193 protein-coding genes, 5 pseudogenes and 1 riboswitch (1 of these 199 cut by a window edge) are annotated in these 230,686 nt (G+C 61.5%); of the genes and pseudogenes, 113 read left to right on the top strand and 85 right to left on the bottom strand.

Features of this window, described 5'->3' with window-relative positions; genetic code table 11:
• The 7 genes in view from trbE to NKI59_RS11305 are tightly spaced (at most 36 nt apart) and all read left to right on the top strand, a layout consistent with a single transcriptional unit that may run on beyond the window.
• Window positions 1-1,745 carry the 3' portion of a conjugal transfer protein TrbE gene (gene trbE / locus NKI59_RS11335; protein ID WP_352704240.1) on the top strand. The gene continues 706 nt to the left of window position 1, outside the view, so the window shows 1,745 of its 2,451 coding nt (coding positions 707-2,451); its start codon lies beyond the left edge, outside the window; the stop codon is at window positions 1,743-1,745.
• Window positions 1,742-2,467 (top strand): P-type conjugative transfer protein TrbJ, encoded by a 726-nt coding sequence (trbJ, locus tag NKI59_RS11330; RefSeq protein ID WP_352704238.1) that lies wholly within the window; start codon window positions 1,742-1,744, stop codon window positions 2,465-2,467. The genes trbE and trbJ overlap by 4 nt, the downstream gene beginning before the upstream one ends.
• Window positions 2,468-2,503: 36 nt before the next feature.
• Complete coding sequence (trbL, locus tag NKI59_RS11325) at window positions 2,504-3,826, top strand: P-type conjugative transfer protein TrbL (protein ID WP_352704236.1); 1,323 nt, start codon at window positions 2,504-2,506, stop codon at window positions 3,824-3,826.
• A complete protein-coding gene (gene trbF / locus NKI59_RS11320) occupies window positions 3,827-4,558 on the top strand; it encodes a conjugal transfer protein TrbF (RefSeq protein ID WP_352704234.1) in 732 nt (243 codons plus the stop codon).
• Entirely contained in the window at window positions 4,548-5,576 is a 1,029-nt protein-coding gene (trbG, locus tag NKI59_RS11315) for a P-type conjugative transfer protein TrbG (RefSeq protein WP_352704232.1), read from the top strand. Before trbF ends, trbG begins: the two co-directional genes overlap by 11 nt.
• Window positions 5,577-5,586: 10 nt before the next feature.
• Entirely contained in the window at window positions 5,587-6,804 is a 1,218-nt protein-coding gene (locus tag NKI59_RS11310) for a TraB/TrbI/VirB10 family type IV secretion system protein (protein WP_352704275.1), read from the top strand.
• Between the two features lie 11 nt (window positions 6,805-6,815).
• Complete coding sequence (locus NKI59_RS11305; RefSeq protein ID WP_352704231.1) at window positions 6,816-7,082, top strand: DUF2274 domain-containing protein; 267 nt, start codon at window positions 6,816-6,818, stop codon at window positions 7,080-7,082.
• A 542-nt stretch (window positions 7,083-7,624) separates the two neighbouring features.
• Here the strand turns inward: NKI59_RS11305 and NKI59_RS11300 are convergent.
• The 4 genes from NKI59_RS11300 to NKI59_RS11285 all read right to left on the bottom strand — a co-directional run bounded on the left by NKI59_RS11300 (window position 7,625) and on the right by NKI59_RS11285 (window position 11,997).
• On the bottom strand, window positions 7,625-8,593 hold the full coding sequence (locus tag NKI59_RS11300) for a hypothetical protein (RefSeq protein ID WP_352704229.1): 969 nt from the start codon (window positions 8,591-8,593) through the stop codon (window positions 7,625-7,627).
• A gap of 74 nt (window positions 8,594-8,667) precedes the next feature.
• Window positions 8,668-9,852 (bottom strand): hypothetical protein, encoded by a 1,185-nt coding sequence (locus NKI59_RS11295; RefSeq protein ID WP_352704227.1) that lies wholly within the window; start codon window positions 9,850-9,852, stop codon window positions 8,668-8,670.
• Window positions 9,852-10,487 (bottom strand): hypothetical protein, encoded by a 636-nt coding sequence (locus tag NKI59_RS11290; protein WP_352704225.1) that lies wholly within the window; start codon window positions 10,485-10,487, stop codon window positions 9,852-9,854. Before NKI59_RS11290 ends, NKI59_RS11295 begins: the two co-directional genes overlap by 1 nt.
• 172 nt (window positions 10,488-10,659) lie before the next feature.
• Window positions 10,660-11,997 carry a hypothetical protein gene (locus NKI59_RS11285; protein WP_352704223.1) on the bottom strand — a complete coding sequence of 446 codons (1,338 nt, stop codon included), beginning with the start codon at window positions 11,995-11,997 and terminating at the stop codon, window positions 10,660-10,662.
• A gap of 811 nt (window positions 11,998-12,808) precedes the next feature.
• Here NKI59_RS11285 and NKI59_RS11280 point away from each other — a divergent pair.
• Window positions 12,809-13,408, top strand: a complete 600-nt coding sequence (locus NKI59_RS11280; protein WP_352704221.1) for a thermonuclease family protein — start codon at window positions 12,809-12,811, stop codon at window positions 13,406-13,408.
• Between the two features lie 680 nt (window positions 13,409-14,088).
• Window positions 14,089-15,165 (top strand): type I restriction enzyme HsdR N-terminal domain-containing protein, encoded by a 1,077-nt coding sequence (locus NKI59_RS11275; RefSeq protein ID WP_352704219.1) that lies wholly within the window; start codon window positions 14,089-14,091, stop codon window positions 15,163-15,165.
• Between the two features lie 687 nt (window positions 15,166-15,852).
• Here NKI59_RS11275 and gmd read toward each other — a convergent pair.
• The 3 genes and pseudogenes from gmd to NKI59_RS11260 form a co-directional block, all read right to left on the bottom strand.
• Entirely contained in the window at window positions 15,853-16,923 is a 1,071-nt protein-coding gene (gene gmd, locus NKI59_RS11270) for a GDP-mannose 4,6-dehydratase (RefSeq protein WP_023718702.1), read from the bottom strand.
• A gap of 141 nt (window positions 16,924-17,064) precedes the next feature.
• Window positions 17,065-17,365, bottom strand: a pseudogene (locus NKI59_RS11265) (nodulation factor ABC transporter ATP-binding protein NodI); the annotation flags it as partial.
• A 441-nt stretch (window positions 17,366-17,806) separates the two neighbouring features.
• Window positions 17,807-18,208 (bottom strand): hypothetical protein, encoded by a 402-nt coding sequence (locus tag NKI59_RS11260; RefSeq protein WP_352704217.1) that lies wholly within the window; start codon window positions 18,206-18,208, stop codon window positions 17,807-17,809.
• Between the two features lie 44 nt (window positions 18,209-18,252).
• On the opposite strand from NKI59_RS11260, the gene NKI59_RS11255 reads away from it, so the two are divergent.
• The 13 genes and pseudogenes from NKI59_RS11255 to NKI59_RS11195 all read left to right on the top strand — a co-directional run bounded on the left by NKI59_RS11255 (window position 18,253) and on the right by NKI59_RS11195 (window position 36,232).
• Window positions 18,253-18,615, top strand: coding sequence for a hypothetical protein (locus NKI59_RS11255; protein ID WP_352704215.1), 363 nt, complete (start codon window positions 18,253-18,255; stop codon window positions 18,613-18,615).
• Window positions 18,616-19,008: 393 nt separating this feature from the next.
• Window positions 19,009-19,998: a nodulation protein NodZ gene (locus tag NKI59_RS11250; RefSeq protein WP_352704213.1), complete on the top strand. Its 990-nt coding sequence runs from the start codon at window positions 19,009-19,011 to the stop codon at window positions 19,996-19,998.
• Window positions 19,999-20,240: 242 nt separating this feature from the next.
• Window positions 20,241-21,656 carry a mannose-1-phosphate guanylyltransferase/mannose-6-phosphate isomerase gene (locus NKI59_RS11245; protein ID WP_352704211.1) on the top strand — a complete coding sequence of 472 codons (1,416 nt, stop codon included), beginning with the start codon at window positions 20,241-20,243 and terminating at the stop codon, window positions 21,654-21,656.
• Between the two features lie 1,164 nt (window positions 21,657-22,820).
• Complete coding sequence (locus NKI59_RS11240; protein WP_352704209.1) at window positions 22,821-24,095, top strand: gamma-glutamylcyclotransferase family protein; 1,275 nt, start codon at window positions 22,821-22,823, stop codon at window positions 24,093-24,095.
• A gap of 44 nt (window positions 24,096-24,139) precedes the next feature.
• Window positions 24,140-26,458, top strand: a pseudogene (locus tag NKI59_RS11235) (NADP-dependent malic enzyme); the annotation flags it as partial.
• A 798-nt stretch (window positions 26,459-27,256) separates the two neighbouring features.
• Window positions 27,257-28,696 (top strand): SidA/IucD/PvdA family monooxygenase, encoded by a 1,440-nt coding sequence (locus NKI59_RS11230; RefSeq protein WP_352704207.1) that lies wholly within the window; start codon window positions 27,257-27,259, stop codon window positions 28,694-28,696.
• Window positions 28,697-28,720: 24 nt separating this feature from the next.
• Window positions 28,721-29,896, top strand: coding sequence for an acyl-CoA dehydrogenase family protein (locus NKI59_RS11225; RefSeq protein WP_352704205.1), 1,176 nt, complete (start codon window positions 28,721-28,723; stop codon window positions 29,894-29,896).
• 13 nt (window positions 29,897-29,909) lie between these two features.
• On the top strand, window positions 29,910-31,265 hold the full coding sequence (locus NKI59_RS11220; RefSeq protein WP_352704203.1) for an LLM class flavin-dependent oxidoreductase: 1,356 nt from the start codon (window positions 29,910-29,912) through the stop codon (window positions 31,263-31,265).
• A 7-nt stretch (window positions 31,266-31,272) separates the two neighbouring features.
• A complete protein-coding gene (locus NKI59_RS11215) occupies window positions 31,273-31,614 on the top strand; it encodes a DUF3088 domain-containing protein (RefSeq protein WP_352704201.1) in 342 nt (113 codons plus the stop codon).
• A gap of 4 nt (window positions 31,615-31,618) precedes the next feature.
• Window positions 31,619-32,800, top strand: coding sequence for an acyl-CoA dehydrogenase family protein (locus NKI59_RS11210; RefSeq protein WP_352704199.1), 1,182 nt, complete (start codon window positions 31,619-31,621; stop codon window positions 32,798-32,800).
• Entirely contained in the window at window positions 32,797-34,152 is a 1,356-nt protein-coding gene (locus tag NKI59_RS11205) for an LLM class flavin-dependent oxidoreductase (protein WP_352704197.1), read from the top strand. The genes NKI59_RS11210 and NKI59_RS11205 overlap by 4 nt, the downstream gene beginning before the upstream one ends.
• A 73-nt stretch (window positions 34,153-34,225) precedes the next feature.
• A complete protein-coding gene (locus NKI59_RS11200; RefSeq protein WP_352704195.1) occupies window positions 34,226-35,302 on the top strand; it encodes an LLM class flavin-dependent oxidoreductase in 1,077 nt (358 codons plus the stop codon).
• 69 nt (window positions 35,303-35,371) lie between these two features.
• On the top strand, window positions 35,372-36,232 hold the full coding sequence (locus NKI59_RS11195) for an NADPH-dependent oxidoreductase (protein ID WP_352704193.1): 861 nt from the start codon (window positions 35,372-35,374) through the stop codon (window positions 36,230-36,232).
• A gap of 35 nt (window positions 36,233-36,267) precedes the next feature.
• Here NKI59_RS11195 and gcvA read toward each other — a convergent pair whose 3' ends face one another.
• Window positions 36,268-37,278 (bottom strand): transcriptional regulator GcvA, encoded by a 1,011-nt coding sequence (gene gcvA / locus NKI59_RS11190; protein ID WP_352704191.1) that lies wholly within the window; start codon window positions 37,276-37,278, stop codon window positions 36,268-36,270.
• A gap of 342 nt (window positions 37,279-37,620) precedes the next feature.
• On the opposite strand from gcvA, the pseudogene NKI59_RS11185 reads away from it, so the two are divergent.
• Both NKI59_RS11185 and NKI59_RS11180 read left to right on the top strand, forming a co-directional pair.
• A pseudogene (locus NKI59_RS11185) lies at window positions 37,621-39,217 on the top strand (ABC transporter substrate-binding protein).
• A 94-nt stretch (window positions 39,218-39,311) separates the two neighbouring features.
• A complete protein-coding gene (locus NKI59_RS11180; protein ID WP_352704189.1) occupies window positions 39,312-40,907 on the top strand; it encodes an ABC transporter substrate-binding protein in 1,596 nt (531 codons plus the stop codon).
• A gap of 80 nt (window positions 40,908-40,987) precedes the next feature.
• On the opposite strand, the gene NKI59_RS11175 is transcribed toward NKI59_RS11180, so the two are convergent.
• Window positions 40,988-42,427, bottom strand: coding sequence for an FAD/NAD(P)-binding protein (locus tag NKI59_RS11175; protein WP_352704187.1), 1,440 nt, complete (start codon window positions 42,425-42,427; stop codon window positions 40,988-40,990).
• 181 nt (window positions 42,428-42,608) lie between these two features.
• Here NKI59_RS11175 and NKI59_RS11170 point away from each other — a divergent pair, with 181 nt between their 5' ends.
• Together NKI59_RS11170 and NKI59_RS11165 are read left to right on the top strand one after the other, a co-directional pair.
• Window positions 42,609-43,970 carry an LLM class flavin-dependent oxidoreductase gene (locus tag NKI59_RS11170; protein WP_502901045.1) on the top strand — a complete coding sequence of 454 codons (1,362 nt, stop codon included), beginning with the start codon at window positions 42,609-42,611 and terminating at the stop codon, window positions 43,968-43,970.
• Window positions 43,967-45,058, top strand: a complete 1,092-nt coding sequence (locus tag NKI59_RS11165) for a rhodanese-like domain-containing protein (RefSeq protein WP_352704182.1) — start codon at window positions 43,967-43,969, stop codon at window positions 45,056-45,058. Before NKI59_RS11170 ends, NKI59_RS11165 begins: the two co-directional genes overlap by 4 nt.
• A gap of 33 nt (window positions 45,059-45,091) precedes the next feature.
• Here the strand turns inward: NKI59_RS11165 and NKI59_RS11160 are convergent, their stop codons facing one another.
• The 5 genes from NKI59_RS11160 to NKI59_RS11140 are packed head-to-tail and all read right to left on the bottom strand — an operon-like array spanning window position 45,092 to window position 51,498.
• Window positions 45,092-46,354: an FAD-dependent oxidoreductase gene (locus NKI59_RS11160; RefSeq protein ID WP_352704180.1), complete on the bottom strand. Its 1,263-nt coding sequence runs from the start codon at window positions 46,352-46,354 to the stop codon at window positions 45,092-45,094.
• Between the two features lie 5 nt (window positions 46,355-46,359).
• Window positions 46,360-47,577 carry an acyl-CoA dehydrogenase family protein gene (locus tag NKI59_RS11155; protein WP_352704273.1) on the bottom strand — a complete coding sequence of 406 codons (1,218 nt, stop codon included), beginning with the start codon at window positions 47,575-47,577 and terminating at the stop codon, window positions 46,360-46,362.
• Window positions 47,578-47,595: 18 nt separating this feature from the next.
• Window positions 47,596-48,633 (bottom strand): ABC transporter substrate-binding protein, encoded by a 1,038-nt coding sequence (locus tag NKI59_RS11150; protein ID WP_352704178.1) that lies wholly within the window; start codon window positions 48,631-48,633, stop codon window positions 47,596-47,598.
• A gap of 9 nt (window positions 48,634-48,642) precedes the next feature.
• Window positions 48,643-49,827 carry an LLM class flavin-dependent oxidoreductase gene (locus NKI59_RS11145; protein ID WP_352704176.1) on the bottom strand — a complete coding sequence of 395 codons (1,185 nt, stop codon included), beginning with the start codon at window positions 49,825-49,827 and terminating at the stop codon, window positions 48,643-48,645.
• Between the two features lie 60 nt (window positions 49,828-49,887).
• Window positions 49,888-51,498, bottom strand: a complete 1,611-nt coding sequence (locus NKI59_RS11140) for an ABC transporter substrate-binding protein (RefSeq protein WP_352704174.1) — start codon at window positions 51,496-51,498, stop codon at window positions 49,888-49,890.
• 314 nt (window positions 51,499-51,812) lie between these two features.
• Between NKI59_RS11140 and NKI59_RS11135 the strand changes: the two genes are divergently transcribed.
• The 6 genes from NKI59_RS11135 (at window position 51,813) to msuE (ending at window position 57,462) form a co-directional block, all read left to right on the top strand.
• Window positions 51,813-52,799, top strand: coding sequence for an ABC transporter permease (locus NKI59_RS11135; RefSeq protein WP_352449708.1), 987 nt, complete (start codon window positions 51,813-51,815; stop codon window positions 52,797-52,799).
• Entirely contained in the window at window positions 52,799-53,797 is a 999-nt protein-coding gene (locus NKI59_RS11130; RefSeq protein WP_352704172.1) for an ABC transporter permease, read from the top strand. The genes NKI59_RS11135 and NKI59_RS11130 overlap by 1 nt, the downstream gene beginning before the upstream one ends.
• A gap of 2 nt (window positions 53,798-53,799) precedes the next feature.
• The gene (locus NKI59_RS11125) at window positions 53,800-54,798 is read left to right on the top strand and encodes an ABC transporter ATP-binding protein (protein WP_352449706.1); all 999 of its coding nucleotides are present in this window, start codon (window positions 53,800-53,802) and stop codon (window positions 54,796-54,798) included.
• Window positions 54,776-55,723 (top strand): ABC transporter ATP-binding protein, encoded by a 948-nt coding sequence (locus NKI59_RS11120; RefSeq protein ID WP_352449705.1) that lies wholly within the window; start codon window positions 54,776-54,778, stop codon window positions 55,721-55,723. The genes NKI59_RS11125 and NKI59_RS11120 overlap by 23 nt, the downstream gene beginning before the upstream one ends.
• Window positions 55,724-55,743: 20 nt before the next feature.
• Entirely contained in the window at window positions 55,744-56,799 is a 1,056-nt protein-coding gene (locus NKI59_RS11115) for an aldo/keto reductase (RefSeq protein WP_352704169.1), read from the top strand.
• 72 nt (window positions 56,800-56,871) lie between these two features.
• The gene (gene msuE, locus NKI59_RS11110; RefSeq protein WP_352449703.1) at window positions 56,872-57,462 is read left to right on the top strand and encodes an FMN reductase; all 591 of its coding nucleotides are present in this window, start codon (window positions 56,872-56,874) and stop codon (window positions 57,460-57,462) included.
• A gap of 412 nt (window positions 57,463-57,874) precedes the next feature.
• Here the strand turns inward: msuE and NKI59_RS11105 are convergent, their stop codons facing one another.
• The 7 genes from NKI59_RS11105 to NKI59_RS11075 all read right to left on the bottom strand — a co-directional run bounded on the left by NKI59_RS11105 (window position 57,875) and on the right by NKI59_RS11075 (window position 63,525).
• Window positions 57,875-57,997 carry a hypothetical protein gene (locus tag NKI59_RS11105; protein WP_352449789.1) on the bottom strand — a complete coding sequence of 41 codons (123 nt, stop codon included), beginning with the start codon at window positions 57,995-57,997 and terminating at the stop codon, window positions 57,875-57,877.
• Between the two features lie 338 nt (window positions 57,998-58,335).
• Window positions 58,336-58,929, bottom strand: coding sequence for a HupE/UreJ family protein (locus NKI59_RS11100; RefSeq protein ID WP_352449702.1), 594 nt, complete (start codon window positions 58,927-58,929; stop codon window positions 58,336-58,338).
• A gap of 47 nt (window positions 58,930-58,976) precedes the next feature.
• A complete protein-coding gene (locus NKI59_RS11095) occupies window positions 58,977-59,516 on the bottom strand; it encodes a hypothetical protein (protein WP_352704167.1) in 540 nt (179 codons plus the stop codon).
• Between the two features lie 2 nt (window positions 59,517-59,518).
• Complete coding sequence (locus NKI59_RS11090; protein ID WP_352704165.1) at window positions 59,519-60,727, bottom strand: agmatinase family protein; 1,209 nt, start codon at window positions 60,725-60,727, stop codon at window positions 59,519-59,521.
• 10 nt (window positions 60,728-60,737) lie between these two features.
• Complete coding sequence (locus NKI59_RS11085) at window positions 60,738-61,547, bottom strand: ATP-binding cassette domain-containing protein (RefSeq protein ID WP_352449699.1); 810 nt, start codon at window positions 61,545-61,547, stop codon at window positions 60,738-60,740.
• Window positions 61,544-62,422, bottom strand: a complete 879-nt coding sequence (locus tag NKI59_RS11080; RefSeq protein ID WP_352449784.1) for an ABC transporter permease — start codon at window positions 62,420-62,422, stop codon at window positions 61,544-61,546. The genes NKI59_RS11085 and NKI59_RS11080 overlap by 4 nt, the downstream gene beginning before the upstream one ends.
• A 38-nt stretch (window positions 62,423-62,460) precedes the next feature.
• Entirely contained in the window at window positions 62,461-63,525 is a 1,065-nt protein-coding gene (locus NKI59_RS11075) for a putative urea ABC transporter substrate-binding protein (protein ID WP_352449698.1), read from the bottom strand.
• 102 nt (window positions 63,526-63,627) lie between these two features.
• Window positions 63,628-63,743, bottom strand: a riboswitch (guanidine-I (ykkC/yxkD leader).
• Window positions 63,744-64,124: 381 nt separating this feature from the next.
• On the opposite strand from NKI59_RS11075, the gene NKI59_RS11070 reads away from it, so the two are divergent.
• Entirely contained in the window at window positions 64,125-64,766 is a 642-nt protein-coding gene (locus NKI59_RS11070; protein WP_352449697.1) for an NADPH-dependent F420 reductase, read from the top strand.
• Window positions 64,763-66,358 (top strand): aldehyde dehydrogenase family protein, encoded by a 1,596-nt coding sequence (locus NKI59_RS11065; RefSeq protein ID WP_352704161.1) that lies wholly within the window; start codon window positions 64,763-64,765, stop codon window positions 66,356-66,358. Before NKI59_RS11070 ends, NKI59_RS11065 begins: the two co-directional genes overlap by 4 nt.
• 162 nt (window positions 66,359-66,520) lie before the next feature.
• On the opposite strand, the gene NKI59_RS11060 is transcribed toward NKI59_RS11065, so the two are convergent.
• On the bottom strand, window positions 66,521-67,390 hold the full coding sequence (locus NKI59_RS11060) for a LysR family transcriptional regulator (protein ID WP_352704159.1): 870 nt from the start codon (window positions 67,388-67,390) through the stop codon (window positions 66,521-66,523).
• A gap of 231 nt (window positions 67,391-67,621) precedes the next feature.
• Here NKI59_RS11060 and NKI59_RS11055 point away from each other — a divergent pair, with 231 nt between their 5' ends.
• Together NKI59_RS11055 and NKI59_RS11050 are read left to right on the top strand one after the other, a co-directional pair.
• Entirely contained in the window at window positions 67,622-67,777 is a 156-nt protein-coding gene (locus NKI59_RS11055; protein ID WP_156937304.1) for a YjiS-like domain-containing protein, read from the top strand.
• Between the two features lie 10 nt (window positions 67,778-67,787).
• Entirely contained in the window at window positions 67,788-68,771 is a 984-nt protein-coding gene (locus NKI59_RS11050) for an aldo/keto reductase (RefSeq protein ID WP_352704157.1), read from the top strand.
• Window positions 68,772-68,932: 161 nt separating this feature from the next.
• On the opposite strand, the gene NKI59_RS11045 is transcribed toward NKI59_RS11050, so the two are convergent.
• From NKI59_RS11045 to NKI59_RS11035, 3 genes are all read right to left on the bottom strand, one after another.
• The gene (locus NKI59_RS11045) at window positions 68,933-71,068 is read right to left on the bottom strand and encodes a calcium-binding protein (RefSeq protein WP_352704155.1); all 2,136 of its coding nucleotides are present in this window, start codon (window positions 71,066-71,068) and stop codon (window positions 68,933-68,935) included.
• A 664-nt stretch (window positions 71,069-71,732) separates the two neighbouring features.
• Window positions 71,733-72,842, bottom strand: a complete 1,110-nt coding sequence (locus tag NKI59_RS11040) for an acyltransferase family protein (RefSeq protein ID WP_352704153.1) — start codon at window positions 72,840-72,842, stop codon at window positions 71,733-71,735.
• A gap of 64 nt (window positions 72,843-72,906) precedes the next feature.
• Window positions 72,907-73,758: a class I SAM-dependent methyltransferase gene (locus NKI59_RS11035; RefSeq protein ID WP_352704150.1), complete on the bottom strand. Its 852-nt coding sequence runs from the start codon at window positions 73,756-73,758 to the stop codon at window positions 72,907-72,909.
• A gap of 425 nt (window positions 73,759-74,183) precedes the next feature.
• Here NKI59_RS11035 and NKI59_RS11030 point away from each other — a divergent pair, with 425 nt between their 5' ends.
• The 8 genes from NKI59_RS11030 (at window position 74,184) to NKI59_RS10995 (ending at window position 85,400) form a co-directional block, all read left to right on the top strand.
• The gene (locus NKI59_RS11030; protein WP_352449686.1) at window positions 74,184-74,894 is read left to right on the top strand and encodes an AAA family ATPase; all 711 of its coding nucleotides are present in this window, start codon (window positions 74,184-74,186) and stop codon (window positions 74,892-74,894) included.
• An 88-nt stretch (window positions 74,895-74,982) separates the two neighbouring features.
• Window positions 74,983-76,266 carry a hypothetical protein gene (locus tag NKI59_RS11025; protein WP_352704148.1) on the top strand — a complete coding sequence of 428 codons (1,284 nt, stop codon included), beginning with the start codon at window positions 74,983-74,985 and terminating at the stop codon, window positions 76,264-76,266.
• A gap of 292 nt (window positions 76,267-76,558) precedes the next feature.
• Complete coding sequence (locus NKI59_RS11020; RefSeq protein WP_023675609.1) at window positions 76,559-76,792, top strand: Trm112 family protein; 234 nt, start codon at window positions 76,559-76,561, stop codon at window positions 76,790-76,792.
• Between the two features lie 337 nt (window positions 76,793-77,129).
• Window positions 77,130-78,353, top strand: a complete 1,224-nt coding sequence (locus NKI59_RS11015) for a glycosyltransferase family 4 protein (protein WP_352704146.1) — start codon at window positions 77,130-77,132, stop codon at window positions 78,351-78,353.
• On the top strand, window positions 78,350-79,606 hold the full coding sequence (locus NKI59_RS11010) for an O-antigen ligase family protein (RefSeq protein ID WP_352704144.1): 1,257 nt from the start codon (window positions 78,350-78,352) through the stop codon (window positions 79,604-79,606). Before NKI59_RS11015 ends, NKI59_RS11010 begins: the two co-directional genes overlap by 4 nt.
• Before the next feature lie 4 nt (window positions 79,607-79,610).
• Window positions 79,611-81,608: an asparagine synthase (glutamine-hydrolyzing) gene (gene asnB, locus NKI59_RS11005; RefSeq protein WP_352704142.1), complete on the top strand. Its 1,998-nt coding sequence runs from the start codon at window positions 79,611-79,613 to the stop codon at window positions 81,606-81,608.
• A gap of 1 nt (window position 81,609) precedes the next feature.
• Window positions 81,610-83,826 (top strand): GumC family protein, encoded by a 2,217-nt coding sequence (locus NKI59_RS11000; protein WP_352576392.1) that lies wholly within the window; start codon window positions 81,610-81,612, stop codon window positions 83,824-83,826.
• Window positions 83,823-85,400, top strand: coding sequence for a lipopolysaccharide biosynthesis protein (locus tag NKI59_RS10995; protein WP_352704140.1), 1,578 nt, complete (start codon window positions 83,823-83,825; stop codon window positions 85,398-85,400). The genes NKI59_RS11000 and NKI59_RS10995 overlap by 4 nt, the downstream gene beginning before the upstream one ends.
• Before the next feature lie 149 nt (window positions 85,401-85,549).
• Here the strand turns inward: NKI59_RS10995 and NKI59_RS10990 are convergent, their stop codons facing one another.
• Both NKI59_RS10990 and NKI59_RS10985 read right to left on the bottom strand, forming a co-directional pair.
• Window positions 85,550-86,662, bottom strand: coding sequence for an NAD-dependent epimerase (locus tag NKI59_RS10990; protein WP_352619917.1), 1,113 nt, complete (start codon window positions 86,660-86,662; stop codon window positions 85,550-85,552).
• 245 nt (window positions 86,663-86,907) lie between these two features.
• Window positions 86,908-87,615, bottom strand: coding sequence for a helix-turn-helix transcriptional regulator (locus NKI59_RS10985; protein WP_352449679.1), 708 nt, complete (start codon window positions 87,613-87,615; stop codon window positions 86,908-86,910).
• Between the two features lie 286 nt (window positions 87,616-87,901).
• On the opposite strand from NKI59_RS10985, the gene NKI59_RS10980 reads away from it, so the two are divergent.
• Window positions 87,902-89,641, top strand: coding sequence for a PAS domain S-box protein (locus tag NKI59_RS10980; RefSeq protein ID WP_023675617.1), 1,740 nt, complete (start codon window positions 87,902-87,904; stop codon window positions 89,639-89,641).
• A 183-nt stretch (window positions 89,642-89,824) separates the two neighbouring features.
• On the opposite strand, the gene NKI59_RS10975 is transcribed toward NKI59_RS10980, so the two are convergent.
• Complete coding sequence (locus NKI59_RS10975; RefSeq protein WP_023675618.1) at window positions 89,825-90,502, bottom strand: LuxR C-terminal-related transcriptional regulator; 678 nt, start codon at window positions 90,500-90,502, stop codon at window positions 89,825-89,827.
• 511 nt (window positions 90,503-91,013) lie between these two features.
• On the opposite strand from NKI59_RS10975, the gene NKI59_RS10970 reads away from it, so the two are divergent.
• The 5 genes from NKI59_RS10970 to NKI59_RS10950 all read left to right on the top strand — a co-directional run bounded on the left by NKI59_RS10970 (window position 91,014) and on the right by NKI59_RS10950 (window position 96,014).
• Window positions 91,014-91,736, top strand: coding sequence for a nucleotidyltransferase family protein (locus NKI59_RS10970; RefSeq protein WP_023675619.1), 723 nt, complete (start codon window positions 91,014-91,016; stop codon window positions 91,734-91,736).
• A 47-nt stretch (window positions 91,737-91,783) separates the two neighbouring features.
• Window positions 91,784-92,920, top strand: a complete 1,137-nt coding sequence (locus tag NKI59_RS10965) for a DegT/DnrJ/EryC1/StrS family aminotransferase (RefSeq protein ID WP_023675620.1) — start codon at window positions 91,784-91,786, stop codon at window positions 92,918-92,920.
• The gene (locus NKI59_RS10960) at window positions 92,917-93,591 is read left to right on the top strand and encodes a sugar transferase (RefSeq protein ID WP_352704138.1); all 675 of its coding nucleotides are present in this window, start codon (window positions 92,917-92,919) and stop codon (window positions 93,589-93,591) included. Before NKI59_RS10965 ends, NKI59_RS10960 begins: the two co-directional genes overlap by 4 nt.
• 74 nt (window positions 93,592-93,665) lie before the next feature.
• A complete protein-coding gene (locus tag NKI59_RS10955) occupies window positions 93,666-94,670 on the top strand; it encodes an SDR family NAD(P)-dependent oxidoreductase (RefSeq protein ID WP_023675622.1) in 1,005 nt (334 codons plus the stop codon).
• Between the two features lie 81 nt (window positions 94,671-94,751).
• A complete protein-coding gene (locus NKI59_RS10950; protein WP_352704136.1) occupies window positions 94,752-96,014 on the top strand; it encodes a polysaccharide biosynthesis/export family protein in 1,263 nt (420 codons plus the stop codon).
• A gap of 24 nt (window positions 96,015-96,038) precedes the next feature.
• Here NKI59_RS10950 and NKI59_RS10945 read toward each other — a convergent pair whose 3' ends face one another.
• Window positions 96,039-97,337, bottom strand: coding sequence for an HlyD family type I secretion periplasmic adaptor subunit (locus NKI59_RS10945; RefSeq protein ID WP_245274645.1), 1,299 nt, complete (start codon window positions 97,335-97,337; stop codon window positions 96,039-96,041).
• 242 nt (window positions 97,338-97,579) lie between these two features.
• Window positions 97,580-99,331 (bottom strand): type I secretion system permease/ATPase, encoded by a 1,752-nt coding sequence (locus tag NKI59_RS10940; RefSeq protein ID WP_352704134.1) that lies wholly within the window; start codon window positions 99,329-99,331, stop codon window positions 97,580-97,582.
• Window positions 99,332-99,737: 406 nt separating this feature from the next.
• On the opposite strand from NKI59_RS10940, the gene NKI59_RS10935 reads away from it, so the two are divergent.
• Window positions 99,738-100,430, top strand: coding sequence for a N5-glutamine methyltransferase family protein (locus NKI59_RS10935; protein ID WP_352449674.1), 693 nt, complete (start codon window positions 99,738-99,740; stop codon window positions 100,428-100,430).
• Window positions 100,431-100,529: 99 nt separating this feature from the next.
• Here the strand turns inward: NKI59_RS10935 and NKI59_RS10930 are convergent, their stop codons facing one another.
• From NKI59_RS10930 to NKI59_RS10895, 8 genes are all read right to left on the bottom strand, one after another.
• Window positions 100,530-100,796, bottom strand: a complete 267-nt coding sequence (locus NKI59_RS10930) for an acyl carrier protein (RefSeq protein ID WP_023675628.1) — start codon at window positions 100,794-100,796, stop codon at window positions 100,530-100,532.
• A 56-nt stretch (window positions 100,797-100,852) separates the two neighbouring features.
• Window positions 100,853-102,409, bottom strand: a complete 1,557-nt coding sequence (locus NKI59_RS10925; protein ID WP_352704131.1) for a class I adenylate-forming enzyme family protein — start codon at window positions 102,407-102,409, stop codon at window positions 100,853-100,855.
• Window positions 102,406-104,427, bottom strand: coding sequence for an asparagine synthase (glutamine-hydrolyzing) (gene asnB / locus NKI59_RS10920; RefSeq protein WP_352704128.1), 2,022 nt, complete (start codon window positions 104,425-104,427; stop codon window positions 102,406-102,408). Before asnB (NKI59_RS10920) ends, NKI59_RS10925 begins: the two co-directional genes overlap by 4 nt.
• A 3-nt stretch (window positions 104,428-104,430) precedes the next feature.
• Entirely contained in the window at window positions 104,431-105,414 is a 984-nt protein-coding gene (gene nadE, locus NKI59_RS10915) for an NAD(+) synthase (protein ID WP_352704271.1), read from the bottom strand.
• Window positions 105,411-108,149 (bottom strand): AMP-binding protein, encoded by a 2,739-nt coding sequence (locus NKI59_RS10910; protein ID WP_502901042.1) that lies wholly within the window; start codon window positions 108,147-108,149, stop codon window positions 105,411-105,413. Before NKI59_RS10910 ends, nadE begins: the two co-directional genes overlap by 4 nt.
• A gap of 253 nt (window positions 108,150-108,402) precedes the next feature.
• The gene (locus NKI59_RS10905; RefSeq protein ID WP_156937305.1) at window positions 108,403-108,651 is read right to left on the bottom strand and encodes a hypothetical protein; all 249 of its coding nucleotides are present in this window, start codon (window positions 108,649-108,651) and stop codon (window positions 108,403-108,405) included.
• Window positions 108,652-109,136: 485 nt separating this feature from the next.
• On the bottom strand, window positions 109,137-110,036 hold the full coding sequence (locus NKI59_RS10900) for a proline iminopeptidase-family hydrolase (RefSeq protein ID WP_352704124.1): 900 nt from the start codon (window positions 110,034-110,036) through the stop codon (window positions 109,137-109,139).
• 173 nt (window positions 110,037-110,209) lie between these two features.
• Window positions 110,210-110,935 (bottom strand): LuxR family transcriptional regulator, encoded by a 726-nt coding sequence (locus tag NKI59_RS10895; protein ID WP_352449669.1) that lies wholly within the window; start codon window positions 110,933-110,935, stop codon window positions 110,210-110,212.
• A gap of 299 nt (window positions 110,936-111,234) precedes the next feature.
• Between NKI59_RS10895 and NKI59_RS10890 the strand changes: the two genes are divergently transcribed.
• The 7 genes and pseudogenes from NKI59_RS10890 (at window position 111,235) to NKI59_RS10860 (ending at window position 118,991) form a co-directional block, all read left to right on the top strand.
• A complete protein-coding gene (locus tag NKI59_RS10890) occupies window positions 111,235-112,908 on the top strand; it encodes an ABC transporter substrate-binding protein (protein WP_352704122.1) in 1,674 nt (557 codons plus the stop codon).
• Between the two features lie 107 nt (window positions 112,909-113,015).
• On the top strand, window positions 113,016-114,044 hold the full coding sequence (locus NKI59_RS10885) for an ABC transporter permease (protein WP_352704120.1): 1,029 nt from the start codon (window positions 113,016-113,018) through the stop codon (window positions 114,042-114,044).
• Window positions 114,044-115,018, top strand: coding sequence for an ABC transporter permease (locus NKI59_RS10880; RefSeq protein WP_352704118.1), 975 nt, complete (start codon window positions 114,044-114,046; stop codon window positions 115,016-115,018). The genes NKI59_RS10885 and NKI59_RS10880 overlap by 1 nt, the downstream gene beginning before the upstream one ends.
• A complete protein-coding gene (locus NKI59_RS10875) occupies window positions 115,008-116,033 on the top strand; it encodes an ABC transporter ATP-binding protein (protein WP_352449666.1) in 1,026 nt (341 codons plus the stop codon). Before NKI59_RS10880 ends, NKI59_RS10875 begins: the two co-directional genes overlap by 11 nt.
• Entirely contained in the window at window positions 116,030-117,022 is a 993-nt protein-coding gene (locus NKI59_RS10870) for an ABC transporter ATP-binding protein (RefSeq protein ID WP_352704115.1), read from the top strand. Before NKI59_RS10875 ends, NKI59_RS10870 begins: the two co-directional genes overlap by 4 nt.
• A gap of 102 nt (window positions 117,023-117,124) precedes the next feature.
• Window positions 117,125-118,012, top strand: a complete 888-nt coding sequence (locus NKI59_RS10865; protein ID WP_352704113.1) for a branched-chain amino acid ABC transporter permease — start codon at window positions 117,125-117,127, stop codon at window positions 118,010-118,012.
• Window position 118,013: 1 nt separating this feature from the next.
• Window positions 118,014-118,991, top strand: a pseudogene (locus tag NKI59_RS10860) (branched-chain amino acid ABC transporter permease).
• Between the two features lie 19 nt (window positions 118,992-119,010).
• Here the strand turns inward: NKI59_RS10860 and NKI59_RS10855 are convergent.
• The 5 genes and pseudogenes from NKI59_RS10855 to NKI59_RS10835 form a co-directional block, all read right to left on the bottom strand.
• Window positions 119,011-120,186 carry an ABC transporter ATP-binding protein gene (locus tag NKI59_RS10855; protein WP_352704110.1) on the bottom strand — a complete coding sequence of 392 codons (1,176 nt, stop codon included), beginning with the start codon at window positions 120,184-120,186 and terminating at the stop codon, window positions 119,011-119,013.
• Complete coding sequence (locus NKI59_RS10850) at window positions 120,179-120,655, bottom strand: extracellular solute-binding protein (protein ID WP_352704108.1); 477 nt, start codon at window positions 120,653-120,655, stop codon at window positions 120,179-120,181. The genes NKI59_RS10855 and NKI59_RS10850 overlap by 8 nt, the downstream gene beginning before the upstream one ends.
• A gap of 559 nt (window positions 120,656-121,214) precedes the next feature.
• A pseudogene (locus tag NKI59_RS10845) lies at window positions 121,215-121,322 on the bottom strand (twin-arginine translocation signal domain-containing protein); the annotation flags it as partial.
• Window positions 121,323-121,344: 22 nt separating this feature from the next.
• Window positions 121,345-122,166 carry an ABC transporter permease gene (locus NKI59_RS10840; protein ID WP_352704106.1) on the bottom strand — a complete coding sequence of 274 codons (822 nt, stop codon included), beginning with the start codon at window positions 122,164-122,166 and terminating at the stop codon, window positions 121,345-121,347.
• Entirely contained in the window at window positions 122,163-123,041 is an 879-nt protein-coding gene (locus NKI59_RS10835; protein ID WP_352704103.1) for an ABC transporter permease, read from the bottom strand. Before NKI59_RS10835 ends, NKI59_RS10840 begins: the two co-directional genes overlap by 4 nt.
• 248 nt (window positions 123,042-123,289) lie before the next feature.
• Between NKI59_RS10835 and NKI59_RS10830 the strand changes: the two genes are divergently transcribed.
• The 6 genes from NKI59_RS10830 to NKI59_RS10805 all read left to right on the top strand — a co-directional run bounded on the left by NKI59_RS10830 (window position 123,290) and on the right by NKI59_RS10805 (window position 130,248).
• Complete coding sequence (locus NKI59_RS10830; protein ID WP_352455343.1) at window positions 123,290-124,216, top strand: ArsR/SmtB family transcription factor; 927 nt, start codon at window positions 123,290-123,292, stop codon at window positions 124,214-124,216.
• Between the two features lie 184 nt (window positions 124,217-124,400).
• The gene (arfA, locus tag NKI59_RS10825; RefSeq protein ID WP_352704102.1) at window positions 124,401-125,912 is read left to right on the top strand and encodes an arabinosylfuranosidase ArfA; all 1,512 of its coding nucleotides are present in this window, start codon (window positions 124,401-124,403) and stop codon (window positions 125,910-125,912) included.
• Window positions 125,913-125,961: 49 nt separating this feature from the next.
• Window positions 125,962-127,053 (top strand): ABC transporter ATP-binding protein, encoded by a 1,092-nt coding sequence (locus NKI59_RS10820; RefSeq protein ID WP_352704100.1) that lies wholly within the window; start codon window positions 125,962-125,964, stop codon window positions 127,051-127,053.
• Between the two features lie 19 nt (window positions 127,054-127,072).
• Window positions 127,073-127,990, top strand: coding sequence for a carbohydrate ABC transporter permease (locus NKI59_RS10815; RefSeq protein WP_502901044.1), 918 nt, complete (start codon window positions 127,073-127,075; stop codon window positions 127,988-127,990).
• Window positions 127,987-128,835, top strand: a complete 849-nt coding sequence (locus tag NKI59_RS10810; RefSeq protein ID WP_352704095.1) for a carbohydrate ABC transporter permease — start codon at window positions 127,987-127,989, stop codon at window positions 128,833-128,835. The genes NKI59_RS10815 and NKI59_RS10810 overlap by 4 nt, the downstream gene beginning before the upstream one ends.
• 93 nt (window positions 128,836-128,928) lie before the next feature.
• Window positions 128,929-130,248: an ABC transporter substrate-binding protein gene (locus NKI59_RS10805; RefSeq protein WP_352704093.1), complete on the top strand. Its 1,320-nt coding sequence runs from the start codon at window positions 128,929-128,931 to the stop codon at window positions 130,246-130,248.
• A gap of 182 nt (window positions 130,249-130,430) precedes the next feature.
• Here the strand turns inward: NKI59_RS10805 and minE are convergent, their stop codons facing one another.
• Genes minE through minC form a run of 3 tightly spaced genes read right to left on the bottom strand, consistent with a single transcriptional unit; the run spans window position 130,431 to window position 132,254 of the window.
• On the bottom strand, window positions 130,431-130,703 hold the full coding sequence (gene minE / locus NKI59_RS10800; RefSeq protein ID WP_023677151.1) for a cell division topological specificity factor MinE: 273 nt from the start codon (window positions 130,701-130,703) through the stop codon (window positions 130,431-130,433).
• Window positions 130,700-131,515 carry a septum site-determining protein MinD gene (gene minD / locus NKI59_RS10795; protein WP_352704091.1) on the bottom strand — a complete coding sequence of 272 codons (816 nt, stop codon included), beginning with the start codon at window positions 131,513-131,515 and terminating at the stop codon, window positions 130,700-130,702. Before minD ends, minE begins: the two co-directional genes overlap by 4 nt.
• A 19-nt stretch (window positions 131,516-131,534) precedes the next feature.
• Window positions 131,535-132,254, bottom strand: coding sequence for a septum site-determining protein MinC (gene minC / locus NKI59_RS10790; protein WP_352569034.1), 720 nt, complete (start codon window positions 132,252-132,254; stop codon window positions 131,535-131,537).
• A gap of 238 nt (window positions 132,255-132,492) precedes the next feature.
• Between minC and NKI59_RS10785 the strand changes: the two genes are divergently transcribed.
• A complete protein-coding gene (locus NKI59_RS10785) occupies window positions 132,493-133,353 on the top strand; it encodes an alpha/beta hydrolase (protein WP_352569035.1) in 861 nt (286 codons plus the stop codon).
• 94 nt (window positions 133,354-133,447) lie between these two features.
• Here NKI59_RS10785 and NKI59_RS10780 read toward each other — a convergent pair whose 3' ends face one another.
• A complete protein-coding gene (locus NKI59_RS10780; protein ID WP_352704088.1) occupies window positions 133,448-134,554 on the bottom strand; it encodes a glycosyltransferase in 1,107 nt (368 codons plus the stop codon).
• Between the two features lie 8 nt (window positions 134,555-134,562).
• Window positions 134,563-136,113 carry a GumC family protein gene (locus tag NKI59_RS10775; RefSeq protein ID WP_352704086.1) on the bottom strand — a complete coding sequence of 517 codons (1,551 nt, stop codon included), beginning with the start codon at window positions 136,111-136,113 and terminating at the stop codon, window positions 134,563-134,565.
• Between the two features lie 167 nt (window positions 136,114-136,280).
• Between NKI59_RS10775 and NKI59_RS10770 the strand changes: the two genes are divergently transcribed.
• The gene (locus tag NKI59_RS10770) at window positions 136,281-137,558 is read left to right on the top strand and encodes a VpsF family polysaccharide biosynthesis protein (protein WP_352704083.1); all 1,278 of its coding nucleotides are present in this window, start codon (window positions 136,281-136,283) and stop codon (window positions 137,556-137,558) included.
• A 19-nt stretch (window positions 137,559-137,577) separates the two neighbouring features.
• On the opposite strand, the gene NKI59_RS10765 is transcribed toward NKI59_RS10770, so the two are convergent.
• Entirely contained in the window at window positions 137,578-139,020 is a 1,443-nt protein-coding gene (locus NKI59_RS10765; protein WP_352704082.1) for a glucosamine inositolphosphorylceramide transferase family protein, read from the bottom strand.
• 201 nt (window positions 139,021-139,221) lie between these two features.
• Between NKI59_RS10765 and wecB the strand changes: the two genes are divergently transcribed.
• From wecB to NKI59_RS10750, 3 genes are read left to right on the top strand one after another with little or no spacing between them, the layout of a single operon-like run.
• Window positions 139,222-140,376: a non-hydrolyzing UDP-N-acetylglucosamine 2-epimerase gene (gene wecB, locus NKI59_RS10760; RefSeq protein WP_352704080.1), complete on the top strand. Its 1,155-nt coding sequence runs from the start codon at window positions 139,222-139,224 to the stop codon at window positions 140,374-140,376.
• On the top strand, window positions 140,369-141,700 hold the full coding sequence (wecC, locus tag NKI59_RS10755) for a UDP-N-acetyl-D-mannosamine dehydrogenase (RefSeq protein ID WP_352704077.1): 1,332 nt from the start codon (window positions 140,369-140,371) through the stop codon (window positions 141,698-141,700). Before wecB ends, wecC begins: the two co-directional genes overlap by 8 nt.
• Window positions 141,697-142,500, top strand: a complete 804-nt coding sequence (locus NKI59_RS10750) for a WecB/TagA/CpsF family glycosyltransferase (protein ID WP_031211886.1) — start codon at window positions 141,697-141,699, stop codon at window positions 142,498-142,500. Before wecC ends, NKI59_RS10750 begins: the two co-directional genes overlap by 4 nt.
• A gap of 44 nt (window positions 142,501-142,544) precedes the next feature.
• Here NKI59_RS10750 and NKI59_RS10745 read toward each other — a convergent pair whose 3' ends face one another.
• The gene (locus tag NKI59_RS10745) at window positions 142,545-143,984 is read right to left on the bottom strand and encodes a lipopolysaccharide biosynthesis protein (protein WP_352704076.1); all 1,440 of its coding nucleotides are present in this window, start codon (window positions 143,982-143,984) and stop codon (window positions 142,545-142,547) included.
• Window positions 143,985-144,153: 169 nt separating this feature from the next.
• Here NKI59_RS10745 and NKI59_RS10740 point away from each other — a divergent pair, with 169 nt between their 5' ends.
• The gene (locus NKI59_RS10740) at window positions 144,154-145,272 is read left to right on the top strand and encodes a glycosyltransferase family 4 protein (RefSeq protein ID WP_352679239.1); all 1,119 of its coding nucleotides are present in this window, start codon (window positions 144,154-144,156) and stop codon (window positions 145,270-145,272) included.
• Here NKI59_RS10740 and asnB (NKI59_RS10735) read toward each other — a convergent pair.
• Together asnB (NKI59_RS10735) and NKI59_RS10730 are read right to left on the bottom strand one after the other, a co-directional pair.
• Entirely contained in the window at window positions 145,246-147,171 is a 1,926-nt protein-coding gene (gene asnB / locus NKI59_RS10735) for an asparagine synthase (glutamine-hydrolyzing) (protein ID WP_352699406.1), read from the bottom strand. The two genes, NKI59_RS10740 and asnB (NKI59_RS10735), sit on opposite strands and share 27 nt — an antisense overlap.
• A gap of 168 nt (window positions 147,172-147,339) precedes the next feature.
• Window positions 147,340-148,581 (bottom strand): glycoside hydrolase family 5 protein, encoded by a 1,242-nt coding sequence (locus NKI59_RS10730; RefSeq protein WP_352679233.1) that lies wholly within the window; start codon window positions 148,579-148,581, stop codon window positions 147,340-147,342.
• Between the two features lie 116 nt (window positions 148,582-148,697).
• Here NKI59_RS10730 and NKI59_RS10725 point away from each other — a divergent pair, with 116 nt between their 5' ends.
• The 3 genes from NKI59_RS10725 to NKI59_RS10715 all read left to right on the top strand — a co-directional run bounded on the left by NKI59_RS10725 (window position 148,698) and on the right by NKI59_RS10715 (window position 153,025).
• Entirely contained in the window at window positions 148,698-150,626 is a 1,929-nt protein-coding gene (locus NKI59_RS10725; RefSeq protein WP_352704074.1) for a heparinase II/III family protein, read from the top strand.
• 237 nt (window positions 150,627-150,863) lie between these two features.
• The gene (locus NKI59_RS10720) at window positions 150,864-151,859 is read left to right on the top strand and encodes a sterol desaturase family protein (RefSeq protein WP_352704072.1); all 996 of its coding nucleotides are present in this window, start codon (window positions 150,864-150,866) and stop codon (window positions 151,857-151,859) included.
• Entirely contained in the window at window positions 151,856-153,025 is a 1,170-nt protein-coding gene (locus tag NKI59_RS10715; RefSeq protein WP_352704070.1) for a GNAT family N-acetyltransferase, read from the top strand. The genes NKI59_RS10720 and NKI59_RS10715 overlap by 4 nt, the downstream gene beginning before the upstream one ends.
• A 118-nt stretch (window positions 153,026-153,143) precedes the next feature.
• Here the strand turns inward: NKI59_RS10715 and NKI59_RS10710 are convergent, their stop codons facing one another.
• The 6 genes from NKI59_RS10710 to NKI59_RS10685 form a co-directional block, all read right to left on the bottom strand.
• Window positions 153,144-153,455, bottom strand: coding sequence for a UBP-type zinc finger domain-containing protein (locus NKI59_RS10710; RefSeq protein ID WP_352679224.1), 312 nt, complete (start codon window positions 153,453-153,455; stop codon window positions 153,144-153,146).
• Window positions 153,452-155,143 carry an FAD-dependent oxidoreductase gene (locus tag NKI59_RS10705; RefSeq protein WP_352704068.1) on the bottom strand — a complete coding sequence of 564 codons (1,692 nt, stop codon included), beginning with the start codon at window positions 155,141-155,143 and terminating at the stop codon, window positions 153,452-153,454. Before NKI59_RS10705 ends, NKI59_RS10710 begins: the two co-directional genes overlap by 4 nt.
• A gap of 359 nt (window positions 155,144-155,502) precedes the next feature.
• Window positions 155,503-156,429, bottom strand: coding sequence for an NADP-dependent oxidoreductase (locus tag NKI59_RS10700; RefSeq protein WP_352619869.1), 927 nt, complete (start codon window positions 156,427-156,429; stop codon window positions 155,503-155,505).
• A 112-nt stretch (window positions 156,430-156,541) separates the two neighbouring features.
• Window positions 156,542-156,979, bottom strand: coding sequence for a CBS domain-containing protein (locus NKI59_RS10695; protein ID WP_031211895.1), 438 nt, complete (start codon window positions 156,977-156,979; stop codon window positions 156,542-156,544).
• On the bottom strand, window positions 156,976-157,110 hold the full coding sequence (locus NKI59_RS10690; protein ID WP_352619868.1) for a hypothetical protein: 135 nt from the start codon (window positions 157,108-157,110) through the stop codon (window positions 156,976-156,978). The genes NKI59_RS10695 and NKI59_RS10690 overlap by 4 nt, the downstream gene beginning before the upstream one ends.
• Window positions 157,111-157,486: 376 nt before the next feature.
• A complete protein-coding gene (locus NKI59_RS10685) occupies window positions 157,487-158,362 on the bottom strand; it encodes an AraC family ligand binding domain-containing protein (protein ID WP_502901041.1) in 876 nt (291 codons plus the stop codon).
• Window positions 158,363-158,561: 199 nt separating this feature from the next.
• Here NKI59_RS10685 and NKI59_RS10680 point away from each other — a divergent pair, with 199 nt between their 5' ends.
• The 6 genes from NKI59_RS10680 (at window position 158,562) to NKI59_RS10655 (ending at window position 167,557) form a co-directional block, all read left to right on the top strand.
• Window positions 158,562-160,028 carry an alpha-glucosidase/alpha-galactosidase gene (locus NKI59_RS10680; protein ID WP_352449637.1) on the top strand — a complete coding sequence of 489 codons (1,467 nt, stop codon included), beginning with the start codon at window positions 158,562-158,564 and terminating at the stop codon, window positions 160,026-160,028.
• A gap of 119 nt (window positions 160,029-160,147) precedes the next feature.
• Complete coding sequence (locus tag NKI59_RS10675) at window positions 160,148-162,232, top strand: ABC transporter substrate-binding protein (protein ID WP_352704065.1); 2,085 nt, start codon at window positions 160,148-160,150, stop codon at window positions 162,230-162,232.
• Between the two features lie 112 nt (window positions 162,233-162,344).
• Window positions 162,345-163,352, top strand: coding sequence for an ABC transporter permease (locus tag NKI59_RS10670; RefSeq protein WP_031211897.1), 1,008 nt, complete (start codon window positions 162,345-162,347; stop codon window positions 163,350-163,352).
• Between the two features lies 1 nt (window position 163,353).
• Window positions 163,354-164,487, top strand: a complete 1,134-nt coding sequence (locus tag NKI59_RS10665) for an ABC transporter permease (protein ID WP_352704063.1) — start codon at window positions 163,354-163,356, stop codon at window positions 164,485-164,487.
• Between the two features lie 10 nt (window positions 164,488-164,497).
• On the top strand, window positions 164,498-166,165 hold the full coding sequence (locus NKI59_RS10660) for an ABC transporter ATP-binding protein (RefSeq protein WP_352704267.1): 1,668 nt from the start codon (window positions 164,498-164,500) through the stop codon (window positions 166,163-166,165).
• Between the two features lie 21 nt (window positions 166,166-166,186).
• On the top strand, window positions 166,187-167,557 hold the full coding sequence (locus tag NKI59_RS10655) for an alpha-glucosidase/alpha-galactosidase (RefSeq protein WP_352704061.1): 1,371 nt from the start codon (window positions 166,187-166,189) through the stop codon (window positions 167,555-167,557).
• Window positions 167,558-167,583: 26 nt separating this feature from the next.
• Here the strand turns inward: NKI59_RS10655 and NKI59_RS10650 are convergent, their stop codons facing one another.
• Window positions 167,584-168,786 carry an ROK family transcriptional regulator gene (locus NKI59_RS10650; RefSeq protein ID WP_352704059.1) on the bottom strand — a complete coding sequence of 401 codons (1,203 nt, stop codon included), beginning with the start codon at window positions 168,784-168,786 and terminating at the stop codon, window positions 167,584-167,586.
• 243 nt (window positions 168,787-169,029) lie between these two features.
• On the opposite strand from NKI59_RS10650, the gene NKI59_RS10645 reads away from it, so the two are divergent.
• The 7 genes from NKI59_RS10645 (at window position 169,030) to NKI59_RS10615 (ending at window position 177,950) form a co-directional block, all read left to right on the top strand.
• Window positions 169,030-170,301, top strand: a complete 1,272-nt coding sequence (locus tag NKI59_RS10645) for an ABC transporter substrate-binding protein (protein ID WP_352704057.1) — start codon at window positions 169,030-169,032, stop codon at window positions 170,299-170,301.
• A 70-nt stretch (window positions 170,302-170,371) separates the two neighbouring features.
• Window positions 170,372-171,256: a carbohydrate ABC transporter permease gene (locus NKI59_RS10640; protein ID WP_352679201.1), complete on the top strand. Its 885-nt coding sequence runs from the start codon at window positions 170,372-170,374 to the stop codon at window positions 171,254-171,256.
• Window positions 171,256-172,107 carry a carbohydrate ABC transporter permease gene (locus NKI59_RS10635; protein ID WP_352704054.1) on the top strand — a complete coding sequence of 284 codons (852 nt, stop codon included), beginning with the start codon at window positions 171,256-171,258 and terminating at the stop codon, window positions 172,105-172,107. Before NKI59_RS10640 ends, NKI59_RS10635 begins: the two co-directional genes overlap by 1 nt.
• Before the next feature lie 61 nt (window positions 172,108-172,168).
• Window positions 172,169-173,308 carry an ABC transporter ATP-binding protein gene (locus NKI59_RS10630; protein WP_352704052.1) on the top strand — a complete coding sequence of 380 codons (1,140 nt, stop codon included), beginning with the start codon at window positions 172,169-172,171 and terminating at the stop codon, window positions 173,306-173,308.
• A gap of 18 nt (window positions 173,309-173,326) precedes the next feature.
• Window positions 173,327-175,468 carry a beta-galactosidase gene (locus NKI59_RS10625; RefSeq protein WP_352704049.1) on the top strand — a complete coding sequence of 714 codons (2,142 nt, stop codon included), beginning with the start codon at window positions 173,327-173,329 and terminating at the stop codon, window positions 175,466-175,468.
• Window positions 175,469-175,687: 219 nt separating this feature from the next.
• Window positions 175,688-176,929 (top strand): acyl-CoA dehydrogenase family protein, encoded by a 1,242-nt coding sequence (locus NKI59_RS10620; RefSeq protein ID WP_352576516.1) that lies wholly within the window; start codon window positions 175,688-175,690, stop codon window positions 176,927-176,929.
• Window positions 176,930-176,936: 7 nt separating this feature from the next.
• Window positions 176,937-177,950, top strand: coding sequence for a phosphotransferase family protein (locus NKI59_RS10615; RefSeq protein ID WP_352704265.1), 1,014 nt, complete (start codon window positions 176,937-176,939; stop codon window positions 177,948-177,950).
• A 43-nt stretch (window positions 177,951-177,993) separates the two neighbouring features.
• Here NKI59_RS10615 and ftsZ read toward each other — a convergent pair whose 3' ends face one another.
• The gene (gene ftsZ, locus NKI59_RS10610) at window positions 177,994-179,001 is read right to left on the bottom strand and encodes a cell division protein FtsZ (RefSeq protein WP_352704047.1); all 1,008 of its coding nucleotides are present in this window, start codon (window positions 178,999-179,001) and stop codon (window positions 177,994-177,996) included.
• A 219-nt stretch (window positions 179,002-179,220) separates the two neighbouring features.
• Complete coding sequence (locus tag NKI59_RS10605; RefSeq protein WP_352704045.1) at window positions 179,221-180,339, bottom strand: NAD(P)/FAD-dependent oxidoreductase; 1,119 nt, start codon at window positions 180,337-180,339, stop codon at window positions 179,221-179,223.
• A gap of 166 nt (window positions 180,340-180,505) precedes the next feature.
• Between NKI59_RS10605 and NKI59_RS10600 the strand changes: the two genes are divergently transcribed.
• On the top strand, window positions 180,506-181,882 hold the full coding sequence (locus tag NKI59_RS10600) for an aspartate aminotransferase family protein (RefSeq protein ID WP_352704043.1): 1,377 nt from the start codon (window positions 180,506-180,508) through the stop codon (window positions 181,880-181,882).
• An 87-nt stretch (window positions 181,883-181,969) separates the two neighbouring features.
• On the opposite strand, the gene NKI59_RS10595 is transcribed toward NKI59_RS10600, so the two are convergent.
• From NKI59_RS10595 to NKI59_RS10575, 5 genes are all read right to left on the bottom strand, one after another.
• A complete protein-coding gene (locus tag NKI59_RS10595) occupies window positions 181,970-183,082 on the bottom strand; it encodes a nucleotidyltransferase family protein (RefSeq protein WP_352704041.1) in 1,113 nt (370 codons plus the stop codon).
• Window positions 183,083-183,300: 218 nt separating this feature from the next.
• Window positions 183,301-184,449 carry an alcohol dehydrogenase family protein gene (locus NKI59_RS10590; RefSeq protein ID WP_352704039.1) on the bottom strand — a complete coding sequence of 383 codons (1,149 nt, stop codon included), beginning with the start codon at window positions 184,447-184,449 and terminating at the stop codon, window positions 183,301-183,303.
• 9 nt (window positions 184,450-184,458) lie between these two features.
• On the bottom strand, window positions 184,459-185,838 hold the full coding sequence (locus NKI59_RS10585) for an aspartate aminotransferase family protein (RefSeq protein WP_352704037.1): 1,380 nt from the start codon (window positions 185,836-185,838) through the stop codon (window positions 184,459-184,461).
• A gap of 36 nt (window positions 185,839-185,874) precedes the next feature.
• A complete protein-coding gene (locus NKI59_RS10580; protein WP_352704035.1) occupies window positions 185,875-187,368 on the bottom strand; it encodes an NAD-dependent succinate-semialdehyde dehydrogenase in 1,494 nt (497 codons plus the stop codon).
• 127 nt (window positions 187,369-187,495) lie between these two features.
• Window positions 187,496-187,987 (bottom strand): Lrp/AsnC family transcriptional regulator, encoded by a 492-nt coding sequence (locus tag NKI59_RS10575; protein ID WP_031211913.1) that lies wholly within the window; start codon window positions 187,985-187,987, stop codon window positions 187,496-187,498.
• An 82-nt stretch (window positions 187,988-188,069) separates the two neighbouring features.
• On the opposite strand from NKI59_RS10575, the gene ehuR reads away from it, so the two are divergent.
• The 10 genes from ehuR to doeB all read left to right on the top strand — a co-directional run bounded on the left by ehuR (window position 188,070) and on the right by doeB (window position 197,788).
• Complete coding sequence (gene ehuR, locus NKI59_RS10570; protein WP_023677197.1) at window positions 188,070-189,455, top strand: MocR-like ectoine utilization transcription factor EhuR; 1,386 nt, start codon at window positions 188,070-188,072, stop codon at window positions 189,453-189,455.
• A 121-nt stretch (window positions 189,456-189,576) separates the two neighbouring features.
• On the top strand, window positions 189,577-190,362 hold the full coding sequence (gene ehuA / locus NKI59_RS10565; RefSeq protein WP_352704033.1) for an ectoine/hydroxyectoine ABC transporter ATP-binding protein EhuA: 786 nt from the start codon (window positions 189,577-189,579) through the stop codon (window positions 190,360-190,362).
• 65 nt (window positions 190,363-190,427) lie between these two features.
• Window positions 190,428-191,279 carry an ectoine/hydroxyectoine ABC transporter substrate-binding protein EhuB gene (gene ehuB / locus NKI59_RS10560; protein WP_023677200.1) on the top strand — a complete coding sequence of 284 codons (852 nt, stop codon included), beginning with the start codon at window positions 190,428-190,430 and terminating at the stop codon, window positions 191,277-191,279.
• 187 nt (window positions 191,280-191,466) lie between these two features.
• A complete protein-coding gene (ehuC, locus tag NKI59_RS10555; RefSeq protein WP_023720654.1) occupies window positions 191,467-192,126 on the top strand; it encodes an ectoine/hydroxyectoine ABC transporter permease subunit EhuC in 660 nt (219 codons plus the stop codon).
• Between the two features lie 16 nt (window positions 192,127-192,142).
• On the top strand, window positions 192,143-192,802 hold the full coding sequence (gene ehuD / locus NKI59_RS10550) for an ectoine/hydroxyectoine ABC transporter permease subunit EhuD (protein WP_352569067.1): 660 nt from the start codon (window positions 192,143-192,145) through the stop codon (window positions 192,800-192,802).
• Window positions 192,799-193,572 carry an ectoine utilization protein EutA gene (eutA, locus tag NKI59_RS10545; protein ID WP_352704030.1) on the top strand — a complete coding sequence of 258 codons (774 nt, stop codon included), beginning with the start codon at window positions 192,799-192,801 and terminating at the stop codon, window positions 193,570-193,572. The genes ehuD and eutA overlap by 4 nt, the downstream gene beginning before the upstream one ends.
• A 10-nt stretch (window positions 193,573-193,582) precedes the next feature.
• Window positions 193,583-194,575, top strand: coding sequence for a hydroxyectoine utilization dehydratase EutB (eutB, locus tag NKI59_RS10540; RefSeq protein ID WP_352704028.1), 993 nt, complete (start codon window positions 193,583-193,585; stop codon window positions 194,573-194,575).
• Complete coding sequence (locus NKI59_RS10535; RefSeq protein WP_352704026.1) at window positions 194,572-195,564, top strand: cyclodeaminase; 993 nt, start codon at window positions 194,572-194,574, stop codon at window positions 195,562-195,564. Before eutB ends, NKI59_RS10535 begins: the two co-directional genes overlap by 4 nt.
• Before the next feature lie 38 nt (window positions 195,565-195,602).
• Window positions 195,603-196,781 (top strand): ectoine hydrolase DoeA, encoded by a 1,179-nt coding sequence (doeA, locus tag NKI59_RS10530; RefSeq protein ID WP_352704024.1) that lies wholly within the window; start codon window positions 195,603-195,605, stop codon window positions 196,779-196,781.
• A 5-nt stretch (window positions 196,782-196,786) separates the two neighbouring features.
• A complete protein-coding gene (doeB, locus tag NKI59_RS10525) occupies window positions 196,787-197,788 on the top strand; it encodes a N(2)-acetyl-L-2,4-diaminobutanoate deacetylase DoeB (RefSeq protein ID WP_023677207.1) in 1,002 nt (333 codons plus the stop codon).
• Window positions 197,789-197,791: 3 nt separating this feature from the next.
• On the opposite strand, the gene NKI59_RS10520 is transcribed toward doeB, so the two are convergent.
• Complete coding sequence (locus tag NKI59_RS10520; protein ID WP_023677208.1) at window positions 197,792-198,451, bottom strand: GntR family transcriptional regulator; 660 nt, start codon at window positions 198,449-198,451, stop codon at window positions 197,792-197,794.
• 322 nt (window positions 198,452-198,773) lie between these two features.
• Between NKI59_RS10520 and NKI59_RS10515 the strand changes: the two genes are divergently transcribed.
• Genes NKI59_RS10515 through atzF form a run of 8 tightly spaced genes read left to right on the top strand, consistent with a single transcriptional unit; the run spans window position 198,774 to window position 207,047 of the window.
• Window positions 198,774-199,901, top strand: a complete 1,128-nt coding sequence (locus NKI59_RS10515; protein WP_352704022.1) for a BMP family ABC transporter substrate-binding protein — start codon at window positions 198,774-198,776, stop codon at window positions 199,899-199,901.
• Window positions 199,902-199,921: 20 nt separating this feature from the next.
• Window positions 199,922-201,046 carry an ABC transporter permease gene (locus tag NKI59_RS10510; protein ID WP_352704020.1) on the top strand — a complete coding sequence of 375 codons (1,125 nt, stop codon included), beginning with the start codon at window positions 199,922-199,924 and terminating at the stop codon, window positions 201,044-201,046.
• On the top strand, window positions 201,046-201,972 hold the full coding sequence (locus NKI59_RS10505) for an ABC transporter permease (protein WP_023677211.1): 927 nt from the start codon (window positions 201,046-201,048) through the stop codon (window positions 201,970-201,972). Before NKI59_RS10510 ends, NKI59_RS10505 begins: the two co-directional genes overlap by 1 nt.
• Window positions 201,973-201,986: 14 nt before the next feature.
• Window positions 201,987-202,688 carry a biuret amidohydrolase gene (gene biuH / locus NKI59_RS10500; protein ID WP_352704018.1) on the top strand — a complete coding sequence of 234 codons (702 nt, stop codon included), beginning with the start codon at window positions 201,987-201,989 and terminating at the stop codon, window positions 202,686-202,688.
• Window positions 202,689-202,698: 10 nt separating this feature from the next.
• Entirely contained in the window at window positions 202,699-204,231 is a 1,533-nt protein-coding gene (locus NKI59_RS10495; protein WP_352704015.1) for an ABC transporter ATP-binding protein, read from the top strand.
• Window positions 204,231-204,899 (top strand): cysteine hydrolase family protein, encoded by a 669-nt coding sequence (locus NKI59_RS10490; protein ID WP_352704013.1) that lies wholly within the window; start codon window positions 204,231-204,233, stop codon window positions 204,897-204,899. The genes NKI59_RS10495 and NKI59_RS10490 overlap by 1 nt, the downstream gene beginning before the upstream one ends.
• Window positions 204,892-205,242: a cupin domain-containing protein gene (locus NKI59_RS10485; RefSeq protein WP_352704010.1), complete on the top strand. Its 351-nt coding sequence runs from the start codon at window positions 204,892-204,894 to the stop codon at window positions 205,240-205,242. Before NKI59_RS10490 ends, NKI59_RS10485 begins: the two co-directional genes overlap by 8 nt.
• Window positions 205,239-207,047: an allophanate hydrolase gene (gene atzF / locus NKI59_RS10480; RefSeq protein WP_352704008.1), complete on the top strand. Its 1,809-nt coding sequence runs from the start codon at window positions 205,239-205,241 to the stop codon at window positions 207,045-207,047. Before NKI59_RS10485 ends, atzF begins: the two co-directional genes overlap by 4 nt.
• 5 nt (window positions 207,048-207,052) lie before the next feature.
• On the opposite strand, the gene NKI59_RS10475 is transcribed toward atzF, so the two are convergent.
• Together NKI59_RS10475 and NKI59_RS10470 are read right to left on the bottom strand one after the other, a co-directional pair.
• Window positions 207,053-207,610 carry a cytochrome c gene (locus NKI59_RS10475; protein ID WP_352452338.1) on the bottom strand — a complete coding sequence of 186 codons (558 nt, stop codon included), beginning with the start codon at window positions 207,608-207,610 and terminating at the stop codon, window positions 207,053-207,055.
• Between the two features lie 17 nt (window positions 207,611-207,627).
• Window positions 207,628-208,170 carry a phosphatase PAP2 family protein gene (locus NKI59_RS10470; protein WP_352452337.1) on the bottom strand — a complete coding sequence of 181 codons (543 nt, stop codon included), beginning with the start codon at window positions 208,168-208,170 and terminating at the stop codon, window positions 207,628-207,630.
• A 41-nt stretch (window positions 208,171-208,211) separates the two neighbouring features.
• On the opposite strand from NKI59_RS10470, the gene NKI59_RS10465 reads away from it, so the two are divergent.
• Window positions 208,212-208,694 carry a DUF2127 domain-containing protein gene (locus NKI59_RS10465; protein ID WP_352704005.1) on the top strand — a complete coding sequence of 161 codons (483 nt, stop codon included), beginning with the start codon at window positions 208,212-208,214 and terminating at the stop codon, window positions 208,692-208,694.
• A gap of 42 nt (window positions 208,695-208,736) precedes the next feature.
• Here the strand turns inward: NKI59_RS10465 and cueR are convergent, their stop codons facing one another.
• Entirely contained in the window at window positions 208,737-209,135 is a 399-nt protein-coding gene (gene cueR, locus NKI59_RS10460) for a Cu(I)-responsive transcriptional regulator (RefSeq protein WP_352679152.1), read from the bottom strand.
• A 264-nt stretch (window positions 209,136-209,399) separates the two neighbouring features.
• Between cueR and NKI59_RS10455 the strand changes: the two genes are divergently transcribed.
• From NKI59_RS10455 to NKI59_RS10445, 3 genes are read left to right on the top strand one after another with little or no spacing between them, the layout of a single operon-like run.
• Window positions 209,400-210,467, top strand: a complete 1,068-nt coding sequence (locus tag NKI59_RS10455; RefSeq protein ID WP_352704003.1) for a type III polyketide synthase — start codon at window positions 209,400-209,402, stop codon at window positions 210,465-210,467.
• Entirely contained in the window at window positions 210,464-211,177 is a 714-nt protein-coding gene (locus NKI59_RS10450) for a class I SAM-dependent methyltransferase (RefSeq protein WP_352704001.1), read from the top strand. Before NKI59_RS10455 ends, NKI59_RS10450 begins: the two co-directional genes overlap by 4 nt.
• Window positions 211,174-212,394, top strand: a complete 1,221-nt coding sequence (locus NKI59_RS10445; RefSeq protein WP_352569085.1) for an NAD(P)/FAD-dependent oxidoreductase — start codon at window positions 211,174-211,176, stop codon at window positions 212,392-212,394. The genes NKI59_RS10450 and NKI59_RS10445 overlap by 4 nt, the downstream gene beginning before the upstream one ends.
• Here NKI59_RS10445 and NKI59_RS10440 read toward each other — a convergent pair.
• The 14 genes from NKI59_RS10440 to NKI59_RS10375 all read right to left on the bottom strand — a co-directional run bounded on the left by NKI59_RS10440 (window position 212,391) and on the right by NKI59_RS10375 (window position 223,681).
• Window positions 212,391-214,925 carry an NAD-dependent epimerase/dehydratase family protein gene (locus tag NKI59_RS10440; protein ID WP_352703998.1) on the bottom strand — a complete coding sequence of 845 codons (2,535 nt, stop codon included), beginning with the start codon at window positions 214,923-214,925 and terminating at the stop codon, window positions 212,391-212,393. The two genes, NKI59_RS10445 and NKI59_RS10440, sit on opposite strands and share 4 nt — an antisense overlap.
• A gap of 746 nt (window positions 214,926-215,671) precedes the next feature.
• Window positions 215,672-216,238: a hypothetical protein gene (locus NKI59_RS10435; RefSeq protein ID WP_352703996.1), complete on the bottom strand. Its 567-nt coding sequence runs from the start codon at window positions 216,236-216,238 to the stop codon at window positions 215,672-215,674.
• Window positions 216,239-216,259: 21 nt separating this feature from the next.
• Window positions 216,260-216,982 (bottom strand): cytochrome c biogenesis CcdA family protein, encoded by a 723-nt coding sequence (locus NKI59_RS10430; protein WP_352703994.1) that lies wholly within the window; start codon window positions 216,980-216,982, stop codon window positions 216,260-216,262.
• A gap of 26 nt (window positions 216,983-217,008) precedes the next feature.
• The gene (locus NKI59_RS10425; RefSeq protein ID WP_352473260.1) at window positions 217,009-217,668 is read right to left on the bottom strand and encodes a DsbA family protein; all 660 of its coding nucleotides are present in this window, start codon (window positions 217,666-217,668) and stop codon (window positions 217,009-217,011) included.
• A 199-nt stretch (window positions 217,669-217,867) separates the two neighbouring features.
• Window positions 217,868-218,626, bottom strand: coding sequence for an SCO family protein (locus NKI59_RS10420; RefSeq protein WP_352703992.1), 759 nt, complete (start codon window positions 218,624-218,626; stop codon window positions 217,868-217,870).
• Window positions 218,626-218,937 carry a hypothetical protein gene (locus NKI59_RS10415; protein ID WP_352703990.1) on the bottom strand — a complete coding sequence of 104 codons (312 nt, stop codon included), beginning with the start codon at window positions 218,935-218,937 and terminating at the stop codon, window positions 218,626-218,628. The genes NKI59_RS10420 and NKI59_RS10415 overlap by 1 nt, the downstream gene beginning before the upstream one ends.
• A 13-nt stretch (window positions 218,938-218,950) precedes the next feature.
• Window positions 218,951-219,472, bottom strand: a complete 522-nt coding sequence (locus NKI59_RS10410; RefSeq protein ID WP_352704263.1) for a TlpA disulfide reductase family protein — start codon at window positions 219,470-219,472, stop codon at window positions 218,951-218,953.
• Between the two features lie 2 nt (window positions 219,473-219,474).
• On the bottom strand, window positions 219,475-220,083 hold the full coding sequence (locus NKI59_RS10405) for a DsbE family thiol:disulfide interchange protein (protein WP_352703988.1): 609 nt from the start codon (window positions 220,081-220,083) through the stop codon (window positions 219,475-219,477).
• A complete protein-coding gene (locus NKI59_RS10400; RefSeq protein WP_352473265.1) occupies window positions 220,070-220,243 on the bottom strand; it encodes a hypothetical protein in 174 nt (57 codons plus the stop codon). Before NKI59_RS10400 ends, NKI59_RS10405 begins: the two co-directional genes overlap by 14 nt.
• An 11-nt stretch (window positions 220,244-220,254) precedes the next feature.
• Complete coding sequence (locus NKI59_RS10395; protein WP_352473266.1) at window positions 220,255-220,695, bottom strand: DUF411 domain-containing protein; 441 nt, start codon at window positions 220,693-220,695, stop codon at window positions 220,255-220,257.
• Window positions 220,696-220,733: 38 nt separating this feature from the next.
• The gene (locus NKI59_RS10390; protein WP_352703986.1) at window positions 220,734-221,174 is read right to left on the bottom strand and encodes a DUF411 domain-containing protein; all 441 of its coding nucleotides are present in this window, start codon (window positions 221,172-221,174) and stop codon (window positions 220,734-220,736) included.
• A 36-nt stretch (window positions 221,175-221,210) separates the two neighbouring features.
• Window positions 221,211-222,647 (bottom strand): multicopper oxidase family protein, encoded by a 1,437-nt coding sequence (locus NKI59_RS10385; RefSeq protein ID WP_352703984.1) that lies wholly within the window; start codon window positions 222,645-222,647, stop codon window positions 221,211-221,213.
• Window positions 222,648-222,772: 125 nt separating this feature from the next.
• Window positions 222,773-223,183: a hypothetical protein gene (locus NKI59_RS10380; protein WP_352703982.1), complete on the bottom strand. Its 411-nt coding sequence runs from the start codon at window positions 223,181-223,183 to the stop codon at window positions 222,773-222,775.
• Window positions 223,184-223,255: 72 nt separating this feature from the next.
• Complete coding sequence (locus NKI59_RS10375; RefSeq protein WP_352703980.1) at window positions 223,256-223,681, bottom strand: MerR family transcriptional regulator; 426 nt, start codon at window positions 223,679-223,681, stop codon at window positions 223,256-223,258.
• 63 nt (window positions 223,682-223,744) lie between these two features.
• Here NKI59_RS10375 and NKI59_RS10370 point away from each other — a divergent pair, with 63 nt between their 5' ends.
• Window positions 223,745-225,946: a heavy metal translocating P-type ATPase gene (locus NKI59_RS10370; protein ID WP_352703978.1), complete on the top strand. Its 2,202-nt coding sequence runs from the start codon at window positions 223,745-223,747 to the stop codon at window positions 225,944-225,946.
• Between the two features lie 31 nt (window positions 225,947-225,977).
• Entirely contained in the window at window positions 225,978-226,574 is a 597-nt protein-coding gene (locus NKI59_RS10365; RefSeq protein ID WP_352703976.1) for a cation efflux transmembrane domain-containing protein, read from the top strand.
• A 285-nt stretch (window positions 226,575-226,859) separates the two neighbouring features.
• On the opposite strand, the gene NKI59_RS10360 is transcribed toward NKI59_RS10365, so the two are convergent.
• Window positions 226,860-227,282, bottom strand: a complete 423-nt coding sequence (locus NKI59_RS10360) for a cupin domain-containing protein (RefSeq protein ID WP_031211929.1) — start codon at window positions 227,280-227,282, stop codon at window positions 226,860-226,862.
• A gap of 191 nt (window positions 227,283-227,473) precedes the next feature.
• Between NKI59_RS10360 and NKI59_RS10355 the strand changes: the two genes are divergently transcribed.
• Window positions 227,474-228,286: a class I SAM-dependent methyltransferase gene (locus tag NKI59_RS10355; RefSeq protein WP_352703973.1), complete on the top strand. Its 813-nt coding sequence runs from the start codon at window positions 227,474-227,476 to the stop codon at window positions 228,284-228,286.
• A gap of 569 nt (window positions 228,287-228,855) precedes the next feature.
• Window positions 228,856-230,385, top strand: a complete 1,530-nt coding sequence (locus NKI59_RS10350) for a tlde1 domain-containing protein (protein ID WP_352703971.1) — start codon at window positions 228,856-228,858, stop codon at window positions 230,383-230,385.
• Window positions 230,386-230,686: the final 301 nt, after the last annotated feature.

The raw sequence follows: 230,686 nt of genomic DNA, 5'->3' as shown, positions 1-230,686 counted from the left end.
TTGGTTTCCCGAACGTCACCCGGCCAGGGATCCTCGACGCGCTCAACCATCAGGATTTCGCCTATCGCTGGATGACGCGCTTCATCCCGCTCGACAAGACGGAAGCCACAAAGACACTGACCCGGTTGCGCCGTCAGTGGTTTGCCAAGCGCAAATCGGTCGCAGCCATCCTGCGCGAGGTCGTGACCAACGAACCCGTCCCTCTCGTCGATAGTGACGCCGACAACAAGGCGCTCGATGCGGATGCCGCCCTTCAGGCATTGGGCGGCGATCACGTCGGCTTCGGCTATCTCACCACAACGGTGACGGTATGGGACCAGGACCGGCAGGCCGCCGCGGAAAAGCTCCGAGCGGTTGAGCGCATAGTCAATGGGCTCGGCTTCACCACGATCCGTGAAAGCATCAATGCGGTCGAGGCGTGGCTCGGCTCGTTGCCCGGTCATGTCTACGCTAACGTTCGCCAGCCGCTCGTTCACACGCTGAATCTTGCCCATGTCATGCCGCTGTCGTCGGCGTGGGCCGGTCCGGTGGATAACGAGCATCTCGCCAGCGTGACTGGGACCGAATCCCCGCCGCTTCTCTTCGCAGAGACCAACGGGTCGACACCGTTTCGGCTTTCCACCCACGTTGGCGATGTCGGCCACATGCTGGTCGTTGGGCCGACCGGTGCCGGCAAGTCGGTTCTGCTTGCGCTAGTCGCTCTGCAGTTTCGACGCTATGCCGGGGCGCAGGTCTATGTCTTCGACAAGGGCAATTCGGCTCGTGCGGCAACACTGGCCATGGGCGGAGAACACCACGCGCTGGGCGCGGATGGTGCGCTTGCCTTCCAGCCACTGCGCAATATCGGCGACCAGGCTACTCGCAGCTGGGCGGCGGAATGGATCGCCGGTCTCGTTGCCCATGAGAATGTCACCGTAACGCCGGAGGTGAAGGAGGCGATCTGGTCGGCCCTGACCAGCCTTGCCACCGCGCCGGCGCAGGAACGCACGCTCACTGGATTGTCGGTCCTGCTTCAGTCCAATGCGCTGAAATCCGCGTTGATGCCGTACACGCTCGATGGCCCGTTCGGGCGTCTGCTCGACGCCGATGACGATCGGCTGGCCTTGTCGGATGTGCAGTGTTTCGAGACCGAAGAGCTGATCCACCAGGAAGGCGCCGTGCTGCCGGTGCTCACCTATCTCTTCCATCGCCTCGAGGAGCGGCTCGACGGCCGGCCAACACTGCTCATGCTCGACGAGGCCTGGGTCTATCTCGACAACCCGCTCTTTGCCGCCCGCATCCGCGAATGGCTGAAGGTGCTGCGAAAGAAGAACGTCTCCGTCATTTTCGCCACGCAGTCACTTGCAGACATCGCTGGCTCTTCCATCGCGCCGGCGATCATCGAGAGCTGCCCACAGCGCATTTTTCTCCCCAATGACCGTGCCGTGGAACCGCAGGCGCGGGCAGCCTATGAGCACTTCGGCCTGAACGAGCGGCAGATCGAATTGGTCGCCCGTGCCACACCGAAGCGCCAGTATTATCTGCAGTCGCGCCGCGGCAACCGCCTCTTCGAGCTCGGGCTCGGCCCGATCGCTCTTGCGCTCTGCGGCGCCTCTGATCCGGCCACGCAGACCCTGATCGACAAGGTGCTGTCAGAGCACGGACAGGAGGGCTTTGCCGCCCGGTTTCTGATTGCGCGCGGCCTCGATTGGGCTGCCGAGCTTCTCCAGCAATTCCCTCAACCAGACAAGGAGCAATCGTCATGATGCGGCGCCGCCTTCTCACCAGCCTGATCACCGTTTCCCTGATCGCAAAACCAATGGCCGACTACGTCCAGCCGGCCCACGCCCTGATCGTGTTCGATCCGTCGAATTATGCGCAGAACGTGCTGACAGCGGCACGTTCTCTGGAGCAGATAAACAACCAGATCCAGTCGCTTCAGAACCAGGCGACCATGCTGCAGAACATGGCGCGGAATCTTCAGCGCTTGGATTTTTCTTCCGTCGGCCAGCTCACAGGTTCGCTCCAACGGATCGACGGCCTGATGACCCAGGCCAGCGGCCTGAGCTTCGATCTCGACAAGCTTCAAAACCAGTGGCGTGTGCAATATCCGGAAAGCTACGACGCCACAATCAAGGTCAGCGATGTGGCGAGCGCCGCGCGCGAGCGCTGGCAAAACGCCATGCAGGCGTTCCGCCAAACCATGAGCGCGCAGTCGCAGCTCGTGGAGAACGTGCAGACCGACGGCGACCTGCTTACCGATCTCGTCAACCGCAGTCAGGGCGCGGCAGGTGCCCTTGAGGCAAGCCAGGCCACCAATCAGCTGATCGCGCTTTCGACCAAGCAGCAGATGCAGATCCAGACGCTGCTCGCGACCCAGTTCCGGGCTGAAGCCGAAGATGCTGCCCGCAAGGCGCAGTCCGAGGAAGCCGCCCGCGAGACGACGAAGCGTTTCCTGGGCACCGGTACGGCCTATCCCGGCAACTGATCAGCAGTTCTTCACGACAACGAGGAAGGCGGCGACATGAATGACCTCGGCGTCATTGATCGCTTCATGGAGACTTTTACCCGCCATATTGATAGCGGGTTCGGTCTGCTTTCGGGCGACGTCGCCTTTCTCACCACCATCCTGATCGGCATCGACATCACGCTGGCAGGCCTGGTCTGGGCGTTCGGCGGCGAGCCCAATGTTCTTGGCCGGCTTGTCCGAAAAGTGCTCTATGTCGGCGCCTTCGCCTTCATCCTGAACAATTTTAAGAACCTCGCCGACATCATCTACCATTCCTTTGCCGGGCTCGGCATCAACGCATCGGCCGGCAATCTGTCCGCCGACAGTCTCCTGCGGCCAGGCCGCATTGCCGCGGCCGGCTTCGAGGGCGCCTGGCCGCTGCTCAATCAAGCGAGCCAGCTAGTCGGCTTCCCCGAGATCTTTGGCAACGCGCTGACCATCTTCGTGCTGCTTCTCGCCTGGTTCCTGGTCCTCATCGCCTTCTTCATTCTTTCAATTCAGCTCTTCATCACCATCCTGGAGTTCAAACTCACCACATTGGCCGGTTTTGTTCTGGTGCCCTTCGCGCTCTGGAACCGCTCGGCGTTTCTGGCCGAGCGCGTGCTCGGCAATGTGATCTCGTCGGGCATTAAGGTGATGGTGCTTGCTGTCATCGTCGGCATCGGCTCCACGCTCTTCGGTGAGTTCGCTTCCGCGCTGCAAGGCAAGGAGCCGGACTTGGCCGCGGCCATGTCACAGGTACTGGGCGCGTTGGCGCTGCTTGGGCTCGGCATTTTCGGGCCAGGGATCGCCTCGGGTCTTGTTTCCGGCGCGCCGCAGCTGGGCGCCGGCGCCGCACTCGGAACCACCGCGGCGGCCGCCGGATCAACGCTCGTTGCCGGAGGTGCGACGCTTGCCGGCGCGCGCATGGCAACCGGCGGCGGTCTCGCCGCCGTTCGAGCCGGCACGGCCATGGGATCGGCTGCTTCCACAGCTTGGCAGATGGGGCGTGCAACATCGCCCGAGTCCGGCCTCTCCGGCGTAGCTGCTGGACTGCAGGGCGTTGCCGGTGCAGCTGGCGGCGCCGCGATGCGGGGAATGCGATCTGCAACAGAACCATTCCGGCGCAACGCCGATGCCGGCCGCGATGCCGCCTGGACCTCGACGGGCGGCACGCCGACCGCATCAAGGACCGGAAACCCTGCCGCGTCAGGTGCCAATGCCGCGCCGGCGTGGGCGAGGCGCTTGCGTTCCGAACAGACTGCGCGCGCCCATCGCCATGCCGCCACGCAGGCCGTCCGTGATGGCGATCGGGGTGGAAGCGGCGCCAACCCCTCTCTCAATGACAAGGAAGACTAGATGCTCTTCAAGCGACCTGTTCAACGCTACGGGAAGACGCCTCACCCCGTCACACCATACCAGAAGGCCGCCCAACTTTGGGACGAGCGCATCGGCACAGCGCGCGTGCAGGCAAGGAACTGGCGCCTGATGGCCTTCGGCTGCCTCGCTCTGGCCACCGGGCTCTCTGGTGGACTCTTGTGGCAGTCGATGCAGGGCCGCGTCGTGCCCTATGTCGTCGAGGTAGATCGTTTCGGCGAGGCGCGCGCCGTCGCTCCAGCAATCCGGGACTACGAGCCCACCGATGCCCAGATCGCCTGGCATCTCGGCCGCTTCATCCAGAATGTCCGCTCTGTTTCCACCGATGCGGTGCTGGTGCGGCAGAATTGGTTCTCGGCCTACGACTTCGCCACCGACCGTGGAGCCCTCTTTCTCAACGAGTACGCTAAGGCCAACGACCCGTTCGGCAAGATCGGCACGCGCAGCGTCTCGGTGCAGGTGACGAGCGTGGTTCGAGCGTCCGACAACTCCTTTCAAGTCAAATGGACCGAGCAGGTCTTTGAGCGCGGCAGCCTCGCCAGCACAACGCGTTGGACCGGGATCCTCACCATTGTGATCCGGCCGCCGAACAATACCGATCAGCTGCGCAAAAACCCGCTCGGCGTCTTCATCAATGCCATCGACTGGTCGCGCGAGCTCGACAGTGCCGCGCAGACTTCCGTTCCCCCAAAGGAGCCCGCCAATGATAAATAGACTCTCGTCGCTCCGCACTGCCCTGGTCCTGTCAACGTCGGCTGCGGTCATCTCCGCCTGTGCCTCGAAACCGGTGCCGCCACCTCAGATTTCCTATGATGCTGCCAAGTTCCAACCGGCGGCAATCGAGAAGGCGCCGGAGAAGCCCGTCAAGGTCGTGGAAGTGCCGAAACCGCTGCCGCTGCCTGGCCAGTTGCAGCCCGAGCCGGGCAAGGCTGCTGAAGACAAGCGCTCGCCTGAAGAACGTGTCGCCGATGCCAACAAGGCGGCGACGCAGCAACCCACCAAATATGGCTATGTGAATGCGGTGCAGGTTTACCCCTTTGCCGAAGGCGCGCTCTACCAGCTCTATGCCGCACCGGAGCGCGTCAGCGATATCGCTCTGCAATCAGGGGAGAAACTCCAATCCGTGTCGGCCGGCGATACAGTGTGCTGGGTAATTGGCGACACCGTCAGTGGCTCCGGCGATGACCAGCGCACCCATGTGCTGGTGAAGCCCTTCGCGCCAGGACTTGCCACCAATCTGGTGATCACCACGGACCGGCGAAGCTATCACCTGCAGCTTCAAAGCACGGATAAGACCGCCATGGCGGCAATCTCCTGGACTTACAGCGAGGACCAGATCATCGCGCTACGCCGGCGCAATGCGCAGGCCGAGGCTGCTATGCCAGTGGCGTCGAATGTGGCTCTCGAAAATATTCGCTTCCGCTATTCGATTACCGGCGACATGCCGCCCTGGAGGCCGACGCGCGCGTTCGATGATGGCAGCAAGGTCTACATCGAGTTCCCGCGCCGCATCGATCAGGGCGAGGCCCCGCCGCTCTTCATCGTAGGTGCTGACGGGGACAACCAGCTCGTCAACTACCGCATACGGGGCAACTATTACATCGTCGATCGCCTCTTCGCCGCGGCCGAACTGCGCCTCGGCGCCAAGCAGCAGCAGGTGGTGCGCATCACGAGGACCGACGGCAGGCAAGCGCCGCGGCGGATATTGCTCTTTTCGCGTTCCAGCAGGTGAGGGACGGCCCATGACGGATACTTCCCGCTCCGATGCTCCACCGAAACTCGATCCAGAACAGCTCCAGCTGCGGGCCTCACCCCGCCGCGCTGTGCGCTTCAAGCGCGGCATTATTGTCGCCATTGCAGCTGTTGCTTCCGGCACCGTTCTAGGCGTCACCATGATGGCGCTGCAGGGACCGGCACTGCGCATCAAAGAGCAGGCTGAAGAGCTTTACAACACTGAGCGGAAGCCAACCGCGGAGGCAATTGAAAGGCTGCCTAAGGACTATTCCGGGATCAAGCCCAAGCCTCCGGTGCTTGGACCACCGCTGCCCGGCGACCTCGGCCGCCCCATCCTTGAGCACCAACGCCAGCTGGGCATCGCGCCGGGCCAGGAGGTTTCGGCGGAGGAGCAGCGCCTTGCACAGCAGGCGATCGAGGCGCGCGAATCGCAAATCTTCTTCCGGATCGAAAATCGACCCCGGCAAGCAGATGCCGCCGGCAACGGGCAGGGCGGGCGTCCACCCTTTGAGGCAACGGCTCCACAATCCGATGCCGCACGCGATTCAGCTTCCGTTGCACCGGCCGAGGGCGACCAAAACAATCAACAGCGCAAGCTCGATTTTGTCAGCCAGCGGAACACAAGTGGAATCTACAATCTGCATGCACTGCAGACGCCGGCTTCGCCCTATCAGCTGATGGCCGGCAGCGTCATCGCAGCGAGCCTGATCACTGGCATCAATTCCGACTTGCCCGGCCTCGTCGTCGCACAGGTCACCGAGAATGTGCACGACACAGTCACCGGCAGCACGTTGCTCATTCCGCAAGGCTCTCGCCTGATTGGCACCTATGACAGCGTTGTTGCCTTTGGACAAAGGCGCGCGCTGCTGGTCTGGCAACGGATACTGCTGCCCGACGGCTCTTCGATCGAAATCGACAATCTGCCGGCGACGGACACCGCCGGCTATGCCGGGCTTGAGGACAAGGTGGATTTCCACACCTGGCAGCTGATCAAAGGCGTTGCGCTGGCCACGTTGCTAGGGGTCGGCACGGAGCTGAGCCTCGGGGAAGAGGAAAGCGACCTGGTCAAAGCAATCCGCGAATCCGCTCAGCAGAACGTCAGTCGAGCTGGCCAGCGCATCACCGAGAAGAACCTCAATATTCAGCCCACGATCACCGTCCGCCCTGGTTGGCCACTGCGCGTCATCGTGCACAAGGATCTTGTGCTACGGCCGTACCCGAATTGACTGGAGTCATCATGACCAATCTGAAACTCGGCAAACTTCCGGATCGGACACCTTCGAAGATCACCGTAAGCGTAAGTGCAGACCTGAACCAAGCACTGAAGGACTATGCGGCGCTTTATCGTCAGACCTATGGCGAGTCCGAATCGGTAGCGGAACTCATCCCGTTCATGCTTGCGGAGTTCCTGGAGAGCGATCGAGCGTTTGCCAAGGCCAGAAAGGAAGGTTTCCCGGATGCTGGCAAGTCGGAGAAATCGCGACATCAATCAGTATCAGAGTAAGCACCAGCGACCAGTCAGTCCGAGCCGTCAGACAGGCGATTGCATTGAAGCAACTTGCCTACGACAAACCGTGTCGGTTTCGGCGCCACGATCCGCAACCAAGAAACCCATTCCTCGCGAGTAGTAGGAATGAACTCTCGCGGCCCGCCAATCCCACTGCAGCTAACGCCGTCATGTTATACTCCACGCTCTCACCGCATCAATTGAAATACAGATCGACCCGTCCCTCCGTGCCAGTGTAATTACCAGCATTACCGAATCTGGGCAGCTGCCATTCGGCTCGCATTCCCACGCGACCAGCTGGTTCCTCACGGCTTATTCGGGCGCAGTTGCATAGCAGGTCGAAGCTACGCTACTATCCCGAACGACGTCGGGTAGACCTCGCGTCATCCCACACGGTCATTCCGGCAATCGTCCGGACGTTGGAAAGGGACGCCTGCCATTTGTATAAGGCTCAAGCGAGAAACGGCTTCGCATTAAAAAAACTTGCCCGTTCGACGAGCGCGCAGCACCGATTGCGCAGGCGGCGTTGCGAATCTCGTTCACCTAAGGGCAATCGGTGCAGAACGCCGCATGCGGATTTCGATGCGCCGCCGCTCTTTTACGTCACCTTTTGCGCTGCCGTTAGAAAGGTTGTCGCCAGGAAGCACCAACTGACCGGCCGAGAATGGGACAATCTTGATGCCCTTCAAGCGGGGATCGGCTAGGAGAACGCTTGCTACTGATACGGCACGGGCCATGCCGAGACCAGCATTGTCGGCCGGGGTGAGTAAGCCAATCGGAACCTTTCCGGTTAATGCAGCGATTAGGTCGTCATCAAGATTGGAACGATTCGCACCCATCGGCTGCTCGTCCGTGTGCCCCACGACTTCGATCACATCAACTTTATATCGTGAGATCAGGTCTGCAACTTGATCGACAAGTGCCAATTTGCGTCGCTCAAAGTCCGGCGTCAGATCCGCTTTGCCCACAGCAAAGCTGTAACCGTCCGCTTCGCTCAAGGGGATAATAGGCGGCCAATCGTGCTCGCCAGTGCTTGATTGTTCACGATCCTGAGCGGCCTTGGCGAGGCGGATGAGTTCCTCAATGGAGACAGCGCTGAGCTTTTGGGAGGCTTTTGCTTTTTGCAGCGTTTCGACTTCTTGGAGGGAAGCAAAGATCTTCTCAGCTGTTACGCCAGAGGAAAGGGAGGGCAGTAATTCCTTGAGTTCGGCAGCTTGCTTTAGCAACCCGTCGCGAGGCAGGCCTGCTTGGTCGATTTGTTTGGCGAAACTAAGATCCGTTGAAAGATTCTCCCAGTTGTCGGCAATTTTCTCGGGGAGGCCACTGTTTTCACGAAGCTGGTCGAGTAACTCTCTAAGCGTTTTTTGCTCATTCTCAAGCTCGGACACCTGCGTGTTGAGTGCCGTGAGCTTGCTTTGAAGGTCAAGGTTCTGGGCCTTGTAGCGTGTAAACACAACCGAGGTAGCTATGAGCAGGCAGAAGACCAAAAGGAGCATGATCTCTGCCATGGTCAGTCCGAGGACAACGCCCCGACGGTACGCGGCCATGTCATCTGCGATCGCCGCGCGACCTTGCATTCGTGCTACTCTTTCGGCTCGGTTGTCAATGGCGGCTGGCGTTGACTTAGCAGTCGGAAAAGGGCCTCCAGTCGACTGCCAATGACGTGAATAAGAGCCCGGTCCTCGGTCTGATTTTTGCTCGCTGAGTTGATAGCCTCCGTGATTGGCTGGAAGCGCTCTTCGTGGACTTCGATCGTACGGACGCTGCTTTGGATCGTTGTCAACGACGATGAGATGGCCGTAGCAAGCTCACGAATGGCATGGCTGTTCGATCGAATTTCCATTGCTGTGGAGCGGCTCTCGGCAACAACTTGGGAACCGGCGTCGGCGTGGCTTCGAACAAGAACGCCAAATTCTTCGACCGCCTTGGACAATGAACTAACGAGCGGCTCGATTTTGATTTCGATGATGTTGTCCGGAGTTTGCATCGCCGCCAGCTTATCGGTCGTTGCCTCGAATTGACTGATGATGCGTGTCGCAGCACTGGCAAGCTTCTTGTTCTCATCGGCAAGATGATTTGCCGCGGTCTCCAGACTTTCAGTTATGGTTCGGGCAAGTGACGTCAATGCAATGCTCGAGCTTTCCGAAGCGGCTTCAAAGGGCTTTCGGGCCTGAGACGTCATATCTTCGAAGTTGCCGAGAATTCGGCCGGAAACTTCCTGCATGCCGCGTCGGACTTCTTCAAAGCCCTCCGAAATCGCCTGGTGCGATGAGCGACGAAAATGGCTGAGTTCCACCACCGTCTTATCCAACTCGCGGCGGACTTTGCGCGCAGCTTCGGACAACTCCAGACGCGCCGCGTGTTCGACTTCAACAGGATCGCGACGCATCTGATTGAAGATCACTCGAAGCGCGACGCCTGCGATGGTTGAGCCGATTGCCACGCCAAAATTGCGGACGATCTCTTCTGCGGCACCATCCGCCGAGAATTGATAGAGGGATACGCCGAGGCTCGTCAGCGTGAAAAGAAAACCCATGTAGTAAAGATTGTCGCCGGCTTGATCGTCGCGAATTCGCAAGAACCGGATGGCTTTTACCACGACTGCGTAAACCAGCATAACGACAACCGGGGTCGCGGTGACTACGAGAGCCGAATAGCGGTCCAGTTTGGCAGCGATGATAAAGCCGCAACCAAAAAGGACAAAAAGGGAGAATATGCCTGCGGTGTACCAGGCATCGCCGGCCCGTTCTTCAGCTTCGCGCGCCATTATCCAGCTCCCTGAAGCTTGTCGGCATCAAGCCGCGAGCCATGGCTTTCTGCAATCCAATCGCGCCAGAACTGAATGTGCTTCGCGCTGTCGATCTTAGTGTTCAGACGAACCAGGTATTTGACCGTCACCGCTGCGCCATGAAGATCCGTTCGCAAGCGCCGATAGGCAGGCGTGCGCGCAAATTCCTCGAACGCTAAGTTGCCTCTGTACTGTGAATAGTCTGACACATGCTCAATCATATCGGAGATGACCGTGAGGTTTTTCGGCATCTCCTCCGCTTTGCGGCCGGAAAATTGATCCACGGCAATACGCTGGATCGTTTCCATGATGGGTGAGGTATCAGACGGGGACCCCGCCAGGTTTTTAAGGGCGGCCTCGAGGGGGTCCTGAAAAGCTTGCTTCCAATGGTTTTTGGCTAGTTTGGGATTGGAATCGAAAGCACTCAGATCAGAGCCATCGCCAGGATTGCACCTGCTAAACACAACGGCGCCACCCGCAATGTTTGGGTCAAGCAGACGGAGCTCCAATAGGCCGTATTTCGGGGTCGTGTCAGCAATGTCCAGAAGGTAGGTCTTTATTTCGCTTTTGGTGATGTCGGGAAGATTGTCGGATCGATCGAGAAGCACGATCATCTTGGAATGTGGCCCATCTTCCGGACAAAGCGATTCCTGTGAAAGGGCTACTCGTGCTGGCCGACTTAGATACGAGTAGCCCAGGAAAACGGCAATCGCGACACAAACCAGGAGAATCGCCGCGGCGGTAATAATCTTTCCGATTTCGGAAGCGTCACCGGGGCGCCGCCTACTACGCTGACGGCGCGACATCTGAAGCCCTTTGTTCCGGAACGAGTTCATCGAGCTGGCGGTAGCGATCGACGGCGTTCTCGAATTCTCGGTGAATGGCACCGACCTGCTCGGTCAGCACGTCCTGTGTCGCAAGAATTCGATCACGCAGTTCTTCGCCTCTCCATTCGCCTGCCATGCTTGCAACGACCGGTATTCGTTGAAGCTTGTATGGGGCAGAGAAGCGCTTGGGCGGCTTGGTACTACGTGCTGCCTTGTTTGCCTCCCTGTAGGTAGACAGGAGCAGGGTTGCAGTCCGTTCCAACTGATTTTGGTGTTCTGCAAATAGCTGGATGAAGCGTGCGCGATTGGTAAGGATCGCATCATGCTCTCCGCGCCGGACGGAGAGGTCACGGTTCAATTCCTCCATCTCATCGCGGTAATCATCTCTAATGTCGCTGAGTCTGTCGATAAGCGCCCGCCGCCCCCTGGAATAGGCTGCCCGGCGCTCCTCAAGCCGCTTCTGCGTAGCAGCGAAGCCGGGATAAGGGTCTGACAAAAACAGCCCATCGATAAACGCGATGAGCGAGAATAATGTGCCGATTGCCAAAAACACCCACGAGTTTACATCGTCCAATTGCAAGGGTGTGTGCCGCATGCGCTCCATGACGAGCCGACCCGGGTTCTCGGCCAATATTGCTGACACATCACGGTAGTGTGCCAGGGCAAGATTCAATCCTAGCGCGACCGCGATGTAGAATGCCAGGCTCACGAAACCTATGAGTTTGCGAAGCAAAGAGCGGTGATTGAGTTGAACCACGCCAAATAGCGCAAGAATCAAGGCGCAAGTGATATTCACAAATGCGAAGGAGAAAGCTAGGGCAATACCCCCTAACAAGCCACTTTCATTGCCGACGGCCAAAAACTGTCCATTCAGAATGGTCTCGAATACAAAGATGCAGACGAGGATAGCGATCTTCAAAAGCGTGCTCGCGCGGCCCTGAACCCGTGCGCTACGCGACAGGTTATGCGTGCGGCGGAATTCGTCACGCTCGTTGTGAGCCTCTCGGAAATTGTCTCGTAGGCTGTGTAGGTCATCCAGCCCTTTCGCAACTTCGGCCTTGAACTCGCCAACGCATGCAGGAGCGGCATGGCGAATGGCGGCGAACTTACCCTCAAAATCCAGTGAGGAGAGGCGTTCGGAATAGGTGCGAAGCTCGTCTTCAAGCGCACCGTGAGACTGTTTTTTTTCCATTTCGACGCGTTCGATGATCGCGGCTTCAATGTCGTCAAGGGACGTGGAAATGGAAGGCGGCTCGTTCCTTTCGCCTCGTTCTTGACCGAGATCTTCGAGCCGCATCTCTCTTGCGATACGGTTTGCATCTAGATCAGGAAAAGTCTCAATCGAGGCGACTTTATCGTGAGGCGGCCGTCGCGCGCTTTCCAACAGACCCGATAATGCCCTGCTTACCAAAATGCGTCCCGCCCATAGTTACCCGCTTTTCGTTGGAATACCGAGTAAAAGTAAAAGAGTGGCAACGTCAAGGCGCGCCAATTTCACGAGGCGCCGCCATTCTCCGGAGGATGGAATTAGTTCACGGTGCTACCCGGGCGTAGGGAGCCTGTCAGGCAATCTGTCACATCGCTAATATTACAGATTTCCACGACGACTTAAATATCGATCGGCCGCCATACCACGTACGCAAAAACGGCGGCCACTGAGTGGTTTTCGCAGCGAACTTCCTGTCCATGGCGAAGTAAAAGACCAAAAATCGAGACCGCCAGCTCGCACGATTTTTTACCATCCGGGCAATTTCACGGCCTCATTTGCTTCCCCTTGCGCGCACATTAACATTGCGCGATGTTATCTGCGCTATGGGAGGGCTTAGGCATGAAGGGGGTCGTGATCATCGGGACTTTGGCTGGCCGCCAGCCAGGGAATATGTGGGGCGTGAGCCCAACCGGCGGTTGATGTGATGGGCAAGATCACTCGCTTCGGCAGGCAATCCGCAGAATCTGGACGGCTAGGACCTCTCCGAGCGTCCATTTGGATTGCGACATGTTTAGCGGCTCTCGTGGCGGTCGGCTATATCAATGTGGGCCGTTCCGATTTGGGAAAACTCCAAATCCTTCGGTCTCTGGACGACCCGGGCCCGCTCGAGGGAGTCGCATTGGTCATTGATGGCGACACGATTGAAATTCATGGGCGGCGCGTTCGCCTCAACGGCATTGACGCTCCCGAAAGCAGCCAACTATGCGACGATGCAAAGGGCTTTCGCTACCACTGCGGTGCAAAGGCAGCAGCGGCCCTCCGCGAGTTTCTTTCGAAATCAAGGCCGACCCGCTGCCAGTTCGTCAGTTGGGATCGATATGGCCGTTACGTTGGCAGCTGTACTCGTGTGGACGCGGTTAGCGTCGCTGGCTGGTTGGTCGAGAACGGTCATGCGCTCGATTGGCCGAAATACAGCAGTGGAGCCTATGCCTCGCAACAGGCTGCGGCAAAGGCTTCAAAGCGCGGCATCTGGATCGGATTTTTTCAAGCGCCTTGGGACTGGCGCACTAACCACCGGGAGGCCGAACATTCGCCCAGCAAGCCACCACTAGGCCTGGTCAGCCCGCATGCTCTTGCGCAAAGTTGGTCCTGCCAACCCCGCCGAACATGCCCTCAGATCAGTTCATGTGACGAGGCAAATTGGTATTTGAACAACTGCTCCTGGGGCGGGAAGCTGGACCGCGACAGCGATGGCCTTCCGTGCGAGTCACTATGCTGATTGTGCTCAATGGTCAGCTTGTGACCGACCCTGACCGGAGAAACCGGAGGCCTTCAGATGGTCGACATACGCTTGTTCGTGGATCGAACCACATTCCCAAAGGATTTCAAGAAATAGATCGAAAGAAACAGGTTTCCCAAGTGCTCCCTTTGCAACAGCCTGATCCAGAGCTGTAAGATACCGGCAGGGTCAGGTGGCCGACGTATGTTGTGTTTTACGAACTTCATACGTCAAAGTTTTAAGGGTAACGATGGGTTCAATCAAACGAAAACAATGGCCCGCACGCGGGTTTTCACATGAAGCTTAGCTTGAGGCACAGTACAGCGTCTCATTTCACAAGAATATTAAGACCTAAGAGCCCCTGAGAGGCTTTGTACCCAGTCGGATGGGTCAGTCGTGTAGGGCTCGGGCATACGTCGCCGGATTCCGCGCTGCGTGCTCGACCTCACAGCCATTTTGAACACATCGGTTGGTCGCACGGCATTCCGTCTCGACGAGCCGGGTAGCCTCCTCAGCATGTCGATATCGGACCGTGCACGTCAAACCGGCCATCGCAAATCGTTGAGCGCCCTTGTATGCGCGATGTGGCATTCGCCTCTTTCTAAGAGGCCAGATTACATTGACTTGCGCAAACGGAATTTTTGCACGATCTTACCTATCTCAATTTGGGGGAGGGGCTCATGAGTGTTGAAGAAAAACTTCGCGTTCTTGCTGATCGCATCAAGACGCATTCGAGCGCAATGCTTACAGAGGAGGCCTTAAAGACAGCGATAGTACTACCCTTTCTCTCAGCGTTAGATTACGACGTTTTCAATCCTGACGAGGTCATCCCTGAATTTTGTGCCGACGCAGTGGGGAAGAAGGGCGAGAAAGTTGACTACGCCATAAAAATTGACGGGGAAATCAGGATTCTTGTTGAATGCAAACCGATAACCACAGTTCTTGATCGAGTACATCTCGCGCAGTTATACAGGTATTTTTCAGTCACTAACGCAAAATTCGCCATTTTGACGAACGGTCGCGCGTTCCATTTTCATACGGACTTAGTTGCACCAAACAAGCTCGATGACCGACCGTTCCTCACGTTCGATCTTTCGGACCTACAGGGGCAATTGATCTCCGAGTTGAAGAAATTCGCGAAAGGGGATTTCAATGTGGATGGGATTCTGCAATCCGCTCACCGCTTGAAATATACATCGGCGATCAAGAAAGAAATTGGAAGCGTGATGGAGAATCCACCAGAGGATTTTGTGCGGATGGTGACTGGCGGCCTTTACCAAGGACGGTTCACCGCCCAGGTGAAGGAGCAATTCACACCCATGGTCAAAGCGGCTTTTCGCGAGATCGTTCGAGAATCCGTTCAGTCACGTCTTTCCACAGCGTTGGCCGAGACTGAGGTTTCAGAAATTGGCGCCGACGGACTTGGCGCCGACGAAGAGGTTGTGACCACTGAGGACGAGCGAGAGGGCTTCATGGTTGTGCGGGCAATCGTCCGGGACCTTTTAAAGCCAGCCAGGGTGATCATGCGCGATCAGAAAAGCTATTGCGGGATCCTGGTCGACAACAACAACCGTAAGCCCTTGGCCCGGCTGTGGTTTAACAGGTCGGTTAAATATCTTGGGCTTTTCGATTGTGAGAAGGAAGAGAAGGTTAAGATCGACTCGCTCGACGAAATCTATGACCACGCCGATCGCTTGCGAGCCACCGCGAAGGAATATCTTTCCGGGGCAATCGCGGCGCCCTCGATTGCTTCATGACTTTGAACGGTTCGGAAGTCCGCGCTACGCGCCTTCTTCGAAGCTTGATCCCGCGCGATGTGGCGCCCATGTGCCTTATCAACTTTCAATGGGCTCAGTCCGCCAGACGTCTTTCGGCAGATGAGCATGCCGGTTGTTTCCAGAATAAAAGTTGTTCCCGGCGAATTTGCCCCCCACTGATACTGACGACGCACGCGGTCGGTTGGCGGGTTCATGCTTCAGATGCGTGATGAGGCAATGGAAGGTCCGGGCGACGTGGGAAGCGCTCGTTGGTCTCGTCCCAACGAGCAAGTAGCGCCCCTAAGCTGACTCGCCGGCGGACACGGAGCGGTTGGCCGTGACGCCCGGGTCGGTTACGAGGCTAGAGCCAGAACGAGTCCCAGGCGTCAGCTCGTGGATGTGCTCCGGCCGTCCAACTCCAGTCGGGCTACGCCCTGCCTGCGTTCCAACCCGCCAGCATTCTCATTTTAATTGACGCAACGCTCACAGCTTCATTGTCGCGCCGCAGGTTCCGCTGTGGACCAATCAACTACAGACTGCCGGTTGGTTATGGGTCGGTAACGGAACTACCGCTTTCCGCGGCAACAACTTTGCAGTCTTCAGACGCCGAGGCGGCGTACAACAGCGCTACCCACCATACCCTTGTTGCCCGCGACCCACTACGGCTTTTTCGCTTCAGATCGTACATTATGCTTCCTTCATTATTACCGATGTCTGCATGACCTTGAGGTCTTCCCGCACCATTTCCGCGGCGAGCTCGCGCACGGATGTCTCATGCACCCAGCCGAGCTTCTCCTTCGCCTTGGTGGCGTCGCCCAGGAGAAGATCGACTTCCGTGGGGCGGAAGTAACGTGGGTCTACTTGGACCAGGCATCTGCCGGTCTCGACATCATAGCCCTTTTCGTCGACTCCCTCACCACGCCATTCGAGCTCGACGCCGACATCTTCGAAAACCCATTCGACGAATTGGCGGACAGGGGTCGTCTTGCCCGTCGCCAGCACGTAATCATCCGGTTGATCCTGCTGCATCATCATCCACATACCACGCACGTACTCACGCGCATGGCCCCAATCGCGTTGAGCATCCAGATTGCCGAGATAAAGCTTGTCCTGCTTGCCGAGGTAGATAGCAGCGGCGGCGCGGGTGATCTTGCGCGTCACAAAAGTTTCGCCGCGCAGTGGGCTTTCATGATTGAAGAGAATGCCGTTGGAAGCATGGATACCATAGGCCTCGCGATAGTTGACCACGATCCAGTAGGCGTAGAGCTTGGCGGCGGCGTAAGGGCTGCGCGGATAAAAGGGCGTTGTTTCGTTCTGCGGTACGGATTGCACGAGGCCGTAGAGCTCTGAAGTCGAGGCCTGATAGAAGCGGGTCTTGTCCTTCAGACCGAGGAGGCGGATCGCCTCAAGAAGTCGCAATGTTCCGATACCGTCGGCGTTTGCTGTGTATTCCGGCGTTTCGAACGACACCTGGACATGGCTCTGAGCGGCCAAGTTGTAAATCTCGTCTGGCTGGGATTCCTGAACTACTCGGATGAGATTAGTCGCATCAGTGAGGTCACCGTAATGCAAAATTAGGCGCGGATCGGGATCGTGCGGGTCTTGGTAGATGTCTTCGATGCGACCCGTGTTGAAGGAAGAGGAACGTCGCTTAATCCCATGAACGACGTAGCCTTTTTCCAGCAGAAGACGGGTAAGATAGGCACCATCCTGTCCCGTTATGCCCGTAACCAGAGCAACTTTCCTGTTCTCGCCCATTTTCTTCCTGCTCTATTATAGTTGAAGTTTCGACTCCGGCTCGCCACACCGCCAGCAAACTGCGGCCCGCCCCATACCCTATGGTAGGATTTCGACAGATGCGGCGCGGAGCTCGTCATTGACAGTGTCAGCCAGCGAGCACACCTGCTCCTGCTTGGAGGCATAGCAAAACAGAGTCTCGCCGCTAACCTGCCTAAGTCGCACATGCGGCCTGAGTGCCGAACTCAGCTCACGGGGTGAGCGACATAGATTTCAGTCACGTCGCACCCGATTTGCTCATCAATCAGCGAGTGAGGACGCACGTCCGTTCTCAAGCACGCAGGTCGGTTGCATAGCCGCTCCGCTTCTTCCACGAAGTGGGTGGCCAGTAGAATCGTCTTGCCCTGCGCCACAGGGCACGTAGCCATTCCCAGATAAAATGGCGGGCATGTGGGTCCAAGCCGACAACTCCACCTTACCGCTCTCTTGCGCTAACCAAGTAATCTTAATCATTGCCTGCTTCAGCGTCTTCTAATGGAAATTGTTTTGATCAGTGAAATCGATTGTTTGGATGAGGTGCATCCATAAAATGGATTGTTTGACAGGGCAGCGCGGCACATCGGCGGCACAAAGTCGTGGGCGCGAGGTTTCGCTCCGCGCGAAGACAAAGTTCGTGGCAGTCGGGGGCTTTGGGCGAACCGCACATTTGAGACGGCGGCGAAAAGCCGGGTAGGGCATTTCGTATCGACCTCCAAGGAATTTCGGGCGCGCTAGCCCGAAAACGGTAGCTGGGCCTCAACGATGGGGGGACGAGGCGACCATCAAACTGTGTTTCATACTGTAGGCGATCGCAGTGCGGCGAATTTGAACGGCCGCCTTTGCCAGCCCTCGCCATCGCATCCGGCTACAGGTGCCGAAGATCTTCTCGATCCGAGTACAAATTCTGTGGATCGGTTGGTTCCAGGCGTCGAGCTTTCGGCCTCGTCGCGCCCCCACAGCGGTTGCGACGATGCGCGGCCTTCCACCCTTGGCGCGCACGCGTCGCCGAGATGATTGCCTCGGTAGGCGCTGTCGGCAAACACTTCGCCGGGATTGTCGGGCAGAGCATCAGGAACGGCGTTGCCGTCCTCGGTGTGGGCGCCGTGACGGCGATCTCCTCGACAAGGGCCGTATCGGCGTAGGCACCGAAATGGGCTTTGAAGCAATGAAACGCTGGTCGGCGCTTGTACTTGACCCAATGGCCCTCTTCATCATCTTCGCTGGCCGAGGCGATGATTGCCGCATCGACAGGCGTGCCGATCTTCACCTGGATCGCTGAACTGGGGGGTGATCTCGGCGAACAACAGGGTCATGAACCTCAAGGGCCTGTCGAAAACGGACGAGAGCGGGTTCGCACAGGTGTCGGCTCCGACACCGAGAACCCGCAGAACCGTCGGAACGATCCTCCACATGGCTGCAGACGCCAAAATTCCTCTCTCGGCCGTCGTCGCACAGCATCGCGTGCCAGTCGCTCAGTCCGGCCGGATCGAAAGCTATCCGGTCGACACGAGTTGCGCCATGTTGGCGCACTTGAAAGCGTCAGAGGGCGCCATGTCGCATCTTTCGATGGGACCGGACGCCATGATGGCCATAAATGACGTGGATGGCCTGCGCCTGACATTCGACGGCTGGCGGGTCCTGCACATCCGTCCTACAGGAAACGCCCGCAAATGACATGTTACGTTGAGGCAGTTAAGAATTGGACTTGAAAAAGGGACTTTGTGGACTGCCTCGAACGGCTGTTTCGCTTAGCAAAGCGCGGCCTCGCGTCAGCAGAGGCCCATCGTCAAGGAATGCCTTAGTATCCAACACATGGATGGGCCACATCCACGCAATCAATTTTACAGATGTCGCCCGGCGCATTAGAGAACGCTGAATTTAACCGGAAGCGGGAGTACCCGGCGTCAAGATTTGCGAGCGTCACAGAGATAAGGACAGGCAGTGCTGAGGGAGCTCTTCTGCCCCACGCGCAGCCTCTACCAAATCGCCCGGCGTAACGGTCGACTAGTATCGATTAAGAGATCCCAAGCCAGATGCAACCTCGTCTCTGAAACGAAATTTCCGAAAATGCAGGTCAGTGGATTGGTAAAGCGCAGGTTCGTCGTCTCTCAGAGGCGTACGGGGTTCGGTGATTGTCTATGGTCGCTGGCGGCCGCTTGGCGCTACGCTCAGCGGTCGGGACGAACGCTAGCCGTCGACTGGCGCGGGTCCTGCTATCTCGACCAACCCTTCACAAATGCCTTTCCGGTGTTCTTCGAACCGATCAATGACATCGCTGGCGTACCGGCTATTTGCGACGACCGGATCAACGACTTTTCCTTCCCGGGTCCATTCTTCCCGGAGTGGTGGAATAGGCCAGCGATCGACTGCCTTTACCGCCCAGATGAGCAGATTTTCCAAGAGCGCGACGAGTTGGGCGAGCTCTTTCAGGCCGAACACGATGTCGAAGCGAACACAGTAGTGTGTGACGCTTGCTTGATGTGGCGCTGCGATGAGGATGCCGAGCGGCAGGTCTTCCAGAGTGTCAAGCCTCGGTCTGAAATTCAAACACGCATAGATGCCATTTACCAAGAATGTTTTGAGGGGCACAGCATCATCGGGGTTCATGTTCGACATGGTAACGGTGAAGACATCATGGACCATGCGCCCTACTGGGCCGATCCGGAGTTCGCCGTTCGACAAGTGTGCACTGCGGTTGATAAGGCTAAAGCGTTACCGCACCCCAAGCCTGTGCGGCTGTTCTTGTGCACGGACAGCGCGCAAATCCTGGATCACCTGTCGGCCAGGTTTCCCGATCTTCTCACCGTCCCCAAGCATTTCCGATCCGATCAAGACGGCCCCTTGCACACTGCAGCACTTGGGATGGACGGCGCAATTTCCGCCCTCGTTGAGATGTATCTTCTCGGGCGCTGCGATACCGTAATTCGGTTTCCTCCGACGAGCGCCTTTACACGATATGCACGCCTTTTCGTACCACGCGTAATTGAGTTCGATCTGAAGGAGCCAAGTCGTTTGATTTTGATAGAAGACAGCCAAAGAATCTCTGGTCTCAGTTAAGACCCGTCACCTGCACAATTCGGCGGATGCAACCAACAGGCATAGTTGAATGTCCATTTCTCATCGAGGCCATGGAAGCGTCGTACGATACCGATAGCGTCGTCATCTGAGGCCGTTCGGCAACGCGCCAGAACTTCGCTGTTACTCGGAGGCCGCAGACCAAGCCAGAGCGACGGCGATCGTGACGCTAATGCTCGAAAGGGCGCGGGCAATCACTCCAGAGACGAAATCGAGGTTGTTATATGAAAGTGGTTCCCGTCATCATCAGCGGCGGAGCCGGATCGCGGCTATGGCCCGCCTCAAGGCAATCGCACCCTAAACCTTTCCTCAAAGTGGCAGACGGGCATTCACTGATGCAGCACACTGTGTTGCGCGTCGGTTCGATAAAGGGCGTAGTGGAACTCGTCGCCGTGACATCTGGGGAACACCTCTTCCTTACCAAGGACGAGTTCGACGAACTAGATTCCGTGGTCCTGCCACGCACCTTTCTGCTCGAGCCTGAAGGCCGGGATACGGCCGCAGCCGTTGCGGCAGCCGCCATCCATGCCAAGGCAACGCAAGGCCCTGACGCGATTCTATGCGTCTTCCCAGCCGATCACATGGTTGGCAACCTGCCTGCATTTTTAGACGTCATGTGCCGGGCCATCGAACATGCGAAACTCGGGCGGATCGCCACATTGGGCATCACCCCAACCAGACCAGACACGGCATTCGGCTATATCGAAGCGGATGGTGAGAAAGTCGTCCGTTTCGTTGAAAAACCGGATCTGGACACAGCCAAAGCCTATGTCGCGTCGAAGCGCTTCTTCTGGAACGCCGGCATTTTCTGCTTTAGCGCACAAACCATGCTCGACGAGATGGCATCGCATTGCCCCGCGGTGATCCAGGCCGTCTCCGACAGCTACGAGAACGGCCGCTTCAGTCAAGGCGAAGGCTTTGCCAAAATCGAACTCGCGCCTGAGCATTTCGGCTCCGCCCCGCGAATCTCGCTCGACCACGCTGTGATGGAGAAGACGAACAAACTTGCCGTGGTTGCCTGCGACATGGATTGGAACGATATCGGATCCTGGAACGCAATGGCCGATTTGATCGCCCCCGACGAAAGCGGGAACAGGATACGCGGCGATGTGCATATGGTCGACACGACCGGCAGCTATGTGAGCTCCGACAAGCGCGTCATCGGCACGGTCGGCGTCAGCGATCTGGTGATCGTCGATTCCCCGGACGCTTTGCTTGTCGCATCCCGCGACCGCGTTCAGGACGTCAAGAAGCTGTTCGAGGGCCTCAAGGCTTCAGGACATGAAGCTCACCTAGTCCATAGCACGGTACACCGGCCGTGGGGTACCTACACGGTTCTTGAGGAAGGCGAGCGCTTCAAGATCAAACGCATCGAGGTGAAGCCCGGTCGGTGGCTGAGCCTCCAGATGCACTATCATCGTTCGGAGCACTGGGTCGTGGTCAGCGGCTCCGCGAAAATCGTCAATGGCGAGCAGGAGTTGTTCCTGGCGACAAACGAATCAGCCTACATCCCCTGCGGCCATAAGCATCGGCTGGAGAATCCAGGCAGAATTGACCTGGTGATCATTGAAGTGCAGAGCGGCGATTATCTCGGCGAGGATGATATCGTTCGCTTCGACGACTTATATGGTCGAACGTAGATTTCACCCGCGCATGACGAGAACGGTCAACGTGTCGCTGGCTAATTACCACTCGGAAGGCCGTCTGCCCACTCAGGACCGGATGCTTGTGGAATCGGGAATTGACCAAGGCAGCGGCGAATGACCGCAATCGGCATCAGAATGGGACAAATCAACCGGACCGGAGAGCATAGTAACGCAACACAGTCTCACTGTCGAATAAGCCTTTGATATTTCTGACTTTCCAATCACCTTCCGCGCAAAATCTTTAATATCAATGGCTATGGCCGACTTCGCTCTGAAGTGGGCCAAATCGGCCTCGCTATCCCCGCAGCACTCAGTTGATTATTTTCGCATGAAAACGAGCAAGGACAGGGGGAGGGCGATCTTGTGCTGGCTTCTATGTCTAATCTTGCTCCTGTTCATCGTCAGGTTGTGTGCAGCCACACATAGGGCGGCTATCGTGAGGCTGGAAGGCCTCCGATCGATAGGTGCGGCGAACGGCGGCAATGACGTGCGAATAGGATGGCTGAGCGTATGATCGAGAATACCGCAGTGCGGTCTAGCGCGAAATGTCATTGCAGGGCGATGAACCGGAAATCATGACCCTAAGCCGCCCTTCATCAGCCCATTTCGCTGCCCGATAGCCGACGTTCACCGCAACCAGCGTTCCTGACCCTAGGCAGACATTCGCAGCCTGATTTTGCTCCCGGATAGCGGACGTTCGCCGGAACCGGTATTCATAACCCAAAGCGGCCATCCCGCGTTGCCGCGCCGGACTTTGAAAGCTAGGGCGACATCGGTCTATTGATGAGGTTTCGCAAACCTTTGCAGCGCAGTGCGACTAGCCCGTCGCGGGAGTAGACCATGTTGAAAGCTACCGAAGAGGAAATCGAGGAAGTCCGCGAATCTTTGAGTGGCAGGCGCCCGACCTTGAAGTGACTTTCATGCAGAAGGTCTACTCGGAGGCCGTTCTCAACACCCGCCACGACGTGTGGGACATCCACACCAACAAGGATCGCTGGTGGGTCATCACGGGCGGCACAAACCTCTACTCTCAGGAGCAATTCCCTAATATGGACCTTGCTCTGACCTTCCATATTGGCCTGATGCTCCGCATCCCCCGAACGGAAAACAACAGGAAGGCGATCACGCATCCTTCCGTTCGGTCCTGTCTTCGAGAAGATGGAAGAAGCTGGCACCGCCGTTGCACAAGCGCAGAACCTCTCGGACTATCAGGCCGTCGGCGTTCGCTGCCGCGAGGCGCTACTCGAGCTGATCGGCGTCGCGCAGGACGCGGCAATGTGGACAGACGCACCGCCACAGCGTGCGAATTTTCGCGCGTGGACGGAGATCATCTGCAACGAACTTCTGCCGAGCGACACCAACAAAGAGCGTCGCGGAGCCCTCAAGAGTGTGCTTGAGTCCGCATGGACGTTTTCAAACTGGCTGACGCGTTCAAAGTCGGCCACCTGGATTGATGCCGAGATCTCGGAATCGTTGATCCAACACGCAATCGGCATGGCGACATCATTGATCATTCGCGAGTTGCGCGGGGTGCCTCGCGAATGTCCGAACCGCGGCTCGCCGCATCTCCGACCCGAACATGGCGAAAATACTGAGGCACCCGGTGTACTCTGGGAAAGACCGCGCTGCGCCGACTGCGGATGGGCCGGCAGGCCCGTTCCAATCCTCGACCTCAAGGATGGACAGCCCATCATCACACGCGAAGGCGAAGAAACCGACGAGTGCAGCATAATGACAGTACCGCTACGCACGATCCTGAAGCCGGGAAATCCCACCATCGAGCCGCTGAAGAACACAGAGACCGGACCCCCGGAGCACGTCGTCTATTTTGCCTATGGGTCCAACATGTCGACCGCCCGGCTGCGCGAACGCATGCCGAGCTGCAAGCCACTCGGCATCGCAACCTTGCCGGGTCATGGGCTCCGTTTTCATAAACGCAGCACGGACAAATCCGGGAAGTGCAACGCAGTTGCCAGTGAAAACGATAGTTGCGTGATCGGGGTCCTGTTCAGCTTCGATCCTGACGATCGTGCCAAGCTGGATGAGGCCGAAGGCGTCGGCAGCGGCTACGAGCAGGCGACTGTCACGGTCATTAACAACAAAGGTCGCAGGCGAAAGGTCCTTACCTATCTCGCCACTCCAGACTACATCGACGACGGCCTCAAACCCTATCGCTGGTACAAGGACTTTGTGCTCGCAGGTGGCAGGGAGCACGGACTGCCGTTGGAGTATATTGCCGAATGGATCCAGTCGGTCGAGGCGATCGACGATCCCAACAAGACACGCGACAATAAGCAGCGCGCCACCTCGGAAGTCCCGGACAGTGACGGCATCCAACATTTCAATGGGACCACAAGCCTGACGGCGATGCGAAGCCATAAGCGTCGCACATTGCGACATATCACCTCTCGAAAAGCGTCGGCCGCATGCTAAGAGACTCAAAACAGCAAACGGACTGAACTGAAGAGGCGACCGAAATGGAAGGCGAAAACAAAAAAGCAGCCCGGTCGGACCTGGACGAAGCAGCCCTCTATTTCCACAAGCATCCAAGGCCTGGAAAGCTTGAAATCCAGGCGACAAAGCCGCTCGGCAACCAGCGCGACCTGGCGCTTGCCTATTCGCCCGGCGTCGCGGCGCCCTGTCTGGAAATCCGCGACAATCCGGCGACCGCCGCCGACTACACGGCGCGGGCCAATCTGGTCGGCGTCGTCTCGAATGGTTCGGCGGTGCTCGGCTTGGGCAATATCGGACCGCTGGCCTCCAAGCCGGTGATGGAAGGCAAGGCGGTGCTGTTCAAGAAATTCGCCGGCATCGACGTCTTCGACATCGAGATCGACGCGCCTGACGTCGAGCGCATGGTCGAGACGATCTCGGCGCTGGAGCCGACCTTCGGCGGCATCAACCTTGAGGACATCAAGGCGCCCGAATGTTTTGAGGTCGAGGAACGGCTGAAGGCCCGCATGGCCATACCGGTCTTCCACGATGACCAGCACGGCACCGCGATCATCGTCGCAGCTGCAGTGCTTAATGGGCTGGAATTCGCCGGCAAGACGATCTCCGACATCAAGATTGTCACCTCCGGCGCCGGGGCAGCGGCCCTTGCCTGCCTCAACTTGCTGGTTTTGCTCGGCGCGCGCATCGAAAACATCTGGGTCACCGACCGTTTCGGCGTCGCCTACAAGGGGCGCGTCGACGAGATGGACCGCTGGAAGGATCCCTATGTGAAGGACACCGAGGCGCGCACGCTGGCCGATGTCCTGCCGGGCGCCGACGTGTTCCTGGGGCTTTCGGCCGCCGGCGTGCTGAAACCGGAATTGCTCCAGCATATGGCGCCAAAACCGTTGATCCTAGCCTTGGCCAACCCTAACCCCGAGATCATGCCGGAAGCGGCACGAGCGGCGCGACCCGACGCGATGATCTGCACCGGCCGTTCCGATTTCCCCAATCAGGTCAACAACGTACTTTGTTTTCCTTACATTTTTCGTGGCGCGCTGGACTGCGGCGCCAGCGCCATCAACGAAGAGATGAAGATGGCCGCGGTGCGGGCGATCGCAGCCCTTGCCCGCGAAGAGCCGTCCGATGTTGCCGCCCGCGCCTATTCCGGCGAAACGCCGATCTTCGGGCCCGATTTCCTGATCCCCTCGCCGTTCGATCCAAGGCTGATCCTGCGCATCGCTCCGGCGGTGGCCAAGGCCGCCTGCGACACCGGCGTCGCGACACGGCCGATCACCGACATGACAGTCTATATCGACACGCTGAACCGCTTCGTTTTCCGCTCCGGCCTCGTCATGAAGCCGGTGTTCACGATGGCCAAGACGTCGAGCGCCAAGCGCGTCATCTATGCCGACGGCGAGGACGAGCGCGTGCTGCGTGCCGCTCAGGTGGTGCTGGAAGAAGGCATCGCCGAGCCCATCCTGATCGGTCGCCCGCATGTGATCGAGGTGCGGCTGAAACGTTACGGACTGCGCATCAAGCCGGGTGTCGATTTCGGCCTGATCAATCCCGAGGACGATCCGCGTTATCGCCACTATGTCGACCTTTTGATCGAGCTTGCCGGCCGGCGTGGGGTGACGACGGAAGCGGCGCGCACCATGGTGCGCACCGACAATACGGTGATCGCCGCCCTTGCCCTCAAGCGCGGCGACGCCGACGCCATGGTCTGCGGCCTCGAAGGCCGTTTCGAGCGCCATTTGCGCAACGTGACGCTGATCATCGGGCCGCGCGCCGGCATTAGGGATCGCGACCTGTCGACACTTTCCATGCTGATTTCGCAGCGCGGCATCATTTTCCTCACCGACACCCATGTCTCCGTCGATCCGACCGCCGAGGAGATTGCTGAGATGACCGTTTTGGCGGCCGAGGAAATTCAGCGTTTCGGCATCGAGCCCAAGGCAGCGCTGCTGTCGCATTCGGATTTCGGCTCCCGCGATTCGCCAAGCGCCATGAAGATGCGGCAGGCGGCGGCGATCTTGGCGCGGATCGCGCCCGACCTGCAATGCGACGGCGAGATGCATGCCGACTCGGCGCTATCGGAGCAGCTGCGCCAGCGCGTCTATCCGCATTCTCGGCTGAAGGGCGAAGCCAATCTGCTGGTGTTCCCCAATCTCGATTCGGCGAACATCACGCTGACCGCGCTGCGCACGATGATGGACGCGCTTCATGTCGGGCCGATCCTGCTCGGCACCGACAGGCCGGCGCATATATTGACCCCGTCGGTCACGTCGCGCGGCGTCGTCAACATGACGGCGCTCGCGGTGGTCGAAGCGGCCCATAAGGCGCAGGCGGTCGTAAATCTGGCGCTACCGCGACCTTTCTCAGGAAGGCTGCACACCGACGCGATCTTCCTTTCGCCTTGCGCAAACCTCCCTTCCGAGTGAGGCGTTCAGTGCGTCGGCTTGGTGGACTGAGGCACTTCTGAGTGGGACAACAACATCCAAAAATATTGGAAAAGATTTGAATACTCTGAAGTCCCACTCATCTCTAATTGATTGATTTTTATGGCTTTCTGAATACCCTCCGGGCCCACCATATTGTTACATATCAATATGTTACGCTTAATTCTTCGGGTTTGAATTGAGCGCTGTCGGGTAAATCCGTGACTTTTAGCGAAATGATTTTGGGCCCGTTCGTCGATTTTCTCCGTCTCGTTGATGGCACCCGTCACAGGTAGCTCAACACTCCCGGCTTCAAAAGACCCTTCAGCGATGCGTACGGCAATCGGCGGCAACGACGTGCAATTAGGCGGGTTCTGAACTCGGCCGTAGTCTCAAAATGCCCTTGTGCGGAGCAAAGCGTGGATCCATCCGCTTGCAGGTTCATGACCCTTCGCCAATCGCCGCTCCAGTCGCGAGCGGAATACCGGCACCAATTGCACCGGCCGCGGCGGTCCGTAGACCGCGGCTGCGGCCCGGTCATCCGCTGGCCGGGTAGTATCGCATCTCCTGGAAGCTCCGATCTCCATTTGCCCGATGGCGCTCCCGATTGTGAAATCGGATGCAAGTGAAAAAAACTACCGGCCACTCAAAGCGAACATTTCTGGACTGTTTGCCGCCCGAGGCGGAGTTTGACGAGGCTCAACTTCAGCCGGGACCGAAATGGCCTTACCGACCGATCCAGATCACCACGCCCGGGAGACGCTCCGGCTGATCGGCCCCGATCCGCAGAACTGGGTGCCGGACCGGGAAGGCATCGACCACAATGTCTTCATCGTTGGCGGTGGGCAGACGGGGGCGACCTTTGCCTTCGCGTTGAGGCGTGCCGGCATCGGCAAGGTTACTGTCGTCGACGCGGCACCGGATGAAAGCAAGGCCGGCATCTGGTTCACTCATGCACGGATGAACCGGCTGCGAACGCCAAAGGGCTTGCCGGGGCCGGAACTCGGCTTGCCGGGCTTGAGCTTTCAGTCCTGGTACGAAGCCCGCCACGGTGCGGAAGCCTATGCCGGCTTCGATCGCATCGTGCGGACGGATTGGGCGAACTACCTGAAATGGTATCGCGCGTTCCTCGGTATCGGCATCCGTTACGGCACACGTCTCATTCGCATCGAGCCGGCTGGCGGGCATTTTCGCCTCCACCTCGAAGCCAACGGCACGCCATCGGTCGAAACGGCGCGCAAGATCATTCTGGCCAATGGCTTTGGCGGCAGCGGCGGTCCAGTGATACCGGCGGTACTTGCCGCCTTGCCGCGGGGCCTTGTCGCACACAGTTCTGCGGCAATCGATTTTGCCTCGCTCAACGGCAAGGCAATCGCTGTCGTCGGGTCGGCGGCTTCGGCATTCGATGCGGCCGGAGCTGCCCTTGAGGCCGGCGCGAAATCGGTGCGTCTGTTCGCCAGACGCACCAGCATTGCCAGTGTGCCGATCAACCGCGTGGGCGGCTATCCCGGCGCCTATGACAATTATCCTCGGCTGCCCGATGCGGTGCGCTGGCGCCAGGCATTGCGCTTCCGCGAGGCCGGTTCAACGCCGCCGCTCGATGCGGTGGAGCGGGCGGTGCGGCACCAGAATTTTCATCTCCATCTCGGTGCCCCTTGGACAAATGCGGATGTCGAAGACGGCAAGGTCGTCACCGATATCGCAGGCGAGACGTTTGCGTTCGACTTCGTCGTCGCCGGCACCGGCTATTTCGCCGACCCGACGCGCAAGCCTGAGTTCGCCGATTTCGCCGCCACCATCCGGCTATGGCGAGACCAGTACGCGCCGCCGGAAGCAGAGCTGGATGAATTTTTCGGCGCCCATCCCTATCTCGGCCTCGGCCATGAATTCCTCGAGAAGGCGCCGGGCGAAGCACCGTTCCTGAAGAATATCCATGTTTTCAATCCCGGCGGCTTCGTCAGTTTCGGCCTGCCGATCGGCGATGTTCCGTCGATCAGGCGCGATGTACCGGCCGTGGTGGCGCGCATTAGCCGCGATCTCTTCCTCGCCGATCTCGACAGCCATGAGAGCCGCATAACCGGGAGCCATCCGGCCGAGTTCGGCGAAGACGCCTATGCCGCTTCCGTCTGGCAGCCGGCGCAGACCATCGCGGCGGAATAGGCATTTTTCGATGGACAAGCGCCGATGACCTTCAGCCCTGACCTTTCTGACCCGTTCGTCGCCACGGCGGTCGAACTGCGCGATATCTTCGATCGGGATGCCGTGGCGCGCGACAAGGCCGGCGGGCGGCCGGTCGAGCAAATCCGCCTGCTGAAGGAAAGCGGCCTGCCGTCGGCGCAGATTCCCAAGCGCTATGGCGGCAAGGGCGCACCCTGGCTGTCAGTGCTGCGCGTCGTGCGCGAATTCGCCCGCACCGACGGCTCGCTCGCCCATCTCTACGGATACCATCATCTGCCGCTCAATGGCGTGCTGTTCCGTGGCACGGAGGCGCAGAGGGACCGGCTGCTGACACGCTCGGCAAGGGAGAACTGGGTCTGGGGCAATTCCGGCAACGCCATGTCGAAGACGTCGACGGCCAGGCGCAACGGCACGGGCTGGATCCTGAGCGGCTTCAGGCCGTTCTCTTCCGGGTCGCACATCGCAGACTACATCCAGGTTGCCTGGGAGGACGGCCAGGATCGACTAGCGGCAGCGATCCCGGCTGACCGTGAGGGCATCGTCATCGAGGATGACTGGGATGGTGTCGGCCAGCGGCAGACCGGCAGCGGCAAGGTGACGTTCAAGGACGTGCATGTCGGCGACGACGAACTGATCGGCTCGCCAGCGGTGCCGCTGACGCCGTTCCAGACGCTGACGTCACTGTTCCAGCAGGCGGTCCTGCTCAACCTGTTCGTCGGCAGCGCGCAAGGAGCGCTGAGCGAAGGCCGCGACTATACGGTCTCGCAATCGCGCCCCTGGGTCTATTCCGGCTATGAGAAACATACCGACGATCCGTTCGTGCAACGCAAATATGGCGACCTCTATATCCGCACGCTCGCCGCGGCCGAACTGGCCGATATAGCAGCATGCAGCCTCGATGCCGCCTATGGCCAGGGCGAGGCGTTGACCCTGGAGCAGCGCGGGCAGACGGCGATTGATCTCGCCACCGCCAATGTCTACGCCGGACAAATCGGCCTCGATGCGTCGAGCGAGGTTTTCGAGGTGATGGGCGCCCGCTCAGCCACCAAGGCCAACGGCTACGACAGGTTCTGGCGCAACGTGCGCACGCACACGCTGCACAATCCGGCCGAATACAAGAAGCGCACGATCGGCACCTGGTTGCTCACCGGGGAATTGCCGGTCGGCGGATTGTATCGCTGAGGAGGCGCGGAACATGGCCAGCCGCAAGGACAAGCTCAAGCTTGGAGCCTTTCTTCTCTTCACCGGCCACCATGTCGCAGCCTGGGGCCACCCGGAGGCAGGAGAAGGGACCAGCCTCAACGACTATGTCGAGCTGGCCCGGCTGGCGGAAGCAGCCAAGTTCGACACGATCTTCTTCGCCGACGGCGTTGCGGCGCGGCTGAAGGATATGGAGGCCGCCAGCCGCAAGGCGCATAGCGGCGTCTATCCGTTCGAGCCGATCACGCTGCTGTCGGCACTGTCGGCTGTGACCAGGAACATCGGCCTCATCGCCACGGCGTCGACCAGTTTTTCCGATCCCTACAATCTGGCCCGCCAGTTCGCGTCGCTCGACCATCTGAGCGGCGGGCGGGCCGGCTGGAATCTGGTCACTTCGTCCGATCCGGAGGCAGGGTTCAATTTCGGTCACGAGACGCATATCCAGCATGGCGAGCGCTACGACCGCGCCGAGGAATTCGCCGATGTCGTGCTCGGCCTGTGGGATAGCTGGGAAGATGACGCCTTCCCGCGCGACAGAGCAATCGGGCGCTATTTCGACAAGGACAAACTGCATGTGCTGAACCACAAGGGCCAGCACTTCAAGGTGCGTGGTCCGCTGAACACGCCGCGAACGCCGCAAGGCCATCCCGTCGTCGTCCAGGCCGGCGCCTCCGGCCCCGGCAAGGAACTGGCGGCGCGCACGGCGGAAGCGATCTTCGCCGCGCAGATCACGCTCGACGAAGCAACGGCCTTCTATGCAGACGTCAAGGGCAGGCTCGGCAAATATGGCCGCTCGGAGGATGACCTGAAAGTCCTGCCAGGCATTTTCCCGGTCGTCGGCCGCACCGAAGCCGAGGCGCGGGAGAAGTTCGAACAGCTGCAGGATATCATCCAGCCGGAAGTCGGCCTCGGTCTGGTCTCGGCGCTGGCCGGCGGCTTCGACCTCAGCGCCTATCCGCTCGACGGGCCGGTGCCGGATTTGCCGGAGACCAATGCCGGCAAGAGCCGGCAGGCTCTGGTGATCGATCTGGCGCGGCGCGAGAAACTGACGATCCGGCAGCTCTATCTGCGCATCGCCGGCGCCCGCGGCCACTGGCAAGTGGTCGGCACGCCGCAACAGATCGCCGACACCATGGAAGAGCGGTTCGAGAATTACGGCGCCGACGGCTTCACCATCATGGCGCCGATCATGCCTGGCGGCCTGAAGGATTTCATCGAACTGGTGGTGCCGGAACTGCGCCGCCGTGGCCTGTTCCGCGACGAGTATGAGGGCAGCACCTTGCGCGACAATCTCGGCCTGAAGCGGCCGGCAAACCGTTTTTCGCGGCACGCCGCGGCGGCTGCGGAGTAGGCCGGCAATGGCACGCGACACGCTCTTTCTCATTCAGCCGGGTTTCGCCGACCCAAATCAGCCGGGCCAGACGTTCGTCTGCCCCTATTGCAACCAGGTTGAGGGATTGCTCGCAGCCTTTCCCGATCTCGCCGCCAGACTCGACGTTGAGCGCGTGCCGTTTTCGAGGCCGAGAGGCAAGGTGATCGACGCGCTCGGCGAACGGCACCAGTCGCTGCCGGTGCTGATCATCGGCGACGATCCGCCCGCCGACTTGCCGACGGCCAAGGGCAAGGTCTTCGCCGATGACACCAGGCGCATTCTTGCACTGCTTGCCGAGCGCCACGGCTTCCCGCATCTGCATGAGTGAGACGATGACCTTCGATCCCGATACGTCCAATCCATGGATCGCCAAGGCGGTCGAGCTGCGCGACATCTTTGCCCGCGATGCGGTCGAGCGCGACCAGCTTGGCGGCAGGCCTACCGAACAGATCCGTCTTCTCAAGCAAAGCGGCCTACTCACCATCGTGATCCCCAAGGAATTCGGCGGCGCCGGGGAACCCTATTCGACGGCGCTGAAGATCGGGCGCGAGTTCGCCAAGGTCGACGGCTCGATCGGCCATATCTACGGCTACCATTTCAGCGCACTGATCGCCGCCAGGCTCAATTCGGACGAACCGCGCTCAGCCGATCTGCTGCGGCGTTCGGCTGCCGGCGACTGGTTCTGGGGCAACACCGGCAACAGTTTTTCGAAATCGCTGTTCGGCCGCAAGGATGGCGAGTGGACGATCGTCAACGGCTTCAAACCCTTTGCTTCCGGCTCCCATGTCGCCGACTATCTTTCGACTTCGTGGGAAGACGAGGTCAGCGGCGAGAGGAAATTCGCGGCGATCCCCGCGAACCGCGAAGGCATCACCGTTCTCGACGACTGGGACGGCATCGGCCAGACGCAGACCGGCAGCGGCAAGGTCGCCTACAAGGACGTCAGGATCCACGACAGCGAGTTGGTGCGCGGTTGGGTCGACGCGTCGTTGCCAATCCGCACCATCGGCCCGCTGCAGCAGCAGAGCGTGTTGCTCAATGTCTTTGTCGGCACGGCCCAGGGCGCGCTGCTGGCGGCGCGAGATTATACGCTCAACAGTTCGCGGCCGTGGATGTATTCCGGCGTCGAGCGCCATATCGACGATCCATGGATCAAGCGGCAGTATGGCGAGCTCTGGGTCAAGACGCGGGCGGCGACGGCGCTGGCCGATCGCGCGGCGACGGCGATCGATCATGCGATCGCGCGCGGCAAGGCGCTGACCGAGCAAGAACGCGGTGAGGCGGCGGTTGCCGTCGCCGCGGCCAATGTGCTGGCAGGCGATGTCGCGCTCGAAGTCACGACCGAGATATTCGAGGTGATGGGTGCCCGCTCCGCAGTGCGCAAATACGGCTTCGATCGCTTTTGGCGCAACGCGCGCATCCACACCTTGCACAACCCCGCCGAATACAAGACCCGCACAGTCGGCACCTGGTACCTGACCGGCGCCTATCCCGAGCCCGGCGTCTTTCGATGAGCGGCCGGCAACTCCATCTCAACGTCAACATCCTGCATGCCGGCTTCTCGCCGGCGGCATGGCGGATGGACGGCGTCGACCCCTATGCCGCCTTCACCGTCGGCCACTATGTGCACGTGGCGAAGATCGCCGAGCGCGCCAAGCTCGACGCCATCTTTCTTGCCGATCAGGCAGCAATCTCGGACCGCATTGACTATCGGCCGATCACATCTCTGGAGCCGACGATTGTGCTGGCAACGGTAGCCGCCGCGACCGAGCGCATCGGCCTGATCGCCACGGTATCGACCAGCTTCAACGAACCCTACAACATCGCCCGTCGTTTCGCGACGCTCGACCACGTCAGCGGCGGGCGTATCGGCTGGAACATCGTGACCACGGCCGACCCGGCCTCGGCCCGCAATTTCGGCCTGACGGGTGCGATCGATCATGGCCGGCGTTACGAGCGGGCGGCGGAATTCGCCGAGATCGTCAAGGCATTGTGGGACAGCTGGGAGGACGATGCCTTTATCGGCGACGTCGCCAGCGGGCGCTTCGTCGATGCCGCCAAGGTTCATGCCATCGAGCACAAGGGCGCGCATTTTTCGGTGTATGGGCCGCACAATGTGCCGCGCTCTCCGCAAGGGCATCCGGTGGTCGTCCAGGCCGGCGGGTCCGATGACGGCAAGGACCTCGCCGCCCGCCACGCCGAAGCCGTGTTTTCCGCATCGCAGTCTTTCGAGGAAGCGCTCGGCTATGCGCGGGAACTTAAGGCGCGTGCCGTCGCCTATGGCCGCACCGGCGGCGTGCCGCTCAACCTCGCCGGCCTAGCCACCATCATCGGCAGCACCGAGGCCGAAGCGGAGCGGCGGCAAGGAGAGCTCTGGGACCGCATCCCGCTCGACTACAGCCTTGGCCGGCTGTCCGGCGTGCTCGGCATCGATCGCGAGCGGCTGAAGCTCGACGAGAAGCTGCCAGAAGGGATTCAACTGCCCCCCAATGGCGGCCACACCTTCTTCAAGGCCACGCTCGCGCTCGCGCGCAGCAACGATTTCACCGTTCGCCAGCTGATCCGGGCGCTGAACGGCAGCACCGGCCACCGCACCATCGTCGGCACGCCCGAGCAGATCGCCGACGATATCGAAAGATGGTTTGTCGCCGGCGCCGCCGACGGCTTCAACCTGATGCCGGACGTGCTGCCGACCGGACTGGAGGTCTTTGTCGATACGGTGGTGCCGATCCTGCGCCGGCGCGGCCTGTTCCGCACCGACTATGAGGGGCGCACGCTGCGCGACCATCTCGGGCTTGCCAGACCCGAAAGCCGCTTTGCACCGCAGCCGCACAAGGCGCCAGCGCTGCATGAGGCCACCCATTGAATGGTCATCAAAATACAACGGAGGGGAAGGTCCTGCCATTGACCTCATGCCCGGCCAAAATACAGGTCCGACAATGAGCGCTGATACCGAATTTCTTTGGTACATCCCGAACCAGGTCGATCCCGGTCACCGCGGCGACTCGGCCGTCGAGGACCACAACAGCCTGGAGACGCTGACCAGCCACGCGAAGGCGCTTGAGGAACACGGCTGGAAGGGCGCGCTGATCGGTACCGGCTGGGGTCGGCCCGACACTTTTACTGTCGCGGCCTCGCTCGCCGCGCGGACCACCTCCTTCGAGCCGCTCATCGCGATCCGCCCCGGTTACTGGCGGCCGGCGCACTTCGCATCCGCTGTAGCCACGCTCGATCAGCTGACCGCCGGTCGCGTGCGTATCAACATAGTGTCGGGCAAGGACAACCTCGCGGCATATGGAGATAGCGAAGGCGACCAGATACATCGCTATGCCCGCACCAGAGAGTTCATGCGGCTGGTTCGCAGACTTTGGACCGAAGAGAACGTGACCTTTGCGGGCGAGCACTTCCGGGTCACCAGGTCGACCGTCATGCCCCGCATCCATGTCCGTGGCGATCGTCGCCATCCCAAGCTCTACTTCGGCGGCGCGTCGGAGGCGGCCGAGTGGGTGTCGGCCAGCGAGGCGGATGTCCAGCTCTTCTGGGGCGAGCCGCTCGACGGCGTCCGGGAGCGGATCGAGCGGCTCAAAGCCTTGAGCAGGGAACTTGGCCGAGACCTCCCGCCTCTGGAATTCGGGTTGCGGGTCACCACGCTGGTCCGCGACACCACCGGGCAGGCCTGGGCGGACGCCGAGGCGAAGGTCGACGAGATGGCCAAGGGCAAGGGCGCCGGCTGGAACGATCACGGTCGGGCGGTAGCGGTGGGTCAGCAGCGGCTGCTCGATCTGCAGGCGCGCGGCGAGGTGCTGGACGACAACCTCTATACGGCGCCGGGCAAGTACGGCGGCGGCGGCGCCGGCACCACCTGGCTGGTCGGCTCGGCCGCCGACGTCGCCCGCTCGCTCGGCAGGTACCGGGATCTGGGCATCACACACTTCGTGCTCTCGGACACGCCGTATCTTTCCGAGATCAAGCGGCAAGGCGATCAGTTGCTTCCGCTATTGCGCAATGGGGCCTAAGCCGCGCTTCTTGAATGACCTGGGGTCGTCAGAACACCGAATAAGCCAGATTGCCAAATAGGGAAGAAAATGTCACAGCCGGCCGCCTTCAGCATCCGCCCTTCCGACGCCGACCTACGTGGTGAAGCGGCGCTACGGCGGCGTTATCGAGCGCCGCAAAGCGCGCATACCGGCAACTGGAACGAAGCCCTCGAGGCGATCCTTTCGCATCGCTCGGTCCGTAACTATCTCGTCGAGCCGCTGCCGGATGGCACGCTCGAACTGATCGTCGCTGCCGCCCAGTCGGCCCCGACCTCTTCCAATCTCCAGGCGTGGAGCGTCATCGCAGTCGAGGATCCGGCGCGCAAGGCGCGGCTTGCCGGACTGGCGGCGGTCAATCGCCATATCGAGCAGGCGCCGCTGGTGCTGGTCTGGCTGGCGGACCTGTCGCGCCTGCGCGCTATTGCCGAGGCAAACGGACGGGTGGGCGAGGGCCTCGACTACCAAGAGAGTCTTCTGCTGGCCGTGATCGACGCCGCACTTGCCGCACAGAATGCCGTGGTGGCGATCGATGCGCTCGGGCTCGGCTCCTGCTATATCGGCGCGATGCGCAATCATCCGCAGGAGGTGGCGCGCGAACTCGGCCTGCCACCGGAAACCGTGGCGGTGTTCGGCCTGACAGTCGGCTATCCCGATCTCCTGGCTGCGACTGACATCAAGCCCAGACTGCCACAGACTGTGGTGCTTCATCGCGAACGCTATCAGTCAGACCTCGATCCGGACGATCTTGCAACCTACAACCGGACGCTTCGTTCATTCCAGCAGGAGCAGGCGATGCCTGTGGTCGACTGGACGGAGTTGATGTCGAACCGCATCGGCAGCAAAGCAGCGCTGAAAGGCCGTGATCGCCTGGGCGAAGCGCTTAAAGCGCTGGGCTTCAAACTCAAATAGGGGCGCGCGCCTGCTCGCGAGAGACCGAGGTGAGACTATTCCGCAGCGACGATGGCGATGCGAGCCGGCAGCGGCACCGGCGGCGTGAAGTCGAGCGCGCCAAGCCGGCGCGCCTCGGCCTTCAGCCAGGCATGAAAGCGCTCGACCGTCGCCAGCTTCGCCTTGTGCGGCGTCGTCGCGAAATAATAGGAAAACTCGACCGGTTGCGGCGAGCCGAATGGGCTGACCAGACGCCCCGCGGCAAGGTCGGGTTCGGCCAGCCGAAATTTGCCAAGACCGATGCCCTTGCCGGCAGCAGCGGCGTCGAGAACCAGCGAGGACTGGCTAAGCCGTATGCCGCCCTCGACAAGCCGGCCGGACAGGCCGTTGGATCTCAGCCAGCCCTTCCAGTCGGGGCAGCTTGGATCGCGTTCCGGACCGTCCTCATGCAGGATCGGTGCGTCACGCAGCCCCTCCGGCCCGCGATAGAGACCGTGCATGCGAGCAAATTCCGGGCTGCAAACGGGCAGCACCGCCTCCGAAAAAAGCCGTTCCGTCAGCAGGCCGCTATAGGCGCCCGACCCGTAGCGGATGACGCAGTCGACGTCTTCGCTAGCAAAGTCGGCAAGCCTGGTCGATGCGTCGACCAGCACTTCTAGGCCGGGTACCGCGTCGCGCAGTGCGTCGAGGCGCGGGATCAGCCATTTGCTGGCGAAGGAGGGCGCGACCGACACTTTGATCGGCGCATCCTCCTCGTCGCCGGAAATGCGTGCGACCGACTCGACAACGACGTCGAAAGCCTCGGTGAGGCCGGGCATCAGCGCCTGGCCGGCCGACGTCAGCAGAAGCTCGCCGCGGTTGCGATGGAACAGCGGTTGACCGAGGTGATCCTCGAGCAGGCGGATCTGCTGGCCGATGGCGGCAGGCGTCACATGGAGTTCTTCGGCCGCCCGCGTAAAGCTCAGGTGGCGGGCGGTTGCGACAAAAGCGCGAAGCGACGTCAGCGGCGGAAGCCTCGCCAGCGTCGGCCGCAGCTTCCTTGATTTTGCGCGAATGAGATCGACCATGGAGCGCATTCAACACGTTCAGGCCGGGCGCGACGAGGGCGGGCTTTGCGCCAAAGTGCCCGGTGGAAAATTTCGTTTGCCGCAGCGTCGCGGCAGCGGGAACGGAAATCTAAAAAATCGTAATGTCTACAATTCTTGTAGAAATAAGATCGGAGCGCTGATTTGGGCGTCGAGCAGCTTTGCCAGATCCTGGAATGAAACGGTCGTGCGAAGCGGTGCTTTCGGCAGACGATAGAAAATCATTCTTCCGGTTTTGCGGCGTGGCAGAGATCATCGCGTCGAGGCGCCGGAGTGTGTTCGGCCGCCGGATGCCATCGAAGCCGTTTTCCGGAGCTCAAGGCCATGACTGTCAATCGTCGTCATTTCAACCAGCTGCTGTTGCTTGGCGGTGCGAGCTTCGCATTGCCCGGGGTTTCCTTCGCTGCCGAAGGAACGCCGGTCCAGGGTGGCACGCTCAACTGGGCCTACTATCCCGACCCCACGTCGCTGATTGCAATCAACACCTCGTCGGGCACCGGCCAGGCGATCGGTCCCAAGGTGAATGAAGGTCTGCTTGATTTCGCCTATGACCTCAGCCCGAAACCGCTGCTGGCGACGGAGTGGTCGATCAGCGATGACGGCCTGCGCTACACCTTCAAGCTGCGCGAGGGCGTCAAATGGCATGACGGCAAGGACTTCACGTCGGAAGACGTTGCCTTCACCATCTTCCGGCTGAAGGAGGCGCATCCGCGCGGCCGCATCACCTACCAAAACGTGACCGCGGTCGAGACGCCCGATCCGCACACCGCAATCATCGTGCTTTCAAAGCCGGCGCCCTATCTGATCACGGCACTGAGCAGCTCGGAATCACCGATTGTGCCGAAGCACGTCTACGAAACGTTCAAGCCGGCGGAACAGCCGAAGCTGGAACAGACGATCGGTACCGGTCCCTTCGTTCTCAAGGAATGGGTGCCCGGCAGCCATCTGATCTTCGATCGCAATCCGGACTATTGGGACGCGCCACGGCCCTACCTCGACCGCGTCGTGCTGCATGTCATCCTCGACCCGGCCGCACGCTCGGCAGCTCTTGAAACCGGCGAGATCGATATCGGCGCCAATCCCGTGCCGCTGGCCGACATCGAACGGTTGAAGGCAAACCCCGCTCTGGTCGTCGACACCAACACCTACGCCTATTCCGGCCCACAGCAGCAATTGTTCTTCAATTACGAGAACGAAATCCTGACCAAGCGCGATGTGCGCCTTGCCATCGCCCACGCAATCGACCTGCAGAAGCTGGTCGACATCGCGCTCTACGGCTATGCGCAGGTATCGCCGAGCCCGATCAGCACGGCGCTGCCCAAATGGTATGACCCCAGCATCAAGGCGCGCGAGCCCGATACCAAACTGGCGGAGAAGCTGCTCGACGACGCCGGCTATCCGCGTGGCGCCGATGGGACGCGCTTCAAGCTCCGGCTTGCCTACAACGCGTTCCTGCCGGCGTCCTATGCCGATTTCATCAAGCAGTCGTTGGCGACGGTCGGCATCGATGCCGAGATCCTCAAGCTTGACCTGTCGACGTTCCTGAAGACCGTCTACACCGACCGCGCCTGGGACCTGGTGGTCGAGTCGCTGTCGAACACCTTCGATCCGACGCTCGGCGTCCAGCGCGCCTACTGGTCGAAGAACTTCAAGATCGGCCTCGTCTTCTCCAACGCTAGCCACTATGCAAACCCCGAGGTCGACCAGATCCTCGAAGCCGCGGCAATCGAGCCCGACGAGACCAAGCGACGCGAGCTCTGGTACAAAATTCCAGCACATCATCCATGACGACGTGGTGTCGGTCGATCTGGTCGCCGCCGGTGCCCAGATTGTTGCCAACAAGAAGGTCAGGGATTTCGCGCCCGGCGCTCAGGGGATCAACAACAGCTTCGCGCAGATATGGCTGGCGCCAAACGCCTAAGCGTTCTGCAAGCCCTCTGGTTGGGATCGGCACGTGAAACTCCGGTCCCGACTTTCTCCATGAATACAAATCGCGCCAATTTGGAGTACCGACCATGACCATCAACCGTCGCCTGTTCAACCAGTTCCTGCTGCTGGCCGGCGCGAGCGCCGCACTTCCCACAGGGGCCTTCGCCGAAGACGCAAAGCCGGTGGCCGGCGGCACGCTCAACTTCGTCTACTATCCCGAGCCCAACCAGATCGTTTCCATCAACACCAGCGCCGGCGGACCGGCCACCATCGGTCCGAAGATTTTCGACGGCCTGCTCGCCTACGACTACGATCTCAATCCGCGATCGCAACTGGCCACCGAATGGGCGATCAGCGACGACGGACTCGAATATGTCTTCAAGCTGCGCCAGGGGGTGAAGTTCAGCGATGGCCATGATCTGACCTCCGAGGACGTGGCCTTTTCGATCTCGCGGCTGCGCGAAGCGCATCCGCGCGGGCGCATCACCTTCCAGAACGTCACCGATATCGACACGTCGGACCCGCATATCGTGAAGATCAAATTGTCGAAGCCGTCCGCCGCCCTGATTTCGGGGCTGGCCGCGACGGAATCGCCTGTCGTGCCCAAACACATTTACGAGAAGCTGAAGCCGGCCGACGATCCGTCCTTCGAGCAGATCATCGGCAGCGGGCCGTTTGTGCTGAAGGAATGGGTAAAGGGCAGCCACATCCTCGTCGAAAAGAATCCGACCTACTGGGATGCGCCTAAACCCTATCTCGACCGGATCATCTTCCGCTTCATCACCGATCCGGGCGCGCGCGCCGCGGCGCTGGAAACGGGCGAGGTCGACATCGGACCGAACCCGGTGGCCTTCGCCGATCTGGAGCGTTTCAAGGCGCTGCCGCAATTCGTCGTCGACAGCACGGTCTTCGCCTATAGCGGCCCGCTGCACCAACTGATCGTCAACCTCGAAAACCCGATCCTGAAGGAGAAGAAGGTCCGTCAGGCAATCGCGCACGCGATCGACCTCGACGCGGTCAATGCAATCGTGTTTTACGGTTATGGCCAAGTCTCGCCGACGCCGATCAGCGTCGTCAACAAGAAGTATTTCGATCCCGATGTGAAGGCCGCGACGTTCGATACGGCGCTCTCGGAAAAACTGCTCGACGAGGCCGGTTTCAAGCGTGGGGCTGACGGCGTACGCTTCAAGCTCAGGCTCACCAACAATCCCTACAACCCGTGGGGCTATGCCGACTTCCTCAAGCAGGCATTGGCCAAGATAGGCATCGATGCCGAGATCGAAAAATTCGACTTCGGAACCTATGTCAAAACCATCTACACCGATCGCACCTGGGACCTGTCGACGGAATCCTGCGGCAACATCTTCGATCCGAGCGCCGGCGCACAGCGGCTCTACTGGTCGAAGAACATCAAGAAAGGGCTGCCGTTCTCCAACGGCGCGCACTATGAGAACCCGGAGGTTGACCGTTTGCTGGAAGCCGCATCGGTCGAGCTCGACGAGGCCAAGCGCAAGCAACTCTTCTTCAAGTTCCAGGAGATCATCGCCGACGAGTTGCCGATCATCAATCTGATCGCGCCACCCACCATCATCATCGCCCGCAAAACCGTCAAGAACTACGCGCCTGGCGCCGAAGGCCTGTCAGCGAATTTCGCCGACGCCTATCTCGACCCGAACGCCTAAATCTGCCGGGCAATCATGAGAGAAGGGCCGCATCGAGCTGCGGCCCTTTTCGTTTCTTCCATTTCGCAAAGCCGGTAACTTCAGGCCAAAGCACGCAGCCTTGGGCTGGCTCCGACCAGAAGGCCGGCAAGGGCTATGGCCTGCGCCAGTTGTTCGCCGATTGAGCTCGATTCCCAGGCGACGCCGCGCAGCGGATGGCCGATGGCGAACAGATTGCCATGGGTGTTGCCGTTACCGGCAATCACCTGGCCGCCATGCGTCGCGTCGATGCCGAAGCCGGTTGCATGGGGCCTGACGATGCCGTTCTCAAGCAGGCTGCGGACGAACGGATCGGCGATCCGTCGCCAATCATGCTCCTGATGGCCGCGGCAGTTGACGACGCCGTCGAAGCGCAGCCGTTCGACTGCGCCGGTATCGCGCCAGCGGATTTCAGCGACGATCCCATTTGCCTGCGGATGGAGTGCCAGCACCCGTCCCGCTCCACCCGTCCAACGGCCTTGGCTTCGCGCCAGTGCCACGCGCTCAAAGCTCGGTGGCGCCGCGCGGTGCGCGGTGACATCCCAGAAGGCGCGCAGATGGCGTGCGAACTTCAAGCGCTCCCTGTCGGTGGCGCCCTGCCACAAGGCCAGGATCCACGGCCGGATCGTCAGTGGCAGCCCTTGCCAGTCCAGGCCGGTGGTTTCGATTGCCCGGCGTTCGGCCTTGACCAGTGCGAGAAGCGCCCTGGTGGTTTTCGGCAGCGGCCGCCCGGCGAGGAAATCGCGCCACGCTTCCGTGTTGCGCCGAGGTTCGACGATCTGTCCGCGCCGCGACACGGCGCGATAACCGCCCTTGAAGCCGCGCGCTTCCATGCTGGCGACGACGTCGACCATGCTCAGGCTGGAGCCGATCAGCAGCAGTTTCTTGCTGCCGGTGAGCCGGTCGAGCGCCGCCGAATCCCAGGGATTTGCGACGTAGCGGGGATCGCTGATGACAGGTGCTTCTGCCGCCGCTGGCTCGCTCTGGAACACCCCAGTCGCCAGCACGGCCTCATCGGCCAGCAATTGCTGGCCGTCGCCGGTGCCGACGCAGACTCCGGACGGACCCGTCAGCATGTCGACGGCGGATGCCTTGATGTGGCGCAGCGAGGAGCGCCCATCTGCTTCTCGAACCGCTCTCGTCAGTTCCGACTGGACATAGCTGCCGAACAGCCAACGTGGCGGGCTGGAGTCCGGGACATCTTCGGGCGGTGTCCAGCCTTGGTCCGGACCATTCGCCAGGAGCCAGCGGACGAGGTGATCGGGATCGTCTGGATGCAGCGAGAAGATACGCGCCGCGCCGTTCACGAGATGGTTCGGATCGCAGGTGCTGTAGGCAACACCGCGGCCGAGTTGGGCCCGGCGCTCGATGATGGTGATTGCCAGCGGCTCAGTTGAACGGTCGAGCAGCTTGATCGCGGTAACCGCGCCGGCAAAGCCGCCGCCAACGATGATGATTGAACGAGGGATCGAACGTAGCGGGGAGGAAAGGGTATGAAGCATCAAGAACCTTTGCGACGCCGGTGGTCATGGCTCTAGCCCACCGCCCCGGCAACGACCATCGTGCTTTCCCGTAACCCGATGTCAAAAAACAATAATTGCCAGCTGGCGAAAGGCATTCTTTCACTCAGCGGGTTTGGCAGGCGCTAGATAGGAACGCCCTTTGCGACCAGCCTGAGAACCGCTGATGACTGAAAATCGAAAGATAAGGCTTGGAGCCTTTGTTCGCGGACCGGGCCATCATGTCGCTGCCTGGCGCCATCCCGATGTGCCTGCCAATCCGGGCCTGAGCTTTCAGCACTATGCGGACGCCGCGCGCACTGCCGAGCGTGGCCTGTTCGACATGGTGTTTCTGGCCGACAGCCTCAGCGCGCGCAATGGCGAGCAGCCGATCGAGACCTTCGAGCGCACCGGCCATGTCGTGCATTTCGAGCCGCTGACGCTTTTGTCGGCGCTCTCGACCATCACGCAAGGGATCGGGCTCGTTGCGACCGCCTCGACCACCTATTGGGAGCCGTTCCACTTGGCGCGGCTGTTCGCTTCGATCGATCATCTCAGCGGCGGCAGGACAGGCTGGAATGTCGTCACCTCAGCCGATGCGCCGGCGGCGGCGAATTTCAGCCTCGACCAGCATCCCGTTCATGCCGACCGTTACGCCCGCGCCGAGGAATTCGTCGCTGTCGCGCAGAAGCTTTGGGACAGCTGGGACGACGATGCCTTCGTCGCCGACAAGGCTTCGGGGATCGCCATCGACCGGCGCGGCATCCACGCCCCGGACCATGTCGGCCGGCATTTCCGCGTCAAGGGACCGCTCAACGTCGCTCGCCCACCGCAGGGCCATCCCGTCATCGTCCAGGCGGGCTCGTCCGATGCCGGCCAGCACTTGGCGGCGCGGACGGCGGAGGTGGTTTTCACCGCCCACCCGACCATCGAATCGGCGCGCGGCTTTTACGGCGAACTGAAAGGCCGGCTGGGCTCGTTTGGCCGCTCCGCCGACAGCTTGAAGATCATGCCCGGTGTCTTCCCGGTCGTCGCGCCGACGCGCACGGAGGCCGAGGACAAGTTCGATGCGATCCAGCGCCTGGTCGATCCTGTGGTTGGTGTGGCGCTGGTTTCAGGATTGCTCGGCGGTGTCGATCTTTCCGGCCATTCACTCGACGGACCGTTGCCGGAACTGGGCAGTTCCGATGCCGTGAAGAGCCGCCTGAAAGTCGTTTCCGAATTGGCCGCGAGCCGGAACCTGACCATCCGCCAATTGTATCTCGCCGTTGCCGGCGCGCGCGGCCATTTCCAGATCGTCGGCACGCCAAAGGATGTGGCCGACATGATGGAGGAGTGGTTCTCCGGTGGCGCGGCGGACGGCTTCAACGTCATGCCGCCGATCCTGCCGACGGGCCTCACCGATTTTGTCGACCTCGTCATTCCGGAGCTGCAGCGGCGGCGTCTGTTCCGGACTGCTTACGAAGGCGGGACGTTGCGCGAGAACCTCGGCCTTGCGCGTTCGATCCGTGGCGCCGCTGAACAGCAAGAGAGGAAAGCATCATGAGCGACAGGACGATCGATTCGAAAATGTTTCGCCAATGGCTGGCGGATGGCGAAGAACTGGCGGTGCTAGACATTCGCGACAGCGCGACTGTCGGATACGCATCGCCGCTGTTCGCCACCAACCTGCCCGCGGCTCAGGTCGAGGCCGAGATCGACCGCTTCATCCCGCGCAAATCGGTGCGCACCGTGCTGGCGGACGACGGCAGCGGCGTTGCCGAGCAACTTGTCGAACGACTGGTGGGATATGGCCGTACCCAGCTGTTTTCGCTGAACGGTGGAATTCCGGAATGGACGCAAAGCGGCGTTGAAGACCTGCCGACCTTCGATACGCCGGGCGTCGATTTTTCGCTGGCGATCCGCGACGAGAAGGGGACCCCGGTCGTCAGCGTTGAAGAGCTCGCGGTGCTCAGAGGCCGAGGCGCCGACGTGGTGGTGCTCGACAGCCGCACGGTGGCGGAGTTCGACAAGGACCATGTGCCGGGCGCCATCAGCGTGCCGGGCGCCGAGCTGGTGCTGCGCTTCGCCGACCTGGTGCCGTCACCGGAGACGCAGGTTGTCGTCTCATGCGCCGGCCTGCCGCGCGCCATCATCGGGGCGCAGACGCTGATCGATGCCGGCGTGCCCAACCGGGTCGCCTATCTGCACGACGGCACCAAGGCATGGCGCGAGGCCGGTCTTGCACTCGAAACCGGCAAGACCGCAATCTATGGTCCGGCAAGCGAGGATGCCAAGCGTTTCGCCGGGGAGCACATCGCAAAGCTTGCCGAAGGCGACAGCTTTCCCCGCATCAATGCGGCCACGGCCGCGAACTGGGCGAAGGACGAAACGCGGACGACCTACCTGCTTGACGTGCGCACGCCCGACGAGTTCGCCGAAGCGCATATTCCGGGGTCGATCGCGTCTGAGGGCGGGCAGTTGCTCGGTGTCGCCTATCGCACCATCGCTGTGCGCGGCGCCCGCGTCGTGCTGATCGACGATCTGCTCGGTGTCCGCGCGGCGACGACGGCGCATTGGCTGCAGCGGCGCGGCTTCGAGATCGCGATCCTCTTGTATGACTTCCAGTCGGTCAGCCTGGTGGAAGCGGCGTAGGGCAGGAGCATTGTCAGGCGATTTTCGGGGCCACTATTCGGCGGCTTCCGATTGGCGGCGACGGCCCGCCAGCACGTTCTTCTGCATCGCCGTCAGCGAAGACCGCACGGCTTTGGCGCCGTGCTCCAGCATCTTGGCCTCATACTCCGACAGCGCCTGGAGAAGCGGCTTGTCGCCGCGTTTGGCGGCCACCAGCTCTGGCACCAGCAGCCCGGCGTCGTAGATCGCGGTGTTGCCGCCAAGCGCGCGAAAATAGGTCATGGCGTGGATGGCATCGCCAAGCAACGTCACCGGTTTCGTCGGCCAGGGATCGACAGGTTCGGAGCTGTGGACATGAAGCAGCGCCACCGTCGATGGGTCGGTGTAGCGGATGAGGTTGAGGATTTCCGGGTGCCAGTGGGCGATCTTCGAGATCAGCAGGTCAATCAGTTCTGAACCGGAGAGCTTTGCCAGCGCGTCGTCCGTGGCAAGTTCGTCCTTTTCATAGGCGGTGTTCCACCAGACATAGCTGGTGATGTTGTTGAAATGGAAACCGGAAAAATCCTTGTGGGTGGCGTCGTCCAGCCCAATCAGTCCATGCTTTCGGAATGCGTCGACATTGACCCTGTGGCTGGTGACCATAAGCCCATGACCTTCGGTTGGCCTGACGCCGGCATTGTAGTCGAGTAGCAGCGGCGAGATCTGGTGAAGGGCTGCGGCATGCAGCGTCATCTTGCCGGCCAGGCGCCTGACGCCGGTGTCGAAGCTTCGCGCATGCGGCACCAGTTGCTGGCGCACGCGCGAGCGGGCGCCGTCGGCTCCGACCAGCACATCGGCATGGATTGCCGAACCGTCCTCGAAATGCGCGACGACCGAACCATCCGGCTGCTCGTCGTAGCGTGAAAAGACCTTGCCATAGCGCATGATGCCGTCGAGGCCAGAGAGCAGCACCTGGCGCAGCGTGATACGGCTTACCGATTTTTCGATATGCGTGTCGTCGGCCTCGCCCAGCGCGTTGCCGCCGCCCCAGGCATCCTCGCCCAGGATCTTGAAATTCTCGTCCAGCAGGATGTTGCGATCCGGCGCCTGGCCGAGCGTGGCGACAAAAGCGTCGTAGAGTTCCGGCGGCAAATTGGCGATCAGGGAATCGATGCCGCGCTGGCGGATGCGCAGACGAAAGCCCTGGACATAGTCGGTGCGGGCGCGGTCCTTCTCGAAGACCGCGACACTGATGCTGTTCTTCTTCAGGCCTTGCGCCAGTGTCAGGCCGCCGGGGCCTCCGCCGATGATGGCGACTTCGACATGTTCTGTTGTCATGGCGCTCAACCGACCGCGGCGAGCCTGGGCTTGCCAGCGGCAATAGCCGGTGTCTCGGCCAGCTGCCGGGCGGTATGGCGGCTGAGCGTCGCCTTGGCGGCGATCGTGCGGATCATATGGTTCTGCGGTGCGTGGGAACGGGCGGTCAGCGCATCACGGTGGTGGCGCTCAAGCTGGAAATCTCTGCTAAGGCCTGGATTGCCGGCAAGCTCCAGCGCCAGCGAGGTGACGGCAACGGCATTGTCGATGACGACATGCCTGACCGTCATGCCGTCGGTGCCCACAGGCCGGCCGGCGTCGACATCTTCGGCGAGCGAACGCAGCAGCCGCGCGCTGCTCGCAAGCCGAACCTCTATGTCGCCCAGCCCTGCCTGGATGTGCGGCACGGTCGACAGCGGCGCACCAAGACTTGCCGGCGCGTGCGTGCTGACAAAGGAGACCAGCCGGTCACGGGCAGCACGGGCGGCACCGTGGTAGACAGCGCCGATCAGCGAAAAGAAGAACGCCGTCGCGCCTTCCTCGCGCCTCAGTGGCTCGGATGCCGGCTGCGCCTCGGTGATGTCTTCGGCAGGAACCGCAACATTATCCAGAATGATGTCGTCGCTGGCCGTCGCCCGCATGCCGGCGGCGTTCCATGTCTTTTCGACGCGCAATCCGGGCGCGTCGGTCGGCACCAGGAATGAAGCCAGACGCGGCTGCGGCTCATCGGTCAGCGCCAGCAAGTTCACCCATTTCAGAATAGGAATGCCGGTGACGTAGTTCTTGTGGCCGGATATCCGCCAGACGTTGCCGTCGCGCCGGGCAATGGTTTCGGGCGGCTTGCCATGAGCTGGCGAGCCGATCCGGGGCTCGGCCTGTGCGGCGTTGATCAGGGCAGGGCCAAGACGGCCGGCCTCGACAATCCGCTGAACCAGATGGCGCGGCCATTTTCCGGATTTCCGCATCGCATACTGGCTGTTGTAGTGCATGGCCAGCACCAGCGCTGTCGATGGCTCGCCACGGCCGATCTCGGCGATCATCAACTGCGCTTCCGTCAGCCCGCCACCGAGGCCGCCATGCTCGCGCGCCGTGACCAGGCCAAGCAGCCCGGCCTGGTGAAGCCGGTCGAAATTGGCGAATGGGAATTCCCCGGTCGCGTCGTGATGCGCGGCGGTCAGCGCGAAGTCGTCGGCAAGGCCGGCCACTTTCTCGAGGAGTTGCGGAAACTCGGCAATTGTCGACATCATGACGTTGGCTTTCTCTCAGGCGGCGGCGCGAATGTTCACCAGATCGAGCGGCCGGCGATCGACCCAGTGCTCGACGTCGAAATCGCCGGCAAGGAAGCCCCAGTCGCGCAGGAAATCCTTGTAGTGGGAAATCGCGCCGACCAGCTCAGGCTGCAGTCCGAGGCCGAGATGCTTATGGACATCCGGGCCATTGGCAGCCAGCACCTGTTCCTCGGTGGCCCCGGCTTCGCGGGCAACAAAGCGCTGCGTCTCTTCCGGATGCGCCTCGGCCCAGGCGCTGGCGCGCAGGATGGTCTCGATCAGTCGCGCGACCAGATCGGGGCGTTGTTCCGCCAGCAGTTCATCGACGGTCAGCACGCGCGGCGAACCGGAATTGATGCGGATGTTCGGGTCAGGGTGGAAGCCGAATTCCACGACCTGGATGGCGCCGATCAGATTGGCGACATTGATGCCGGCCGTGCCTTTGACATAGATGGCGTCGACCTCGCCCCGGATCAGGGCTGCGGCTTCCTCGCCATAGGCCTGCTTGCGCTTGAGGCCGAATAGCGACGGTCCTTCCTGGCTGTCGAGCACGCTGTCGGCCAGCGCTATGTCGACGATCTCGACGTCGCCATAGCTAAGGCCCTCGAGCGAGAGCGCCGAGACCAGTCCCTTCAACGCCGTCGCTCGCATGAAGTCGACGATTCCCTCGGGGCGCCGGGCGATGCCGAAGCGGCGGCCTTTCAGGTCCTGGATTGTCCTGATGCCGGAACCGGGCAGGGCGATGATTGCCTGGAATTCGTCGGTCCAGGTGATGCCGACGAGACGCGTCTTGCGCGCTTCGGACCGCGCGCGGATCGGCGGCACGTTGCCGCCGTGGCGGAACGACCAGTCGAGCGTGTGGCTGAAATGGCTCTGGCGGATGTCGCGATTGGGCGAATCTGTGATCGACTTCAATTCGATCCCCTCCTTGCGAAAGGTCTCGTCGAGAAGCCCGAGCTGTGCGGCGAGCCCGACAGGCGTCGGCACCGGGCAGCGTGTGTACCAGATTTCGGAGATCGCAGTCGCGGTCATGATTGCTCCTTAGGCGTTGCGCAGGCCAGCCTGCTTCATCAGCGGCAGGATGTTCTCGCCGAAGAATTCGAGGTCAGGCTTGAAATCGAAGAAGGACAGTTGCAGGCCGTCAATGCCGGCGTCCTTGAGCTTGACGAACTGGTCGACGATCTGTTCGGGCGTGCCGATGAGATAGATGTTGCCGCCGACCTTGGCGTAGGGATCGTCGCGGCCCTCGCGCCCCTTCCAGGCCTGGGCATCGCTGTTGAAGGTCTGGAAGCCTTTCGGCGTGCGGCTGTCGGCATGGGCGACGATCTCATCGGCGACCGCCCAGGCTTCCTTCTCGGTCGGCCTGCTGATGACCAGCGGGTTGAGCAGCGTGCGCACGGTGCGGCCGACGCCGAGGGCTGCGTCCTTCACCTTCTTCGTATGCGCCGGCAGCGCTTCCAGCGCGCTGGCGATGTCGGAGCCGGCCGGGCTGGTGACGAAGACGATGTCGGAATAGCGGCCGGCAAAGGAAATGCCGGCATCGGAGCCAGTGGCGTTGACCAGGATCGGCCGGCCAAAATTCGGCTTCGGTGTGACGAAGCCGCCATTGAGCTTCCAGCTCGATTCTCCGGAGAAAGAGAAATTCTCGTCATCCTGCCACAGCCGCTGCAGCACCTCGACGAATTCGGCGGCGAGTTCGTAGCGGCGGTCGTGCTCGATACGGTTCCAGCCGAACATTTCATGTTCGACGGCGCGATGGCCGGTGACGACGTTGATGCCCCAGCGGCCGCCGGAGATGTGGTCGAGCGTGGCGCCGAATTTCGCCAGATGCAGCGGATGCCAGGGACCGTAGAGAACATGCATGGTCGAAATCAGCATGATCTTCTTGGTAATCGCGGCCATCGCCGCCACGGACACGAAACTGTCCAGCGCCTGGCCGTTGAAGACACCGCCATAACCGCCCTTGGGCAGCCACTGGCTGAGCGCGAAGACGAGGTCGAAGCCAAGCTCCTCGGCCTTCAACGTCAGATCGCGATTGTAGTCGAAGCGCCAGTCGGTCGAGCGCGGCAGCGTCGAGTTGGTCCAGCCACCGGCCTGGATCGGCAGGAACAGCCCGAGCATCACCGGCTGCTGAAGCGCTTTCGACAGCGGGCTGTCCGGATAGTCGGTCGGCGCCTTGAAGAAGGGCGTGCCGACGATGGAACCAGGCTTGTGGGCGAGCGTCATGGCGAACTTTCTCGGGTGGAGGAAGGGAACCCGTGCGAAGGACCGCGCACGGGTCAGGGCTCAGGCGACGATATGGGCGGTAGCGAGGGAGCCGGCATTGCCCTCGGCGCCCACCGTGTGACCGGCTATGCGCCTGTTGTAGAGGGTGATTTCCGGTTGGCTGACGATGCCGATATCGGGTAGGTCCTCGACAAGGATCTGCTGGATCGCGGCCCATTGCTCGAAGCGCTTTTCGTGGTCGACCTCCACGGCGGCCGCTTCAAGAAGTTCGTCGACCTTGGCATTGCTGTATTTCGAACCGTTGGAGAACGGCACGCCGGGTTTGAAATTCTTCGACCAGTAGAGGCGCTGTACGCCTACCGTCGGGTCGAACAGATTGCTCATGCCGTTGAAGGTGAAGTCGAAGTCGCGGTCGGTGTAGATGCGCTTGGTGTAGGTGGCGAAATCCTGGCTGCGCACGGTGACCTCGATCCCGACCGCGGCCAACGCCTGCTTGATATAGTCGGCGCCGCGCTTGTAGGTTTCGCCGCTCGGGACATAGTCGTGGACAAGCTTGAGCCGGGTACCGTTGGCGTCGCGCGGCAAGCCTGCTTCATCGAGCAGTTTATCGGCGGCGGCCGTGTCGACCGGATAGGTCTTCAGGTCGGCGACGAACCACTTCTTCAGATTGGGGTTGATCGGGCCCGGAATGGTTTCGCCATAGCCATAGTTGATCGTCTCGCGAATGACGTTGCGGTCGATGACATGGGCGAAGGCGCGGCGGACGCGAACATCCTGGAAATAGGCTTTCTCCAGGTTGAACTCGACCCGGCTGATGCCGTTGGAATATTGGTAGCCCTGCCTCTCGAAGCCGATATGCGGCAGCGTTTCGAAACGCTGCAAATCGCTGTACGGAATCGGCGTTGCCGGCGCCAGATCGATCTCGCCGGTCTCCAGCGCCAGCGCGCGCGCCGAAGCGTCCGGGATGAAGCGCACGATCAACCGGCCGAGATAGGGACGCGGTGCGTCCCAGTAGTCAGGATTGCGTTCGTAAACGATGTGGCTGCCGCGCACCCATTCTTTGAAGACGAACGGGCCGGTGCCGACCGGAGCGACGTTGACCGGATTTTCGGCTGCCTTTGTGCCGTCATAGAGGTGCTTCGGCACGATTGGCGTTTCGGCCGCAGCCAGGGCCGTGATCAGGTAAGGCGCCGGCCTCGACAGCACCAGCGTTACCGTCAGCGGATCCGGCGTCTGGATGTCTACAAGGTTGAGGAAGGTGTTGCGGCCGCGCGGATGAACCTCTCTGATCGTGGTGATCGAATAGGCGACGTCGGCGGCGGTGAACGGCTGGCCATCATGCCACTTCACGCCTTCGCGCAGCTTGAAGGTGTATTGCAGCCCATCGTCACTGACTGACCATTGTCTGGCCAGGGATGGGCGCGGCGTGAGATCGAAATCATAGGTCAGCAGGCCCTCGGTGGTCTTTGCCGAGACGTAGACCGAATTGAATGCCGTGTGGGCGATGGTCGTCAGTACAGGCGGCTCAGCCGAGAGCACCAGCGTCGCCGTTCCACCCTGTTTCGGCTCGGCGGCGTCGGCGCTGCGCGATTCAGGCAACAGGGTCGCTCCGAGCGCGCCTGCCGAGATGCCGAGGAACATGCGGCGGTTCGGAATGAGCAAATGAGACATCGCGCCCTGGTCCTTTTTTGCTGCCGGCCCCGATCGGCCGATCGTCGGCCACCGAGTTGAAAATCCGTTGTTCCAAGAGCGGGCCCGTTTGCGAAAAGATTTGGCCGACCTGCTCCCGCGCTTAAGATTTCATACTTCAAACAGCTAAGTTTGTAGTATGAAATAAAATTCTATTCTGAAATGGAGCCATTTGCAGGATAAAATTTCTTAAATCAGGTTTGACAATGTCTATAAATCTTGTCAACTAAAAAGCGCGGAACTTTCCGGGAAACAGCAAACCCGCATCGTCAGCCACAGCCGGGATAGCGAAAACGATGTCGACCCTGACGCGCATTGGCAGAACTTTCCGGCGCACCGCCATCCAGGCGGTGCCGACCGTTCTGGGCATCGTCATCCTGAACTTCTTCCTGCTGCAACTCGCGCCCGGCGATGCCGCCGATGTCATGGCCGGCGAGGCTGGCTCGGCCACTGTCGAAACTATGGCGGCGCTTCGCCAGCGCTTCGGGCTCGACAATCCGCTTCTCGTCCAGCTGTTCAACTATCTCTACAATCTGGCGCATTTCAGCCTCGGCTTTTCGCCACGCTACGGCATGCCGGTCGCCGACCTGATCGGTCAGCGGCTGCCCGGCACGCTGGTGCTGATGGCGGTGGCTCTGGCCGTCGCCATTGTGCTCGGCCTCGCCCTTGGATCGGTGATGGCGGTGTTTGCCGGGCGCCTGCCGGATCGTGTGCTCTCCGTTATTTCGCTGCTGTTCTATTCAATCCCGGGTTTCTGGATCGGCTTGATGCTGATCGTGCTGTTTTCGGTCAAGCTCGGCTGGCTGCCGAGCGGCGGCTCGGGAACCATCGGCAGCAACCTGACCGGCCTTGCCGGGCTCTGGGACAGGGCGCGCTACATGATCCTGCCGGCACTGTCGCTGGCGCTGTTCTACGTGGCGATCTATGCGCGGCTGACACGAGCGGCGATGCTGGAGGTCCAGTCGCAGGACTACGTGCGCACCGCCGCAGCCAAGGGCCTGCCGCCGGCCATCATCACCATTCGCCATGTCCTGCGCAACGCGCTGATCCCCATTACCACCATGGCCGGCATGCATGTTGGCGGCATGCTCGGCGGCGCCGTGGTTGTCGAGACCGTCTATTCCTGGCCCGGCCTCGGGCGTCTCGCCTTCGAAGCGGTCATGGGCCGCGATTTCACCGTGCTGCTCGGCATCCTGCTGCTGTCGTCGCTGCTGGTCATCATCGCCAACGCGACCGTCGATCTTCTGCACGCCTGGCTCGATCCCCGCATCGGAGTACGCTGATGGCTTCCACCGATTTTACCGCCGGCGACGCCCGCTCCCGCCGTCTCTATGCCGACGCCCGCGAGCCCGCGGCGCCGCCTGAACCCGAGGCCAAGAGCTGGAGCAATCTGCACGCACCCGACGCACGTTCAGCTCCGGCAGCGTCGGTGCCTATAGCCGCCGGAGGGCGTGCGCTGAAGGTTTTCCTGAGCAATCCCAACGCCATGTTCGGCGTGGTGTTCCTGTCGTTGGTCGTGCTGGCCGCACTGCTGGCACCAGTCCTCTATCCGGCCGATCCGCTATCGATGGTGGCGCGGCCCTTCCTGTGGCCGGGCCAGAACCCAGCCTTCCCACTGGGCACGGACTCCATGGGCCGCGATGTGCTTTCCGGCATTCTGCATGGCGCGCGGATTTCGCTGTTCGTCGGCCTGGTGGCGACCGCGCTCGGCCTCAGCTTCGGCATCCTGGTCGGCGCCGCCGCCGGCTACTTCGGCGGCTGGATCGACGACCTGCTGGTGCGCCTGATCGAGATCTTTCAGACCATACCGAGCTTCGTGCTTCTGGTCGTCATGGTGGCGATCGCGCAGCCGACCGCGCCTGTCGTGACAGTGGCGATCGCCGTCATCACCTGGCCGACGGTGGCGCGGTTGACCCGCGCCGAATTCCGGGCCATCCGCGAGAAGGATTTCGTCATGGCCGCCCGCAGCCTCGGCTACGGCCATGCCCGCATTATCTTCCGCGAGATCCTGCCCAATGCGCTGCCGCCGTTGATCGTGACCTCGTCGGTGATGGTGGCGACCGCGATCCTGATGGAATCGGCACTGTCCTTCATGGGCCTCGGCGATCCCAACGTCGTCAGCTGGGGCTCGATGATCGGAGCGGGCAGGGAATTGATCCGCACCGCTTGGTATCTGACAGCGCTTCCGGGACTGGCGATCGTCTTTACCGTGCTGGCGCTGAACCTGATCGGTGACGGCCTCAACGACGCGCTCAACCCGCGCTTCTCACTGGAGCGATAGAGATGGCGGCTCCTTTGCTCAGGATCGACAATCTGACGGTTCGCTTCCCGAACACTGAGCCGGTCAGCCGGCTGAGCTTCGAGGTCGGTGAGGGCGAGACGCTGGCGATCGTTGGTGAATCAGGCTCCGGCAAGTCGCTGACCGCGCTCGCCCTGATGCAGCTTCTCCCGCGCTCGGCGAAAATACCCAATGGCCGGATCGAATTCGCCGGCAAGGACCTGCTCGGTCTCGACCAGAAGGCTATGCGGAACCTGCGCGGACGCGAGATCGCCATGATCTTCCAGGAGCCGATGACGTCGCTCAATCCGGTGCTGACCATCGGCCGGCAGATCACCGAGGTGCTGACGCTGCACGAAGGCATACGCGGCAAGGCAGCGCGGAACCGTGCCATCGAACTTCTCAATCTGGTTCGCATTCCCGATCCGCAGCGGCGCATCGACGACTATCCGCACCAGCTTTCCGGCGGCATGCGCCAGCGCGTCATGATTGCCATCGCCGTTGCCTGCCGACCGCGCCTGCTGATTGCCGACGAACCGACGACGGCGCTCGACGTGACCATCCAGGCGCAGGTGCTCGACCTGCTCGATACGCTACGCCGCGAACTGTCGATGGCTGTCGTGCTCATCACCCATGATCTTGGTGTCGTCGCACAATGGGCCGACAAGGTCGTCGTCATGTATGCCGGCCGCAAGGTTGAACAGGCGCTGCCGGACGCACTGTTCAGAACACCTCTTCACCCCTATACGCGCGGCCTGCTGGCCGCTTCGCCAAGGCTGAAGACCAATCTCCACTACCGCGACGCCAGGCTGACCGAGATTCCCGGCAGCATCGTCTCGGCCGCCGTCGAGAAGGGCTGCCCGTTCCGCCCGCGCTGCACGGTGGCGCGCGACAGCTGCGCCCATTTCGTACCCGCCCTCGTCGAGGTGAGCGAGGATCGTCTAGTCGCCTGCCCCTACAGCTTCATTCCGGAGGTTGCGCATGGCGCTGCTCTCGGTCTCTGACCTTTCCACCCATTTCCACGCCCAGGGCGGCACGCTGCGTGCCGTCGATGGCGTATCCCTCGAAGTCGGACGCGGCGAGACGGTTGGTCTCGTCGGCGAAAGCGGTTGCGGAAAATCGACGCTAGGCAAGACCATCATGCGGCTGGTCGACCCGACTAGCGGCAGGATCGAGTTCAACGGCACCGACATCACCGTTCTCGACGCGCGCCGGCTGAAGGCGGCGCGCCGTAATATTCAGATGATCTTCCAGGATCCGTTCGCATCGCTTAATCCGCGCCACACGATCGGCGACATCCTGACAGCACCACTGAAGGTCCATGGCATCGGCAACACGGCCGAGCGGCGCACCATCGTCGAGGACATCATCGAGCGTGTCGGTCTGCCGAGGGATTCGCTTGGCCGCTACCCGCATGAATTTTCCGGCGGGCAACGCCAGCGCATCGGCATCGCCCGGGCGCTGATCCTCAATCCGGAACTGGTTGTATGCGACGAGCCGGTATCGGCGCTCGACCTTTCGATCCAGGCGCAGATTCTGAACCTGTTGGTCGACATGAAACGTCAGCTCGGCCTGTCCTATCTCTTCATTTCGCACGATCTATCAGTCGTCCGCTATTTCGCCGACCGGGTGCTGGTCATGTATCTCGGCCGCATCGTCGAAAGCGCCGACAATTCGACGCTGTGGACCTCGCCCCAGCATCCCTACACGCGCGCGCTGATGGATGCCGTGCCGGACCCGTCGCGGCGCCGCCAGGCCGCGCCGATCCATGGCGATCTGCCGAGCCCGCAGAACATCCCGAACGGTTGCCGCTTTCACACGCGCTGCCCGCTGGCGACGGATCTATGCCGTTCGCAGGAGCCGGCATTCCGGGCGATCTCGCCCGGACACCACGTCGCCTGCCACTACGCCGAACCAACCCTCAATTGAAAGTTCAACGGAGCAGAAAAATGTCCGATTACCGCTATCTTGGCCGCAGCGCCCTGAAGGTTTCGCCGCTCAGCCTGGGCACGATGATGTTCGGCGGGCCGACCGAGGAGACGGTCGCGCATCGCATCATCGACAAGGCGCGCGAGCAAGGCATCAACTTCATTGACACCGCCGACGTCTACCACAACGGCAAGTCCGAGGAAGTCGTCGGTCGCGGCATCAAGGCGACGCGCGATCATTGGGTCGTGGCGACTAAGTTCGTCAACTCGCATGACAAGGGGCCTAATCTCGGCGGCCATTCGCGCAAATGGGTGATCCAGACGGTCGAGAACAGCCTGCGGCGCCTGGGAACAGACTATATCGACCTGTTCTACTTCCACCGCGCCGTCTTCGATGCGCCGCTGGAAGAGCCGGTGCGGGTGATCGCCGACCTGATCCGCCAGGGCAAGCTGCGCTATTTCGGCGTCTCCAACTTTCGTGGCTGGCGCATCGCCGAAGTCGCGCATCTGGCCGATGAACTCGGCATCGACCGGCCGGTGGCCAGCCAGCCGCTCTACAACATCGTCAACCGCACCGCCGAGGCCGAACAGCTGCCGGCGGCCGCCTATTACGGTCTTGGCGTCGTCTCCTACAGCCCGCTGGCGCGCGGCGTGCTGACCGGCAAATACGAGCCGAACCAGGCGCCTGCCGCCGACACGCGGGCCGGCCGTGGCGACAAGCGCATCGCCGAGACCGAGTGGCGCCCGGAATCGATTGAGATCGCCAGGCAGATCGCGGCGCACGCAAAGTCACGCGGCGTCTCGGCCGCCGATTTCGCGCTGGCCTGGGTGTTGAACAACCGGCTGATCACGGCGGCGATCGCCGGCCCGCGCACCGAGGAACAGTGGGACAGCTATGCGAAGGCGCTGGACTTCAGGCTGAGCGCCGAGGACGAGGCCTTTGTCGACCGCCTCGTCACCGCCGGCCATGCCTCAACGCATGGGTTCAATGATCCGAGCCATCCGGTCGAAGGCCGCGTGCCGCGTTCGGAGCCGGCCGCGCCGATCCCGCTGACACGGCCTCTGCGCGCCGCCTGACGGTCGCCGACGAAATGGCGGGGCCGGCGCACCGCCCCCGTTTCCAATTGCTTTGGACAGATGAGAGAGCCCATGAATTTCCACGTCGAACGGCTGCGCCAGAACATCGTCGTGCTTTCGGGCAACACCCACAGGCCGTCGAAGTCGCGGACGCTGGCGCATCATCTCGGCGAGGCGCTGCGCGAAAGATTGTCTGTCACAGTAAATTTCCTCGATCTTGTCGATGCCGGCCGTGGTCTGGGTGCTGCGTTTACTCGAAAGGAATTGACGCCGGAGGCGCTGAATGTGGTAAACGCGGTCGAACAGGCCGACGCGCTGATCGTCACGACGCCGGTCTACAACGGCTCCTATGCTGGCCTGTTCAAGCATCTGTTCGACCTCATCGATCCACTGGCGCTCGTCGACCGGCCGGTCCTGATCGGCGCGACGGGTGGTGGCCAGCGCCACGCGCTGGTAGTCGAACATCAGCTTCGCCCGCTGTTTGGCTTTTACTCCGCCCTGACGGTGCCGAGCGCCGTCTATGGCAGTGACAGCGACTTTGCCGACGGCAAGCTCGTAGATTCGCTGGTTCTGGCGCGGGCCGGGCAGGCCGTGGATCAATTCGTTGCCCTGCTTTCACCGCGCCAGCCGAAGAGCCAACCGGTCCGGGCGGCTTCGGCCTGACGGATATCGGGTTCGAGCAGGTGCCGGATGCCTTGGACGGCCAAATAAGCAGAACGTTCGGTGTTTTGGCCGACATCGGCGACGGAACCATACGGAACGATACGGGAAGATTTCTGATTTTGGCCCACGAAAAAGTCAATGAAATCAAGCTTTTGATGCATCCTCCGGGCCCACCATTGTTATTATTTATCAATGACTTAGGGGTGTGTTTTGGTTCGGGTAGCCAAGTAATAACTGGCGAACCGCCGTCCATAGCGTTTGATTTTATTGACTTATGGTGGGCCTCCGGAGGCCGCAGATGTGTTGCCAACCGCCGGTGGAGTGTCAGGATCGTTTATCAAGTGCTTGAACGACGCCGGCAGGGTGTTTGGAATGGAAATCCGCGCATAGTCCCGTCGCAATCAACCTCGAACTACTGTCTGGATGCTACATCGGCCATCGCCGCACCCCACCCTGCGGCGATCTCGTAGCCCATGCGTGAGAAGCCGAATTCGCGATCGAATGTGTTCGGCGCTTTGACACGCCAGTTCTTCATGACCTCGCCCGGGAGGCCGCCAGCAGCGGTGCCGTCCAAGTCACGCTCGCCGGCGCGGAGTTCACGACGGCGATCATTTGGCGTAGCTGGGAACAGGCCGGCGACGTCAGGCAAGCCCGTCCGGCTGCAGCTAGGAAGTTAATCGCGACCCACGGCGGACCGCTCCGTACGCGCGCGCGGCGTACGGCAAGCTGCTAGCCTCAATCTCCGGATGAGATCAGAGTCGCTCAGACCGGGTCTTCAGGATCTGGTACAGCACGTTTCGGATGCGCTGCCAAACGGTTAGCCGGTTGATCACGCCTTCGCCTCCTGTTCATCGCAGATGAATGGGCTGCGGTTCAGATGATCTGTGCCGCCAGCGCCACGCCGACCAACGACGTGCCGACCCCTGCCGTGCGGATGGCTCGCGGCCAGCGCCGAAGTGTTAGGGCGGCTAACGCGCCGGTCGCGTGAAGAGCCGAAGTAGCGACCACGAAGCCGACCGCATAAGCGATGCCGCTGGCCGTCTCGGGAATTTCGAGGCCATGGGCATTGCCGTGGAAGAGGGCGAAGAGAGCAGTCAGCGAGGCGGCCACAGCGAGCGGAAGCGGCTTGGCAAGCGCCATCATGGCGCCGAAGACCACCAGCGATAGCGTTATGCCGGTTTCCAGTGAGGGCAGGCCGATGCCGGCGATACCGAGCAGGGCGCCAGCGAGCATCGCCGAGACAAAGCACGACGGCACGATGATGATCCCCTTGCCGCCGGCGCGAGCGGCAATGATGCCTACAGCCATCATGGCAAGCAGGTGGTCCATACCGGTCAGCGGGTGCTGAAGACCGTCTACAAACCCGTGGGCATGAAAACCGCCGCTATGGGCGAAGGCCAATGAGGGGATGAGGGTTGTGGCGGCTGCCAGGGCGAGTCTGCCGAAGAATGAAAGCGTTCTGTTCATGGTTCTTGACCTGTTTGATAGAGGTGCGATCGGTTCAAGGCCGGTGCTCATTGTCCGGCCCCTGGCATGGTGAATTGTGCGGCGCCGGACCTGTCGGCCAGAAGCCGCGCCTCGCCGAAGTCGAGGAGTCTTTGTCCCCTGCCGTCATGGTAGACGAAGGCCAGGCGGCGCCGGCGCGACGTCAGTTTCGCGGGCAGCGGGTGATAGGTGACGCCGGCGCCACCAATCAGCGGCATGACGGCGCCGACATCGACCATGTCCTGCGTCTCGACGCGCAGAAGATGCAGCCGCACGCCGTCGGCGGTCTCGCCGACGAACGGAATCCCGGCGAGGCGCAGGAAACTGGAGGGGTCGGGCGCCCGCGAAAACCCTTCGAGAAACGCGATCTCGACGAGATCGAGATCCGTCGCCGGCGCGTCGGCGGGTTCGGGCGCATGGTCGTGCGGTAGATGCGGTGTCTGCCATTGCAACGGCTTGCCGGCCGGCCCGTTGTGGCCGACGGGGTGGGGATGGTGATGATGACCGTTCGGCCCGTGATGGTGACCGTCGCCATGGTCATGGCTGTGGTCGTGATGATCATCGTGCATGGTCAAAAGCTCGTCGGCTTGTCGATGATGGATTTGTGCTTGCCGAGATTGCCGTGCGCGACCATCGAGCCGAGCGCCTCGACGACAACCCGCACGCCAAACAGCGCCGTGATGTCTGACGTGTCGTAGGGCGGCGACACCTCGACCACTTCCAGTCCGCAGATGCCGGGCGCCGACACTAGCCCGAGCAGCTTCAGTGCCTCGCGCGGCAGGAAGCCACCGGGCTCCGGCCAGCCCGTACCAGGCACGAAACCGCAATCGATGCTGTCGACATCGAAGGAGATGTATACGGCGTCGGTGTCCTTCCATGCGAGTTCGAGCGCGATCTCCGCCGCCTTCTCCAGCCCCATCTGTTCGATATCGGAAATCGTCAGCACGTTGGTGCCGCGCTTCCGCGCCTCGGCGACGCCGTAGCGCGGCACCTGCCAGCCGCCGATACCGAGCTGCACCAGATTGCTGGCCGAGACGTTCGGCAGGTTGGTCGCCCAATACCAGGGCGTCGTGTGCATACGTTCGTCGAGATCCTTTTCCTGGATGTCGATGTGGCGGTCGAAATGGATGATGCCGATTCGCTTGGAGGTCACGTCGGCGATGCCGCGCACGCACGGAAATCCTATCGAATGGTCGCCGCCGAGCATGATCGGCAGCGCCCCGGAAGAGGCGACATGGCTGACGCCCTTGGTGATCTGGTCGAAGCTCTTTTCGAGATTGGCGGGGATGGTGAAGACGTCGCCGGCGTCGCAAAGCGTCATCTGCTCGCGCAGGTCGACACCGAGCTCATAATTGTAAGGCGTGTAGAGCGCCGAGATGCGGCGCATGCCTTGCGGCCCGAAGCGGGTTCCGGGCCGGTAAGTGGTGCCGCTGTCGAAAGGAATGCCCATGACGGCAGCGTCATATCTGCCGACATCGCGGACGTTTTCGACATAGGGCGCCTTGAGGAAGGTGTTGATGCCGGCGAAATGCGGCAACTCGCCTCGCGCGAATGTCGGGATCGACTTGTCGATGATCGAATCCGATCCGGGCAGGCCCATGTCGAGTGCCCATTTCTGTTCCTTGCGCCAGCCATCCTCGGGCAGCTTTCCTTCCGCCTCGATCGACTTCCAGCCCTGCATGTCGCGGATCTCGAAGTTCGGATGGTGGAAGCGTTGGCGTGGCTGGTGGTCGGTGAGCCCGGCGCGACGATGCCGGCGTTCTGGACTATCTCTGTGCATGAAACCTCCTTCACGACGCCGTCGTCGCGATTGCGCTATCCAGTCGGGTCGTCCCGACCATCGCGGCCACTTCGGCCACGTCTCGTGCGGAAGCCCGGTGCTTGCGGTCGAGCTTCAGATCGTAGGTGATCGTCGCGCCATAGGCGGACGGGAACTGGGGGTCGTGGCGCACCTTGTCGAAGACCAGCACGCGCGTGCCGAGCTTGAATGCCTCGCCGATATCGTGGGTGACCATGACCACGGTCATGCCGTGCTCGGTCCAGAGCTCGGTGAGCAGCTCATGCATCTCGATGCGAATACCGGGATCGAGTGCGCCGAACGGCTCGTCGAGAAGCAGGATCTGCGGCCGGCCGAGCAAGGTCTGCGCGATCGCCAGCCGCTGCTGCATGCCGCCAGAAAGCGTGGCCGGATAGAGGTCGCGCGCATGGCCAAGCCCGACCCGTTCCAGCATGGTTTCGGCTTCTTGCCTGGCGCTTTTGCGCCTGGCGCCGAAGACGCGGCCGAACGGTCCGCCCGAACGGAAGTCCTCGACCAGCAGCAAGTTCTGTAGCGCGGTCAGATGCGGAAACACGGAATAGCGCTGGAAGACGATGCCGCGCTGCGGCGTCGGTTCCGGCACGATCGGCTGGTCGCCGACGATGACCACGCCGCCACTTTGCTGTTCCTGGCCAAGCAGGATGCGCAGGAACGTCGATTTTCCACAACCGCTGGCGCCAACCAGCGACAGGAATTCACCCGCTTCGGCGGAGACGTTGACGCGTTCCAGCACGCGGGCGTCGCCGTAGCTCTTCTCCAGCCTATGGACGAGGATCCGGCTCATCTGGTCCGCACCGGATGCGCCCAAGGCGAGATGATGTGAGAGAGCCGCACGAGCAGCCAGTCGGTCATTACCGCAAGCAGCGTGATCCAGGCGACGTAAGGCAGGATGACGTCCATCGATAGGTAGCGACGAACGAGGAAGATGCGGTAGCCGAGCCCCTCGGTGGAGGCGATGGCTTCTGCCGCGATCAGGAACAGCCAGGCCGGCCCAAGCGCCAGCCGTACGCAAGTGATGAGGCGCGGCATGACCTGTGGCAGCACCAGCCTGAGCACCATGGTCCAGCTGTTGCCGCCGAGCGTCTGTGCCTTGGCGACGAGCTCCGGCGGCAATTCCATCACCCGGTTGGCGATGTCGCGCACCATGACCGGTGTGACGCCGAGAGCGATCAAGGTGATCTTGGCCGTTTCGCCGAGGCCGAGCGCAATGAACAGGATCGGCAGCAGCGCCAGTGGCGGGATGACGCAGACAACTGTGACCAAGGGCAGTAGAAAGGCCCTGACGCGCGGGATGAAACCTATGGCGACGCCAAGGCTGAGCGCCACCAGCGTGGCCATGCCGACTCCGGCGAACAGTCTGATCAGGCTGGCATAGGTGTCGGCCCACAGGATCAGGTCGCCGGAGCGCTTGTCCGGCACTGTCGCCAGGTCTGAAAAGGCCGACCACATCTGTGCAGGGGAGGGCAGCAGCTTGTCGCTGGGATTGACCGCCAGCCTTTGCGACGAAGCGAAGAGATAGGCAATCGCCACGGCGGCAAACGGAAGCGTCCCAAGCAGCAACGCTCCGCCGCGGGAGACCGTCGCGTTGATGATGCGAAGCCGCCCTTTCGGCCTGCTAAGTTGCAGGCGCGCGACTTCGGGGCCTGCTGCGGCCTGCATGATGCCGGTTCCTCTGGCTAGCATGTCGCGCTCCCGCGTCAGAGCGTTCCGCCCGCCGCCTCTGCCATAAAGGCCGGATCGAAGCGCAGCTTGACGTTGTTGACATCGCCCAGCGTCGAGCCGTCGGAGAAGCTCATGCCGATCACGTCGACGCTCGGCGCGTTGGTACCAAGAATGCCGTGGCTGAACAGGAAGTTGCGCACCAGATCCATGGTCTTCGGCAGTTCGGCGCCGTTGGTGAATGCGACCGCCTTGGCCGGCTCGAAGAACATCGCCGTTGATGCAAGCTGAGCGTCGAAACCGGCAAGATCCGTCCCCGACGCCTTGGCCATCTCTTCCTTGGCCGCCTTGCCTTCGGGCGTGCCCGACGTCATCAGCGCCATGGCTTCATACCATGCACCGACAAGCGCCTTGCCCAAGGCCGGATTGTCCTTCAGCGTCGCGGTGTTGACGACCATCATGTCGATGATCTCGCCGGGGATCTCAGTCGAATCGAATACCTTGTGGGCGCCCGGCATGGCAGCGATTTCCGAGACCAGCGGATTCCAGGTGACGACGGAGGTGACGTCACTGGTGCCGTAGGCAGCGACCATGTCGGCATCGGAGGTGTTCACCACCGTAATGTCCTTTTCGGCCAACCCCACCGTCTCCAGCGCGCGCGCAAGTAGGTAATGTGAGACGGAGAGCTCGACGAGATTGACCTTCTGGCCGGCAATATCCTTGAGCGCGGTCTTGTTCTTGAGGATGACCGCGTCGTTGCCGTTGGAGAAATCGCCGACGATCAAGGCCGTCGTGTCGACACCGCCGCCGGCCGGGATCGAAAGCGCATCCATGTTGGTCATCGAACAGCCGTCAAAGCCGCCGGCCGTGTACTGGTTGATGCTCTCGACATAGTCGTTGATGCGGGTGATCTCGACATTGATGCCGTATTTGTCGGCCCACTTCTTCATGATGCCGCTGTCGGAAAGATAGCCCCACGGCATCCAGCCGACATAGATCGACCAGCAAATCTTGAAGTCTTTCTTGGGCGCCGCTTGCGCGGCTGAGATGAAGGGGAGGCTGAGTGATGCGGCTAGGATGATTGTGGCCAGTTTGCGAAGCATTACATACCCCTGTTTGCGATCCGGATTGCGTCCGAACGTCTGTTTGGGGGGTTCACGGAGCGCGCATCCGGGAGAGGTTCGCGCCAGCAAACCCGTGCAGGGTTCTCCCGGGATTTTGGCCCGCCGTGTTCCGCCAGATGCCTCAATGCATCTCAAGCGGTCGCGTCTCTTGGACCAGCACCGTGATCGACACGGCCGGAACCCTAGACGCTCTGCACGTGAATAACGAAGCAAGGGGCGTGCCAGTCCGGAAAGCCGTCCTGAGGCGGCCTTTCCCCGGATTTGCAGGCAATCGCGTTATGCTGATGCCACAAAAGTCATCGCAACGCCGACGGATTAGGCAAGGAAAATCTAGCGTCAACCAATATGAGCAGGCTTGTGCCCTGGGGACCTCCGCTGATCGCACCCTGCTCTATGGTCGCCCACACATACATGCCCAATAGGGACACGTTCGGGAAGGGCGTGAGCGCGCGGCGGATCCGGATGCCAATTGGCGCCGACCCATGTGACGAGTGCGCCCGATCGTGCAAGGGCAATTCGTGAAATAAGCGCGACCGCAATGATGCTAGGCAAGCCCGATCGCGTGTCCGGAGGCAGTTGTGAAAGTTGCGATCATCGGACCAGGCTCGCTCGGGAAGGCCTTGGCGAAATGTCTTGGCCTCGCCGGGCACGAAATTCGCCTCAGCTTCAGTCGTGACGAAGGCAAGTTGCGCGCAATTGCGGCAACCCTCCGTGTTGGCTTCGGTGCCCCTGACGAAGTAGCGAGATGGGCCGACGTAATTGCCCTGGCGACGCCATGGCCGGCTCTCGAGCTGGCGATGGACGCGCTTGGCGATTTGTCGGGCAAGATCGTCTGGGACAATACCAATGCAGTCGCGCCTGACCTTTCCACGATGCTGCTAGGCACTACTACGTCTGTAGGCGAGGAGGTTCAGAGGCGCGCGCGGGGCGCCCTTGTCGTCAAGTGCATTCCGACCTTTGCCGAATTGCTTGACAGGGATGATCCGCGTCTCAACGGCGATCCGGTGACGAGCTATGTCGCCGGCAATGACGCAGATGCCAAGGCGGCGGTTTGCCGGCTTCTCGCCGATCTGCCGACAATGCCGGTCGATGTCGGCGATCTCACGGCCTCGCGCCTGATCGAGCCGATGATGCTGCTATTGGTCCAGCTCGCCTATCGGCGCGGGATGGGGCCGACAATTTCCTTCAATCTCATTCGACAGGACGGAACCGGTTCATGACTGATTATCTACCCGCGCGGCGCAAGGCGATTCCAGTAGGACGTCTGCTGATCGATGGCCAATGGCGCGATGCCGTCAGCGGCGAGACTTCGACGACTTTTGATCCGACCACGGAGGCGGCGATCACCGATATTGCGAAGGCGGACGTCACCGACACGAGCGATGCCGTCGCGGCCGCGCAGCGGGCTTTCGAGCAAGGACCCTGGGCGCGGATGCATCATGAGGAGCGCACCAAGATCCTGTTTCGCATCGCCGATCTAATGGACGAGCGGGCCGAGGATTTCGCGGTGCGCGAGGCGATGGATATGGGTATGCCCTATCGCGATTTCCGCGATATCATCATGCCGCACTGCTCAGGACTGTTCCGCTTTCATGGCGGGCTCGCCATGAGCGCGATGGACGGCGCCTATCGTACCAGCTACGAACCAAATATCAGGATCCTGACGCGGCGCGAGCCGCTCGGCGTGGTCGCTGCGATCACCCCGTTCAATTTTCCCCTCGCGCTGTCCTGTTCGAAAATCGCGCCGGCACTCGCGGCGGGTAACACGGTCGTTCACAAGCCTGCGACCGACACGCCCCTGACGGCCCTCGCCTTGGCGCAAGTGATCCTCGACGCGGGCGTGCCGCCAGGCGTCTACAATCTCGTCACCGGCCCGGGCGCCACCATCGGCGACGCGCTGGTCAACGATGCCCGCGTCGACAAGATCGCCTTTACCGGGTCGACCACCGTCGGCCAGGGCATCATGCGCAACGGTGCCGGGACGATGAAACACCTGACCATGGAGCTCGGCGGCAAGAGTCCCAATATCGTTTTCGGCAGCACGTCAGGAAGGTGGCGCGTCTGGTCGCTCTCGGACGGTTACATCGAGATGCCGGCGGACCTTCTGCGGGACCCGCAGGATAATCCGGTGCCGCAAGCTGCGTTGGCAGGGGCGCTTCGCCTGTCTGTCAATTGCTTCGCCCTCGCAGGTCCAGGCGTTGACGGCGTTCTGATCGACAGCGGAGGAGGGGGCTGGGCCCCGACAGTGGGGCGTCTTGAGCAGGCCATGGCGGAAGCCAAGATCGACCCGGCTTCGATCACGGTCTTGGCGCTCACCCACGCCCATCAGGATCATGTGCACGGACTTTTGACCCCCGACGGCCGAGTGCTCTTTCCAAACTTGAAGGCGATCGTAATTCCCGAAGCGGCTGTGCAGAGCTTTTTCGCTTACGCGCACCTTGCGCAGTTCCGGCCCCTGCTGAAGCCTGTCCAGAATGGCGACCAGGTGGGTGAGCGATTGAGGGCGGTCGCCTTGCCCGGTCATGCTGCCGGTCATACCGGCTACACGTTCGACACGGACGAGGACCGTTTCCTATTCTTCGGGGACATCGTTCATGTGCCGGCCTTGCAGTTCGGCAATCCCGCGTTCAGTTGGGGCTATGACGACGATCAGCTGACCGCGCGCGCAACCCGCCTAAAGGTTTTCAGTGACGCGGCCGAGGCGGGGACGTGGATCGCCGGCGCGCACCTTGGCTGGCCGGGCATCGGTCGCGTGGTGCGTAAGGGCGAAGCATACGGCTATGAGCCGGCAGGAGGACGAGTGACCGGATAGGCGGCCCGGTGCTGATCGGTTTATACCGCTCTCTTCGCCCAAGGCAAGGATCTCGACGAGCAGCGCGCCGCACTCCGGCGTCCTCAACGGCGGCGGTACCATCGTCCGGCCCACCAAAATATCTGATTCTTGATCCACTGGCGGCCGATCGACGCCTGAGGCTTACCGGATCGGCCTCTCGCCGCGAAACAGTGGCTGGTGCGCCCGCATCAAGGCGGCGATCCGGTCGGCGACTTTCCGTACCGGCGGGGAGTGACGTTCCTCGTGATGGGTGACGATCCATTGGTCGGTTTCAAGTTCGGGGATAGGCTGAGCAACGCGAACCAGCCGCGGATCGCCGTCACCGACGAAGCACGGAAAGACCGAAAGGCCGGCGCCGGCGGCCACCAGTTCGCGCACCGAATGGGTGTTGTTGCCGCGTACGGCGATGCGGTCGCCGTGATGGGCTTGCAGCCAGCGCGCCGAGGCAATGTTTGCGCCTTCGCCGGTGACGCCGACGAACAATCCGGCGGCGATGCCGTTGATCAGGTGACGTCCGGAATAAATGGCGTGGGCGACCTTGCCGCTCTGACGGCCGGCCAGCCACTGCTCGGTCGGGCGCTCGCTGCGGATGCCGATGTCGGCGGCACGGCGGCCGATGTCGACCGGGTCGGTAGTGGTGACAAGCTCTACCCTTATGCCGTCATCGACCGTCCAGATCTCGCCGATATGGGCGGAAACGAAGGCTGAGGTCCATGGCCCGGCCGAGACGCGGACAATGCGGTCGGGCAGGTTTCCCTCGCGCCAGCGGGTCAGCGACTGCATTGCCGCCTCGACGTCTTCGGCGCGCCGCAGCAGTTCCTCGCCGACCGGGGTCAGCCGGTAGCCGGTCTGCTGGCGCACGAATAGAGGTTCGCCGATCTGCTTTTCGAGCGCGGTGACGCGTCGTCCAAGGGTGGCTGCGCTGAGGCGCGTGGTTCCCGTCGCTGCGCTCAAGCCACCCAGCCGCGCAACGTCGAGAAACAACCTTAGATCGTCCCAGCCGATATCCATTTTGCAGAAATGAAAAACTCCTTGCGACCGTGGCTGTAGCGCAAAGCGGGCATCGTGCGCAAGTATGCAGGCATTGGAGGCGTTGGACAATCCTGCCTGGCGGGACAGGGACAAGCGCCTCGGCTGGCTAAGAACCGAGCGCAGCCCTTTCGATCGCGCATGCGATTCGCGCAGAGGCTTTGCGCTTTCGACCAACCCAGGCGGGCATTCTGAGTGCCAAAGGAGACGATCATGTTGGATGAACTTCGATACCGTTTCGCCCGCTGGATTGCCTATCGCCAGACGCTTGCGAGCTTGAGGCAGGCCCGGGACAGCACACTGGCGGATGCCGGCATTTCTCGCGAAGAGATCCGCGAGCGTGCCCGCCACGCCAGCTTGCGTCGTTGAGGAGCCGGGCATGCAGATGATGATGCTTTGGGATGGCCGCTCGGTACCGCGCATCGGCATCGGCACTTGGGCGGCGGGTGGCCCCGCGCGTTGGCGTGACACGGCGACAATCTATGGCGAGGTCGACGATATCAGGTCGCAAGCCGCGCTGGCGATGGCTTATGAGATCGGCGCGCGGGTGTTCGACACGGCTGCCGCCTACGGCGCCGGCAATGCCGAACTGATCCTCGGGCGGGCATTGAGGGGTAAGGACGAAGCCGTCATCGTCACCAAGGTCGGCTATTTCGGCGATCCCGAAACGCGTAAGATCGCACCCGAGGATGCCTCTGTCGCGGCAATCCGGACATCGATCGACAATTCGCGGCAGCGCCTGCAGCGGGATTGTATCGACGTCGTGCTGCTACATATCAACGAGTATCCGATCGAGCGCGCCGGCGAGGTGTTCGATACGCTCGGCCTGTTGCGCCAGGAGGGGAAGATCGGCGGCTTCGGCTGGAGCACCGATCACCGCGAACGGCTTGCCGCCTACGCGCCGCGCGAGGGGTTCGTCGCCGTAGAGAACGACTTCAATGTGTTTACCCCCGCGAACGAGCTGATGGCCGTTGCGGCGCGCGAGAACCTCGTCTCGTTCAGCCGGCTGCCGCTGGCAATGGGGCTGCTCACCGGCAAATACACGCCGGCCATGCGGCTGCCCACCAACGATGTGCGCGGCGGGAATGCCGAATGGATGGTGTTTTTCAGGGATGGCGCCGCCAACCCGCACTATCTGTCAAGGCTCTCGGCAATCCGCGACCTGCTCACCTCGGGCGGACGCACGCTTGCGCAAGGCGCGCTCGGCTGGATACTCGCCAAGTCGGCAATCGCCTTGCCGGTTCCCGGCTTCACGCGGCCTGAGCAGGTCGAGGACAATCTCGGTGCGCTGGAGAAAGGGCCGCTGCCGGCAACGGTGATGGCCGAGATCGACGCAGTGCTGAAAATTGCCGAGACTGCGTAGGGTGTGGTGAATCCGGAATTCGCATTGGCGATAATACGACCAACTTCGATCTCTCTGATGTCTGCCGATATCGCATTTTTCTTAGTCAAGCTTCCGTGGCGCAATTTGAACACGGACGGAGCGGCGGACACGCTCGAGTTGAAGGTCCGCCGCTCCGGTTTTCAGATCAAAGAGTGATGCTGCAACGGGAGATGGGTAGCGAGCTGCGCTTGAGCTGCGCCGCCGACCGCGTCGCTGTCGAGAGAGAGCGACCCGGTTGAGCTGTCAAAGATGATGTGGTGGGAACCATCATCCGTGGCCGTACCAGCAGGGGAAGTATGCAATGAAAGCCCGCCCGACTTAAGCTCGGTAAGAGCGGCTTGATCGAGGTGGAGCTTGTCCTGAAGCTTGCTGAAGTCGAAGGCATCGTTGCCTCCGTGGCCAGACATGATCTCGGCGGCGGCGCCGTTTTTTGCCTGGGCGCCGACACTTTCATCGGGCTGGACGGTTTGCGCGAACCCGTGGCGGATCAGGCTGGTTGCCGTCTTGTCGGATGGATCGTTGGTCGGGAGAAGTTCCGAGCCGGCCGAAAGAGAATGGCTCAACGAGGCCAATATGCGGTCAACGCTGCTGCCCTCGCTTACCTTGTCGCCGGCATTATCGTGGGTGGTGTCAGTCGAACTGCCATCGCTGGCGAGGAGGTGAGAAAGCGCGGTCTTGTCATGACTGCCATCGCTGGTGGTGGCACCGGAGGCGGCGGTAGCAGTCGAACTGCCGTCGCTGGCGAGGAGGTGAGAAAGCGCGGTCTTGCCATGGCTGCCATCGCTGGTGATAGCGCCGGAGGCGGCGGTATCAGGCGAACTGCCGTCGCTGGCGAGGAGGGGCGACAGCGCGGTCTTGCCATGACTGCCATCGCTGGTGGTAGCGCCGGAGGCGGCGGTAGTAGTCGAACTGCCGTCGCTGGCGAGGAGGGGCGACAGCGCGGTCTTGCCATGACTGCCATCGCTGGCGGTAGCGCCGGAGGCGGCGGTAGTAATCGAACCGCCGTTGCCGGCGAGGAGATGCGACATCGTGGTCTTGCCATGATTGCTATCGCCGGTGGTGGCTTCGGAAGGGGCGGTGGCAGTCGAGGTGCTGCCGCCGGTGATGGTCCCGGCCGGGGCTGTGGCGGTCGAGGTGCCGCCGCTGGAGGTGGCTTCGGCCGGGGCTGTGGCGGTCGACGTGCTGCCGCTGGAGGTGGCTTCGGCCGGGGCTGTGGCGGTCGACGTGCTGCCGCTGGAGGTGGCTTCGGAAGGGGCGGTGGCGGTCGAGGTGCCGCCGCTGGAGGTGGCTTCGGAAGGGACTGTGGCGGTCGAGGTGCCGCCGCTGGAGGTGGCTTCGGAAGGGGCTGTGGCGGTCGAGGTGCTGCCGCTGGAGGTGGCTTCGGAAGGGGCTGTGGCGGTCGAGGTGCCGCCGCTGGAGGTGGCTTCGGAAGGGGCTGTGGCGGTCGAGGTGCTATCGCCGGTGGTGGCCTCGGAAGGGACCGTCGCCGTAGAAATGGGATCGGTGGCCGCAGCTTCGGAAGGAGCAGTCCCGGCGGTGCTGAGATTGTGTTGCCGGAAAACGGCCTGCAGTTCCGGGGAGCTCTCAAGCGCGGTGTCGCCTCGCTGTGAACCCCAGGCGTACGCGTACTCGAAGGCGGGTGACGGAACCAGCTTGGCCCAGTGGTCCATCATGGTTTCCATCTGGGCGGCGGTGGGCACGACATATTTGCCACCCATGTCGGTGTTATAGTCGCCACCGCCAAACGTCTGGTAGCCTGGAATGATCTTGCTCGTCGGGATGCCCGATGCCTGAGCGGCAGCGACGAATTTGTCGATCATGTTATAGTCGACCGCGCCATCCGTGCGGACAGGATAGACATCCACGCCGTAGTAATCGATACCGGTATTGGCGGGATTGTACGTGTTCGAAAAATCCGGATTCGCGGACGTCCCCAAGCTCATCATCGTGATGTAGGTCTTGGCGTCCGGCACATTGGCGTGAATCCAGTCGGATTCTGCCTTCAGATTCGCGGCGGAGGCGTAGGTGCCCCATTGGCCGGTGGGATCCGGCTCGTCGACAAGGAAGAATCCGAACAGCTTCGGATTGCCGATGAAAGGCGTGATCTTGTCGATAAAGGACGACGTCGCTCCGTCGGTTTCGTTGAGGTAGACCAAGCCCTTCATACCGTCCGGCAGCGCATTGAGTTGGTCAACAGATGAAACGTCGGCCAGATTGAATCCGGCTTGCGAAATTTCCGTGCCCGATCCACCTGACGTGTAATGCAGAGTTGTCATCCAATATTCCTTTTTCTGTTTCGACCGTGCCTACTTACAGACGGCGTATATTAGCGCCAAATCACATACCGACACCCTCTGACAGAAATATTGAGGTTTGAAGTAGGATTGAGCGTTGGAGGGGCGCTCCCTTCGAACTCGTTTCCGCAACGGTATCGACGACCAGCCAAGGATGGTTCTATTCGGGATAAGACTCGGCTAACTTGATCCGACCGTGTGGAGCTTGGCTCGAATGGCGCGGTCGAGAAGCCGTCCGATGCAGGACGGCCGGGAAATCTGAAAACCAGACCAAAAACAAAACCCGCCTAGCGGCGGGTCGTCAGTGCGAATCTGCACCGTACCCAAATTACTAGCATAGCTGCCGGCACAAAGCAAGAACAAAATGTGACGCAATCGACGAAGCTGCCGATCTAGACGGCGCTTCTCCGAAATGCGAATGCGCCTCGCAGCCGGCATTGCCGCAACAGCGGTGCCGTGCAACATCGGCGGCTTGGAAGGAACCCCGGTGCTGTCTCGCCTGATCGCCGGCCTGCTGCTCGCCTGCGGATTGACCCACAGATCATGTATTCGCTTGCGCAGGCGTCGTGGGGCTACCCAGTTGCCTTTTCCGCGAGGCGACGGTTGGACTCAAACATCTTCTGCGGCATCCGCCGAAAGCTCCTGATCATGACGTTCGCGCGGAAGAGGTTGGCCGGATTGGCCGCGAGGCTGGTGCAAGGCGATATATCCCAGACACCAGGGCGCGGACGAGCGGCTTGCGTACCGGCGTCTCGATGAAGCGCCAGACGATAAAAGAGGCAAGGAGGACCCCGGCCAACACGACGAAGAATGCGGCGTTCTTGCCGACATGAGGCGCCAGCGCGTTAAGCGAAATGTAGCCGATATACTGGTGCAAAAGATACAGCGGATAAGTCAACCCTCCGAGCATCATGCTAGCCTTGGATGGAGCAATCACGGAGCGGAGCAATATCGCGCCAGCGAAGACTCCGTAGACCACTATATTGGCAGCGAGGAGGGCCGGATACGAAATGGCTGCGCCAAAGTGCTCCTGCATCCAGTTATGAGAGAACATTGCGGTCTGGCAAGACACCAGGAACGCGACGGCAAGAAACAGGAACGCAGCCGGTGAACGGCCCCTTGCAACGATGTCTTCCGCGAGGATGCCGGCGGCAAACAAAGGCGCATAGTTTGTAATGAAGAGAATGCGTATCACCGGGTTCCCAAAGAAGAACTCGTTGGTTGCCGAAATTGCGAGCCAGATGGCCGCGATGGGTATTTTCCAGCGCTGAAAGGCGCCGGCAAAGATCAGCACTGCAACCCAGCCGTAGAACAGGATCTCGAGCATGATCGACCAGTAGACGCCATCCATGGACGGCCTGCCGAAGAGGCGGGCGAATATGGAAAGATTGGCTACATAGGTTGGAACATCGGTCGGAAAACGCTGATCTTTGGCGACGACGAGAACAACAAACGTCGCGGTCATGCAGACGAGGAATCCGGGATAAATCCGGGCGAAGCGGGCGACCGCGAATTCCTGCCAGGTTCGACCTTCGGCCGACCACGCGATGACGAAACCGCTGATCAGGAAAAACAGATTGACGCCGAGATAGCCGTAGATGGCATAAGGTGCTGCGGCAGGATATTCCACGTCGAGATTGCCCGCGATCGCGCCGCCAAAAAGATAGTGAAAGAGCACGACCGCGAGGGCTGCAGCCAGGCGCAGCAGGTCGAGTGATGCCATGCGCGCCGGAATGGCCTTGCCTGCCGGTTCCACAGCTACCTCCCGCAGCCGTTTCAGCTTTTGACAACCATCAGCGGCCTGATCCGCAATACCAGTGCTAACGCGAAGACTGCACACCGGCGGCAGGCCAAGCCTTTACCTTCTCAAGTACGAACAGCTGCTCGCAGGACAGGAACCGCAGGACGCTAAAAGAGCGTACCAGCTTGAGCCCCGCCGCCGCGAAATCCTGTCGTGCAACGGTGAGATTGACGGGATGAGGCGCCGACATCCTTCCGGTGATCATCTTCCGCAGCCTTAGCCGTATTCTCTGGAGGCGGGTGCCAAGGCCGTAGGATACGATCAGGCGACGGCTGGCAACGCGCGCGAGCTCAATGATAATGTCGCGCCTGAGATGTGGCGGGATAAGGTGAATGAGGCGAAGGCAGACCACCGTGTCAAAGCTTTCGTCGGCGAACGGCAGCTGCGTCACGTCACATCGGATGAATCCCCGAAATCCTGATTGACCTTCATATGCTGATTTAGCCAAGGCCATCATTTCCATTGAAATGTCTGCAGCCAGCACCCGACAATTATGCTGGCCCAGCACGCCGGCCAGCTTCCCGGTTCCGCATGGGATATCGAGCACCTGAGATGGAGGCGGGCTGCACCTCTCCAGCGCCTTGGCGATGCAGCGTTGCTCCCGTCGCGCAATGACGTATGACGCAACGGTGGACAGCTTCAACCGGCCTGCATAGCCGTTCAGGTACCAGCTCGCAAAACTCGGATCTTGATATCTCTGTTTTGTCGGGAGCTCATAGGCCGCGACTGCCGCGACCTTGGCGTTGTAATTGGCAGGTATAGCCGTATTTGCCGCTGCCGTCTGATGTGGCTCGAGGTTCTCGCTCATATGCCTGCTTTCATACGATTTCTCCTGCAGATGAGATCGAAGATTTTTGTCCGATACGTTCATTGGATAGCCGACCAAGCTGCCCTATTGGCGATAGAGGGGATAAACGGCCAGTTGGCTGCGTTCATCACAGAGAAGGTTTCCAGAAGGCTGGGTGTCTCGCATCCCTCGAACGGATGAGACATGCCGAACTCATGACTGCCGCGCCCTCGCGGAAGTGTGCTGGGGAATAGGGCTACTGCACACCCCTTTCGGAGACGGAACGGTAAACGGACGGTAGGCAATCCGGAAGGATAGTGACCGAAACGCACTCCTTCCGTTCACGATTTTGGCGTCCGTCGATATCCTAACGTGACCACACCGTCATTCATACGGATGGCGCGGATTCCTGGCTCGTCGGCTAGACATCCCAGGAAGAGATGGGCGTTCGCTTCAGCAAATGGACATGACGTCACTGCCAGTAGGCTTCCCTCAGTCTGGATTGAAAGATGATCTTGGAGCTATTTGGGCCGTCCGGTGCTGGTAAGACGACGTTAGCGTCCGAGCTGGTGCACGTTTTGCGAGCTCAGGGCTACTGTGTTGTTTTGCAGACCGGTGACCGCCGACATCCGGTTAGAAGGGCCGCCTTCAAACTGGTCTCCGGCTTGCATTCAAAGTGGATCGGACAGCGTTCTCTCGGTGCAGAAGTGCTTAAGATTCTTCCACCCAAGAATGAGCTGTGGGCGGCTCGCCTGAACTGGCATCTTGAAGCTCTTCTTCAAGCTTGGCGCGCGGCAATAGCGTCCAATGACACGATCTCAATTTTTGACCAGGGTATGGTGCAATTCGTATGTTCACTGGTTTTGTTCAGCGGCATAACGGATCGTGAAAGGGTGTCGCGCGCGCTCGAGCTTCTACCCAAACCGGATCTGCTTGTCCGATTGCAGGCGCCAAGGGAAATTCTAGAGGTCCGTCTGAAGGAACGCCGGCGTAACCTCGGTATCATTCAGAAGTTCCTCGAAGTCGATCTGCAGAGCAGTCTTGATCATATTGACCACGTTAATCTCATTGGGGAACAACTTGGATCGTTTCCCGTGCCAACAACTTGCGTCGAAAGTTTAGATTCGAACGGGCTCACAGCCGCCACAGAAATGATAGCGCGTGGAGTAGTCGACAAGTTCGGCGCGACGCGGGCGAAATTTAAAAGAGTTGAAGCTTAGAGAGATGCGGTTTTGAAGCGTCGACAAGAGATATCCAATAATATGGAAAATCGAATTATTGAAAAGGAACCGCGCGAGTTGACATGACATGCGCTTTTCTCGCTACCAGACTGCCTTGGCGTTGACGTTAGCTGCTGTCAGCGCGATATCCATAGTTATCCACGGGGCGGTGAGTGGAGAGGACGTCGCATCGACAAAGTTCGTCGCGCCGGTAGCCATGGACCTGCCGGATTACCTGCACGCCGCGAAGGATGCGGCATTTGGCACAACTTTCACCCGAATAACCAAACCCGGAATCCTCGGCGCCGGCATCGCATGCGGGAGCAAATATTGCAGCCACCGCTATTCGAGCGCCCAGGCCTGGAATTCGGATCAGAGCCTTCTTGTCATCAGCAACGGCTGCGGCGGCTTATGCTTCCTGGATGGGCGCACGTACGCCCCGCTTTTTCGCCGTGATCGATCGACCGAATGCGAATGGCATCCTCACGATCCCGACCTGATGATCTGCGTCGGTGGTCGGAAAATCTCGACCTGGGCGCCACGCACCAATCATGAGGAGGTCCTGTTTGTTTCGGCTGACAGTAGCAATCTCCAGTTCGGGCCATACAAAGGTAATCCAAGCCGTGATGGCAGCCGTATTGCCGTACGCGCGGTTCGCCGGGACGGCAAAGCGGTCGTCTTTGCCTACGATCTCAGACAGCGGCGGAAATTTCCGGAAATCGATCTCGCACAGCTTGTCGGAGCCAACGGCGCCTGCTCAATCTCGCCGCTGGGCGTCAACATCTTATGCATTCAGAACCTGAAAGACGACACTGAACAGACGTTCATCTTTTCTGTTGACGGCGTTCTGCGCCAGAAATGGACTGAGCATCATCGGCCTGGCCATGGCGACATGACCGTCGATGCCGACGGCAGCGAAATCTATGTGGGGATCAGTAAGTCCGATCCAGACATATACCAGGTGATCAAGCGAAGGCTGTCAGATGGGAAAGTCACCTCGCTCATGAGATATGGTGAAGCACAGCATGCATCGCTCAGGTCGCTGGACAGGCCCGGTTGGGTGTTCCTTACCTATTCGGGCAATCCGGACGAAGTATCGAAATATCCGGCTTGGGCGCCGTATGCGCGGGAAGTCATCGCGTTGCGCATCGACGGCAGCGGAGAGGTCCGGCGCATTGTGCAGACGAAGAACGTTCCATTCGACTACTGGAGTGAGACCCACGCCTCGCCGTCCCCGGACGGTTCACAGGTGATCTGGTCAAGCAATTGGGGAATACCCGGCGGCCCGGTTTACGATTTCGTCGCCCGTATTGACTGGCCGAAAGGATCAGACACCGGCTCGAGAGCATTAGCCGCGAGCGGTCTTCAATAACGAAACGTTCCGGTCGCCTATGGCGATATCGCCGATCGTGCTTGCTCCATTCACGCTTTTAACGCCTCACGTTCAACTTCGCCGCCATACGGCTCCGTTCGATGTCGATTCATTCAAACGGACGACGACAGTGGCCAAGCCTGCACCTAGCGTGATTGTGCAGTTTGCAAGGCTTATGACACTTGCCGGAATCCTACGAATTACAGCGATGACGTCGGGTGACGGCTTGTATCGCCAAGGGCGCTCGCGCCGGAGCTCACTGTTGATGTCACGGCCGAGAAAGGAATAGCAGATGGATACGGATAAGCGAGCCGAAGAGAATGCCTCTTTCAACCCTGAGTTGTTAGAATGGTTGGTATGCCCAATGACCAAGGGCTCACTTGCCTGGGATTCGGATCGCGATGAACTCGTTTCGAAGAGCGCAGGACTTGCCTATCCGGTTCGCGACGGCATTCCAATCCTGCTAGCCTCGGAGGCACGGACGATCACCTCCCGCGTGGTCAAACTTCGCGCATCCAGACGATGATGGGAGCCGCGCTAAAGTAGGCGGCTTTCCGACGACAGCCAGCAATGACAGGAAAGTGTGCCGCGCAGCGCGAGCCGTTTGTCTGCGGACCACTCTGCGCTCGGCACCCGGGCAGTGCCGACCTCTTTGATGCAACGCGCGGCGACCTGAACCGGCTGGGTACGGCGGCCCGCTGCCGGGACAGGGTTTGCGTCATTTAAACAGACGAGGACAGTGGCAAGACCTGCCCCTACCGTGACCTGGGCGAGATGGGTAGCGAAACCAACACCATGAAAGCAAATTCAAGGGCCGGCCACTTCGCGCGATCGGGCTACAGCGAACGGTCAGGAGACGCAGGATGAATCCGCATCTGGTGTGTGTCGGAGGCGAGGATCATGCCCTGCGAATTCCGTTCTTGATGTCGCTGCGAGAGAAGGGATTCCGTGTTACTGCGGTGTCGAGCGGCGGTGAAGCCGCATTCCTGCGGCATGGCATTCCGCATCGCAGCTACGGTTTCGACCGATTTTCCAGCAGCAGCGGAGAATGGGCCGCCATCAGAACCATTCAAAAGCTGATGGCGGAACTCCGGCCGGACATTATCCAAAGCTTCGACACCAAGCCCAACCTGGTGACGCCACTTGCGGTGCGCGGAAGCGTTCCAGTCGTGCGCACTATCAACGGTCTGGGCTGGACATTCTCGTCGCTGGAACCGCGCGCCCTTGCCCTGCGCCCAATCTTTTGCGGACTGCAATGGCTTTCGTCGTTATGGACGGCGGCTACGGTGTTCCAGAATCGGGATGATCAGGCATTCTTTGAACGCTACCGACTGATCGGACGCGGCAGCGGACGAGTGATCCGCAGTTCTGGAATCGACGTCGATGCGTTCGCCATGGCAAGGCATCTTGCCCCGTCGGCGATGAAAATGCGCGAAGAGCTTGGGCTCCAATCCGCCGAGATCGTAATTTTTGTCGGCCGGCTAACGCGCCAGAAAGGCATCCCGACACTCCTCAAGGCAGTCCCTCGCATCCTGTCGGAAAGGCCCAATGCCCGTTTCGTGCTTGTCGGCCCATTGGAATCCGAGGGCCCATTTGCAGTGGACAAGGCTGAGATCGATCGACATGTGCCGCATGTCATCGCCTTGGGTCCACGACGCGACGTTCCTGCGCTTCTTGGCATGGCCGATCTGTTCGCCTTTCCAACACAATACCGAGAAGGGATTCCGCGCGTCCTGCTGGAGGCAGGGCTCGCGGGATTGCCTATCGTCGCCTCGATGATGCCTGGTTGCAATGAGGTGGTCGAGGACGGATGGAACGGCCATCTCGTCCCCCCGCACGATGCGAACGGCCTTGCCTCTCGAATTACAGAGGTCCTGTCCGACCGCCGGAAAGGACGGACCATGGGCGCTCGCTCTGTCGAGCTCGTCCGGACGCAGTTCTCGCTGCCCTGGGTGGTCGAGCAATATTGCGATCTCTACGACAATGTCCTTAGTGCCAAATCCCAGGGCGGCTTCGCTCGACCGGCATCGCCGGTGTTGCTTGAAGAGCCTGCTGCAAACCGCGGATCGGGTGGAGCGCGCCGATGATCCGGGACGCGATCCTGGCCTGCGGCGTGGCCATGTCGTATGCGGCGCAGCTCTCAGTTCCGGGCTTGCCCTACGGCTATGGCGAATTGTTTCTCGCGCTTTGGATCATGCTGTCGATCGGGCGGGTGCTCGCCGGCGGTCACTTGGTAGTCAGGCCCGCCCTGATCCGTGTTGCGGGCTTCTGGCTGATCATCACGCTCGCTCTGGGTATTGGCACCATCGTTGGCTACCTGACCACGGTACTGTATCTGTCGGTGGTGATGCACGATATGGTAGCCTACCTGCTGCTGATCTGCGTCACCTGCCTGGCCGCCGCGGAGCCCGACGCGGATCGCCGTCTGCGCAGTGCTGCCTGGTGGGTGGTCGCTATTGCGAATGCATGCTTTATTGTTCAGCTGGCACTTGGATGGGGTTGGATCCACCAATCCGGCGTCGATCCCTGGTACTGGGATCGCTTCCGAGGCTGGTCCGAGAACCCCAACCAGCTCGCGCTCTATTGCGCACTCCTTGGTCCGCTCGCCTTGCATCTTGCGACGACTACAAGCAAGCCGTGGGCGAGGTTGGCCGGGCTCAGCAGCCTTATCCTGACCATCTATGTCGGAAGGCTGACGAAGAGTGATACCTATCTTTACACGACGGTCCTGGTCGGCCTGATATTTCTTGGGCTGCGGGTTCGGACATGGCTCGCAGCCGGTGACGGCAAGGTCAGCCTGTCCCGGCAAGTTACCCTCCTGCTGATGATTGGCTTCCTTCCGTTGGCCATGTCGATGACGCCTTACATCGTCACGGAGGTGGGCAGCGTCGAACAGTTCGCCTTGAGTCTTACCAAGGACAAGGGCGGCGAAGCGACCGCCGAAACCGCTGCACTTCGAATCCATCTCTGGGGAGATGCATTGGCCAAGGGCCTAACGTCAGGATCCCTGGGCCTTGGTCCTGGCCCGCATCTGGAGCGCCCGCCCATTTCCTACAGCCAATTTCTGCCCCGGCCTTTCGAGGCTCACAACACGATTCTCGATCTGTACACTCAAGGTGGTTTGGTTGCGGTCCTGGCCCTGGTCTGGATTGTCGGCGCGGCGGCTTTATGCGCATGGCGTGCGAAGCTCGATGCCCTGTTCGTGCTGGTGGTGTCGATCGTCATCTTCGGAATGCCACATCTGATCATCCGCCATCCAATCGTGTGGTTTGCGCTTACCATTTGCCTTGTTGCCGGAACGCCGCGAACGATTTCGGCAACCTCTAGCGACCTGAGGTGATGGCATGTGTGGGATTACCGGAATTCTCCTTGCACCCGATGCCGCCAACATCAAGCCGCTCAGGGCAATTGGCCAGATGACGACGGCCCTTCGTCATCGTGGGCCTGATGGCGAAGGCTTCTGGATCAATCGCGAAGCCGGCATTGCCTTCGGCCACAGGCGTTTGGCTATAGTCGACCTATCGGAAGCAGGACGCCAGCCGATGCATTCGGCAAGTGGCCGATATGCCATTACCTTCAACGGCGAGATCTACAATTTCCGCGATCTGCGCCGCGAGCTTGAAGACGCTGGCCATCGGTTCCGTGGCGCCAGCGATACCGAAGTGATGCTGTGCGCAATCGAGAGCTGGGGTCTCGACACCGCACTCACGCGCCTCGCTGGCATGTTCGCATTTGGATTGTGGGATCTAAAGACCAGGACCCTCCATCTCGCCCGCGACCGAATGGGCAAGAAGCCGCTCTATGTTGCTGCAACGCGCGATGCGCTCGTTTTTGCCTCCGAGTTGAAGGCAATCCATCGTTTTCCAGGTTTCTGTCAGGAGCTCGATCTCGACGCGGCCGCGACAATGCTTTCGAAGGGATGGGTACCGGGTAACTGTTGCATCTGGCGAGGCGTGTTCAAGCTACCTCCGGGCTCGGTCCTGTCCGTGACGGCGGCGGATTTTGCCGAGGCGCGCAGCGCCGCATCCCTTTCGCAACGCGCCCGACACTGGTGGTCGCTGCCTGAAGTCGCCGCGAACGGTCGACAGAATCTAATCGCCGGTACCGACGAAGAACTGACCGATGGACTCGACGACCTGCTTCGACTTGCCGTCCGGGAACGCATGATAGCCGATGTGCCGCTGGGTGCCTTTCTGTCTGGTGGCCTCGACAGCTCCACGGTTGTGGCGCTGATGCAGGCCCAATCGCCAAAACCGGTGCGCACATTCACGATCGCTTTCGGAGAAGGCGGGTTTGATGAGGCTCCCCACGCGGCGGAGGTCGCGCGGCACCTGGGCACCGATCATACTGAACTCCACCTTTCAGCAGCCGCTGCGCGTGAAGTCATTCCGGAACTGCCGCGGATCTGGGATGAGCCGTTCGCCGATGAATCGCAGATACCGACTTTGCTCGTGGCGCGGCTCGCTCGCCAACACGTTACGGTGGCCCTATCAGGCGACGGTGGCGATGAATGCTTCGCCGGTTACGCCCGTCATTTCATGGCTGCGCGGTTGAAACGACAGCATGCGCTGCCGTCGCCGCTGCGTCACGCGCTTGCTGCAGGGGTCGGATTGCTGGCCCGTGCAGCGCGTCACGATTTCGTCGGCAAGCTGCCGCTTTCGGCGAGTGGACGGCACGCGCTGCGGAGCGACCGGCTGCATCGCCTCGCTCGGCTGCTCGCTGCGTCAGATGAGGACGAATTGCATCGACGGCTGACCGGAGCATCGACCGGGAGCCTCGCACTCCACACGCCGCCCACATCAATTCAAGGGTCCCCCCGGCTTGATGGCCTGCTGTCCCGTCTCTTGTACGACGACATGGCCGGTTACCTGCCCGACGATATATTGGTGAAGTTGGACCGCGCCAGCATGGCCAATAGCCTCGAAGGCCGGTGCCCGCTTCTCGACCATCGGGTTGTCGAATTCGCCTGGCGGCTGCCGGCACATGCGAAGGTCCGCAATGGCAAAGGCAAGTGGCTTCTTCGTCAGCTGCTTAGCCGCTATGTTCCGCAACGGCTGATCGACCGGCCGAAGCAGGGTTTCGATGTTCCCATAGCAGTCTGGCTGAGCGGCCCGTTGCGCATCTGGGCCAGCGATCTAGTCGCCGATATACGCCTCTCCGGAGATGGGATCTTCGACTTTGCGAAGGTCGAAACCTGCTGGCGCGACCATCTTGACGGAAGACAGGATCATTCTCGCGATTTGTGGCCCGCGTTGATGTTCCAGGCCTGGCGCAACGAGGCCGGGCGGTCCGCCGGGCCGGCAACGGGCATGTCCACAGCGCTCGAACTGACAGGAGTATGAGATGGAAGGTTCCATAGTCAGCCGAATTCACCTTCCGCGCGCCACTGAAATGCACGTGCCGACGCGCGAGATCAATCCGCGCATGAGGCCATTCCTGCGCGAACAGGTCGACGCGCAGACCCCCTTCCATCAACTCCTCATTACCATCGCGAGGAGAAAATGGTTCCTGCTTGCAATGGTGATTTTGGGCGGAGTGTTGGCTGGGCTTGCGGGTTTTGTGCGTCCTGTCCTGTTCGAGGCGACCGCACAGGTGATTGTCGATGCTCCTGGCAGGAACGCGGCTCCCGGAGGTGCGGATTCTGCTCAGGAGATGCTGGATGCGAGCATTGATGACCACTTAACCATGCTCTCTTCGCAGGGGCATCTGCGTCGCCTGGTGGCAGCCCTACGCGAGACAAAGATCGGCAACATTGCTGAGCAAGGTGATGTCGGAAATTCCCGCGCCGCCCCGGTAGGCGGCAACCTGCAGAACATACGCACCTTCGCAGCTGGTCTGCTAGAAAGGATTTGGCCGCAGGGCAGGCCGGAGGCGGCCGATGCAGCCGAACTCAAGGCATTGCGGAAGGGCATGAGGGTTGGACAGGAACTGAGATCAAGGGTGATCACCGTCGGCTTCACCGACGACGATCCGGCGCGAGCCGCCCTGGTGGCCAATACGTTCGTCCAAGTATACATCGACGATCTCGCACAGAAGCGCAGGGCGTCAGACAGGCTGGAACTCGCCTCGATCGTCGCCAGCCTGCCGGTCGTACAAAGCGACCTGGCGAAAGCGACCGACCGCCTGGAAAAGTATCGACTGAGCCATGGCGCGGTCGATCAAGGTGCGGCGGATAACGCTGCCAAGGAGACAGCCGAACTTAGTCAGCAGATATCCTTGTCGAAAGCGGATCTCTCAGCGACGGAATCTCACCTTCAGCACATCGAGGCTTTGCGAGAGGAAGGAGCATCGGTCGCGGCGCTCGCCGAAGCGATCGGGTCTCCGGTATTGGCCGACATGGCGGCCCGCCAAGCCAACGACAATGCGGATGCGGGCCTTAGCACTGCGATCAACGGCGAGATCGAACAAGGCACTGCTCGCATTGCGGCGGAGGGGAACATCTACCGTGCCCAGATCGCTGCTCTGGAGGGCCGTAAGAATGTGCTCGATGCGGTGGTGGCCGACACAGCCGGCCGGCTTTCCGGCTTGCGTGCGCTCGAGCCGCAGGTCAGCATCCTGACGCAGCGATACAACCAGCTTCTCACCCAACAACAGGATCTGGTGCAGCGCATCGCAACTCCCTTGCCCGGGGTCTCGATCCTTTCAGCGGCATGGCCGCCAACGAATCCAAAAACCCTGCCGCCCATCTTTCTTATTCCGCCCGGCATGATCGTGTTTGGCCTCATTGGCGGGGTCTTCGTCTTGGTCCGCAGCCGTCTCAATCAGACCTTGCGCGGCGGGGCCGAAGCTGAAGCCGCGCTCAGGGTTCCGTGCCTGGGGCTGATACCGGAAGCGCCCACAATACACGCGAAACGACTACAGCAGCTGGTTCTCGGCCAGCAAAACTGCAGCTACAGCCGAGCCGTCACTTCTCTCCTTGTCACCGTGGCTCTCAACAAAGCGAGAGGCCGTGCGTCGCACGTCATCCTCGTCACGTCCAGCGTCCGGCATGATGGCAAGACCGAGCTCGCATGGAGCCTCGCCTTGGCAGCTACCCGACTTGGGGGACGAGTGCTTTTTCTCGATCTTGATGGCACGGGCGCCCGCCTCACGAACGAGTTTCTGAACGAATTCGGTGCGTTCAAGCCGCATAAATCCTTTGGAGACTATATGAGCGACCGTTGTCCGCTGCACGACGCGGTCACGGGAATGCCTGAAATTGGAATCGACTTCATGGCACTCGCACCATCAGAGGATCTGCTGCCGCAACTGTCCATGATCGACGGTTCCCTGGTCACAGATGAGCTGCGCTCGATGTACAGCATCGTCATCATAAATGGACCCCTGGGACTTGGAGGACCTGAGGCCAGGCTACTGACGGGCTGGGCTGACGCGGTTCTTTTCGCTGTTCGCTGGGCCAGGACGCGTCGCAGCATCGCGCGTGGTGTTCTGCAGTTGCTGACGGAGGACGAGACGGCTCAGGTCCCCGTAGGCAGCGTTCTCACGCAGGTCAATCTTAGGAAACACGCCGGCTACCGGTTTGGGGACAGCGCGGATCTCTTGCTCGAGAGAACATCATGAATGTCACATGCGGGATTCCGCGTAACGACCGCCACGGCATTCGACCTGTCGAGCGGAAGATAATATCGACGATCTCGCAGTCCGGAGCAGGGTCCGCGGCCAAAGGCGATCAAGGCGATGAAATGCGCGACGCCGGCGCAAAAGACATCGACGATTTCAGCGATCCGAAGCTCGCCCGCTTCCCTGCGGCCTCCGTTGCTCCAACGAATATGGTTTTGCCGCACAAGGAGGACACGGGCCGGGGTCTCGGCTATGCCAGCATCTTCGCTCTTTTGGTCTATATCGGGGGTGCGGGCTTGACCAGCTTGGCGCAGTTATTGATTGCGCGCATCGTTGGCTCCACCAGCTATGGCATCTACTCCTATGTTCTGGCCTGGACCTCGGTGCTTGCCTATCTTGCAACGCTTGGTTTCCATGTATCCTTGTTGCGTTTCGTCTCCGCCTACAGTGCCAAAGGGCGGCTTGACCTGGTACACGGCGTAATCAGGTTTGCTCTGCAGAGGTCGCTGGCGGCGGCGACACTATTCGGCATCGTTGGCGCCGCCTTGATCTTTTTCTTTTCAGATCCTTCTCACAAGGAGCTTCAAATCAGCCAGCTGCTAGGCATGGCAGCAGTGCCTTTGGTCACCGCCTACGCTTTGGGCGCAACACTTGTTCGTGCTTTCGGCGGCGGTGTCTCGGCCCTCCTGCCGGAACGCATAGTGCGCGACGGCCTCTTGTTGACGTTGCTGGGAATGGCGGGCTTATCCGGATCATGGACCCCCAACGCACCCTTGGTGATGCAGGCGGTGCTGGCAAGTTCAGCCATCACGGTCGGCCTGGTGTTCGTCATGGCGACAAAATTTCAGCCGCCTGGCTTGCGGCAGGTTCAGCCAGGCGACGAGTCGCGGGAATGGTGGTCCGCGGTTCCGCCAATGATGCTCATGGCTGGGCTCGATGTTTTCATCAGCCGGGCCGGAGTCATGGTGCTGGGCTGGACGCATCACATTCGCGAAGCAGGCATTTTCGCATTGGGATTGAACGTCGCCTTGCTTGTGAGCCTTTCCCTGGTTGCCGTCTCTACGATGTTTGCGCCGACAGCGGCTGCCCTTCATGCCCGAGGCGATCGGCTGGCTCTGCAGCAGCTGTTTTCACGGGCCGCCCTACTTTCCTCTGGTGGGGCTCTAACGATGGCCATCCCGATGCTTGCGATTATTGAACCTCTGTTGAACTGGTTCGGCGGGGATTTCAGTACCGCGGCACCCGTCGCGCGGATACTCATTCTCGGATATGTCTTTGTCGCGCTGTGCGGACCCCAGATGCTCCTCTTGATGATGACCGGAAACGAATGGGCGGCAGCCGCAACCATGATCGTCGGCGCTGCGGCCAGTATCACAGGCTGTGCCACAGGAATTGCGCTCTACGGCGCGCCGGGCGCCGCAGTGGGCCTCGCGCTTGCGTTGGCGATTTGGAATGTGGCGATGTCGATCTACATCAGCAAACGGCTGAAAATTATCCCTGGGCTGATCTTTGCGCTAACATCGTTCAGAACACACGCAGTCGAAGGCCAGCGGCGACATTGGTTCCTGCGCTGATTTGAGACCGTCGCGCCCCGATACGCGACGGCATCAGCGTTCAGGAATTTCGAGTCCAGGGTTGTGTCGGATAGAGGCTGGCGAGTGCGGCTTTGTGGCCGACGCGTTACGCGCCGAGAGGCAGATCATCGCCCGACAGGGCCCGCGGCCTACACGGTGGCCTCATTCACCAACGTCTGTTGCCGTACGCTGGCCGCGGCATCCGTTCCATGAAAGTCCCGGTACCATTCGACAAAGCGTCGCACTCCGTCCTCTAGCGGTGTTGCCGGGGCGAAGCCGACGGCCTGGCGAAGATCGCTGACGTCGGCGCGCGTCTCCAGAACGTCGCCAGGCGGCAACGGCACATCCACGCGAACTGCCCGGCTGCCAAGAGCGGTCTCGATGATCGAAATCAGCCGGTTAATCTCCTCGGGCCGGTCGTTGCCGATATTGTAGACGCGATACGGCGCGGAACTTGTGGCAGGGTCGGCGGTGCAAGGGTCCCAATTCGGATCCGGCTGCGGCGGTGTAGCAAGTGCTCGAACCACGCCCTCAGCGATATCGTCGATATAGGTGAAATCTCGCCACACGCGGCCGGCATTGGCTACTTCAATTGGTTTGCTCTCGACGATCGCGCGCGTGAACAAGTAGACGGCCATGTCGGGCCTGCCCCAAGGGCCATAAACGGTGAAGAAGCGCAGTCCGGTCACGGGCAGGCCGAACAAATGGCTGTATGAATGCGCCATGAATTCATTCGAACGCTTGGTGGCGGCGTAGAAGCTGACGGGATGATCGGCGCCGTGGTTTTCGGAAAACGGTATGGTTCGATTCAAGCCGTAGACGGAGCTCGAAGAGGCGTAGACGAGATGACTGACGCCATGATGCCGGCAGCCCTCAAGGACGTTGAGAAACGCCACTATATTCGATTGCACATAGGCGTGCGGGTCAACAAGTGAATGACGCACGCCGGCCTGAGCCGCGAGATGGACAAGGTGTGAGGGGCGAACGTTTGAAAACAGCAACTGAACGCGCGCGGCATCCGCCAGATCCATTCGTACCGGCGTGAACTTCGCCTCGCTACAGAGGCGTGCAAACCGCGCTTCCTTGAGCCGCAGATCGTAATAGGGCGTGAAATTGTCGACGCCCACGACTTTGACACCAAGACGCAAAAGCCGTGAGGCCACGTGAAAACCAATGAAGCCTGCGGCGCCGGTGACGACGATCGGTCCTGTCCGTGCAAGTTTCTTCACCGCGCGGTCCGAACGGGATCGAGCGATTTCCATCTTCTCCGCTGCGGCAAGGACAGAATCGCTGCATAGATCGTTGTCCACTTGTCGCCTTTCGAAATCCGTTCGACAGTACCGAATAGCCGGTCCGGGATTGCGGCTTCCGATATTTACGCTGGCGCATCGAACCTAGTGGAGTGCGCAATGCGGTGCACGACCTGCCAAGTCATGACACACCAGCTTGCGCAGTTTGAATCCCGGGCGGCTGCCGACGTCCGGCGATTGGATCTAAGTGGCCGGCCTTACGGCAGGACCGAAATACGCCCAAGAAGGGCCACCAGTTCCGCCTGGCGTTTTGTTTCGGTCTTGGCGAACAGCGAGGCAAGCTGGGAACGGATCGTGGTGCGGCTGAGACGCCAGCTGCGAGCGATCTCCAAAGGTGCGTCGCCCTGGGCCAAGCGCAAGGCGAGGTGCGTTTCTGCGCTCGTCAAGCCAAACATTCTTTGCAGCGTCCGAGGATTTGGCCCCGACCTGTTGTCGCGATCCAGCAGCGCCACAATGCTCGTTCCGTCGGGAGCGATAACGCCGTTCTCGTTCAGTATCACCGGTCGGTCGCCCCTGCTGCGGATCACCACCCAAGACAACGAGCCCGGCAGGAATTGGCCCGGAACATTCGCGATCAGCCGCCTTAGGGCGGCCGTAAGTCCGCTCGCCGTGTCGGCCGCTTCGCCCTGGCGCTCAAGCGTGGTTTGGGCGGCTGCGTTCCACTCGACTACTTTTCTTTCGCGATTCAGCACGAGATAGCCACAGCCAATGCGATCAAGCACGCCGGTTATGGATTCCAGACTGCGGCCTTTTGGTTCGCCGAACCTTGCGTCCAATGGATCCGATGCGCGATCGGGAAGGTGACCAGAAGAGGGCCGCGTATTCCGCGCTTCAAAATCATACTTGGTCCTCGTAACAATGTACCGATTGCTCGAAGCATCGACCTGTCTATCGATCAGATTCATTTTCTACCCCTAACCCAAAGTTTCACACGCCCGAAATAAGTATTCGGGATTCATGTAGTCTTCTATGTGTAGCTGGATTCTAGTCTTCTATGCGCTGACGGATAATACGTTCATCACCACCTTGAAAACTTAATATGATCCGACAGTTCTAAGGCAGCTCTTAGGCCCCGCTGCGTCCGATAAAATGCGCGCTATGATAGCGGTATGGCAATCCGGCAGTGGTACTAAGCTGTACGTTTTTTGCTCTAGTCTCGACGGGCTAGTCAGAAGGTTGTAGTCTGTGTCCATGAGCTCGCAGTCGCGCAGGTCGAATTCGAACCCGTCGGGCAGATTGCTAACTCATATTGCCTCTGCATCGGTGTTAGCTGCCACACTGATATTCGAAATAAAATCGTCAGCCTATATTGGGCAAGGCGCCAGTTTTCTGGAATTTATTCCGGCTATTATTATTATCGCCTATCTCGAAGACCGTGTACCGGCGCTCGCTGCGACCATTCTGATGGTGGCTGTCGGGCTGTGGGCACGAGGACACGATCAGATTTCAAGTGGAGATTGGGCACGCGCAATCCTGCTTCTGGTTTCGGGTGGCGTGATTGCCATGACCTTCCATCGTCTGCGGCAGGACTTGCGTGAGTTGCTGGAAGTCGCGGAGGCCAGGCTCGCTGCCGTCGAGGCGACCGAAAGCCGCTATCGTTGGGCCTTCGAACGTGCTGCCATGGGATTCGCGAACACCAACAAGAAAGGTGAGTTGCTGCAGTCCAACAGACGCCTTTGTGAGATGACCGGGTACAAGGAGGAGGAGCTTGCCCAATTGCAGCTCGATACGCTCGCCCATCCGAACGACCGGGATACCTTGGCGCAATTGCTGGCGAGGCTGGGCAATGACATTTCTTCGTTCGTTTCGGAGGTGCGTCTGTCACGAAAGGACGGTACGGCATTCTGGGCCAGGCTAACGCTTTCTTCGTCCGTGCCCGAGGGTGGCCTCTCGGAGAGCATCTTCGTGGTGGTCGACGATATTTCGGAACGACGCGCTGTTCACGAAGCGCTTCGGGCCCAGAAGGAATGGCTGGACCTCGCTCTGTCTGCTGGACGCTTGGCCACGTGGCGCATAGACCTTAAAGGCGGGATAGTCACGGGCTCGGACACGTTCTGGGACATTCTCGGCCTGGCCCAGGCCAATAGCCGCAGTTTGGAGGAGCTGTCAGCTGTCGTTCATCCGGCGGACTGGCCAAAGCTGGCGGCATCGAGAAAGGCCGCACCATCGGTCACGAATTACGATGTTGAGATACGCGTCCGCCGACCGGACGGACATATCCGCTGGGTTGCGCTGCGCGGAAGGGAGGAAAGACATGATGATGGTGGACAGCGGCTTGGAGTGGCTGCCGACCTGAGCGAGAGACGACAAACCACGCTGCTGCGCGCCGCGGCAAAGAAGCGGGAGCGCATCATGCTCGAACAGCGTCACAGATTCGGCAACGTTTTCGCGGTGATCACGGCGCTCGTGAAAATGGTCGATGTTCCCGGAAACAACGTCGCCAAATACAAGGAAATGCTGATCGACCGGATACGCGCGCTCGAGGCAACCCATCTGCTTCTTTCACGCAACGGCAGCGTATCGGGGGCGATAAACGATCTCGTTGCGCAAGAATTGCACCCATATATTGGAACACGTGCGATATCGGTCAGCGGTCCTTCCGTGGCGATGTCGGGAGGCGCCGCCGAGAGTTTTGCAATGATCGTTCACGAGCTTGCCACCAATTCCATGAAATATGGAGCGCTTGCCGATCCAAAAGGCCGGATCGACGTAAGCTGGACGTTCGCACCTGAAGAAACAGGCAGTGATATCGTGTTCGAGTGGGTGGAATCGGGGCGGCGTAGGACCTCAAGCGTAGTCCGTCATGGCTTCGGTTCCATGATAATCGGAGTGGATGGAGCGCCGCTTGTCGGTCACTCTCCCAGGCTGGAAATATCGGACCAAGGGTTGCGGTATTCGCTGCGGCTGTCACGCAAGGAAATCGGATTGTAGTGCAGTACTCCAATCGGAAAGCAGATATCTAAAGGCGGGTCGCGCTGAGCGGCCTTTGAGATGCGCAGGGTTCCTTCCAAGAATGTCGTCGGCCCAAAGCTGCGCCGCGGCTTTGGGATATGCAGTAAAATGCATGAGGAGTCTTGGGACGCCGTTTGCACGTCCAAAAGGACGCGCGGCGCTCTAGCTGGCATGTCTCGAAAGCCAAGTCTTCAGCATAACGGCAGCCTCGGTCCGATTGCGTACCCCCAATTCACGCAGAACCGCAGCAGCGTGGATTTTCGTGGTCGCCTCTGCGATTTCCAGATCGCGCGCAATTTCCTTGTTTGAATAGCCTTCCGCCATCAGCTTGAGGACTTCTTTTTGCCTCGAAGTCAGCCTGCCAAGGTTGACGCCAGCGGTACGCCTCTGTGGGCCTTTGTCGTCGGAATGGGTATGCGCGTGGGTTGTTTGCGTCGCTCCCGGGCGTGACAGAAGTGCAGGAACATAGATGCGGCCGGAGAGGATTTCATTGACGGCCAAAACAACCTCTTCGTCCGTCTGCGATTTTACGATGTAGCCGTGAAGCCCGATCGACAGAGCCGTGAGTATTTCCGAGCGTGAATCGTTTCCGGAAACGATCGCAAATCGCGTGTCCGGATAGGCAGACAGGATCCCGCCGAGCACTTCTTGATTGAACAGGCCCGGCATATTCAGATCCAGGATCGCAAGATCCACGAACGACTGCTCTGCCAGCAAACTGAGCACCGCGTCGAAACAGGACGCTTCAAAGATCTCCACACCTGGAATGCCTGCGGTCAGTGCCAATCGCAAGCCGCGACGATACAAGCCGTGATCGTCGGCGATGACGATTCGATACATTGAACTACCCCAACGCCTATCTGAATGGATTGAACGGTAATGGCCTGAAAGTCGTGGCCATCCACTCGTCGATTCATCCAGCCGACGCTGCGGCACCCCCAACACCGCAAACGCCAGATTTCTAATATAATCTTAAATGACGGGAAACGCTCCTCTTTTTTTGCCCCTTATGAGCGAAACCCGCCGAACGTCGTCGAACATGCGTTCTGACCTTTTGGACAGCTGACAGACCGGCCGGCCGTTCAGCAGTGCTATAGGTCTAAAGATATAGAACAGCAAAACGGCTGAATTGTTACCATTCGAATGCACGACGACATCCACCCTGACGGCCACATACCATCCAGATGCAATGTCCGGATCAGGGGACAGTGGAGAAATCTCACCGGTCTTCTACGGGAAATCTCACCGGTTCTTCTGAGGGGACAAGAACGCGTTTCCCGGGTGCTGACCAGGGCAGGATAGCCGGCCCGTGACGATAGCGTTCAGGCCGAATGAACAAGGGAGGACCAGGATGAAAGCGGTTATTCAATGTGGAGGAATGGGAACACGCCTCCGCCCCTTCACTTCGGTCTTGCCGAAGCCGCTCATGCCGATCGGCGCACGGCCGGTTCTCGAGATGCTTCTGAAATGGTTGCGACGCAACGGCATTCAGGAAGTTTATATTACAACCGGGTATCTCGGCCACTTGATCCGCACCGTGTGTGGAGATGGCTCGCAGTGGAACCTGAAAATTCGATATACGCAGGAGATGGAGCCGCTTGGCACCATCGGGCCACTGTCTTTGATCAGGGATGAACTGACGGAGCCATTCATCGTTCTCAATGGCGATGTCCTCACGGATCTAAGCCTTAGTCGATTTGTAGCAGCGCACCGTAAGCACACCGATCCAGTGACGATCGCAACAGCCTGTCGCCTGATCAAGATGGATTTCGGCGTCATCGACGAAGTCGACAATACCGTGCAGGTCTTTCGCGAGAAGCCGACGCTTTCGCATCTGGTCAGCATGGGAATTTACTGCATGAACCCGGATGTTCTGCAGTTTATCCCATCCGGCATACCCTTTGGGTTCGACGATCTGATGCTGCAGATGATGCAGAACGGCACAACCGTGCACGTGTACAAACATGAGGGTCTCTGGCTCGATATCGGGCGCGTCGACGATTTTCAGAACGCACAGACCATTTCCTGGGAAGACCAGTCGGCCTCGATCGAGGTCACTGCGACGGCTGCATGATGAAGTCACGAGCCCGGTTCCCACAGTTATCAGTCTAGGAGGTTGTGATGCTCTTGGTCAGTGCCCCGATCTTGGGTGTGCCGGAGAAGACTGCTTTGACCAAGGTCATCGACAGCGGCTGGCTGACCATGGGGGAGCAGGTACGAGCCTTCGAACAAGCTTTTGCCGACGTTCATGATGCGGAGGATTGCGTCGCGGTCAGTTCTTGCACCGCAGCGCTTCATCTCATTTTGCACGCACTTGGCATCGGACCGGGCGACGAGGTGCTGGTGCCATCCTTGACGTTCGTGGCGACCGCAAATGCGGTCCTCTATGTCGGTGCGACGCCGGTTTTCGTCGACATCGAGTCAGCCGACGTGCCGCTGATGTCGATCGTGGAAGCCGAAGCGAAATGCACGGCCCGCACCAAGGCAATCATTCTCGTTCATTTCGCCGGCTACCTCGCCGATCGGGAACAATGGCAGAGGCTCGCCCGTGCCCGGGGGCTGCACATCGTCGAGGACGCGGCGCATGCGCCGGGCTTGAAGGAGGTGGGGACATTTGGTGCCGCGGCCGCCTTCAGCTTCTACGGCAACAAGAACATGACCACGGCGGAAGGCGGGGCTGTGATCGCCAGGGATGCCGGTCTGCTCGAGACAATCCGCCAGGCGCGTGGACATGGGATGACCACCGGGACACGTCAAAGGCTGAACAGCCGCACCCCTCAGTATGATGTCACCATGCTCGGATTCAACTATCGCATGGATGAATTGCGGGCTGCGATCGGACTGGTCCAGCTGCAAAATCTGCAGGAGTGGAATGAGATCAGGCGTATCCTGGTCATGCTGTATCGCCGTCTCATAGCGAAGCATTGCCCGGCCGTGACCATCCCGTTCCACGAGCCGCGGACGTCGGCCTACCACATCATGCCTATCCTTTTGCCACGTTACGCCGACAGGCAAGACGTCATCGACGCACTGCGCGGGCAAGGGATACAAACCACTATCCACTACCCGCCGGTGCACCAGATGACGCTCTATCGTGAGCTCATTCCCGGTACTCACTTACCGCGCACTGAAGATTTCGCGCAGCGCGAACTGACTGTACCGCTGCATCCGCAGATCACCGCGCCATTGGTCGAATCGGTAGTCGTCGCTCTTGCCGCGGCGGTCAATAATTGCGCTCAGACAGGAACAGCCGCATGAATGCCCTGGACCTAGCCATTCACCGGTCTAACGTCTCGAGCGCCGCCCATGGGTCTGCGAGACGAGCAATCGATCTCGTCATTGCTGCAGCCGCGGCGATCGTCTTCGCCCCGCTGATGCTGCTGATTGCCGTGGCGCTGCTGCTGGAAGGCGGACGGCCCATCTTCTTCACACAGACCCGCGTCGGGGCCGGTGCTCGCCCATTCCGCATGTACAAGTTCCGCAAGTTCAGCGTGCAATGCGACCCCGGTGGCTTGGCTCTGACCATGGCCGATGACAGCCGCATGACGCCGATAGGACGGTTCCTCGCCGTCACCAAGTTCGACGAACTGCCACAGCTTTGGAACGTCTTCAGAGGCGAGATGGCAATCATCGGGCCACGCCCGGAGAGCCTTGCCTTCGCCGATTGTTTTCACGGGGGCTTCGAAGACGTTTTACAATACAAGCCAGGCTTGCTGGGTCCAGCCCAGGTTCTCTTCCGGCATGAAGCCCGTTTCTATCCGCGATCGGTGGACCCGCTACTGTTCTATCGCCAGGTTCTGTTTCCTGCCAAAGCCAGGCTCGACCTTTCCTATTATCCGCAGCGCACGATCGGCTCCGATGTTGTGTGGATGGTGCGCGGCTTGCTGGCGGTGCTTGGCGTGGTTTCGCCGCCGCCGATTGGACCTTGAGAGCAGGTGGGACATCCGCGCTCTCGTGGATTTGCAAAGTCAGTGCCTCACGTCATAGGGGGAACGCTTGGGTCATGGCATACAAGGGCAGGAAAGTTCTGGTTACGGGTGCCGACGGGTTCATCGGTTCTCATCTCACCGAAGCACTCGTCCGCAGCGGCGCCGACGTCACCGCGCTGGCACTCTACAATTCCTTCGACAGCCACGGCTGGCTGGACGATTTGCCCGACACCATACGACGCCAGTTGAATCTCGTCCGCGGCGATGTTCGCGACAGCGCGTTCCTTAACCGGATCGTGCGTGGCCAGGCGGTCGTGTTTCATCTCGCCGCACTGATAGCTATCCCGTATTCGTATGCCGCTGCCCAGTCCTATGTGGAGACCAACATCCTGGGCACGGTCAACGTTCTCGAAGCGGCGCGCCAATGGGAGACGGAGCGTGTAGTGCACACTTCGACAAGCGAGGTTTACGGCACCGCGCTGACAATGCCTATCAGCGAATCCCACCCGTTGCAGGGACAGTCACCATATTCGGCATCCAAGATCGGCGCGGACATGATGGCGGAGTCCTACGCCAGATCGTTCGACATCCCCGTGGTCATCATGCGGCCCTTCAATACGTACGGCCCGCGCCAGAGTGAGCGGGCCATCGTACCGACCATTATACGCCAGGCTCTCGACAAAAAATGCCCGGCGATCATGGTGGGAGACACAAGCCCGATCCGCGATCTTACTTTCGTGGAAGACACCGCGGCGGCGTTTTTGACCGCAGGTTCCGCCGAGCTCGAATTTGGCCATGCCTACAATGCCGGAAGCCAGCGCGCTGTGACGATCTCGGACATATTGGATCTGGTGATCGAGTTGAGTGGCTGCAAGAAACCAATCCACCGGGACGAGCGCCGCCTGCGGCCGCAGAATTCCGAGGTGCGTGCCTTGCTGGCCGATTCTTCGCTCCTCGAAAGCAAGACTGGATGGCGTGCCCAGACCAGCCTGCGCGAAGGCTTGGAGCGGACCATCGGATGGTGGCAAGGGCGCCTCAGCGAAGGCCGGGTGCGACACGAAATGGGTTACATGACATGAGCTTTCGCCCGGGAGGATTGGCTCCGCTGTTGATTGCGGCCGCGGTATCGCCGGATTCGAGCCAGAAGGAGATTGTCGCCCATGGTCCTCGTTGATCGAATCCTTATTGTCATGCTCGGCATGCTGGCTGCCATGGATACGGCTGCTGCAGCGGAACCGCGGGTCGCCTATCGACTTTCTGCCGGCGACACCGTCGAGATTGGAATTGCCTCCATCCCGGAGCGAACGCAACGTGCGGTGGTCCAGATGGACGGCACGATCGCGCTTCCCGAAGTCGGTATGGTTTCGGTGGGCGGCTTGACTCCGGCTGAACTGCAAACGCGCATGCAGACGATCTTGCCGACCAAGATATTCCACCAGCGTCTGCCTGATGGGCGGGAGCAAATGATCGTCATCAAGCCGACAGACGTGACCGCTGTGGTTGCGGAGTACAGGCCGATCTATGTGACCGGCGACGTGCTCACTCCCGGACAGCAGGCCTACCGCCCGCTGATGACCGTGCGGCAGGCGATTGCCGTGTCAGGCGGTTTCAGCCTTTTGCGGTCCCGGGCAAACCAGGTTGGCCCAGATCCGGTGGATCTGCGGCGCGATTACGAGTCGCTTTGGGGGGAATATACGAGAGATTATTTTCATAGCGCCCGCATCCGCGCCGAACTTCAGGACAAACCGACTTTCGACATGCAGCCACCACAAGGATCTCCCTTGCCGGCAAGTTTTGCGTCGGCGATCGCGCAGGCTGAAGCGGAAGGGCTGAAGCTCTCGTTGGACAACTTCCAGCAAGAGCAGGGCTTTCTGGATAAAAGCGGCAAGGATGCCGCCGCACAAACCGAGACCTTGCTCAAACGCGAGCAGGCCGAAGCGGATGGGGTGAAGGCGGACGAAGACGATCTGGCGCGCGTAAGGAAAGCGTTTGAGTCCGGAAATCTCACCAACAACCGGCTCGCCGACGTTCGGCGCGCTTTGGTTCTCTCTTCCAGCCGGGCACTCGAAACGTCGGTTGAGCTTATGAGAGCACGACGTCAGCAGGACGATTTTGCCAGACAGCACGAACGCAATGACAACCAAAGGCGGATGGGTCTGCTGATCGAGTTGAAGGATACCAACGTGCGCCTTGCCGACGTCAGCGCAAGGCTTCGCGCCGCCAGCCAAAAGTTGCAGCCCACGGGAGCTGCCGCACTGCCGTTGCCGGTTGCCGGCGAGAAGGTCCAGGCCGAGGTCACGATCATTCGCAAGGTCGGCGAAGAATGGCGAAAACAGCTTGCCCAAGAAGACACCGAGGTCGTGCCGGGAGACACGATCGAGGTCAGATTCAGCAGCGCTCTCGAAAATGCGGCGACCCGATAGATCGGGCCGCGTTTCGCAACCGCTTTACTGCCTGAAGGCCCTGGAAAACTGGTCGGTAAGGGGCTTCATCAAGTAGGACCAGACACTGCGCTCGTCGGTTCTTATGTGGACTTCGGCGGGCATGCCCGGTTTGAGTATTTTCTCTCCTGTCAGGCACGTCGCTTCATTCTCGACGTCGATGCGCGCCGAAAAAAAGGAAAGCTGGCGTTGCTGATCCTTGATCAGATCGGCTGAGACGCGCTTGACCGAGCCTTCGCAAGCAGGTGTGGTGCCGGCGTCGAACGCTGGAAAGCGGATCGACACCTGCTGTCCGGGATGAATCTCATCGATACGCGACGGAGGAATGGAAGCGTCGACGACAAGGTTGTCGGAATCGGGCACAATCATCATGAGCACCTCTCCTGCGCCAATCACGCCTCCTACGGTATGGACCGAGGATTCTTGTACTGTGCCCGATTGCGGGGCACGAATGTCTGTCCTGCTGAGTTCGTCTTCGGCCACCACCTGGCGCTCGCTGAGCTCGGTCTGCTTGGCTTCCGTTTCGCGAAGTTCGTTGGTCACGTCGCTCCGCATTTGTTCGTCGAGCTGAAGCACCTGCAGGTCCGTTTCACTGATGTGAGCTTGTACCTCTGCTATCGCTGCGACAAGGCGTCCCGATTCGCCGCGAGCCCGGGTCTTGTCCAGGCTGACATTGCTCAACCTCTCCTTGGACACCAACTTCTTTGCGTAGAGAGATTCGACATCCGCAAGGTTCTTGGTCAGCAGATCCAGAGACTCGTCCGTTGCAGACTGCTGCGATTTGAGGCCATCGATCTGACGTTCCAGCTGCTTCGCGCGGCTTTGTAATTGTGCCTTCTGGCCAGCCAGCGCCGCAGCACGGCTTTCAAACAAGGCACGTTCGCCACTGACAAGTGCCACCACTTGCGGGTCGCCCATTTGAGCGCGAAGGTCGGGCGGGATCTGCATTTCCGGCAGACCCTGGCGCTCGGCCTCCAGTCGGGCCAGACGAATGGTGGCGCGATTGAGGTCCTCGGTGATTATCTGCAGGTTTGCTCGGGTCAATGTGTTGTCCAGCCTGACCAACACATCGCCGGCCTTCACATGATCGCCGTCCTGCGCGAAGATTCCGCCGATGGTGCCGCCGGTTTGATGCTGGACTTTTTTAATGTTGCTTTCGACCACCACGGTTGCGGGCGCAATCACCGCGCCGGCAATCTTGGTCAATCCCAACCAGAGCCCTCCGCCAAAGATCAACAGCAAGCTGGTTGCCAGGCCCAAGAGCAGATTGGCCCGGATGCCATCCGGCTCTGGCTTCGTCTCCAACGAACGGCTTTCGCCACCGGCTGCGACGTATGACGACACGGCAACAGCAGAGCGATACCTCGCATATGCCCGGCTGCACCTTTGTGCGGCGGAACGACAATGTGCTGCTAGGCTCCGGACCAGAGTACCCCAGGGTAGATTGGCTCGAATCCCATCCGGCTCCGGCTTCTCCCCGGTCGGCTGGCCTTCGCCGCCAACCGCAGCATATGACGACATGGTCACGTTAGACACTAAGCAATACCTCACGCATGCCCGCTTGCACCGTGCTGCAGCGGAACGACAATGTTTGGCTTGTCCGGGCGCGGGAAGGGCCGGATCACATTTGCCAGAACGTCTTCGCGCGAGCCGAACGAGTGGAGCATCCCGTTCGACAGGACGAGTACCTGATCGATGTTGACGAGAGCGGAGGGGCGATGCGCAACGACGATCACGATACCGCCGCGCTGACGCACTGCCAGGATTGCGCCGGCCAAAGCAGCATCACCGTCTGCATCCAGATTGGAATTTGGTTCGTCAAGAACGACGAGGAATGGATCGCCGTAAAGTGCCCTGGCAAGCCCGACGAGCTGCCTCTGCCCAGCCGAAAGGGCCGCGCCGCCTTCTCCGACGCGTGTTTGAAAACCCTGCGGAAGACGCATGATCATCTTGTCCACGCCCGCAGCCTTGGCAGCTGCCAGCACGCCTTTTGCGTCGCTTTTGCCGCCGAACCTCGAAATGTTGTCGGCGATCGTCCCGTCGAACAGCTCAACGTCCTGCGGAAGGTAGCCAATATGAATGCCGAGCAGTTCTGAATTCCACTGATCGAGCGAGGCGCCGTCCAGTCTTACCGTGCCACGAAGCGGCTTCCATGCCCCGACCAAAGCGCGCACGAGCGTGGTCTTGCCGGAGCCGCTCGGGCCGACGACCGCCAACCCTGCGCCTCTCGCCAAGCGGAAGCTTACATTGAAGATGGTGGGCTTCTGCAGGCTTGGTGGCGCGACGGTCAATTCCTCGACCGCAAGCTCAGCCTTCGGGCCGGGCAGTTCCATTGGCTCTTGCTGGCTATCAAAAGCATCCAGGGCTGCCGACAGCTCGGTATAGCTTTTGCGGGTTGCCAGAAACCCTCTCCAGTTTGCGATCGCCACATCGACCGGCGCCAGCGAGCGGCCCAGCAATATGGACGATGCAATGATCACGCCAGGCGAGGCCTCGCCGCCGATCACAAGGTAGGCACCAAGCCCTAGCACACATGATTGCAGGGCCATTCGGAGCGTCTTCGACAGTGAGCTTGCTGCGCCGACGACGTCGGAGAGCCGTTCCTGGTTCTTCAGATAAAGATGACTGACCTCGTTCCAGCGCCGGCTAAGCGGGGCGGAAAGGCCCATCGCCTGAACAACCTCTGCGTTGCGGCGGCCGGAGTCGGCCAGAAGCCGCTGCGCTACGAGTGTCTCAGATGCACGAGCCGCAGGTTTGCGACCGATGATCTCGGCAACCACCGTCAAAAACACAACGGCACATGCGCCGAGCGTTGCCAGCACGCCAAGCGCGGGGTGCAGCAGATAGATGACCACCATATAAAATGGTATCCAGGGAGCGTCGAATAAGACTGTCGGCCCGAGCCCGGAAAGAAAGCCACGTAGCTGGTCCAGATCACGAAGCGGGTGTACCCGGTTCGCATCCGGCCCGGCGACGAGGGGCAGGGAAAGCGAGGCTGCGAACGCTTTTTGCTGCAGATTTCTATGCAGGCGGCTGCCGATGCGGACCAACAGGCGAAGCCTCACGAAATCGAGGAGCCCATAGGCCGCGTAAAGTCCCAGCATCCCGACTGTAAATCCGACAAGAGTCGGCACGCTCTGCGAAGGCAGCACGCGGTCATAGACCTGGAGCATGTAGACGGAGCCGGTCAAGGCGAGGATATTTATCAATGCCGAGAAAACGCCTACGCCGACGAGGCCGTGCACACAGCCGAACATTGCGGAGCGGAGATCGAGCGAGCGCCCTTTGGTCGACTTCATGATGTGCGCTCGTTGACGCGAAATTGCCGCGCAATCTCGTCGATTCTTTCGATGAGGGACAAACTTTAACCTTCCGGGAAGCAGCAGCCCCGCCCCGCTGCTGGAAACATTACGAATTGCTTACATACGTGCCTTCTTTGATTAAAATGTAGCAAAATCGTGACGCCAGGCTCAGAATTCGGCAACCGGCTCGCCAGGCTGGGGATAACCGGGTCGAGTAAGGAGATATTCCTAATCATGACACGGCGCAGAAGCTTATGGTCATCTTTGTAGCATCAAGGCTTCAAAGCGTCTGGGGAGAGATCGGTTTTGATTTTGTCGATCGAGAGTTAAACGGTTTTGAGATACACTTCATCGGTACGCAATTGTCGGCCACCAACGCCGGCTAAATCGGGAGGCGAGTGTCGTGAGCGAAGAGATCAACGTTGCCGATGCCTACGGCAGGGGGCGCAGCACCTTCATGGGATTGCAGTTGCTGGTCTCGCCCGGTGCGCTTGTTCCTCGGCCGGAAACGGAACTGCTCGGCAAGGCCGCTCTCGATGTCCTGAGCCAACTGAACCTGCCGGTGCCTCGCGTTGTCGACATGTGCTGTGGGGCGGGCAATCTGGCGTGCGCCATCGCGCACCACGCTCCCACCGCGCGCGTGTGGGCAAGCGATCTTACCGACGGATGCGTGGAGGTCGCGCGCCGCAACGTCACCCATCTTGAAATCGAGGACCGGGTAACGGTGCTTCAGGGCGACTTGTTCAGCGCCTTCTCAGGCTTGGAGCTCGATGGCACGATCGACGTGATCGTTTGCAACCCGCCCTACATTTCGGAAAAACGGCTCGAGGGCGACCGTTCGCATCTGGTCGAGCTCGAGCCGCGTGAAGCATTCGCAGCCGGCCCCTACGGCCTGAGCATCCACATGCGGGTGCTCAAGGAGGCGCCGCGCTATTTGCGGCGCGGAGGCATCCTGCTTTTCGAGGTGGGGCTTGGCCAGGACCGGCAGGTCATGAGTTTGCTCGAGCGTTCCAAGGCCTATGAGAGTATCCGGGCAGTCACCAACCAGGCCGGTGAGGGCAGGGTGGTTGTGGGACATACGAGGGCGCAGGCGTAAGCATCGCAGCCGCGGCGGGTAGACGCGCTGTCGCGGCTAGAAACGGCCGGGAAGTTGAAACAGAGTTGCGCGAGATTTCGGCGATCAGTTTCTCTTGCGTCAGTTTCTCTTGCGCATGACGTATTGCGCAATTCCCTCGATGGAATCGAGATTCTCCGGCAGCAGCTCGCTGTCTTCGACCGTGATGCCGAAGGTCTCCTCGATGAAGCCGATAACCTCGAGCACACCCGTCGAGTCCACGATGCCCTGGTCGAGGAGCGAGGTGTCGCTCTCCAGGCTCTCGGGATCGGCTATATAGAAATTCGAAGCCAGGAAAGCGCGAATTTGTTCGCTGCAGGTATCGGTTCTATCCTTGGTAGATAACATTGATTTCGCCTCCGGTACAAAAGATGAATGCTGATCAACTTCGCCCTGGTACCGACTCATGACAGGGCCGTTTTTTTGAGCTTGCCCGTGTCGGTCATCGGCAGACTGGGTACGATGACGATGGACTTCGGAACCATGAAGTTTTCCAGCCGTCTCTGGCACTCTTTCTGCAACTGTTTTTCACCGATCATGCTTCCCTGCTCCATCACGACAAATGCCTTCACTGCTTGCCCGAGCAGCTCGTCCGGAACGCCGATGACCGCGGCTTCCCGCACGCCCGCAATGTTCATCAACACGTTTTCCACTTCCTTCGGCGCTATCTTCTCTCCGCGCGATTTTATGATCTCGTCGCCGCGACCGACGAAGTAGAGGTAGCCCTCGGCGTCCATCCGGCAGTAGTCGCCGGTGTATAGGACCTGCTCACCCGGCAGCGGGCCGGGCTTGAGCTTCCTGGCTGTCGCCTCCGGCTTGCCCCAATAGCCCTTCATCACCGTCGCTCCGCGGATAACGAGCTGACCAACGATGCCGGGGCCGACCCGCCTGTCATGCTCGTCGACAATCCATATTTCCGTATTGGGGATGGCGATCCCGACGCTCGACGGCTTTCGCTCCAGATCCTCCGGCGGCAGGTAGGTGCAGCGCTTGCATTCGGTAAGGCCGTACATCGAATAGATGCGGGCGCCAGAAAACAGCTCCTGCAGCAGGAGAATGTGCTTGAGCGGCAGGGCGGCCGCAGTGTTCGTGACGTAGCGAATACTCGAAAAATCCTGATCCCTGAGAGACCTGAGCTCCCCGAGTGCGGCGAAGATGGTCGGTACGCCGGGAAAACCCGTCACCCTTTCTTGCTTGATCAGCCCAAGGATCTGCGCCGGGAAGGCGAACGAGCGCTCAAGCACCAGCCGGGCGCCCGCGCCGAATGCCATGATCATCTGGTAAAGACCGTAGTCGAAGGCGAGCGGCAGGACATTGAGGATCACCTCGTCTTCGGCAAGCGCCAGGTATGAGGAAATCGAGGCGCACGCGGCGATCATGTTTCGATGCGTCAGCATCACGCCCTTGGGCTCGCCCGTCGAGCCGGACGTATAAATGATCGCAGCGAGATCGATGTCGATGCAGCGGCGCGAGGGCGGCGTGCTGCGGGCTGCCGCGACCGCGGCGTCCCAGCGCACAGCATGAGGCAATTCTTGCAGGTCGCTGTGTTCGATCGGCCCGGAGACGATCATGCGGCGCAACGATGGGCAATTCCGCGCCGGCTCCCTGAAAATCGAGTGCAGGTGTTTGTCGGTGATCAGTGCCGTCGGGCGGCAATCGTTGAGCAGATAATCAAGCTTGTCGCTTTTGGTGAGCGGATTGACGATGCACACCACGGCATTGGCCTTGAGCACGGCCCAGAACGCAATGACGGCCTCGACAGTGTTGTCGGCGAAGACCACCACGCGATCGCCACGCGCAATTCCGGCATCGGTCAAATGGTGCGCTATGGCGTTCGAACGCATATCGAGATCGCCATAGGTGACACGTTGATTGCCGCACACCAGGGCCACCTTCTCGCCGAGCCGGCTGGCAGAGTGGGTGAGATAGTCGTGCAGGAGCGGTACGGCGCCATGCATCATGCGAGCACCTCTTCGCGGTGTTCGCGGTCGATATCGATGCTGAGCTTGAGCGTGCGAGCCCCACTTGGACGGCTCGCGATAAATTGCCGATGAAGAAGCTGCGTCGACAGCACCCCGACCAGCGCCATATTGTCGGAGTTGGACAGGTCGCCGTCGCCGGCGCTGGCCTGGCACTTGCTCAGGAGCCGGGTAACCGACTTGGGATCGAAGACGTTCGCTTCGCGCAGCGCCGCCTCCGAAAGTGCTTCGCGAATGTAGGCCGGAGCGCCATCTGCGACAAAGCAGAGCGCGTTGGGGGCCCGGTAAGGCTGCTTCTTGCGGGTGACGATTTCCGACGGCACGATCGGCTGCGCCACGCGCTTCAGCACATGCTTTTCATCGAGCACGCGCAGCTTGTAGGCGGCCGGAAGCGAATTCGCGAGTCTCACGAGTTCATGATCGAGGAACGGGAAGCGCCCCTCGACGGAATGAGCCATCAGCATTCTGTCCCCTTGTGAGGAAAGCAGGTATCCCGACATCAGCGTCTGAATCTCTATATACTGGTCCTGCGCAAGAGAGCCCCATCGCGAAAACTCCGGCGGCAGGCGGGCAAGCAGCTCGGACACGGCGTTGCGGCGCTCCGTTTGGGCGCGCATGTCTGCCGAAAACAGCCGCTTGATGGCGCTTGTGGTACGCCAGCGCGTGCCATGCGCAAAACCAGGCGCGTCACAGGCGTGGATGTCGCGACCGAAGAACTGGCGTGCCATCGCCTGCTGCTGCACCGGCGAGCGGCTGAGATAGGGATAGAGGCGCTCCAGCAGCCGCGAGCGTCGCGTCGAGGCGGGCTGGCGTCCCCAGAAGCGGCGGACCTTGCCCTCGCGGAACAAATCGTAGCCGGCGAACATTTCGTCGGCCCCTTCGCCGGTCAGCACGACCTTGATGCCATGCTGGCGCACGAGTCTCGAGAGCAGGAACAGCGGCGCCGGCGCGGTCCTGAGGATTGGCCGCTCGGTGTGGTAGGTCACCTCAGGGAAGATGCCAGCGATATCGCTACGCGAAACAACCACCTCATGATGGTCACTGCCGGCCACGCCGGCAACCAGGCGCTGGAAATGCGTCTCATCATACTCGGCGTCGGCAAAACGCAGCGAGAAAGTCTGGAAGCGCTCGCCCGCGAAGCGTCTCCCCAGCGTGGCGACCAGCGAGCTGTCGAGCCCGCCGGACAAATAGCAGCCGACCGGCACGTCGGCGCGTACTATCCTGAGCGCCGTCGCGGCTTCCAGGGCGCTGCGCACTTCCTCCACCGCGTCATCAAGCGAGCCGGTGAATTCATCATCGCCGGGTCCGTCAACCTCTGGATAGTCAGGCTTCCAAAAAGCCCGCTCCCGGACGACGCCGCTGTCATAAATGCGGACATGCCCCGGCGTGAGTTCGCTTACTCCTCCAAACACGCCTTGTGGCGGCGCGACAGTCCAGAGTGTGAAAGTCTGATCGATGCCGGCTGGATCGAAGGCGCGGGGTATATCCGCATCGGCCGCGAAAATGGCCTTCACCTCGCTGGCGAAGTAAAGCCGTCCGCCATGCTCGCAAAAGTGCAGCGGGCAGATGCCGAACCGATCCCGCGACAAGACGAGACGACCTGCCACGGAGTCCCAGATGGCGACTGCCCACTGCCCATTCATTCGCTCGAAGGCGGCCTCGCCCCAGGCATGATAGGCATGGACGATGACCTCGGTGTCGCTGCGTGTGCGGAAGCGATAACCGAGCGCGACCAGATCTTGTCGCAGCTCGACGTAATTGAAGATTTCGCCGTTGAAGACGATCCACATTGTGTCGCCCGCGCCGGCGAGTGGCTGCTGGCCGCTTGCGAGATCGATGACGGACAGGCGGGCATGCGCCAATCCTGCACGTCTGTCGCGGTAAAGGCCGCGCTCGTCCGGGCCGCGATGCGCCAGCGCGCCCGCCATGCGTATCAGCGCATCCCGGGAAGGGGGCGCCGCTGCGGCGCTCAGCGACACAATTCCGGCGATGCCGCACATCGCCTAGCCCTCGCCCATTGAAGAGGACACCAACGGCCGCGCGTGAAGATAACGTGCGGCGCGCCGCTTGCTGTCGATATCCTTGAAAACCTTCTGGACCTGCATCACGGTGAGGCCGGTTGCCTCGGCGACGTCTTCGTCGGCGATCCCATGGTTCAAGCCGTAGAGGCACAGATCCATCAGATAATAAGGAAGCGCGAAGTAGAACTCCTCCTGACTCTGCGCCATCGAGAAGGTGTCTGTGGTGGGCGGTCTGCGCCGGACCTCTTCCTCCACCCCAAGATATTCGGCCAACTGGTAGACCTGGGTCTTGTAGAGGTGGACGATTGGCATCAGGTCGGCAATTCCGTCGCCCTGCTTGACGAAGAAGCCCTGGTCGTACTCCAGGCGGTTCGGCGTGCCCGCTACCGCATAGTTGAGGCGGTCGGCATGATAGTATTCGGTCATCTTGCGCAGGCGCTGCTTGTAGTTGGTTGCAGCGACGATCTGCAGATAGGCTGCCGACGGCAGACGCACCGTGTCGGTCCTGCCCTCGGGGTCCTGAACCGTGAGGCGCGTTATGTTGAGACCGTTGCTCTCGAGAACCGAGGCGAGCACCAGCTTGCATTTCCAGCCGTCCCCATATTTGGGAACGACGGTCTGGATTGCTTCGGTCTGCCGTCTATAGGCGCCGATCGCTTCCAGGGCCGGCGTTATATCCTCCAGGATCGTTTCGATACCAAGGTGTGCGGCGACAATGCGGCCGAGCCTCAGTGAGTCGCCGGAGGAATGGCGCTCCGGCATGAATATCCCGAGGACCTTGCCTTTCCCAAAGGCGCGAACACACAACGCCGCAACGACGGAGCTGTCGATGCCGCCTGAGAGACCGACAACCACCCCTCGACGTCGCAGCGTGCCGAAGACCTGCTGGCGCAAGATCTGGACGATGCGATCGACTTCCGCGCCAGCGTCGAGCACCAGGGCGTCTTTGCCGAATGTTGAGATCAGGTCGATGGCTTGTACTCCAGTTTGCGAGACTCGATTGGCGAATAGGTTTTCGCCACCGCTTTCTCGATAAGGGGACGATTGGTGGCGAGGTGAGGCTCTACAACCAGATCGATGTGGCTGCCGACGATCGGAATCACGTCCAGATGGGCGAAGACGCTATCCCAGCCGATTGCCAGAGGCATTCCGGGTCGAGCACAGCGGAACAGGGTGCCTGTGATCGGCAGAGCCGGCTTTGGCTCGGCCACCCACTGGAAGAAGGCTTGCGCGCGCAAAACCTCTTGCAGTTCCAGTTTGGTTCTAAAGCTCGTCGCGTTGAACTGTCCTTGAGCGAAGCGGTCGAGAAACTGGACCAGTTGTGCCTCGCGCTTCATTGCCACGGCGACTTTCGCGAGGGCGCGGCAAGCCATCCGGTAAGCGGACACGCGGTTGGTTCGGATTCGATTGAATGTGCGCGTAAACGTCTCCCAGCGGGCGCTTCGCTCCCCGACGAGGCTGGTGTCGAGGATGCCGAGGAACTTTACGGTTCGCCCCGCTGCCAGCAGCCGCGCCGCAACTTCGAAGGCAACAGCGCCGCCGAGCGAATGGCCGAGAAGTCGTACATGGCCCGAGGGTTGGGCGCGGCGGATCTGGTCGACGGCGGCGTCGGCCATATCGGCGAGGCTGTCTTGTCCGCGCAGTATCATAGCCAGGGCCGGATACCTGATCGGGGCAACGCGGGTCACCTTGCCCATCGCTGCTGCAAAGGCTGCAAGGCTCGGGCCATAGCCGACGGACCCCGGGAACAGAAAAAGAATGGGAGGGTCGTGCTTCTGGGCGCGCGCGCTTTGATCGCCTGCCTGGGCGGACACGACCGCCTTGACCATTTCCTCCAGGCTCATCCCGACGGTGAAGGCCTCAAGGCCGAGTTCCTTCCCGATGGCGCTTTCGATTTCCATGACGCAGTGCAGCAGCTTCAGCGAATCTCCTCCGGCGTCATCCCAGCGTCCTGCCGCCACGCGCGTATTGAGAATGCTGGTCCATGCCCGCTGGACAACCTGCTGCGCGGTCAGCTTGCCTCGCGGCTCGAGCGGACGCGCGGTCGCCGCTGTCTCTCTGGCTGAAAGATCCATCTCTGCAAGTGTCGTGATGTCGACTTTGCCGCTCGGCAGACGCGGAATCTCGGCGATCGGGTGCAACCGCAAGGGACGCAGCGGCGGCGGCAGATTGGTCCTGACAAGCTGGCGAAGCTCGTCCGAAAAGGTCGCTTCGGCCGAGCGCCGAGGAACAGCAAAGGCGACAAGCTCATTCGCGGCCGTCACGATTGCCACGGCATCCGCGACAGAGGGTGCACAACGCAGCACCCGTTCGAGTTCGGCTGGCTCGACGCGTCGACCGTTGATTTTTACCTGGCGCCCCTTGCGACCGACGATGTGCAGCAGGCCTTGATCATCAAGTCGAACGAGGTCACCTGTCGCGAAAATCCGAAGGCCTGGATCGTGCGGGTCTGATGTTGCCGGCACAACCGCCCCGTCCTCCCAATGGCCAAGCAAGACATACGGGCTCCTGATCAGAAGCTCTCCGCTGCGGCCCGGTTGAACGCGGCGGCCCGCTTCGTCGACAATTGCGAAGGTGATTCCAGGCAGCAGCCAGCCAACTGGAACCGAATCTCCATGCTCTGGCCAGTCTCGCGGCAGGAACCATTGCGAGCCGGTGGTCTCGGTTGACGAGTAACCGATCTGGATAAGGCACGTATCGGAGACGGCCTTGCGCAGCAGGGCGATGTCGGTCCAGGGCACCTTCTCGCCACCGATCCGGGCGACTCTGAGTGAATGGAACACTTCTGCAGGTCCGTCTGCCATAAGCGCGCGAAGCAGTGCCGGCACCAGATAGGTGATTGTCACGTCTTCGGATCGCACCAGGCGTTGAACGGCGCGCAAGCCGACCGCTTCGACTTCGACCAGATGCAAGGTGGCGCCGGTGAGAAGAGCAGCAAGAATCTCCCGGCACCCGGCGATTGTGGCGGGTCCGGTCAATGGCAAGAAAACGTCATCCGAGTTGATGTGGCACGCATCGACATATTGCTGGACCCGGCACAGCAAGCTGCGCTGGCTGTTAACGATGCCTTTGGGCCGGCCCGTACTCCCTGACGTATAAAGCACGATGGCGGGCGCATCGACCGAGACGGAATAAGAACGAGGCACTTGCCCAGCCTGCGAGGCCGCACTGGTCGACACATCGATCCAACTGACCAGGTGAGGCAAACCATCGGGTCGGACATTGCCCTCGCCCAGGACAGCTGAGAGCCGCGCCCCGGCCACGATTTCAAGGATACGCGAGCTAGGATCTCGCGCGTTGAGTGGCACCGAAGGCCGCCCAGCCGTCATGCTTGCCAGCATGGCAATGGGATACCAGGCCGAGTTGGCCTGAAGAATCCCTATCGCCTGTCCGTCTGGGACGGCCGCCGCGATCTGGTGGGACAGCGTCTCGACTGACCGGAGGAGCTGGGAATAGGTCAGACGATTGGCGCCGTCGCTGATTGCAAGCTTGTCGGGGTACTGGCGGACGACATTTCTCAGGTGATCGAAGGCCGCAATGTTGGTAAAATCGACGCCCAATCTTTGAAATGGGCGCAGTACGGGACCACCCTGATCCAGTGCGTATTGTGGGACACTTGACCAATTATCGGAGGTCGTTGTCTGACAATCCACCGCTAGATCCTGATCCGCGACTTCTGATCCCAAATATGCCGAAGACATGAGTTGCCTACGCTAAGATTAGGGTCACTTATCGCCCCCCGCCCCAATCTTTTCATCGATCATTCTGATGATGCCCTGATCTTCCCTCAAGGACGCTTGGTTAGTCGCTTCGCCTGTTTCGCAAGCCGCCGGCCGAGCCAATCATGCCGGGCTCGCTGGCTGTTGTGGTGCGCATGACACGGACACATGCCAAGGCGGGCTCGAAGACCAAGGTGGGGTCGAAGATGGAATTGCCGCTATTCAGGCATATTGCCTATTCGGTGGTTCTTCCGGACGATACCGGCGATGCTTCGGTGTCGGAATAGCTGCCGGGGACGAAACAATAGGCATAGATCTGTCCCCGATTTTCGTCGGTCACGCGGATCCAATCCTTTTCCCACGTTCGGAAGGTAATACGCCCGCCCGTCATCATAGCTGCGGCTCTGAACGGACTCGGCGCGTTGACAACGCGCACCGAGATAACATCGTCGCCGTCCATACGCTCGACGAGATACGTCTGCATGAAAGCCTCCCCATGCCCCGCTAGATCACCCGCACTTTAACGCCGGCTAATGAATTCGGTTGCAACTACTTGGCGAAACTTTGGGTCCGATACTTTCCGTACCCACCGGCAACTTGGTCCTCCGTATCCGTCAGGTTTTTCAGCGACGGGATGCCAGTTCAGGGGAAGGCAGGCTGATTGCGGCCATGCCGGCGACATGCCAATCTGCGCCGCAACGTTAGGCCCCCGCCTCCGCGGGCAATGGAAAAGGCGCTCGAATGGGCTCCTTTATGCTGTCCGTGATCTGGCATTCTGCCCGCGATTTGGCCTCATGGACGACCCTGCAGGCCTTTGCGGAAGATCCACATAGCGTGGCGTCGCCATCACCGAGGCATAGCAATGTGCGTCGGCAGAGAAATGGGACGGTTCGAGGTTTTCTGAACCTGCCTCACGACGACTGCGTCGTGTCGACGATCCGTTGGAACAGAAGGCCTGGTGCTGGAACGTCAATCGTATTTGGCCAGGAAGCGCCCGACGGCGCTGAGGCAGTCGTGCTTTTCCTCCACATGCGGCATGTGGCTGGAATTCGGGAAGACCAGGCCTTCAACGTACGGGATAAGATCCAGAAAGGGCTGGACGCAGGCCTCGGTCGCTTCGTCGTAGAAGCCGCGGAAAACCAGGGTCGGCGCCTCGATCCGATGCAGGCGGTCGACGATGGTCCAGTTCCGCATCGTGCCGATGACGTGGAACTCATTGGGACCGTTCATGGTGTGATAGACGGTCGGATCTTCCTCGATTGCCGCAAATGTCCGGGCGACCTCTGGCGGCATCGGAACGACGCGACAGACATGACGGTCGTAGAAAGCCTTCGTCGCCGTAACATATTCGGGGTGATCGGTGGTTCCCGCCGCTTCGTGCCGGTCGAGCGCACTTTGCACATCGGCTGGCAACTCGGCGCGCAATTGCCGGGCTCCTTCCACCCACAGCGCCATCGAGGCCAGCGAATTGGCCAGGATCAATGCCTTGAGCCCCTCAGGGCGGCGCACGGCGTGCTCGGCCGAGAGTATGCCGCCCCAGGACTGGCCGAGCAGGGCATAATGGCCGGCAATGCTGAGATGGGCGAGCAACGCATCGAGTTCGCCCAGGAAGAAATCGACGGTCCAGAAGTCGCCGCCCTTGTCCGGCAGATGGGTCGATTTGCCGTTGCCGATCTGATCGTAGTGGATGACGGCTCGCCCGGTTCCGGCAAGCTCCTTGAATGAGTCCACATAGTCGTGGGTGCAGCCCGGTCCACCATGAGCGACGACCAGGGGCAGCTTGCCCGACCCGAGGTCCCCGGTCACACGGTACCAGGTGCGATAGCCCTTGTAGTCGCTAAATCCTTCGGTGATCGCATGTGCCGTCACAGTCCAAGCTCCGCATCATGGCGCGGCAGGAGCCACTTTGGTGCACCCCTCCCAAGCCTTGTTTGCGGCCGACGGTACTAAGCGGCTCGGCGCATTTACAGCTAGCACTATTTATAGGTTCGCCGGTTATAGGTTTGCCCGAGGCAAGGCCGATCGCCCGCAGGTCGCGAGCCTCAATGCTCCGGTTCGAGCAGCCGGTAATGGGCGGCGAGCGCGATGGCATGGAAGCGGTTGCGCGCGCCAAGCTTTCGCGTCGCCGCGTTGAGGTGCAGCGTTGCGGTAGGCACCGCGCGGCCAATCTCACGCGCGACCTGCTTGGCCGTCAGTCCGGCAGCGGCCAGGCGCAGGCACTGACGTTCGCGCGACGTCAGATGGACATGTTGGCAGGTGCGGATTCCGGCGTCGAAACCGGCGTAGGCGGAGTCATGCAGCAGATGACCCAGATCTCCGATCGCGGCGATCAAGGGTCTGGCTTCGAGCTCGAACCCGGCCTCCGGATCGGCACGGATCGCGGTGAAGGTGGCGAGATCGCCGCCGGCAAGGCGAATGGGTACGGTGACGCCGCAGGTCATCCTGGTGTCAAGCAAATAGCTGACCACAGGATCGTGCTTGGACTGGAGCACGCGCTGCATGACGGTGCTCTGAACGCCGCTGTGCGACCAGAGAAACGGTCTCGATACGGTGAGCGCGGCCTCCTGCACCGGGTCAAGCTGATAATATCCGCCCTTGCACCAGAGATCCTGCATGTCGCGCGGCACGTTGCGCAGAGCCATCAACGAGGGCGTGATAAGCTCGCCCTTGTGACTGACCGGCACGGGCGTATAGTCGTAGATGAATGCGGTGAAACCGATGGGCTCCAGCACCTCCGTTGCCACCGCCATGGCAGCGTCGATGCTCATTCCGGTTTGGAACCGGCTCTCTAGATCGCCTGGAAGGCTTTGCATCGGGCAAGCTTACCCGCTGATGATTGCTTGTCAAATAGCCATGTCGGCCGGCTGCTCAACAAATAGGCGGGGATAAGCCTGTCCGACCCTATCTATCTTAATAGCTATCCCGTCCGGCTTCGCTCGCCGTAGTCTTTTGCGATTGGGCCAAGTAGCGGACACCGTTCACAAACCCAGACTGTTTCAGCCGCGCAATGGTCGATCGACCGGGTTCAGCGCGGCAAAAGCCGACGCGCCTCCATGAGGGAACAAATATGCGACCCCAAAAAGCATTTGCAGCGTTGATACCCTGCCTGGCTCTGCTCGGCGTGACCATGATGTCGCCGGCAAGCAGTGCCTTGGCCACCGAGGGCAAGCCAGGCGGCACACTCCGATTGCTGGCCAATGCCGCGGCAGGCACCGCCGATCCGCACATCAACTACACGCTGCAGTATTTCCAGATCAATTATGTCCTATACGATGGCCTGGTGACCTACAAGAAGGCCGGGGACAAGACCGGCTTCGAAGTCGTCGCGGACCTGGCGGAAAGCCTCCCGCAGGTCGAGAACGGCGGCAAGACCTACATCTTCAAGCTGCGCAAGGGCATCAAATTCGCGGATGGCACGGATGTCACCACGAAGGACGTGGTGGCTTCGTTCCAACGCATCTTCAAGATCAGCGGGCCGACGGCCGGGACCTTCTACAAAGGCATCGTCGGCGCGGATGCGTGCTTGAAGACGCCTGCGACGTGTACCCTCGAAGGTGGCCTGTCGGTCGACGACGCGGCCGGAAACATTACCTTCAACCTGGCCCAGCCGGATGCCGAGTTCCTGCAGAAGCTGGCTGTTCCGCATGCGTCGATCCTGCCGGCGAGCGCGCCGCTGAAGGACGCCGGCACCGATCCGATTCCGGGCACCGGACCCTACATGATCGCCAGCTACGATCCCAACAAGCTGATGAAGATTGTGCGCAACCCTCATTTCAAGGAATGGAGCAAGGAAGCGCAGCCGGCCGGATATCCGGACGAGATCGACTACGAATTCGGCCTAACCGACGAGGCGGCGGTGACCGCTGTCGAGAACGGCCAGGCGGACTGGATGTTCGACCCGCCGCCGTCCGACCGTCTCGCCGAACTCGGCACCAAATATGCCAAGCAGGTCACCGTTCATCCGCTGACGGCAATGTGGTATGCGCCGATGAACACCAATCTGGCGCCGTTCAACGACATCCGCGTTCGCCAGGCCGTGAACTTCGCGATCGACCGCGCCGCGATCGTCAAGCTCTTCGGCGGCAGCAATCTGGCGCAGCCGGCCTGTCGGATCCTGCCGCCGGGCTTCCCGTCATTCGCAGCCTATTGCCCGTTCACCGCCAATCCAGGTGAGAAGTGGTCGGCGCCGGATATGGACAAGGCCAAGCAATTGGTCGCTGAAACGGGAACCGCAGGTCAGGAGGTGACGATCATCACCGAGGACACCACGGTCTCCAAGGCGATCGGCGTCTACCTGCAGGATGTGCTCAACCAGCTTGGCTACAAGACGTCGGTCAAGCCGATCTCGCAGAACATACAGTTCACCTATATCCAGAACACCAATAACAAGGTGCAGATTTCGATCTCGCAATGGTTCCAGGATTACCCGGCGCCATCGAATTTCCTGCAGGTCTTGTTCAGCTGTGCCTCGTTTACGCCGGGCTCCGACGCCTCGGTCAATATTTCGGGGCTCTGCGACAAGTCGATCGACGCATCGATGGACGAGGCAGAGGCAGCCACCATCGCCGATCCGGCCAAGGGCGCGACACTCTGGACCGCCATCGACAAGGCTGTGACGGACAAGGCTCCGGTCGCTGTCCTGTTCACGCCAAAGCGCGTCGATGTGATCTCTTCCAGGCTGAAGAACTTCACCTTCAGCCCGCAATTCTACTGGATTGTCAGCCAGTCCTGGGTGGAATAGCCGACCGGAGCCAATGCGACGGAGTGCCGCTGGCTCTCCGTCGCATTTCCTTTTCCGGCGGATCAGCGCATCTTCCAGGCCGCGATTTTTCCCAGGCAATCCTGTTCATGGTCAATGTCATTGCGGACCAGCCTGCCATCCCGGTTCGCCGGGCCACCGATGGCCCGTGGCGCACCGCTTGGCGCAAGCTGAAAGGCGATCGTTCGGCAATATCTGCCTTCGCCGTGCTCGTCGTCATCGTGATCGCCTCGCTCGCGGCGCCGCTTTATGCGCGATACGTCTCCGGCACCGATCCATTTGTGACCAATCTCAATGGCGAGATCGTCGTCGATGGGGTGACCCAGCCGGTGCTGCAGCCCTCCACCGAAGGCCTTGGCCTCGGCATGACGCCGGTCGGGCCGACCTGGCGCATCGGCCCCTATATGCTCGGTGCCGACAACCAGGGCCGTGACGTCGCGGCGCGGCTGCTCTACGGCGGACGGGATTCGCTGTTGATCTCGGGTGCTGCAGCCGTGCTGTGCCTTGTCCTCGCGACATTCCTGGGGGTCGTTTCCGGCTTCTTCGGCGGCATCGTCGACATCGGCCTGTCGCGCATTCTCGACGTGCTCTGGGCTTTTCCGATTTTCCTGTTGGCGATTTCGTTGTCGATCGTGCTGATTGCGCAGAGTATCCAGATCGGTCCGTTCGAAATCCGCTCCGGCAGCCTGTGGCTACCGGTCTTCATCATCGGCATCGTCTATGTGCCCTATGTGGCGCGGCCGATCCGCGGCCATGTCCTGACCTTAATGCATGCCGAATTCGTCACCGCTGCGATCGGCCTTGGCGCATCGCCCTGGCGCATCCTTTTGCGCGACATCATGCCCAATGTGGTGACCCGCATCATCGTTTTCGTGCCGTTGATCCTGGCGCTCAACATGATGACGGAATCCTCGCTGTCGTTCCTGTCGATCGGCGTGCAGCCGCCGGATGCCAGCTGGGGCACGATCATCCAGGACGCCCAGGGCCTGCTCTATTCGCGGCCGGTCGTGGCACTGGCGCCGGGGCTAGCCATTGTGATCACGGTGCTGGCCCTAAACATTCTGGGCGACGGCGTGCGCGACGTGCTCGATCCGAAATCCTCGCCGAGGGGCGTCTAGTGGTTGCCGCGCTCGGCTTCCGGCTTGGCCAGATGGTGCTGGTTATGTTCGGTATCAGCGTCGTCGCTTTCCTGATCTTCTTTGCGACGCCTGGCGCTGATCCATCGGCGCGCATTGCCGGCCGCAATGCTTCGCAAGAGACGCTGATCCAGGTGCGCCACGATTTCGGTCTCGACCGGCCATTGCCGGTGCAATATGGGCTGATGATGAACCGGCTTTTCGTCAGCCGCGATCTCACCTCCTTCGTCAATCGCGGGCAGCGCGTCATCCCGACCGTGATAAGCGCCATTCCCGTGACGCTGTCGCTGGTCGGCGGCGCGGCAGTGCTGTGGGTGCTCGGCGGATTGATCGTCGGTGTGATCGCAGGCGCAACGCGCGGTACATTCATTGATCGCGCGCTGATGATCCTGAGCCTGGTAGGCGTGTCGATCCCGGTCTTCTGGCTGGGCGAGGTCGCCAACCTGCTGACGCAAAGCCGCTGGCACGACAGCTGGCTGTTTTCCTGGGTTCCTCCGCTCGGCTACATCCCCCTGACCGAGAATCCCTGGGGCTGGTTCAAGGCGCTCGTCATTCCGTGGTTCACGCTGGCAACCCTTTATGTCGGCCTCTACGGCCGGGTGCTGCGGGCAAGCCTGATCGAGATGATGCAGGAGGATTTCATCCGCACCGCCCGAGCCAAGGGGATCGGCGAGCGGCGGGTGGTGCTGCATCATGGCCTCAGGACCTCGCTGGTCGCATTTGTTACCATGTTCGGCCTCGACTTCGGTGCCCTGGTCGGTGGCTGCGCGCTGCTGACCGAAGTGGTCTTCGGACTGCAGGGCGTCGGAAAACTGACCTACGAGGCGCTGCAGACGCTCGATCTGCCGATGATCCTTGCCACGGTGATCTACGCCGCCTTCTTCGTGGTGATGGCAAACTTCGTCGTCGACGTGGTCTTCGTCTTCATCGACCCGAGGGCTCGCGATGTCGGCTGATGCTCCTCTTCTGGTGGTCAAGGACCTCACCGTCTCCTTCCGCAGCGACGAGGGCCTGGTGCGCGCGGTGGGAGGTGTTTCGTTCTCCGTCGAGCAGCGCGAGATCGTCGGTGTGGTCGGCGAATCCGGTTCGGGCAAAAGCCAGACCTTGCTCGCCATTATGGGGTTGATCGACAGCCCCAACGCTATCGTCTCCGGTTCCATCCGTTTCATGGGACAGGAGCTGATCGGGCTCAAGCGGCGTGCGCTCGATGCCATTCGCGGCCGCCAGATCGCGATGATCTTCCAGGATCCGATGTCTGCGCTCACCCCGGTGCATACGATCGGCAACCAGATCGGCGAGCAGGTCCGCGCGCATGAAAAAGTGTCGGCGAAAGCGGCACGGGCGAGGGCCGTGCAATTGCTGGATGCGGTCGGCATCGCAAATCCGGATCGGGTCATCGACAGCTACCCGCACCAGCTTTCCGGCGGTATGCGCCAGCGCGCGGTGATTGCCATGGCGCTCTCGTGCAACCCGGCGCTGCTCGTCGCGGATGAACCGACTACAGCCCTCGATGTTACCGTGCAGGCGCAGATCCTCGAACTGATCGGACGATTGCGCGACCAGTTCGGTTCCGCTGTGATCCTGGTCACGCACGATCTTGGCGTCGTCGCCGAAGTCGCGGACCGGGTACTGGTGATGTATGGCGGACGCTTTGTCGAGGAGGGCGGCAAGAGCAGCGTGTTCCGGGCGCCGCTGCATCCCTACACGTGGGGCTTGTTCGGCTCGATCCCGCCGATGGAGGGACCACGTTCAGCCCGGCTCGCTGCCATTCCGGGAATTCCGCCGTCGCTCTCCAACCTGCCGAAAGGCTGCGCCTTCAGCCCCCGCTGCGCCTTTCGCCATGACGCCTGTCTGGTTCAACTGCCGATCATGCAAGGCGAGAGGCATCGCGCCGCGTGCCTGTTGCCGGAGCCTACGCGCAGACAATTCGCTGCCCAGAGGCCTGGCGGCGTGGTGGAGATGCAACGATGAATGCCATGCCACGCGAACGTCCGCTGCTTCGTGCCGGCGACCTGTCGAAGCGCTATAGCGTCGGCCGCTCGATCTTCCCGGCGCAGCGCCGGACCGTGCATGCGGTTGATACGGTGTCGCTCGACATCTGGCCCGGGGAGACCCTCGGCATCGTCGGCGAGTCCGGTTGCGGCAAATCCACGGTTGGCCGGTGTCTGGTGCGTCTGACCGAAATCAGCTCGGGGTCGCTGGAATTCGAGGGCCGCGACATCAGCGACGCCTCCCAGCGCCAGCTTCGTCCGTTGCGGCGGCAGATGCAGATGGTCTTTCAGGATCCCAGCGCTTCGCTCAATCCGCGCCGGCGGGTCGGCGATCTGCTGGCCGATCCGTTCCGCATCCATGAACGCCTCTCGGCATCGGAAATGGCGGACCGCGTGGCCGAGCTCCTGCGCCGGGTCGACTTGTCGCCCCAGCACGCATCGCGCTACCCGCACGAATTCTCCGGCGGCCAGCGCCAGCGTATCGGCATCGCCCGCGCGCTGGCGCTGCGGCCACGGCTGATCGTGGCCGACGAGCCGGTCTCGGCGCTCGACGTGTCGATCCAGGCGCAGATCGTCAATCTGCTCGCCGACCTGCGCGAGGAGTACAACCTGACTTATGTGTTCATCGCTCACGACCTTTCCGTGGTGCGTCAGATCTCGAGCCGTGTGGCGGTGATGTATCTGGGATCGATCGTGGAGAGCGGGCCGACCGACGAGGTCTTTGCGGCGCCCAGACATCATTACACCGCGGCGCTGCGTTCCGCCGTGCCGATACCCAGCATCGACCGGGCGCGGCGCGGCCGGCTGGTGCTCAAGGGTGACCTGCCCAGCCCGATGAGCCCACCCTCAGGGTGCCGGTTCCATACCCGTTGCCCAGCTGCCACCCCGATCTGCCGCAGCGACCGTCCGCTTCTCCAAAGCATTGGCGAGGGCCGCCTGGTTGCTTGCCATCATCCAGCCGGCGGTTGACGAGGGAATTCTCGTTCAGCGATATCGGATCAGGACCGTTCAGCCGTAATCGTCGCTTCGGCGAGAATAGAGGCCGATCTGGACGCCGCACGATCCGACGCTATGACGATGATCTTCGGAATACCCGTTCAGGCATTCCTCGGCCAATTGCTGGTCGGCCTCATCAACGGCTCGTTCTACGCAATGTTGAGCCTGGGCCTGGCTGTCATATTCGGCCTGATGCGCGTCATCAATTTTGCCCACGGCGCGCTCTATATGCTCGGCGCCTTCGTCGGGTACCTGCTTCTCACCCGGTTTGGCATCGGCTACTGGCCGGCTCTGATCCTGTCGCCGCTGATCGTCGGCGGCTTCGGCGTCGTGGTCGGGCGCCTGGCGCTGTCGAGGCTTTACGACATCGACCCGCTCTACGGGTTGCTTTTCACCTTTGGCCTCGCGCTCGTGCTCGAAGGAGTGTTCCGTTACTACTATGGCGTATCGGGAAGCCCTTATTCCGTGCCGCCGCTGCTCTCGGGAGGAACCGATCTCGGCTTCATGTTCCTGCCTAATTACCGCGGCTGGGTAGTGGTCGCCTCGATGATCGTCTGTTTTGGCACCTGGGCGCTGATTGAGAAGACCAGGCTGGGCTCCTATCTGCGGGCGGCGACGGAGAACCCCGGGCTGGTGCAGGCTTTCGGCGTCAACGTGCCGTTGCTGCTGACCCTCACCTACGGCCTCGGCGCCGCTCTTGCCGGGCTTGCGGGGGTTCTCGCCGCGCCGATCTATCAGGTGAGCCCGCTGATGGGATCTGACCTCATCATCGTCGTCTTCGCCGTCGTCGTGGTCGGCGGCATGGGATCGATCCTCGGGGCGATCGTCACCGGTTACATGCTTGGCCTCGCCGAAGGCCTGACCAAGGTCTTCTATCCCGAAGCCTCCAATCTGGTGGTCTTCGTCATCATGGCAATCGTGCTTCTGGTCCGGCCAGCCGGCCTGTTCGGAAGGGATGCCTGAGATGGCCGAACTGACACTTCGCGAGACGTGTGCCAAGAATTCGGCACGGCTTGAATGGGCGCTGGTCGGGCTCGGCATCCTGGCGCCGCTGGTGGCGCCTTTCTTCGTCTATCCGATCTTCCTTATGAAGATGCTGTGCTTTGCGCTGTTTGCCTGCGCGTTCAACCTTCTGCTCGGCTACACTGGGCTGTTGTCCTTCGGCCATGCGACATTCTTCGGCGGGGCGGCCTATTTCACCGCATACGCGGTCAAGGTCTGGGGCTGCCCGCCGGAAGCGGGCATCCTGCTCGGTGTCCTGGGAGCTGCGCTGCTCGGCCTTGTGATGGGCTTCTTTGCCATCCGCCGGTAAGGCATCTATTTCGCCATGATCACGCTGGCGCTGTCGCAGATGTTCTTCTTCTTCTGCGTGCAGGCGCCGTTCACCGGAGGTGAGGACGGCATCCAGGGCGTGCCGCGCGGCAGGCTGCTTGGAATGCTCGACCTGAACGTCTCGATCAACATCTATTATTTCGTACTGGCAGTCTTCCTGATCGGCGTGTTCGCCATCTGGCGCATCATCAACTCGCCTTTCGGCATGATCCTGCGTTCCATCCGGGAAAACGAGAGCCGGGCCATTTCGCTCGGCTATTCCGTCGCCAACTACAAGCTGGCGGCTTTCGTCATGTCGGCAACATTGGCCGGGCTGGCCGGCGCGCTCAAGGCGATCGTTTTTCAGTTTGCCACGCTCACCGACGTCACCTGGCAGATGTCGGGCGAGGTGATCCTGATGACGCTCCTCGGCGGCATCGGCACCATGGCCGGGCCGATCATCGGCGCCAGTCTGGTCGTCGGCCTGGAAAACACGCTCGCCACCTCGAACTTTCCGGTGACCATCGCCACTGGCCTGACCTTCATGGTCTGCGTGCTGGTTTTCCGGCGCGGTATTGTCGGTGAGGTCTATGCGCGGTTTCTCGGGCCAAAGGGTGACGCGAAAGACTGAACGGCTCAGTTCCGCCTCGCTAGGCGATGCGTAAGCCTTGCGCGTCGAGAAGCACGCAGCCCAGCGGGTCGAAGCAGACATCGACCGCTTCGCCTTCACGCAGCGGCTGGCCGTCGATCACCGTGTTGGCGCGCACCAGCGTGCCGGCGCCGATGTCGATCTCGTAGACCGCATTGCCGCCGAGATAGGAGGTCGAGACGATCCGTCCCGCCAGCCTGTTGGCAGCACCGGCGGTACCGACGGTAAGCTTCTGCGGGCGAACGACGACGGTGACCGCGCTGCCGGTCGCGAGCGCCTTCGGCGCGGCCGCCTTTACGACATGGCCGCTGGCCAGCGCGATCGTCGCCATCTTGCCGTCCATCACTGTCACGCTGCCGGGCAGCATGTTGGCCTTGCCAAGGAAATTGGCGACGAATGCGGTGGCCGGCTGGTCATAGACCTGCGCGGGGGAGCCGATCTGCTCGATCAGGCCGGCGTTCATCACGACGATATGGTCGGACATCGACAAGGCTTCTTCCTGGTCGTGCGTCACGAAGATAGCGGTGATGCCCGTCTCCCTCTGGATTTTCTTGATCTCGACGCGCATGTCCTCGCGCATATTGGCGTCGAGCGCCGACAAGGGCTCGTCCAGCAGCAGCACTTCCGGCTCGAAGACGATGGCGCGGGCCAGTGCGATGCGTTGCTGCTGGCCGCCCGAGAGCTGCGACGGCAGCTTTGTCTCACTGCCGGGCAGCCGCACCATATCCAGCGCCTTCTTGACCCGGCGCACGATTTCCGGTTTCGGCACGTTTCGGTATTTCAGGCCGAATGCGACGTTGTCGAAGACGTTCTTGTGCGGAAAGAGCGCGTAGTTCTGGAACACCAGACCAATGTTGCGTTTGTAGATCGGGATGTCGTCGACCCGCTTTCCGCCGATCGAGATCTGGCCACTGGAGATGTCGACCAGGCCCGCGATCGAGCGCAGGATCGTCGTTTTGCCGCACCCGGACGGCCCCAGCAAGGTGACGAAACTACCTTTGCGGATTGCCAGTGAAAAATCGCGCACAGCGGCGAACTTGCCGTAGAAAATATCGATGTCGCGAAACTCGACCGCAGGCTTTCCTGTCGGCTGCCGCTCGCTCTGGGCGAGCGGGTCGCCATCAGCCCCGGCCGAAGCCGGCCGGGGCTGCGGGTCGTGGCTGTTGTCGTCATGCACCTTTCGACACCCTGTCCCATTGCTTGGTCCAGGCGTCTTCGTTCTTCGCCCAGTAGAGCGGATCGGCGAAGGTCAGCGATTTCATCGATCCAGTCGGGTCGAAGGCCGGAAGCGCCGCGATCCTGTCGGTCAGCTTCACCTTGGTCGGGTCAAGCGACGGCGGATAGCTCTGGCCCTCGGCGACGGCGATCGACGTGGCCGGATCCAGCATGAAGTTGATCAGTTCCTCGCATTCGGCCATCGGCGAACCCTTGAGCACTAGCATATCCTCCATCCACGCGTATGAGCCGGCAGGGTCGAGATAGCCGATCGGCTGGCCCTGCTGCTGCAGGGCGGCGACACGTCCTGACCAGGCATCGGTGACGACGATCTCGTTGCGCGAAAGGAGGTCCATCAGTTCCGCGCCGGAACTCCAGAATTTCTTGGCCAGGTCGCGGGTCTCGCGAACCTTGGCCCAGACGACGTCCATGTTCCTGAATGTTGTTGGGGTCCTGTTTCGTCTGCAGCGCCGCATACCAGACGCGCGTCGTCATATCGGCGTAGCCGCCGATCTTGCCGGCATATTTCTTGTCGGTAAGCAGGTTGGCGCCCTTTTCCTTGGCTTCCTCCGGCGAGATGACCTTGTTGTTGTAGGCGATGCCGGTGGTGCCGTAATCATATGGCACTGCCGACAGCTTCGGCGTGATCTTGCGGAACGGCTCGATCATGGCGGTCAGGACATTCGCCATGTTCGGAATGTTCGCCTCGTTGATCTCCGAATTGAAACCGCCATTGACGTATTTGATGTAGTAGTTGACGCCGGAAGAATGGACGATCTGGAAGTCGCCTGGTTTCGACGTCTTGATTTTGGTGATGATCTCGTTCTCGTCGCCAAAGGTGCCCTGGACGACCTTGACCTTGGACTTGGCGGTGTAAGGCTGGAACGCGTACTTATCGATCGCCTCCTGCACCACGCCGCCCCATCCGTCGAAGCGCACTTCCGAAACCGCGGCCAGCGCCCGTCCCATCCAGGGCATGGAAAGCCCGGTGGCGGCGGCAGCGGCGGCCGTCAGCGTCAGGAACGATCGGCGGCTGATGTCGCCATTGGCATAGCGTTCGTTGAGCCGTTCCAGTCGTTTGGTGGTTGTCAGTTTCATTTCCATTCTCCCATTTTCATTTTCACTTGCCTGCCTTGAACCAGGTGAGGCTTTGCAGGACGAGCCCGCCAGCCAAGGGAATGCCGACCGTCAAAAGGATCATGACGGTTCCGAGCGCGTTCACCTCGGGGCTGATCGAGATCTTCAGCATCGAAAGGATTTGCGTCGGCATGGTCTCGACGCCCGCCGGCCGCCAGAACAGGCTGGCCGAGGTGTTGTCGAACGAAATGGTGAAAGCGAGCAGAACACTGGCAAGCACTGCGGGAATGAGCAGCGGCAGCGTGATTTCGCGGAACGTCGACACACGCGGCGCCCCGAGCGACAGCGCCGCCTCCTCATAGGAACGTTTTATGCCGACCATGCGCGCCTGGACGATCAGCACCACGTAGGGGAGCGTGAGCAGAATGTGGCCGAGCACCAGCAGCGTCATGCTGCGCGGCTGGTCGACGGCTTTGATCATGACCAGCAGGCCGACGCCGAGTATCGTTTCGGGGACCAGCGCGGGAAGAATGACAAGCGTGTTGATCGCCTGCTTGCCACGGAACTCGAAGCGCACCAGCGCCAATGCCGCCATGATGCCGAGCAGCGTCGTCACCGTTGCCGTCACCAGGGCAATCCACATCGATGCCCGGAAGGCGTCGAGAACCGGCTCGTTGGTGAGCAGCTTTTCGTACCATCGCAGGCTGAAGCCGGTGAGGGGAAAGCCGCCGAACATCGAGGCGTTGAAGGAAAGCACGACCGTGGCGAGGATCGGCGCAAACATGAAGACGTAGACGCACACCGTGATCGCGCTGGTCAGCCGCCACGCCCATCTGCCTTCGCGATCGGGATGATCCGCTCTCATGCACTGAGGCCCTTCATGATCTGCGATAGGCCCATATAGCGGCTGTAGGCGGCCGCGGCCGCGCCGAGCAGGACGAACAGGACGATGGAAAGCGTGGCGCCCATCGGCCAATTGAGCTGCCCCATGATGGTGTCGTAGATCAAGTTGCCGAACAGCGCATCGCGGCTGCCGCCGAGCAGCTGCGGCGTCACATAGGAGCCGGCCGCCAGCACGAAGCAGAGCAGCAGCCCGGCGCCCAGCCCCGGCATCGATAGCGGCAGGGTCACTTCGCGAAACGCCTGCGCGCTGGTACAGCCCATCGAGCGGGCGGCGGCGATCAGCGTGCGGTCGGTGCTTTCCAGGCTGACATAGACGTTCAAGATCATATAGGGCAGCAGAAAATGCAGCAGCCCCATGATGACGGCGCCCTCGGTGTAGAGCATCGGCAACGGCTCGTTGATAACCCCCAGCCTGATGAGCACGACGTTGATCAGCCCCTGTTCGCCGAGAATATGGATCCACGAGAATGTCCGGATGGTGAAGCTGATCCAGAACGGCACGATGAGCAGCAGCAACAACAGCCATTTGTGCCTGAAGGTCGTGGCCCAGATGAAATAGGCGGGGAAATAGCCAAGGATCGCGCAGATCACAGCGGTGATGGCGCCGACGCGAACGGTCTTCCAAAGAAAACCGTGATAGTAGCTGTCGGTGAGGAATTCCTTCCAGTTGTCGAAGGTCAGCACCGCCGACTCCACCCCCGCGGTGACGAAGGTGAAAAACGTGTAGACCGTCATGATCGCGATCGGCAGCAGCAGAAGCAGGGTAAGCAGTAAAAGCACAGGCGCGACGAGGACCCAGGCCAGTCGCTGATCGTATAATTTCCACCCTTTGGTCACGACCCGTCCAACCACTTTATGTGCAAGCCGCCATCACCGGGCTCGGCTCCGGACTAGATTGGGCGATCGGCGTTCAGGTGTCCACTCTGCATATGGCTCCTGCACAAATTCTGTGCAGGCCACCGCGCGACCCTCGCCCTGCCGGATTCAACAAATTGCCCGGCGTTCCGCCTGCACATTGATTAAATCAGATATCCCGATATACAGGGTAATTTCGGATATAGATTTTACATGGGCCGGGCAATTTCATGAGTCGCAATTTTCTGGTGATTGAACCTGAGGAAGGCATTGCCGTGCTCAAGGGGCTTGCCTCCTCGGCGCGGATCTCGATGCTGAAACTGCTGCATGAGAAGGGGCCGATGAATGTCAACGAAATCGCCGCCGTGCTGTCGCTTCCGCAGTCGACCGTCTCGACCAACATCCAGGTGCTGGAGGATGCGGGGCTGATCCGCACCGAGAACCTGAAAGCGAAGAAAGGCAGTCAGAAAATCTGTTATCCGACGGCCGAAGAAGTGCTCGTCGTGTTCAAGAGCGAATATCGTGCGGTCAAGAACGACGCGATCGAAGTGTCGATGCCGATCGGGCTTTATACCGGCTTCGAGGTTACCGCGCCCTGCGGCCTTTGTTCGCCGGACGGCATCATCGGTCTGCTCGATGTGCCGAACACTTTCCTCGATCCGGACCGCATGAAAGCCGGTCTGCTATGGTTCACGCGCGGTTTTGTCGAATACCAGTTCCCCAACAATGCCAAGCTCGCCAATGCGGAGATCACCGGACTCGAAGTTGCGATAGAGCTGTCTTCGGAAGTGCCGGGCACCAGCGCCGATTGGCCCTCGGACATCACGCTGACGATCAATGGCGTCGATGTCGGCACCTGGACGTCGCCGGGGGATTTCGGCGACAAGCGCGGCGTCTTCACGCCCTCCTGGTGGAAGCTCAAGGGCTCGCAATACGGTAAGCTGAAGAACTGGCGAATTGCCAATGACGGCACCTATGTCGACGGCCTCAGGATTTCCGAAACCGGCCTCGCCGCACTCGATCTGAAGAGCCATCATTCAATCCGCGTCCGTATCGGCGTCAAGGACGACGCCAAGCGCCCTGGCGGGATCAATATTTTCGGCAAGGGCTTTGGAAATTACGATCAGGACATCCTGCTCAGGATCAAAACTGGTTGATATCATGAAACCGGGTTCTGAAGATAACGCAGCAATTTCAAGTATCTGGCTTTCTGCTGTGCCAAAGCGTTCGTCTAATTGTCCAACATTTGGGTATTTTGGCTTGACGAAGGGCTGCCAATTCCTCTTTGATATCGGGCAAGATGATTTAAATCATCGTTTGTGATATCGATGGGAGGAATGCATGAAGGCAGCCGTTACGGCTCATCCGCATTATGTCGTCTCGGAAATCGATCCGAGGCTCTACGGATCCTTCATCGAGCATCTGGGGCGGGCAGTTTACACCGGCATCTATGAGCCCGGCCATCCGACAGCGGATGCCAGCGGCATGCGTCAGGACGTCATCGATCTCGTCAGGGAACTCAATGTTCCGATCGTCCGCTATCCCGGCGGCAATTTCGTCTCGGCCTACAATTGGGAAGACGGCATTGGCCCCAAGGAACAGCGCCCAGTGCGCCTCGACCTCGCCTGGCACACATCGGAAAGCAACGAAGTCGGCCTGCATGAATTTGCCGATTGGTGCACCTGCACCAACACCGAGATGATGCTTGCCGTCAATCTCGGCTCGCGCGGCCTCGATGAAGCCCGCAACCTGCTGGAGTACGCCAACCATCCCGGCGGCAGCAAATGGAGCGACAGGCGCATCGCCAACGGCCGCAAGGAGCCGTTCGACGTCAAGCTCTGGTGCCTCGGCAATGAAATGGATGGCCCCTGGCAGATCGGCCACAAGACCGCGGACGAGTATGGCCGGCTGGCGCATGAGACGGCCAAGGCCATGCGTGCCTTCTCCAAGTCACTCGAGCTTGTGGTCTGCGGCTCTTCGAATGCCAAGATGCCGACCTACCCTGAATGGGAAGCGACGGTTCTCGACCATACCTACAACGAGGTCGACTACATCTCGCTGCACATGTATTTCGACAACGAAGCCAACGACGCTCCGAACTATCTCGCCATGAGCGAAAAGCTCGACGACTACATTGTCTCGGTCGCCGGCGTCATCGAGTATATCAAGGCCAAGAAGCGCTCCAACAAGCAGGTCTACATCTCGTTCGACGAATGGAACGTCTGGTACCATTCCAAGGAGCAGGACAGGAAGATACTCGGCGGCAGCAACGGCTGGCCGTTCGCCCCGCCGTTGCTCGAAGACATCTATAATTTCGAGGATGTGCTGCAGGTCGGCCTGATCCTCAACACCTTCATCCGCCGCTCCGATGTCGTCAAGATCGCCTGCCTGGCACAACTGGTCAATGTCATCGCGCCGATCATGACCGTTCCGAATGGCCCGGCATGGCGACAGACGATTTTTTATCCCTATCTGTTTGCTTCTAACTATGGTCGCGGCAATGCGCTGGATCTCAAGGTGGAAAGCCCGACCTACAAATCCAGCGTTGCGGGCGACGTCGCCTATGTCGATGTTGCCGGCGTGCACGACAGGCAAACCGGCCACGTCACCTTCTTCGCCGTCAACCGCCATTCGAGCGAGGCAATCGAAACAGTGGTCGACCTCACCGGCTTCGGCGCGGCGGAGATCGTCGATCACCAGGTGATGGCACACGCCGATCTGAAAGCCGTCAATTCGGCCGAAAACCCTGGCAATATCGGCCCCAGGAAGGGTGAGGGCGCCTCGCTCGCCGGCGGCAAGCTGAGCCTGTCACTGCCCGCCTATTCCTACCAGGTCATACGCCTGAGGCTCTGAGTTCAGGCGGATCATCGAGAAAGCGCAAACGCTGAGGAGGAGCGTCGACGTGACGGCCGATATCGAGATCAGGAACGTGAGCAAGCAGTTCGGTGCCATGACGGTGCTGGATCATCTGTCGCTCTCCATAAGGGCACGCGAATTCATCGTGTTCCTAGGCCCGTCCGGCTGCGGAAAATCGACGCTTCTTCGAATGATCGCCGGGCTCGAAGCTGTCGATAGCGGCGAGATTGCCATCAACAACGAGCGCATCGATCATTTGCCGCCGGGCAAGCGCGGCATTGCCATGGTGTTCCAATCCTATGCGCTTTATCCGCATATGACGGTGCGCGACAACATGGCCTTCGGCCTTGCGAATATCGGCGTACCAGGCAAGGTCATCGAGGCGCGCATCAATGAAGCCGCCCGCATCCTGGAAATGCCGCATCTGCTCGATCGCAAGCCGGGCCAGCTCTCCGGCGGTCAGCGCCAGCGCGTCGCCATCGGCCGTGCGATCGTCAAGGAGCCGAAGGCCTTTCTGTTCGACGAGCCGCTTTCCAATCTCGATGCGGCGTTGCGCACCCGCACCCGCATCGAGCTTGCCCAGCTTCACCAGCGGCTGCAATCGACGATGATCTTCGTCACCCATGACCAGGTCGAGGCAATGACGCTGGCCGACCGCATCGTCGTCATGAACAATCGCAAGATCGACCAGATCGGTACCCCGATGGAGATCTACGAGCGCCCGGCGACCAAATTCGTCGCGGGTTTCGTCGGCGCGCCGGCGATGAACTTCGTCGATGCGACGCTTGACAGATCCGGCGAGAACGCCACGGCCAGGTTTGCGGACGGCGTCTCGGTGCAGACCGAGATCGCCTCCAGCCAACTGACCGATGGCAAGTACACTTTCGGCATCCGTTCTGAAGACGTGCGCATCGTTGCCGCGGGACAGGGCAATGCCGGCGGCGTGGTCGATGTGCTCGAGCGGCTCGGCGAACGCACCCTGATCTACGCGCGGTTGGGCGATGGCCAGCAGATCGTCGGCTCGGATGCCGGCAACAGCCGCGTCGCCGTCAGCGACAGAATCGGGCTCGCTTTTGACGGCCAGAAATCGCATCTGTTCAACGAGACCGGCCGCGCCTGGCATGCGAGGGAGGCCTGAGATGGCTGACCGGCTGGCGATGTCCCCGACCGCGACGCTTGCTGTCGGCGTCAGAGCCCCTACCGCCGACATCTATGCGCCGCAATGGCGAAACGTCATTTTCGTTGCGCCATTCTTGTTCTTCTTCACCACGCTGCTGCTCTTCCCGCTGCTCTGGGGGATGTGGCTGAGTTTCCACAAGGCCGACACGTTCTCGTCCGGAAATTTTGTCGGTCTCGGCAATTACTCCAGGCTGTATCACGACAAGGTCTTCCTGCAATCGATCTGGAACACCTTCTATTTCGTGCTTCTGACGGTGCCGACGCTGGCGCTGATCGGCCTTTTCCTGGCGCTTTGCCTCAACCGCCGCACGCGCGCTGCCGCGGTTTTGCGGACGCTGTTCTTTTCCTCGTCGGTGCTATCGGTCACCATCGTCACGCTGATCTGGCGCATCGTCTTCATTCCGAATGTCGGCCTGTTGTCGACGATCTACGGATGGTTCGGCGCAACGGCTCCGGCCTTCATTTCCGACCCCAGCCTTGCGATGATCGGCATCGCCATTGCCACCATCTGGTGGTGCATCGGCCTGCCGATGATGCTCTTTCTCTCAGCACTCCAGCAGATCCCGCAGGACATTTACGAGGCGGCAGCGCTGGACAATGCCAATCGCTGGCAGACGCTACGGTCGATCACGCTGCCGTCGATCAAGCGGACCTTCATCCTGGTGATCATCATCCAGATCGTTCTGCAATTCCAGCTGTTCGGCCAGGCCTGGCTAATGACGCGCGGCGGTCCGAACAATCTGACCAAGCCGATCGTGCTCTATATCTACGATACCGCATTCCGTCGCTGGGATCTCGGCCTGGGCGCCGCTGCATCGGAAATCCTGTTCATCCTCATCCTGGTCGCGGCCATGGCCCAGTACCTGGTGACACGCAGCAGGGGAGACCAGGCATGAGCGCCCCAGCAGCTTCCATCAAGGGCCGGGCATTTGGCGACCATTTGTTATTGGCCCTGGTCATCCTGCTTTCGATCGTCATGATCGCGCCGGTTCTGTGGGTCATCGGCCTGTCACTCAAGGACAATACGGAGCTGATGGCCGATCCGAACTCGGTGTTTCACGTACCCTATACGCTGAAGAACTACATCAACACCGTCGGCACCTCGTCCGTGTTCATCTGGGTGCGCAACAGCATCATCGTCTCGGGCGGATTGACGCTCGGCACGTTGATCCTGTCGTCGCTCGCCGGCTACGGTTTTGCACGGCTGAATTTCCCCGGCCGAGACGTGCTGTTCGTGATCGTTCTGTTCGGTCTGGCGGTCCCGGAACAGGCCGTGCTTGTCGCCCGTCACCAGATATTCAGCATGCTGAAGTTCCACAACACCTATCAAGGGCTCATTCTGCCGGGCCTTTCGGCTCCGTTCGGTGTCTTCCTGATGACCCAGTATTTCAAGGCCATCCCGAAGGAGCTGGACGAAGCCGCCATGCTCGATAACGCCAGCCGGCTCAGAATTTTCTGGAAGGTGCTTCTGCCGCTCACGCTGCCTGCGCAGGCGACGCTCGGCATCTTCACCTTTCTCGGCGCCTGGAACGACTACTTCTGGCCGCTGATTTCGGCGACGAGGAAGGACATGTTCACGCTGACGGTCGGCATGGCCTCGACCCAGACCAACTTCGCCCAGTCCGAAGGCATCGGCTTCCTGATGGCGCAGGCGGTGTTCGCCGGTGCACCGATCCTGATCGTCTACCTGTTCTTCCAGAAATACATCGTCACGGCGGTCTCCGGCGCTGCGGTGAGATAACGAAGATTGCCTGACGGCCGGGGAATACGCAGCGATTGAAGCACGAAAGCCAATCCAGGGTGGAGCGGCGGAAACTCAGTAGGAGGAACTGATATGAAACTGAAGAAAATACTGTTTGCCGCAGTCTCTGCGGGCGCAATGATGCTCGCAAGTCCAAGCTTCGCGGCCACGGAGCTGAGCGTGCAGCGCTTTTTCGGCGCCTGCGATGCCGATTTCGGCACCAACACCGATGCCACCAAGGCCGTTGGCGAATGCGGCATCATCACGTCGCTGATCAACAAGTTCAACGCCGACAATCCCGATGTCCATGTCAACGTCACCACCGTGGAATGGCCCGGCTATGATCAGCTGACCGCGCAGTTCGCTTCAGGCGACGCTCCGGACATCGTCACGATCCATGAATCCGTACTGTCGGATTATCAGTCGAAGGGCCTGTTGATGCCGCTCGACGATCTCTTGAAGTCGGTCGGCGTGACAACCGACGCCTTCACCGACGCGGCGCGCAATGGCGCCACCAAAGACGGCAAGATCTACGGCCTGCCGATCGACAGCTGGACGATGCTCTATCACGTCAACATGGATCTTTTCAAACAAGCCGGCCTGGTCAATGCCGACGGCACGCCGATTTTTCCAAAGTCGCCCGAGGAACTGCTCGCCCAGGCCGAACAGTTCAAGCAGAAGACGGGCAAGCCTTATTTCGTCCAGAACCTGACCAATGAGACTGCACTCTACACACGCAACCTCTACACCTATCTTTTCCAGCAGGATTCCGATTTCTTCGCCGATCCGAAGCATGTGAAGTTGAATACGCCGGAAGCCAAGAAGGTCGTCGAGATGTACAAGGCGATCTTCGAGAAGGGCTACACCACCAAGGATCTCGATTATGGCGGCTCGATCAACGCCTTCCTTGCCGGCGAGGGTGGCGTCCACCTTAACGGCACCTGGGTGGTCGGCGATTACAACGCCCAGTCCGAGACCAAGGGTACGGCGCTCAACAAGGGCGGCTATGCGGTCTATCCGTATCCGCAGCTGTTTCGCGGCGCCCACGCGCAATATGCCGACGGCCACACCTGGGCCGTTTCGCAGAAAGACCGCACGCCTGAACAGATCGCGGCTATCGGTAAATTCCTGAAGTTCTTCGCCGACAACGACTTCGAATGGTCGCGCACCGGCCACTTGCCGGCCTACAAGGCCGTCATCACCTCGGACGCTTTCAAGGCACTGCCGCATCGCAACACGATCTCTGCGGTCGCTGATCTCGGCAAGCCGCTGCCGTCCGCCGTACAGCGTCAGTTTGCGATCCAGGACATTATCGGCGAAGAGATGAGTGCAGCAATCAGTGGCCAGAAGGACGTCGATACCGCGCTTGCCGACATGGAAAGCCGCGTCAACGAATTGCTCGCCAACATTTGATCACGGGTTTCGAAAGGCCCTCCCAAGGCCCCCGCGGCTGGAAACGGCCGCGGGGTTTTGGTGAGGGAGTGGTTATTGTCCTCGAATTGCGAGAACTTGCCGGTGGCGACCGGGTCAAACACGCCAACCACGGCGCCGCAACCTCGGCAGCAGCCGACGCAAGCCCTGGCCGGAGGATTCCGTTAGAACGCCGCGGCCATGGGCATTGCGACCTTGTTAGGGATCTGGATGTCGATCTCCAATCTCGACGTCGTTTCGCCGTGATCCATGCTCACCTGCAGGAAATCCTGGTCGACCTGAACATGCCGGGCGATCACCGCCATGATCTCCTCGCGCAACACCGAGACGAGATCGGGCTGGTTGCGGCTTCGACGCTCGTAGGCCAACAGCAGTTGCAAGCGCTCGCGCGCCACCGGCGCGCTGCCGCGGCGCTTGAAGATATCGAGCAGGTTCATGCTGCCCTCCTTCCCAACAGCCGGTCGAGGAGGCCCCTCCGTTCGAAAGGCAGAATGACCGGCAGGTCCTCGCCCTCGAGTCTTCTTGCCGCGTCGATATAGGCGCGTGCGGCGGGGTTAGTGTTTTCGCTGAGCGTAACCGGCGCGCCCACATTGGATGCGCGCAGCACGTCCTGGCTCTCGGGAATTATTCCCAGCAAGGGCGTCGACAGGATCTCGAGCACGTCGTCGATGCTCAGCATCTCGCCGCGGGCAGCGCGCGCAGCATCGTAGCGCGTGACGAGGACGTGTTTGACAATCGATTCACCTTGCTCGGCTTTCATCGTTCTGGAGTCGAGCAGGCCGATGATGCGATCGGAATCGCGGACCGAGCTCACTTCCGGGTTGGTGACGATTACCGCCTCGTCGGCAAAGCGCATGGCAAGTTGCGCGCCCCGCTCTATGCCGGCCGGGCTGTCGCAGAAGACGTAGTCGAAAACGGAGCGCAGCTTGTCGATGACGTCGGCGACGCCTTCCTCGGTGAGAGCATCCTTGTCGCGCGTTTGCGAGGCCGGCAGCAGGAACAGCGTTTCGAGTCGCTTGTCACGGATCAGCGCCTGCGAAAGCTTGGCGGTTCCCTGAATGACGTTGACGATATCGAAAACAACGCGCCGCTCGGCACCCATGATCAGATCGAGGTTGCGCAGGCCGACGTCGAAATCGACGAGAGTCACCCGCTTGCCGGTTTTCGCGACCGCGGCGCCGAGAGCGGCCGTCGAGGTCGTCTTGCCGACACCCCCTTTGCCGGATGTGACAACCACTACCTTGCCCATATTTGTGCCTCCAATGTTGTTAGTTGAGCGGTGCGACGCAAAGTGCGCCGTCCTCGAGAAAGGCCTGTACCGGCCTTCCTCGCGAGGAGGCGTCCATCTCCTCGGCAGTGCGGTACCAGCCGTCCACCGCCAGAAGTTCGGCTTCGTTTTTCCGGCAAAAGATGCGAGCCGCGGAATTTCCCGTGGCGCCGGCGAACGCACGTCCACGCAGCGTGCCGTAGACGTGGATCGATCCTCCGGCGATGATCTCGGAACCGGAACTGACGGAGCCGACAATGACCACATCGCCATCGGGATGAAAGATCGACTGGCCGGAGCGGATCGGTGCCTTGATCATCAATGAGTTCGGCGCCTGCGGCTCTTCCGTCTTGGCCTCAGCTGCGGCCTTCGGGTCCGGCTGCACGTAAAGCGCGTCGGCGGTGGCCTCCTTGGCGCCAACGAGGAGCGGCGGCAGATCGGCACCGAGAGCAACATTGCCATCGGCCTCGATCGCGTAAATGCGAATCCCGCGCTCCGCGAGCTGTGAGACCAGATCCCGCATCTCGCCCACCTCGGGCTTGAGTATATTCAGATCGAGCACGACCGGGCGGCCGGCAAAGAAGCCGGGAGAGTTTTCGGTCCAGTGATCGAGGCTTTGCAGCCATTCCCCTAGCGGGGCCTCAGGGGTGAGGGTGAAGGCTACAAACGAGCGCGCTCGAAAGCGTATGGACTTGTTTTGGATGGGAGCGACGCAGGTCACAGAGGCGAGTCCTTACTGATTGGTTAAGGCTAGCCCGGCATGGTTAACGAAAAGTTAATGGCGGCTTCCCGAGGCGTTGGCGGAGGCATTCTTTTTGCCCCTGATCGCCCCGCCGGCGCCCTGCTTCCGATGCACGACGAGGTCCTCCTCGCGGCTGCCTGGAGGCGCCTCCAGTTCACGCGGTCGGCCGACCGGTATATTGTTGCCGGAATGCCGGGCCTATTAAGGAGTTATCGATTTGACAAGCGTTGCCAGGGGGCCTGTCGCGGATCGCGGTCGCGCTACCTATGACCTTGGCGCGACCGCCATCTTTGCTTCCAAATCAGACCCGCGCTTTCACTATTGCCTGTATGTGCCTCCCGCGGTTGGGGAAGGGGCCAAAGTCGATCTGATGGTCGCTGTCCATGGCACCGGCCGCACCTCTTTTCTTGGATTCCGCGATGCGTTTTCCGAGTTCGGACGCTGGAACGGCTGCGCCGTTTTGTGTCCGCTGTTTCCAATCGGCGTTCTCGGGGATGATGCCCGCAGCGGATACAAATATTTGCTCGAGGGCAACATACGCTACGATCAGGTGCTGCTCGCCATGGTTGAGGAGGTCAGCGCCAAATACAGTCAGGATTGGAGCCGCTTTGCCATGTTCGGATTTTCCGGCGGCGGGCATTTCACGCATCGTTTTGCTATTCTGCATCCCGACAGGCTCTGGGCGGCCTCAATCGGCGCGCCAGGCTCGGTGACCTTGCTCGATCCGACGCGTGACTGGTGGGTGGGCATTCGCGATCTGCCGGAGAAGTTCGGCATCACCTTCGATGCCGCAGCGCTGGCAAAAGTGCCTTTCCAGATGATCGTCGGCGACGCTGACCTGGAGACTTGGGAAATCACTCATGTCCAAGGCAGCACCCATTGGATGCCGGGCGCCAACGATGCGGGGCGGACACGGCCGGAACGCCTCATGGCATTGTGTCGATCGTTCGAGGAGGCGGGGGCGCGCGTGCGCTTCGATTTGCTGCCAGGCGTATCTCATGAACGGGATGCGGTTCTCGATTCGGTCAAGGATTTCCTCGCCCAACAACTCAAGGAACGAGGGAATGTCTCACGATAAATTCGTTGCGCCCCAGCCCGTAAAGAGATTATCGCAATCAAAGCCCGACCACGTCGACCGCATCCCACCGCGATCTACTGGCAGTGCGTAATGACTAGAGCAACGCTTCGTATTGATCGCCAATCTTGTCGACTGTGAAATCCGCCGCCCTGTTTTTCAGCACGGCAGCAGGGGTGGGGTGGTCCAGCATCTCGGCCATCGCCTTCGCCAGGGCCGCGGCGTCACCGACCGGCACCAAGGTGCCGAAGCGGCCGTCACCGAGTATTTCGCGCGGGCCATGCGGAGCATCGGTGGAGATTACCGGGACACCGGCGGCCATGGCCTCGACCAGCACATTGCCGAAGCCCTCGCTGGTCGATGACAGAACGAACAGATCAGCCGCGGCATAGCAAGCCGCGGGATCGTTGACATAGCCGGCAAAGAGCACGTCCCCGTCTATGCCGGTCTCTTCGGCATAGGCGTGCAATTCGGCAGCCAGCGGACCTTCGCCGAAGATAACAAGCCGGGCGGGGCGGCCGGCGCGCAAGGCAGCGAAGGCCCGCAGCAAAGTCCGGTGGTCCTTGACCGGTACCAGGCGCCCGGCGGTGGCAATGACCGGCACATCGCCCATCGCCGCCAATGCTGCCTGCCAGGCATAAGAATTCCCCTGCGGTGCTTCAGCCGGCGGCAGCGGGTTGTTAATGACGACGACCTTGGATTCGGGAAAGCCGCGGGCGATGATGTCACGGCCGACACCCGCTGAAACGGCGATGGCTTTGGTTGCACGCGCTGCAACCAGCGCGGAAAGCCAGATCGCCAGCCTCGCGCCGAGGCCGCTGGCAGGCAGCGAGGCGGCGGCATGGAAACTTGGAAAGAATTTTGCCCGGCTTCTGGCCAACATGAGTGACAGCGCCATCACCAGATTGGCGAATTCCGGGGCGCTATAGACCGCATCAGGATCAAGGCGGCGCAACAAATTTGCGCTTCGCACGATGCCTTTCAGCGTCGCCGACTTGGCGTAACCCTCGCCGCGCAAGAGAAGGCCGAAGTCGACCAGATGCACGGCAGCGGAACGCAGCGCGGCGTTAGGACCTTCCGCGTTCCAGGTAAAAAGCGTGACCTCGTGGCCACGCGACGCCAGTTCATTTGCCATCAGGACGAAAACACGTTCGGCGCCGCCGCCCCTCAGGCTGGCGATGTGGAAAACGATGCGCTTCGCCATGCCTTGCTTCAGGCTCGGCTGGCGGCAAGGCCTGGTCGGTTCGGCGGCCGGCGCATGTCCCGGATGATGCCCATCCCGATGGCCAGCAGCATCCCCAGGGCAAAGCCTGCGAACGCTCCGGCGCCTGCCACCAGGGCAGTGCGCGGGGGCCATGAGCGCGCGGGCGGGGGCACCGCGGTCGAAATCACCTGTACGTTAGTGGTATCGATCTGCTCGCGCTCGCTGATTTGGCGCGCACGTGACAGGAAGCTCTCATAGACCGCTCTCTTCGACGCGGCATCGCGTTCAAGTTCACGCAGGGCGACTTCGGATTCGCTGTCGGTGAATACATTGCTCTTCAGATCGTTCATCCTGGCGTTGAGAGAAGCCAACGAGGCCCTGGCCTTGTCCAGGCTGGCCTTTGCCGTGCCGATGGTGCGGGAGAACTCGGCCCGGAGTTGCGAGTTGACGGTCTCGAGTTCCGTCCTGAGCCTGACAATCGTCGGGTGGCGCGGACCGAAGGTCATCGACTGTGAGTCGATCTGCTGCCGCAGGCTGTTTGACCTGTCGCGCAGCGCCGCGAGCGCTTCCGAAACCGTGGGGTCGGGATTGGCCCCGTTAATACCGGAGGCAACCAGGGCGTCGTAGCTTGCCTGCGCGGCGATGACACGCGATTGCGCATCGACGATTTCGCCATTGAGCTGCGTCAGCGTCTGCGAACTGACGAGCTGGCCATTGCTGGACGACAGGTTGTGGCTGCGCCTGTAGCTCTCGACCTTCTCTTCGGCTGCCTGCACGTCGCTCTTGAGTTGGCCAAGCCGGCTGTCAAGGGCAGCCGCGGCACGGCTGGCGCCGGCAGCTTCCGCCTTGGCCAGTTCTTCCTGGAAGTTTTTGACTATGGCCTGCGAGATCAGGATCGCCTTGGCGGTGGTTTCCGCAGATACCGAGAGGGTTGTGACAAACGAGGTCGGATCCGCGATGGCGTCTACCCGGTCCGCCAGGTTCTTCAAGGCAATAAGCCTCGGGTCGGGCTTCGCCACAGCGCCAGACGAGGATGTGCTCCGGTCCGGATCGAAGAATTCTGGATCGTGAGTCAGATTCAGTTCGTCCACCACACGGGAAAGCACATTGCCCGAGGTCAGGATGCGCTGCTTGCTGCGCGTGCTGAGCAACTGGCTATCGACCTGGCCCGGTTGCGAGTAGAGGTCGTTTTCCACAACCTGCAAATTGGATGGGTTGATGAGAACCTCGGTCGTGACGGTGTAACGCTGCTTGCTCAGCAATGCATACGCGCCACCGACAATGCCGCCGATTACCGCCAGCATGAAGGCCAGGGCGAGGCCGGCCCGCAGCCACACGAACAGGCGTCGAAAATCGAGCTCGAGGAAATCGCCGATCTTGTCCAGGGTCACAGTCGCGACAGGCTCTGGAGGTTGCGGCGTCACCGGCGCGGAGCTTAGCGCCGCGACTGGGCCATGCTGTTGCAGCAATGCCCTGCGCCGTGCATTGGCGATGCGCTCGAATGCACTGTTATTGGAAGCCGTTGCGGAGATAGGGGGTGTGCCGGAACCGGCAGACATGGTGACAACCCTTGTTAAATCATTACGCTTGGCCTGCTCTACAGAAACATCGTTAACATCTTATTTTCCAAGTTGGCCCATTTTGCCGTTCACACGGTCCGCTTGGCGGACGCTGAAGGGATTTCGTCGCCCAGAATGCCGTTCGAATATCGCCATTTGGATGGGCCATGAGCTATCCCGCTGCCGCTTCGGAACGAGTGTTGTCCGGTCGAGCGCGCCGTCACAACGCGCTGTCGCTGCTGTTTTTCCTATGCGCAGCGTTCGCGCTCCTGCTTCGCTTTACGGTGTCGCCGCAAGTGATGAACATGGTCGTCGACTATACGGCCCAGGGAGGCTCGTTCTACGAAAAGCTGCATTTCGGCACCTATGCGATCATCCTGCTGCTTCCTATCGTTCTTTTCAGCCGGCCGTTTCTGCTGCACGGCGATGAAATTGGAATATTCAAGGCGTTGATCCGCTATTCGGTGCTGATGTTCGCGCTGGTGCCTTATCTGTTCGTTACCGGCCGTGCGGGCTCCTCCGGCTTCATCATCGATACCTATCTGGTGGCCGGCGCCACAGGCCTGTTGATGCTGGCATTGAATGCAGAGGTGCGGCGGGCGTTGGGCGACGTCGTGCTTGGAATGGCGATCCTGAGCGCTGTCATCGGCACCATCGAGGCGGTGACTCAACATCGGTTGTTGCCCTATGGCTTGAACGAACTGCAATTCAGGCCAACTGGCCTGTCGTCCCATCCGCTGGCACTGGGCGCGCTCTGCGCCACAACTATCGGATTCGTGCCGCTGACGCACTGGCGCATCTGGGTGCGGGTGATGGCGATCTTCCTGTTGTTCATCGGTTGCGCTGCGTCAGGCGCTCGCGCTGCGCTGATGCTCGCCACGGCGGAAATCCTCATTCTGCTACTGTTCGTGCCCTGGCCGGGCCTATCGCTCAAATACGAGCGGCAGGCCAAATTTTTCGTACTGATGTTCACCGTCGCCGGTGGCGCGGTGCTCGTAGCTGTACTGTTTGCGGGCGGTCTGCTGAATCGGTTCAGCAACACCATCTTCGACGAAAACTTCATGGCCCGGGTGACCATTTACCAGGTATTCGGACTAGTCAGCTGGAACGACATCCTGTTCGGCATGAACGTTGACGACCTGCTGGCGATCGTCAGGCAGAAGCTGCATCTGCCCTACATCGAAAGCGCGCCTGTGGTAATTATCTTGCTCTTCGGCCTGCCCATAGCCCTGCTGTTTACAGCGCTGATATTCTGGTTTGTCTTCCGGCTGCTGCGCGGGGCGCCGCTGCCCGCGTGGATCGGCACCATAACGTTCTTGCTTGCCGCGCTGTCGAACAACGCGCTTTCGTCAAAAACGCCGGACATGACGATCATCGTGGTGTTGCTGCTTGCCTACAGGGACCAGTCTTCGGTCGCTGCATTGAAGCCGACTGAGATCCGTTAAGCACGGGCCTCGGATCCGCTCAGCCGGCGCTGTCCACGACCTCGACACGGCCGGCGCGATTGAGCGTGTGGATGCCCGCCCGAGCCCATGCCGGCCCCGGCTCGATGGGGCGGGGCAGTTCAAAACGGACGTCGAAATCGTCAAGCCGATCCAGCCGCATCAAGCCGAGGCCGCCACCATAGGCTCTCGAGCCGTTTTGCACCGGCAGCAGCAGCGAGCCGTCCTGGCGGATAAAGGCGCCGCCGGGCCGAGTGGCCGAGTGATCGACGGCGACCGGATTGAGCGCGTGCGCAGCCCAGGGTCCACGCAGCGCCGGAGCGGAATAGACGGCCATCGTGTCGGATGCGCTGCCGTGACCGAACCGCTCAGTCCCCAACAGCCAGAAGCGGCCGTCGGATTCAAGCAGCGTGGCGTCGTTGAAATCCCTGTCCGTCATCAGCACCGTATCGCGTACCCAGCGATCCGGAAACTGCACGGCACGGTAGAGCACCAGTTCTCGCGCCGTAGCGCTTTCAGGGATCATGAAAATCTCGCCGGAGTGAGCGAACACCTGCGGATATGACAGGTGATGCGCTTCCTCCAGCACCACTTTCGGCACGCCGAAAGTGCCGTCGGTGCCAAGTTCGGCGACAGAAATCACGCCGCGGCCGGTGGCGTAGGGAAAGTCCTCAACAAAAAGATAGTGGCGGCCGTCGCGCTCGAGGACGAACGGATCGGCGTAGAATCGCTGCCCGTCATCGGCAAGCACGGTGAACGGCTTGCCATCCAGCTGTCCGGTTTCGGCGACGCCTGGACCGTCGATCAGCCGGTAAGCAACCTGCCAATAGAAGGGGCGCCGACCACGTCGCAGTTTTTGCACGGCGCGGTCGACCAACCCCCTGCTGAAAAAGGGCAGATAGTGCCTGATAAATCCGCCTTTCTGCAGGGGCGGCGCCGGGCTCTCAATAATCGGCGCAAGTTTGCCCGCGAAAAAGCGGGCGACACATTGGGCAATCAGGGAGATGGCGCCGGCGAGCAGGTCGTTGCTGATCCGGGACAGCCACAACCGGTCGCTGATCATCGGCCGCGCCCTGGCGACGGCAACGCCGTCGAGGCGCGCGGTGAGTTCAGGCAACCGCCTGCTCGCCAGCATCTCGGTCATGCCCGCGGCAAAGCTGCTTTGGCCGCAAAATTCGAGCGTCAGGACAGGCGTGCGCCGTCGTGCGGCGGTAGCGGTGAGATCGACTATAAGATCGACTGGGCCGGTGTCGCCGGACGGCAACGGCCGGGAACGGCTTGCCAGTGAGGGGCCGAAGCGCCGGCCCTCGAGCGCCAGCACATTATCCATCGTGCGCGCATTGGGTTCAGGCGTCGGCGCGCGGCAACTCGAAACCGCATGTCCAGCCGCACTCAACCGCGCCAGAAGCTCATTTTCCCAGCGCCGGGATGCGTCGGCGTGGCCGATGATTAAAATATTAGTCAATCCAATATATTCTTTTTCAAGACTACTGCCATAGACTACTTGTCAGCCCAACCTTTCACAAGAGTTAACCCGGGAGAACGCGGCCTTGGTTGTTAATCATATATTAAGAATTGAGATCACGAAGGCGCTTTCCGGCGCTATTATGGCTCTTGCGGGCAATAGTCGGCATGTCCCGAAGGCTGCAGGCGACCAGGATCAGCGATGAACGTCCTTTCACGTCCAAAACTGCCATCCAGGCAGAAACTGCTGATTGTGTTCGGCACTAGGCCGGAGGCACTCAAATGCTTTCCAGTGGCGCGTGCCGCCCTTGCTCATCCAGGCTTCATCACCGAAATATGCATAACCGCCCAGCATCGTGAAATGGTCGACCAGGTTGTCGAACTGACCGGCTTGCCTGTGCACCACGATCTCAACATCATGCAACCCGGCCAGTCGCTGTTCGATGTGACCTCGCGCGTGCTCCTAGGCATGGCCGAGGTGCTGGACAAGGCGAAGCCCGATATCGTCATGGTGCAGGGCGACACCACCACGGCGATGGCCGCGGCTCTGGCTGCCTTCTACAAGCGTATCCCCGTCGCTCATGTCGAAGCAGGATTGCGCAGCCACAACATCAACTCGCCGTTTCCTGAAGAACTGAACCGCAAGATTGCCGGCGACATCGCCACCTGGCATTTTGCGCCGACCGTTCAAGCGCGCGACAATCTCATCGCCGAAGGAAAGGCCGAAAGCAGCATCTTCGTGACCGGCAACACCGTGATCGACACGCTGTTGCATTTTTCAAGCGCGATCGATGCCGACAGGCTGATGAACGCGAAGCTCGCTGCCAGCTTCCCCTTCCTCGACCCTTCCAAGAAGATGATCCTCGTCACCGGACATCGCCGCGAGAATTTCGACGGCGGCATCCAGCGCATCTGTACGGCGTTGAAGGGATTGGCGGCGCGCGGAGACGTGCAGATCGTCTACCCTGTCCATCCAAACCCCAATGTGCGCTCGGTGGTCAACGCAGAGCTGGAAGGCGTGCCGAACATCTATCTGGTCGAGCCGCAGGACTATCTGCCGTTCCTGTACCTGCAGAAGCAGAGCTATCTGGTGCTTACCGATAGCGGCGGCGTGCAGGAAGAAGCGCCTTCGCTCGGCAAGCCGGTGCTGGTGATGCGCGAAAATACCGAGCGACCCGAGGGGATCGTGGCCGGCACCGCCCGTCTTGTCGGGACCGATGTCGAGAAAATCCTGTTCAACGCCAATCGCCTGCTCGACGATCGGGCTGCCTATCTCGGCATGGCGGAACGACACAACCCATATGGCGATGGCCGGGCCAGTAACCGGATTGTTGAGGAACTGCTGCATCATGGCTGAAATAAGAACCGTTTCCGTAATCGGCATGGGCTATATCGGCCTGCCGACCTGCGCCATTTTCGCCAGCCGCGGGCTCAACGTCATCGGCGTCGATGTCAACGGAGCGGTGGTCGAGAAGGTCAATCGCGGCGAAATCCACATCGTCGAGCCGGACCTTGACGGTCTGATCCAGAAGGTCGTGGCGAACGGCAAGCTCATGGCCTACAGCACGCCGCAGCCGGCGGACGCCTATATCATCGCCGTGCCGACCCCGATGACCCCCGATCATAAGCCGGACGTGACCTACGTGCTCGCGGCGGCACGAAGCATCGCCCCCGTGCTGAAGCGGGGAGACCTTGTGGTATTGGAATCGACATCGCCGGTTGGAACCACGCGTATCATGACCGGGCTGCTTGCCGAGTTGCGGCCTGATCTCAAATTTCCTGTCCAGCATGGCGAAGACGCCGATGTGCTGGTCGCCTATTCGCCCGAGCGTGTGCTGCCGGGAAAGGTGCTGACCGAGCTGATCAACAACGATCGCTCGATCGGCGGATTGTCCCGCAAATCGTCGGAGCGGACCGCGGCACTCTATTCGACCTTCGTCACCGGCGACCTGTTCATGACAACGGCCGAAAGTGCTGAGCTGGTGAAACTGACGGAGAACGCGTTCCGCGACGTCAACATCGCCTTTGCCAACGAGCTTGCCGCCGTGTGTCAGGATCTGTCGCTCAATGTATGGGAAGTGATCGATCTCGCCAATCGACACCCTCGCGTGAACATCCTCCAGCCGAGCCCGGGCGTCGGCGGTCACTGCATTGCGGTCGATCCATATTTTATCATCGACGCCGCACCCAACAGCACGCGGCTGATGGCTTCGGCACGCCGGATCAATTCCGAGCGGCCGATGTCGGTGGTCAGGGATATCGAGGCCTTGCTCGACCCCTCCCGCAAGCAAACGATCGCCTGTCTTGGCCTCAGCTTCAAAGCCAATATCGACGATCTGCGCGAGAGCCCGGCCGTCGAGGTGGTGAAACTTCTGTCCGATATCCCCAATGTGAAGATCATTGCGGCTGAACCCAACACAAATGCGCTGCCGCATGAGCTCGAGGGCAGGGGCATCGTGTTCACCGACGCACTTTCGGCCATCGACAAGTCCGATATCGTCGTCCTCCTGGTCGACCATCGGCAGTTCAATCTGGTCGACCCCGAAGCGCTCAAGGACAAGAAGCTCGTCGATACGAGGGGTCTGTGGACGTGGCGCAAGGCACGCAAGCCCGACGCCCGCATCGAAGGCAAGAAACCAGAGGTCGCACAAGTGACGCTTGCAAGGGAGCAGGCCGCATGAACGCGCACGCCCCGGCATGGGCGCAGCATTCCCTGTTGGCATCACGGCGCCGGGAGTTCCTTGGCGCACCGATCCATGCGCTGACCATGGCCGAGACACTGGCCATCGCCGACGAGGCGATGACCCTGGGGCGGCCGCTGCATCATGTGGTCGTGAACGTCGCCAAGCTGGTGACCATGCGCCAGAATGCCGAGCTGCGCGAGGACGTGGCCGGGGCGGACGTGGTCAATGTCGACGGCATCGGCGTGCTTTGGGGTGCACGTCTGTGCGGCGTCGCGCTGCCCGAGCGGGTGGCGGGCGTCGACATCATGATCAATCTGCTGAGCCTCTGCGCGAAGCGTGGATTCAGGCCGTATCTGCTGGGGGCCGAACAGCACGTTCTCGACGCGGTTGTAGTGAGACTTGCCAAGGACCATCCGAGCCTCGTCATAGCGGGAATGCGCAACGGCTATTTCAAGCCGGAGGACGAGGCCGGGATCGTCGCGGCGATCAACGCCTCGGGCGCCGACTGCCTGCTGGTGGCCATGCCGACACCGCGCAAGGAACGCTTTCTCAAACGCTACCGCGATGAACTCGCCTCAAGCTTCGTGATGGGCGTGGGCGGCAGTTTCGACGTCTATGGGGGCAAGGTTGCCCGTGCGCCGAAGCTGATACAAGCGGCCGGCCTGGAGTGGTTGTTCCGCGTCGTCCAGGAGCCGCGACGCTTGTGGCGCCGCTACTACGACACCAACACTGCCTATGCGGGACTGCTGTGCCGGGAGTTCTGGGAGCGTCGCTGGCGCCGAAACGCCGGTTTATAGTTTCGCGTTCCCCCACAAAACAGGCGTTGACCCTGGACTTCGCTTTACGCGATCCGCAGCCGCGCCCGCAGCTGCGCGACGAATTGCGTCGCTGCCACAGGGTGGAACAACGAGGTCAGCCCGAAGAAAACCGCAGCACCGGCAGTGCCGCCGGCGACAAGCGAGAAGATCGCCGGCACGTCGCCCGCAACCATGCTGGCAAGCTTGGCGGCCACCCCCGTGCTGAGCGAGATGACCACCGAGACACCGATGTCGCGCCATGGCACCGGCACCGGTGTGAGTCGCTCGCTGATGATAATGCAGGTTATGGAGCCCACCACCGAGCCGCCCGCCAGCGCCAAAGCGGCGCCGATCTCCGCCATCGGGGGGATCAACAGCAGGGACAATGCGATTGTTGCCACCGAGCCGAAGAGATTGGCGATGATCAGCAGCCACGGCCGCTTGTGCGCGTGCACCACGACGCCATAGACGAAGCTGGTGAGGTTGGCACACAGCACGCTGAAGGCAATGATCGGAAACAGCAGGCCGAAGCGGCCGTGATATTGCGAGGGCAGCATGAGCTCAGTGATATCGCTGCTGAGCGCGACCAGCATCGCTGCAATCGGCAGGCAAAGCCGCATCATCAGCGCCATCAGTTGCGACAGCAAACGACCCGATGCCGCGGGCCCGTCCTCGTCGAACCGGCTGACCACCTCGGGAAAGGCGCCCATGTTGATGGCGTTGGCAACCATGTCGATCGGCTGGCGGGCCAGCGCATAGGCTGCGGCGAAGATCGCGACAGCGCTGGCGTCGTAATAGATCTTGAGGAACAGACGCTCCGCACTGTTGAGCCCGAAGCCAACCAGCGCCATGATGATCAGCGGCACACCGAGCGCAAAGAAGTCCCTGTGGGTGAAGCGCGGCGGACCGGCAACGAGCCGTCGCGATGCCATGATGCCCGCCACGATGCCGGCAATCAAGGCGCCGAGGCTCGAGCCGAGCGACACCGTCAGAAAGCTATCCTGAAAGACAAGGATAGCGCCGATCGGTAACGCCAGTTGCAGCAGGGCACGCAGGGCTTCGAGCATCGAATAGACCGAATGGCGCTGCTGCATCTGCAGCACCGTCAACGCGAAACGGCTGATGGATCCGGCGACCAGATAGCCGCAGACCGCGATCGCGAACTCGACCCAGCGTTCAGGCACGATCACCGCCGACGCGCCTACCGATATGACCAGCGCCAGTGCCGTGGTGGCCAGCAACACCTGCCCGGCCAGCATCAGGCTGCCTCGGCTGACTTCGCCCTTGCCGCCAAGCCTGAGCAAGGCGATGCGCAGCCAGTTGGTGACGGCAATGTCGGTCATTTCGCCGACGGTCACCACCAGGGTGAGCAGGCCATACTCGGTCTGGTCGATCAAACGCGTCACGACGACCAGCAGGAGCAGCGCCGAAATTCGCGTCAGCAGGATCGCCGGAGCATAAATGAGCGTGGAACGGAGCAGCAAGGGCGTGTCCCTGGAAAACTCACCTTCGACTAGCCGCCGACTGGCGGAAAATCCAGCCCGATGACGCCGAAGGGTGAACAGATTCAGTTTGAACTAAAAGATTTGCCGTAAACCTTATCGGGAACGTTTGCTTTGCAGTTACCCGGTCTGTGTTATTTAGAGTACCATCATGTTGCAGCGCCTCATATCCGATCGAAAAATACATGTCCTGGTCGCGACGCCCTCGGGCGTTTCGGGGCAGGGCGGCATCGACCGCATCATGGGGGCGCTGAAGCAGGAGTTCGAACGGCAAGAAATCGCCGACATCGATGTGTGCTTCCTTGCCAGTCGTGGCCCGGGGCATGTCGGACTTTCGATCTTCTATATGCTCGGTTTTTGCTTACGGATGCTTAAAGCGCGTCTGGCTGGACGCGCCGATGTCATTCATATCAACATCTCAGTTTCCGGGAGCACCTACCGCAAGATGGTGATCGCCGCCTGCGCACGGCTGCTGTCGATACCCTATGTCCTGCATTTGCACGGGGCGCAGTATCAGACATTCTGGAAAGCCGACCGCGGTTTCATAAGCCGCCGTATCAAAGCTCTGTTCGAGCATGCCGATCGGGTGATCGTTTTGGGCAGGCTTTGGCGCGATTTCGTCGCCAGCCGGGCGCCGGGCGCAGCCGGCAATATCGTGATCGTGCCCAATGCGACCGAAGTCCCGTCGCTGGCGCATGTCGGCGGCGGCGACCATGTGCATATCCTGTTCCTGGGCCGCATCGGCGACCGCAAGGGCGTACCGCAATTGCTCGAGGCACTGCACCGCATGAGCTCTGTCAAGAATTGGCGCGCCACGATTGCCGGCGATGGCGAAGTCGAGGCGGCACGGGCAAAGTCAGCCGCGCTGCGGATAGCAGACCGGATCGCCTTTCCGGGTTGGGTGGGACCGGACGATGTCGCATCGCTGATTTCTTCGGCCGATATTCTGGTTCTTCCATCCTTCGCCGAAAATCTGCCGATGTCGGTGATCGAAGGCATGGCAGCCGGTTTGGCGGTGGTGGCGACCCCGGTTGGCGCCGTCGAAGACATAATCACCGACGGGCAATCCGGGCTGCTGGTGCCGCCAGGTGATGTTACAGCGTTGACCGAGGCGCTGAGCCGCCTCGTGGAGAACCCGGCACTGCGGGCAAAGCTTGGTGCCGGTGCCATGGCCGTGCATCGGGAACGGCTTGAGCTCGCCCCGTTTGTCGGCGCAATCTGCGATGTCTGGCGGTCGGCCGCGTCAAGCCGTCAACCGGTCAAGCGCTGAGGCCGACGATCGCGGCGGCGCGTCGAGCCTGAATTCGCGGTGGAATATCTCCAAATTCAACAGCGCCCATATCAGCTTTTCGTGGTCTGCAGCACGCGTGGTGTGTTCCGAGACGATTTGATCAAGCTGTTTCGGGCTCAAATAGCTGCGGATGACGGAGTGAGGCGAGCAAAGATGGTCATGCACGTAGTTCCTCATCGATCCGCGAAACCATTCGGCGACCGGTACCTTGAACCCGACCTTGCGGCGGCTGAGAATTTCCTCCGGGAGGATATTGGCCATGCTGTCGCGCAGGATCTGCTTGCTGTGCAACCAACCCAGCCTGTAGCGATCGGGCAATTTGCTGACGAATGAAACCAGGTCGCGATCGAGGAACGGCATTCTTCCTTCGATTGAACCGGCCATCATCATGTGGTCGCCTCGTTCCAGGAGATTGTCAGGCAGCCACGATGTCTGATCGAAAAACAGCACGCGGCGAAGATGGGAGGCCGCAGCGCTTGACGAGAACGGAAAGTCGTTGCGCTCATAACGTCGATTTGCGGACGCGCCGATCAGGCAAGCGCGCTGCTGCGCCGAAACGGCTCCAAACCAGGAGACCATCCGGGCGGCAAAGTCCCTTTCGCCCGCGGTGCGGGCAAACGTATCGACCTTGGCCGACGCGCCCGGCATGGCGCGTACCAAAGGGGAAAGGACGTTATCGTGCAGCGAGGCTGGAACAAGCGACTGGTAGATCCCGGCCAGTGATTCCGCGCGATGCTTGGGATAGCCGCCGAGAAGCTCGTCGGCTCCTTCTCCGGTGAGCACCATCTTGATGTCCTGCGAGGCGCGCTCCGACATCAGGTAAATTGGAATATCGCTGCTTTGCGAAACAGGTCCCCCGCGTTGGCGAACCATCGCGGGCAGGTGATCCATCAGATCGCCTGGCTGGATGACAAGTTCGCAATGATCGGTCTTGAAATGATCGGCAACGCGCCGGGCGAATCCAAGTTCGCTATAGGCTGCGTCGTCGAACCCGACGGAAAACGTGCGAATGGGCGTGGCGCTATGCCTGGCCATCAGGGCGACGATAGCCGAGGAGTCGAGTCCTCCGGAGAGAAAGGCTCCAAAAGGTGCATCGCTGCGCATCCTGATCTCGACGGAATGGTCGAGCAGTTCCAGAAATCGCCGCTTGGCGGTTTTTCGGTCGATCCGCTCGGTCAGGGCCGCCTGGTCCGGAGGCGTATAGTAACGCGTTTCCTTGACTACCCCCTGCGACCAGACAGCATAGCTTCCGGGATTGAGCTTGCGAATCTGTTTAAAAAGCGTGCGTGGTCCCGGCACATAACGCCAGTTCAGATACTCGTCCACGGCATCCAGATCGAGTTGCTGCGCATCTTGCTGCGCCGACAACAATGCGTTGATCTCCGAGGCAAACAGCAGCAATCTTTCGCTTTGCATGAGGTAAAGCGGCTTTTCCCCGAAGGGATCCCGGCCGAGGATCAATTCCTGCCTCTGAGCATCCCAGAGTGCAAAGGCAAACATGCCGCTCAGCCGGTCGAACATTGACAAGCGCCACTGATCGTAGGCTCGGAGCAGCACCTCGGTATCGGAGCGCGTTCGAAAATGATGGCCAAGGCCGATCAGTTCCTGGCGCAACTCGATGTAGTTATATATCTCTCCGTTGAAAATTATTTTGAGACGACCGTCCTCAATCTGCATCGGCTGATTTGACTCGGGCGCCAGGTCAATGATCGCCAGGCGGCGATGGACCAATGCCAATTGTTGCTCGCCGGTATTCAGGTCCAATATCTCGGTGCCTTCGGCATCGGGACCGCGATGCCGCAATGCGTTTGACATTCTGGCGGCCCGCTCTTGTGGATTTTTAGCCCTTCGACCGATCCATCCGGCAATTCCACACATCGTTCCCCCTAGGCGCGCGCATTCCTCACTTCAGTACAACAAATGTGTTAAACACTTCGTGCCAACACAACCCAACCGCGAGAAAAGCTGCCACAGGCCGTTCCTCGATCAGGCCCGGCGGTCAAGGTTCGCCGCCGGCTATTCACCGGTGAGAGGGAGTGACGGCACCTATGGCAGGCCCAATGCCTGCAGCATCTCCGGGTCGGGAACCGGGGGGCCATCGGGCGGGATGAGGCTCATCCCATAGGGATTGGAGAACTCCCAGACAGACCATGGGATCGCGAAGCGTTCGGCCTCTCGGCGCACTGCCTTGAGATAGCGCGAACGGTCGGCCTCAAAGGCGCCCATGCGGCCGTCCGCGGACATGAGGATAGCGCCGAATTCGCCCATGAAGAGCCGCCGGCTGGGAATGCCATGGCCTTCAGCCCAGTCGACAGCCTGGCGAAAGCTCGCCTCCAGTTGGCTCTGGCCCCAGTTCTGCTCGAAATAGTTCGCGATTGCTTGGCGCGCGGTGGCCATGTTCATGACCTGCTCGACCCTGCTCAAGCCGGCAGCTTCCATCCGCGCTCTAAGGGTTTCGGTCACCACTTCGGGTGTACTGCTGTCGGCCGGCCAGGGAAGTCCCGAAGCAAAGCTGATCGTGTCATCGGGCCGCTGGTGGGTGAAGCTGTGCGGCTCATACATATGGAAGCTGTAATAGAGGTTTGGGTCATCAAAGCTGGGGCTGAGGTTGACCAATCCGGCAATGCTGCCGCCGCAGGCGCCGGTTGCAACGATGGTAAGTTCGCTGCTGACCGCTCGAATGTCGTGGACGGTCCCTGCCATGATCCGCTGCCAGTGATCGCTGCCGCTCGCATCGCAAGGGTAGTATGCGGGCTCGTTGTAAGGTTCGAGGGCGACTTTGTCGGTCCCTATCTTGACCAGCATGGCGGCGACCGCCACAACCATTTGACGATAGCGGGCAACGCCCTCGCTGTCGGCGCCGCCATAGATCATCTCCATGCTGTAGTCGGGAATCTGAGTGACGCCATGCAGGTCGAAAACCACCTTGAGGCCGGTCGACGTGATCCGCTCGACGGCGGCGGCAAGTATGTCCAGCGCCTGCTGCCGCTTGGCGTCCCCGCTGGCAAGCAGCGGGCCGGGATCGACGCTCAGCCGGACGAAGTCGAAGCCCATCGATCGGATGTAGGCAAACACCTCCCCGGCCGGCCAGTCGGTGAGCGGCCTGCTTTCCGCAAGCCACTCCTTTTCACTGCGATAGGGCGGCCAAACGTAGGTTCCGTCTTTCTCCACCGGCGACCAGTTGAGCCACTGATGCACGCCAACGCCGCGCTTGAGAGGGATGGGCTCTGCCTCGGCCGCCACAAGCAAGGCGAGCACCCAGGCAACAACATACACCGCTTTTCGCATCGCTCCCTCCGCATGCTCGCGGGAGATATTAACCGCAACGAACGGGAAAGAAGATTGCCGGCCCGCAGCTTTTCGACGGCATGGTATACAAGGACCGAAACGTTGACGGGGCGTGCATGAGAATCGGCTGGTACATCAACCGATTGCGCAGCATGGGACCGGCCGAGGTGTTGCACCGGCTGGGCGAGCAACGTCGAAGGATCGCGTCGCGCCGTCGCGATGATGGGTGGGAGCGCTATCCATCGCCGCAGTTGCATCCAGTGCTGCCCGGATTTCGCCATGCTGCGCTAGCAGCGACCGACGCTCAACGGCAGGCCATAGCGGCGGCCGCGCAAGAGGCACTTCATGGCCGGTTTTCGGCACTCGGGCGGACATGGCCAAAGCGTGAGCCCGATCTTTTGTTTCCTGCTGAGCTTTGGCGTCTTGATCCGGTAACTGGCAGGCTTTGGCCTGGCGCCGAGGCTCATACTTTCGATATCGATTTTCGCGATGGCGGCGACCTTGGCGATATAAAATATGTCTGGGAGGTCAACCGGCTGCAGCAATTGCCAGTACTGGCTGCACACCTGCTCCTCAGCGAGGACAATCGATCCCGGAGTGCCATTGAGGCGGCAATCGGCAGTTGGCATTCCGCCAATCCGCCGTTCCGAGGCATTGGCTGGGCTTCCGGCATCGAAGTAGCGCTGCGAGCCATCAGCCTGATCGTCACCCTGGACCTTATCGGTGACCGGCTTGACCCGGCGACGCTGCGGAAAGCTGGTGAGATACTCGCGGCAAGCGCCTATTGGCTGCCGCGGTTTCCGTCGCGATATTCCTCCGCCAACAACCATCTCGTCGCAGAGTTGGCTGGCGAATATCTGGTTGGCCTGGCGCTCGGGGCCGAATCCGAAATTGCCCGCAGCGCCCTCTTAAATGAGACGCACAAGCAGATTCTTGCCGACGGCGCCGGAGCCGAGCAAACGCCGACCTATGCAGCCTTCAGCGCCGAACTCATCTTGCTGTGCGCCGCCGCGGCACGCCAGGCGGGAACGCCGTTTCCCTCGGCCGTCGAAGCGCGTCTGGGCGCCTTCGCCAATTTCGTCGGCTGGCTGCCACAGAAAGCCGCCCGCTTCGGCGACGACGATGAGGGCCATGTGCTGAAGCTGGGCGACGAGCCGAACTATATCCGATCCGTCGCAGCCGCCATCCACGGCTTCCTGGGGACGCCGGGCAACGCGCCGGAGCCTGACGATTTTCGTTCGCTTTTCTTTGGTGCGCCGTCAGGCCCGGCGTCCGCGGTGGATGGCTTGCAGACATTCACGCAAGGCGGGCTCTCCGTCTGGCGCGGAGCAATGAATGGCCGCAATGTCGAACTGACGTTCGACCATGGACCGCTCGGCTATCTCTCGATAGCGGCGCACGGCCATGCCGACGCGCTGTCGCTCACCCTGTGCATCGACGATGAGCCGGTGCTGGTCGATCCCGGCACCTGGCTCTACGGTTCGGGAGGCGCATGGCGCGACTGGTTCCGCTCCACACCGGCGCACAACACGCTGAACATCGAGGGCGAGAGCCAAAGCACCATCGCTGGAAATTTCAACTGGTCGCACAAGGCAGTCGCAGCGCTGGTGGAGAGCGAGCCGGGACCGCACTGGAGGCTGAGCGCCCGGCATGACGGCTATAGAAGCCGCTTCGGCGTCGTGCATCAGCGCACTTTGGCGCGCCAGGCCGATGGCATCCTCATCACCGACCAACTGCTCGGCGGCAGGCGCCAGTCCGAGATCGTCTTCCAACTGGCCGCCGGCCTCCATGCCGACCGGCACGAAGATACGGTTACGGTATTGCGCGGCGACGAGGTACTGTTGGCCATCCGCTTTCCTGATGCTGCGCTCGATATCGGCGCCGGCGGTGACATGCCGGGCCAAGGCGGTTGGGTTTCACTGCGTTTTGGCACCAGACAGCAAGCCGAACGCATCGCCTGGCACGGTGAAGTGGGCGAAGCCGGGATCGATATCCATCTTGCCCCAATTCACCCGCCGCAACAGCAAAAACCGGTGCCAACGTAGAGTTGCCGGGCGAGTTCCAGCCGTATTCGACATTAATTACGTTTGGACATTTAGCGGTTTCGTTACCGTTGATCTGCTAGTCTCGCACCATCCAGCCTGCTTTGCCCGCTGCGCCCGCAACAGCCACTGGTTGCAGGCGGCGTAGCGAGTTTGGCGGGAATTTTGTGCTTTGCTATTCGCCAGATCGCCTTGTTACGACCCCAGACTGCCTTCTTACGACCAGGAGCCGCTGCATCAATGTTTTCCGAATTTGCCAGAGCGATTGTGGAAAAGCTTTCGAACGTCAATCTGACCACGCTCGGCCTGCTTCTCCTCACCGCACTGGGCAGCGCGGTGATCGCCTACTGGCGAACTGCCGAACATAAGTCCCTCAGGGACTTTTTCGACTTCACCTTCCCACAGGAAGTCATCCTGCACCCGTCGGCGCGAGCCGACGCCCTGTTCTGGATCACGAAACGGGCGATGATGCCTTTCCTGCTTATTCCTGCCGGCGTCACCTTCGTCGTCGCGGTGGGCTATGGCACACGCGAGGCAATTGGCTGGCTCCTTAACATCCACGCGCCGCTTCTCGGCGGCCCGGCGGGACCGGTGACGATCGTCATCTTCACCGCAACCATGCTGGTCGCCTATGATATTTCATACTACCTCTACCACGTCGCCCAGCACCGTTTCCCGTTCCTGTGGGAATTGCACAAGGTACATCATTCGGCCGAAGTGATGGTGGGGATCACCAAGGACCGGGTTCATCCGCTGGACGATCTGATGAACCGTATGTGGGATGGCGTCATCCCGGGCATCTGCTTCGGGATCTGGAGCCTGATCGCACTCGATCCGGTAGAGGTCGCCATCTTCGGCATCAACGTCTACGTCATCCGTAACATCCTGATGATGGACTTTGTTCGCCATACGCATCTCAAGATATCGTTCGGCCCGTTGAACAACATCATCCTGTGTCCGCACTGGCACCAGGTGCATCACAGCATCGACCCTCGTCATTACGACAAGAATTTCGGCCTGCTTTTTTCGTTCTGGGATCGTCTGTTCGGAACGCAATTTGTCCCGGAGCCGGATGAAGACCTGAAATTTGGCCTGGTCGATCGCGATGTGCGCGATTACCAGTCGCTCTTTGGGCTCTACATCCTGCCGCTCAAGAAGATGGCAAGGCATGTCATGCGACTGTTTCACAGACGGCCCAATGTGGTCGCGCAGCCACAGGACAGTTCTCCTTCATGAACACCGCTGTTTCCATCGACGTCCTAGGCGCGGAGCGCCTGGAAATCGTCCGTTCGGCGGATCGCCTGGCTGCGGTCGAAGCCGCGTGGATGGAGCTTTGGCATCGTACCGACGGGCTGATCTTTCAAAGCCATGCCTGGATTTCGGCATGGTGGAGTACCGTACAACGCCGTGACCAGCGCGCGTTGCGGATCGGCCTGGTCTGGAAGGGCGAGAGACTCGTTGCTGTCGTTCCGCTGGCGATCGGCAGGCGCAGGGGGCTGCGGTTTCTCGAATGGGCGGCCGGCAGCTATACCGACTATGGGGATATTCTCGTTGCTCCGGAATGCTCGTTATCGGCGCTGCAGGAGCTATGGACCCAACTCTGCGATGCCGGCGGCTTCGACCTTGCCTTGATCAATCGTCTCTCACCGGATGCGGCGGCCCGCAAAATTTTCACGCCGGGAGCTTCCGGCGGCATCAGGCTTCGTCCGTTTCACCGAACGGAAGTCAGCTATCGCGTTGCCGGACAATGGGAAAGCGGAGCGGCATGGTTGGCGGACCAGTCGAAAAAGACGCGCCAGAACTATCGGCGCGGCATCAAGGCGCTGGAAGAAACCGGAGAGGTGAGATTTCGCCTGCTTGCGCCCGACGAGCCGCTGCAACCGGTACTGGAGCGCCTCGCGGCCTTGAAGCGGAAATGGCTGACCGAGCGCATGCGTGAATCAGACCTCTTCGAAGAGGGCGTGCCGGTACTCGCCGCGCTCGTCGATGCGTTGGCGCGCGCCGGCGTGCTGCATATCTTCGTCCTCGAATGCAATGGCGTGATGGTCGCGGTGTCGATCAACTTCGTCCAGCACGACATGATGATGGCCTTCGTGACGACGTTCGATCCGGATTTCGGCCGGGCGTCGCCAGGTGTGATCCTGTTGATGGATTACGTGCAGTGGTCGATCGATCACGGCTTGAGCATGGTCGATTTCCTCTGTGGCGCAGAGTCGTTCAAACACAAATTCTCAACGCAGTCGGTTACGTTGGAATCCGTCATCGGGACGCGCACGGCACAGGGTGCGCTTGCATCTCTTGCCGATCGTGTCCTCCAGACCGTCAGGCATATGCGCGAGCGTTCATCGGCACCACCAGAGGGACGCGATACGCCCACTCAAGCCGAAGCAGCCTTGGACTAGAACGGTCCATCGTTTCACGGAAACGCCGAACAGCTCCATCTTTTGTTTTGACGCAATTCCGGACGAAAACCGTTCACACTTTTCCTGGAATTGCTGTAGCGGCCCACTCGCAAAAAGCTCAAATGAAGCGCGGTATCGGACCGTTTTGCGGCGTGGTGCGGTCGCCGAGATCGAGGAAGATTTCGTCGATGTAGCACCATCCCCAACCTTCCGGCGGATCGTAGCCTTCGATGACAGGATGGCCGGTTGCCCGAAAATGCTTGGTGGCATGACGGTTGGGCGAGTCGTCGCAGCAGCCGACATGGCCGCATGTGCGGCAGAGCCGCAGATGCACCCACTGCGAACCGCTCTTCAGGCATTCCTCGCAGCCGAGCGTGCTCGGCGTCACGTCGCGAATGTCCCCGGCGTGCCTGCATTCGTCTGCCATCATACGCTCCTGACCAGTTGTGGCGCCACGGCGAGACTGCCGTTTCGCGCCAGATATGCATGCAGCGCTGCAACCACCTGGGCGCCTTCGCCGACGGCAGCGGCCACGCGCTTGATCGACCCGGAGCGCACGTCGCCGATGGCGAACACCCCACCGCGGTTCGTCTCCAGTGCACCACGTTCCTGGCCAATGTCAGGCCCGGTGCGAACGAAGCCCTTCGCGTCCAACGCCACGCCGCATTGCGCCAGCCAGTCGGTGTTCGGAACGGCGCCGATGAACAGGAAGAGGTGGCGGATCGGACGTGCTGTCTCGGTGTCGCGGTTGCGCCAGCGCACTTTGCTAAGATTGCCGTCGTCGCCTTCCAGTGCCGCAATCTGCGTCTCAGCCAGCACTTCGATGTTCGGCTGTGCCCTGACGCGCTCCACCAGATAGCGCGACATGCTCGCATCGAGGCTGCTGCCGCGCGCCAGCAGCCATACCTTCTTCACATGCGCCGCCAGGTAGACGGCAGCCTGGCCAGCCGAATTGCCGACGCCGACCAGGGCTACCTCTTGCCCGGCGCAAAGCCGCGCTTCGATCGGCGAAGCCCAGTAATGCACGGAGGTTCCCTCGAATTGCGCCAGGTTTGCCATGTCGAGGCGGCGATAGCGCGCTCCGCTGGCGATCACCACCGACCGTGCCCGCACGGTCTCCCCGCCGCCGACGGCGAGCGTGTAGTGGGCACCGGACGTGTCGCTTGCGCTGCCCAGCAGCTTCGCCTCGTCCGGTATCACCATCTCGACGCCGAATTTCTGCGCCTGGTTGTAAGCGCGCGCCATCAGCGCCATTCCCGAAATGCCGGTCGGAAAACCCAGGTAGTTCTCGATGCGCGAGGAGGCACCCGCCTGTCCGCCGAAGGCACGGCAATCGAGCACGATCGTCGACAACCCTTCGGAAGCCGCGTAGACGGCCGCCGCGAGGCCGGCCGGTCCGGCGCCGACAATGGCCACGTCGTACAGCTTGCCGGCGTCGATCGGCCTCACCAGGCCGATGCAGCGGGCAAGCTCGTTCTCTCCGGGATTGAGCAGCAGCTTGCCGTTCGGACAGAGCACGATCGGCAAATGGTGGATATCGACATGGAAGCGTTCGATCAGGGTCCTGGCGCAGGGATCGGCAGCCGAATCGAGAACGCGATGCGGCTGACCGCTGCGAGCCAGAAAACCTTGCAGCCTCAAAACGTCGCCGCTGTCGACCGGTCCGACAATGATCGGGCCGGCTGTGCCGCTCTCGAGCAGGCCGACACGGCGCAGGATCAGCGCCCGCATGATGCGCTCGCCGAGGTTTGCTTCCTGCACCATCAGGTCCCTCAGCCTTTGCGAGGGGATGACGAGCGCCTCGACCGGCTCGACCGCCTCCACATCCACCAGCGAGGGTCGGGCTGAAAGCTGCGCCAACTCGCCGACGAAATTGCCTGCACCGTGCGTGACAATTGTTTCGCGCCGGCCGAAGCTGCCGCCCCGGATGATATCCACCTTGCCGGACAGGACCACGATCAGACCGGGCGCCAGCTCGCCGGCTTTGACGATCTGTTCGCCTGCAGCATAGGACACGGCTTCGCCGAAACGGCCCATGCGGTCCAGGTCCGCCTCAGCCAGCACTGGAAACATCTGATCGCGACGGGCAATGGAGATCGGATTGGCGGGTTGAGACATGGTTCGAACCTATCGCCGGTTTCCGACAGTTTGAAGCGGTTTTTGCGGCTTGCGGCCGGTAGGAACCTGGCTCGCCTGTCGGCAAACGCTGTGTCCTGCGCTTCGCAGTTAACTGACGGCGGCGGTGCGAAGGTGTCGTCGCGACGTGCCTCACGATCCGTTGCATCTCCTTGATTTGTTTGATTTGCGCATCCCGGCAAACCCGGCGCATGCTGCTTCAGCCGGCATCTGCCTAAGCCGGCCAGGCCCGGCGCGCCGTCCTGTGTCAAACTCTCGGCCGCCGGGCTTCTGGACAGCAGAAAACGGCCTGTGTCCGAGCACTCCGCAAACTGGCCTGCGGCCTGTTGTTCGGCGAGTGCTCAGGCAGCTACCTGAAGCACAATCTTGCCGCGCGTGTGCTGCTTCTCGAGCTGTTCCTCGGCCCTGGCGACTTCCTCAAGAGGATAGATTGCCTGCACGAATGGCCTGACCTTCCCGGCGTCGATGAGGCGGCTGATCTCGGCAAGCTGCGCCGCGTTCGGCTTGGTCAAATAGGAAACGCCGCGAGCCCGATGCAGGCGGGCCTTCTCCGCCGACGGTTCGGAAAGCGTTGAGACGAGCGTCCCGCCGGGCTTGAGCACGTCCCACGAGCGGTCCTGTGTTTCACCCGCTACCAGGTCGAAGACGAGGTCGACGTCCTCGACAAGCTCCTCGAAGCGCTGGTTCTTGTAATCGACCGCCTGGTCGGCACCAAGCGCGCGGACGAACTCGAAATCCTGCGCGGACACGGTCGTCGCGACAAACGCGCCCGCGGCCTTTGCGAACTGCACCGCCAGATGACCGACGCCGCCGGCGCCGCCATGGATAAGGACCCGCTGCCCGGATTTGAGGCCGCCGTGATCGAAAAGGCCTTGCCACGCGGTAAGGCCCGCAAGTGGCACGGCGGCGGCTTCGGCGTGGCTTAAGCGTTGCGGTTTCGCTGCCGCCTCCGTTGCCTTGACGACGACATATTCGGCGTTGCCGCCGCGGTCGTTGCCGAGCATGGCATATAGTGGATCGCCCTTCTTCAGCATATGGGCCCGCGTGCCGCACAGTTCCACCACGCCGGATACGTCGCGGCCGAGCGTGACGGGCAGATCCGCGCCCGAAGAGCCCTCGCGAACCTTGTAGTCGACGGGATTGACGCTTGCCGCGTAGACCTTGAGCGTGACCTCGTCGTCATGCGGCTGAGGCAACGGAACCGCGTCCAGCGAAAGAACCTCCGGTCCACCAAAATCGTGGATACGGACGGCCTTCATCGTAATCATGGCTTGCTCCTCGTCGGGTTGCAGTCCAGTTCGCTCTGAACAGTTTCGCCGGCAGGCCGGCGTCTATCCAGCCGGCGGTTCGATCTAGCAAAGGCCGGCCGGTGGTGCGCCGTCAGTGTATCGTTTGCGAGTGCTCGCCGCCGGGTTGCGAGATGCCGCTCAGCGCTTCACCTGCTGTCGCCGTTTCGCTGTTGGTGGCGAGGTCGCCCAGCGAAACGATGCCGACCAGGCGCTTGTCGCGGTTCAGCACCGGCAAGCGGCGCACTTTCAGGTCAGCCATGTTACGCAGAACATCCTCCGCGTCTTCGTCTTCGAAGCAATACCTGACCTCGGTGCTCATCACTTCCCGTACCTTGGCGTCAGGTGTCTTGCCTTGGGCGACGCCGCGGATTGCGATGTCGCGATCCGTTACCATGCCGACAAGCCGATCGTTCTCGCCCACCGGCATTGCGCCGGCGTCGAGGCGACCCATCATTTCTGCCGCATCGCGCAGGGTTTGCTGCGGACTGGCGATCTCGACGTCCTTTGTCATGCAGTTGCTAACTTTCATTTTAACCTCCCTTGGTTGCAGGGCCCGCCGCGGGTTTCCATGATGAAAGGGTGAATGAGCGCCAGCGCAAAACGTTCCATGGCAAGACCCGTTTCGAGCGCTTCGCCGAAATCACCCTTGCCATCCTCCACCCGACCGCCCTTCAGGCGGTCGGCCCGGGAAAGGTCGGTTCCGAAGGAATTTCGGAAGGCGTGCCGGGAGGAACTCCGATCGGCTCCTGGTCCGGCGTCGGAATTGGATCCGGCGAGGGCGGGGGTACGCCTGGAGGTTCTCCCGGCGGAGTCTCCGGCGGGGCAGGCGGCCGGGCCGGCTCCGGATTGGGATTGTCCGGCAGTGGATTCGGGTTGTTCGGATCGGGGTTGTTCATCGATCACTCCCCTGACATCTGTGGCCTGATCTCCGCCAGAGCGGGGGTGCGGCAGCGGCGAGCAGGCTCTCTTGTCCTAAACCAAGGGGAAGCAAAAGCGTTCCCGCACCCGATGCCAAGCGCGGTGCCAATCTATCGGGCTATCGGGCGGTTCCCAGGCTGGCATACATCCCGTTGGTGCGGAACTGCGTCGGGTTGATGCCGTAGAGGCGGCGGAAGACCTTCGAAAAATAATTGGCATCCTCAAAGCCGCACATGATGGCGACTTCCTTGACCGGCAGGAAATCGGCCTTCGTCAGCAACTTCGCCGCGCGCTGCAGTCGCTGCTGCAGCACGAATTCGGCGGGCGGAAGTCCCTCGCTCTCGGCGAAGCAGCGCGAGAAATGCGCGCGGCTCAGGCCGCTGATCTCAGCGAGATCGGCAACGCGGAGCGGCCTGTCGAGATTGGCCCTGATGTGATCGATGACCGTCTGCATGGCGCTCTTGTCGTCGGTGACGGCATGCGAGCCGAAGACATCGTCGTAGAGCGCCATGGCTGCTTCATAGGCGACGGCCGAGGCGGCTCCCGGCGAGACCGCGCCCGTGATCAGGCGCACACTGCAATCAGCCAGATGATCGATCGTCGAGGGCTGCAGCCGCAGCACCGGACCGACGGCGGCAAGGATCGACTTGTGGATGCGCAGTGCCTCCTCGCCGTTCATCGATATCCAGAAGAACTCCCAGCGTTCGCCCTTGGCCAGCCAGTAACGGTGGTTGTGCGGCACGAGAACCAGCAAAGTGTCGCCCTTTTGCAGGCGGTAGTTCCGGTTCTCGTAGCGCAATCGGCCGGTGCCGCTGATCGTATGCTGGAGCACGGTAAACGGCGTCAGGCCGCGCTTGCGCCCATCCCAGTCGTAGACCTCGTTCTCGCGCACTTCATAGCCGGTGCTTGTCGGCATAGTGTGTAGGCGCTGGCGCCCGCGCGGCAGCGATACCGTCCTGCCCGCCGGCCCGATGTCGATCAAGTTCCGCAGCACAAAATTACCCCTAAAAGCATAATCCTTCTCTGGTCGCTTGCCGAATAAGGCGCATAATCCCTCGAGAAAAGCAAAAGAAACCGCGGTCAAAGAGCGGATGGGAGGAAGTGCCGGATTCCAGCCTGCATAGCGTGGCAGGCGGGCTAGGCCTCTTTTCGCCGCCTTTGCCCTAGTGTTCGATCAGGTCGAGGTGAGGCTGATGAGTTTCAAGATCGCTATCATCGGTGCGGGAAGCGTCGGGTTCACCAAGAAGCTCTTCACCGACATTTTGTGCGTTCCTGAATTCAGGGATGTCGAATTCGCATTGACCGATCTCAGCGAGCGCAACCTCCAGATGATCAAGTCGATCCTCGACAGGGTCGTCGAATTCAACAGGCTGCCGACCAAGGTTACGGCAACGACAGACCGCCGTGCTGCCCTCGAGGGTGCCCGCTACATCATCAGCTGCGTTCGCGTCGGCGGTCTCGAAGCCTATGCGGACGACATCCGCATTCCCTTGAAGTATGGCATCGACCAGTGCGTCGGCGACACGATCTGCGCCGGCGGCATCCTCTATGGCCAGCGCAACATTCCGGTGATCCTCGATTTCTGCAAGGATATCCTCGAAGTCGCCGAGCCTGGGGCGAAATTCCTGAACTACGCCAATCCGATGGCCATGAACACCTGGGCGGCGATCGAATATGGCAGGGTCGATACCGTCGGCCTCTGCCACGGCGTCCAGCATGGCGCCGACCAGATCGCCGAAGTGCTCGGCGCCAAGTCGCGCACCGAGCTCGACTACGTCTGCTCCGGCATCAATCACCAGACCTGGTTCATCGACCTGCGTCTCAACGGCCGCAAGATCGGTAAGGACGAACTGGTTGCCGCCTTCGAGGCGCACCCGGTCTATTCGCAGCAGGAAAAGCTGCGCATCGATGTCCTGAAGCGCTTCGGCGTCTATTCGACCGAAAGCAACGGCCATCTTTCCGAATACCTGCCCTGGTATCGCAAGCGGCCGGACGAAATCACCCGCTGGATCGACATGTCCGACTGGATCCACGGCGAGACCGGCGGCTACCTTCGTTATTCGACCGAAACACGCAACTGGTTCGAAACGGAGTTCCCGCAATTTCTGGAATCCGCCGCCAGGCCGATAGACCCCGCCAAGCGCTCCAACGAGCATGCCAGCCACATTCTCGAGGCGCTGGAGACGAACCGCGTTTATCGCGGCCATTTCAACGTCAAGAACAACGGCATCATCACCAACCTGCCGCAGGACGCGATCGTCGAGTCGCCCGGCTTCGTCGACCGCTTCGGTATCAACATGGCCTCCGGCATCACGCTGCCGGAGGCCTGCGCCGCCACTTGCATTTCCTCGATCAACGTCCAGCGCATGTCGGTTCATGCGGCGATCTCCGGCGATATCGACCTGCTGAAGCTCGCGGTCCTGCACGACCCGCTGGTCGGCGCGGTTTCGACGCCGGAAGAGGTTTGGCAAATGGTGGACGAAATGGTCGTCGCCCAGGCTCGCTGGCTGCCGCAATATGCCGATGCGGTGCCGGCCGCGAAGGAACGGCTTTCGAAATCCAGGATCAAGACCCGCGAATGGGCCGGTGCGGCAAGGCGCGACGTCCGTTCGATCGAGGAATTGCGTGCGGAAAAAACGGCTCTCAAGCAGGCCGTCTGAATTTCGCCAGAACGGATCGCGGCAAGCTTTCGGGAGGATTTTCCGCACCCGTCTGTACATTCGTTCGAGGAGAAATGGAGCGGCGTCAACGCGCTCCTGAACAACAGGGAGGAGAGACGATGAGGAATTTTCGAAACATTGGCATTCTCGCCGGGCTGGCGCTTAGCGTCTCGGCCTCGGCGCTGAGCGCGTATGCATCCGAGCCGACCGTGCCGCCGGTGCCTGCGCAATTTCCCGCCGAGGGAAAGATCAAATACGTCGCGCGCGACTCCATCCTGGAGTTCAAGGCACTTCCGGAATACCACGAACCCGATTGGGTCACCGACAAATACGTCAAGGCAGGCAAGCTGCCGCCGGTCAAGGACCGGCTGCCGAAGGAGCCGCTGGTCTTCAAGACCGGCAATATGCCGGACGGCGTCGGTGTCTACGGCGATACGATGCGTCATGTCATCGGCGGCCGGCCGGAGGGTTGGAACTATGGCGCCGGCCAGACGCAAGGCTGGGGCGGCATCGACATCGGCCTTTCCGAATGCCTGACGCGCACCGCGCCGCTGTTCCAGGTCGAGGCCAAGGACACGGAGCCGCTGCCGAACCTCGCCAGGAGCTGGGACTGGTCCAAGGACGGCCATACGCTGACGATGCATCTGGTCGAGGGCGCGAAATGGTCGGACGGCGTTCCGTTCAACGCCGACGATGTGATGTTCTACTGGGACGACGAGGTGATCGACCCCAATGTGTCGCCGCTGAACGGCGCGACGCAGGAGACCTTCGGCGTCGGCACGACGTTGAAGAAAATCGACGACTACACCGTCGAGTGGACGTTCAAGGACGCCTTTCCGAAACAATACCTTTACGCCATGGCTTACGGCACCTTCTGTCCGGGCCCGTCGCATATCCTCAAGCCGCAGCATCCGAAATATTCGAAGAACACCTACGAGCAGTTCAAGAACGCGTTCCCGCCGGAATATATGAACATGCCGGTGATGGGTGCCTGGGTGCCGGTGGCATACCGCCCCGACGACATCATCGTCATGCGTCGCAATCCGTACTATTGGAAGGTCGACGAGAAGGGCAACCAGCTGCCGTATCTCAATGAACTGCACTACAAATTGTCGACCTGGGCCGACCGCGACGTTCAGGCCGTCGCGGGAGCCGGCGACTTCTCCAATCTGGAGCAGCCGGAGAACTTCGTCGCCTCGCTGAAGCGCGCGGCGCAAAAGGACGCACCGGCACGGCTTGCGTTCGGCGCGCGGCTGATCGGCTATAATCTGCGCATGAATTTCTCAGCCAATGGCTGGGGCAACCCCGACGAGCGCGGACAGGCGATACGCGAGCTGAACCGCAACGAGGACTTCCGCAAGGGCGTCACCATGGCGCTCAACCGCAAGGCGCTCGGCGACTCGTTGGTCAAGGGTCCGTTCACTGCCATCTATCCGGGCGGCTTATCCTCGGGCACGAGCTTCTACGACCGGAAGTCGACGGTCTACTACCCCTTCGATCTCGAAGGCGCCAAGGCGGAACTCGCCAAGGCAGGCCTGAAGGACACGGACGGCGACGGCTTCGTCAATTTTCCTGCAGGTACCGCCGGCGGCAAGAATGTCGAGATCGTGATGCTCGTCAACAACGACTACACCACCGACAAGAGCCTTGCCGAAGGTGTAGTCGCCCAGATGGAAAAGCTAGGGCTGCGGATCGTGCTGAACGGACTCAACGGCACCCAGCGCGATGCCTCGCAATACTCCGGCCGCTTCGACTGGCTGGTACGGCGCAACGATCAGGAGCTGACTTCCGTCGTCCAGAATACCGATCAACTGGCCCCGGTCGGTCCACGAACCAGCTGGGACCATCGTGCGCCGGAAAACGGCGAGGTCGATATGATGCCTTTCGAGAAGGACCTCGTCGACATCATCAACAAATTTGTCTCGTCCGCGGACAATGACGAGCGCGCCAGCCTGATGAGAGATTTCCAGAAGATCTCGACCGAGCACGTCTACAATGTCGGCCTGACGGAATATCCCGGTGCGCTGATCATCAACAAACGCTTCTCCAACATCCCGCAGGGCACGCCGATCTTCATGTTCAACTGGGCCGAGGATTCGATCGTCCGCGAGCGGGTCTTTGTCGCTGCCGACAAGCAGGCCAAGTACGAGCTGTTCCCCGAAGAGCTTCCCGGCAAGCCCGGAGACAAGGGCCCGATGAACTAGGTTTACCTCCCCTGACTGAGAACTCCGGCCGCGCCAGTTGGCGCGGCCGGACAAAGCAAACCTCCGTACGCTCAAAGAGAGCGACCGGCCAGACAAGGAAGCGGACCGACCGATGTTGCGATTCCTGCTCACGCGCATAGCGTCGGCGATCCCGGTCCTCGCCATTCTGAGCCTGGTCACCTTCGCCATCATCCAGGCGCCGCCGGGCGACTATGCCGACTACATCCGCTCGCAGTTGATCAATCAGGGCGGGGCCTCATTCGCCGAGGCCGACGCGCAGGCCAAGGCCTATCGGATAGAACATGGTCTCGATAAGCCGCTGCCCGTCCAGTATCTCAACTGGATCGGCGGCATCATCACCCGCGGCGATTTCGGCTACAGCCTCTATTACAATAAGCCGGTGGCCGATGTGGTGGGCGAGCGCCTGCCGCGCACGCTGCTCCTGGCGCTGGTGTGCCATCTGCTGGCCTCGGTCCTCGGTATCACCTTCGGCATATGGGCGGCGACCAGGCAGTACAGCTGGATCGACAGTACGCTGTCAGCGATTTCCTTCCTCGGCATGACGGTGCCGCGCTTCCTGATGGCGCTGATCATCGTCTATCTGCTGGTCTTCCAGTTCAACGTTTCCGAGATCGGCAGCTTCTTTTCGCCGCAATTTGGCGGGGCGCCGTGGTCCTGGGCGAAGTTCGTCGATCTCGTCCGGCATGTCTGGCCGGTTGTCGCCATCGCCACCTTCGGCGGGCTCGCCTACAACATGCGGGTAATGCGCGGCAATCTGCTCGACACGCTGAACGCGCAATATGTCGAAACCGCTCGCGCCAAGGGCCTTAGCGGCGGTGCGGTCGTGATGCGCCATGCGGTGCCCAATGCGCTGCATCCGCTGGTCATGTATCAGGGCGTGGTGCTGCCCTATATGCTGACCGGCGAGATCGAGACCGCGATCATCTTTGCCCTGCCGACCGTCGGCCCGGCGATCGTTGGCTCGATGGCGGTCGGCGACGTCTATGTCACGGCGACATTCATGATGGTGCTGTCGGCGACGCTGATCGTCGGCAACATCATCGCCGACATGCTGCTCGTCATGCTCGATCCGCGTGTGCGCCAATATGCAGGGTCCTGAGATGCTTGCTTTCGAGTCCTCGCTGCCGCCAATTGCCGAGGAACCGGCCAAGATCAAGCCGCGCGGCAATGAGAGTTACATCGCACTCGTCTGGCGCCGCCTGAAACGGTCCTGGACCGGCATGGCCGGACTCATCCTGGTCGCGTTTCTGGTGCTGCTGGCGGTGTTTGCCGACTTCTTCTCACCGATGGATCCCAAGGTGACCGATGTCGGCTTCGCCCCGCCGCAGGTGATGAGCTTCCATGACAAGGACGGCAACTTCGTCTTCCAGCCACGCGTCTATGCCCTGGCGGATTCGGAAGACCTCGACCCGGTTACCTTCCAACCCGTCGTCGGGCCGGACTACGACCATCCGCGGCTGCTCGGCTTCTTCGTCAAGGGAGCGGAGTACAGACTGCTCGGCCTGCTTCCCGCGAACCGGCACTTCTTCGGCTCGACCGACGGCCAGCCGGTGCACTTCCTTGGCACCGACAAATTCGGTCGCGATGTGCTGGCTCGTGCGATCTATGGTTCGCGCATCTCGTTGATGATCGCATTGACCGTGGTCTTCATCGTCACCGTGATCGGCACGACGGTCGGCATGGTGTCGGGCTATTTCGGCGGCACATTCGACGTCTGGGTCCAGCGCTTCGTCGAACTGGTGCTCGCGTTTCCGCAATTGCCGCTTTATCTGGCGCTGACCTCGCTGGTTCCGGTGACGGCGCCGACGAATGTCTTCCTGGCCTTCGTGATCGTCGTCATGTCGGCACTCGGCTGGGCGCAGATGTCGCGCGAAGTGCGCGGCAAGACCCTGGCACTGGCGCGGATCGACTACGTTCGTGCGGCGATGGCGGTCGGCGCCACAGATGGCCGCATCATCATGCAGCATATTTTTCCAAACGTGATGAGCCACGTCATCGTTGCGGTCACGTTGGCGATCCCCAGCGTCGTCCTGCTCGAATCCTTCCTCGGTTTTCTCGGCTTCGCGGTGAAGCCGCCGCTGATCTCCTGGGGCCTGATGCTGCAAGACACCGCGACCTATTCGGTCATCGGCACTTATCCCTGGATCCTTTCGCCGGTCGGCTTCGTGCTTGTCACCGTCTTCGCGTTCAACGCGCTTGGCGATGGACTGCGCGATGCGGTCGATCCTTATTGAGCATGACATGATGCAACACGCGCTCGTCAAATCCTTCGCACCGCCTGTCCGGCTCGACCATGACGGCCGTTCGGAAAACCCGGTCATTGATGCCCGCAACATCGCCGTCGATTTCAAGGTCGAACACGGCATGATCGAAGCCGTCAAGGACATCTCCTTCCAGCTCTATCGCGGCGAGACGATCGCCATTGTCGGCGAGTCGGGATCGGGCAAGTCGGTGACGGCGCGCACCGTCATGGGACTGTTGTCGAAGCGCGCAGTCGTGTCGCCGAAATCGACTGTCGAATACAACGGGGCGAACATCCTGAAATTTTCTGAGCGTGCGCGGCGCAAACTGCGCGGCGACCGCATTTCGATGATCTTTCAGGAGCCGATGAGTTCGCTTAACCCGATCTACACGATCGGCAGCCAGATCGTCGAGGCGATACGGGTGCATCGCAAGATGAGCCGCAGGCAGGCCGAAGCAAGAGCGCTCGAGCTGCTGCAGCAGGTACAGATTCCTGAGCCCCAGGCGCGGCTGAAACAATACCCGCACCAGCTTTCCGGCGGCCAACGCCAGCGTGTGATGATCGCCATGGCGCTGGCCAACGATCCCGATGTGCTGATCGCCGATGAGCCGACGACGGCGCTCGACGTCACGGTTCAGGCGCAGATCCTCAATCTCATCCGAAACCTGCAGAAGAAACTGCGCATGGCGGTGATCCTGATCACGCATGACCTGACCGTGGTGCGGCAGTTCTCCGACTATGTCTACGTCATGCAGCATGGGGAGATGCGCGAGCACAATGTGACGGAGAAGCTGTTCACCAATCCACAGCATCCCTACACCTGTCACCTGCTTGCCTCCGAGCCGCGCGGCCAGGCAAATCCGTTGCCGGAAGGCGCCGACGTTATTCTTGAAGCTAGGAATGTGCGCGTCTCCTTCATGCTGCGGCATGGCACGTTCATGAGGCCGGACCTGCGCGAACTCGTTGCCGTCGACAGCCTCAGCCTGACCCTTCGACGGCACGAGACGCTGGGTCTCGTTGGCGAATCCGGATCGGGCAAGACCACCTTCGGCGAGGCGTTGCTCAGGCTCAACACCACGGACAGCGGTGAGATCTATTTCGATAGCCAGCCGATCCATGGCTGTTCGCGGGCGCAGATGCGGCCGTTGCGGTCGCGCATGCAGGTCGTCTTCCAGGATCCGTTCTCGTCGCTCAACCCGCGCATGACGATCGGCCAGATCATCGAGGAAGGGCTGGTCGTCAACCGCATGGGCGCCACCAGGAACGATCGGATCGAGCGGGTGCGCGAGGCGCTGATCAGCGCCGGCATGCCCGGCGATATCCTGTCGCGCTTCCCGCACGAGTTTTCCGGCGGCCAGCGCCAGCGTATTGCGATTGCCCGCGCCGTCGCGCTCGAACCGGAATTCATCGTACTCGACGAGCCGACATCGGCGCTGGATCTCTCGGTCCAGGCGCAGATCATCGAATTGTTGCGCAAGCTGCAGCGCGAACGGGGCCTGAGCTACATCTTCATCTCGCACGACCTCAAGATCGTGCGGGCGCTGTGCCACCGCGTCATCGTCATGCAGCACGGCAAGATCGTCGAAGAGGGGCCGGTCGACGAAGTCCTGTCCCATCCCAAGACCGCTTACACCGAACGGCTGGTCAAAGCCGCTTTCGAGGTAGCCTAATTGCTTATGCCGGAGGTTGTTGTGGCAAGAAATCCCAAGGTCGCTTTCATCGGAGCTGGCTCGACGGTGTTCATGAGGAACATCGTCGGCGACATATTGCAGCGTCCGGCTTTATCCGGCTCGACGATCGCGCTGATGGACATCAATCCGCAACGGCTCGAGGAAAGCGCAATCGTCGTCGGCAAGCTGATCTCGACGCTTGGCGTAAAGGCCAAAGCCGAAACCTATTCGGACCAGCGCAAGGCGCTGGCGGGCGCCGATTTCGTCGTCGTCGCCTTCCAGATCGGCGGCTACGAGCCCTGCACGGTAACTGATTTCGAAGTTCCGAAGAAATACGGGCTGCGCCAGACCATCGCCGATACGCTCGGTGTCGGCGGCATCATGCGTGGCTTGAGAACCGTGCCGCATCTCTGGAAGATCTGCGAGGACATGCTCGCGGTCTGCCCGCAGGCGATCATGCTGCAATATGTCAACCCGATGGCGATCAACACCTGGGCGATCGCGGAGAAATACCCTGACATCAAGCAGGTCGGCCTCTGCCATTCGGTGCAAGGCACGGCGATGGAACTGGCGCATGATCTCGACATTCCCTACGAGGAGATTCGCTACCGCTCGGCCGGCATCAATCACATGGCCTTCTACCTGAAGTTCGAGCATCGCCAGCCGGACGGCTCCTACCGCAATCTCTATCCGGATCTGCTGCGCGCCTACAGCGAAGGGCGGGCGCCGAAGCCTGGATGGAATCCGCGCTGCCCGAACAAGGTGCGCTACGAGATGCTGAAGCGCCTCGGTTACTTCGTCACCGAGAGCTCCGAACATTTCGCGGAATACACGCCCTATTTCATCAAGGACGGGCGCGAGGATCTGATCGAGAAATTCAGTATCCCGCTCGACGAATACCCGAAGCGCTGCATCGAGCAGATCGAACGCTGGAAGGGGCAAGCGGAAGCCTATCGCTCGGCTGACAAGATCGAAGTGGAGCAGTCGAAGGAATATGCGTCCTCGATCATGAACTCGGTCTGGACCGGTGAGCCGTCGGTGATCTACGGCAACGTCCGCAACAATGGCTGCATCACGTCATTGCCGTATAATTGCGCGGCCGAGGTGCCATGCCTCGTCGACGCCTCCGGCATTCAACCCACGTTCATTGGCGACCTGCCGGTGCAGCTCACCGCGCTGATCCGCACCAATATCAACGTCCAGGAGCTGACGGTCCAGGCGCTGATGACCGAGAACCGCGAGCACATCTACCACGCGGCGATGATGGACCCGCACACGGCGGCTGAGCTCGACCTCGACCAGATATGGTCGCTGGTCGATGATTTGCAGGTTGCGCATGGCGACTGGTTGCCGGCATGGGCACGTGGAGCGCGCAGCGTTCGGGCAGCCTGACGCGCAGGGCTGTCTATTTCACTCGCCTATGCCGACCATAGAGCCCGCTTTGAAAGCGGCGCGGCGTTGCCGGCAGATGTTTCGAAATCAAAGAGCTTCTGCGTTACGAGAGCAGCCGCTCCCCTTGCCCAGGAATTGTCCTCCCAGTCCAGCAGCATTGGTGGTGCCGCGCGAAAGGTATTTTTCCCAAGCGTCAGCCGCATTGGGCCAAACAGCGCATCGCCAAACGACACGGCTTCACCGCCGACGACAATGACCTCCGGGTCGGTGATGTTGACAAGGTTGGCGAGATGCCGGCCGATGCCACGTCCGGCTTCTTCGAGAATGGCGACGGCTCGCGGTTCGCGGTCTGCCAAGGCTGCCATAAGGCTGACTTTGCTATCGGTTTCGTTGTGCCCGGTGGCTTCGCGCCAGGTGCGCAGGATCGCCGGCTCGGCGTAATAGGCCATCAGGCAGCCGCGTTTTCCGCACTCGCAAAGGCGGCCGTTCTCCTCATAAGAGCTGTGGCCGAACTTGCCGGCGGCACCGTTCGCGCCGCGATAGAGTTTGCCATCGAAGACGAGCGCGCAGCCGATTCCGACGCCGATCGCCAGCACTGCCATATGGCGGTGCTGGCGTCCGAGGCCGAAGAGTTGCTGGGCAATGGCATAGGCATTGGTGTCGTCCTCAAGCCACACGGGGACGTCTACCAGTTCGGCCAGCATCGGGCCAAGGGGAACGTTGTCCCAGTTGTAGCGATTGCTGCGGATACACACAGCCTTCTGGTTGTCTATGACCCCAGGCATTGAAATGCCGATCCCGGCAAGCTTGGCAGCGGGCCGATCGACAATGGAAATCAGCTCCGGTACCGCCTTGGCCAAGGTCGCTATGATATGGTCGGGATCGCTGTCCGAGAGCTTGACGCGCAGAGAGCCCAGCGGATTGGTCGCAAGATCGGTGACCACGCATTCGACCGATCCGACCATCAGCTTGAAACCTATGGCAAGGCCGTTGGCATAGTTGATATCCACCGGGATAGGGCGGCGCCCAGCCGAGCCCACGACTGTCTTGCCTTCGATCAGCAGGCCATCCTCGATGAGGTCGGCCACGACGAAGGTGACCGCTGCCGGACTAAGGCCGGTAACGGACGCTATGTCGGCCCGGCTGCGCGCTCCTTCCTGCCGCAAGAGATTGAGGATCAGTCTGCGGTTCATCGCCCGAGTCGTGCTCGGGTCACCCTTGAGCTTCACGGATCTTCTTTCTTAATTTTGTAAATTAATTATTGCCTCTCGAGAAAACATATGCGTAAGTTTGCCCGACTGTTCAACACCCGAACCGGGGGTCAGCGAAATTAATCCGGTTAGCAATGTCACCGCGCTCTGAAGGAGCGGGCAAGCATATTCCCTTGCCCGGGAGGTGAGGCGTGCCGTTGAGAAGAACAACCGCGCCGGCCGGTGTGCCAGTAGAGAATTGACAACACGGGAGGAGTAACAATGACGTTCAAGTGGATTGAAAAGCCGTCGACGCGGCGCAATTTCCTGAAGGGAGCTGGGGGCATTTCCGCTGGAGCCCTCGCGGGCTTCCCGATGCCGGCACTCAGCCAGTCGAGCGAAGTCACCATCATTTCAGACGAAAACAATGCCGATGCCCTGCGGATCTTGCGGCGCATCGCGGCCGGCTTCGAGAAGCAGTCCGGCACCAAGGTTGTGATCAACAATATGGATCACGAGGCCCACAAGACCGCGATCCGCAACTACCTTGTCGCCGGCGCGCCGGATGTCTGCTTCTGGTTCTCCGGAAACCGCATGCGTGCCTTCGTCACCCGCGGCCTGTTCGACGACATTTCGGATCTGTTCGAGAAGGAAAAGTACAAGGACGTGCTGGGGGCCACGACCGGTGCCGTCACTGTCGACGGCAAGCAGTATGGCCTGCCGACTGGCGGCACGATGTGGGGCATGTTCTATCGCAAGGACGTCTTTGCCGAGCACGGACTTACGGTACCGGCGACCTGGGACGAATTCCTGGCTTACGGCCAGAAGTCCAAGACCGCAGGCCTAATCCCCGTCAGCATCGGCACCAAGGAACTCTGGCCAGCGGCCGGATGGTTCGACCAGATGAACTTGCGGATCAATGGTCTGGACAAGCACTTTGCCTTGATGAACGGCAAGATGGCTTACACCGACCCGGCGCTGACGTCTGTTTTCGACCACTGGGAAGAGCTTATCAAGCAGGGTTTCTTCACCCCGGATCAAACCTCGTTCGGCTGGCAGGAGGCCGGCGCCTTCCTCGCCCAGAAGAAGGCCGGCATGATGAACCTCGGCGCCTTCGTGAAAGCTACTTTCCCTGAGCAGGATCTCGAGCAGCTGACATTCGCGCCTTTCCCGAAGATTGACGGCGCCCTCGACCGCTACGAAGAATTCTCGGTCAATTCGGTCCACATCCCGGCCAACGCCAAGAACAAGGCGGGTGCCCGCGAGTTCCTCGCCTTCTTCTACCGGCCGGAAAATTTCGGCCCTTATCTGGAACCTGGCGGCAACGTTCCGCCGCGCAACGACCTTCCGGCTAGCAAGGACCCGCTGGTCAACGCGGCTGTGGAAAGCCTCAAGACGGTGGCCGGCACGTCGCAATATTACGACCGTGACACCGATCCCGACATGGCCCAGGCCGGCCTGGTCGGCTTCCAGGAATTCATGGCCAAGCCGGAGCGCCGGGACGCCATTCTTCAGCGTCTCGAGGGAACTCGTCGCCGGATCTTCAAGATCTAGCGCCTCCCAGCGGAGGGGAGCGGGGTTCGTGCTCTGCTCCCCGATGCTTTCCGTGATGAGGTCTCCCAAAATGACGAAGGTTTGGCGCCGCCATCGCTGGTGGCTGACACCGACACTTCTGATTCTGCCCGCCGCTGTGCTGTTTTCCGTCGTCATTCTGGCATCTGCGGTCGAGAGCCTATGGATCAGCCTGCACGAATGGGACGGCTTCAGCCCGATGGTCTGGATCGGCCTCGGCAACTACCGCGAACTGTTCGCCGACCCGCAGTTCTATGTTTCGCTGAAGAACAATCTGATCTGGTTGGTGATGTTCATGCTGGCGCCGCCGCTCGGCCTCGCCATCGCGCTGCTCGTCAACCAGAAAATCCGCGGCATGCGCCTGCTCAAATCGCTGTTCTTCATTCCGCTGGTGCTGGCTTCGGTTGCCGTCGGCGTTGTCTTCACCTGGGTCTATACGCCGGAATTCGGACTTCTCGCCCTGATCTTCCGCACCTTCGGCGCGACCGCCCCGGCAGTGCTGTCGGATGAAAATTTCGTCACCTTCGCCGTCGTGATCGCAGCGTTGTGGCCGCAGATCGCCTTCTGCATGGTGCTCTATCTCGCCGGCCTCAACAATCTCAGCGAGGACCTGATCGGCGCCGGGCGGGTTGACGGCGCCAGGGGCTGGAACATGCTGCGCCACATCGTGTTGCCGCAGCTGACGCAGGTCACCTTTATCGCCATCGCCGTCACCGTCGTCGGCGCACTGCGTTCCTTCGACATGGTCTCGGTGATGACCAGCGGCGGCCCCTTCGGTTCGTCCGAGGTGCTTGCCTATCAGATGTTCGAGCAGTCCATATTTTCCTACCGCTTCGGCTATGGCGCGGCCATTGCCTCGGTGCTGTTCGTGATCATGGCGGTCTTCATCGCCTGGTACCTGACGCGGATGATCCGCGCCGATGAAAGAGGCGGCTGATGTTTCCCCGCCCGATTCCCGAAACTGCTATTTGGCAGCGTGGCCTCTATGTCGTGCTGGTGGTCGGCATCTTGATTGTCTGGCTGGCGCCGCTCTTTGCCATCATTCTTACCTCGTTCCGCTCTACGCAGGATGTCATGGGCGGCAATCTGTGGGGCTGGCCGACCCAATTCGGCCTGGTCGACAACTACGCGGCGGTCTTCACCCAGACGCCGATGGCCCGCTACTTCCTCAACAGCCTGACGATCACCATCCCCTCGGTGATGGGCGTTCTCATCTTGAGCACGCTCGCCGGGTTCGTGCTCGCCCGTTACCGGTTTCGCGGCAACATGCTCGTCTTCGCCCTGTTCGTCGGCGGAAACTTCCTGCCGCACCAGATCATGATGATCCCGGTGCGCGATCTCATGGTGCGGCTCAACCTCTACGACACGATGGCGGCCCTGATCATCTTCCACATCGCCTTCCAGACCGGGTTTGCGACACTGTTCATGCGCAACTTCATAGCCGCCTTGCCGGGAGAACTGTTTCAGGCCGCCAGGGCCGAGGGCGCGACGCCGTTTCAGACATTGGTACATGTCGTGGTCCCATTGGTGCGGCCGGCTCTCGCGGCGCTGGCCATCCTGCTCTTCACCTTTATCTGGAACGACTATTTCTGGGCGGTCGTGCTCACCATCAGCGATACCGTCAAACCGGTAACCGCCGGCCTCGCCAACCTGCGCGGCGAATGGGTTTCGGCCTGGAACCTGATCTCGGCTGGCACCATCGTCGTGGCTTTGCCGCCGGTTGCCATGTTCTTCCTAATGCAGAAGCACTTCATCACCGGCCTCACCATGGGAGCGGTCAAGGGATGAGCGTCCATGGCTTCAAGGCGTCGCCCACCCGATCCGAAACTGATTTCGCAAGCAGGGCTCCATGACCAGTCTTGAACTCCGACAGATACAAAAGAATTATGGCAGCTACCACGCGCTGCGCGGCATCGATCTCAGCGTCGAACAGGGCGAGTTCATTGTCACCGTCGGGCCGTCCGGCTGTGGCAAGTCAACGCTGTTGAAGATCATCGCCGGGCTTGAAACTGTCTCGACCGGTAAGATTCTCATCAACGGCCGTGATGTCACCACCACCGAGCCGGGTGAGCGCGGCATTGCCATGGTCTTCCAGTCCTATGCGCTTTACCCGCATATGACCGTCGCCGAGAATATGGGTTTCGGCCTGCGCATGGCGCATCGCCCCAAGGCCGAGATCGATGCCGCCGTGCTGCGAGCCGCCAAGATCCTTCGCATTACCGACCAGCTCGACAAGCGGCCGAAACAGCTTTCCGGCGGCCAGCGTCAGCGAGTGGCCATCGGCCGTGCGATAACCCGCTCGCCCGATGTGTTCCTGTTCGACGAACCATTGTCAAACCTCGATGCAGCGCTGCGCACGCAGATGCGCGTCGAGCTTTCCGATCTGCACGCCAGGCTCGGCGCCACCATGGTCTATGTCACGCACGACCAGACCGAGGCGATGACAATGGCGAGCCGTATCGTCGTGCTCAATCGCGGCTCGGTCGAGCAGGTGGGCGCTCCGCTCGAACTCTACCGCAATCCGGCCAATCTCTTCGTCGCGGGCTTCCTCGGCGCACCCCGAATGAATTTTTTCGAAGTGACCGTCGCCGCTGTCTCCGGCGGCGCCGCTACGCTGTCGACCGCCGGCCTTTCTCCTTTGACTGTCGAACTGACGGAAGCGGCATCCGTACAGGTCGGCGATAGGGTGACGATGGGGATTCGGCCGGAGAGCATCAGCTTGGCCGCGGAAGGGACAGCGAGTTTTGCAGGACGGGTGCGGCTGGTCGAGCATCTCGGCCGCGAGACCATCCTCTATGCCGACGCCGGCCCGCTGCAATGCGTCAGTTCTGAAAGCGGCAGCGGCAACGTCACCGTCCAGATCGGCCATGCGAGCGCTGTCTCTGCCGACGCGACCGTCGGCCTAAAGGTCGAGCCGCGTGACGTCTATCTCTTTTCCTCTGTCGATGAGCGGACCATCAGTGCCCGTAAACCCACCATCACCGACTGACCTGCAGGAGTATCCTTCGTGAACAAGACTTCAAACGGCCGCGCCCTGTCGGTCTGGCGCACGATCCAGACCGACCGCTTTCTGGTCGGCGCGCCGCATTACCCCGAGCATGTGGACGAGAGTTACTGGGACAATGACGCCAGGCGCATGGCCGAGGCCGGCTTCAACGTCGCCCGCCTCGGCGAATTCGCCTGGCACATTTTCGAACCGCGTGATGGCACCTTCGATTTCGACCTGTTCGACCGGGCAATCGAGGGCCTCGCGCGTCACGGCGTCAACACGATCCTGTGCACGCCGACCGCCACCCCGCCGCGCTGGCTGACGGCAAAACATCCGGAAATCCTGCGGCTTGATGGAAATGGCCGGTCGATGGGCCACGGCTCGCGCCAGTATGCCGACACCAGCAGCCCGGTGTTTCGCGACTATAGCCGCAAGATTACCAGGGCGATGGCGGACCACTACCGCGACAATGCAAATGTCATAGGCTGGCAGACCGACAACGAACTCAACACCAGCATGCCGGAATCCTATTCGCCGTCGGCATTGAAGGAATTCCAGGCTTATCTCCAGGAAACCTACAAGACGATAGACAGGCTGAACTTCGCCTGGGGTGGCGATTTCTGGGCGACGGCTTACGGCGATTTCAGTGAAATTGTCTTCCCGCTGGATTTTTCCCCGTCCTTTCCCGGTCCCGGTCACCTCCAGGACTACCATCGTTTTCTCGCCTTTTCGACAGCACGGTTCCAGCACGACCAGGTCGAGATTCTGAGAAAAGCGAATGCCAGTTGGTTCATTTTCCACAATCTCGGCGGATTGCGTGACATCGACTTTCGCGGCCAATTCTCCACCGATCTCGACTTCGTCGGCTACGACATCTATCCGTTCCTCTATGACGAGTTCTTTCGCCTCGGCAACCACGCCAAGATCCAGGCGCTGCATCTTGACATCTGCAGGGGATTTTCCGGCAACTACATAGTGCCGGAACAACAGTCGGGCTTTGGCGCCCAGCCGGGCTTCTGCACGCTGACGCCGGAGCCGGGCGAAATGCGACGCATGGCGATGTCGTCGGTTGCGCGTGGCGCCGATGGGATCATGTTCTTCCGCTGGCGTCCCGCACATTTCGGCGCCGAGATATACTGGATGGGCATCATCGATCACGATGATGTCGCTCGCCGCCGCTATGACGAAGCCAGGCAGTTCGCCACCGAGATGACGGCGCTTAAAGACAAGATCCTGGGCACCCATGTGCGGATGGATGTCGGCATCGCCGGCTCGGACTTCGACAATCAGGAAGCCCACAAGACCTTCCCCATCGGCCTGCCAAGTCCGCAGGATGATGCAATCTTGCTGCATCAGTATTGCTATGACCGCGGCATCGCCTGCGGCTTCATCCACCCGGAAGACGATCTGTCGAAGCTCAAGGTCTTCTACGTGCCGCATTGGGTGATCTGGAAGGACAGCTGGACCGAGCGGCTGCAAGTCTTTGCCGAAAATGGCGGTACCGTCATCATCGGCGCGCGCACGGGAACCCGCGACGAAAACAACCACGTCATCCGCGAGACAGCGCCGGGCCAGTCGCTGTCGAAGCTGACCGGCGTTCGCGTCGAGGATTTCGGGCGGCTGGCGGCACCTGGGGCCAATGGCCTGTTCAATACCATGTCGCGCTCCGGCGGGCTCGTCATTCCTCCCGACAGGCCGGCCGAATCCAGCCGCCGTATCCGTCGTTTTACCGTCGGAAACCACGAGTTCGATGCCGGTTATTTCTACGAGAACCTCGCAGTCGAACCGGAAGTCGAAATTGTAGGGGTTTGGTCGAACCGCTACGCGGCGGGAACGCCTGCAATTACCTCCCGCGCCGTGGGCAAGGGCCGTGTGCTCTATGTCGGCACTTATCTAACCCCGGAGCTGACAGCTCAACTCGCTACGCGCACTTTCGTGGATGCGAATGTGGAGCCTCTGGTTCCGGATCTGCCGGACGGCGTCGAGGTCACGATGCGCGAGAATGACGAACGCCGGCTGCTGTTCGTGCAAAACATCAAAGACACGCCCGTTGCGGTAACCGGCGTTCCCTTCGGCAGCAACCTGCTCGATAGCGAAGGACCTGTCTCCGGAGTGTTGACGCTGGACGGCTATGGCTGCGCTGTCCTCGAATTGATCTGAGCATTGTCGCGGACGTTAGCCATACGAAACCTGAGTACTCCTGGAATTCGACCGCCATCGGCAGCACGCCGGGCATCGATCCATATCGAACCGGCGCTTTGAACGTGCGCAAGGAACGGCCGGCGAACTGCTGTTGCTCCCATTCAACGACGGCAGTTACACTACCGGCCGCGACCATCGGAGCCGATGGCGGCATCTCGTTTCATCCTTGTGAGCGCCATGAATTTCGACATTTCCGTCCGAACCGAGGCCTTCCGCAGCCGGATCGCCGATTTCGTCGAGCGCGAAATCCTGCCGCTCGAGGCTGACAAGGCTTGCTATGACGGCCATGGCAATATTGCGCTGCCGCTGCTTGAAACGCTGCGCGGCAAGGCGAAAGCAGCCGGCCTGTGGTGCCTGCAACTGAAACCCGAGACCGGCGGGGCCGGCCTTTCCAAGGTGGATATGGCCGTCTGCTATGAAGAGATGAACCGCTCGATCTTCGGTCCGGTCGTGTTCAATTCCGCGGCCCCCGACGACGGCAACATGATGGTGCTGGAGCGACTGGGGACGCCGGAGCAGAAGCAAAGATGGCTGAAACCGATCGTCGAGGGCAAGGTGCGCTCGGCCTTTGCAATGACGGAACCGCATCCGGGCGGCGGCTCCGACCCGTCGATGATCATGACCAGAGCCGAACGGCGCGGCGACAGATATGTCGTCAAAGGCCGCAAATGGTTCATCACCGGCGCGCAAGAGGCGAGCCACTTCATTCTCATTGCGCGCACTTCGGACGATCCGCGTCACGGCCTTTCGGCCTTGCTGTTCCACAAGGACCAGCCGGGCTGGCGGATCGTGCGCCGCATCGAGATCATGGGACCGGAAGAACATGGCGGCCATTGCGAGCTGGAGTTCGACGGCCTGGAAGTCCCGGTCGAGGACGTGCTTGCCGGCGAAGGCAGCGGCCTCCGGGTTACCCAGGTCCGGCTCGGTCCGGCGCGGCTCACCCATTGCATGCGTTGGCTCGGGCTTGCCAAGCGCTGCATCGAGATCGCGCGCGCCTATGCCGCCGAGCGTAGCGGTTTCGGGCAGCTTTTGGCCGACCGTGAGAGTATCCAGCTGATGCTCGGCGACCTTGCCATGCGCATCGAGATCGGGCGGCTGCTGGTGATGAAGGCGGCCTGGGAGCTCGATCGCGGCGGCTTTGCCCGCAAGGAGGTCTCCATGGCCAAGATCCAGGTCGCCAACGTGCTGCACGACGCCGCCGACGTGGCGATCCAGATCAACGGCGCCCGCGGCTATTCGAAAGACACTGTACTCGAATGGATCTACCGCTACGCCCGCCAGGCTCGCCTGGTCGACGGCGCCGACGAGGTCCACAAGATGGTGCTCAACCGCTTTCTCAACGAGGAAGGTGCGGGCTTCTGGCGCTGGCATGTCGAAGCCGGCAGACAAGACGAAACAGGTCGCGGCGGGAACCGCTGAGCCGGCAATGAGGATGGATTTCGATGCAGTACGCCTGGAGGATTTTCTGAGAGCGCATTTTGGCGATGGCCAAATGTCGCTTGAGCGGATCGTCGGCGGCCAATCCAACCCGACCTATTTCGTCGACTATGGCGGCCGCCGCATGGTGCTGCGCAAGAAACCCCCGGGACCGATCCTGCGCGGCGCTGCCGTCGATCGCGAGTACCGGGTGATCGAGGCGCTAGCATCGACAAAGGTGCCGGTGCCGCGGCCGGTGCTCTATCACGACGGCGACGAGCCGCTCGGCACGCCGTTCTATCTGATGCAGCGGCTCGACGGCCGGGTGTTCCACGATGGCTCGTTGCCGGGACTGGCGCCGGACGAGCGGCGCGGCATCTATTTCGGCATGGCCGAGGCGCTGGCAAAGCTGCACGCAGTCCGGCCGGAAGAGGTTGGGCTCGGCGACTATGGCCGTCCCGGGAACTATTTTGAGCGACAGATCGCGCGCTGGACCAGACAGTTGCGGGAATCGCCGAGCGAGCGCATTGCCGCGCTCGAAGCCGTCGCCGAATGGCTGCCGCGACATCTTCCGCCAGATGACGGCCACGTTTCGATCGCGCATGGCGATTTCCGTCTCGGCAATCTCATCTTCCATCCCGAGCGGCCCGAGGTGATCGGCATACTCGACTGGGAGTTATCGACCCTCGGCCATCCGCTTGCTGATCTCGGCTTCTGCTCGATGCCCTGGCATTCCTCATCGGACGAATATGGCGGCATCCTCGGCCTTGATCAGGCAGCCCTCGGGATTCCGACACAGCGCGAATTCCTCGATTATTACTTCGCCCACGCCGTGCCGATGGCGCCGCTGCAGCGGTTCCATCTGGTGTTTGCCATGTTCCGCTTTGCCGTGATCTTCGTCGGCATCGCCGACCGCGTGCTGGCCGGCAGCGCGGTTGCGGCCGATGCGGCGGATGTGGCACCGCTGGCCGGCTGTTTTGCTGTACGCGCCATGGAAGTCATCGACGGCGCGCGGCCCTGGTGACGCGAGGCTGGCAGTCGGCTGAGCGAGTTGCAGCGATACGCGTTCAGTTCATGCGAACTTGCGGTTCGGCAAGCAGTGGAATCTCCAGGCCACGCCGCAAGCCGGTCGCCACGACCGATACCCTGAATTTTCCGGCGAGTGCCTTGTCGAAGATGGCGCCGACGATGATGTCGGCATCGTTGTCGACCTCCTCGCGGATGCGGGTAGCGGCTTCGTCGACCTCGAACAGCGTCATGTCCATGCCGCCCGATATCGAGACAAGGACGCCCTTGGCGCCCATCATCGAAGCTTCGTCGAGCAGCGGGTTGGCGATTGCCGCTTCCGCTGCCTTCTTGGCGCGGCCTTCTCCGGCGGCTTCGCCGGTTCCCATCATGGCGCGGCCCATGTCGCGCATCACCGACTTCACATCGGCGAAGTCGAGATTGATCAGGCCTTCCTTGACGATCAGATCGGTGATGCAGCCGACACCCGCATAGAGGACCCGGTCGGCCATGGCGAAGGCGTCGGCGAACGTGGTTCTGGCGTCGGCGATCCTGAACAGGTTCTGGTTGGGAATGACGATGACGGTATCGGCGCTTTCGCGCAGGCGCTCGATGCCCTCATCGGCAGCGTACATGCGGCGCCTGCCTTCGAAGACGAATGGCTTGGTGACGACGGCAACGGTCAGTATTCCGGCTGCCCGCGCTGCCTGTGCTATAACAGGCGCGGCACCAGTGCCGGTTCCGCCTCCCATGCCGGCGGTCACGAAGCACATGTGCGTTCCAGCAAGGTGATCCATGATCTCGTCGATGGATTCCACGGCCGCGGCACGGCCGACCTCGGGCAGGGACCCGGCGCCGAGACCTTCGGTGATATGAGCGCCCAACTGGATCAGCCTCGTTGCCTTCGACATGGCAAGGGCCTGGGCATCGGTGTTGGCGACGATGAACTCCGCGCCCTGCAGGCCTTCGGCGATCATGTTGTTGACGGCGTTGCCGCCGCCGCCGCCGACCCCGACGACGGTGATCTTGGGCCTCATCTCCGAGATTACCGGCCTCGTCGCGGTGTTCATTGCCGTTCTCCCTGGATACGCCGAGTGGTCGCTGGAAGCTTGTCCCGGGCGCACTGCGAAAACTCTGAACCGGGCAGTGCGAATCAGGACAGCCCAGAATGCAGGGAATCAGAGCGCGGAGCGGGCTGCAAGTGCGCGATGTGCCTCATAGGCGACTTGCGACTGAAAGTTCACGCGATGCTCCTTGATACAGTGCAGATCGCGGCGGGGCGCCGCACGCTACAACTTCGGCGCGAGGCACTGCGCGACATGGTCGGCAATCGTCAGGCAGGAGGTCAGGCCGGGGCTTTCGATGCCGAACAGATTGACCAGGCTATCCACGCCGTGCACCGCCACGTCCTGGACGACGAAGTCGGCATTGGCCTCACCGGGACCGGACAGTTTTGGCCGGATGCCGCTGTAAGCGGGTTGCAGGCTGCCATCGGCCAGGTCCGGCCAGTATTTGCGGATCTCGCTGTAGAAGCGCTCGCCACGAGCCGGGTCGACGCGGTAGTCGAGTTGATCGGTCCATTCGACGTCCGGCCCGAAGCGGGCGACGCCATCAAGGTCGAGTGTCAGATGAACACCGAGCCCGCCGGGTTCGGGCACCGGATAGACCAATCGCGAGAACGGCGCCCGGCCGGCCACCGAAAAATAATTGCCCTTGGCATAATGGAGCTTTGGCACGAATTGCTGATTGAGCCCTTCAAGCGAACCGGCAAGTGCTGCGGCGCCAAGCCCGGCGGCATTGACGAAACGCGGAGTGGCGATCTCGAAGCGCTCGCCGCCGGCAGCGTCCACCGTCTCGAGCACGACGCGGCCTGCTTCGATGCGGCCGGAGGCGATGCGCGTGTTGAGACTAAGTGCCGCCCCGTGCTCCTCGGCGTCGCCCAACAGGGCGAGCATCAGGGCATGGCTGTCGATGATGCCGGTGGCGGGCGACAGCAGCGCCGCCGTGCACTTAAGGCTGGGCTCCAGCGCATGCGCCTCGGCTTCGCGCAACGGCACCAGGTCGCCGGCGCCGCAAGCGCGTGCATTGGCCCGGATTGAGGCGAGCACCGGCTCCTGTTCGGCACTTGTGGCAACGATGAGCTTCCCGCAGCGCGCGTGCGGGATCGCCCGCTCCTCGCAATAGCGATAGAGTCTTTCCCGGCCGGCCACGCAGAACCGGGCTTTCAGCGATCCAACCGGATAGTGGAGGCCGGCATGGATGACCTCGGAATTGCGCGAACTTGTCCCGGTGCCGATAGCGCTCTCGGCTTCCAGGACCAGCGTATCGATGCCGCGCTGCGCCATCTCTCGCGCGATCGCCAGGCCAACAACGCCAGCGCCGGCGACAATGCAGTCGACATGGTCCACGGTCAGGTCAAGCCGAAGTTCTGCATGCGTCCATCCATCCGCTGGCCCTGCCGAAAGCGCTTGACACTATACCGTTCGAGAAAGATGCATCAAACGGCATAATGCACAGGGACCTGCCGAGCCGGACCGGCGGCAGGACTGTTCCGCGTGCAGCACAGGAGCCGTCATGGACGCAAGACCGAATTCACCCGAAGCCCGCGACATAAGCTTTCACATGCATGGCTATACGAATGCGCGCAAGCATCAGGAGTCGGGGCCGCTCGTCATCGAGAAGGGCGACGGCATCTATGTCGAGGACCTTGCCGGCAACCGCTATATCGAGGCGATGGCGGGGCTCTGGAGCGTCGCGGTCGGTTTTTCGGAGAAGCGGCTGGTCGATGCGGCAGTACGGCAAATGTCGAAGCTGCCTTACTATCACGATTTCGGCTCCAAATCGCATTCGCCGCTGATCGATCTTGCCGAGAGACTGGTGCAGATGGCGCCGGTGCGGATGAGCAAGGCGTATTTCACCAATTCCGGCTCCGAGGCCAACGATACGGCCATGAAGATGATCTGGTATCGGTCGAATGCGCTCGGCCAGCCGGCGCGCAAGAAGATCATCAGCCGCAGGAAGGGCTATCACGGCGTCACCATCGCCTCGGCAAGCCTGACCGGACTGCCCAACAACAACGCCTCCTTTGACCTGCCGATTGCCAATGTGCTGCATACCTCGACGCCGCACCATTGGCGCGAGGCGCTGCCGGGTGAAAGCGAAGAGCTGTTTTCGACGCGGCTTGCCGACGAGCTGGAAAAGCTCATCCTCGCCGAAGGACCGGAAACCATCGCCGCCTTTTTCGGCGAACCGATCATGGGCGCCGGCGGCGTCATCGTTCCGCCGGCCGGCTACTGGGAGAAGATACAGGCGGTCCTGTCGAGATACGACATCTTGCTCATCGCCGACGAGGTGATCTGCGGCTTTGGCCGAACCGGTGAGATGTTCGGCTCGCAGACCTTCGGCATCAGGCCCGACATCATGGTGTTATCGAAACAGATCTCTTCGTCCTACCTGCCGATCTCAGCCCTGCTGATCAATGACAAGGTATTCGAGCCGATCGCCGACGAAAGCAACCGTATCGGCACCTTCGGCCACGGTTTCACCGGCGGCGGCCATCCCGTTGCGGCAGCGGTCGCGCTCGAGAACCTGAAGCTGATCGAGGAGCGCGACCTTGTCGGCAATGCGCGTGCGGTCGGCGCGCATATGCAGAAGCGGCTGCGCACGCTCGCTTCGCACCCGCTTGTCGGCGAGGTGCGCGGCATCGGCCTGATTTCGGCGGTCGAACTGGTCGGCGACAAGGCGAACAAGGCGCCGTGGGGCACGGTTGGTGCCTTGGGCGGACTCGTCAACGGCTTCATGCAGCAGAATGGCGTCATCTCGCGCAATATGGGCGATGCGCTGGCTTTCTGCCCGCCGCTGATCATCACCGAGCCGCAGGTCGACCAGGTGATCGACGCGTTTGAACGGTCGCTCGAGGCTGCCGCCAAGCAGGTCCGATCGCAGAGCTGAATAGGCAAAGTCGATTTTGAAACCTGAAAACAAAAACGCCTCGGCGACGGCTGGCAGAAGGTTACCCTCCACACCCGTTACTGCCGTTTAGTCTCCGTGCTTTGTTTTCGCAGATGAGCCGCTGAATCCTTCCAGTTCCTCGCCGATTCCTGAAAGTGCGTTGACGATCGTCGCCTCGATGTCGCCACGCTGTTTCTGGGGAATCAAGCCAAGTCCTTTTTGTATCGCTTCACGCCAATGTTTCCCCCTGTCCCACGCTTCCGAAAACGCGATGGCGAGATCGTCCTGGCGACGGGTAGCTTCCAGTGCCTCGACCAGAAGTGCTGCCTGGTGGACATCCTTTTCCCGCTTGCCCACGCCGTTTGCGTTGTTCTGTCGGCGCGAGGCAACGATCAGCTTGTGAACCGCATATCGTCCGGGCGACGGTACCACGACAGGCACTCCCGATCGATGCAGCAGCACAGTTCTGATTGGTTCGTGGATCAGGAAATCGAGAAACCGAAGAGGCTGCGCGGATGCACCGCCCAAAGACGGCATCGAGGTTGCATGATCGGCGTAGTCATCGCTGCCCGTGTTCGGTGTAAGGAACTCGACCTTGTATCGGACTGCGTTCTCGAATTGCGTCGCGTGTCCGGGATCTGATCTGTGAGGGATTTCCCTGAAGGTTGGGTCGATCTCCCTCAAGATTTCGAGGATGGGCGGCAGGCTGTCCTCGACCGCGGCCGACACGGAATGGAATAGGGCGAAGTCTGCATCGCCCGTCTGCAACGCTGCACCGGGCAGCTTCACGCCCAGATAGCCCGCGTAGGACTGAAAGGCGACTGTGCCGACCAGGACGCCGCGCAAGCGGAAGATGCCAGCCTTCCCCAGCGCCTCGACGACATCCCCGGTGAACCTTTCGGGTTCTGTCAGCCCTGCCTCGCGCACGAGCGTGGATACCAGCTTCCTGCGGGCGCGGAGGTCGTCCTTGATCTGACGGAAGGATTCAACGCGTTTTGCAATCTCGGGATCGCTGTCAGGCCCGACATAACGTCGCGTCTTCGTCGGCTGCGTTTCCTCGAAATACCAGTATACCTTGCCCTTGACGGGCACCTTGACGAGATTGCCCGTCGTAGGGAAATCCGTTTCGAAGGCTGCGTCCAAGGATCGCTGGACGAGTTCCGCATACATCGTGCGGTAAACGAGGTCGACCGTCTTCATGTCGGGCGGCTCCGGTTATAAGAAAAATGCGGTTCTCTTATAGTGCCATGACCTCAAGGGACGCAAGCGGGGGTTATAAGAAAATCGCGAAAACGTTATAACGCCGCAGGAGAGGTCAGGAGTCCTTGTTGCCGGCGTGCAGCCAAATCAGAATGGGTTTTGCTCATTCAGATAAACAAAGCCATCACGAAAACGCTGCTTGGATGTGGCGCTCGACCTCACCGCGTCCACGAACGGCCCGAGCCTGTCATAGGCGTTTGTGGTCGACGCGCTATTTTGGCGGCCGCATCCGGAACGACCACCAGCTTGCCGACAAAATCCTTGGCGATGAAATCCGCCTGGGCGCGATGGAAATCGGACAGCTTGTAGACGCCGCCGACCAGCGGCCGGATTTTCTTGTCCTCGATGTAGCGCACGATGCGGCGGAAATCCGCCCGCGTGCCCTGGCTCGAGCCATGCAGTTGGAGCTGTTTCAGGTACATGGTGCGCAGGTCGAGCTGGACGACCGGGCCGGCGATCGCGCCGGCCGTGGTGTAGCGGCCTTCGGGCCTCAAGATGCGCAAGAGGTCATTGAAGATGGCGCCGCCGACCAGGTCGGCGACCACATCGATTGGCCGCCCGCCGGTCGCCTCGTTCACGGCTGCCGGCAGGTCGGCCACGCCACGGGTGATCACCGCCTCGGCGCCGATGTCACGCACGGCCTGTTCCTTGCCCTTGCCGGCAACCGCATAGGGAATGGCGCCGCGCGCCCGCGCCAGCTGCACGATGCCCGAGCCGACGCCGCCAGAGGCGCCGGTGACCAGCACACGCTCGCCGGCTTTCAATGCGGCGCGTTCCAACATCTGCTCGCCGGTGAGATAGGCGCAGCAGAAAGTGGCAAGCTCGACATCGCTCAGATCGGTGTCGACGACATGGGCGTTTTCGGACGGTACTGCCTGGTATTCGGCATAGCCGCCGTCACGGCCATGGCCCATATAGTCGATGTCGGCGAGTGAATCGTCGTCGCGATTGTAGATGGAGAAATCGACCATCACCCGCTCGCCGATGCGGGCCGGCGACACGCCGTCGCCGACGGCAATGATGTTGCCGACCGTGTCGGTGCCCTGGATGCGCGGGAAGCTCAGCGTATTGCCCTGACGACGCCAGGTCGACACAGCGGCGGCATCCTCCTCCGTTCCATAGGCGCCCTGGCGCACCCAGACGTCGGTGTTGTTCATGCCGCAAGCGGTGACCTTGACCAGCACCTCGCCCCGGGCGGGCGAGGGCACTTTCACGTCGGTGCTGTAGACGAGCTTTTCCGGCCCGCCGTGCCCGATCAGCTGCACGGCGGCCATGGTGGCGGGGAGGGTTTTGGTCATGGCATTCATGTCGGCTCTTCAGATGTTTGCAAACACGCTCTTCACCGCGTCGGCCGTCTTCGACACGACGATATCGGCCTCTTCCCGCGTCAGGCAGAGCGGCGGCGCGAAACCGAGAATGTCGCCCTGCGGCATGGCCCGGCCGATGACGCCGCTTGCCGCAAGAGCGGTTGCGACCTGCGGCCCGATTTTTTGCGAGGCGTCGAAGAACACGCGATCGTTCTTGTCGGCGACGAACTCGATTGCCGCCAGCATGCCGTCGCCGCGTACCTCGCCGACATTTTTGTGACCACCGATGGCTTTCGTCAGCTCGGCGCGGAAATAGGCACCGGTCTGGCCGGCGTTCCGCACTAGGTCCATCTCGTCGATCAGTTCCAGGTTGGCGACGCCGGCGGCCACGCAGATCGGGTGCGCCGAATAGGTCCAGCCATGGCCGAGCGAGCCGAGCTTGTCGGAACCCTGCACCAGCACCTGCCAGACCTTGTCTGAGACGATGACGCCCGACAGCGGCGCATAGGCCGAGGTCAGGCCCTTGGCGATGGTGATCAGGTCGGGCTTGATGCCGTAGTGGTCGGAGCCGAACATGGTGCCCAGCCGGCCGAAGCCGGTGACGACCTCGTCGGCAACCAGAAGCACGTCGTACTTCTTCAGCACCGTCTGGATCTTTACCCAGTAGCCGGCCGGCGGCGGCACGATGCCGCCGGTGCCGAGGATAGGCTCACCGATGAACGCGGCGACCGTCTCCGGCCCTTCGGCGAGAATCATCTCCTCGAGCTTGTCGGCACAGTATTGCGAAAACTGCTCCTCGCTCAGCGAGCGGTCGGCGCGGCGGAAGTAGTAGGGCGCCTCGGTGTGCAGGACCGGCGCACGCGGCAGGTCGAAGGCGTTGTGGAACAGGTCGAGGCCAGTCAGCGATCCGGTCATGATGCCGGAGCCGTGATAGCCGCGCCAGCGCGAGATGATCTTCTTCTTCTCCGGCCGGCCGAGCACGTTGTTGTAGTACCAGATCAGCTTGATGTTGGTTTCGTTGGCGTCGGAACCGGAGAGGCCGAAATAGACCCTCGACATGCCTTGCGGGGCGCGGTCGATGATCATCTTGGAAAGCGTGATCGACGCCTCGGTGCCGTGCCCGACATAGGCGTGATAATAGGCGAGGTTCTTGGCCTGCGCGGCGATGGCGTCGGCGATCTTCTGACGGCCATAGCCGACATTGACGCAGTAGAGGCCGGCGAAAGCATCGATGCTCTTGCGCCCATTATTGTCCCAGATGGTGACGCCTTCGCCGCCGGCGATCACGCGGGTCGGTGATTCACCCCGCGCATGCGTTCCCATATGGGTCGAGGGATGGAAGAAGTGATCGCGATCCCAGGCGGCGAGTTCGTTTGACTGGTCGAGCATCTTTCTTACTCCTAAGGAAAAGTGTCGGGCGCGGTTCTAGGCCACGTCCAGGCAGAGATATTTGAGATCGGTAAAGGCTTCGAGCCCGTGACGCGAGCCCTCGCGACCGATGCCGGACTGCTTGACGCCGCCGAACGGGACCGGCGCGCCGGTGATCTTGACGCGGTTGATGGCGACCATGCCATAGTCGAGCGCGCGGCCGATGCGCAATTGCCTACCGCCATTCTCAGTCACGACATAGGCGACCAGGCCGTACTCTGTCGCATTGGCGCGGGCGACGACTTCGTCTTCGCTGTCGAAAGGCGTCACGGCCGCAACCGGACCGAAGGTCTCCTCGCGCATGATCAGCGCGTCGTCTCCAACGTCGGCGAGCAGGGTCGGCTGGTAGAACAGCGGCCCAGCCACATGGCGGCCACCGCCGGTGAGGCAGCGCGCGCCACCAGCCAGCGCATCGGCGACCTGCTCTTCGATCTTCTTGACGCCGCGCTCGTGCATCAACGGCCCGATGTCGGTGTCGTCAGCCAGGCCATTGCCGGTCCGCAACGTCTCGATGCGCTTGGTGAAGGCGGCGCAAAAACGGTCGTAGATCGGGCGCTGGACATAGATGCGGTTGGCGGCGAGGCAGTCCTGGCCGGAGGTCGCGAATTTAGCGTCGACGGCGATGGTCACAGCCTTGTCGAGATCGGCGTCGGCGAAGACGATCAGAGGCGCATGACCGCCAAGCTCCATCACAAGACGCTTCATCGTCGGCGCACTTTGCGCGGCGATCAGCCTGCCGATCTCGGTCGAGCCGGTGAAGCTCATGGCGCGAACGCGCGGGTCTTCGCACATCCGCCCGACGATGATCGAAGCCCTGCCGGAGAGGACGTTGAACACGCCAGCCGGCAGGCCGGCACGTTCGCCAAGCTCGGCCAACGCCAGTGCAGACAGCGGCGTTTCCGAGGAAGGATGCGCGACGATGGTGCAGCCGGCGGCGAGGGCGGCCGCCGCCTTGCGGGTCAGCATGGCCGCGGGAAAATTCCACGGCGTGACGACGCCGACGACACCAAGCGGTTCGCGTCGCACCACCATCTCGGCATTTGGCAGATGGCTGGTGAAGCCTTCGGCGTTGAGACGTTTGGCCTCCTCGGCATACCATTCGACAAAAGAGGCGGCATAGTCGATCTCGCCGCGCGATTCCTTCAGCGGCTTGCCTTGCTCTAGCGTCATCAGCAGGGCCAGGTCATTTTTGGCGGCGACGATCAGATCGAACCATTTTCGCAAGATTTTCGACCGTTCCTGCGGCAGCAATGCGCGCCAGGCAGGAAAGGCGCGCGATGCCGCATCGATCGCCAATGTGGTCTGCCGGGCATCGAGCGCGGCAACGAAAGCGACGGTGGATCCGGTGGCCGGATCGGTCACCTCGAAACTCTCCGCCGTCTCGCTCGCCGTCCAGTGGCCAGCGACATAGGCGAGTTCGCGCAGCAGCCGCCGGTCGGCGAGGCGATCAAGTGCTTCATGGCGGTGCGAGCGGGCAAAATGTGCGGACATCATCGGGCTCCCGGTTCGGGTGATGCCGCAAGACTATCTCTGCCGCGCAAACAGAGAGGCTGTTTGCGTGCCTGCACGTAGAGAGATTGTCTCTATTGCCCTGCCCAGCCAGACGATCTCTCCGGTATCAGGAAGATGCCGGCAACAGGTCCGCCACCGGCAGTACACTCTCCTCCTTCACCGTCTTGGTGACGATATAGGTGAAATAGCGGTCGATGCCGATCTCGCGCTCGAGCAGAGTGTCGACCAGCCGCTGATAGGCGTCGATGTCGCGCGCCATCACCTTCAGCAGGTAATCGACGCCGCCGCCGACAGACCAGCAGGCGACGATCTCGGGGATGTCGCGGATGACGCGCTCGAAACGGTCGAAATCGGCCTGGCGGTGGCTAGCCAGCGTCACCTCCATCAGCACGGTGGCGACCGGTGCGATGGCGCGCATGGCGATCCTGGCATGATAGCCGCAGACGATGCCGGCTTTTTCCAGCTTGCGCAGCCGCATCCAGCAAGGCGTCGGCGACAGGCCGACCTTCTCGGCCAACGCCAGCTTGGTGATGCGCCCGTCGCGCTGGATGGCGTCGAGGATTTTCAGGTCGATCGGATCGAGTTTCGCTGCAGCCATGATCGTCCACTTCTAGTGCCGGACACCATGACGGCGCATTATTTCGATTGTCAATTGCACTGATTTCGATCTCTAATAAGTCATGACATTTTGGCGACCAGATCCCGCTCTTATCCGGCGGCCGGCCTATCAATCGCTCGCCGACCAGTTCGCGCGCGCCATCCATGACGGGCGCCTGGCCAATGGCGCGCGCTTGCCGACGCACCGGCAGTTGGCTGACGATCTGCAACTTTCCGTGCAGACGGTCAGCCGCGCCTATGAGGAGCTGATCCGTCGCGGGCTGGTGTCCGGTGAGGTCGGCCGCGGCAGCTTCGTGCAGACGCAGCGCCGCGAGCCGGAGCCGCCCTATCTGCCGGAGCGGCTGGGCGAGGTCATCGATCTCTCCATCCTGAAGCCGGTCTGCGAACCGATGCATCTGGAGCGGCTGAGACAGGCGCTGGGCTGGCTCGCCGAAAACCTGCCGTCGAGCTCGGCGCTGTCGTTCAGGCCGAACATGGTGTTCCCGCGCCACCGCGCGGTGGGTGTCGAGTGGCTACGCCTCTGTGGCCTCGACGCGTCGCCGCAGAACATCAGCCTGACCAACGGCGCCACCGCAGGGATGACAGTGGCGCTGATGAGCGTGGCGCCGCCGGGTTCGACCGTCGCCACCGAGGCGATCGGCCACCACACGCTGATCCCGCTGGCGCGTTATCTCGGCTTCAACCTTGAGGGTTTGCCGATCGACGACAATGGGCTGATCCCGGAAGCGCTGGACGAGGCCTGCCGGCTGTCGGACATCCGCGCCGTGTTCGTGCAGCCGTCGGTGATCAACCCTACGGCCACCCTGATGGATGCCGGCCGGCGCGAACAGATTGCCGCCGTTGCGCGCAGGCATGACATCGCCATTATCGAAAACGACGTCCTCGGCCCGTTGGTCGAGGACCGGCCGCCGCCGGTAGCCGCCTTCGCGCCCGAGCGCACGCTCTACGTCACCTCCTTCACCAAGATCGTGGTGCCGGGCCTGCGCATCGGCTATCTCGCGGCGCCCGATCGTTATGTCGCCGCGGTCGCCAACCGCCATCTCGTCTCGAACTGGATGGCGACGCCGCTGGTGGCCGAGATCGCCACCAAATGGGTGGCCGACGGCACCGCGATGGAACTCGTGCGATGGCAGCGTATGGCTTTGCGGCGGCGTCTGGACATCGCCGCCGAGGTGCTCGCCGGAGTGGACTATCGGGCTCATCGCGACGGGCTGCATGTCTGGCTGCAACTGCCCGATGACCGCGGTGAGGAAAGCTTTGTTTCCCAGGCACGCCTGCAGGGCGTGGCGATCGCGCCCGGCACGTCGTTTCGCATTTCGCAGACGCCTTGGCATCCAGCCGTACGGATTTCGCTGGGCTCGACCACGGAGGGGGAACTGCGTGCCGGTCTCGGCGTTGTCACCAAGCTTCTGCTCGGCGATCCCGAGCATCTCCTGCTTGCAATCTAGACGGCGAATGGCGCGAAATTGTGCGGAATCCGAAATATTGTCATGATATTATTTTCTTGATTGACATGATTTGCCGCGATCCGCATCGTTAAAGGCAAGCTTCTCCAGCACGGGAAATCCATTGTCGGCTCCCATCATCAAGATCGACGGCATTTCAAAAAGCTTCGGCACCTTCAAGGTGCTGGACGGCCTCTCGATGCAAGTCATGCCCGGCGAGAAGCTGGCACTGATCGGCCCGTCGGGTTCGGGCAAGACGACGATCCTGCGCATCCTGATGACGCTGGAGCGTATCGACAGCGGCCACATCCAAGTCGACGGCGAACAGTTGTACCACATGGAGCGTAACGGCCGGCTGCTGACGGCCGATGAACGGCATTTGGCAAGGATGCGCCAGAAGATCGGCATGGTCTTCCAACTATTCAATCTGTTTCCGCACAAATGCGTCATCGACAATGTGACGCTGGCACCGATGCTGACCAAAGGCGTGCCGCGGGCCGCCGCCGAAAAGCGGGCGATGGAACTGCTCGACATGGTCGGCATGGTCGACAAGGCCAAGGCGATGCCGGCGCAGCTTTCAGGCGGCCAGAAGCAGCGCGTCGCGATTGCGCGGGCGCTGGCGCTGTCGCCGAAGATCATGCTGTTCGACGAGGTCACCTCGGCGCTCGACCCGGAACTCGTCGACGAGGTGCTCAACGTCATGCGCAAGCTCGCCGCCGAGACCGACATGACCATGCTGCTGGTCACCCACGAGATGGGTTTCGCCCATGACTTCGCCGACCGGGTGCTGTTCTTCGATCGCGGCAGAATAGTCGAGGAGGGCAAGCCCGACGAGATTTTCCGCCATCCCAAACAGGAGCGCACGCAAGGTTTCCTGAAGAAGATCATTGCGGCCGGACATCGGGTCTGACTGCCATGCGAGGCGGCGACGCCTCAAGCAAGCCAAGAAGACAGACAAACAAGGAGTTGGGAACAATGAAGAAATTTGCCATTTTGGCCGGCGTCGCCGGTATCGCGCTGACGGCGGTGCTGGCCGCCTCGACGGCCGGCTCGGCCGACGACAGCAAGCTCGAAGAGCTCAAGGCGCAAGGCTTTGCCCGCGTCGCCATCGCCAACGAGCCGCCCTATACGGCGGTCGCTGCCGACGGCAAGGTTTCGGGTGCGGCGCCTGACGTTGCCCGTGAAATCTTCAAGCGCCTTGGCGTCAACGATATCGTCGCCTCGATCTCGGAATATGGCGCGATGATTCCCGGCCTGCAGGCCGGCCGTTTCGACGTCGTCACTGCCGGCCTGTTCATGAAGCCGGAACGTTGTGCTGCGGTCGCCTATTCGGAACCGGTGCTGTGCGACGCCGAGGCGATGCTGGTGAAGAAGGGCAACCCGAAGGGCTTCAAGAGCTACGAGGACGTCGCGAAGGACGCGAGCGCCACGATCGGCGCGCCGGGTGGCGGCACTGAAGAGAAGCTTGCGCTCACCGCAGGTGTGCCGCGCGAGCGCGTCATCGTCGTGCCGGACGGCCAGAGCGGCCTGAAGATGCTGCAGGACGGCCGCATCGATGCTTATTCGCTGCCCGTGCTGTCGATCAACGACCTGGTCAAGAAAGCCAATGATCCGAACCTCGAAGTCATCGCGCCGGTGGTCGGTGCGCCGGTCTATTGCGACGGCGCGGCCTTCAAGAAGGGCGACGAAGCGCTGCGCGACGCCTATGATGTCGAGCTGGCGAAACTGAAGAAGTCCGGCGAGTTCGCCAAGATCATCGAGCCTTACGGCTTCTCGGCGGCGGCGGCAATGTCGACGAGCCGCGACAAGCTCTGCTCGGCGAAGTAGGTGCGTTCTTCCTTCTCCCCGTTCACGGGGAGAAGGTGGCCCGAAGGGCCGGATGAGGGGCGGCGCCATACTCCGGTTGGTTCGCGCTGCCCCTCATCTGCCTGCCGGCATCTTCTCCCCGTGAACGGGGAGAAGGACGCTGGAACCAACGTGTCGCTAGACATTCAACGCGGAAACTTTCGACCCAATGACCCAATGGTCCGGCTATTTCGGCCTGATATTGCAAGGAGCGCTTGTCACCATCGAGCTGACGCTGATGGGGTCGGTGCTGGCCTTGATCATGGCCTTTCTTGCCGGGCTGGGGCGGCTGTCGCGGTTTTTCGTGCTGCGGGCGCTGGCCACCGCCTATATCGAGTTCTTCCGCGGCACCTCGATTTTCGTGCAGCTGTTCTGGGCCTATTTCGTGCTGCCTTTTGCCGGCATCTCGCTGACGCCGCTGCAGGCCGGGGTGCTGGCGCTGGGCCTCAATGTCGGCGCCTATGCGGCGGAAGTGGTGCGTGGCGCCATCAAGTCTATCGGCCGCGAACAATATGAGGCCTGCACCGCCCTCAATCTCGGCCGCTGGCAAGCCATGCGCCATATCATCCTGCCGCAGGCGCTTCTGGTGATGCTGCCAACCTTCGGCAACAACGCCATTGAATTGCTCAAGGCCACCGCCGTCGTTTCGCTGATCTCGCTCGCCGACCTGACCTTCCAGGCGCAGGTGGTGCGCTCGCAGACCGGCAATACTCTGGTGCCGTTCAGCACCATCCTCGTCATCTATTTCGTCCTGGCGCTGCTCATCTCATGGGGCGTGCGGTCGCTGGAACGCCGCATGGCGCGTGGCCTCGACGGGGTGCGCGTATGATGGATCGGGCCTGATAATGGAATGGGATTGGGATTTTGTCCGGCAGATCCTGCCGACGCTGATCGAGGGGGTGAAGATCACCATCCTGGCGACGCTGCTCGGCTCGGTACTGGCGGCCATCGTTGGGCTGGGCATCGCGTTGGCACGCCGGTCGCCGAACAGGGCTCTGTCGCGCACCGTCGGTTTCCTTGCCGAGTTCATCCGTGGCACACCGCTGTTGGTGCAGCTCTATTTCATCTTCTACGTGCTGCCGGATTTCGGCATCCTGTTGCCGCCGCTGGTGGCGGGCGTCATCGGTCTTGGGCTGCATTACGGAACTTACACGGCCGAGGTCTACCGCGCCGGCATCGAGAATGTTCCGCGCGGCCAGTGGGAAGCGGCCAAGGCCTGCAATCTGAACGCCACGCAGACCTGGACGCACATCATCATTCCGCAGGCAATTCCGCCGATGATCCCGGCGCTTGCCAATTATTTCATCGCCATGTTCAAAGAGACGCCGCTGCTGTCGGCGATCACCGTGCTCGAACTAATGAACCAGGCCAAGAGCGTCGCCAATACCTATTATCGGTATATCGAACCGATCACCTTGGTCGGCGCCTTCTTCCTCGCCATCAGCCTGTTCTCGGTGGTGCTGCTGCGCTGGCTGGAACACCGTTATGGGCGGATCGAACGATGAGCGCTGCACCCGATATCCGCCTGCACTCGGCCCGGCCGGCGCTCGATGCGCGTCCGCTGGAAAAGCGGGTCGGCCTGATCATCCTTGCCACCGACCATACGAGCGAACCGGATTTTCACCGCATGGTGGCAAGCGACCGCATCGGCGTCTATGTCGCGCGCATCCCCTACGCCAACCCGACGACGCCGGACAATTTGCGCAAGATGCAGCCGTCACTGACGGCGGCCGCGGCCCTGATCCTGCCCGACGAGCCGCTCGATGCGATCTGCTATTCCTGCACCTCAGCTTCCGTCGTGATCGGCGATGCCGAAATCGAGGCGGCGGTGCAGGCCGCCAAGCCCGGCGTGCCGGTGGTCACGCCGCCGATGGCCGGGGTGCACGGCCTGAAGGCGCTGGGCGCCAAGACGATCAGCATCCTCACTCCCTATACGGTCGAGACCAGCCGGCCGATGGCGGCCTATTTCAGCGAGCATGGTTTCGAAATCGTCAGCTTCACTTGCCTCGGCTTCGAGGATGATCGCGAGATGGCGCGGATTGCGCCGAAATCCTTGGTCGACCTTGCCGGTGATGCGATGGCCCCGCAGGCCGACGCGCTGTTCGTGTCCTGCACGGCGCTGCGGTCGGCGGCGGCGGTTGTGGGTATGGAAGAGGCAATCGGCCGCCCTGTTGTCACCAGCAACCAGGCGACGGCCTGGAATTGCCTGCGCCTTTGCGGCGACGACGAGCCGCGTCCTGAATTCGGCCGTCTGATGACGCTGCCGTTGAACTGATTGCAGAGCCATGACCACGTCTAGGATAAGCCTTTCCGACATCCGGGCCGCGCGCGAGCGCATCGCAGGCAAGGTCGAGCGTACGCCGACCGTCACCTCCCGGAGTCTTTCCCAGCACTTGGGCGCTCCTGTTTATCTCAAGCTCGAACATTGGCAGACCACCGGCGCCTTCAAGCTGCGCGGTGCCTCGAACGCTATCGCTTCGCTGACAGACGAGGAGAGGGCGCGTGGCGTCGTCGCTGCCTCGACCGGCAACCACGGCCGGGCGCTTGCCTATGCCGCTCGACTGCAAGGCATCCACGCGACGATCTGCATGTCGCGGCTGGTGCCGCAGAACAAGCTGGACGAGATCCGTCGGCTCGGCGCCGAGATCCGCATCGTCGGCAACAGCCAGGACGATGCGCAGCGGGAGGTCGAACGGCTGGTCGCGGAAGAGGGGCTGATCATGCTGCCGCCCTTCGACCATCCTGCCATTGTCGCCGGGCAAGGCACGCTCGGGCTGGAGATCATCGAACAGGTTCCGGACGCCGCCTTGGTGCTGGTGCCGCTTTCCGGCGGTGGGCTGGCGGCTGGCGTCGCTGCTGCCGTGAAGGGCGTCAGCCCGGCGACGAAGGTGATGGGCGTTTCAATGGCGCGCGGTGCGGCGATGAAGGCGAGCCTCGACGCCGGACATCCGGTTTTGGTCGAGGAACTGCCGACGCTGGCCGATTCCCTCGGCGGCGGCATAGGCCTCGACAACCGGCTGACCTTTTCCATGTGCCGCGACATGCTCGACGATGTGATCCTGCTCAGCGAGGACGAGATCGCCGCCGGCATCCGCCATGCCTATGAACAGGAGCGCGAGATCGTCGAAGGCGCCGGCGCGGTCGGCATCGCAGCCGTGCTTGCCGGCAAGGTCAGGGCGAGCGGCCCGACGGTGCTTGTGCTGTCCGGCCGCAACATCGATATGACACTGCACCGCAAGATCATCTGCGGCGAAGCAATTGCGGAGAGCGCAGCATGAGCCGTATGACGATTCTCACCGAAGGTGAATTGCGCAAGATCGTGAAGCTCGATCTCGATGCCGTCGCCTGCGTCGAGAATGCGTTCCGGGCGCTCGCCACCTTGCCGGTAGCGATGCCGCCGATCCTTCGGCTCGACATTCCCGAGCATCGCGGCGAGGTCGACGTCAAGACCGCCTATGTGCCGGGTATCGACGGTTTTGCGATCAAGATCAGCCCCGGCTTTTTCGATAATCCCAAGCTCGGCCTGCCCAGCGTCAACGGCATGATGGTGCTGCTGTCGGCGAAAACCGGTCTGGTCGAGGCGCTGCTGCTCGACAATGGCTATCTCACCGACATCCGCACGGCGGCGGCCGGCGCGGTTGCCGCCAAGCATCTGTCGCGGCCGGGTTCCTCCGTTGCCGCGATCTTCGGCGCCGGTGTTCAGGCCGGACTGCAGCTCGAAGCGCTGATGCTGGTGCGGCCGATCACGGAAGCCCGCATCTGGGCAAGGGATGCCGCCAAGGCCGAGGCCGCGGCCGACGCATTGTCCGAAAGACTGGGCATCGCCGTTCACGCCGAGCCCGACGCGGCAAAGGCTGCGGCCGATGCCGACATCATCGTCACCACGACGCCGTCGACCGAGCCGCTGATCAAGGCCGGCTTCGTCTCCGCCGGCCAGCATATCACTGCCATGGGCTCGGATGCCGAGCACAAGAACGAGATCGCGCCGGCGATCCTGCGCATGGCCGATCTCTACGTCGCCGATAGCGCCAAACAGACGCGCCGGCTGGGCGAACTGCACCATGCTATCGCGGCGGGCGTGATGGCGTCCGATGCCGCAATCACCGAGCTTGGCCAAATCATCGCCGGCGAAAGGCATGGCCGGCGTTCGGACAGCGACATCACCATTGCCGACCTGACCGGCACCGGCGTGCAGGACACGGCAATCGCCACGCTCGCCCGCGACCGTGCGCGTGCAGCCAAGACCGGTACGATTTTCGAAAGCTGATGCTGGCCGCAAGGCCCAACAAACGAGGACCAAGAACAATGCAGCCCAATTTGAAATTCTCGCGCGGCGAATATGCGGAGCGCCTCGCCAAGACGCGGAAGGTCATGGAGGCGAAGGGCGTCGATCTATTGATCGTCAGCGATCCGTCCAACATGGCGTGGCTGACCGGCTACGACGGCTGGTCGTTCTACGTGCACCAGGCTGTCATCGTGCCGCCGTCGGGTGAGCCGGTGTGGTACGGGCGTGGCCAGGACGCCAACGGCGCCAAGCGCACCGCCTATCTCGCGCACGACAACATCATCGGCTATGCCGACCACTATGTGCAGTCGACCGAGCGCCATCCGATGGATTTTCTGTCCAGCGTGCTCTCCGATCGCGGCTGGGGCAAGCTCAGCATCGGTGTCGAGATGGACAATTACTGGTTCTCGGCCGCTGCCTTCGCAGCGCTGCAGAAGCGCTTACCCAATGCCCGCTTCGTCGACGCCACGGCACTCGTCAACTGGCAGCGCGCGGTGAAGAGCCCGACCGAAATCGACTACATGCGCAAGGCCGCCCGCATCGTGGAAGCGATGCACCAGCGCATCGTCGACAAGATCGAGGTCGGCATGCGCAAATGCGACCTGGTCGCCGAGATCTACGATGCCGGCACGCGCGGCGTCGACGGCATCGGCGGCGACTATCCGGCGATCGTGCCGCTGCTGCCGTCGGGCGCCGACGCATCGGCGCCGCATCTGACCTGGGACGACCGGCCGATGAAATCGGGCGAGGGCACCTTCTTCGAGATCGCCGGCTGCTACAACCGCTATCACTGCCCGCTGTCGCGGACCGTGTTCCTTGGTAAACCGACGCCGGAATTCCTCGATGCAGAAAAGGCGACGCTGGAAGGCATGGAGGCGGGACTTGCCGCCGCCAAGCCCGGCAACACATGCGAGGACATCGCCAACGCCTTCTTCGCGGTGCTGAAGCGGTACGGCATCGTCAAGGACAACCGCACCGGGTACCCGATCGGGCTTTCCTATCCGCCTGACTGGGGCGAGCGCACGATGAGCCTGCGTCCAGGCGACCGCACCGAGTTGAAGCCCGGTATGACCTTCCATTTCATGACCGGCTTGTGGCTTGAGACGATGGGGCTGGAAATCACCGAATCCATCCTGATCACCGAGACGGGCGTCGAGTGCCTGGCGAATGTGCCGCGCAAACTGGTGGTGAAGAATTGAGTCCGATGTCCAGCCTTCGCCCGTCACCGATCACGCCGACCGTCGATTTCGAGCGCGACGGCGTGCAGCACGGTTTCCTGCGCCTGCCTTACAGCCGCGACGATTCCGCCTGGGGGTCGGTGATGATCCCGATCTGCGTCATCCGCAACGGCAAGGGCCCGAGCGCATTGCTCACCGGCGGCAATCATGGCGACGAGTACGAGGGGCCGCTGGCGCTCTATGACCTCGCCCGTACGCTCGACCCGAAGCAAGTCAGCGGCACGATCATCATCGTGCCGGCGATGAACTATCCGGCGTTCCGCGCCGGCACGCGCACCTCGCCGATCGACAAGGGCAATCTCAACCGCAGCTTTCCCGGCCGGCCCGACGGCACGGTGACCGAGAAGATCGCTGATTATTTCCAGCGCGAGCTTCTGCCCCGTACAGACATCGCGCTCGACTTCCACTCCGGCGGCAAGACGCTCGACTTCGTGCCGTTCTGCGCCGCCCACATCCGGCCCGACAAGGTGCTGGAAGCGAAGGGTTTCGCTGCGGTTGAAGCCTTCTCCGCACCATGGTCGATGAAAATGCTGGAGATCGACGCGGTCGGCATGTTCGACACTGCCGCCGAAGAGATGGGCAAGCTGTTCATCACCACAGAGCTTGGCGGCGGCGGGACTTCGCGCGCGGAAACGGTGCGGATCGCACGTCGCGGCGTGCTCAATGTGCTGCGCCATGCCGGCATCGTCGCCGGCGCGGTCGAGATGCAGCCAACCCGCTGGCTCGACATGCCGTCCGGCGATTGCTTCTCGTTCGCCGAGGACGACGGGATGATCGAAACCATGATCGATCTCGGCGAGCCGGTGGCAGAGAACCAGGTGCTGGCACGTATCCATTCCATAGGCCGCACCGGCGGCGCTCCGCAGGAGATCCGGGCCAAAATGTCCGGTCTGTTGGCGGCGCGGCATTTTCCGGGGCTGGTCAAGGCCGGCGACTGCGCTGCCGTGGTCGCCGTGCTGGTCGATTGACGGTTAGGAAGCCGATGTCGGGAACGGCTCGGTCCTGCCTTTGGGGCGATCGCCGATCGCAAAGACGGCGCTCGCCTCGCTGACGATCGAGACATGATCCTTGGCGGCTGTTCCGGCCGCCGCACTGTCGCCGCGCATGATTGCGGTGACGATGGCGTCATGTTCTTGCCAGGACTGGGCCAGCCGCCCGGGCAGCATGAATTGCGCGCGCCGGAACGGCGCCAGGCGGCCGCGGGTCATGACGGTCAGTTCATAAATGTGCTTGCTGTGGGCGCCGCGATAGAGCCGGGTGTGGAATTCGGTGTTGAAAAGCTCATACTCTTCTTCGGCACCGAGCTGCACGAAGCGCGCCGAGGCCTGGTGCTCGGCCTCCAGCGTGCGGCGCTCGCCAGCGGTCATGCGCTCGGCCGAGAACCGCGCGCAGATCGCTTCAAGCTCGGCCATGCTTTCGAACATCGAGGCGAGGTGCTCCTGCGTCACCACGGCGACGGTGGCGCCGCGGTTCGGCCGCCTTTCGACCAGCCCCATGGCGCTGAGCCGGCTGAGCGCTTCCCTGATCGGCGTGCGTGAGACGTCGAAGCGGGCGGCGAGCGAGGCCTCGTCGAGCTTTTCGCCCGGGCGCAGGAAACCGGTGACGATCCGGTCGCTGATCGCCCTCACCATCTGATCGACGGTCGTGCCCGACCTGATCAAATTGCGCTTTCCCGACACGTCTCCTCCGTCCAGTCTTTTCGCTAGAGCCGTAAGCCACTCACCGGCTTCGATTCCTCCGCATCTCTGTATGCCTATGTTTTAGCCTTCATGTCAAATTGGCGATTTTGGAGGCAAAAAGTGTATGCAATTGCTCCGGCTTTGTGCAGTCCACATCGGAACACTCATTGATATTACTGAATAAATCTCATTTCTGAAACTGGCATGCTGATTGCATACACTTCTTTCATTGAGGTGTTAACCGGCCCCAAAGGCCCCACAGAGGGAGCATTCAATGTCCAAGAGATTCATGCTTAGCCGCCGCGACCTGCTCAAAACCTCCGCCGCCGGAGCGGCGCTCGGCCTTGCGTCCGCATCGTTTCCGATCAGCAGGGCCTTCGCCGCGACGGCCACCGTCGGCTTCATCTATGTCGGGCCAAAGGACGACTACGGCTACAACCAGGCGCATGCCGAAGGGGCCGCCACGCTGAAGGGGATCGAAGGAATTTCCGTCGTCGAGGAGGAGAACGTGCCGGAGACGGTCGACGTTCAGAAGACGATGGAATCGATGATCAATCTCGACGGTGCGTCGCTGATCTTCCCGACCTCGTTCGGCTATTTCGATCCGCATATGCTCGCCATGTGCGCGAAATTCCCCGACGTGCAGTTCCGCCATTGTGGTGGCATGTGGAACAAGGACAAGCATCCGATGAATGCCGGTTCCTATTTCGGCTATATCGGCATGGGCCAGTATCTGAACGGCGTCGTCGCCGGTCACACCAGCAAAACCAAGAAGCTCGGCTTCGTCGCGGCAAAGCCGATCCCGCAGGTGCTGCTCAACATCAATTCCTTCCTGCTCGGCGCGCGCTCGGTCGACCCGACCATCACCTGCCAGGTGATCTTCACCGGCGAGTGGTCGCTAGCGGTCAAGGAGGCCGAGGCCACCAATGCGCTGGTCGACCAGGGTGCCGACGTCATCACCTGCCATGTCGATAGCCCCAAGGTGGTGGTCGAGACGGCGGCCGGGCGTGGCGCCTTCGTCTGCGGCTATCATGCCAACCAGAGCCCGCTGGCGCCGGAAAAATACCTGACCGGCGCGGAATGGAACTGGGCCAAGGTCTACAAGATGTTCGTCGACGATCTGGTGGCCGGCACGCCGCTGCCCAATTTCACGCGCGGTGGCCTGGCCGACGGCTTCGTCAAGATGAGCCCGCTCGGCCCCGCTGTCGGCGAGGCCGCCCGCAAGCAGTTCGACGGCACGCTGGCCGAAATGATGAAAGGCGGCTTTTCCGTCATCAAGGGTCCGCTGAAGAGCAACAAGGGCGTCGTCGTCGCGACCGAAGGCCAGGCCTTCGCCGAGACCGCGCTCGAACTCGAAAGCATGGACTACCTGGTCGAGGGCGTCGTCGGTTCGACCGCCTGAACCGGATCGGAGACGGGGCCATGGCAGACACTGTCAGCACTGCGGGCGCACCGGCGCTGTTTGGCGCCAGGAATTATCCGGCGGCGCTCGAATGGGCGGCGCGGCGGGCGGAAGCCTTCGTCATACCGCTCGCGGCGCTGATCGTCGGCATGGCGCTGTTCAGCGTGTTCATCGCGCTGGTCGGCAAATCGCCGGTGCAACTCTACGAAACGATGTGGCGCGGCGGCTTCGGCTCGTGGTTCTCGATCCAGAACTCGCTGTCGCGGGCAGCACCGCTTTTATTGGCAGCGCTCTGCGTGGCGCTGCCGGCCCGGCTCGGCCTCGTCGTCATCGGCGGCGAAGGCGCGATCGTGCTGGGCGGCGTTGCCGCCGCCGCCATCGGCGTCGCGGCGAATGGCGCGCCGGCTTTTGTGGTCATCCTGCTGATGGGCGTGGCGGGCGCGGTCGCCGGCGGCATCTGGATAGGTGCCGTCGGCGCACTCCGCCACTACCGCGCCGTCAACGAAACCATCTCCAGCCTGCTGATGGCCTATATCGCCATCGCGCTGATGAACCATCTGGTCGAAGGGCCGCTGCGCGATCCGGCTTCGCTCAACAAACCCTCGACCGAGCCGCTGGCGGATGCCTACCGCATCGGCAACATTCCAGGCATGGACGTGCACTGGGGCCTGGTCGTCGGCATTCTCGCCTGCGTCCTGTCCTGGCTGTTGATCGAAAAGACGCGCTGGGGGTTTGCCGCCCGCATCGCCGGCGGCAATGTCAGGGCAGCTCAGGTGCAAGGGCTTGCCGTCGGGCCGCTGATCGTCGGCTTCACCGGGCTGGCTGGCGGCTTCGCCGGGCTGGCCGGCATGCTGGAGGTCGGCGCCGTGCAAGGCAGCGCCAACGCCTCGCTCGCCGCCGGCTATGGCTATACCGGCATCCTCGTCGCCTTCCTCGCCCGCCACAATCCGCTCGCCATCATCCCGGTCGCTTTCCTGCTCGGCGGTATCGGCGCTTCCGGCGGGCTGATCCAGCGCCGCATGGACCTGCCCGACGCCACCGTGCTGGTGCTGCAAGGCATGCTCTTCGTCGTCATCCTGTTCAGCGAAACCTTTTACGGCCGCTTCAAGGTCTTCAATCCCGATCTGTGGAAGAGAGGCTCCTGATGGACGCGACCGAGATCGGCCTGTGGGGCGTGCCGCTCGCCATCCTCGGCGGCGCCATCCGCGTTTCGACGCCGTTCATCTTCGTCTCGCTCGGCGAAGCCATCACCGAGCGCTCCGGCCGCATCAATCTCGGCCTCGAAGGCACGCTGGTCTTCGGCGCAATGACCGCCTATGCGGTCGCGGTGATGACCGGCTCGCCATGGCTCGGCCTGCTGGCTGCCGCAGGTGCCGGTCTTTGCTTCGGGCTGTTCCACGGCTGGATCTGCAAATTCCGCGGGGTGAACGACATCGCCATCGGCATCGCGCTGATGCTGTTCGGCTCCGGTCTCGCCTTCTTCTTCGGCAAGCCGTTCATCCAGCCCTCGGCACCAGACCTGCCGGCCATCGCCTTCGGTGGCTGGTCGGATATCCCGCAGGTGCAGGCGGCGCTCAACGTCAACATCCTGTTCCTGATTGGTGCTGCACTTGCCGTGTTCCTATGGTGGGCCTTCCGCAATACGCGCGCCGGCCTGATCGTGCGCGTCGTCGGCGACAGCTCCGATGCGGCGCGCGCCATGGGCCTCAATCCCAACACCGTGCGCCTGCTTGCGACAGGTGTCGGCGGTGCGCTCGCTGGCATCGGCGGCGCCTATCTGTCGCTCTATTATCCCGGCAGCTGGACCGAACGCATCTCGTCGGGGCAGGGCCTGATGGCGGTGGCGCTGGTCATCTTCGCGCGCTGGAACCCGCTTGGCTGCTTTGCCGCGGCACTGTTGTTCGGCGGCGCCGGCGCGCTGGGCCCGGCGTTGCAGTCGGTCGGGGTGACGCAGGGCTACTATCTCTTCTACGCCGCACCTTACATCCTCACGCTCATCATCATGATCGCCACCTCGTCGCCGAACCGCTCGCTTGCCGGCGCGCCGGGCGAGTTGTCGATCACCAAATGACTGGAGTTTTTCCGATGAACGCCAGAGCCGAGATCACCCAGCGCTACATCGATGCCGACCCCTATCCATGGCCATATAATGGCGAGCTGCGGCCGGACAATACGGCATTGATCATCATCGACATGCAGACCGATTTCTGCGGGCCGGGCGGCTATGTCGATCATATGGGCTACGATCTTTCGCTGGTGCGGGCGCCGATCGAGCCGATCAAGTCGGTGCTCTCAGCCATGCGGGCCAAGGGTTACACCATCATCCACACGCGCGAGGGCCATCGGCCCGATCTCGCCGACCTGCCGGCCAACAAGCGCTGGCGCTCGCGCCGCATCAATGCCGGCATCGGCGACCCCGGGCCTTGCGGGCGCATCCTGGTGCGCGGCGAACCCGGCTGGGACATCATCCCCGACCTCTATCCGGCGGCTAGCGAGCCGATCATCGACAAGCCGGGCAAGGGCTCGTTCTGCGCCACCGACCTGGAGCTGATCCTGCACCAGCGCGGCATCGAAAACATCGTGCTGACCGGCATCACCACCGATGTCTGCGTCCACACGACGATGCGCGAGGCCAATGATCGCGGCTTTGAATGCGTCATGCTGGAGGATTGCTGCGGCGCGACCGATTACGGCAACCATCTCGCCGCGATCAAGATGATCAAGATGCAGGGCGGCGTGTTCGGCGCGGTGTCGAATTCGGCATCCTTCGTCGCGCAGCTGCCGTGAGGACACGATCTTGAGCGGAAGCATCGGTAAGAAAGCCGTCGGCGTCGAGACCATCGGCATGACCATGCGCTTCGGCGCCTTCACCGCGCTGGACGACGTCTCGATCAAGGTGCCGGCGGGATCGTTCCATGCGCTGCTCGGCGAAAACGGCGCCGGCAAGTCGACGCTGGTCAAATGCATGATGGGTTTTTACCATCCGACCGCCGGCGACATGCTGGTCGATGGCCGCGAGGTCGCGATCGCCAGTCCGAAGGATGCCTCGGCATTGGGGCTCGGCATGGTCTACCAGCATTTCACGCTCGTCCCGTCGCTGACCGGCGCGGAGAACCTGGTCATTTCGCGCGAGAAGGTGCCCGGCGTCATCGACTGGCGCAAGGAGCGCGCCGCGCTTGCGCAATTCATGCAGCGGATGCCGTTCAAGCTGCCGCTCGACGTGAAGGTGGCGGAACTTGCGGCCGGCGAGAAGCAGAAGCTCGAAATCATCAAGCAGCTCTATCTCGGCCGCAGTTTCTTGGTGCTCGACGAGCCGACTTCGGTGCTCACTCCCGGCGAGGCACACGAAGTGCTTGGCCTGGTGCGCGACATGACCAGGACCGGCGACCTCACCGTGCTGATGATCTCGCATAAATTCCACGAGGTGACGGCCTTTGCCGACGATATCACCGTGCTGCGCAAGGGCAGGCTGACCGGAACCGGAAAGGTCTCCGAACTTTCCCACAAGCAGATGGCGGCGATGATGATCGGCGACCAACCGATCGCCGCACTCGACAGCCGCGCCCCGGTGCCGGCCGGCGCCAGACAGGTGCTGACGGTAAAGTCGCTGAAGGCGCCCGACCGCACCGGCTTGAAAACCATCGACATCGGCGAACTCGATGTGAGGTCGGGTGAGATCGTCGGCATTGCCGGCATCTCCGGCAACGGCCAGAAGGAGTTTCTCGAAGTCCTTGCCGGACAGCGCGCGCGCAATTGCGGCGACGTTCTGGTGAAAGGCTCGCCCTATGGTGCCAGCCGCAGCGAGGCGCGCACGCTCAATGTCCGCTTCATTCCGGAGGAGCCCTTGCGCAATGCCTGCGCACCGAAGATGACGGTGGCGGAAAACATGGCCTTCCGGACCTTCGACCTCAACGAGGCCGGCAAGCCGGTCAACTGGATCAGGATGAGTGCGATCAGGGACTACGCGGCCCGTCTGGTCCAACAGTTCAAGGTCAAGACGGCATCGCTTGCTTCGCCGATTTCGTCGCTCTCGGGCGGCAATGTGCAGCGCGCGGTGCTGGCGCGGGAACTGACCGGCGAGGTCGATTTGCTCATCGTGTCGAACCCCTGCTTCGGCCTCGACTTCTCCGCCGTCGCCGAAATACGCGCCCGCATCATGAAGGCGCGCAATGCCGGCGCCGCGGTGCTCCTTATGTCGGAGGACCTTGATGAGCTGCTCGAGCTCTCGGACCGCATCTTCGTCATGTCGGACGGCGCGCTGGTCTACGAGACGCCGATCGCGCAGGCGAGCGTGCAGACGATCGGCGAGCACATGGCGGGACATCACTGATGGCGGAGATCGAGGCGCTGCCGTTTCCGTTCGCCTTCAAGCCTGAGGCGATGGCGCTGGTCGTCATCGACATGCAGCGCGATTTCACTGAGCCCGGCGGCTTCGGCGCCAGCCTCGGCAACGACGTCAGCCGGGTCACGGCGATCGTGCCGACGGTGAAGAGATTGATCGAGGGGTTCCGCACCGCTGGCCTGCCGGTGATCCACACGATGGAGTGCCACAAGGCAGACCTTTCGGATCTGCCGCCGGCCAAGCGCAATCGCGGCAATCCGTCGATCCGGATCGGCGATGTCGGGCCGATGGGTCGCGTGCTGATCGTCGGCGAGCCGGGAACGGCGATCCTCGATGAACTTGCCCCATTGCCCGGCGAGATCGTCATCGAAAAGCCGGGCAAGGGCGCGTTCTATGCCACCAGTTTCGGCGATGACCTGAAGCGGCTCGGCGCACAGCAACTGGTCTTTGCCGGAGTGACGACGGAGGTCTGCGTGCAGACGACGATGCGCGAGGCCAACGACCGCGGCTATGAATGCCTGCTGGCCGAGGATGCTACCGAGAGCTATTTTGCCGAGTTCAAGGCGGCCGCCCTGGCGATGATCAGGGCACAGGGCGCGATCGTCGGCTGGACGGCGACGACAGACCAGGTGCTCGAGGGGATTGCCAATGCCTAACCCTGCCTTTGCCGGCCTCCTCAATGGTGGCTGGCGCGATCTGCCGTTCGAGCCTTTCCGCGATGGCATTACGGCGCATTGGCTGCTCAAGGGCGGACCGACGGAACCGTCGGTCGCCATCCTGAACTACCGGCCCGGCGCCGGCGTGCCGCGCCATCGCCATGCCGGGCTGGAAACGATCCTTGTGCTGGAAGGCACGCAGAGCGACGAGAACGGCGATCATGCCGCGGGCAGCGTGATCCTGAACCCGGTCGGAACCGAGCATTCGGTGTGGACGAAGGATGGCTGCGTGGTGCTCATCCAGTGGAACCTGCCGGTAGTCATTCTGGGCGAGGCCAAATGAGCGACATCCGCTTCGACATAGCGAGCCTGCACGCCGCCTATCAGGCCGGCGTCGGCATCTGCGAGGTGATCGATACGATCAATGCGCGGCTCGCGACAGCCGACGATCCGGGCATCTTCATCCATCTGGCGAGCAGGGCGGAGTTGCTTGCCGAGGCGGAAAAGCTCGGCCCGTTCGATCCCGCGGCAAAGCCGCTGTGGGGCGTGCCGTTCGCGGTCAAGGACAACATCGATGTTGCCGGCATGCCGACCACGGCGGCTTGTGCGGAATATGCCTACTTGCCGGCGAAAGACGCCACCGTCGTCGCGCGGCTCAAGGCCGCCGGCGCGCTGGTTGTCGGCAAGACCAATCTCGACCAGTTCGCCACCGGCCTGGTCGGCGTTCGCACGCCCTATCCAATCCCGAGGAATGCGATCGACCCGAAACTGGTGCCGGGCGGCTCCTCATGCGGCTCGGCCGTGGCGACGGCGCGCGGCATCGTCTCCTTCGCGCTCGGCACCGACACCGCCGGTTCGGGGCGCATACCCGCCGGCCTCAACAACATCGTCGGGCTGAAGCCGAGCGTCGGCGCACTATCAGCCGCCGGCGTCGTGCCGGCCTGCCGGACGCTTGACTGCGTCTCGGTTTTCGCGCTCACCGTCGATGACGCCTATCACGTGTTCGAGGCGGCGGCGGCAAAGGACGACGCCGATCCCTATTCGCGTGACCTCTGCATTCAGGCTCTTGGCGCGCGCCCGCCGGTGCTGACGGTTGGCGTGCCGGCCAGGGCCGACTGGACCTTCTTCGGCGACCAGGCGATGCAGGCGGGCTTCGAGGCCGCCCTTGCCTCGTTGGAGACGCTGGGCTGCAGGCTGGTCGAAATCCCGTTCGGTGATTTCTACGCCACCGCCAACCTGCTCTACGAAGGCGCCTGGGTGGCCGAGCGTTATGCCGCGATCAAGGACTTCATGGATACCAGCGAGGCCGCCATGCATCCGGTGACGCGGCAGATCATCGGCGGCGCGCGAAAACTTTCAGCCCCGGACGCTTTCAACGGGCTCTATGCCTTGCAAGGCTACAAGGCCAGGCTTGCGCCGGTCATCGCCTCGGTCGATCTTTTCTGTGTGCCGACCGCGCCGACGCATTACACGGTTGAAGCGGTGTTGGCAGACCCCATCGTCACCAACAGCCGGCTTGGCACTTACACCAACTTCGTCAATCTGCTCGACATGTGCGGCATAGCCGTGCCGGCCGGAATTCGCAGCGACGGTTTGCCGATGAGCGTCACCTTGCTTGCCGCGGCGGGCAAGGACCATCTGCCGGCGTCGCTTGCGCGCGATGTCCATGCGGCAAGCGGCCTGGCGCTGGGCGCTACCGGCTGGCCGCTGCCGCCGCGTGGCGATGTTCGCGTCGACGTGGACGAGGGCACGATCGAGCTGGCCGTGGTCGGCGCACATCTATCGGGGATGGCGCTGAACGGCCAGTTGCAGCAGCTCGGCGCGATGTTCGCCCGGGCTGCAAGAACGGCGCCGCTCTACCGGCTTTACGCGCTTGCCGGCCAGTCGGTGTCGAGACCGGGGCTCGAGCGCACCTGCAACGGCAAGGGAACAGCGATCGAGGTCGAAGTCTGGCGGCTATCGCCGCAAGCGTTCGGGCGCTTTGTTGCCGCGATCCCGCCGCCGCTCGGCATCGGGACGCTTCTGCTTGATGACGGAACGTCGCCGAAAGGCTTCCTCGTCGAAAGTGCCGGCCTCACCGATGCAAAGGAGATTTCGCATTTCGGCGGCTGGCGCAATTTCATGGCGGGTCAGCTGCAGCGAAGCTGACGCTATCACTCGACCTTTTGCCGGAACTTCGAATGGCAGCTCGAGCAATCCTGCAAGATGAGATGCAGGAGGTGCTCCGCCGGCAATTTAGTGGGATCGGCTTCCGCGAGTGATGGTCGCTTGCCAAGCAGGCTGCCACCGCCCATTGCCAGGCCGGAACCCATTCTCATGTCGTCGGTGATATGCGGTGGTGCCCGCTCGGCGTCGGAGGCCAGGGCGCTGGCCAGCGTTCCGATGTGGCGTGCCAGCCCTTCGAACTCCGCGCGGGCGGGGTCGATATCCGGCTTGGCGCCTGAAGGCGCTCCCAATGTCGCGCTGGGGAATTCGGCAATCAAGGCAGGGCCGGTGCGGGCGCGGATGGTCTCGGCCGCCGCCTTGAAGGCTGCGGCGTCGTACGCCTGCTTGCCGTCGAACATCCCAGCGATCGCCTTTGCCGCCGCGGCCATTTCCTTCATCGAGGCCTGGCGAGCCTGGATGACCGCATCACGACCCGAATGGGCGGCGGCGAGCACGACAGAGACGCAGGCAAGCGACAGGACCGCTATGATAGCTGCTCGTCTCATCGTTTGCACATAAGGAGCTAGAGAATTCTTGTGACCAGACTGTCCAATCGGGAGTTCTCGCGATAGGCCAATCGGACCACAACGGCACCTAAGACGCCAGTGATGGCACCGCCTATCACGTCGGTGAGATAGTGGGTGCCGATGTAAATTCTCGACCAGCAGATCAGCAATGCCATGATGGAGAGGGCCAGCGTCCGGCGCGGCAGACCTTGCATTGCAAGAGCCGCAACAACCGCAAAGCTGGCTGTCGCGTGGTCGGAGGGAAACGACCAGTCGGCGCTGGGCGCAATCAGCAGATGCGTCAGGCCGGCATCGTAGGGCCGCAGCCGGTGGACGAATAGCAAAATGAACTGATTGATCGCCAGACCGAGCAGGAACGCCAAGCCGGCGGACAAGGCAGCATGGCGCACATGGTAGCGGTCGGCCTTTGCCCACCATTGCAGGGCAACAGCCAGCACCATCAGCGGAACGCCGATTTGTGAGACGGCGATCATTGCCTTATCAAGAAAAGGGCTGATCCCGGCTGCCGCGTTGATCCAGTGGGTTAGGGCTGCATCCATCGTTTCTCGTTTCCGCTGTTGTCGATCGCAAGGTGAATTTTGTGAAAGCAGTAGACGAACGCCGCATCCATCAGATTTTCGAGCTCAGCATCTGGCTTAAAGGGGCGCATGCCCTGATCGAATGCGTGGGCGGGATCCTGCTTTATGTCGTCACCACCGACGCCATTGCCTCCTGGGTCAATACATTCACTCAAGAGGAATTGATCGAAGATCCGAACGATTTCATAGCTGGCTATCTGTCGCAGATGGCAAGCCACTTTTCCGTCGCCAGCAAGGAGTTTTATGCCTTCTACCTGCTTAGCCACGGCCTGATAAAACTGCTGCTCGTTGTCGGGCTTTTGAGAGGCAAGCCGTGGTCGTATCCGGCATCGCTTGCGGCGCTGGGCGCATTTATGTTCTATCAAGTCTACCGCTACTCCTACACCCATTCGTTCGGCCTGCTTGTCCTGACCGTATTCGATGCTGTCGTCATGGTGCTGATCTGGCATGAATGGAAGGTCGTGCGGCAGCACAAGCCGGCATGACAGCGAAGTTTGCACGTCAGCCGCTCCGATTTTCAATCCACCTCACTGGGCGACGCCTTGTCCTGCCAGCTCGTCGATGATCGGGCAATCCGGCCGCTCGTCGCCGTGGCAGTGACTGACCAGATGGTGGAGCAAGCCGCGCAATCCGACCAGTTCAGCGATCTTCCTGTCGATCTCCACCAGCTTGGCTTTCGCGATCGCCTTCACGTCGGCGCTGTCACGTTCCCTGTCCTGGTACAGCGACAGCAGCTGGCGGCATTCGTCGACCGAAAACCCCAGGCTTCGCGAGCGCTGCAGGAAGCGCAGCCGGTGAATATCGGCCGTCGAGTAATCGCGATAGCCATTGTCTGTCCGAGCCGGATGCAAGAGCCCGATGTCCTCGTAATAACGGATCGTCTTGGCCGGCAGGCCGGATTTTTCGGATGCGATACCGATGTTCATGGCGGAAATCTCCTTTGTCGGAGGAAATAGACCTTCCAGTAGATGGAAGGTCAACATGATGTGGCGATTTTGGATGCCCGACGCAACCGCCCGCCCGCTCCAACCGTTTCCCTGCCAACAGCGCACACTGAACCTTCGGGAAGAAATCAGTTTTCGGAAACGTTTATCGAACAGCGCTCAAAACCCGGTGTTCGACACCGGGTAACGATGAGCAAGGACCCTCCGGCGGCACGTTACACCGTGCACCCGCCGAGGAGACAGAATATGCCCGTCAACGCCTATATCAACCGGATCGCGACGGCGGTGCCGGAGCACGAGGTTCATCAATTCTACCTGCGTTTCGCGGCCTCTATGCTCGCGGGCGATCGCCGGAGGATCTTCGAACGCATGGCCGATCTTGCCGGCATCGAGCACCGCTATTCCTGCTTTGCGCCGGCGTCCGACCCCGAAGGACCAACTGCCGACCTGGCCGGGACCTTCATCCGGGGCGCGTTTCCCGGAACGGCCATGAGAATGGCGATGTTCGACGATGCCGCACCTGTTCTGGCGCAAAAGGGCATCGACGGATTGCAGCTTGGCGACGACGCTTCCCGCATCACCCATCTTATCGTCACCACCTGCACTGGCTTTTCGGCGCCGGGCATCGATCTGGAGCTGATCGCGCGTTGCGGGCTTCCCGACAGTGTCGAACGCACGATGATCGGTTTCATGGGTTGCTACGCGGCGATCAACGGGCTCAAGCTGGCCCGCCACATCGTCCGCTCCGACCAGCAGGCCAAGGTCCTGCTGGTCAATATCGAGCTCTGCACGATGCATCTGCGCGAAACCACCGAACTGGAAAAACTGCTGTCGTTCTGCCTCTGGGGCGACGGCTGCGCGGCCACGCTCGTCACCGCCGAGCCGGCCGGCATCGAGCTCGATAGCTTTCACTGTCTGGTGGCGAGGGAACGGCGGGACCTGATGCGCTGGAACATTCGCGACCACGGCTTCGAAATGGTTCTTTCCGGCCAGGTGCCGGCAGCGATTCATGAAGCGTTGCGGAACAGCCAGGCCGCCATCCTCGGAGGCCGATCGGCGAAAGACATCGACCTTTGGGCCGTGCACCCGGGTGGACGTTCGGTTCTCGATGCCGTCGAAAGGGCTCTGGAACTGGAGCCCACTGCGCTGGAATCATCGCGCGCGGTGTTGCGCCAATACGGGAACATGTCTTCCGCGACCGTCATGTTCGTGATGAAGGAGATGTTGAAGGCGCCACCCGGCCTACTCGGCTGCGGCATGTCGTTCGGGCCCGGGCTGACGGCCGAAACCATGCTCTTTCGAACGGTGTCATGAGCGGCCTGGAGCATCGGCAGCTTGCGCCGGAAATCCTCGACGGACTTGCGGCCGAAGATCCGCGAGCGCTGGCCGCGCGCCGTGACCTTTGGCGCATCAATATGCTGATGTTTCAGGTGCCGATCATGACGTCGTTGCTCAGGAGGTTCGTGCCAACGCCGCCACGCCGCATCCTGGAGATCGGCGCCGGCGATGGCTCCTTCATGCTGGCGGTGGCGCGGCGCCTGGCCACGCATTGGCCCGGGGTCGAACTGGTAATGCTCGACCGCGTCGGCCTCGTCACCGCGCAATTGCGCGGTGATTTTGACAGGCTGGGATGGAAGGCCGAAGGCGTCACCGCCGATGTCTTCGACTGGGCAGGAAAGATCGAGGGTGCGCCGTTCGACGCCGTCATCGTCAATCTGTTCCTGCATCACCTCGACGATGCGCAGCTCGTGCGTCTGTTTTCGCTGATCAGGCCGAAAGCCCCGTTGCTCATCGCGACAGAGCCGCTGCGGGCGAAACTGCCGCTGGCCGCGACCCGTCTTCTGCCGGCAATCGGCGCCAACGACGTCACACGAAACGACGCGGCGCAAAGCGTGCGTGCCGGCTTTCGCGGCAGCGAGCTTACCGGTCTCTGGCTTGCGGCCAACGGCAAACCGGTCGAGGAGCGGCGCGCCGGCCTGTTTTCCCACATCTTCGTCGGCGCCAGTGCCAGTGTCGAGCCATGACGGGATTGTCGACTCATGACGCGATCGTCATTGGTGCCGGCCCGGCGGGCACCTCCGTCGCGCTCACGCTGGCCCGGCGCGGATGGGCCGTGGCAATTGTGGAAAAAAGCGCGTTCCCGCGCCGCAAGGTCTGCGGCGAATACATCTCGGCAAGCAATCTTGCGCTCCTCGGCCGGCTCGAGATCGGCGATGCCTGGCGTACCAATGCCGGCCCCGAAATCCGCCGCGTCGGCTTGTTTTCCGGCGAGACCTGCGTCGAGGCGGCAATGCCACGTGCAGGAGCTGGGCCTCGTGCGAAAGACAGCTTCGGCCGGGCGCTCGGCCGGGACATTCTCGACTCTCTGCTTTTGCAAGCGGCGCGATCGGCGGGTGTCGAAATCTTTCAACCCTGCCGCGCCGTCGCCATCGAGCCGGACGGTGAGATGCAAAGGGTGCGAATTCAGGCCGGGGATGAAGCGGCGATGTTGCGTGCGCCGGTGATTGTCGCCGCTCACGGCTCGTGGGAACCGGGACCATTGCGCAGCCAACTCGCAAAGGCCAATCGGCCGTCGGACCTGCTCGGCTTCAAGGCGCATTTCACCGGGTCGTCGCTGGCGCCGGATTTGATGCCTCTGCTGGCCTTCCCTGGCGGCTACGGCGGCATGGTTTCGGCGGATCATGGCCGGTTGTCGATCTCGTGCTGCATCCGGCGCGATATGCTCGCGCGGCTGCGTAAACAATATGGCCCCAAACAACGGAGCCATGTGTCGGCCGCCGATGCGGTCTCCCGGCATCTCCTGAATTCATGCCGGGGCGTGCGGGACGCCCTGGAACCGGCTCTCCTCGACGGTCCGTGGCTTGCCGCAGGTCCGATCCGGCCGGGAATTCGCTCGTGCTACGAAGGGGACATCTTCCGCGTCGGCAATGCAGCCGGAGAGTCTCATCCTGTCATCGCCGAGGGCATCTCGATGGCGCTTCAGTCCGGCTGGCTGCTGGCTTGCGAACTCGCATGCGCGCCAAGTGGCCGAGCAGGGCGCGAGGCTGCCGCCAGACGCTACGAGGCGGCCTGGAAAAGACTGTTTTCGACCCGGGTCTACGCCGCCGCGGCCGTTGCCGGAATTGCCCTTCGCCCCGGCAGCGCCACCTTGATGGCGGCGATCGTCCGGAATTTCCCGCAGGCACTGACGCTGGGCGCGCAACTGAGCGGCAAGACCAAGCCGGTTCCAGGCTTCGTCTAGGCGACATAGCGGTCCCATGAGCCGTAGTGCTCCTTGCTTCGGAGCCCCCGAGGCAGGCTGAGGCCGATCACAACTAGCCCTGCAACGGCATTGTTCAATGTCGAACCTCTGGTCGCGCCGTCGAGCAGCCAGGGCACTGCGATCAGCCATAACCCGAACGGCAGGTTGAGGAAACGCAACGGCCGTGCCACCTCGGCCATGGCGCAGACCGCGATCGTGATGATCATGGCGCCCGAGAGGTGATCGCTGTTTGCAATGGCGCCGGCCGTGCCGAAGACCAGCCGCGAGACCATCAGCCAACCGCCGACGATACAGCATGCGACCAGCGTCCATGGAAACGTGACACCGCGAATGGCTGCGGCGGACTGTGCGGCAAGCGCGGCGGAAAACCCGGGATCGTTCTTATCCGCCTCGCCGTTCGGCTCCGGCCCGCCTTGGAAAAAGGTGCGCCAGAACGGACGGTCTGCCCGCGCGCTGCGCAGCATGTACTGGCCCATGGCGACCACCTCGTCCAGCGTCAGCGGGATCATGACCAGCATGGCCGCCGCCGCGATGAGGCACAGTGTGCAATAGGTGCCGATCATGATCGGCTGGATGATGATGAAGAAGATCGAGACGCCGCCGAGCGGCACCACCAGGATGAAGAAGAAGGTCACCATCCAGGGCATGGTGCGCCAGCGGGTCGCCGTGCCCATCGCGCCCATCAGGGTTTCGATCATATAGGCCACGGCACCAAGCCCGGCATCAGCGACTGGCCAGGCTCGAGAAACGTCGGATGTGATGATGAATTCCGTGCCGTTCCTGCCGTCTCCGCCGGGGAAGAACGGCTCCCAGACAGCACCCACATGGCCGAGCTGGTAGGCAGTGAGATAGCGGGCGATGAGGAAACCGAAGAAACCGAGCGCGATGATCGGCAGGCGCTGCAGCCAGGATGACGGCGAGTAGGTCCAGCCAGGCGGAACGGTGCTCTCGTCCATCATCCCTTCGTGGCTCATGCCCGGCATCATCGGGACGAGCACCGAGAAAGCGATGGCCAGCGCGCCGACGATCGTGTCGTTCATGGTGGCGGCGGCGCTCGGCGTCCAGAAGAACAGCGGCGCGAACAGCAGCCACAGGCCGGCGATCGTCGTGCCCCATTGCGCCCAGGAAAAACGCGGCGACAGTGCGAGCCCGCCAAACAGCATCAGCAGCAAGCCCGAGACAATGTCGCTCCAGCCGGTGAGCGCGTTGCGCAGCACCGGTTCCCACAGTCCACGCTCTTGCGTGACGTCACGCACAGTGCCGGCCGCCGCCGGATCGAACAGCGCGAACTGAAGCGGGCTGGTGAGGAGCCACACGCCAAGCGTGATGACCAGGAAATGAGCCCAGAGCATCTGCTTGCCCATCCCCGCCATCTCGGCCATGTGTTCGGGTTTCATCTTGTCGTGTTTGGCCTCGAACGCCTTGTCTTTCTCTCGCGCTTTTGTTCCGCTGCCGGCCACCTTGGCGGCGTTGAGCTTGTTGGCCCGATACCAGCCGGCGGGATCTGCCTTGAGCGCGTCGACGATCCGCGGCAACGTCTCGCGCAGGGAATGCCGGGGCTGCCAGCCGAGGACATTGCGGGCACGGCTGATATCGATCGCGTAGTGGTCGTCGGCGATATCGACCATCCAGGGACGAACGAATGATTCTTCGCCCAGCACGTCCTGTTGGACCCAGGCACCCGCCTTGGCGAGCGCCTTCGGCACCTCCCGTGTCTCCCAGTTCTCGCCACGGATCAACCGACCAATCTCGGCTTGAAGTTCGCCGTAGCCCATGACCTCAGGCTCGCCGAGAAGCAGCGCCAGCTCCGTGGGAAGTTTCTTCCGCCGATCTATAAGGCGCGCCACCGCATCGGTGAGGTCTTCCAGATGCAGGAACGACTGCCCGGTGCGCAGGTCACCCGGATATACATGCCCGGTCGGATCCTCTTCGTAGATACGCGCAATCTGATTGGCGAGGAATGCGTTACGGCCGAGATCATCATAGACGCCGGCCGGCCTGGCATAGACGACAGGGATCGCCCCGTGCTGCTCATGGATCAGGCGCTCGGTCTCGATCTTCGAGGTGCGGTAGGGTAGGTTCGATTCGAGCGGCCAATCCTCATCGATGATGTCGCCCGGTCGGCCAGCCTTGTGCGCCAGCATCGAACTCATGAAGACGAACTGTTCGACCTCAAATTGTTTCAGGGCGCGCAGGAGCTTCTCGGTGCCGCCAACCGTAATCTTTTCGTAGAGCGGGTTCCGTTCGCCTGTGAGATCGAAATAGGCCGCAAGATGGATCACCGAGGCGAGGCGGGCGCCATAGGCCGTCCGCACGCGCGCCAAGCCGGCTGCTACGGCGTCCTCCGATGTCAGGTCGATGCAGACGCACTCCGCGGCCGGCGGCGGCTGACGCGTCGCCGCCCGGTCGAGGCCGACGAGAGCAAACCGGTCGGCGAAGCTGTTGACCAGAGCCGAGCCGATGAAGCCGGTGCTGCCGGTAACAATAACCGTGTCTTTGCGCTTCGCCATCCAGACCTCATAGCCGGCGATTTGCCACTCCTGAGAGGGCCGAAGGCGACAGACGTTAAGAGCCGAAGGGCCGGACCAGTTCCGACGCCGACCCGATGACGCTGCTGCTTCCGGTGACGCCTACAACTTTCCGTCCTTTTTGCTCTTTTGACCCCGACTGCCTATGCCGTCAGGTTCGCAAATATTTGACCAGCGCCGCGATCGCGAGCACGAGGGTGACAAGCACCAGGACCCAAATGAGCGCCATGCCGCCCATCATCCACATTGAACCGTCCATCATCATTACAATCATCCCTCCCGCCGCCGCTGCCACCGGCGATTGCGAGGGGAATTAGTTCGCCATGTACGCCCGTCAAGGCGAACTCGATCAACTCGATCAGCCCACGAAGGCGGTGGCTTGCCGGTCAATCAGGGTATGTTCAATGCTATCGACGAACGAGTTCATAGTAGGCTTCGGCCAAAACATGCTGGCCGTGCGGTAACTCGGGAACGGCAGGGCTTTGATCCAGTGCCTCCAGCGCTCGCAGCAAATGCTCCGCGACATCTGATCTGCCTTGCCGATATGCCTCTCTGAACAGGGCCAGTAGCTGCCTTTCGAAATTCATGGTTCGGTCCGCCATTGGACGATCTCCGGAAGTTGGCAATGAGCCTAACCGTTCCAGCCACCGGAAGGTCAAGCGCTCCTTTCAAGAAGCTAGAACAGGTTGAGAGCGCTTGTTGAACCGCATCCGAGGCGTCGCCCGGCTCTACTCTCCACCGCCGCAGCCGTCGGAGAGATCCCAGACGTCGACGACCTGCTTGCCGGTGAAACCGTGCTCGCGGATCAGGAACTTCGCCAGCCCGCCATACACTTTCCAGCGCCAGCATTGACAGCAGCATGGGCCTTTCTCGTTGGAATTGGCCATCGCGTAGTCGTAGGCCTGCTGCTCATCGCCGGAGAGCTTCACATCGTAGTAAGGAATCAATTTTTGGGCGATGCCAGCCGGAATGTCGTATGGATCGACGGGGATCATGGCGATATCGCGATACTTGGTCAGCCCATTCAACTGCTCGATGTAGCGCTTCATTTCCATCGGGCTGCAACATGAGCCCTTGATCCGCGACGTGCTTGGCATGGTTGCGATCGACTCCGTGAATTTGGCCGAACACGTGCTGTTGCCATTTTCGCTGAGGTCTTTGAAGCGACCCGCCATACCGGGGTCCTCCGCAGCGATTGCCAAATCCGGTTCGTTGACAAAGCCGGCAACCATCGCGGCGCCGAAAACACCGCCGAAAACAACCATTCGTCTGTTTGGGGACATTGTCCGGACCATGACTAATTCCTTTCCCGGTCTTCAGCCGATGCGCGTGAATATTGGAAACTGTTCGAGCAGCCAGAACGAGAATGTCGACATCCGTCCGGTGACCATGGCGAGCCCCATGACGACCATGATACCCCCGGCGGCGAACTGCAACATCGAGCCGGTCCGGCGCATCGCCTTCAGCCGCCGCGCCAGACTGTCGGTGAACAGAGCGGCAAGCAAGAAGGGAAGGCCGAGGCCGAGCGAATAGACGGCGAGCAGCGTCACGCCTTCGGCGACGGTGGCCGACGCGGCGCCGACGGTCAGGATGGCGCCGAGGATTGGGCCTATGCACGGGGTCCAGCCGAAGGCGAAGGCGAGGCCGAGAACATAGGCCGACGTCGCCTTGCCACCGGGCATATCGGCATGAAATCTCGCTTCGCGCATCATCCAGGATGGGCGAAGCAGACCGGTGAGGAACAGGCCGAACAGGATGACGATCGCACCGCCGGCAAGGTTGAGCTCGATGCGGTGGCGGAGCAGCAATCGGCCGAGCGCCGTGGCGCTGGCGCCTAGCACGATGAAGACGGTCGAGAACCCGAGCACGAAACAGAGGCTCAAAGCGGCCGCCGACAGGCGCGCCGACCCGCCCATCGGCGTCCTGCCGGCGACATACGACACATAGCCCGGCACCAGCGGCAGCACGCAGGGAGAGAGAAACGAGACGATGCCGGCCACGAAGGCGGTCAGCACGCCGATGTTGGAGAGTTCGGGCATCGATCAATTGTTCCCGCTTGCCGGCGTCACTTCTTCAGGGCCCTTGCCTGCCCGATCAATTTCTTCATCGAAGCAAGATCGGTCGCGCCTTGAAAAATCTGGTCGCCGACGACGAAAGTCGGCGTTCCGGCGATTTTCAGCGCCTGAGCCAGTTTCGCATTTTGGTCAATCGCCGCTTGGATGTCCGGATGCTGCATATCGGTCTTCAAGCGAGGGACGTCGAGGCCGACCTCGGCCGCGATCCTGAGAACGATCGTCTCGTTCACCCGGCTCTTGGCGTCATACAGGGCCTTGTGGAACTCCGCATATTTGCCCTGCATCTGAGCCGCGAGCGCTGCCTTGGCCGCAAATACGGAATCAGGGCCGAGGATGGGGAATTCCTTGTAGACGATGCGCAACTGCGGGTCGTTGGCCGCGGCTTGCGCCATGATCGGCGCCACTTGGCGGCAATAAGGGCAATTATAGTCGAAGAATTCGGCCATGGTGACGTTGCCTTGCGCATTGCCGCCGACGGGGCTTTGCTTGTCGCGGAAAATGTCGTCCGCGCGCGACGCCAGAACCGCCTTTACCTGGGCCGCCTCGGCCTCGCGCTGGCGCTGATCCAGGCTTTGCAGCGCCTGCACCAGGACTTCGGGATGGGCGAGGATATAGTCGTGGATGCGCTGGTCGATTTGGTCCTGGGACATTCCGCCAGCCGCCATCGCCGATCGCCCGGCGCCCTAAGGCCCGGATTTAGCAGGAACCATCCGGTCACGGCGGTAAGCAGCAGGGCGCGGACAAGCCAGCTCCCATATCGGTTTGCCTGTTTTACGCTGATCGTCATATGCATCTCTCCTTGTTCTCCGTCGAGGCGCCCGGTCGGCATGCCGCCGGCGAAATTGCGCGTCAAAAGAAGTTCTTCAATTTTGCCAGCCAGCCTTCGTCCGGCTCCCCACTCGTTTCCTGTTCATGGTGCGGACGCTCGACGCCGTTGGTGAGCGCGTTGACGAAGGTGACGAGATTGACCGGCGCGAAATCCAGGCCGTGAAAATTGGCGCGCCACCGGCCTTCCTTGTCGATGACATGAGTGACGATGCCGTGCGCCTGAATGCCGTCATCTGTCTTGCTGAATCTGTGGCCGAAGGCTTCCGCCAGCTTGCGGGTCGCGTCCTCCGGCTGATCGGGTGTCGTGGTCAGGAACAACCAATTGACCGGATCGAGCCCGTGCGCCGGCCCGTAGCTGCGCAGCACGTCCGGCGTGTCCCGCGTCGGGTCAGTGGTGATAGTCACGAAGGTGACCTGGTCCTTCATCGGCGTGGCGTTCACCATCGCCTGGATCTCGGCGATCTTCTCGGCGTGGAGCGGGCATACGTCCGTGCACGACGTGTAGACGAAGTGGAGGACGACGACCTTGCCATGCAACTCGGTCGGCCGCACGATACGCCCCTCAGCGGTGCGCAGGGTGAAATCGGGTATCGGCTTATCAATCGGCTGGAAATACTTCTCGTCGCCCTTGAGCATGGCGTCGACTTCATCGAGCGAATGCGCCTGCGCGCCGTGAAAAAGGCCGAGGATCAGCGCCGCCAGTGCGATCAGGCCGCACAGCAAGCGCGTGCCCAAAGTCGGCGAGAGCGCTTGCCGCTCGTTTTGGGTCTGGATAGGCATCAACCGCTGCCTTTCGTGGTGCCTTCCCCATCCGCTTTTGGGGCAGCGTTTTCCGTTTGGCAGGTGCGGCCTGTCATCCGGTTCATGCACAGGCCGAGCGCGCACATGGCGACGCAAGGCAGGACGCTGAGCAGCAGTGGCGCAATGCCCGCGGCGACCAGCCATGTCCAGTTGAAGGCGAGGCCGGCGACGGCAATGACCGTGCCGGCAGCGATTAGTCCGCGCCGGTCACCGAGATAGTGGCGGATGGCGTGAAGAATGCTGCGGCCAAGCGAAGCCTGCGAGGTTTGGGGCGATTCTGTTGTGGTCATGTCTTTTCCTTTCTCAGTTGGCCCCGAAATGGCTGCGGATGAACGCCATCATTTCGGGTGAATCCCATTCGCCTGGGCCGATCAGCCGGCCGATTTCCTTGCCCTCGCGGTCGATCAGCAATGTCATGGGAAGGCCGAGGGCGCCGAGCGTGAACATCGCCTTGCCCGTTGTGTCGATGTTGAGGGCGAGATGCTCGACGCCGATCTCGGCGAAGAACTTTTTCACGATGTCCGGACCGCCGCGATCCATCGACAGCGCGATGACCTCGAAGTCCGGTCCGCCGAGCTTGGCTTGCAACCGGTCGAGCGTCGGCATTTCCTTGCGGCAGGGAGCGCACCATGTCGCCCAGATGTTGAGCAGCAGGACTTTGCCGTGGAAATCCGCAAGCGTTTTCGGTTGACCGTCGGCGTCCTGAAAGCTGATTTCCGGCACGGGGACGGGAGCCTCATGAACGGCGAAGTCCTGCGGCGGCTCGACGGCCGATGCGGGCTGCGCCACCGCGAGCAAGGCGCCGAAGAGCGCGAGAGCGAGCATCTTCACGGTTGCCGCTCCTTCGCCTCGGCCCTCAGGCGCTCGACGAGCGGCATGATCGTTTTCTCAAGGGCCTCTTCCGTCACCGCGCCAATGTGCTTGTAGACAATGCGGCCGTCGGCACTCACGACAAAGGTTTCCGGTATGCCGTAGACGCCCCAATCGATGGAGACGCGGCCGTTCAGATCCGCGCCGGTACGCGTATAAGGATCGCCCATCGTGTCGAGCCATTGTGCGGCGTCATCGGGCCTGTCCTTGTAGTTGAGCCCATGCAGCGGCACCGTCTTGCTCGCCGCCAGTTGTATGAACACAGGATGTTCCTCGCGGCAGGCCAAGCACCAGGATGCGAAGACGTTGACCAGCGAAACGTCGCCCCGCAGGTCACCGCTCGACAAACCAAACGTGCGACCCTGGACCGGCGGCAGGCTGAATTGGGGCACCGGCTTGCCGATCAGCACCGATGGAATGTCGGACGCATTGCGCGTGAGCCCCCAGGCGAGCAACACGGCCAGCCCGACGAAAATCATCACGGGCAGGACGACCAGTAATCGTCGAAGCAAGGCGCGCCGAATGGCTGCCGGTCCCGCATCGGATTGAACGTCACCGCTGGTCATGATGCACCCGGCCGATTGTGGTCCGACGACCCGTCAGCACGTATCTTGCGAGTGCTGCGACGGCGAGCACCAGAACCAGCAGCACGAGGAAACCGGCAACGGACAGGAAGGTCATCGCAAGCCAGGTTCTGGCCGGACAATCGGAAATATCGGTCAACATCGCGGTGCCTTTCACTCCGTCGCGTAGACGGTCGGCGCCTTGCCGTCCTTGGTGAAAGCATAGATCGTCCAGGTCCCGTCTTTCTCGCCGCCCATGCCGGGCGCGCCCGTCGGCATGCCGGCCAGCGTGATGCCGGTGATTGCTGGCCTTTCGGTCAAAAGCTTCTTGACGATCTCGACCGGCACTAGGCCGTCGACGACATAGCCGTCGACCATCAGCGTATGGCAGCCTTGCAGGTCGGCCGGCACGCCGGCATCGCCGCTAATCTGCGAGAGGTTGTTGACCGGCTTGATCTCGACCTTGAAGCCATTGTGCTCCAAATAGTTAGCATAGGATTCACAGCAGCTGCATTGCGGGTTCTTGTACATCACCGCTTCGATCGTCGCGGCGACGGCCGGAAGGGGCATGGCGATCGCGACGGCGAAGGCCGCAAGCGAGTAGGTCAGTTTCATGGCAGTCTCCTCGGGTTCCAGAAATTCATCGCCGGCCGTCACTGCGTCGCGTAGACGGTCGGCGCCTTGCCGTCCTTGGTGAAGGCGTAGATCTTCCAGGTCTCGGTCTTCTCGCCGCCCATTCCCGGCGAGCCCATCGGCATGCCGGCCATGGCGATACCGGTGATTTGGGGCCGTTCCGTCAGCATCTTCTTGACCAAGTCGACCGGCACGAAGCCGTCGACCACGTAGTCGCCGATCACCACCGAATGGCAGCCTTGCAATTGCGCGGGAACGCCGAGCCCAGCGCTTATCTGGCTGAGGTCGTTGGTCGGCTTGAGCTCGACCTTGAAGCCGTTCTGTTCGAGATAGGCGGCGTAGGTCTCGCAGCAGCTGCAGCTCGGGTTCTTGTACATCACCGCCTGGATCGTTGCGGCGAATGCAGGCATCGGCATTGCGATTGCGACCGCGAGAGCGGCGATTGAGTAGGGCAGTTTCATTTGCAGTTCTCCTTGGGTGATTGGGTGGCGAAAAAATCAGGTCACGCGGAAGACGGTCATAAGACCCGCCATCTGGTGGTCGGCGACATGGCAGTGCAGCATCCAGTCGCCGGGATTGTCGGCGACGAAGGCGCATTCGATCACATCCTTGGGGGCGAGCAGCACCGTGTCCTGCCATTGGCGGTGCGGCACCGGCGAACCGTTGCGCGAGATGACCGACAGGCTGAAGCCGTGGATATGCATCGGGTGCCACCAGGCGGTTTCGTTGCGCATGGTGAGATGGCAGGTCACACCGCGTTTCAGCGTGAACTGCGGCGCCATGCCGGCATGGCCGTCGCCGGTCATCGACATGCCGTTGATCGCCCAGGCCGCACCGCCGTTCATGCCCATCATCCCCATGCCCATCATGCCGCCGACGCCCTTGAGCTTGCCGCCGCCCATCATGCCGCCCTGCAGCACGATTTCCTGGCGCTCGGCGCCAGCGAGGTCGGGCTGGGGCAGAGGGTTGCGCGGCAGGCCGGCTGGCGCGTCGAGCGGATGCGCCCTGATCGGCGGCGCTGCGTCATAGGCCAGCGTGGTCAGCGTATAGGCGAGGCCGTCGTAGAAATCGTCGATCACCGCGTGGCGGCTGCCGGGGTGGCCCTGCATGTCGAGCACGATGTCGATGCGCATGGCGGGCGCCAGCACCAGGCGACCGCCCTCCGGTTCATGCGGATCGCAGGGCTGGCCGTCGATGGCGACGACGACCGGACGGTGGCCTTCGAAGCGCAGCGCCATCATGCGGGCAAGCGAGGCATTGGCGAGCCGCAGCCTGACGCGCTCGCCGGCCTTCACGCTCCGATCGCCTGGCCCCGTGCCGTTGACGGTGACGACATTGCCGACGCGGCCCGACATCGAGGCATCCATGGCACTGCCGAAGCCGCCGGCGATCTGCCCGTCGGCAACAAGCCGCCAGTCCTGCAGCAGCCAGACAAAGTCGCGGTCGACGGCGACCGGCTCGGCCTCCTCGACGATGAGGGGGCCGGCAAGGCCGCGGCCGATCTGCACCAGGCTGTCGGCATGCGGATGGTACCAGAAGGTGCCGGCGTCCGGCGGTGTGAACTCATAGACGAAACTTTGCCCCGGCCCGATCGGCTTTTGGGTCAGGCCCGGCACGCCGTCCATTGCGTTTGCCAAGCGAATACCGTGCCAGTGGACGGTCGTATCCTCGTCGAGACCGTTCTCGACAGTGATGCGGACCGGCTGGCCTTGCCGCAGGCGCAGCGTCGGGCCGGGAATTGTGCCGTCATAGGCCCATACCGTGGTTTGCGGGCCACCTGCGTCGATTAACCGGGCATGGGCCGGCGTGACCTTGATACGGCGCTCATCAACTGCGGCTGCCCGCGCCGGGCGCATCGACGTCGAGACGGCGACGCCCGCCGCCGCAAGCAGGAACCCGCGGCGCGACAGGAAAAGACTGGAATTGCTATTCACCCTTACGTTCCTTGCGATCTCGATCGACGGCGAGCGTCGACTGATTGCTTGTCCGCGCCCGTCGCGCATCAACGCGAGCGGGCGACCGGACGCCGGACATCAGCCGTGGGACGGCTGAAACGGCGTCAGACGAGAGCGCTGGGTCTGGGAGGGTATGGGTCGGGCAGGGAACTTCGCCCGTGCAGGAACGGCGCCGGCAGCGGCGATATTTGCGACGGCAGCGGGGTCGTCGTCATCTCGAGCTTCTGCGGCAGCAATGCAAGCGCCGGCGCAATGCAGGTCGGCGGGCAGTATATCCCCTTGCCATCACCGCCGGCACCCTTGAGGCACCCCTGGCAGTCACCCTTCATGGCGGCATCGGCCATCTTGCCCATGCCGGGCCCCCCAGGCATGGTCATGCCATCGCCGGCAGCCATGCCGGCCGTCATCGTTGCCGACATGATGCTGGCCTGTGCACCGGACAGGCTGAGCCCCACGGTCAGGAAGACCGCGAGCAGCGTGACGAGCATATGTTTTGGCGACAGCCGAGCCAACATCTGCTCAGGCTGACCGCAAAGTACGGTTTTTGCAAGTGCCAATGCTGTGACATAGCGACCAAGGGGACCCAATCAGTGCCGGGCATGCTCGCATTTATCGTGATCCGCCAGCACCTCGATGACACGGCATTCGCAGACTTTTCCATGCCGGCAGCCTTCGACCATATGCTCCAGCTCGGCTTTCAACGCTGTAAGGCTGCGTATCCGCTGAACCACGTCGGCCAGACGCGCCTGGGCAATGGCGTCGGCGGTCGCACAAGGCTGGCTGGGGTTATCCTGCAGCGTCAGCAGCGCCCTGATGGCTTCGATCTCGAACCCCAACTCGCGCGCGTGCCTGATGAAGGCGAGCCGGCGCAAGTCTGCCGCTTCATAATGCCGGCGATTGGCTTCGCTGCGGGCAGGGGCAGGAAGCAACTCTATCTGCTCATAGTAGCGGATGGTTGGAACCTTCACGCCGCTGTGTCGGGCCGCTTCACCGATGGTCACACCTGTTGACATTTCGCTTGCTCCTCTAGTCGCTAGAGGATGTAGCGTCGCGATCGAAGATACAAGAGGTTCACCATGGCTGCGACCAAACAACAGACCCGCTACCGCGTGGAAGGAATCGATTGCGCCGGTTGCGCCAGCAAAATCGATACGGCCGTGCGGCGGATGCCTGGTGTTCAGGACATCAACGTATCCGTTTCGGCGGGCACTCTGACGGTGACTCATACTCCCGAAAGCAATCTCGGCGCGATCGAGAGGAAGGTCACCGGCCTCGGCTACGCCGTCGCTCCGCTGACCTCCAAGTCTGGGACGCCGGCGCCCGATCAATCCGCCGACGACCATGCCGACGGAAGGCGCAATCACGACGAGAACGTAGCGGGGTTACATGATAACGATGATGCGCCGGCGTCGGAGCTATGGTGGGACAGCGCCAAGGGCCGCCTGGCCATCGCCAGCGGGGTCGCCTTGGCCGTGGCTTTCGCGATTGATTACGCCTGGCCCGCGACCGGCCCGTGGGCCTTCATCGCCGCAATGCTGCTCGGCCTGGCTCCGATCGCGCGCCGAGCGGTCATGGCCGCAGCGGCAGGCATTCCGTTCACAATCGAAATGCTGATGACTGTGGCGGCGGCCGGGGCCGTCATCATCGGTGCCGGCGAGGAAGCGGCGACGGTGGTCTTCTTGTTCCTGATCGGCGAGTTGCTCGAAGGGGTTGCGGCCGGCAAGGCACGGTCCAGTATTCAAGCGCTCACGGCCCTCGTTCCCAAAACCGCGTTCGTCGAGAAAGACGGCCAGACCCGCGAGGTGCCGGCCGAAAGTCTGGCTGTGGGCGCCATCATCCTCGTGCGGCCGGGCGACCGGATTCCGGCTGACGGCGAGATCACCGAAGGCGGGAGCGCCATCGATGAATCACCCGTCTCCGGTGAAAGCGTGCCGGTGCGCAAGGACGTCGGCGACACGGTCTTTGCCGGCACTATCAACGGCGACGGCGTGCTGCGCGTCAAGGTGACGGCGACCGCCGCAGACAACACGATTGCACGCGTGATCAAGCTGGTCGAGGAGGCGCAGGAAAACAAGGCGCCGACCGAGCGCTTCATCGATCGCTTTTCGCGCTGGTACATGCCCGGCGTTGTCGCCGTCGCGGCGCTCGTGGCCACCACACCGCCGCTGCTCTTGGGCGGCGATTGGAACGAATGGATATACAAGGGGCTGGCGCTGCTGCTCATCGGTTGCCCGTGCGCGCTGGTCATTTCAGTTCCGGCGGCGATCGCGGCGTCGCTTTCGGCCGGAGCCCGGCGCGGCCTGCTGATGAAAGGTGGGGCGGTGCTGGAAGGGCTCGCGACCATCAACGCCGTGGCGCTCGACAAGACCGGCACGCTGACGCTCGGCAAGCCACAGGTCACCGATGTCGTTGCGGTGGGTGCCAGTGAACGCGACATCCTTTCACTCGCGGCAGCGCTTGAGATCGGCTCGAGCCATCCCCTCGCTTTGGCCATCCTCCAAAGGGCCAAAGCCGGCAACATTCCCGTGCCGCCTGCCGCCGAAGCCAAAGCGATCGGCGGTAAAGGGGTTATCGGTCGTGTCGGCGGCAAGAACCTGTTTCTGGGCTCGCCAGTCGCGGCGGGCGAGATAAACCTGCTGCCAGCAGACCAGGCGGCACGCATCGTGGCATTGAACGATGAAGGCAAGTCAGTGGCGGTGCTGCTTGTAGACAATGCGCTGGCCGGCTTCATTGCCATGCGCGACGAACCCCGGCCGGATGCTTTCGCCGGGCTAAAGGCGCTGACCAATGCAGGCATCAGGACAGTCATGCTAACCGGCGACAATAAGCGCACGGCGGCTGCCATTGGCAAACAGCTCGGCATCGAGGTGCGCGCCGAACTGCTCCCGGAGGACAAGCAGCGCATCCTCGGCGAGTTGAAGGGGCAGGGGCTTAGGGTAGCCAAGGTCGGCGACGGCATCAACGATGCGCCGGCACTTGCCTCGGCCGATGTCGGCATTGCCATGGGCGGCGGCACCGATGTGGCTCTTGAAACGGCTGACGCAGCGGTGCTGCATGGACGCATCGGCGACGTTGCGGCCATGATCAGGCTGTCCCAAGCAACCATGGCCAACATCAAGCAGAACGTCACCATTGCGTTGGGCCTGAAGGCAGTGTTCCTGGTGACGACGATCGCCGGCATCACCGGCCTCTGGCCCGCCATTCTCGCGGACACCGGGGCGACGGTGTTGGTGACGGCCAATGCCATGCGGCTGTTGCGTTGGAAGAGCGGCTGGTAAGAGCGACAACGGCATCGTGTTAGGGCAGACCATGCAGCAAGCCATTGCGTCGGACGGCCTTCGCCGGGTGGTGCTTGTCGTCGCACTGCTGAACCTGGGTTATTTCGGCATTGAATTCGCCGTCGCGCTGGCGATTGGCTCGGTGTCGCTGTTCGCCGACAGCGTCGATTTTCTGGAAGATGCCTCGGTCAATCTCCTCATACTGCTCGCCATGGGATGGTCGCTGCGTGCCCGCTCGCGGGTCGGCATGGCGCTGGCGCTTATCCTGCTGGTGCCGGGCCTAGCGACGCTGTGGACCGCGTGGGAAAAGTTCAACATGCCGGTGCCGCCGCAGCCAACGGCGCTGACGCTGGCGGGGTTGGGCGCTCTCGCGGTCAATCTGTCATGCGCCTACATGCTGGCGCGCTACCGCCATCACAGCGGCAGTCTTACCAGGGCGGCATTCCTCTCGGCCCGCAACGATGCGGTCGCCAATGTTGCGATCATACTGGCCGGATTGGTGACGGCCTTCCTGTGGCGCTCGGCGTGGCCGGATCTGATCGTCGGCCTGGGAATCGCGGCACTGAATGCAGACGCGGCGCGCGAGGTCTGGGAGGCAGCTCGGGAAGAGCACCGGGCCATTTCGTGAACTCCAAAACGCTCAGCGCGCTGCCGATTGCCACTCCGCCAATGCAGCAGTCAGCCGGAAACCTGCGCGATCTCTAATATAATCGCACCCTTTCAAAGCGGGCGGAGGGAGAACCGCTCATAAGTAAAAATCGGAGGAAAACCATGAACAGCATGAGCCTCACCACACTTGGACGAAGTCGACCGGGTCGAAGCGGTGAAACGATGAACCGCTCAAGGCCACGCACGTCATCAAAAGGCCCGCGTCCCTGATGGAGGACGCGGGCCCGATTTTCGGCGGCATGCCCTAGGCAGGTATCAAGACGGCGATGCGGTGGATGCCGACCACCTTGCTGGTGTTGGCTGCCTCGTCGGTCTTGCCCTTGGAGCAGGTGTACACGTCACCTTCCTTGAGCTTGAATTCCTTGTCCGCCTTCTTGATCGTGAATTCACCGGCAGCAATGGTGCAGACCATGTCGTTGTCCATCACCATTTGAGGGGCGGCTGCTCCGGGCTGAAAGACTATATCGACAATTGAGATGCTCTTGTAAGCGGGGATATCGGAATTGCCGGTGCCGACCTCGACCAATCTGACGCCGGGGGCTATCTCCTTGCCTTCCTTCGGGCCGTATTTCTTGACCTTTGCAGCAGCCGCCAGCGTGAACAAAGGCGTTACCGCTGCCGCCGTCACGCCGAGCGCGATTGCAGACCTGCGATTTATGGTTTTCATCGCATCCTCCCATTTTATGTTTGGCCACGCACCAATGCGCATGACCACAATATATTAACACATATGCAGATAATTGCAGCACGGCGTTTCGGAGCTTCCGGGAGCGAACCGCCTCCCGGTCGAATGCGACCGAACAGCAAACAATTCCATGCTATGCTGGCGAGCCATCAAACGGGCGACGGGGGATAGCAATGTTGGAAACGGACAAGGTATTCGCTGGCTCAATTCCGGAAAACTACGACCGCTATATGGTGCCGTTGATTTTCGAGCCGTTCGCCGCAGATCTTGTACGACGAGCAGCGTCCTTGTCGCCAAGCGCCGTTTTGGAAACCGCCGCGGGCACCGGGGTTGTCACCCGCGCGTTGGCGCCAAAACTGTCGCCCGGTGCAAGCTATGTCGTAACCGACCTCAACCAGCCGATGCTCGACCACGCCGCTTCGCGGCAAGCTCCCGACGATCGCATCAAATGGCGTCAGGCGGATGCTCTGGCGCTACCGTTTGAAAATGCGGCATTCGATCTCGTTTGTTGTCAGTTCGGCGCGATGTTCTTTCCCAACCGCCCATCTGCCTATCGCGAAGCCCGGCGAGTCCTGAAGCCCGGAGGACATTTTCTATTCAGCGTATGGGATCGCATCGAGGAGAACGTGTTTGCCGACGATGTGACGAATGCTCTCGCAAGGATTTTTCCGAACGATCCGCCGCGCTTTCTGGCACGCACGCCGCATGGCTACCACGATACGGCACTGATCCGTAGCGAGCTGGAGGACGCAGGTTTTTCCGGTGTGGTGATCGAGACGAGGGCCGAACAAAGCCGTGCCTCCTCGCCGCGCCTTCCGGCCGTTGCTTATTGCCAGGGCACTCTCCTTCGCAATGAAATCGAGGCCAGAGAGGCGGGAAAACTGGACGCTGCAACCGACTACGCCGCAGCCGCCATTGCAGACAGGCATGGCAGCGGCGAGGTTGCTGCCAAAATCCAGGCTCACATAGTGGTGGCTGTGGCCTAGGTCTTGGACATCCCGCTCCGGCACTTGGCGACATTCAGCTGCTGTGCGGCAAACATCTTGCCGCTATCCCGAATTCTCAGACGTTAACGTTCATTCGCCCGAGTGGCAGGTCGACAAGTGCCAGGTCGATAATCGCCGGTTTGACCGATCGCCGGGGCTTGATGGCGGCGGCTGCCGGCCGCAAGATTCTGGTCGGCCCGGCTTCACTTTCGCAGCCATGGCCGACTCCGCCCAGCAAGGTCTAGTCATTTCGCTTTCTTGACTCGGCCGACAAAAACGGGCAGCAAAGTCATCATTGGAGGGCAGTTTTGCCAACTATGCAGGTTTTGGAGGGCGTTTTTCGGTGTGACCGTCGCCCAATCGGCGGTCGGTAGAGGGATTGGTTAACCAACTTTGTCCATCTTTTGAATCAATCGGCAACAGACGCGAAGCGTGCTGGGGGCACCAGGCGAACTGTGAATGTCACGGCTGCGAAATCCGCTAGCCGGCATCGGCCGATTGAGAGTGGTTGAATGGCGTTTGTAAGTGCGAAAACCCGGGGTGACAGTCCTGCAACTGGATTGACTTCGATGAGGCCCGGCCTGCGCTGGGTCGCGGTTCCGGCCGTTGGCGCAGCCATTGCTTTATGGTCGGTGGCGACCCTGGCCGGCCTTTATTCGATGGGAACCTCGCTCACCGCCGCTTCCAACGGTCTCCCGCAAAGCCTGCTCGCGCCGCGCACTATCGCGCTCGCCGATCCTCGCCGCAGCCTTGCAAAGGCGCAGGCCCCGACGTGGGCCGCAGCACACGCGGCGCTGTCGGCCAAGCTGCTGCAGCACGGATGCGATGCCAACTGCCTGCGGTCGGCGTCGAACTTCGTTCACCAGGGAAAATCGGCGCGTCTCAAGCGCAATACCGTGCCGCTTGTCGCCGATGCACCGCGGCAATCGAGCTTCGACGACGTGGTAGCCAAAGCAGGGCTGTCGCCGCAAAAGCTTGCCGCCGCCTTTGCCCGTGCCGGCTCACCCGTCATGCTCGCAAGCCTGCCGGCCGACGCCCGGTTCGCCGAGCCGGTACGCATACCCGACCCGAACGGCCCGGCGTCGGTGCGCTTCGGGCCGGCGGTGGCGGAGATCGAACGCTCGTCGCGCCTGGCACTGGCGCTGGCGAATACGTTGCCGGAGCAGATGATCGACGTGCTCCCGGCACCCGCCGCGGCAAGCGAGCCCGCAGCTTCACGAGAGCCGCAAGAACCCGAGATCCAGCTGGCCTCGTTGCCGCCGCAAGACGACATGCCCGACAGCATTCCGCTGCCGACGCTGCGTCCGCGGGCGGACATCGATAAGCCGGCCGAGGCGCCGCGGGCTCAAGCATCAAGAGATCAGCCGCCAAAAGACCAGGCGCCAAAGGCCCAGGCGCAAAAGGATCAGGCATCGAAAACGGAGCCGCCCAAGGCGCAGGCCTCCAGGACCGCCAAGGCGAGCAAGGTGCAGACGGCCGACGCTCCGCCGGCCGAGACGCTACCCGGCAGCCTGTCGCCTCGTAATTCGTCACAAGCGGCAGTGCCGTCCGTGTCGGGCAAGCCGGGCAAACGGTCGAAGACGCAGGGCGGCGACATGCTGGCCTATGCCAAGCCCGACATGCCTTCCGGCGGTCTCGGCGGAGCCTTCAGGAACCTGTTCACCACGCCTAACCTGGGCAGCGGCGTCGCCGTCTACGACATCTCGGCCAAGACCGTCTATATGCCCGACGGATCGCGGCTGGAGGCACATTCGGGACTGGGCGCGATGGTCGACCAGCCACGCTACGTCCACAAGAAGAATGTCGGCCCGACGCCGCCGGACACCTACAATCTGACGATGCGCGAATCGCGCTTCCATGGCGTTGAGGCACTGCGTCTCACCCCTGCCAGCGGCAGCAACAAATATGGCCGCGACGGCCTGCTCGCCCACACCTACATGCTGCGCGGCGGGCGCGCCGAATCCAATGGCTGCGTCGTCTTCAAGGACTATGCCCGCTTCCTCGCCGCCTACAAGAAGGGCAAGATCAAGCGGCTCGTCGTGGTGCCGCGGTTGTCGAAGCCGCTGACACGCGTCGCCCAAGAGGGCCGCGGCGCTTAGACGGTGGCGGCAGCCCTTCATGGCTTCGTCATCCCAGGGCGGAGCGAACGCGAAGCGGAGCGCAGACCCTGGGATCCATGCCGTTACGTCAGCCGAAGAATGCAACGACGCAGATTGAAAGCCGTTCTGTAGCGATCCCTTTCACCTCCTGTCCTTCCCGCATCAAAAAGTCCCGCCCGTTGCAGCGCGGAGAGGTCACGGCATGATGGGGTGGACGGCGCCCGACGGCATCGGATGTGCCAGAATGAGTTCGTTGAGATCTCAAACAAGGGAGCCGTCCGTGGAACACCTTATCCGTATT

This window comes from Mesorhizobium sp. M0598, assembly GCF_040320865.1.
In the GTDB taxonomy this organism is placed as follows: Bacteria; Pseudomonadota; Alphaproteobacteria; order Rhizobiales; family Rhizobiaceae; genus Mesorhizobium.
This window is presented reverse-complemented; position numbering and strand designations above follow the sequence as displayed.

Excerpts from the sequence above, each read along its gene's own strand:
- trbJ (WP_352704238.1), top strand. The coding sequence starts at position 1,742 with ATGATGCGGCGCCGCCTTCTCACCAGCCTGATCACCGTTTCCCTGATC.
- trbL (WP_352704236.1), top strand. The coding sequence starts at position 2,504 with ATGAATGACCTCGGCGTCATTGATCGCTTCATGGAGACTTTTACCCGC.
- trbF (WP_352704234.1), top strand. The coding sequence starts at position 3,827 with ATGCTCTTCAAGCGACCTGTTCAACGCTACGGGAAGACGCCTCACCCC.
- trbG (WP_352704232.1), top strand. The coding sequence starts at position 4,548 with ATGATAAATAGACTCTCGTCGCTCCGCACTGCCCTGGTCCTGTCAACG.
- NKI59_RS11310 (WP_352704275.1), top strand. The coding sequence starts at position 5,587 with ATGACGGATACTTCCCGCTCCGATGCTCCACCGAAACTCGATCCAGAA.
- NKI59_RS11305 (WP_352704231.1), top strand. The coding sequence starts at position 6,816 with ATGACCAATCTGAAACTCGGCAAACTTCCGGATCGGACACCTTCGAAG.
- NKI59_RS11300 (WP_352704229.1), bottom strand. The coding sequence starts at position 8,593 with ATGGCAGAGATCATGCTCCTTTTGGTCTTCTGCCTGCTCATAGCTACC.
- NKI59_RS11295 (WP_352704227.1), bottom strand. The coding sequence starts at position 9,852 with ATGGCGCGCGAAGCTGAAGAACGGGCCGGCGATGCCTGGTACACCGCA.
- NKI59_RS11290 (WP_352704225.1), bottom strand. The coding sequence starts at position 10,487 with ATGATCGTGCTTCTCGATCGATCCGACAATCTTCCCGACATCACCAAA.
- NKI59_RS11285 (WP_352704223.1), bottom strand. The coding sequence starts at position 11,997 with ATGCGGCTCGAAGATCTCGGTCAAGAACGAGGCGAAAGGAACGAGCCG.
- NKI59_RS11275 (WP_352704219.1), top strand. The coding sequence starts at position 14,089 with ATGAGTGTTGAAGAAAAACTTCGCGTTCTTGCTGATCGCATCAAGACG.
- gmd (WP_023718702.1), bottom strand. The coding sequence starts at position 16,923 with ATGGGCGAGAACAGGAAAGTTGCTCTGGTTACGGGCATAACGGGACAG.
- NKI59_RS11255 (WP_352704215.1), top strand. The coding sequence starts at position 18,253 with ATGAACCTCAAGGGCCTGTCGAAAACGGACGAGAGCGGGTTCGCACAG.
- NKI59_RS11250 (WP_352704213.1), top strand. The coding sequence starts at position 19,009 with ATGCAGGTCAGTGGATTGGTAAAGCGCAGGTTCGTCGTCTCTCAGAGG.
- NKI59_RS11245 (WP_352704211.1), top strand. The coding sequence starts at position 20,241 with ATGAAAGTGGTTCCCGTCATCATCAGCGGCGGAGCCGGATCGCGGCTA.
- NKI59_RS11240 (WP_352704209.1), top strand. The coding sequence starts at position 22,821 with ATGGAAGAAGCTGGCACCGCCGTTGCACAAGCGCAGAACCTCTCGGAC.
- NKI59_RS11230 (WP_352704207.1), top strand. The coding sequence starts at position 27,257 with ATGGCCTTACCGACCGATCCAGATCACCACGCCCGGGAGACGCTCCGG.
- NKI59_RS11225 (WP_352704205.1), top strand. The coding sequence starts at position 28,721 with ATGACCTTCAGCCCTGACCTTTCTGACCCGTTCGTCGCCACGGCGGTC.
- NKI59_RS11220 (WP_352704203.1), top strand. The coding sequence starts at position 29,910 with ATGGCCAGCCGCAAGGACAAGCTCAAGCTTGGAGCCTTTCTTCTCTTC.
- NKI59_RS11215 (WP_352704201.1), top strand. The coding sequence starts at position 31,273 with ATGGCACGCGACACGCTCTTTCTCATTCAGCCGGGTTTCGCCGACCCA.
- NKI59_RS11210 (WP_352704199.1), top strand. The coding sequence starts at position 31,619 with ATGACCTTCGATCCCGATACGTCCAATCCATGGATCGCCAAGGCGGTC.
- NKI59_RS11205 (WP_352704197.1), top strand. The coding sequence starts at position 32,797 with ATGAGCGGCCGGCAACTCCATCTCAACGTCAACATCCTGCATGCCGGC.
- NKI59_RS11200 (WP_352704195.1), top strand. The coding sequence starts at position 34,226 with ATGAGCGCTGATACCGAATTTCTTTGGTACATCCCGAACCAGGTCGAT.
- NKI59_RS11195 (WP_352704193.1), top strand. The coding sequence starts at position 35,372 with ATGTCACAGCCGGCCGCCTTCAGCATCCGCCCTTCCGACGCCGACCTA.
- gcvA (WP_352704191.1), bottom strand. The coding sequence starts at position 37,278 with ATGGTCGATCTCATTCGCGCAAAATCAAGGAAGCTGCGGCCGACGCTG.
- NKI59_RS11180 (WP_352704189.1), top strand. The coding sequence starts at position 39,312 with ATGACCATCAACCGTCGCCTGTTCAACCAGTTCCTGCTGCTGGCCGGC.
- NKI59_RS11175 (WP_352704187.1), bottom strand. The coding sequence starts at position 42,427 with ATGCTTCATACCCTTTCCTCCCCGCTACGTTCGATCCCTCGTTCAATC.
- NKI59_RS11165 (WP_352704182.1), top strand. The coding sequence starts at position 43,967 with ATGAGCGACAGGACGATCGATTCGAAAATGTTTCGCCAATGGCTGGCG.
- NKI59_RS11160 (WP_352704180.1), bottom strand. The coding sequence starts at position 46,354 with ATGACAACAGAACATGTCGAAGTCGCCATCATCGGCGGAGGCCCCGGC.
- NKI59_RS11155 (WP_352704273.1), bottom strand. The coding sequence starts at position 47,577 with ATGTCGACAATTGCCGAGTTTCCGCAACTCCTCGAGAAAGTGGCCGGC.
- NKI59_RS11150 (WP_352704178.1), bottom strand. The coding sequence starts at position 48,633 with ATGACCGCGACTGCGATCTCCGAAATCTGGTACACACGCTGCCCGGTG.
- NKI59_RS11145 (WP_352704176.1), bottom strand. The coding sequence starts at position 49,827 with ATGACGCTCGCCCACAAGCCTGGTTCCATCGTCGGCACGCCCTTCTTC.
- NKI59_RS11140 (WP_352704174.1), bottom strand. The coding sequence starts at position 51,498 with ATGTCTCATTTGCTCATTCCGAACCGCCGCATGTTCCTCGGCATCTCG.
- NKI59_RS11135 (WP_352449708.1), top strand. The coding sequence starts at position 51,813 with ATGTCGACCCTGACGCGCATTGGCAGAACTTTCCGGCGCACCGCCATC.
- NKI59_RS11130 (WP_352704172.1), top strand. The coding sequence starts at position 52,799 with ATGGCTTCCACCGATTTTACCGCCGGCGACGCCCGCTCCCGCCGTCTC.
- NKI59_RS11125 (WP_352449706.1), top strand. The coding sequence starts at position 53,800 with ATGGCGGCTCCTTTGCTCAGGATCGACAATCTGACGGTTCGCTTCCCG.
- NKI59_RS11120 (WP_352449705.1), top strand. The coding sequence starts at position 54,776 with ATGGCGCTGCTCTCGGTCTCTGACCTTTCCACCCATTTCCACGCCCAG.
- NKI59_RS11115 (WP_352704169.1), top strand. The coding sequence starts at position 55,744 with ATGTCCGATTACCGCTATCTTGGCCGCAGCGCCCTGAAGGTTTCGCCG.
- msuE (WP_352449703.1), top strand. The coding sequence starts at position 56,872 with ATGAATTTCCACGTCGAACGGCTGCGCCAGAACATCGTCGTGCTTTCG.
- NKI59_RS11105 (WP_352449789.1), bottom strand. The coding sequence starts at position 57,997 with ATGAAGAACTGGCGTGTCAAAGCGCCGAACACATTCGATCGCGAATTC.
- NKI59_RS11100 (WP_352449702.1), bottom strand. The coding sequence starts at position 58,929 with ATGAACAGAACGCTTTCATTCTTCGGCAGACTCGCCCTGGCAGCCGCC.
- NKI59_RS11095 (WP_352704167.1), bottom strand. The coding sequence starts at position 59,516 with ATGCACGATGATCATCACGACCACAGCCATGACCATGGCGACGGTCAC.
- NKI59_RS11090 (WP_352704165.1), bottom strand. The coding sequence starts at position 60,727 with ATGCACAGAGATAGTCCAGAACGCCGGCATCGTCGCGCCGGGCTCACC.
- NKI59_RS11085 (WP_352449699.1), bottom strand. The coding sequence starts at position 61,547 with ATGAGCCGGATCCTCGTCCATAGGCTGGAGAAGAGCTACGGCGACGCC.
- NKI59_RS11080 (WP_352449784.1), bottom strand. The coding sequence starts at position 62,422 with ATGCAGGCCGCAGCAGGCCCCGAAGTCGCGCGCCTGCAACTTAGCAGG.
- NKI59_RS11075 (WP_352449698.1), bottom strand. The coding sequence starts at position 63,525 with ATGCTTCGCAAACTGGCCACAATCATCCTAGCCGCATCACTCAGCCTC.
- NKI59_RS11065 (WP_352704161.1), top strand. The coding sequence starts at position 64,763 with ATGACTGATTATCTACCCGCGCGGCGCAAGGCGATTCCAGTAGGACGT.
- NKI59_RS11060 (WP_352704159.1), bottom strand. The coding sequence starts at position 67,390 with ATGGATATCGGCTGGGACGATCTAAGGTTGTTTCTCGACGTTGCGCGG.
- NKI59_RS11055 (WP_156937304.1), top strand. The coding sequence starts at position 67,622 with ATGTTGGATGAACTTCGATACCGTTTCGCCCGCTGGATTGCCTATCGC.
- NKI59_RS11050 (WP_352704157.1), top strand. The coding sequence starts at position 67,788 with ATGCAGATGATGATGCTTTGGGATGGCCGCTCGGTACCGCGCATCGGC.
- NKI59_RS11045 (WP_352704155.1), bottom strand. The coding sequence starts at position 71,068 with ATGACAACTCTGCATTACACGTCAGGTGGATCGGGCACGGAAATTTCG.
- NKI59_RS11035 (WP_352704150.1), bottom strand. The coding sequence starts at position 73,758 with ATGAACGTATCGGACAAAAATCTTCGATCTCATCTGCAGGAGAAATCG.
- NKI59_RS11030 (WP_352449686.1), top strand. The coding sequence starts at position 74,184 with ATGATCTTGGAGCTATTTGGGCCGTCCGGTGCTGGTAAGACGACGTTA.
- NKI59_RS11025 (WP_352704148.1), top strand. The coding sequence starts at position 74,983 with ATGCGCTTTTCTCGCTACCAGACTGCCTTGGCGTTGACGTTAGCTGCT.
- NKI59_RS11020 (WP_023675609.1), top strand. The coding sequence starts at position 76,559 with ATGGATACGGATAAGCGAGCCGAAGAGAATGCCTCTTTCAACCCTGAG.
- NKI59_RS11015 (WP_352704146.1), top strand. The coding sequence starts at position 77,130 with ATGAATCCGCATCTGGTGTGTGTCGGAGGCGAGGATCATGCCCTGCGA.
- NKI59_RS11010 (WP_352704144.1), top strand. The coding sequence starts at position 78,350 with ATGATCCGGGACGCGATCCTGGCCTGCGGCGTGGCCATGTCGTATGCG.
- asnB (WP_352704142.1), top strand. The coding sequence starts at position 79,611 with ATGTGTGGGATTACCGGAATTCTCCTTGCACCCGATGCCGCCAACATC.
- NKI59_RS11000 (WP_352576392.1), top strand. The coding sequence starts at position 81,610 with ATGGAAGGTTCCATAGTCAGCCGAATTCACCTTCCGCGCGCCACTGAA.
- NKI59_RS10995 (WP_352704140.1), top strand. The coding sequence starts at position 83,823 with ATGAATGTCACATGCGGGATTCCGCGTAACGACCGCCACGGCATTCGA.
- NKI59_RS10990 (WP_352619917.1), bottom strand. The coding sequence starts at position 86,662 with ATGGAAATCGCTCGATCCCGTTCGGACCGCGCGGTGAAGAAACTTGCA.
- NKI59_RS10985 (WP_352449679.1), bottom strand. The coding sequence starts at position 87,615 with ATGAATCTGATCGATAGACAGGTCGATGCTTCGAGCAATCGGTACATT.
- NKI59_RS10980 (WP_023675617.1), top strand. The coding sequence starts at position 87,902 with ATGAGCTCGCAGTCGCGCAGGTCGAATTCGAACCCGTCGGGCAGATTG.
- NKI59_RS10975 (WP_023675618.1), bottom strand. The coding sequence starts at position 90,502 with ATGTATCGAATCGTCATCGCCGACGATCACGGCTTGTATCGTCGCGGC.
- NKI59_RS10970 (WP_023675619.1), top strand. The coding sequence starts at position 91,014 with ATGAAAGCGGTTATTCAATGTGGAGGAATGGGAACACGCCTCCGCCCC.
- NKI59_RS10965 (WP_023675620.1), top strand. The coding sequence starts at position 91,784 with ATGCTCTTGGTCAGTGCCCCGATCTTGGGTGTGCCGGAGAAGACTGCT.
- NKI59_RS10960 (WP_352704138.1), top strand. The coding sequence starts at position 92,917 with ATGAATGCCCTGGACCTAGCCATTCACCGGTCTAACGTCTCGAGCGCC.
- NKI59_RS10955 (WP_023675622.1), top strand. The coding sequence starts at position 93,666 with ATGGCATACAAGGGCAGGAAAGTTCTGGTTACGGGTGCCGACGGGTTC.
- NKI59_RS10950 (WP_352704136.1), top strand. The coding sequence starts at position 94,752 with ATGGTCCTCGTTGATCGAATCCTTATTGTCATGCTCGGCATGCTGGCT.
- NKI59_RS10940 (WP_352704134.1), bottom strand. The coding sequence starts at position 99,331 with ATGAAGTCGACCAAAGGGCGCTCGCTCGATCTCCGCTCCGCAATGTTC.
- NKI59_RS10930 (WP_023675628.1), bottom strand. The coding sequence starts at position 100,796 with ATGTTATCTACCAAGGATAGAACCGATACCTGCAGCGAACAAATTCGC.
- NKI59_RS10925 (WP_352704131.1), bottom strand. The coding sequence starts at position 102,409 with ATGATGCATGGCGCCGTACCGCTCCTGCACGACTATCTCACCCACTCT.
- asnB (WP_352704128.1), bottom strand. The coding sequence starts at position 104,427 with ATGTGCGGCATCGCCGGAATTGTGTCGCTGAGCGCCGCAGCGGCGCCC.
- NKI59_RS10910 (WP_502901042.1), bottom strand. The coding sequence starts at position 108,149 with ATGTCTTCGGCATATTTGGGATCAGAAGTCGCGGATCAGGATCTAGCG.
- NKI59_RS10905 (WP_156937305.1), bottom strand. The coding sequence starts at position 108,651 with ATGCAGACGTATCTCGTCGAGCGTATGGACGGCGACGATGTTATCTCG.
- NKI59_RS10895 (WP_352449669.1), bottom strand. The coding sequence starts at position 110,935 with ATGAGCATCGACGCTGCCATGGCGGTGGCAACGGAGGTGCTGGAGCCC.
- NKI59_RS10890 (WP_352704122.1), top strand. The coding sequence starts at position 111,235 with ATGCGACCCCAAAAAGCATTTGCAGCGTTGATACCCTGCCTGGCTCTG.
- NKI59_RS10885 (WP_352704120.1), top strand. The coding sequence starts at position 113,016 with ATGGTCAATGTCATTGCGGACCAGCCTGCCATCCCGGTTCGCCGGGCC.
- NKI59_RS10875 (WP_352449666.1), top strand. The coding sequence starts at position 115,008 with ATGTCGGCTGATGCTCCTCTTCTGGTGGTCAAGGACCTCACCGTCTCC.
- NKI59_RS10870 (WP_352704115.1), top strand. The coding sequence starts at position 116,030 with ATGAATGCCATGCCACGCGAACGTCCGCTGCTTCGTGCCGGCGACCTG.
- NKI59_RS10865 (WP_352704113.1), top strand. The coding sequence starts at position 117,125 with ATGACGATGATCTTCGGAATACCCGTTCAGGCATTCCTCGGCCAATTG.
- NKI59_RS10850 (WP_352704108.1), bottom strand. The coding sequence starts at position 120,655 with ATGGACGTCGTCTGGGCCAAGGTTCGCGAGACCCGCGACCTGGCCAAG.
- NKI59_RS10840 (WP_352704106.1), bottom strand. The coding sequence starts at position 122,166 with ATGAGAGCGGATCATCCCGATCGCGAAGGCAGATGGGCGTGGCGGCTG.
- NKI59_RS10830 (WP_352455343.1), top strand. The coding sequence starts at position 123,290 with ATGAGTCGCAATTTTCTGGTGATTGAACCTGAGGAAGGCATTGCCGTG.
- arfA (WP_352704102.1), top strand. The coding sequence starts at position 124,401 with ATGAAGGCAGCCGTTACGGCTCATCCGCATTATGTCGTCTCGGAAATC.
- NKI59_RS10815 (WP_502901044.1), top strand. The coding sequence starts at position 127,073 with ATGTCCCCGACCGCGACGCTTGCTGTCGGCGTCAGAGCCCCTACCGCC.
- NKI59_RS10810 (WP_352704095.1), top strand. The coding sequence starts at position 127,987 with ATGAGCGCCCCAGCAGCTTCCATCAAGGGCCGGGCATTTGGCGACCAT.
- NKI59_RS10805 (WP_352704093.1), top strand. The coding sequence starts at position 128,929 with ATGAAACTGAAGAAAATACTGTTTGCCGCAGTCTCTGCGGGCGCAATG.
- minE (WP_023677151.1), bottom strand. The coding sequence starts at position 130,703 with ATGAACCTGCTCGATATCTTCAAGCGCCGCGGCAGCGCGCCGGTGGCG.
- minD (WP_352704091.1), bottom strand. The coding sequence starts at position 131,515 with ATGGGCAAGGTAGTGGTTGTCACATCCGGCAAAGGGGGTGTCGGCAAG.
- NKI59_RS10780 (WP_352704088.1), bottom strand. The coding sequence starts at position 134,554 with ATGGCGAAGCGCATCGTTTTCCACATCGCCAGCCTGAGGGGCGGCGGC.
- NKI59_RS10775 (WP_352704086.1), bottom strand. The coding sequence starts at position 136,113 with ATGTCTGCCGGTTCCGGCACACCCCCTATCTCCGCAACGGCTTCCAAT.
- NKI59_RS10770 (WP_352704083.1), top strand. The coding sequence starts at position 136,281 with ATGAGCTATCCCGCTGCCGCTTCGGAACGAGTGTTGTCCGGTCGAGCG.
- wecB (WP_352704080.1), top strand. The coding sequence starts at position 139,222 with ATGAACGTCCTTTCACGTCCAAAACTGCCATCCAGGCAGAAACTGCTG.
- wecC (WP_352704077.1), top strand. The coding sequence starts at position 140,369 with ATGGCTGAAATAAGAACCGTTTCCGTAATCGGCATGGGCTATATCGGC.
- NKI59_RS10750 (WP_031211886.1), top strand. The coding sequence starts at position 141,697 with ATGAACGCGCACGCCCCGGCATGGGCGCAGCATTCCCTGTTGGCATCA.
- NKI59_RS10740 (WP_352679239.1), top strand. The coding sequence starts at position 144,154 with ATGTTGCAGCGCCTCATATCCGATCGAAAAATACATGTCCTGGTCGCG.
- asnB (WP_352699406.1), bottom strand. The coding sequence starts at position 147,171 with ATGTGTGGAATTGCCGGATGGATCGGTCGAAGGGCTAAAAATCCACAA.
- NKI59_RS10730 (WP_352679233.1), bottom strand. The coding sequence starts at position 148,581 with ATGCGAAAAGCGGTGTATGTTGTTGCCTGGGTGCTCGCCTTGCTTGTG.
- NKI59_RS10725 (WP_352704074.1), top strand. The coding sequence starts at position 148,698 with ATGAGAATCGGCTGGTACATCAACCGATTGCGCAGCATGGGACCGGCC.
- NKI59_RS10720 (WP_352704072.1), top strand. The coding sequence starts at position 150,864 with ATGTTTTCCGAATTTGCCAGAGCGATTGTGGAAAAGCTTTCGAACGTC.
- NKI59_RS10715 (WP_352704070.1), top strand. The coding sequence starts at position 151,856 with ATGAACACCGCTGTTTCCATCGACGTCCTAGGCGCGGAGCGCCTGGAA.
- NKI59_RS10710 (WP_352679224.1), bottom strand. The coding sequence starts at position 153,455 with ATGATGGCAGACGAATGCAGGCACGCCGGGGACATTCGCGACGTGACG.
- NKI59_RS10705 (WP_352704068.1), bottom strand. The coding sequence starts at position 155,143 with ATGTCTCAACCCGCCAATCCGATCTCCATTGCCCGTCGCGATCAGATG.
- NKI59_RS10700 (WP_352619869.1), bottom strand. The coding sequence starts at position 156,429 with ATGATTACGATGAAGGCCGTCCGTATCCACGATTTTGGTGGACCGGAG.
- NKI59_RS10695 (WP_031211895.1), bottom strand. The coding sequence starts at position 156,979 with ATGAAAGTTAGCAACTGCATGACAAAGGACGTCGAGATCGCCAGTCCG.
- NKI59_RS10680 (WP_352449637.1), top strand. The coding sequence starts at position 158,562 with ATGAGTTTCAAGATCGCTATCATCGGTGCGGGAAGCGTCGGGTTCACC.
- NKI59_RS10675 (WP_352704065.1), top strand. The coding sequence starts at position 160,148 with ATGAGGAATTTTCGAAACATTGGCATTCTCGCCGGGCTGGCGCTTAGC.
- NKI59_RS10670 (WP_031211897.1), top strand. The coding sequence starts at position 162,345 with ATGTTGCGATTCCTGCTCACGCGCATAGCGTCGGCGATCCCGGTCCTC.
- NKI59_RS10665 (WP_352704063.1), top strand. The coding sequence starts at position 163,354 with ATGCTTGCTTTCGAGTCCTCGCTGCCGCCAATTGCCGAGGAACCGGCC.
- NKI59_RS10660 (WP_352704267.1), top strand. The coding sequence starts at position 164,498 with ATGCAACACGCGCTCGTCAAATCCTTCGCACCGCCTGTCCGGCTCGAC.
- NKI59_RS10645 (WP_352704057.1), top strand. The coding sequence starts at position 169,030 with ATGACGTTCAAGTGGATTGAAAAGCCGTCGACGCGGCGCAATTTCCTG.
- NKI59_RS10640 (WP_352679201.1), top strand. The coding sequence starts at position 170,372 with ATGACGAAGGTTTGGCGCCGCCATCGCTGGTGGCTGACACCGACACTT.
- NKI59_RS10635 (WP_352704054.1), top strand. The coding sequence starts at position 171,256 with ATGTTTCCCCGCCCGATTCCCGAAACTGCTATTTGGCAGCGTGGCCTC.
- NKI59_RS10630 (WP_352704052.1), top strand. The coding sequence starts at position 172,169 with ATGACCAGTCTTGAACTCCGACAGATACAAAAGAATTATGGCAGCTAC.
- NKI59_RS10620 (WP_352576516.1), top strand. The coding sequence starts at position 175,688 with ATGAATTTCGACATTTCCGTCCGAACCGAGGCCTTCCGCAGCCGGATC.
- NKI59_RS10615 (WP_352704265.1), top strand. The coding sequence starts at position 176,937 with ATGAGGATGGATTTCGATGCAGTACGCCTGGAGGATTTTCTGAGAGCG.
- ftsZ (WP_352704047.1), bottom strand. The coding sequence starts at position 179,001 with ATGAACACCGCGACGAGGCCGGTAATCTCGGAGATGAGGCCCAAGATC.
- NKI59_RS10600 (WP_352704043.1), top strand. The coding sequence starts at position 180,506 with ATGGACGCAAGACCGAATTCACCCGAAGCCCGCGACATAAGCTTTCAC.
- NKI59_RS10595 (WP_352704041.1), bottom strand. The coding sequence starts at position 183,082 with ATGAAGACGGTCGACCTCGTTTACCGCACGATGTATGCGGAACTCGTC.
- NKI59_RS10590 (WP_352704039.1), bottom strand. The coding sequence starts at position 184,449 with ATGAATGCCATGACCAAAACCCTCCCCGCCACCATGGCCGCCGTGCAG.
- NKI59_RS10585 (WP_352704037.1), bottom strand. The coding sequence starts at position 185,838 with ATGCTCGACCAGTCAAACGAACTCGCCGCCTGGGATCGCGATCACTTC.
- NKI59_RS10580 (WP_352704035.1), bottom strand. The coding sequence starts at position 187,368 with ATGTCCGCACATTTTGCCCGCTCGCACCGCCATGAAGCACTTGATCGC.
- NKI59_RS10575 (WP_031211913.1), bottom strand. The coding sequence starts at position 187,987 with ATGGCTGCAGCGAAACTCGATCCGATCGACCTGAAAATCCTCGACGCC.
- ehuR (WP_023677197.1), top strand. The coding sequence starts at position 188,070 with ATGACATTTTGGCGACCAGATCCCGCTCTTATCCGGCGGCCGGCCTAT.
- ehuB (WP_023677200.1), top strand. The coding sequence starts at position 190,428 with ATGAAGAAATTTGCCATTTTGGCCGGCGTCGCCGGTATCGCGCTGACG.
- ehuC (WP_023720654.1), top strand. The coding sequence starts at position 191,467 with ATGACCCAATGGTCCGGCTATTTCGGCCTGATATTGCAAGGAGCGCTT.
- ehuD (WP_352569067.1), top strand. The coding sequence starts at position 192,143 with ATGGAATGGGATTGGGATTTTGTCCGGCAGATCCTGCCGACGCTGATC.
- eutA (WP_352704030.1), top strand. The coding sequence starts at position 192,799 with ATGAGCGCTGCACCCGATATCCGCCTGCACTCGGCCCGGCCGGCGCTC.
- eutB (WP_352704028.1), top strand. The coding sequence starts at position 193,583 with ATGACCACGTCTAGGATAAGCCTTTCCGACATCCGGGCCGCGCGCGAG.
- NKI59_RS10535 (WP_352704026.1), top strand. The coding sequence starts at position 194,572 with ATGAGCCGTATGACGATTCTCACCGAAGGTGAATTGCGCAAGATCGTG.
- doeA (WP_352704024.1), top strand. The coding sequence starts at position 195,603 with ATGCAGCCCAATTTGAAATTCTCGCGCGGCGAATATGCGGAGCGCCTC.
- doeB (WP_023677207.1), top strand. The coding sequence starts at position 196,787 with ATGTCCAGCCTTCGCCCGTCACCGATCACGCCGACCGTCGATTTCGAG.
- NKI59_RS10520 (WP_023677208.1), bottom strand. The coding sequence starts at position 198,451 with ATGGTGAGGGCGATCAGCGACCGGATCGTCACCGGTTTCCTGCGCCCG.
- NKI59_RS10515 (WP_352704022.1), top strand. The coding sequence starts at position 198,774 with ATGTCCAAGAGATTCATGCTTAGCCGCCGCGACCTGCTCAAAACCTCC.
- NKI59_RS10510 (WP_352704020.1), top strand. The coding sequence starts at position 199,922 with ATGGCAGACACTGTCAGCACTGCGGGCGCACCGGCGCTGTTTGGCGCC.
- NKI59_RS10505 (WP_023677211.1), top strand. The coding sequence starts at position 201,046 with ATGGACGCGACCGAGATCGGCCTGTGGGGCGTGCCGCTCGCCATCCTC.
- biuH (WP_352704018.1), top strand. The coding sequence starts at position 201,987 with ATGAACGCCAGAGCCGAGATCACCCAGCGCTACATCGATGCCGACCCC.
- NKI59_RS10490 (WP_352704013.1), top strand. The coding sequence starts at position 204,231 with ATGGCGGAGATCGAGGCGCTGCCGTTTCCGTTCGCCTTCAAGCCTGAG.
- NKI59_RS10485 (WP_352704010.1), top strand. The coding sequence starts at position 204,892 with ATGCCTAACCCTGCCTTTGCCGGCCTCCTCAATGGTGGCTGGCGCGAT.
- atzF (WP_352704008.1), top strand. The coding sequence starts at position 205,239 with ATGAGCGACATCCGCTTCGACATAGCGAGCCTGCACGCCGCCTATCAG.
- NKI59_RS10475 (WP_352452338.1), bottom strand. The coding sequence starts at position 207,610 with ATGAGACGAGCAGCTATCATAGCGGTCCTGTCGCTTGCCTGCGTCTCT.
- NKI59_RS10470 (WP_352452337.1), bottom strand. The coding sequence starts at position 208,170 with ATGGATGCAGCCCTAACCCACTGGATCAACGCGGCAGCCGGGATCAGC.
- cueR (WP_352679152.1), bottom strand. The coding sequence starts at position 209,135 with ATGAACATCGGTATCGCATCCGAAAAATCCGGCCTGCCGGCCAAGACG.
- NKI59_RS10455 (WP_352704003.1), top strand. The coding sequence starts at position 209,400 with ATGCCCGTCAACGCCTATATCAACCGGATCGCGACGGCGGTGCCGGAG.
- NKI59_RS10450 (WP_352704001.1), top strand. The coding sequence starts at position 210,464 with ATGAGCGGCCTGGAGCATCGGCAGCTTGCGCCGGAAATCCTCGACGGA.
- NKI59_RS10445 (WP_352569085.1), top strand. The coding sequence starts at position 211,174 with ATGACGGGATTGTCGACTCATGACGCGATCGTCATTGGTGCCGGCCCG.
- NKI59_RS10440 (WP_352703998.1), bottom strand. The coding sequence starts at position 214,925 with ATGGCGAAGCGCAAAGACACGGTTATTGTTACCGGCAGCACCGGCTTC.
- NKI59_RS10435 (WP_352703996.1), bottom strand. The coding sequence starts at position 216,238 with ATGGTCCGGACAATGTCCCCAAACAGACGAATGGTTGTTTTCGGCGGT.
- NKI59_RS10430 (WP_352703994.1), bottom strand. The coding sequence starts at position 216,982 with ATGCCCGAACTCTCCAACATCGGCGTGCTGACCGCCTTCGTGGCCGGC.
- NKI59_RS10425 (WP_352473260.1), bottom strand. The coding sequence starts at position 217,668 with ATGTCCCAGGACCAAATCGACCAGCGCATCCACGACTATATCCTCGCC.
- NKI59_RS10420 (WP_352703992.1), bottom strand. The coding sequence starts at position 218,626 with ATGCCTATCCAGACCCAAAACGAGCGGCAAGCGCTCTCGCCGACTTTG.
- NKI59_RS10415 (WP_352703990.1), bottom strand. The coding sequence starts at position 218,937 with ATGACCACAACAGAATCGCCCCAAACCTCGCAGGCTTCGCTTGGCCGC.
- NKI59_RS10410 (WP_352704263.1), bottom strand. The coding sequence starts at position 219,472 with ATGCTCGCTCTCGCGCTCTTCGGCGCCTTGCTCGCGGTGGCGCAGCCC.
- NKI59_RS10405 (WP_352703988.1), bottom strand. The coding sequence starts at position 220,083 with ATGACCAGCGGTGACGTTCAATCCGATGCGGGACCGGCAGCCATTCGG.
- NKI59_RS10400 (WP_352473265.1), bottom strand. The coding sequence starts at position 220,243 with ATGTTGACCGATATTTCCGATTGTCCGGCCAGAACCTGGCTTGCGATG.
- NKI59_RS10395 (WP_352473266.1), bottom strand. The coding sequence starts at position 220,695 with ATGAAACTGACCTACTCGCTTGCGGCCTTCGCCGTCGCGATCGCCATG.
- NKI59_RS10390 (WP_352703986.1), bottom strand. The coding sequence starts at position 221,174 with ATGAAACTGCCCTACTCAATCGCCGCTCTCGCGGTCGCAATCGCAATG.
- NKI59_RS10380 (WP_352703982.1), bottom strand. The coding sequence starts at position 223,183 with ATGTTGGCTCGGCTGTCGCCAAAACATATGCTCGTCACGCTGCTCGCG.
- NKI59_RS10375 (WP_352703980.1), bottom strand. The coding sequence starts at position 223,681 with ATGTCAACAGGTGTGACCATCGGTGAAGCGGCCCGACACAGCGGCGTG.
- NKI59_RS10370 (WP_352703978.1), top strand. The coding sequence starts at position 223,745 with ATGGCTGCGACCAAACAACAGACCCGCTACCGCGTGGAAGGAATCGAT.
- NKI59_RS10365 (WP_352703976.1), top strand. The coding sequence starts at position 225,978 with ATGCAGCAAGCCATTGCGTCGGACGGCCTTCGCCGGGTGGTGCTTGTC.
- NKI59_RS10360 (WP_031211929.1), bottom strand. The coding sequence starts at position 227,282 with ATGAAAACCATAAATCGCAGGTCTGCAATCGCGCTCGGCGTGACGGCG.
- NKI59_RS10355 (WP_352703973.1), top strand. The coding sequence starts at position 227,474 with ATGTTGGAAACGGACAAGGTATTCGCTGGCTCAATTCCGGAAAACTAC.
- NKI59_RS10350 (WP_352703971.1), top strand. The coding sequence starts at position 228,856 with ATGAGGCCCGGCCTGCGCTGGGTCGCGGTTCCGGCCGTTGGCGCAGCC.